Annotated in this window: 198 protein-coding genes, 6 tRNA genes, 6 pseudogenes and 1 other annotated feature; of the genes and pseudogenes, 121 read left to right on the forward strand and 89 right to left on the reverse strand. The window is 51.6% G+C overall.

The features are described 5' to 3' along the window. Together tssI and H9644_RS12200 are read right to left on the reverse strand one after the other, a co-directional pair. Positions 1–1,569: pseudogene (tssI, locus tag H9644_RS12195) on the reverse strand (type VI secretion system tip protein TssI/VgrG); the annotation flags it as partial. A gap of 231 nt (positions 1,570–1,800) precedes the next feature. Continuing rightward, complete coding sequence (locus tag H9644_RS12200) at positions 1,801–2,007, reverse strand: YbfA family protein (RefSeq protein ID WP_000424791.1); 207 nt, start codon at positions 2,005–2,007, stop codon at positions 1,801–1,803. A gap of 314 nt (positions 2,008–2,321) precedes the next feature. On the opposite strand from H9644_RS12200, the gene kdpF reads away from it, so the two are divergent. The 6 genes from kdpF to kdpE are packed head-to-tail and all read left to right on the forward strand — an operon-like array spanning position 2,322 to position 10,087. After that, a complete protein-coding gene (gene kdpF, locus H9644_RS12205) occupies positions 2,322–2,411 on the forward strand; it encodes a K(+)-transporting ATPase subunit F (protein ID WP_064528933.1) in 90 nt (29 codons plus the stop codon). Continuing rightward, positions 2,411–4,084 carry a potassium-transporting ATPase subunit KdpA gene (gene kdpA / locus H9644_RS12210; protein WP_191774707.1) on the forward strand — a complete coding sequence of 558 codons (1,674 nt, stop codon included), beginning with the start codon at positions 2,411–2,413 and terminating at the stop codon, positions 4,082–4,084. The genes kdpF and kdpA overlap by 1 nt, the downstream gene beginning before the upstream one ends. A 22-nt stretch (positions 4,085–4,106) precedes the next feature. Further along, positions 4,107–6,155 (forward strand): potassium-transporting ATPase subunit KdpB, encoded by a 2,049-nt coding sequence (kdpB, locus tag H9644_RS12215; protein ID WP_191774709.1) that lies wholly within the window; start codon positions 4,107–4,109, stop codon positions 6,153–6,155. Positions 6,156–6,163: 8 nt separating this feature from the next. Then, positions 6,164–6,736 (forward strand): K(+)-transporting ATPase subunit C, encoded by a 573-nt coding sequence (gene kdpC / locus H9644_RS12220; protein ID WP_064528936.1) that lies wholly within the window; start codon positions 6,164–6,166, stop codon positions 6,734–6,736. Beyond that, positions 6,729–9,413: a two-component system sensor histidine kinase KdpD gene (gene kdpD, locus H9644_RS12225; protein ID WP_064528937.1), complete on the forward strand. Its 2,685-nt coding sequence runs from the start codon at positions 6,729–6,731 to the stop codon at positions 9,411–9,413. Before kdpC ends, kdpD begins: the two co-directional genes overlap by 8 nt. Then, on the forward strand, positions 9,410–10,087 hold the full coding sequence (gene kdpE, locus H9644_RS12230) for a two-component system response regulator KdpE (protein ID WP_191774710.1): 678 nt from the start codon (positions 9,410–9,412) through the stop codon (positions 10,085–10,087). Before kdpD ends, kdpE begins: the two co-directional genes overlap by 4 nt. Positions 10,088–10,262: 175 nt before the next feature. Here kdpE and pgm read toward each other — a convergent pair whose 3' ends face one another. Together pgm and seqA are read right to left on the reverse strand one after the other, a co-directional pair. Further along, positions 10,263–11,903 carry a phosphoglucomutase (alpha-D-glucose-1,6-bisphosphate-dependent) gene (gene pgm / locus H9644_RS12235; RefSeq protein WP_001297249.1) on the reverse strand — a complete coding sequence of 547 codons (1,641 nt, stop codon included), beginning with the start codon at positions 11,901–11,903 and terminating at the stop codon, positions 10,263–10,265. A 28-nt stretch (positions 11,904–11,931) separates the two neighbouring features. After that, complete coding sequence (gene seqA, locus H9644_RS12240; protein WP_001515978.1) at positions 11,932–12,477, reverse strand: replication initiation negative regulator SeqA; 546 nt, start codon at positions 12,475–12,477, stop codon at positions 11,932–11,934. A 184-nt stretch (positions 12,478–12,661) separates the two neighbouring features. Here seqA and ybfF point away from each other — a divergent pair, with 184 nt between their 5' ends. The 5 genes from ybfF to fur all read left to right on the forward strand — a co-directional run bounded on the left by ybfF (position 12,662) and on the right by fur (position 15,264). Next, positions 12,662–13,426: an esterase gene (ybfF, locus tag H9644_RS12245; RefSeq protein WP_191774712.1), complete on the forward strand. Its 765-nt coding sequence runs from the start codon at positions 12,662–12,664 to the stop codon at positions 13,424–13,426. A 139-nt stretch (positions 13,427–13,565) separates the two neighbouring features. Then, on the forward strand, positions 13,566–13,859 hold the full coding sequence (ybfE, locus tag H9644_RS12250) for a LexA regulated protein (protein ID WP_064528940.1): 294 nt from the start codon (positions 13,566–13,568) through the stop codon (positions 13,857–13,859). Between the two features lie 139 nt (positions 13,860–13,998). Then, positions 13,999–14,529, forward strand: coding sequence for a flavodoxin FldA (fldA, locus tag H9644_RS12255; RefSeq protein ID WP_010346538.1), 531 nt, complete (start codon positions 13,999–14,001; stop codon positions 14,527–14,529). A gap of 209 nt (positions 14,530–14,738) precedes the next feature. After that, complete coding sequence (uof, locus tag H9644_RS12260) at positions 14,739–14,825, forward strand: fur leader peptide (protein WP_010380762.1); 87 nt, start codon at positions 14,739–14,741, stop codon at positions 14,823–14,825. Then, positions 14,818–15,264, forward strand: a complete 447-nt coding sequence (gene fur, locus H9644_RS12265) for a ferric iron uptake transcriptional regulator (protein ID WP_000131706.1) — start codon at positions 14,818–14,820, stop codon at positions 15,262–15,264. The genes uof and fur overlap by 8 nt, the downstream gene beginning before the upstream one ends. Before the next feature lie 266 nt (positions 15,265–15,530). Here fur and chiQ read toward each other — a convergent pair whose 3' ends face one another. The 4 genes from chiQ to nagE all read right to left on the reverse strand — a co-directional run bounded on the left by chiQ (position 15,531) and on the right by nagE (position 21,608). Then, the gene (gene chiQ / locus H9644_RS12270) at positions 15,531–15,863 is read right to left on the reverse strand and encodes a ChiQ/YbfN family lipoprotein (RefSeq protein WP_064528941.1); all 333 of its coding nucleotides are present in this window, start codon (positions 15,861–15,863) and stop codon (positions 15,531–15,533) included. 49 nt (positions 15,864–15,912) lie between these two features. Then, on the reverse strand, positions 15,913–17,319 hold the full coding sequence (chiP, locus tag H9644_RS12275) for a chitoporin ChiP (protein WP_191774714.1): 1,407 nt from the start codon (positions 17,317–17,319) through the stop codon (positions 15,913–15,915). Between the two features lie 447 nt (positions 17,320–17,766). Further along, complete coding sequence (glnS, locus tag H9644_RS12280; RefSeq protein ID WP_130209822.1) at positions 17,767–19,431, reverse strand: glutamine--tRNA ligase; 1,665 nt, start codon at positions 19,429–19,431, stop codon at positions 17,767–17,769. 230 nt (positions 19,432–19,661) lie between these two features. After that, on the reverse strand, positions 19,662–21,608 hold the full coding sequence (nagE, locus tag H9644_RS12285; RefSeq protein ID WP_191774716.1) for a PTS N-acetyl glucosamine transporter subunit IIABC: 1,947 nt from the start codon (positions 21,606–21,608) through the stop codon (positions 19,662–19,664). Between the two features lie 334 nt (positions 21,609–21,942). Between nagE and nagB the strand changes: the two genes are divergently transcribed. The 5 genes from nagB to asnB all read left to right on the forward strand — a co-directional run bounded on the left by nagB (position 21,943) and on the right by asnB (position 28,042). After that, on the forward strand, positions 21,943–22,743 hold the full coding sequence (gene nagB, locus H9644_RS12290) for a glucosamine-6-phosphate deaminase (RefSeq protein WP_001237072.1): 801 nt from the start codon (positions 21,943–21,945) through the stop codon (positions 22,741–22,743). Between the two features lie 61 nt (positions 22,744–22,804). Further along, on the forward strand, positions 22,805–23,953 hold the full coding sequence (gene nagA, locus H9644_RS12295; protein WP_064528945.1) for an N-acetylglucosamine-6-phosphate deacetylase: 1,149 nt from the start codon (positions 22,805–22,807) through the stop codon (positions 23,951–23,953). A gap of 8 nt (positions 23,954–23,961) precedes the next feature. Further along, complete coding sequence (gene nagC / locus H9644_RS12300; RefSeq protein ID WP_191774718.1) at positions 23,962–25,182, forward strand: DNA-binding transcriptional regulator NagC; 1,221 nt, start codon at positions 23,962–23,964, stop codon at positions 25,180–25,182. Between the two features lie 47 nt (positions 25,183–25,229). Further along, entirely contained in the window at positions 25,230–25,982 is a 753-nt protein-coding gene (nagD, locus tag H9644_RS12305) for a ribonucleotide monophosphatase NagD (protein WP_000153129.1), read from the forward strand. Between the two features lie 395 nt (positions 25,983–26,377). Next, complete coding sequence (gene asnB, locus H9644_RS12310) at positions 26,378–28,042, forward strand: asparagine synthase B (protein WP_191774720.1); 1,665 nt, start codon at positions 26,378–26,380, stop codon at positions 28,040–28,042. A gap of 221 nt (positions 28,043–28,263) precedes the next feature. Here asnB and H9644_RS12315 read toward each other — a convergent pair whose 3' ends face one another. Next, positions 28,264–28,701: a hypothetical protein gene (locus tag H9644_RS12315; protein ID WP_191774722.1), complete on the reverse strand. Its 438-nt coding sequence runs from the start codon at positions 28,699–28,701 to the stop codon at positions 28,264–28,266. A 320-nt stretch (positions 28,702–29,021) separates the two neighbouring features. Between H9644_RS12315 and H9644_RS12320 the strand changes: the two genes are divergently transcribed. The 5 genes from H9644_RS12320 (at position 29,022) to H9644_RS12340 (ending at position 29,504) form a co-directional block, all read left to right on the forward strand. Next, positions 29,022–29,098, forward strand: a tRNA-Met gene (locus H9644_RS12320). Between the two features lie 9 nt (positions 29,099–29,107). Further along, positions 29,108–29,192 (forward strand) — tRNA-Leu (locus H9644_RS12325). A gap of 23 nt (positions 29,193–29,215) precedes the next feature. After that, positions 29,216–29,290: transfer RNA gene (locus H9644_RS12330), tRNA-Gln, on the forward strand. Positions 29,291–29,304: 14 nt separating this feature from the next. Next, a tRNA-Met gene (locus H9644_RS12335) sits at positions 29,305–29,381 on the forward strand. 48 nt (positions 29,382–29,429) lie between these two features. Beyond that, a tRNA-Gln gene (locus H9644_RS12340) sits at positions 29,430–29,504 on the forward strand. Positions 29,505–29,656: 152 nt separating this feature from the next. Here H9644_RS12340 and ubiF read toward each other — a convergent pair. Further along, positions 29,657–30,832, reverse strand: a complete 1,176-nt coding sequence (gene ubiF / locus H9644_RS12345) for a 3-demethoxyubiquinol 3-hydroxylase (RefSeq protein ID WP_191774724.1) — start codon at positions 30,830–30,832, stop codon at positions 29,657–29,659. Positions 30,833–30,977: 145 nt separating this feature from the next. Between ubiF and miaB the strand changes: the two genes are divergently transcribed. The 5 genes from miaB to lnt all read left to right on the forward strand — a co-directional run bounded on the left by miaB (position 30,978) and on the right by lnt (position 36,590). Continuing rightward, positions 30,978–32,402, forward strand: a complete 1,425-nt coding sequence (gene miaB / locus H9644_RS12350; RefSeq protein ID WP_000162740.1) for a tRNA (N6-isopentenyl adenosine(37)-C2)-methylthiotransferase MiaB — start codon at positions 30,978–30,980, stop codon at positions 32,400–32,402. Between the two features lie 152 nt (positions 32,403–32,554). Next, positions 32,555–33,595 carry a PhoH family protein gene (locus H9644_RS12355; RefSeq protein WP_002430212.1) on the forward strand — a complete coding sequence of 347 codons (1,041 nt, stop codon included), beginning with the start codon at positions 32,555–32,557 and terminating at the stop codon, positions 33,593–33,595. After that, positions 33,592–34,059, forward strand: a complete 468-nt coding sequence (gene ybeY / locus H9644_RS12360; protein WP_000084458.1) for an rRNA maturation RNase YbeY — start codon at positions 33,592–33,594, stop codon at positions 34,057–34,059. The genes H9644_RS12355 and ybeY overlap by 4 nt, the downstream gene beginning before the upstream one ends. Before the next feature lie 89 nt (positions 34,060–34,148). Next, the gene (corC, locus tag H9644_RS12365) at positions 34,149–35,027 is read left to right on the forward strand and encodes a CNNM family magnesium/cobalt transport protein CorC (protein WP_001278605.1); all 879 of its coding nucleotides are present in this window, start codon (positions 34,149–34,151) and stop codon (positions 35,025–35,027) included. Positions 35,028–35,051: 24 nt separating this feature from the next. Next, entirely contained in the window at positions 35,052–36,590 is a 1,539-nt protein-coding gene (gene lnt / locus H9644_RS12370; RefSeq protein WP_064528950.1) for an apolipoprotein N-acyltransferase, read from the forward strand. Between the two features lie 158 nt (positions 36,591–36,748). Here lnt and H9644_RS12375 read toward each other — a convergent pair whose 3' ends face one another. Beyond that, the gene (locus tag H9644_RS12375) at positions 36,749–38,626 is read right to left on the reverse strand and encodes a rhomboid family intramembrane serine protease (RefSeq protein ID WP_191774731.1); all 1,878 of its coding nucleotides are present in this window, start codon (positions 38,624–38,626) and stop codon (positions 36,749–36,751) included. Positions 38,627–39,080: 454 nt separating this feature from the next. Here H9644_RS12375 and gltI point away from each other — a divergent pair, with 454 nt between their 5' ends. From gltI to hscC, 6 genes are all read left to right on the forward strand, one after another. After that, on the forward strand, positions 39,081–39,989 hold the full coding sequence (gltI, locus tag H9644_RS12380; RefSeq protein ID WP_191774733.1) for a glutamate/aspartate ABC transporter substrate-binding protein GltI: 909 nt from the start codon (positions 39,081–39,083) through the stop codon (positions 39,987–39,989). A 169-nt stretch (positions 39,990–40,158) separates the two neighbouring features. After that, positions 40,159–40,899, forward strand: coding sequence for a glutamate/aspartate ABC transporter permease GltJ (gltJ, locus tag H9644_RS12385; protein WP_000020950.1), 741 nt, complete (start codon positions 40,159–40,161; stop codon positions 40,897–40,899). Continuing rightward, positions 40,899–41,573, forward strand: a complete 675-nt coding sequence (gene gltK / locus H9644_RS12390; RefSeq protein ID WP_191774735.1) for a glutamate/aspartate ABC transporter permease GltK — start codon at positions 40,899–40,901, stop codon at positions 41,571–41,573. The genes gltJ and gltK overlap by 1 nt, the downstream gene beginning before the upstream one ends. Beyond that, on the forward strand, positions 41,573–42,298 hold the full coding sequence (gene gltL / locus H9644_RS12395) for a glutamate/aspartate ABC transporter ATP-binding protein GltL (protein ID WP_000631384.1): 726 nt from the start codon (positions 41,573–41,575) through the stop codon (positions 42,296–42,298). The genes gltK and gltL overlap by 1 nt, the downstream gene beginning before the upstream one ends. Positions 42,299–42,417: 119 nt before the next feature. Next, positions 42,418–43,353 (forward strand): pyrimidine-specific ribonucleoside hydrolase RihA, encoded by a 936-nt coding sequence (gene rihA / locus H9644_RS12400; RefSeq protein ID WP_130206509.1) that lies wholly within the window; start codon positions 42,418–42,420, stop codon positions 43,351–43,353. Between the two features lie 83 nt (positions 43,354–43,436). Then, positions 43,437–45,107 (forward strand): molecular chaperone HscC, encoded by a 1,671-nt coding sequence (gene hscC, locus H9644_RS12405; RefSeq protein WP_191774736.1) that lies wholly within the window; start codon positions 43,437–43,439, stop codon positions 45,105–45,107. Positions 45,108–45,193: 86 nt separating this feature from the next. Here the strand turns inward: hscC and H9644_RS12410 are convergent, their stop codons facing one another. Both H9644_RS12410 and H9644_RS12415 read right to left on the reverse strand, forming a co-directional pair. Further along, the gene (locus H9644_RS12410) at positions 45,194–46,645 is read right to left on the reverse strand and encodes a J domain-containing protein (protein ID WP_191774739.1); all 1,452 of its coding nucleotides are present in this window, start codon (positions 46,643–46,645) and stop codon (positions 45,194–45,196) included. Further along, a complete protein-coding gene (locus H9644_RS12415) occupies positions 46,642–47,349 on the reverse strand; it encodes a DUF1266 domain-containing protein (protein ID WP_191774741.1) in 708 nt (235 codons plus the stop codon). The genes H9644_RS12410 and H9644_RS12415 overlap by 4 nt, the downstream gene beginning before the upstream one ends. Before the next feature lie 101 nt (positions 47,350–47,450). Between H9644_RS12415 and H9644_RS12420 the strand changes: the two genes are divergently transcribed. Beyond that, positions 47,451–48,005 carry a tetratricopeptide repeat protein gene (locus tag H9644_RS12420; protein WP_064528960.1) on the forward strand — a complete coding sequence of 185 codons (555 nt, stop codon included), beginning with the start codon at positions 47,451–47,453 and terminating at the stop codon, positions 48,003–48,005. 9 nt (positions 48,006–48,014) lie between these two features. Here H9644_RS12420 and H9644_RS12425 read toward each other — a convergent pair whose 3' ends face one another. Continuing rightward, entirely contained in the window at positions 48,015–49,436 is a 1,422-nt protein-coding gene (locus H9644_RS12425) for a J domain-containing protein (RefSeq protein WP_191774743.1), read from the reverse strand. Next, positions 49,433–50,140 carry a DUF1266 domain-containing protein gene (locus tag H9644_RS12430; protein WP_191774745.1) on the reverse strand — a complete coding sequence of 236 codons (708 nt, stop codon included), beginning with the start codon at positions 50,138–50,140 and terminating at the stop codon, positions 49,433–49,435. The genes H9644_RS12425 and H9644_RS12430 overlap by 4 nt, the downstream gene beginning before the upstream one ends. A gap of 158 nt (positions 50,141–50,298) precedes the next feature. Here H9644_RS12430 and H9644_RS12435 point away from each other — a divergent pair, with 158 nt between their 5' ends. Then, complete coding sequence (locus H9644_RS12435; RefSeq protein ID WP_074399543.1) at positions 50,299–51,282, forward strand: SEL1-like repeat protein; 984 nt, start codon at positions 50,299–50,301, stop codon at positions 51,280–51,282. A gap of 74 nt (positions 51,283–51,356) precedes the next feature. Here H9644_RS12435 and H9644_RS12440 read toward each other — a convergent pair whose 3' ends face one another. After that, positions 51,357–51,839: a zinc ribbon-containing protein gene (locus H9644_RS12440; RefSeq protein WP_001044880.1), complete on the reverse strand. Its 483-nt coding sequence runs from the start codon at positions 51,837–51,839 to the stop codon at positions 51,357–51,359. A gap of 235 nt (positions 51,840–52,074) precedes the next feature. On the opposite strand from H9644_RS12440, the gene leuS reads away from it, so the two are divergent. The 14 genes from leuS to lipA all read left to right on the forward strand — a co-directional run bounded on the left by leuS (position 52,075) and on the right by lipA (position 66,473). Continuing rightward, positions 52,075–54,657, forward strand: a complete 2,583-nt coding sequence (leuS, locus tag H9644_RS12445; RefSeq protein ID WP_064528964.1) for a leucine--tRNA ligase — start codon at positions 52,075–52,077, stop codon at positions 54,655–54,657. A 14-nt stretch (positions 54,658–54,671) separates the two neighbouring features. Continuing rightward, entirely contained in the window at positions 54,672–55,250 is a 579-nt protein-coding gene (gene lptE / locus H9644_RS12450) for an LPS assembly lipoprotein LptE (RefSeq protein ID WP_191774747.1), read from the forward strand. Continuing rightward, positions 55,250–56,281 (forward strand): DNA polymerase III subunit delta, encoded by a 1,032-nt coding sequence (holA, locus tag H9644_RS12455; protein WP_191774749.1) that lies wholly within the window; start codon positions 55,250–55,252, stop codon positions 56,279–56,281. The genes lptE and holA overlap by 1 nt, the downstream gene beginning before the upstream one ends. A gap of 1 nt (position 56,282) precedes the next feature. Beyond that, complete coding sequence (gene nadD / locus H9644_RS12460; RefSeq protein WP_064528967.1) at positions 56,283–56,924, forward strand: nicotinate-nucleotide adenylyltransferase; 642 nt, start codon at positions 56,283–56,285, stop codon at positions 56,922–56,924. 23 nt (positions 56,925–56,947) lie between these two features. Then, complete coding sequence (locus tag H9644_RS12465) at positions 56,948–57,559, forward strand: adenosylcobalamin/alpha-ribazole phosphatase (RefSeq protein WP_064528968.1); 612 nt, start codon at positions 56,948–56,950, stop codon at positions 57,557–57,559. Between the two features lie 259 nt (positions 57,560–57,818). Continuing rightward, complete coding sequence (gene rsfS, locus H9644_RS12470; protein WP_001161662.1) at positions 57,819–58,136, forward strand: ribosome silencing factor; 318 nt, start codon at positions 57,819–57,821, stop codon at positions 58,134–58,136. Between the two features lie 3 nt (positions 58,137–58,139). Further along, positions 58,140–58,607, forward strand: a complete 468-nt coding sequence (gene rlmH, locus H9644_RS12475; RefSeq protein ID WP_000776104.1) for a 23S rRNA (pseudouridine(1915)-N(3))-methyltransferase RlmH — start codon at positions 58,140–58,142, stop codon at positions 58,605–58,607. Between the two features lie 30 nt (positions 58,608–58,637). Continuing rightward, positions 58,638–60,539, forward strand: coding sequence for a peptidoglycan DD-transpeptidase MrdA (mrdA, locus tag H9644_RS12480; protein ID WP_064528969.1), 1,902 nt, complete (start codon positions 58,638–58,640; stop codon positions 60,537–60,539). 2 nt (positions 60,540–60,541) lie between these two features. Next, entirely contained in the window at positions 60,542–61,654 is a 1,113-nt protein-coding gene (gene mrdB / locus H9644_RS12485) for a peptidoglycan glycosyltransferase MrdB (protein WP_000131717.1), read from the forward strand. Positions 61,655–61,663: 9 nt separating this feature from the next. Next, positions 61,664–62,740 (forward strand): endolytic peptidoglycan transglycosylase RlpA, encoded by a 1,077-nt coding sequence (gene rlpA, locus H9644_RS12490; RefSeq protein ID WP_191774751.1) that lies wholly within the window; start codon positions 61,664–61,666, stop codon positions 62,738–62,740. A 140-nt stretch (positions 62,741–62,880) separates the two neighbouring features. Beyond that, entirely contained in the window at positions 62,881–64,092 is a 1,212-nt protein-coding gene (gene dacA, locus H9644_RS12495; protein ID WP_064528971.1) for a D-alanyl-D-alanine carboxypeptidase DacA, read from the forward strand. A gap of 108 nt (positions 64,093–64,200) precedes the next feature. Next, the gene (gene ybeD, locus H9644_RS12500) at positions 64,201–64,464 is read left to right on the forward strand and encodes a DUF493 family protein YbeD (RefSeq protein ID WP_000850550.1); all 264 of its coding nucleotides are present in this window, start codon (positions 64,201–64,203) and stop codon (positions 64,462–64,464) included. 99 nt (positions 64,465–64,563) lie between these two features. Beyond that, complete coding sequence (gene lipB, locus H9644_RS12505; RefSeq protein ID WP_064528972.1) at positions 64,564–65,205, forward strand: lipoyl(octanoyl) transferase LipB; 642 nt, start codon at positions 64,564–64,566, stop codon at positions 65,203–65,205. A gap of 302 nt (positions 65,206–65,507) precedes the next feature. Further along, the gene (gene lipA, locus H9644_RS12510) at positions 65,508–66,473 is read left to right on the forward strand and encodes a lipoyl synthase (RefSeq protein WP_000042625.1); all 966 of its coding nucleotides are present in this window, start codon (positions 65,508–65,510) and stop codon (positions 66,471–66,473) included. Positions 66,474–66,572: 99 nt separating this feature from the next. Here lipA and tatE read toward each other — a convergent pair whose 3' ends face one another. Then, positions 66,573–66,776 (reverse strand): twin-arginine translocase subunit TatE, encoded by a 204-nt coding sequence (tatE, locus tag H9644_RS12515; RefSeq protein ID WP_064528973.1) that lies wholly within the window; start codon positions 66,774–66,776, stop codon positions 66,573–66,575. A gap of 128 nt (positions 66,777–66,904) precedes the next feature. Beyond that, positions 66,905–67,693 carry a deaminated glutathione amidase gene (locus H9644_RS12520; RefSeq protein ID WP_191774753.1) on the reverse strand — a complete coding sequence of 263 codons (789 nt, stop codon included), beginning with the start codon at positions 67,691–67,693 and terminating at the stop codon, positions 66,905–66,907. A 92-nt stretch (positions 67,694–67,785) separates the two neighbouring features. On the opposite strand from H9644_RS12520, the gene crcB reads away from it, so the two are divergent. Continuing rightward, positions 67,786–68,169, forward strand: a complete 384-nt coding sequence (gene crcB, locus H9644_RS12525; protein WP_191774755.1) for a fluoride efflux transporter CrcB — start codon at positions 67,786–67,788, stop codon at positions 68,167–68,169. Positions 68,170–68,222: 53 nt separating this feature from the next. On the opposite strand, the gene cspE is transcribed toward crcB, so the two are convergent. After that, on the reverse strand, positions 68,223–68,432 hold the full coding sequence (cspE, locus tag H9644_RS12530) for a transcription antiterminator/RNA stability regulator CspE (protein WP_000034825.1): 210 nt from the start codon (positions 68,430–68,432) through the stop codon (positions 68,223–68,225). A gap of 174 nt (positions 68,433–68,606) precedes the next feature. Further along, a complete protein-coding gene (gene pagP / locus H9644_RS12535; RefSeq protein ID WP_064528976.1) occupies positions 68,607–69,167 on the reverse strand; it encodes a lipid IV(A) palmitoyltransferase PagP in 561 nt (186 codons plus the stop codon). A gap of 558 nt (positions 69,168–69,725) precedes the next feature. On the opposite strand from pagP, the gene dcuC reads away from it, so the two are divergent. After that, complete coding sequence (dcuC, locus tag H9644_RS12540) at positions 69,726–71,111, forward strand: anaerobic C4-dicarboxylate transporter DcuC (RefSeq protein WP_191774757.1); 1,386 nt, start codon at positions 69,726–69,728, stop codon at positions 71,109–71,111. Between the two features lie 38 nt (positions 71,112–71,149). On the opposite strand, the gene dpiA is transcribed toward dcuC, so the two are convergent. Beyond that, on the reverse strand, positions 71,150–71,830 hold the full coding sequence (gene dpiA, locus H9644_RS12545; RefSeq protein ID WP_105289161.1) for a two-component response regulator DpiA: 681 nt from the start codon (positions 71,828–71,830) through the stop codon (positions 71,150–71,152). Beyond that, the gene (gene dpiB, locus H9644_RS12550) at positions 71,799–73,457 is read right to left on the reverse strand and encodes a sensor histidine kinase DpiB (protein WP_105289162.1); all 1,659 of its coding nucleotides are present in this window, start codon (positions 73,455–73,457) and stop codon (positions 71,799–71,801) included. The genes dpiA and dpiB overlap by 32 nt, the downstream gene beginning before the upstream one ends. Before the next feature lie 378 nt (positions 73,458–73,835). Between dpiB and citC the strand changes: the two genes are divergently transcribed. The 11 genes from citC (at position 73,836) to uspG (ending at position 82,917) form a co-directional block, all read left to right on the forward strand. Beyond that, positions 73,836–74,894: a [citrate (pro-3S)-lyase] ligase gene (citC, locus tag H9644_RS12555; RefSeq protein ID WP_105289163.1), complete on the forward strand. Its 1,059-nt coding sequence runs from the start codon at positions 73,836–73,838 to the stop codon at positions 74,892–74,894. A gap of 14 nt (positions 74,895–74,908) precedes the next feature. Beyond that, complete coding sequence (citD, locus tag H9644_RS12560; RefSeq protein ID WP_000700703.1) at positions 74,909–75,205, forward strand: citrate lyase acyl carrier protein; 297 nt, start codon at positions 74,909–74,911, stop codon at positions 75,203–75,205. Continuing rightward, positions 75,202–76,110: a citrate (pro-3S)-lyase subunit beta gene (citE, locus tag H9644_RS12565; protein ID WP_000622357.1), complete on the forward strand. Its 909-nt coding sequence runs from the start codon at positions 75,202–75,204 to the stop codon at positions 76,108–76,110. Before citD ends, citE begins: the two co-directional genes overlap by 4 nt. Positions 76,111–76,120: 10 nt before the next feature. After that, positions 76,121–77,653, forward strand: coding sequence for a citrate lyase subunit alpha (gene citF / locus H9644_RS12570; protein ID WP_191774760.1), 1,533 nt, complete (start codon positions 76,121–76,123; stop codon positions 77,651–77,653). Between the two features lie 3 nt (positions 77,654–77,656). Continuing rightward, complete coding sequence (citX, locus tag H9644_RS12575) at positions 77,657–78,208, forward strand: citrate lyase holo-[acyl-carrier protein] synthase (protein ID WP_000550408.1); 552 nt, start codon at positions 77,657–77,659, stop codon at positions 78,206–78,208. Beyond that, a complete protein-coding gene (gene citG / locus H9644_RS12580; protein WP_064528982.1) occupies positions 78,183–79,061 on the forward strand; it encodes a triphosphoribosyl-dephospho-CoA synthase CitG in 879 nt (292 codons plus the stop codon). The genes citX and citG overlap by 26 nt, the downstream gene beginning before the upstream one ends. Positions 79,062–79,111: 50 nt before the next feature. Continuing rightward, positions 79,112–80,575 carry a citrate/succinate antiporter CitT gene (gene citT, locus H9644_RS12585; RefSeq protein WP_191774762.1) on the forward strand — a complete coding sequence of 488 codons (1,464 nt, stop codon included), beginning with the start codon at positions 79,112–79,114 and terminating at the stop codon, positions 80,573–80,575. A 112-nt stretch (positions 80,576–80,687) separates the two neighbouring features. Continuing rightward, entirely contained in the window at positions 80,688–81,494 is an 807-nt protein-coding gene (gene rna / locus H9644_RS12590) for a ribonuclease I (RefSeq protein WP_064528984.1), read from the forward strand. 229 nt (positions 81,495–81,723) lie between these two features. Further along, positions 81,724–82,134, forward strand: a complete 411-nt coding sequence (gene rnk / locus H9644_RS12595) for a nucleoside diphosphate kinase regulator (protein ID WP_064528985.1) — start codon at positions 81,724–81,726, stop codon at positions 82,132–82,134. Positions 82,135–82,275: 141 nt separating this feature from the next. Continuing rightward, positions 82,276–82,365: a small membrane protein YldA gene (gene yldA / locus H9644_RS21965; RefSeq protein WP_368027512.1), complete on the forward strand. Its 90-nt coding sequence runs from the start codon at positions 82,276–82,278 to the stop codon at positions 82,363–82,365. 123 nt (positions 82,366–82,488) lie between these two features. Continuing rightward, positions 82,489–82,917: a universal stress protein UspG gene (uspG, locus tag H9644_RS12600; protein WP_064528986.1), complete on the forward strand. Its 429-nt coding sequence runs from the start codon at positions 82,489–82,491 to the stop codon at positions 82,915–82,917. Between the two features lie 119 nt (positions 82,918–83,036). Here uspG and ahpF read toward each other — a convergent pair whose 3' ends face one another. After that, positions 83,037–84,602 carry an alkyl hydroperoxide reductase subunit F gene (gene ahpF, locus H9644_RS12605; RefSeq protein ID WP_064528987.1) on the reverse strand — a complete coding sequence of 522 codons (1,566 nt, stop codon included), beginning with the start codon at positions 84,600–84,602 and terminating at the stop codon, positions 83,037–83,039. A 244-nt stretch (positions 84,603–84,846) separates the two neighbouring features. After that, positions 84,847–85,410, reverse strand: a complete 564-nt coding sequence (gene ahpC / locus H9644_RS12610; RefSeq protein ID WP_000052796.1) for an alkyl hydroperoxide reductase subunit C — start codon at positions 85,408–85,410, stop codon at positions 84,847–84,849. A 373-nt stretch (positions 85,411–85,783) separates the two neighbouring features. On the opposite strand from ahpC, the gene dsbG reads away from it, so the two are divergent. From dsbG to H9644_RS12630, 4 genes are all read left to right on the forward strand, one after another. Beyond that, positions 85,784–86,530, forward strand: coding sequence for a thiol:disulfide interchange protein DsbG (gene dsbG / locus H9644_RS12615; RefSeq protein WP_191774764.1), 747 nt, complete (start codon positions 85,784–85,786; stop codon positions 86,528–86,530). Between the two features lie 209 nt (positions 86,531–86,739). After that, positions 86,740–87,642, forward strand: coding sequence for a DNA-binding transcriptional repressor CitR (gene citR / locus H9644_RS12620; protein ID WP_191774766.1), 903 nt, complete (start codon positions 86,740–86,742; stop codon positions 87,640–87,642). 146 nt (positions 87,643–87,788) lie between these two features. Further along, a complete protein-coding gene (locus tag H9644_RS12625) occupies positions 87,789–89,009 on the forward strand; it encodes a phosphoadenosine phosphosulfate reductase (protein ID WP_191774768.1) in 1,221 nt (406 codons plus the stop codon). Next, positions 88,982–89,611, forward strand: a complete 630-nt coding sequence (locus tag H9644_RS12630) for an IbrB-like domain-containing protein (protein WP_191774771.1) — start codon at positions 88,982–88,984, stop codon at positions 89,609–89,611. The genes H9644_RS12625 and H9644_RS12630 overlap by 28 nt, the downstream gene beginning before the upstream one ends. Here the strand turns inward: H9644_RS12630 and ybdL are convergent, their stop codons facing one another. Next, entirely contained in the window at positions 89,612–90,772 is a 1,161-nt protein-coding gene (gene ybdL / locus H9644_RS12635) for a methionine-oxo-acid transaminase (protein WP_191774773.1), read from the reverse strand. A 108-nt stretch (positions 90,773–90,880) separates the two neighbouring features. Here ybdL and hcxA point away from each other — a divergent pair, with 108 nt between their 5' ends. Further along, positions 90,881–91,969 (forward strand): hydroxycarboxylate dehydrogenase HcxA, encoded by a 1,089-nt coding sequence (hcxA, locus tag H9644_RS12640; RefSeq protein WP_191774775.1) that lies wholly within the window; start codon positions 90,881–90,883, stop codon positions 91,967–91,969. A 9-nt stretch (positions 91,970–91,978) separates the two neighbouring features. On the opposite strand, the gene H9644_RS12645 is transcribed toward hcxA, so the two are convergent. From H9644_RS12645 to entC, 7 genes are all read right to left on the reverse strand, one after another. Beyond that, the gene (locus H9644_RS12645) at positions 91,979–92,176 is read right to left on the reverse strand and encodes a YbdD/YjiX family protein (RefSeq protein ID WP_000460431.1); all 198 of its coding nucleotides are present in this window, start codon (positions 92,174–92,176) and stop codon (positions 91,979–91,981) included. 126 nt (positions 92,177–92,302) lie between these two features. Then, positions 92,303–94,408, reverse strand: coding sequence for a pyruvate/proton symporter CstA (gene cstA, locus H9644_RS12650; protein ID WP_001043161.1), 2,106 nt, complete (start codon positions 94,406–94,408; stop codon positions 92,303–92,305). Between the two features lie 180 nt (positions 94,409–94,588). Next, a complete protein-coding gene (gene entH / locus H9644_RS12655) occupies positions 94,589–95,002 on the reverse strand; it encodes a proofreading thioesterase EntH (RefSeq protein ID WP_064528993.1) in 414 nt (137 codons plus the stop codon). A gap of 2 nt (positions 95,003–95,004) precedes the next feature. Next, on the reverse strand, positions 95,005–95,751 hold the full coding sequence (gene entA / locus H9644_RS12660; protein WP_191774918.1) for a 2,3-dihydro-2,3-dihydroxybenzoate dehydrogenase EntA: 747 nt from the start codon (positions 95,749–95,751) through the stop codon (positions 95,005–95,007). Continuing rightward, positions 95,751–96,608 (reverse strand): enterobactin biosynthesis bifunctional isochorismatase/aryl carrier protein EntB, encoded by an 858-nt coding sequence (gene entB / locus H9644_RS12665; RefSeq protein WP_191774777.1) that lies wholly within the window; start codon positions 96,606–96,608, stop codon positions 95,751–95,753. Before entB ends, entA begins: the two co-directional genes overlap by 1 nt. Positions 96,609–96,621: 13 nt before the next feature. Next, positions 96,622–98,232, reverse strand: a complete 1,611-nt coding sequence (gene entE, locus H9644_RS12670) for a (2,3-dihydroxybenzoyl)adenylate synthase EntE (RefSeq protein WP_064528996.1) — start codon at positions 98,230–98,232, stop codon at positions 96,622–96,624. Between the two features lie 9 nt (positions 98,233–98,241). Further along, positions 98,242–99,417, reverse strand: coding sequence for an isochorismate synthase EntC (gene entC / locus H9644_RS12675; protein ID WP_191774779.1), 1,176 nt, complete (start codon positions 99,415–99,417; stop codon positions 98,242–98,244). Positions 99,418–99,705: 288 nt separating this feature from the next. Between entC and fepB the strand changes: the two genes are divergently transcribed. Further along, entirely contained in the window at positions 99,706–100,662 is a 957-nt protein-coding gene (fepB, locus tag H9644_RS12680) for a Fe2+-enterobactin ABC transporter substrate-binding protein (RefSeq protein WP_064528998.1), read from the forward strand. Between the two features lie 3 nt (positions 100,663–100,665). On the opposite strand, the gene entS is transcribed toward fepB, so the two are convergent. Further along, positions 100,666–101,916 carry an enterobactin transporter EntS gene (gene entS, locus H9644_RS12685; RefSeq protein WP_191774789.1) on the reverse strand — a complete coding sequence of 417 codons (1,251 nt, stop codon included), beginning with the start codon at positions 101,914–101,916 and terminating at the stop codon, positions 100,666–100,668. Positions 101,917–102,026: 110 nt separating this feature from the next. Here entS and fepD point away from each other — a divergent pair, with 110 nt between their 5' ends. From fepD to fepC, 3 genes are read left to right on the forward strand one after another with little or no spacing between them, the layout of a single operon-like run. Continuing rightward, positions 102,027–103,031, forward strand: coding sequence for a Fe(3+)-siderophore ABC transporter permease (fepD, locus tag H9644_RS12690; RefSeq protein WP_191774791.1), 1,005 nt, complete (start codon positions 102,027–102,029; stop codon positions 103,029–103,031). Then, complete coding sequence (gene fepG / locus H9644_RS12695) at positions 103,028–104,020, forward strand: iron-enterobactin ABC transporter permease (protein ID WP_191774793.1); 993 nt, start codon at positions 103,028–103,030, stop codon at positions 104,018–104,020. The genes fepD and fepG overlap by 4 nt, the downstream gene beginning before the upstream one ends. Next, positions 104,017–104,832: an iron-enterobactin ABC transporter ATP-binding protein gene (fepC, locus tag H9644_RS12700; protein WP_191774796.1), complete on the forward strand. Its 816-nt coding sequence runs from the start codon at positions 104,017–104,019 to the stop codon at positions 104,830–104,832. Before fepG ends, fepC begins: the two co-directional genes overlap by 4 nt. Here fepC and wzz(fepE) read toward each other — a convergent pair. The 4 genes from wzz(fepE) to fes all read right to left on the reverse strand — a co-directional run bounded on the left by wzz(fepE) (position 104,829) and on the right by fes (position 111,516). Then, the gene (wzz(fepE), locus tag H9644_RS12705; protein ID WP_064529003.1) at positions 104,829–105,968 is read right to left on the reverse strand and encodes an LPS O-antigen length regulator Wzz(fepE); all 1,140 of its coding nucleotides are present in this window, start codon (positions 105,966–105,968) and stop codon (positions 104,829–104,831) included. The two genes, fepC and wzz(fepE), sit on opposite strands and share 4 nt — an antisense overlap. A gap of 246 nt (positions 105,969–106,214) precedes the next feature. Next, positions 106,215–110,096 carry an enterobactin non-ribosomal peptide synthetase EntF gene (gene entF / locus H9644_RS12710; RefSeq protein WP_064529004.1) on the reverse strand — a complete coding sequence of 1,294 codons (3,882 nt, stop codon included), beginning with the start codon at positions 110,094–110,096 and terminating at the stop codon, positions 106,215–106,217. Further along, positions 110,093–110,311, reverse strand: a complete 219-nt coding sequence (locus H9644_RS12715; RefSeq protein WP_064529005.1) for an MbtH family protein — start codon at positions 110,309–110,311, stop codon at positions 110,093–110,095. Before H9644_RS12715 ends, entF begins: the two co-directional genes overlap by 4 nt. Before the next feature lie 2 nt (positions 110,312–110,313). Next, positions 110,314–111,516 (reverse strand): enterochelin esterase, encoded by a 1,203-nt coding sequence (gene fes, locus H9644_RS12720; RefSeq protein ID WP_191774798.1) that lies wholly within the window; start codon positions 111,514–111,516, stop codon positions 110,314–110,316. Positions 111,517–111,758: 242 nt separating this feature from the next. On the opposite strand from fes, the gene fepA reads away from it, so the two are divergent. Next, on the forward strand, positions 111,759–113,999 hold the full coding sequence (gene fepA / locus H9644_RS12725; RefSeq protein WP_105289167.1) for a siderophore enterobactin receptor FepA: 2,241 nt from the start codon (positions 111,759–111,761) through the stop codon (positions 113,997–113,999). Between the two features lie 173 nt (positions 114,000–114,172). Then, positions 114,173–114,793 (forward strand): enterobactin synthase subunit EntD, encoded by a 621-nt coding sequence (gene entD / locus H9644_RS12730; RefSeq protein ID WP_077883523.1) that lies wholly within the window; start codon positions 114,173–114,175, stop codon positions 114,791–114,793. A gap of 121 nt (positions 114,794–114,914) precedes the next feature. Here the strand turns inward: entD and hokE (H9644_RS12735) are convergent, their stop codons facing one another. Beyond that, on the reverse strand, positions 114,915–115,067 hold the full coding sequence (hokE, locus tag H9644_RS12735; RefSeq protein ID WP_064529094.1) for a type I toxin-antitoxin system toxin HokE: 153 nt from the start codon (positions 115,065–115,067) through the stop codon (positions 114,915–114,917). On the opposite strand from hokE (H9644_RS12735), the pseudogene H9644_RS21830 reads away from it, so the two are divergent. Beyond that, a pseudogene (locus tag H9644_RS21830) lies at positions 115,036–115,265 on the forward strand (hypothetical protein). The gene hokE (H9644_RS12735) and the pseudogene H9644_RS21830 overlap by 32 nt on opposite strands. Positions 115,266–115,417: 152 nt before the next feature. On the opposite strand, the gene hokE (H9644_RS12740) reads toward H9644_RS21830, so the two are convergent. Beyond that, positions 115,418–115,570, reverse strand: coding sequence for a type I toxin-antitoxin system toxin HokE (gene hokE / locus H9644_RS12740; RefSeq protein WP_064529094.1), 153 nt, complete (start codon positions 115,568–115,570; stop codon positions 115,418–115,420). On the opposite strand from hokE (H9644_RS12740), the pseudogene H9644_RS21835 reads away from it, so the two are divergent. Further along, a pseudogene (locus H9644_RS21835) lies at positions 115,539–115,795 on the forward strand (hypothetical protein); the annotation flags it as partial. The gene hokE (H9644_RS12740) and the pseudogene H9644_RS21835 overlap by 32 nt on opposite strands. On the opposite strand, the gene H9644_RS12745 reads toward H9644_RS21835, so the two are convergent. Next, complete coding sequence (locus H9644_RS12745; protein WP_191774800.1) at positions 115,795–116,499, reverse strand: GNAT family N-acetyltransferase; 705 nt, start codon at positions 116,497–116,499, stop codon at positions 115,795–115,797. The pseudogene H9644_RS21835 and the gene H9644_RS12745 sit on opposite strands and share 1 nt — an antisense overlap. Positions 116,500–116,640: 141 nt before the next feature. On the opposite strand from H9644_RS12745, the gene H9644_RS12750 reads away from it, so the two are divergent. From H9644_RS12750 to ybdG, 5 genes are all read left to right on the forward strand, one after another. Further along, on the forward strand, positions 116,641–117,759 hold the full coding sequence (locus tag H9644_RS12750) for a YbdK family carboxylate-amine ligase (RefSeq protein WP_191774802.1): 1,119 nt from the start codon (positions 116,641–116,643) through the stop codon (positions 117,757–117,759). A gap of 65 nt (positions 117,760–117,824) precedes the next feature. Continuing rightward, positions 117,825–118,073, forward strand: coding sequence for a DUF1158 domain-containing protein (locus H9644_RS12755; protein WP_000682524.1), 249 nt, complete (start codon positions 117,825–117,827; stop codon positions 118,071–118,073). Between the two features lie 64 nt (positions 118,074–118,137). Next, the gene (locus H9644_RS12760) at positions 118,138–118,506 is read left to right on the forward strand and encodes an MmcQ/YjbR family DNA-binding protein (protein ID WP_064529011.1); all 369 of its coding nucleotides are present in this window, start codon (positions 118,138–118,140) and stop codon (positions 118,504–118,506) included. A 93-nt stretch (positions 118,507–118,599) separates the two neighbouring features. Continuing rightward, the gene (gene nfsB, locus H9644_RS12765; protein ID WP_191774804.1) at positions 118,600–119,253 is read left to right on the forward strand and encodes an oxygen-insensitive NAD(P)H nitroreductase; all 654 of its coding nucleotides are present in this window, start codon (positions 118,600–118,602) and stop codon (positions 119,251–119,253) included. Positions 119,254–119,522: 269 nt separating this feature from the next. Then, on the forward strand, positions 119,523–120,770 hold the full coding sequence (gene ybdG, locus H9644_RS12770; RefSeq protein WP_191774806.1) for a mechanosensitive ion channel YbdG: 1,248 nt from the start codon (positions 119,523–119,525) through the stop codon (positions 120,768–120,770). Between the two features lie 104 nt (positions 120,771–120,874). Here ybdG and pheP read toward each other — a convergent pair whose 3' ends face one another. The 5 genes from pheP to cusC all read right to left on the reverse strand — a co-directional run bounded on the left by pheP (position 120,875) and on the right by cusC (position 128,502). Continuing rightward, a complete protein-coding gene (gene pheP / locus H9644_RS12775; RefSeq protein ID WP_064529014.1) occupies positions 120,875–122,257 on the reverse strand; it encodes a phenylalanine transporter in 1,383 nt (460 codons plus the stop codon). 112 nt (positions 122,258–122,369) lie between these two features. After that, positions 122,370–125,513 (reverse strand): Cu(+)/Ag(+) efflux RND transporter permease subunit CusA, encoded by a 3,144-nt coding sequence (cusA, locus tag H9644_RS12780; RefSeq protein WP_191774808.1) that lies wholly within the window; start codon positions 125,511–125,513, stop codon positions 122,370–122,372. Between the two features lie 11 nt (positions 125,514–125,524). Then, complete coding sequence (cusB, locus tag H9644_RS12785) at positions 125,525–126,748, reverse strand: Cu(+)/Ag(+) efflux RND transporter periplasmic adaptor subunit CusB (protein WP_191774810.1); 1,224 nt, start codon at positions 126,746–126,748, stop codon at positions 125,525–125,527. A gap of 15 nt (positions 126,749–126,763) precedes the next feature. After that, the gene (gene cusF, locus H9644_RS12790; RefSeq protein WP_191774812.1) at positions 126,764–127,096 is read right to left on the reverse strand and encodes a Cu(+)/Ag(+) efflux RND transporter periplasmic metallochaperone CusF; all 333 of its coding nucleotides are present in this window, start codon (positions 127,094–127,096) and stop codon (positions 126,764–126,766) included. Positions 127,097–127,119: 23 nt separating this feature from the next. Beyond that, the gene (gene cusC, locus H9644_RS12795; protein WP_191774814.1) at positions 127,120–128,502 is read right to left on the reverse strand and encodes a Cu(+)/Ag(+) efflux RND transporter outer membrane channel CusC; all 1,383 of its coding nucleotides are present in this window, start codon (positions 128,500–128,502) and stop codon (positions 127,120–127,122) included. Between the two features lie 156 nt (positions 128,503–128,658). Here cusC and cusR point away from each other — a divergent pair, with 156 nt between their 5' ends. The 6 genes from cusR to H9644_RS12825 all read left to right on the forward strand — a co-directional run bounded on the left by cusR (position 128,659) and on the right by H9644_RS12825 (position 138,179). After that, positions 128,659–129,342 (forward strand): copper response regulator transcription factor CusR, encoded by a 684-nt coding sequence (cusR, locus tag H9644_RS12800; RefSeq protein ID WP_000770953.1) that lies wholly within the window; start codon positions 128,659–128,661, stop codon positions 129,340–129,342. Continuing rightward, positions 129,332–130,774 (forward strand): Cu(+)/Ag(+) sensor histidine kinase CusS, encoded by a 1,443-nt coding sequence (gene cusS / locus H9644_RS12805; RefSeq protein ID WP_191774824.1) that lies wholly within the window; start codon positions 129,332–129,334, stop codon positions 130,772–130,774. Before cusR ends, cusS begins: the two co-directional genes overlap by 11 nt. A gap of 149 nt (positions 130,775–130,923) precedes the next feature. Then, a complete protein-coding gene (gene nfrB, locus H9644_RS12810; protein WP_105289168.1) occupies positions 130,924–133,161 on the forward strand; it encodes a cyclic di-3',5'-guanylate-activated glycosyltransferase NfrB in 2,238 nt (745 codons plus the stop codon). Then, positions 133,148–136,120: a bacteriophage adsorption protein NfrA gene (gene nfrA / locus H9644_RS12815; protein ID WP_191774826.1), complete on the forward strand. Its 2,973-nt coding sequence runs from the start codon at positions 133,148–133,150 to the stop codon at positions 136,118–136,120. Before nfrB ends, nfrA begins: the two co-directional genes overlap by 14 nt. Further along, the gene (locus tag H9644_RS12820; RefSeq protein ID WP_191774828.1) at positions 136,121–137,011 is read left to right on the forward strand and encodes a DUF4434 family protein; all 891 of its coding nucleotides are present in this window, start codon (positions 136,121–136,123) and stop codon (positions 137,009–137,011) included. It begins immediately after the preceding gene. 670 nt (positions 137,012–137,681) lie between these two features. Next, the gene (locus H9644_RS12825; RefSeq protein WP_225221389.1) at positions 137,682–138,179 is read left to right on the forward strand and encodes a hypothetical protein; all 498 of its coding nucleotides are present in this window, start codon (positions 137,682–137,684) and stop codon (positions 138,177–138,179) included. 580 nt (positions 138,180–138,759) lie between these two features. Here H9644_RS12825 and emrE read toward each other — a convergent pair. Continuing rightward, complete coding sequence (gene emrE, locus H9644_RS12830) at positions 138,760–139,092, reverse strand: multidrug efflux SMR transporter EmrE (protein WP_064529023.1); 333 nt, start codon at positions 139,090–139,092, stop codon at positions 138,760–138,762. A 94-nt stretch (positions 139,093–139,186) separates the two neighbouring features. Here emrE and H9644_RS12835 point away from each other — a divergent pair. Next, a pseudogene (locus H9644_RS12835) lies at positions 139,187–139,356 on the forward strand (integrase); the annotation flags it as partial. A 15-nt stretch (positions 139,357–139,371) separates the two neighbouring features. Here the strand turns inward: H9644_RS12835 and H9644_RS12840 are convergent. Next, a tRNA-Arg gene (locus tag H9644_RS12840) sits at positions 139,372–139,448 on the reverse strand. Between the two features lie 259 nt (positions 139,449–139,707). Here H9644_RS12840 and folD point away from each other — a divergent pair. From folD to H9644_RS12855, 3 genes are all read left to right on the forward strand, one after another. Continuing rightward, positions 139,708–140,574, forward strand: coding sequence for a bifunctional methylenetetrahydrofolate dehydrogenase/methenyltetrahydrofolate cyclohydrolase FolD (gene folD / locus H9644_RS12845; RefSeq protein WP_064529024.1), 867 nt, complete (start codon positions 139,708–139,710; stop codon positions 140,572–140,574). A gap of 1 nt (position 140,575) precedes the next feature. Beyond that, complete coding sequence (gene ybcJ, locus H9644_RS12850) at positions 140,576–140,788, forward strand: ribosome-associated protein YbcJ (RefSeq protein WP_000190295.1); 213 nt, start codon at positions 140,576–140,578, stop codon at positions 140,786–140,788. A 107-nt stretch (positions 140,789–140,895) separates the two neighbouring features. After that, on the forward strand, positions 140,896–141,417 hold the full coding sequence (locus tag H9644_RS12855) for a metal-dependent hydrolase (RefSeq protein WP_191774830.1): 522 nt from the start codon (positions 140,896–140,898) through the stop codon (positions 141,415–141,417). A 35-nt stretch (positions 141,418–141,452) separates the two neighbouring features. Here H9644_RS12855 and cysS read toward each other — a convergent pair whose 3' ends face one another. After that, positions 141,453–142,838: a cysteine--tRNA ligase gene (gene cysS / locus H9644_RS12860; protein ID WP_062881668.1), complete on the reverse strand. Its 1,386-nt coding sequence runs from the start codon at positions 142,836–142,838 to the stop codon at positions 141,453–141,455. Between the two features lie 173 nt (positions 142,839–143,011). Between cysS and ppiB the strand changes: the two genes are divergently transcribed. The 5 genes from ppiB to purK all read left to right on the forward strand — a co-directional run bounded on the left by ppiB (position 143,012) and on the right by purK (position 146,341). Further along, positions 143,012–143,506 carry a peptidylprolyl isomerase B gene (ppiB, locus tag H9644_RS12865; RefSeq protein ID WP_000255987.1) on the forward strand — a complete coding sequence of 165 codons (495 nt, stop codon included), beginning with the start codon at positions 143,012–143,014 and terminating at the stop codon, positions 143,504–143,506. Positions 143,507–143,508: 2 nt separating this feature from the next. Beyond that, complete coding sequence (gene lpxH / locus H9644_RS12870) at positions 143,509–144,231, forward strand: UDP-2,3-diacylglucosamine diphosphatase (protein WP_191774832.1); 723 nt, start codon at positions 143,509–143,511, stop codon at positions 144,229–144,231. Positions 144,232–144,342: 111 nt separating this feature from the next. After that, positions 144,343–144,672 (forward strand): hypothetical protein, encoded by a 330-nt coding sequence (locus H9644_RS12875; RefSeq protein WP_064529027.1) that lies wholly within the window; start codon positions 144,343–144,345, stop codon positions 144,670–144,672. Positions 144,673–144,767: 95 nt separating this feature from the next. Next, on the forward strand, positions 144,768–145,277 hold the full coding sequence (gene purE / locus H9644_RS12880) for a 5-(carboxyamino)imidazole ribonucleotide mutase (RefSeq protein WP_064529028.1): 510 nt from the start codon (positions 144,768–144,770) through the stop codon (positions 145,275–145,277). Continuing rightward, a complete protein-coding gene (gene purK / locus H9644_RS12885) occupies positions 145,274–146,341 on the forward strand; it encodes a 5-(carboxyamino)imidazole ribonucleotide synthase (RefSeq protein WP_191774834.1) in 1,068 nt (355 codons plus the stop codon). Before purE ends, purK begins: the two co-directional genes overlap by 4 nt. 319 nt (positions 146,342–146,660) lie before the next feature. Here the strand turns inward: purK and H9644_RS12890 are convergent, their stop codons facing one another. Genes H9644_RS12890 through H9644_RS12905 form a run of 4 tightly spaced genes read right to left on the reverse strand, consistent with a single transcriptional unit; the run spans position 146,661 to position 151,313 of the window. Beyond that, complete coding sequence (locus H9644_RS12890; protein WP_191774836.1) at positions 146,661–147,554, reverse strand: carbamate kinase; 894 nt, start codon at positions 147,552–147,554, stop codon at positions 146,661–146,663. Continuing rightward, positions 147,551–148,366, reverse strand: coding sequence for a DUF2877 domain-containing protein (locus H9644_RS12895; RefSeq protein WP_191774838.1), 816 nt, complete (start codon positions 148,364–148,366; stop codon positions 147,551–147,553). The genes H9644_RS12890 and H9644_RS12895 overlap by 4 nt, the downstream gene beginning before the upstream one ends. 10 nt (positions 148,367–148,376) lie before the next feature. After that, positions 148,377–149,636, reverse strand: coding sequence for a YlbE family protein (locus H9644_RS12900; RefSeq protein WP_191774840.1), 1,260 nt, complete (start codon positions 149,634–149,636; stop codon positions 148,377–148,379). Positions 149,637–149,645: 9 nt separating this feature from the next. After that, positions 149,646–151,313 (reverse strand): acyl-CoA synthetase FdrA, encoded by a 1,668-nt coding sequence (locus H9644_RS12905; RefSeq protein WP_191774842.1) that lies wholly within the window; start codon positions 151,311–151,313, stop codon positions 149,646–149,648. Between the two features lie 316 nt (positions 151,314–151,629). Here H9644_RS12905 and allD point away from each other — a divergent pair, with 316 nt between their 5' ends. From allD to allE, 3 genes are read left to right on the forward strand one after another with little or no spacing between them, the layout of a single operon-like run. Further along, a complete protein-coding gene (gene allD / locus H9644_RS12910) occupies positions 151,630–152,679 on the forward strand; it encodes an ureidoglycolate dehydrogenase (protein ID WP_191774844.1) in 1,050 nt (349 codons plus the stop codon). A gap of 21 nt (positions 152,680–152,700) precedes the next feature. After that, positions 152,701–153,936, forward strand: coding sequence for an allantoate deiminase (gene allC, locus H9644_RS12915; RefSeq protein WP_191774846.1), 1,236 nt, complete (start codon positions 152,701–152,703; stop codon positions 153,934–153,936). A 10-nt stretch (positions 153,937–153,946) separates the two neighbouring features. Beyond that, positions 153,947–154,732, forward strand: a complete 786-nt coding sequence (gene allE, locus H9644_RS12920; protein ID WP_191774848.1) for a (S)-ureidoglycine aminohydrolase — start codon at positions 153,947–153,949, stop codon at positions 154,730–154,732. 214 nt (positions 154,733–154,946) lie between these two features. Here allE and glxK read toward each other — a convergent pair whose 3' ends face one another. From glxK to allA, 9 genes are all read right to left on the reverse strand, one after another. Next, positions 154,947–156,092, reverse strand: a complete 1,146-nt coding sequence (gene glxK / locus H9644_RS12925) for a glycerate 3-kinase (protein WP_191774850.1) — start codon at positions 156,090–156,092, stop codon at positions 154,947–154,949. Positions 156,093–156,113: 21 nt separating this feature from the next. Beyond that, on the reverse strand, positions 156,114–157,415 hold the full coding sequence (locus H9644_RS12930; RefSeq protein WP_105289179.1) for a uracil/xanthine transporter: 1,302 nt from the start codon (positions 157,413–157,415) through the stop codon (positions 156,114–156,116). Positions 157,416–157,471: 56 nt separating this feature from the next. Beyond that, on the reverse strand, positions 157,472–158,833 hold the full coding sequence (gene allB / locus H9644_RS12935; protein ID WP_105289180.1) for an allantoinase AllB: 1,362 nt from the start codon (positions 158,831–158,833) through the stop codon (positions 157,472–157,474). A 61-nt stretch (positions 158,834–158,894) separates the two neighbouring features. Then, positions 158,895–160,349: an allantoin transporter gene (locus H9644_RS12940; RefSeq protein WP_064529040.1), complete on the reverse strand. Its 1,455-nt coding sequence runs from the start codon at positions 160,347–160,349 to the stop codon at positions 158,895–158,897. A gap of 168 nt (positions 160,350–160,517) precedes the next feature. Then, on the reverse strand, positions 160,518–161,396 hold the full coding sequence (gene glxR, locus H9644_RS12945) for a 2-hydroxy-3-oxopropionate reductase (RefSeq protein ID WP_064529041.1): 879 nt from the start codon (positions 161,394–161,396) through the stop codon (positions 160,518–160,520). 100 nt (positions 161,397–161,496) lie between these two features. Further along, a complete protein-coding gene (gene hyi / locus H9644_RS12950) occupies positions 161,497–162,273 on the reverse strand; it encodes a hydroxypyruvate isomerase (RefSeq protein WP_191774852.1) in 777 nt (258 codons plus the stop codon). A 12-nt stretch (positions 162,274–162,285) separates the two neighbouring features. Next, a complete protein-coding gene (gcl, locus tag H9644_RS12955) occupies positions 162,286–164,067 on the reverse strand; it encodes a glyoxylate carboligase (RefSeq protein ID WP_191774854.1) in 1,782 nt (593 codons plus the stop codon). An 89-nt stretch (positions 164,068–164,156) separates the two neighbouring features. After that, complete coding sequence (allR, locus tag H9644_RS12960) at positions 164,157–164,972, reverse strand: HTH-type transcriptional repressor AllR (RefSeq protein WP_000141275.1); 816 nt, start codon at positions 164,970–164,972, stop codon at positions 164,157–164,159. Positions 164,973–165,049: 77 nt separating this feature from the next. Then, positions 165,050–165,532, reverse strand: coding sequence for an ureidoglycolate lyase (gene allA / locus H9644_RS12965; protein WP_064529044.1), 483 nt, complete (start codon positions 165,530–165,532; stop codon positions 165,050–165,052). Between the two features lie 229 nt (positions 165,533–165,761). Here allA and allS point away from each other — a divergent pair, with 229 nt between their 5' ends. Both allS and mnmH read left to right on the forward strand, forming a co-directional pair. Further along, positions 165,762–166,688: an HTH-type transcriptional activator AllS gene (gene allS / locus H9644_RS12970; protein ID WP_191774856.1), complete on the forward strand. Its 927-nt coding sequence runs from the start codon at positions 165,762–165,764 to the stop codon at positions 166,686–166,688. Positions 166,689–166,756: 68 nt separating this feature from the next. Then, on the forward strand, positions 166,757–167,863 hold the full coding sequence (mnmH, locus tag H9644_RS12975) for a tRNA 2-selenouridine(34) synthase MnmH (RefSeq protein WP_191774858.1): 1,107 nt from the start codon (positions 166,757–166,759) through the stop codon (positions 167,861–167,863). Between the two features lie 51 nt (positions 167,864–167,914). Here the strand turns inward: mnmH and H9644_RS12980 are convergent, their stop codons facing one another. The 5 genes from H9644_RS12980 to ybbA form a co-directional block, all read right to left on the reverse strand. Then, positions 167,915–168,538, reverse strand: coding sequence for a DUF2931 family protein (locus tag H9644_RS12980; protein WP_225221397.1), 624 nt, complete (start codon positions 168,536–168,538; stop codon positions 167,915–167,917). Positions 168,539–168,589: 51 nt separating this feature from the next. After that, a complete protein-coding gene (locus tag H9644_RS12985) occupies positions 168,590–169,252 on the reverse strand; it encodes a DUF2931 family protein (protein ID WP_105289182.1) in 663 nt (220 codons plus the stop codon). Further along, a complete protein-coding gene (gene tssD, locus H9644_RS12990) occupies positions 169,242–171,242 on the reverse strand; it encodes an Hcp family type VI secretion system effector (protein ID WP_064529048.1) in 2,001 nt (666 codons plus the stop codon). Before tssD ends, H9644_RS12985 begins: the two co-directional genes overlap by 11 nt. A 184-nt stretch (positions 171,243–171,426) precedes the next feature. Continuing rightward, positions 171,427–173,841, reverse strand: coding sequence for a putative ABC transporter permease subunit YbbP (gene ybbP / locus H9644_RS12995; RefSeq protein WP_191774862.1), 2,415 nt, complete (start codon positions 173,839–173,841; stop codon positions 171,427–171,429). Then, positions 173,838–174,524, reverse strand: a complete 687-nt coding sequence (ybbA, locus tag H9644_RS13000) for a putative ABC transporter ATP-binding protein YbbA (protein ID WP_064529050.1) — start codon at positions 174,522–174,524, stop codon at positions 173,838–173,840. The genes ybbP and ybbA overlap by 4 nt, the downstream gene beginning before the upstream one ends. On the opposite strand from ybbA, the gene tesA reads away from it, so the two are divergent. From tesA to cnoX, 3 genes are read left to right on the forward strand one after another with little or no spacing between them, the layout of a single operon-like run. Beyond that, positions 174,495–175,118 carry a multifunctional acyl-CoA thioesterase I/protease I/lysophospholipase L1 gene (gene tesA, locus H9644_RS13005; protein ID WP_064529097.1) on the forward strand — a complete coding sequence of 208 codons (624 nt, stop codon included), beginning with the start codon at positions 174,495–174,497 and terminating at the stop codon, positions 175,116–175,118. The two genes, ybbA and tesA, sit on opposite strands and share 30 nt — an antisense overlap. After that, a complete protein-coding gene (ybbO, locus tag H9644_RS13010; RefSeq protein ID WP_074399549.1) occupies positions 175,108–175,917 on the forward strand; it encodes an NADP(+)-dependent aldehyde reductase in 810 nt (269 codons plus the stop codon). Before tesA ends, ybbO begins: the two co-directional genes overlap by 11 nt. Before the next feature lie 60 nt (positions 175,918–175,977). Further along, positions 175,978–176,832, forward strand: a complete 855-nt coding sequence (gene cnoX, locus H9644_RS13015; protein WP_191774870.1) for a chaperedoxin — start codon at positions 175,978–175,980, stop codon at positions 176,830–176,832. 144 nt (positions 176,833–176,976) lie between these two features. Here cnoX and fetB read toward each other — a convergent pair whose 3' ends face one another. Beyond that, complete coding sequence (fetB, locus tag H9644_RS13020; RefSeq protein ID WP_191774872.1) at positions 176,977–177,756, reverse strand: iron efflux ABC transporter permease subunit FetB; 780 nt, start codon at positions 177,754–177,756, stop codon at positions 176,977–176,979. Then, on the reverse strand, positions 177,743–178,420 hold the full coding sequence (gene fetA / locus H9644_RS13025; RefSeq protein ID WP_191774874.1) for an iron efflux ABC transporter ATP-binding subunit FetA: 678 nt from the start codon (positions 178,418–178,420) through the stop codon (positions 177,743–177,745). Before fetA ends, fetB begins: the two co-directional genes overlap by 14 nt. Positions 178,421–178,564: 144 nt before the next feature. Here fetA and H9644_RS13030 point away from each other — a divergent pair, with 144 nt between their 5' ends. Both H9644_RS13030 and H9644_RS13035 read left to right on the forward strand, forming a co-directional pair. Further along, positions 178,565–179,482 carry an SPFH domain-containing protein gene (locus H9644_RS13030; RefSeq protein ID WP_064529054.1) on the forward strand — a complete coding sequence of 306 codons (918 nt, stop codon included), beginning with the start codon at positions 178,565–178,567 and terminating at the stop codon, positions 179,480–179,482. Then, the gene (locus H9644_RS13035; RefSeq protein ID WP_064529055.1) at positions 179,479–179,937 is read left to right on the forward strand and encodes an NfeD family protein; all 459 of its coding nucleotides are present in this window, start codon (positions 179,479–179,481) and stop codon (positions 179,935–179,937) included. Before H9644_RS13030 ends, H9644_RS13035 begins: the two co-directional genes overlap by 4 nt. Before the next feature lie 199 nt (positions 179,938–180,136). On the opposite strand, the gene H9644_RS13040 is transcribed toward H9644_RS13035, so the two are convergent. Continuing rightward, entirely contained in the window at positions 180,137–180,499 is a 363-nt protein-coding gene (locus tag H9644_RS13040; protein WP_001001645.1) for a hypothetical protein, read from the reverse strand. 365 nt (positions 180,500–180,864) lie between these two features. Here H9644_RS13040 and H9644_RS13045 point away from each other — a divergent pair, with 365 nt between their 5' ends. The 4 genes from H9644_RS13045 (at position 180,865) to H9644_RS13060 (ending at position 184,162) form a co-directional block, all read left to right on the forward strand. Beyond that, positions 180,865–182,112 (forward strand): YadA-like family protein, encoded by a 1,248-nt coding sequence (locus H9644_RS13045; protein ID WP_191774876.1) that lies wholly within the window; start codon positions 180,865–180,867, stop codon positions 182,110–182,112. A 112-nt stretch (positions 182,113–182,224) separates the two neighbouring features. Beyond that, on the forward strand, positions 182,225–182,647 hold the full coding sequence (locus tag H9644_RS13050) for a hypothetical protein (RefSeq protein ID WP_064529057.1): 423 nt from the start codon (positions 182,225–182,227) through the stop codon (positions 182,645–182,647). Then, a complete protein-coding gene (locus tag H9644_RS13055; RefSeq protein ID WP_064529058.1) occupies positions 182,644–182,850 on the forward strand; it encodes a hypothetical protein in 207 nt (68 codons plus the stop codon). The genes H9644_RS13050 and H9644_RS13055 overlap by 4 nt, the downstream gene beginning before the upstream one ends. 88 nt (positions 182,851–182,938) lie before the next feature. Beyond that, entirely contained in the window at positions 182,939–184,162 is a 1,224-nt protein-coding gene (locus tag H9644_RS13060; RefSeq protein WP_191774878.1) for a hypothetical protein, read from the forward strand. Here the strand turns inward: H9644_RS13060 and cueR are convergent, their stop codons facing one another. The 7 genes and pseudogenes from cueR to glsA form a co-directional block, all read right to left on the reverse strand. Further along, the gene (gene cueR / locus H9644_RS13065; protein WP_001026747.1) at positions 184,163–184,570 is read right to left on the reverse strand and encodes a Cu(I)-responsive transcriptional regulator; all 408 of its coding nucleotides are present in this window, start codon (positions 184,568–184,570) and stop codon (positions 184,163–184,165) included. Beyond that, complete coding sequence (locus H9644_RS13070) at positions 184,567–185,742, reverse strand: HlyD family type I secretion periplasmic adaptor subunit (RefSeq protein ID WP_191774880.1); 1,176 nt, start codon at positions 185,740–185,742, stop codon at positions 184,567–184,569. The genes cueR and H9644_RS13070 overlap by 4 nt, the downstream gene beginning before the upstream one ends. After that, positions 185,739–187,901, reverse strand: a complete 2,163-nt coding sequence (locus H9644_RS13075; RefSeq protein WP_191774882.1) for a type I secretion system permease/ATPase — start codon at positions 187,899–187,901, stop codon at positions 185,739–185,741. Before H9644_RS13075 ends, H9644_RS13070 begins: the two co-directional genes overlap by 4 nt. A gap of 3 nt (positions 187,902–187,904) precedes the next feature. After that, positions 187,905–194,540: pseudogene (gene siiEA, locus H9644_RS13080) on the reverse strand (BapA-related adhesin SiiEA). A 108-nt stretch (positions 194,541–194,648) separates the two neighbouring features. Beyond that, positions 194,649–195,920, reverse strand: a pseudogene (locus H9644_RS13090) (TolC family protein). A 342-nt stretch (positions 195,921–196,262) separates the two neighbouring features. Next, on the reverse strand, positions 196,263–197,555 hold the full coding sequence (locus tag H9644_RS13095) for an APC family permease (RefSeq protein WP_191774886.1): 1,293 nt from the start codon (positions 197,553–197,555) through the stop codon (positions 196,263–196,265). Positions 197,556–197,557: 2 nt separating this feature from the next. Beyond that, on the reverse strand, positions 197,558–198,490 hold the full coding sequence (gene glsA / locus H9644_RS13100; RefSeq protein WP_191774888.1) for a glutaminase A: 933 nt from the start codon (positions 198,488–198,490) through the stop codon (positions 197,558–197,560). Positions 198,491–198,751: 261 nt separating this feature from the next. Here glsA and copA point away from each other — a divergent pair, with 261 nt between their 5' ends. The 5 genes from copA to H9644_RS13125 all read left to right on the forward strand — a co-directional run bounded on the left by copA (position 198,752) and on the right by H9644_RS13125 (position 204,309). Continuing rightward, a complete protein-coding gene (gene copA / locus H9644_RS13105; RefSeq protein ID WP_191774890.1) occupies positions 198,752–201,256 on the forward strand; it encodes a copper-exporting P-type ATPase CopA in 2,505 nt (834 codons plus the stop codon). Positions 201,257–201,508: 252 nt separating this feature from the next. Beyond that, positions 201,509–202,303 carry a TraB/GumN family protein gene (locus H9644_RS13110; protein ID WP_064529065.1) on the forward strand — a complete coding sequence of 265 codons (795 nt, stop codon included), beginning with the start codon at positions 201,509–201,511 and terminating at the stop codon, positions 202,301–202,303. Positions 202,304–202,505: 202 nt separating this feature from the next. Beyond that, complete coding sequence (ybaK, locus tag H9644_RS13115; protein WP_191774892.1) at positions 202,506–202,985, forward strand: Cys-tRNA(Pro)/Cys-tRNA(Cys) deacylase YbaK; 480 nt, start codon at positions 202,506–202,508, stop codon at positions 202,983–202,985. A 23-nt stretch (positions 202,986–203,008) separates the two neighbouring features. Next, positions 203,009–203,809, forward strand: a complete 801-nt coding sequence (locus H9644_RS13120) for a DUF6896 domain-containing protein (protein WP_064529067.1) — start codon at positions 203,009–203,011, stop codon at positions 203,807–203,809. Then, complete coding sequence (locus H9644_RS13125; RefSeq protein ID WP_064529068.1) at positions 203,806–204,309, forward strand: hypothetical protein; 504 nt, start codon at positions 203,806–203,808, stop codon at positions 204,307–204,309. Before H9644_RS13120 ends, H9644_RS13125 begins: the two co-directional genes overlap by 4 nt. 37 nt (positions 204,310–204,346) lie before the next feature. On the opposite strand, the gene ushA is transcribed toward H9644_RS13125, so the two are convergent. Next, positions 204,347–205,999, reverse strand: a complete 1,653-nt coding sequence (ushA, locus tag H9644_RS13130; protein WP_191774902.1) for a bifunctional UDP-sugar hydrolase/5'-nucleotidase — start codon at positions 205,997–205,999, stop codon at positions 204,347–204,349. A gap of 217 nt (positions 206,000–206,216) precedes the next feature. On the opposite strand from ushA, the gene fsr reads away from it, so the two are divergent. The 3 genes from fsr (at position 206,217) to H9644_RS13145 (ending at position 209,494) form a co-directional block, all read left to right on the forward strand. Beyond that, the gene (fsr, locus tag H9644_RS13135; RefSeq protein ID WP_064529070.1) at positions 206,217–207,437 is read left to right on the forward strand and encodes a fosmidomycin MFS transporter; all 1,221 of its coding nucleotides are present in this window, start codon (positions 206,217–206,219) and stop codon (positions 207,435–207,437) included. A 238-nt stretch (positions 207,438–207,675) separates the two neighbouring features. After that, a complete protein-coding gene (gene ybaL / locus H9644_RS13140) occupies positions 207,676–209,352 on the forward strand; it encodes a YbaL family putative K(+) efflux transporter (protein WP_064529071.1) in 1,677 nt (558 codons plus the stop codon). 4 nt (positions 209,353–209,356) lie between these two features. Then, positions 209,357–209,494, forward strand: a complete 138-nt coding sequence (locus tag H9644_RS13145) for a hypothetical protein (protein WP_191774904.1) — start codon at positions 209,357–209,359, stop codon at positions 209,492–209,494. A 157-nt stretch (positions 209,495–209,651) separates the two neighbouring features. Here the strand turns inward: H9644_RS13145 and gsk are convergent, their stop codons facing one another. Beyond that, entirely contained in the window at positions 209,652–210,956 is a 1,305-nt protein-coding gene (gene gsk / locus H9644_RS13150; RefSeq protein WP_064529072.1) for an inosine/guanosine kinase, read from the reverse strand. Positions 210,957–211,107: 151 nt separating this feature from the next. Between gsk and aes the strand changes: the two genes are divergently transcribed. Next, the gene (aes, locus tag H9644_RS13155) at positions 211,108–212,067 is read left to right on the forward strand and encodes an acetyl esterase (protein ID WP_064529073.1); all 960 of its coding nucleotides are present in this window, start codon (positions 211,108–211,110) and stop codon (positions 212,065–212,067) included. On the opposite strand, the gene hemH is transcribed toward aes, so the two are convergent. The 9 genes from hemH to H9644_RS13200 all read right to left on the reverse strand — a co-directional run bounded on the left by hemH (position 212,064) and on the right by H9644_RS13200 (position 220,692). Further along, entirely contained in the window at positions 212,064–213,026 is a 963-nt protein-coding gene (gene hemH / locus H9644_RS13160; protein WP_064529074.1) for a ferrochelatase, read from the reverse strand. The genes aes and hemH overlap by 4 nt on opposite strands. Before the next feature lie 151 nt (positions 213,027–213,177). After that, positions 213,178–213,681, reverse strand: a complete 504-nt coding sequence (locus H9644_RS13165) for a hypothetical protein (protein WP_149025976.1) — start codon at positions 213,679–213,681, stop codon at positions 213,178–213,180. Between the two features lie 45 nt (positions 213,682–213,726). Beyond that, complete coding sequence (adk, locus tag H9644_RS13170; protein WP_001313630.1) at positions 213,727–214,371, reverse strand: adenylate kinase; 645 nt, start codon at positions 214,369–214,371, stop codon at positions 213,727–213,729. A gap of 218 nt (positions 214,372–214,589) precedes the next feature. After that, positions 214,590–216,464 (reverse strand): molecular chaperone HtpG, encoded by a 1,875-nt coding sequence (htpG, locus tag H9644_RS13175; protein WP_064529076.1) that lies wholly within the window; start codon positions 216,462–216,464, stop codon positions 214,590–214,592. A gap of 109 nt (positions 216,465–216,573) precedes the next feature. Beyond that, positions 216,574–217,179: a recombination mediator RecR gene (recR, locus tag H9644_RS13180; RefSeq protein WP_064529077.1), complete on the reverse strand. Its 606-nt coding sequence runs from the start codon at positions 217,177–217,179 to the stop codon at positions 216,574–216,576. Next, a complete protein-coding gene (locus tag H9644_RS13185) occupies positions 217,179–217,508 on the reverse strand; it encodes a YbaB/EbfC family nucleoid-associated protein (RefSeq protein ID WP_001515903.1) in 330 nt (109 codons plus the stop codon). The genes recR and H9644_RS13185 overlap by 1 nt, the downstream gene beginning before the upstream one ends. Before the next feature lie 52 nt (positions 217,509–217,560). Next, the gene (gene dnaX, locus H9644_RS13190; RefSeq protein WP_064529078.1) at positions 217,561–219,492 is read right to left on the reverse strand and encodes a DNA polymerase III subunit gamma/tau; all 1,932 of its coding nucleotides are present in this window, start codon (positions 219,490–219,492) and stop codon (positions 217,561–217,563) included. Further along, positions 218,164–218,228, reverse strand: a sequence feature (DnaX frameshifting element). It overlaps the preceding gene by 65 nt. A gap of 118 nt (positions 219,493–219,610) precedes the next feature. Continuing rightward, positions 219,611–220,162: an adenine phosphoribosyltransferase gene (gene apt, locus H9644_RS13195; RefSeq protein WP_064529079.1), complete on the reverse strand. Its 552-nt coding sequence runs from the start codon at positions 220,160–220,162 to the stop codon at positions 219,611–219,613. 161 nt (positions 220,163–220,323) lie between these two features. Further along, entirely contained in the window at positions 220,324–220,692 is a 369-nt protein-coding gene (locus H9644_RS13200; protein WP_064529099.1) for a DUF454 family protein, read from the reverse strand. 69 nt (positions 220,693–220,761) lie between these two features. Here H9644_RS13200 and priC point away from each other — a divergent pair, with 69 nt between their 5' ends. Next, positions 220,762–221,289, forward strand: coding sequence for a primosomal replication protein N'' (gene priC, locus H9644_RS13205; RefSeq protein ID WP_064529081.1), 528 nt, complete (start codon positions 220,762–220,764; stop codon positions 221,287–221,289). Positions 221,290–221,302: 13 nt separating this feature from the next. Further along, a complete protein-coding gene (gene rsmS, locus H9644_RS13210; protein ID WP_000051155.1) occupies positions 221,303–221,470 on the forward strand; it encodes a pleiotropic regulatory protein RsmS in 168 nt (55 codons plus the stop codon). Positions 221,471–221,675: 205 nt separating this feature from the next. Here the strand turns inward: rsmS and mscK are convergent, their stop codons facing one another. Beyond that, positions 221,676–225,038: a mechanosensitive channel MscK gene (gene mscK / locus H9644_RS13215; RefSeq protein WP_191774906.1), complete on the reverse strand. Its 3,363-nt coding sequence runs from the start codon at positions 225,036–225,038 to the stop codon at positions 221,676–221,678. 121 nt (positions 225,039–225,159) lie between these two features. Beyond that, positions 225,160–225,813: a multidrug efflux transporter transcriptional repressor AcrR gene (gene acrR, locus H9644_RS13220; RefSeq protein WP_191774915.1), complete on the reverse strand. Its 654-nt coding sequence runs from the start codon at positions 225,811–225,813 to the stop codon at positions 225,160–225,162. Between the two features lie 141 nt (positions 225,814–225,954). On the opposite strand from acrR, the gene acrA reads away from it, so the two are divergent. Next, positions 225,955–227,148 carry a multidrug efflux RND transporter periplasmic adaptor subunit AcrA gene (acrA, locus tag H9644_RS13225; RefSeq protein WP_064529085.1) on the forward strand — a complete coding sequence of 398 codons (1,194 nt, stop codon included), beginning with the start codon at positions 225,955–225,957 and terminating at the stop codon, positions 227,146–227,148. Between the two features lie 22 nt (positions 227,149–227,170). Further along, positions 227,171–230,320 carry an efflux RND transporter permease AcrB gene (gene acrB / locus H9644_RS13230; protein ID WP_064529086.1) on the forward strand — a complete coding sequence of 1,050 codons (3,150 nt, stop codon included), beginning with the start codon at positions 227,171–227,173 and terminating at the stop codon, positions 230,318–230,320. Positions 230,321–230,686: the final 366 nt, after the last annotated feature.

The raw sequence follows: 230,686 nt of genomic DNA on the forward strand, positions 1-230,686 counted from the left end.
CCGATGCTGACCGTCCGGTCATAGTTGACCCGCTTGTCTTTACTGTTCAGCACAACGACCTGCATATTTTTCTGTGCATGGATATACACCAGCTCACTGTCCGTGGCGTCTTCAAACCGCAGCTCGTTAAAGCCTCCGCCCTTGTACGTCTTCGACCGGATGGTCATCTGCGTCTTCGTCCCCGGCAGGTCACCCGGCGAACGGTTGTCCTCATGGTAGGTACGTCCCATGATTATCGGCTGGTCCGGGTCACCGTTCAGAAAGTCCACTATCACTTCCTGGCCCACCCGCGGTATCGCCAGGTTGCCGAAACCCGGTCCCGCCCACGCCTGCGACACCCGTATCCAGCATGAACTCTCCTCCGTCATACCGTGATAACGGTCCCAGTGAAACTTCACCCGCACCCGGCCATGTTCGTCGCAGAATATCTCCTCGCCCTCCGGACCGGTCACGATGGCACTCTGCGGGCCGTCCACCTTCGGCTTCGGCAGCGGTGCGTGACGCCACGTCCTGTCCGCCGGTATCACCTCAAACCGGTTTATCAGCGTCGTTCCTTCTCCCTTACTTCCGTGCAACGCCTGCGGCTGTTCTCCCCGCAGCGTGCTTCCCACAACCTGCCATTCACGGTTCAGCGTCCCTGACGGATGGCCCGTAAGCCGGAACCGCGTTCCCGGCCACAGCCGCGCCGTGTTACACACTCCGCTTGCCGTCTCCGCCCCGTTCCGCCACCCTTCCGTCTGGTAACGCGCAAAGTCCCGCCCGTGCTGCTCATCCTTGAACCGCCCCGGATAATCAAATATCTCGTACTGTGTTCCCTGTCCGTTCAGACTCTCCCCGTCATGGCGGTAGTACCCCGGCCACCCCGGCGTTTTGAACGTATAATCCTGCGTCTCCACCGACGCCACGCTTATCTGCGCCCGGTAACGGAACTCGCTGATATACTCCGTCGTTCCCCCGGTCGTGGTGTTCGGGTTAAACGCCAGCGCCCCCATTCCCGTCAGCCCCGCCACATCATCACACACCGCCAGCTTCTGCTCCGGCCCTTCCTTTGCGCCGCGCTCATAAAAGAAGATGCCTTCCTCCGCCCACAGTCGTGTCAGAAACGCCAGGTCGCTCTCTCCGTACTGCACGCAGAACTCCCGCGCCGGATGCTCCTCATAGAACAGCGGCATCCATGCCGTCACCCCGTTCTCGTCAAGAAGCTGGGCTGATATTGTCCGGATGTCCTGCTGCTGGAAGATACGGAAGTTCTGCCGTAACCCTGCCCGCCACAGCGGCGGGCTGATGCTCAGGGAATAACGCATCTGCCAGCCGTTATTCACCCCCGGCGACACCCCGTTCACGATACCGCTGACGTAACGCTGCGGGATATCACCCTGCCAGACCGTCAGCACCGTCTTCTTCTCCAGAAAATCCTCCGCCGTCAGGTCGGAACAGCCCGCTGGCAATCTCCACTTCCAGGATGAACGGGGTGCAGTGGTGCTGGTACAGACGGAAGCTCACCACCGCCGTCGCCATCTCCACAATGCCGTCCACCGACAGGGTGAAACGTAATCCTTCTGAGGACATATAAACCCCATAGCTACCGCACTCATGGTTCTCACTCTAAAGACTTATAAGAAAGCCTTAAGTGAGATACCCGTCAGATAGCAGCAATTAGGAAAATATTTATATATATTTCATGAATATATATTTCAGTTGGGTAATGCAGTGTATAAATATTTATCTGAACGTCTTCCTGATACAAAAAAACCGCCAGCGTTTCCGCTGGCGGTTTTCAATGTATTCAAGATTCAGCAATCAATAAAAATCACCGGTTGCCTTTTCGGCCTGATCCATCCACACCGGTTTATCGCTGGTTTTCGACCAGACGCGGTGCAGGTAGCTGTAAAAGCGGGCGCGGTCTTTCCAGAAAAGCATGAAAGGCAGCGCCAGAACGCCCGCAGCAACCGCATAAGTACGGCGTAAAAAGATAAGCCATGCAGGATATTCTTTATAGAGTTCCATACTTTTCTCCCCCTTTCTTGTATCTACCCGGTGAATGGCACCGGCAAAATGAATATGTTTATCTGATGAAAATAGTACCGCCTTTTGTGTAATTTTACCACTCATCCGACCACTTATTTTTGCTTATTGATGGTTTATTTACATTCACCGCGTAATTAAGTTACAAAAAAGTTAAAACAATACTAACCATTAGTTAGATTATGGCTTTTGCCATTTTTATACTTTTTTTACACCCCATCCGCAGATTTTTGCGAAATCTTTGCAGCCAGAATTCTACCCTTCCGGTATCACTTTTAGGCCACTGGAGGTGCACTGTGAGTGCAGGCGTGATAGCCGGCGTGTTGCTGGTGTTTTTATTACTGGGTTATCTGGTTTATGCCCTGATCAATGCGGAGACGTTCTGATGGCTGCGCAAGGGTTCTTACTGATCGCCACGTTTTTACTGGTGCTAATGGTGCTGGCGCGCCCTTTAGGCAACGGGCTGGCACGGCTTATTAATGACATTCCTCTTCCCGGTACGGCGGGCGTTGAGCACGTACTCTTTCGTGTACTTGGCGTCTCTGACCGAGAGATGAACTGGAAGCAATATCTCTCTGCCATTCTCTGTCTGAATATGTTGGGGCTGGCGGTGCTGTTTTTTATGTTACTCGGTCAGCACTATCTGCCGCTTAATCCGCAGCAGTTGCCGGGGCTGTCGTGGGATCTGGCGCTCAATACTGCCGTCAGCTTTGTCACCAATACCAACTGGCAAGCTTACAGCGGTGAAACGACGTTGAGCTATTTCAGCCAGATGGCGGGCTTAACGGTGCAAAACTTTCTTTCTGCCGCCAGCGGGATTGCGGTGATTTTTGCCCTCATCCGCGCATTTACCCGCCAGAGCATGTGCACGCTCGGCAATGCCTGGGTCGATCTGCTACGCATTACGTTATGGGTGTTAGCCCCTGTGGCGTTGTTGATCGCCCTGTTTTTTATTCAACAAGGTGCGCTGCAAAACTTTCTGCCCTATCAGGCGGTGACGACCGTCGAAGGAGCACAACAACTGTTACCAATGGGTCCGGTGGCTTCTCAGGAAGCAATCAAGATGCTCGGTACTAACGGCGGTGGCTTCTTTAATGCCAACTCATCGCATCCGTTTGAAAACCCGACCGCACTGACCAACTTCGTGCAAATGCTGGCGATCTTCTTGATCCCAACGGCACTGTGCTTTGCCTTTGGCGAAGTGGCAGGCGATCGTCGTCAGGGACGCATGTTTCTATGGGCGATGTCGGTCATTTTTGTCATCTGTGTGGCCGTGGTGATGTGGGCAGAAGTTCAGGGTAATCCACATCTGCTGACGCTCGGCGCGGACAGTAGCATCAATATGGAAGGTAAAGAGAGCCGTTTTGGCGTGCTGGTCAGCAGCCTGTTTGCAGTCGTGACTACGGCGGCTTCCTGCGGCGCGGTGATTGCGATGCATGATTCGTTTACCGCTCTCGGCGGCATGGTGCCAATGTGGCTGATGCAGATTGGTGAAGTGGTATTCGGCGGTGTCGGTTCTGGTCTTTACGGCATGATGCTGTTCGTCCTGCTGGCGGTGTTTATTGCCGGACTGATGATTGGCCGTACGCCGGAATATCTGGGTAAAAAAATCGACGTGCGCGAGATGAAACTGACCGCGCTGGCGATTCTGGTCACTCCAACGCTGGTGTTGATGGGCGCGGCGCTGGCGATGATGACCGACGCCGGACGTAGCGCCATGCTCAACCCTGGCCCGCACGGTTTTAGCGAAGTGCTGTACGCCGTGTCGTCCGCCGCTAACAACAACGGCAGCGCCTTTGCCGGATTAAGCGCTAACTCTCCGTTCTGGAACTGTTTACTGGCGTTGTGCATGTTTGTCGGGCGCTTCGGGGTGATTATCCCGGTAATGGCGATTGCCGGTTCGCTGGTGAGTAAAAAGAGCCAACCCGCCAGCTCCGGCACACTGCCAACGCACGGCCCGCTGTTTGTTGGCCTGTTAATCGGCACCGTGTTGCTGGTTGGCGCACTGACCTTTATCCCTGCCCTGGCGCTTGGTCCGGTGGCTGAATATCTCTCCTGATGATATTGAGTGAGTACTGAATATGAGTCGTAAACAACTGGCGCTATTCGAACCAACACTTGTCGTTCAGGCGCTAAAAGAAGCGGTGAAAAAATTAAATCCGCAGGCGCAATGGCGCAATCCGGTGATGTTTATCGTCTGGATCGGCAGTCTGCTGACTACCTTTATTAGCATCGCGATAGCGAGCGGCGCGATGCCTGGCAATGCGCTGTTTAGTGCGGCAATTAGCGGCTGGCTGTGGGTCACCGTACTGTTCGCTAATTTCGCCGAGGCGCTGGCAGAAGGCCGCAGTAAAGCACAGGCCAACAGTCTGAAAGGGGTGAAAAAAACCGCCTTTGCCCGCAAGCTGCGCGAGCCGAAATATGGCGCTGCGGCAGACAAAGTTCCTGCCGATCAACTGCGTAAAGGCGACATCGTGCTGGTAGAAGCAGGCGATATTATCCCCTGCGATGGTGAAGTTATTGAAGGTGGCGCATCGGTCGATGAGAGCGCCATCACCGGGGAATCGGCACCGGTTATTCGTGAATCCGGCGGCGATTTTGCCTCCGTCACTGGCGGTACACGTATTCTTTCTGACTGGCTGGTGATTGAGTGCAGCGTTAACCCTGGCGAGACATTTCTGGATCGGATGATCGCGATGGTGGAAGGCGCACAGCGACGCAAAACACCGAACGAGATTGCCCTGACCATCCTGCTGGTTGCCCTGACCGTCGTCTTTTTACTGGCAACCGCAACGCTGTGGCCATTTACCGCCTGGGGCGGCAACGCGGTCAGCGTGACGGTACTGGTGGCGCTGCTGGTCTGCCTGATCCCTACCACCATCGGCGGCCTGTTGTCGGCGATCGGCGTCGCCGGGATGAGTCGAATGCTGGGCGCGAATGTAATTGCCACCAGCGGGCGTGCAGTTGAAGCGGCGGGTGACGTTGACGTTCTGCTGCTGGATAAAACCGGCACCATCACGCTAGGTAACCGTCAGGCATCGGAGTTTATCCCCGCGCAGGGCGTAGAGGAAAAAACGCTGGCCGACGCCGCGCAGCTGGCTTCGCTGGCCGATGAAACGCCGGAAGGCCGCAGCATTGTGATCCTCGCAAAGCAGCGTTTTAACCTGCGCGAGCGCGATGTGCAGTCGCTCCATGCCACCTTTGTGCCATTTACTGCGCAAAGTCGAATGAGCGGGATCAATATCGACAACCGTATGATCCGTAAAGGTTCTGTCGATGCCATTCGCCGCCACTTTGAAGTTAACGGTGGTCACTTCCCTGCCGATGTTGATCAAAAAGTCGATCAGGTTGCGCGTCAGGGGGCCACGCCACTGGTAGTAGTAGAAGGTTCCCGCGTACTGGGCGTTATTGCGCTGAAAGATATCGTCAAAGGCGGCATTAAGGAGCGCTTCGCCCAGCTGCGCAAAATGGGCATTAAAACGGTGATGATTACCGGCGATAACCGTCTGACAGCCGCCGCGATTGCTGCGGAAGCGGGCGTCGATGATTTCCTCGCCGAAGCGACACCGGAGGCCAAGCTGGCGTTGATTCGTCAGTATCAGGCGGAAGGCCGTTTAGTGGCGATGACCGGCGACGGCACTAACGATGCTCCGGCGCTGGCGCAGGCCGATGTCGCGGTAGCGATGAACTCCGGCACTCAGGCGGCGAAAGAAGCAGGCAATATGGTGGATCTCGACTCCAACCCGACCAAGTTGATCGAGGTGGTGCACATTGGCAAACAAATGTTGATGACCCGTGGCTCACTCACCACCTTCAGTATCGCCAATGATGTGGCGAAATACTTCGCCATTATTCCGGCGGCGTTCGCGGCAACGTATCCGCAGTTAAATGCGCTGAACATCATGCGCCTGCATTCGCCCGACTCCGCCATTCTCAGTGCGGTGATTTTCAACGCCTTGATTATCGTCTTTTTGATTCCCCTGGCGTTAAAAGGCGTGAGTTATAAACCGCTAACGGCTTCTGCCATGTTGCGCCGTAACTTATGGATTTACGGTCTGGGTGGGCTGCTGGTGCCGTTTATCGGTATCAAAGTGATTGATTTACTGCTGACCGTTTGCGGTCTGGTGTGAGGATTACCATGAGTGGATTACGTCCGGCATTATCGACATTTCTCTTTCTGTTACTGATTACCGGCGGTGTGTACCCGCTGCTGACCACCGCGCTGGGGCAATGGTGGTTTCCCTGGCAGGCCAATGGTTCATTGATTCGTGAAGGTGATACGGTGCGCGGCTCGGCGTTAATCGGGCAGAATTTTACCGGCAACGGCTATTTTCATGGCCGCCCGTCGGCAACGGCAGAAATGCCCTATAATCCACAGGCTTCTGGCGGGAGCAATCTGGCAGTCAGTAATCCGGAGCTGGATAAACAAATAGCTGCACGCGTTGCTGCATTACGGGCAGCTAACCCGGACGCCAGCACGAGCGTTCCGGTTGAACTGGTGACGGCGTCGGCAAGCGGGCTGGACAATAACATTACCCCGCAAGCAGCGGCCTGGCAGATCCCACGCGTGGCGAAAGCGCGTAATCTCAGCGTTGAACAGCTCACGCAACTGGTCGCAAAATACAGCCAACAACCGCTGGTGAAATATATCGGCCAGCCGGTCGTCAACATTGTCGAACTCAACCTGGCGCTGGATAAGCTTGATGAATAACGAACCCTTACGTCCCGACCCCGATCGTCTGCTGGAACAAACTGCCGCGCCGCATCGGGGAAAGCTAAAAGTTTTCTTCGGTGCCTGTGCTGGCGTCGGAAAGACCTGGGCGATGCTGGCAGAAGCCCAGCGGCTGCGGGCGCAAGGGCTGGATATTGTGGTTGGCGTGGTAGAAACCCACGGTCGGAAAGATACCGCCGCAATGCTGGAAGGTCTGGCTGTTCTACCACTGAAACGCCTGGCGTATCGTGGGCGGCATATCAGCGAGTTTGATCTCGATGCCGCCCTCGCCCGCCGTCCGGCACTGATCTTAATGGACGAACTGGCGCACAGTAATGCGCCAGGTTCCCGTCATCCTAAACGCTGGCAGGACATTGAAGAGCTGCTGGAAGCTGGCATTGATGTTTTCACTACCGTCAACGTTCAGCATCTGGAAAGCCTGAACGATGTGGTCAGCGGCGTCACCGGAATTCAGGTGCGGGAAACCGTGCCCGATCCTTTTTTCGATGCCGCCGACGACGTAGTACTGGTGGACCTGCCCCCGGACGATCTGCGTCAAAGGCTGAAAGAAGGCAAAGTCTACATTGCCGGGCAAGCGGAACGCGCCATTGAGCATTTTTTCCGCAAAGGCAATCTGATCGCCCTGCGCGAGCTGGCGCTGCGCCGTACTGCCGATCGCGTAGATGAACAAATGCGTGCCTGGCGGGGACATCCTGGCGAAGAGAAAGTCTGGCACACGCGAGACGCGATCCTTTTATGCATCGGGCATAATACCGGCAGCGAAAAACTGGTCCGCGCGGCGGCGCGGCTGGCGTCACGGTTGGGGAGCATCTGGCACGCGATATATGTTGAAACCCCTGCCCTGCACCGCTTACCGGAGAAAAAACGCCGGGCAATTCTCAGCGCCTTGCGTCTGGCGCAGGAGTTAGGCGCAGAGACGGCAACGCTTTCTGAGCCGGCGGAAGAAAAAGCGGTTGTCCGTTATGCCCGTGAACATAATCTCGGCAAGATTATTCTCGGTCGCCCGGCCTCGCGCCGCTGGTGGCGTCGGGAAACTTTTGCTGACCGACTGGCACGTATCGCCCCCGATCTCGATCAGGTACTGGTCGCGCTTGATGAACCACCCGCTCGCACCATTAATAACGCGCCGGATAGCCGCTCTTTTAAAGATAAGTGGCGCGTACAGATTCAGGGATGCATGGTTGCCGCCGCGTTATGTGCCGTTATCACCTTAATTGCCATGCAGTGGCTGATGGCGTTTGATGCCGCAAACCTGGTGATGCTGTATCTGCTTGGTGTCGTGGTGGTGGCGCTGTTTTATGGACGCTGGCCTTCGGTGGTCGCCACGGTCATTAACGTGGTGAGTTTCGATCTCTTTTTTATCGCCCCACGCGGTACGCTCGCCGTCTCTGATGTGCAATATCTGCTGACTTTCTCGGTGATGCTAACCGTCGGGCTGGTGATCGGCAATCTCACCGCTGGCGTGCGTTATCAGGCACGGGTAGCCCGTTACCGCGAGCAACGCACGCGACACTTATATGAAATGTCAAAAACGCTGGCGGTGGGCCGTAGTCCGCAAGATATCGCCGCCACCAGTGAACAGTTTATTGCTTCTACTTTTCATGCCCGCAGCCAGGTGTTGCTGCCTGATGACAACGGTATATTACTACCGCTAACGCATCCGCAGGGGATGACGCCGTGGGACGATGCTATCGCTCGCTGGAGTTTTGACAAAGGCCAACCGGCTGGTGCTGGCACCGACACCTTACCCGGCGTGCCGTACCAGATTTTGCCGTTAAAAAGCGGTGAGAAAACCTACGGTCTGGTGGTGGTAGAACCGGGGAATTTGCGCCAGTTGATGATTCCGGAACAGCAGCGCCTGCTGGAGACGTTTACGCTGTTAGTTGCCAATGCTCTGGAACGCCTAGCGCTGACCGCCAGCGAAGAACAGGCGCGGATGGCCAGCGAACGGGAACAGCTCCGCAACGCTCTGCTGGCGGCGCTTTCACATGATTTACGCACTCCGCTTACCGTGCTGTTTGGTCAGGCAGAAATTTTAACGCTTGATCTGGCGAGCGAAGGTTCTCCGCACGCTCGCCAGGCCAGCGAAATTCGCCAGCATGTGCTGAATACCACCCGCCTGGTGAATAATCTACTGGATATGGCGCGAATTCAGTCCGGCGGCTTTAATTTGAAGAAAGAGTGGTTAACGCTGGAAGAAGTGGTCGGTAGTGCGCTGCAAATGCTGGAGCCGGGATTATCATCGCCTATCAACCTTTCGCTGCCAGAACAGCTGACCTTAATCCACGTTGACGGGCCATTGTTTGAACGGGTACTGATTAATCTGCTGGAGAACGCGGTGAAATACGCCGGCGCGCAGGCTGAAATTGGTATCGATGCCCATGTAGAGGACGAGAAACTGCAACTGGATGTCTGGGATAACGGCCCCGGAATTCCACATGGCAAAGAGCAAACTATTTTCGATAAGTTTGCCAGAGGGAATAAGGAATCGGCAGTACCGGGCGTCGGGCTTGGGCTGGCAATTTGTCGGGCGATTGTAGAAATACACGGTGGCACGATTACTGCGTTCAACCGACCGGAAGGTGGCGCCTGTTTTCGTGTTACACTTCCCCAGCAAAACGCCCCTGAACTTGAAGAATTTCATGAGGATATGTGACAAACGTTCTGATTGTTGAAGATGAACAGGCTATTCGTCGCTTTCTGCGCACAGCGCTGGAGGGCGACGGTATGCGCGTCTTTGAGGCCGAAACGCTGCAACGCGGTTTGCTGGAAGCGGCGACCCGCAAACCAGATTTGATTATTCTCGATCTCGGCTTGCCCGATGGCGATGGGATTGAGTTTATCCGCGACCTGCGTCAGTGGAGCGCAGTGCCGGTGATTGTACTTTCCGCACGTAGTGAAGAGAGCGACAAAATCGCCGCGCTGGATGCCGGCGCTGATGATTACCTGAGTAAGCCGTTTGGTATTGGCGAATTGCAGGCCCGTCTGCGCGTCGCCTTACGTCGCCACTCTGCTACCGCCGCGCCCGATCCGGTGGTGAAATTTTCCGATGTGACCGTCGATTTAGCCGCCCGGGTGATTCACCGTGGCGAAGACGAAGTGCATTTAACGCCAATAGAATTCCGCCTGCTGGCCGTGCTGCTCAACAACGCCGGAAAAGTACTCACCCAACGCCAGTTACTCAACCAGGTGTGGGGACCAAACGCGGTCGAACACAGTCACTATTTGCGTATTTATATGGGGCATCTGCGTCAAAAACTGGAACAAGATCCGGCTCGTCCTCGCCATTTTATTACCGAAACCGGGATTGGGTATCGGTTTATGCTTTAGGGGGCTGAATTGCCGGATGCGGCGAAAATGCCTTATCCGGCTTACAAAATCTCGCAAATTCAATATATTGCACTATCTTCGTAGGCCTGGTAAGCGTAGCGCATCAGGCAGTTATGTGTTTGTTATAAGTAAAAAGGGCGATCTTCCGACCGCCCTTTTTTATTACTTTCTGTGATTACGCGTTTTTCAGAACTTCGCTAACAATCTCAACCGCTTCTTTCTCGATCTGCTTGCGATGTTCCTCACCAAGGAAGCTTTCGCAATAAATCTTGTATGCGTCTTCCGTGCCTGACGGACGCGCGGCGAACCAGCCGTTGTCGGTCATCACTTTCAGGCCGCCGATAGAAGCACCGTTGCCAGGCGCTGCGGTTAGGCGCGCGGTGATCGGGTCGCCTGCCAGAGTGCTGGCGCTCACCATTTCTGGAGACAGCTTAGACAGTGCCGCTTTTTGTGCAGAAGTCGCGGCTGCCTGCAAACGGTTGTAGCTCGGCGCACCAAAGCGTTTTGCCAGTTCGTTGTAGTGTTCCTGCGGGTTCTTTCCGGTGACAGCGGTGATTTCCGCCGCCAGCAGACACATGATGATGCCGTCTTTATCGGTCGACCAAGGCGTACCGTCGAAACGCAGGAACGACGCGCCCGCGCTCTCTTCGCCGCCAAAGCCAAAGCTGCCGTCGAACAGACCATCAACAAACCATTTGAAACCTACCGGGACTTCTACCAGCTTGCGGCCCAAGTCATTGACCACGCGGTCAATCATCGCAGAAGAAACCAGCGTTTTACCGACGGCAACATCTTTGCCCCACTGCGGACGATGCTGGAACAGGTAGTTGATCGCCACCGCCAGGTAGTGGTTTGGATTCATCAAACCTGCTGGAGTGACGATACCGTGACGGTCATAATCCGGGTCGTTAGCAAACGCCAGGTCGAACTTATCACGCAGTGCCAGCAGGCCCGCCATCGCACACTCGGAGGAGCAGTCCATACGGATCGCGCCGTCTTTATCGAGGTGCATAAAGCGGAACGTTTGATCGACCTGATCGTTAACGATGGTCAGGTTGAGGTTGTAATACTCGCCAATGCGCTTCCAGTATTCGATACCTGAACCGCCCAGCGGATCGACACCCAACGTCAGGCCCGCTTTCTGAATCGCCGCCATATCGACGATATCCGCCAGACCTTCTACGAACGGTTGCACCAGATCTTGCTCTTTCACATGACCGGATGCCATCGCTTCGTCGAGGGAGATACGCTTCACGCCTTTCAGGCCATCGGCCAGCAGTGCGTTAGCTCTGTCTTCCACCACTTTGGTGACGTTAGTATCAGCCGGGCCGCCATTTGGCGGGTTGTATTTGATACCACCATCTTCCGGCGGGTTATGGGACGGCGTAATCACGATACCATCTGCCAGCGGTCCACCTTTTTTATTGTGAACCAGAATGGCATTAGAGACGGCAGGCGTCGGAGTGAAGCCATTGTTTTCCTGCACAATAACGTCTACCCCGTTCGCTGCCAGCACTTCCAGTACAGAAATAAACGCAGGTTCGGACAGGGCGTGAGTATCTTTACCCACATAGCAAGGGCCAGTGATGCCGTTTTTCGCCCGTTCTTCGGCAATCGCCTGAGCAATAGCCAGAATGTGCGGCTCGTTAAAGCTATGGCGCGCTGCACTGCCACGGTGACCGGAAGTACCGAATTTCACCGCGTGCTCCGCATTCCCTGCTTCTGGTTTCAGTACATAATATTGCGCCGTCAGTTGGGCGACGTTTATCAAATCACTCTGCTGTGCAGGTTGACCTGCACGATTGTGGATTGCCATTGCTTTGTCCTTTATCTGCAACGTTGTTTTAAATTGTCCCGCAAACCTTTTCAATCAATTCCGCCGGGAATTGCATCGACTGCATGATGTGTTCAATCATGCTGCATTTACGGCCAGTGTTAGTGTTGGTGATCACCCAATACGGCGTGCCTGGCACATGCTTCGGCTTGGTCTGATTACCATTTTTCAGCAGCGTCTGTTCATCTGCTGCAAAGTAAACGCGCGTGCGGCCGTGCAACGATTCCGTTGCCTCGGCAAACGCCTGGGCGTCAAGAGAATATAGTGTAGACAACAACAGCATAAAGCGGTTGACCGCGCGCTTCTGCTCTGCGTATTCATCGGAAAGCAAAAGTTCACGCATTGCGCGTACTTTGTCTTTAATCGTTTTGATCGGCTTCGCTTCGACGATAGCAGGCGACGCAATGCGAACCTCTTTCGTCACCGGAGCAGCAGGCTGTGATGCGGCGGAAAATTTCAACATACGCCGTAAAATGTCGGATGCGCTCTCGCCGATATGCTTAGTGTGGCTGGCAATATAGCTGTAGAGTTCATCATCAACTTCAATCGTTTTCATCTTAATCCAGTGCGGTGTCTTAGCTGAATACAAGTCGCCGGGAGTATATGAATAAATCCCGGCAGCGGATAGCGTCAAGCCTGGCGTGCAGAAAAAATCGGATTAAACCTTATTTATTGCAGCCCTGTGGCACAATGGTCAACATAATACCCTAACCCAACTACACGAAAAAAAGAACTTTGCCATGAAATTGAATATCCGCGCGCAATCTGCACAAAATCAGCATAATAATTCTCCCATCGTCCTCGTCCACGGGTTGTTTGGTAGCCTTGACAATCTCGGCGTGCTGGCGCGCGACCTGGTAAACGATCACAATATCATCCAGGTTGATATGCGTAACCACGGACTTTCGCCACGAGATCCGCACATGAATTACCCGGCGATGGCCCAGGATCTTGTTGACACTCTGGATGCGCTGCAGATCGATAAGGCGACATTTATTGGTCATTCAATGGGCGGTAAAGCTGTGATGGCACTGACCGCGCTGGCGCCCGATCGCATCGAGAAACTGGTAGCGATCGATATCGCGCCGGTGGATTATCACGTGCGCCGTCATGATGAAATTTTCGCAGCTATCAACGCGGTCAGTAGCTCCGACGCGCAAACGCGCCAACAGGCAGCTGCTGTAATGCGCCAATATATTAATGAAGAGGGCGTGATTCAATTCCTGCTGAAATCTTTTGTTGACGGTGAGTGGCGTTTTAACGTGCCAGTATTATGGGATCAGTATCCACATATTGTTGGCTGGGAGAAAATTCCGGCATGGAACCACCCTGCTCTGTTTATTCCTGGCGGCAATTCCCCGTATGTTACTGAACAGTATCGTGATGATTTGCTGGCGCAATTCCCACAAGCACGGGCGCATGTCATTGCAGGCGCGGGTCATTGGGTACACGCAGAAAAACCAGATGCTGTGCTGCGGGCTATCCGTCGCTATCTTAATGATTAACGCAACTGATTAAAAACCCAGCGTCCGCGCGGCATTCCGCGCGTGGGCGTTGGCGAGATTCCTCATGCTGTTGTATTATGGCGGGCTATCCATCCGGGCAGGCGCCTGGCTGATTGTTTCCCCCGAAGTCACCAAGATCATGGCCAAAGAACAAACGGACCGTACGACATTAGATCTGTTCGCGCACGAGCGTCGACCGGGACGACCGAAAACCAATCCGCTTTCGCGCGATGAACAGCTGCGTATTAATAAACGCAACCAGCTAAAACGCGACAAAGTACGTGGCCTTAAGCGTGTCGAACTGAAGCTGAACGCGGAAGCTGTCGAGGCGCTGAACGAGCTGGCGGAGTCGCGTAATATGAGCCGTAGCGAACTGATCGAAGAGATATTGATGCAGCAACTGGCGGCGCTGCGTAATCAGGGCATCGTTTAATTATCCACTTTCGTGTAGCACAGTGTGCAGTCCTGCTCGTTTGCTGATTCCGCAAGACTGCCTGTTCTGCTATGATTGCCTTTATCCGTGGGCAATTTGCCACCCCCATTTCAATAAGTTTCAAGAGGTTATTTCACTCATGGCTATCACTGGCATCTTTTTCGGCAGCGACACCGGTAATACCGAAAATATCGCAAAAATGATTCAAAAACAGCTTGGTAAAGACGTTGCCGATGTCCATGACATTGCAAAAAGCAGCAAAGAAGATCTGGAAGCTTATGACATTCTGCTGCTGGGCATCCCAACCTGGTACTATGGCGAAGCACAGTGTGACTGGGACGACTTCTTCCCGACTCTCGAAGAAATTGATTTCAATGGTAAACTGGTTGCACTGTTTGGCTGTGGCGACCAGGAGGATTACGCAGAATATTTCTGCGATGCCTTAGGCACCATTCGTGACATCATTGAACCGCGCGGCGCGACCATCGTCGGTCACTGGCCAACTGCGGGCTACCATTTCGAAGCATCAAAAGGTCTGGCGGATGATGACCATTTTGTCGGCCTGGCTATCGACGAAGACCGTCAGCCAGAACTGACCGCCGAACGTGTAGAAAAATGGGTAAAACAAATTTCTGAAGAACTGCATCTCGACGAAATTATCAATGCCTGATGTACTGCGGCGTAGACTCATGTCTACGCCGTATTAATAGATAATGCCAATCAAAATAATTGCTACAAATTTGTAACTTTTGCCGGTGTGCCTGTACAATGTCCCGGTATTCAAGTGGCCTTGCCAACGTAAATGTAAGCTATGCCACGTTTTTATTAACAATATTTGCCAGGGACTTGTGGTTTTCATTTAGGCGTGGCAAATCTATAATGATACGCATTATCTCAAGAGCAAATTCTGTCACTTCTTTTAATGAAGTGAACCGCTTAGTAACAGGACAGATTCCGCATGACTGATAACAATACCGCCCTAAAGAAAGCTGGCCTGAAAGTGACGCTTCCACGTTTAAAAATCCTGGAAGTTCTTCAGGAGCCGGACAACCATCACGTCAGTGCGGAAGATTTATACAAACGACTGATTGATATGGGTGAAGAAATTGGTCTGGCTACGGTATATCGCGTACTGAACCAGTTTGACGACGCCGGTATCGTCACCCGCCATAATTTTGAAGGCGGTAAATCCGTATTTGAACTGACCCAACAACATCACCACGATCACCTGATCTGCCTCGACTGCGGAAAGGTTATCGAATTTAGTGATGAATCTATCGAAGCGCGTCAGCGTGAAATCGCCGCGAAGCATGGCATTCGCCTGACTAACCACAGTCTTTATCTCTACGGTCACTGCGCCGAAGGCGATTGCCGCGAAGATGAGCACGCGCACGAAGGCAAATAAGTCAGCCTGAATGAGAAAAAGCCAACCTGCGGGTTGGCTTTATATTATTGGCATAGTGCGATTTGTTCGTGCCGGATGCGGCGTGAACGCCTTATCCGGCCTACAAATCACTCAAATTCAATATATTGCATAAAAAGGTAGGCATGATAAGCGCAGCGCATCAGGCAAATTGGCGTTTGCCATAAGTCTCAAGCCAACCTGCGGGTTGGCTTTTTAATACAAAGGAAATAAGAAAAGCGAGAGTTACAGCCCTCGCTTTTTTGTCTTTACTGTGTAGCGTTATTACTGCGAATTTCCTGCCAGACCTTATCACAATCGGCTTTCACCGCCTGGTCGTTGCCAGTTTGCGTCGCGCGTAGGCACTCCTGATAATCCAGCACGCGTACACTTTCCTGGTTGGCAAACTGCTGATGCTGTTTCTCTTTCTTCAGCTCATTTAACACACTCTGGCAGGCTTCAATTTTTTCTGGCGAGCCTTGTGCGGTGTTGATACAGGCGCTGTACGCCTCTTTCAGGCGGCTATCTTCCTGTGGCGCGGTTGATTGCGCACAAGCCACCAGACCCGATGCCATCATGGCGATGAGAATCAGTTTTTTCATAGCGAATTCCTCAAACGTGCGGCAGGCAAAAAACCTGCCGCGTCTGGCATCAGAAAATGGTGAACGGAGCGATAACCATAAATTTCACGTCACGCTCATCCTGGAAGATGTTGCCGTAACCGCCGCCCCAGCTTGGGATATCGGAGTGGTTGTCGTATTCGGTGAAGTGCAGTTTGAACATCGTGCCTTTAGCGCGACCATCCTGAATGGTGTAGACCGCATCCAGACTGTAAGCAGACTCTTCGATAGTCCGGTTCTTGTCATAATACGCATCCGGGCTGCTCTGCCAGGTTGCAGGTTTCGCATCCCACGCATAAACATAAGAAGCGCCGATGGCGAAGCCTGGAAGATTCCAGTTTTTCAGGTCATACATCGCGCCAAAGAAGACCGCTTTTTCGCCGTTGGCGTTAAAGTCAGAGCGGTTATCCCACCAGATATCCAGGCGACCGTTTGAAGAGGCGTAAGTTGGGGTCATACGTTGCAGGAAGTATCCCTGCTGCCCATCAGCTTTCACCCAGGTGCCTTCCAGGCGCAAGTCCACCACGTCAGCCGCCCGGTAGCCAAAGGTCAACGCCTGCAACCAGGCGGTGCCGTCGTATAGGTCGTTGACGCTGCGATCGTCAACTTTATCGCGCGTACCGTAGAATTGGTAGCTGGTGGTTAACGGGCTACCGGCGATATCAAATTTGTAACTGGCTTTGGCAAAATACTGATCGATATAACCTTCAGCCTGGCCAAACGCCGCTTCCAGCACGAAGTTATTTTTGAAGTCGTATTTCGCGCCAAGGGAGTGCAGATAATCAACTTTGGTGGTTTTATCGTTCTGATAAAACTCATCCATTTCCAGATGCCACGGCGCTTTGTATTCGTTGGTCCACATGTAGGAGAAACTCAACGCTCCGGCATCGCCGTAATCAAAATTGGCACCGGCTTCTGCGCCCTGATAGGTACCCGGCATAAAGCTCCAGTGCGGCGCTAACAGCGTTTGACCCGTTGGCTGAATGTAACCGGCCCTCGCCCACACCGGACCGTATTTAAATTTGGCCGCTGCTTTATACAGGCTTATACCGCTTTTGTCGCCGGACCAGTCTTCGTCATAGGCTTTATTACTTTTCGAAAACGCGATTTCGTTCGGGTGTGAGCTGTCGCCGTTTTCTGCCATTTCAATCGCCGTAAACGCGGCAATATCGAGCCCGAACATATCAGCAGCATAACCAGACTGAAAATCGAGGTTGGCGTTCCAGGTGGAGTGAGAAAGGTTGGTTTTGTATTTGTCCCCGTCGGTAACATCTTTACGGTCACGTTCACGCTGCCAGTAATAGATACCGCCGGTTAAGGTTGAATCGTCGATGAATCCTTCGGCACGAGCCTCCGGCATTGCCATAAAGCCCGACATTGCTGTAACACCGGCGATAGCCAGCGCCAGCGTACTACGTTTGCCACTAAACGTACGCATGGGTTAATCCTCTTTGACGTATAAATTGCTGCACCAAAGGTGAACAGCGAAAAAAATAAAAATTAAAAAAGTAGCGTTGAGAAAAGTCTCGCTGACTACAGGAACAGACTATTTTTCGCGACGCGAATTATCAATCTCTTTCTGTAACGAGAATGTAAGAACATGAGCAACCGCACATATTTTGATGATTTTTGTTACAAGGTTTAAGTGTGAACCAGGAGAGCATGTAGAAGAAAAAATATGTGGCTTTCCAGTAAGATGAAAGCGGTTACATTTTAATTAATTATGATTTGTGATTTTAAATTTTTTTTATGGATAAATTACGATGTGGAATTAATTCGCGATGATAAGCAGAAAAAACGCCGCAGAGCGCGGCGTTTGGGACTGTTTGTATGTTTCTTGCCGGATGCGGCGTAAACGCCACATCCGGCCTGGCGAAACTTAAAATTACTCGCCAACCTTCGCCCAGGTATCACGCAGCCCAACGGTGCGGTTAAATACCGGTTTTTCCGCTGTGGAATGGCGGCTGTCGAGGCAGAAGTAGCCTTCACGCTCAAACTGGAACGCTTTACCCGCCACCGCATCTTTCAGAGACGGTTCAGCAAAGCCCTGTTTGATGACCAGAGAATCCTGGTTAATCACCGACAGGAAATCATCCGCAGCGCCTGGATTCGGCACGCTGAACAGACGATCGTACAGGCGGATTTCAACCGGCAGCGCATGTGCCGCACTTACCCAGTGAATAACGCCTTTGACTTTACGGCCATCAGCCGGATCTTTGCTTAAGGTGTCTGCATCATAAGTACAGAAGATGGTGGTGATATTGCCTTCAGCATCTTTCTCCACACGTTCTGCTTTAATCACGTAAGCATTACGCAGGCGCACTTCTTTACCCAGCACCAGACGTTTGTACTGCTTGTTGGCTTCTTCGCGGAAATCGGCGCGATCGATCCAAATCTCACCGCTAAACGGCACCTGACGGCTGCCCATTTCTGGTTTGTTCGGATGGTTCGGCATGGTGACCATTTCGCCTTCGCCCTGATAGTTTTCGATAACCAGTTTCACTGGATCGATAACTGCCATTGCGCGTGGCGCGTTCTCGTTGAGATCTTCACGGATGCAGGATTCCAGCGACGCCATTTCAATGGTGTTGTCCTGCTTGGTCACGCCAATGCGTTTACAGAACTCACGAATAGAAGCCGCGGTGTAACCGCGACGACGCAGACCCGAAATGGTCGGCATACGCGGATCATCCCAACCTTCTACGTGCTTGTCGGTGACCAGTTGGTTCAGCTTACGCTTGGACATCACGGTGTATTCCAGATTCAGGCGCGAGAATTCGTACTGGCGCGGATGAACAGGAATGGTGATGTTGTCCAGAACCCAGTCGTACAAACGACGGTTGTCCTGGAACTCCAGCGTACACAGAGAGTGCGTAATGCCTTCCAGGGCATCGCTGATGCAGTGGGTGAAGTCGTACATCGGGTAGATGCACCACTTGTTGCCGGTCTGGTGGTGTTCAGCAAACTTAATGCGGTACAGCACCGGATCGCGCATCACGATAAACGGCGAAGCCATGTCGATTTTCGCGCGCAGGCAAGCTTTACCTTCTTCAAAACCACCGGTACGCATTTTTTCGAACAGCGCCAGGTTCTCTTCAACGCTACGATCGCGGTACGGGCTGTTTTTACCCGGCTGAGTCAGAGTGCCACGATATTCGCGGATCTGTTCCGGCGTCAGCTCATCGACATACGCCAGGCCTTTATTGATCAGTTCAACAGCATAGGCGTGGAGTTGATCAAAATAATCCGAGGAGTAACGGACGTTACCAGACCAGTGAAAACCTAACCACTCAACATCGTTTTTGATCGACTCGACGTACTCGATATCTTCTTTTACCGGGTTAGTGTCGTCGAAACGCAGGTTGCACTGGCCTTTATAGTCCTGGGCGATCCCGAAGTTCAGGCAGATAGATTTCGCATGGCCAATATGCAGATAGCCATTCGGCTCCGGCGGGAAACGGGTGTGTACTGTGGTGTGCTTACCACTGGCCAGATCTTCATCGATGATCTGACGAATAAAGTTAGTCGGGCGGGCTTCTGCCTCACTCATCGTGGATTCCTCAAAGCGTAAACAACGTATAACGGCGTATGATCTTATAAGCGAGGCAGACTGACAACTGTTAGTTTTTTAAAATTGATAATCTAACAGTAGTTTTAGAAATGATTGCTGCAAAAAAAAGCGGCAGAGAAGATCTCCACCGCTTGTCATTGTTGGATGCGACACCTAACGCGTCTTATCCAACCTACAGGCCTGATAAGAGGCATCAGGCATGAAGCAAATTACTTTTTGATTTCATACAGCGGCGTTTGCCCCGCCACAACATGACCCTGAGCTTTAATGATAAGGCCGCTGAAGTCGTCGATATTGCTGCAAACCACCGGGCTAATCATCGAACGGGCGTTAGCGTTCAGGTAATCCAGATCCATTTCCAGAATCGGTTGCCCTGCACTCACCTGCGCGCCCTCTTCCACCAGGCGTTTAAAGCCTTTACCTTCCAGCGCCACGGTGTCTATACCCATGTGGACTACGATCTCTGCGCCTTTTTCAGTTTCAAGGCAGAATGCGTGGTTGGTATTGAAAATTTTCACAATGGTTCCCGCCGCTGGCGATACGACAATTTTATCCGTCGGTTTCACCGCCACGCCGTCACCCACCGCTTTGCTGGCGAATGCTTCGTCTGGCACCTGATCCAGCGCGACAACATCACCGGTAATCGGCGATACCAGTTCGGCGATAGACACTGCGTTCGGTACGGCCTGCGGTTTCACTGCCGGAGCTGCAGTTTCCGAAACAGCTTCAGCTGACGCAGCCGCTACCGGACCACGGGCAACGACTTTCTTCATCGCATCGCCGATGGATTCTGCTTTTGCACCAACAATCACCTGGATGGTCTGCTTGTTCAGTTTCACCACACCAGAGGCACCCAGACGTTTACACATTGCATCGTTGACGCGAGCTGAGTCAGCCACAGTCAAGCGCAGACGAGTAATACAGGCGTCAATCGCTTTTAGATTGTCACTACCACCCACTGCCGCAATGTAGTTGGTTGCCAGTTGAGTTAAACCTTCTTCGGTATTGCTGTTAGCTTCTTCAGTAACGATCTCGTCATCTTTATCTTCACGACCTGGCGTTTTCAGGTTGAACATGCGGATAACTGCACTGAACACCACAAAGTAGATAACGAAGAAGATAACGCCCATCACCAGCAGCATCCAGACGTTCTGGCTGGCTGCCGGCAGGTTATACATCAACGCATAGTCGATAGCGCCCGCAGAGAAGGAGAAACCCGCGTGGATCCCCAGCAACGTTGCCACAAACAGGCTGATACCCGTCAGCAGTGCGTGCAGGAGGTACAGCAACGGAGCAAGGAACATGAACAGGAATTCCAGCGGCTCAGTCACACCGGTCAGGAACGCGGTGATTGCCACAGAAAGCAGCATCCCGCCAACCATCGGGCGACGCTCTTTCGGTGCTGCGAAGTACATCGCCAACGCCGCACCTGGCAGACCGAACATCATGATCGGGAAGAAGCCGGACATGAACATCCCCGCAGTACCGTCACCGGCATAGAAGCGGTTGATGTCACCATGGAAAACCGTACCCGCCGAGTTGGTGAATTCACCAATCTGGAACCAGGCGATGGTGTTCAGTACCTGATGCAAACCGGTTGGGATCAGCAGACGGTTGATGAAGCCGAAGATACCAGAACCCAGCGCGCCCGCAGAAACGATCCATTCGCCACCTGCATGAATAGCGTGCTGCACCGGTGGCCAGACGTAACCAAAAATGGCCGCCAGCACCAGACAGAAGAAACCAGTGGCAATAGGTACAAAACGTTTTCCGCCGAAGAAACTCAGGAAGTCCGGCAGTTTGATATCGGACCAACGGTTATAGACTGCCCCACCGACCAGACCGGTAATGATACCTGCCAGAACACCCATGTTAATTTCTGGGTTGATGGTCACCATCGCTTTAGTTAACACGAAGTAACCAACCGCACCCGCCAGCGCCGCTGCACCTGCACTGTCTTTGGACCAACTGGAGGCCACGCCGATCGCAAAGATCAGCGCCAGATTGTCAAAAATCGCGCCGCCTGCCTGGGCAATAAACGCAACGTTAAGTAAATCTGGCTGACCGAATCGCAGCAACAGCGCCGCCACCGGCAGCACCGCGATAGGGAGCTGTAACGCCCTACCGAGTCGCTGGAAAAAACCTAAAATATTCATCTTATTCCCCCTACGAAACCCCTATTTGGCTCGTTTAAAGCCGTATTTTTATTTTGCTACACATTGTACTGCCCAATGCTCTGTAATCAGATTATTAGATCATCTGTTACAGAGTTTGTGAAAATTTAATTCGTATCGCAAATTAAAAGCGTGCTTTTTGTGAGTTTTGTCACCAAATATCGTTATTACCACTCCCTTTGACTGGCTAAACCAGAAAACTTATTTTATCATTCAAAAAATCAGGTCGGATTGACGCCTGTCTGCGCAAATCCAGGTTACGCTTAAAGATGCCTAATCCGCCAACGGCTTACTTTTTACTTACTTGAGGTGAATAATGAGACTGATCCCCCTGACTACTGCTGAACAGGTCGGCAAATGGGCTGCTCGCCATATCGTTAATCGTATTAATGCGTTCAAACCGACTGCCGATCGCCCGTTTGTTCTGGGCCTGCCGACTGGCGGCACGCCGATGACCACCTACAAAGCGTTAGTCGAAATGCATAAAGCAGGCCAGGTCAGCTTTAAGCACGTTGTCACCTTCAACATGGACGAATATGTCGGTCTGCCGAAAGAGCATCCGGAAAGCTACTACAGTTTTATGCACCGTAACTTCTTCGATCACGTTGATATTCCAGCAGAAAATATCAACCTGCTCAACGGAAATGCCCCAGATATCGACGCCGAATGCCGCCAATATGAAGAAAAAATCCGCTCTTACGGCAAAATCCACCTATTTATGGGCGGTGTAGGTAACGACGGTCACATTGCATTTAACGAACCAGCCTCTTCTCTCGCCTCTCGCACCCGTATCAAAACCCTGACACATGACACTCGCGTCGCAAACTCTCGTTTCTTTGATAATGATGTTAATCAGGTGCCAAAATATGCGCTGACCGTAGGTGTGGGTACACTGCTGGATGCCGAAGAAGTGATGATTCTGGTGCTGGGCAGTCAGAAAGCTCTGGCATTGCAGGCTGCTGTTGAAGGTTGCGTTAACCACATGTGGACTATCAGCTGTCTGCAACTGCATCCGAAAGCCATCATGGTGTGCGATGAACCTTCCACCATGGAGCTGAAAGTTAAGACTTTAAGATATTTCAATGAATTAGAAGCAGAAAATATCAAAGGTCTGTAATTGTTATCCCTGCCCTGACGCCTTGCTCAGGGCATTATTATTTTTGAAATCGGGGGTCGGAATGTATGCATTAACCCAGGGCCGGATTTTTACCGGTCATGAATTTCTTGATGACCATGCGGTTGTTATCGCTGATGGCCTGATTAAAAGCGTCTGCCCAGTAGCGGAACTGCCGCCAGAGATCGAACAACGTTCACTGAACGGGGCCATTCTCTCCCCCGGTTTTATCGATGTGCAGTTAAACGGCTGCGGTGGCGTGCAGTTCAACGATACCGCTGAAGCGGTCAGCGTGGAAACGCTGGAAATCATGCAGAAAGCCAATGAGAAATCAGGCTGTACTAACTATTTGCCGACGCTTATCACCACCAGCGATGACCTGATGAAGCAGGGCGTTCGCGTAATGCGTGAGTACCTGGCAAAACATCCGAATCAGGCATTAGGTCTGCATCTGGAAGGCCCGTGGCTGAATCTGGTGAAAAAAGGTACCCATAATCCGAATTTCGTACGTAAGCCGGATGCCGCGCTGGTCGATTTCCTGTGTGAAAATGCCGATGTCATTACCAAAGTGACGCTGGCACCGGAAATGGTTCCAGCAGAAGTCATCAGCAAACTGGCAAATGCCGGGATTGTGGTGTCTGCCGGTCACTCCAATGCAACGTTAAAAGAAGCGAAAGCCGGTTTTCGCGCAGGCATTACCTTTGCTACCCATCTGTACAACGCGATGCCGTATATTACGGGCCGTGAGCCGGGTCTGGCGGGCGCGATCCTCGACGAAGCAGACATTTATTGCGGTATTATTGCCGATGGCCTGCACGTTGATTACGCCAACATTCGCAACGCCAAACGTCTGAAAGGTGACAAACTGTGCCTGGTCACTGACGCGACTGCGCCAGCAGGTGCCAACATTGATCAGTTCATTTTTGCGGGTAAAACAATATACTACCGCAACGGACTTTGTGTGGATGAGAATGGTACGTTAAGTGGTTCATCCTTAACCATGATTGAAGGCGTGCGTAATCTGGTTGAACATTGCGGTATCGCACTGGATGAAGTACTGCGTATGGCGACGCTCTATCCGGCGCGTGCGATTGGCGTTGAGAAACGCCTCGGCACGCTCGCCGCAGGTAAAGTAGCCAACCTGACTGCATTCACACCTGATTTTAAAATCACCAGGACTATCGTTAACGGTAACGAGGTCGTAACCCAATAAGAGAAAGTATGACACCAGGCGGACAAGCTCAGATAGGTAATGTTGATCTCGTAAAACAGCTTAACAGCGCGGCGGTTTATCGCCTGATTGACCAGCATGGGCCAATCTCGCGGATTCAGATTGCCGAGCAAAGCCAGCTTGCTCCCGCCAGCGTAACTAAAATTACACGTCAGCTTATCGAACGCGGGCTGATCAAAGAAGTTGATCAGCAGGCCTCCACCGGGGGCCGCCGCGCTATCTCTATCGTCACCGAAACCCGCAATTTCCACGCTATCGGCGTACGTCTCGGTCGCCACGATGCCACTATCACCCTGTTCGATCTCAGCAGTAAAGTGCTGGCAGAAGAACATTATTCGCTACCAGAGAGTACCCAACAGACGCTGGAACATGCTCTGCTGAATGCCATTGCTCAGTTTATTGATAGCTACCAGCGCAAACTGCGGGAGCTGATCGCCATTTCCGTGATCCTGCCAGGGCTTGTTGACCCTGACAGCGGCAAAATTCATTACATGCCGCATATTCAGGTGGAAAACTGGGGGCTGGTAGAAGCACTGGAAGAGCGTTTTAAAGTGACCTGTTTTGTCGGCCACGATATCCGCAGTCTGGCGCTGGCAGAGCACTACTTCGGTGCAAGTCAGGATTGCGAAGACTCCATTTTGGTGCGCGTGCATCGCGGAACCGGGGCCGGGATTATCTCTAACGGGCGCATTTTTATCGGCCGCAATGGCAACGTCGGTGAAATTGGTCATATTCAGGTTGAGCCGCTGGGTGAACGCTGCCATTGCGGAAACTTTGGCTGCCTGGAAACTATCGCTGCCAACGCCGCCATTGAACAGCGAGTGTTGAATCTGTTAAAGCAGGGCTATCAAAGCCGTGTACCACTGGATGACTGCACTATCAAAACAATCTGCAAGGCCGCAAACAAAGGCGACAGCCTGGCGTCGGAAGTGATTGAGTATGTCGGTCGCCATCTGGGAAAAACCATCGCCATCGCTATCAACTTATTTAACCCGCAAAAAATTGTCATTGCCGGGGAGATAACTGAAGCCGATAAAGTGCTGCTCCCTGCTATTGAAAGCTGCATTAATACCCAGGCGCTGAAGGCGTTTCGCACTAATCTGCCGGTGGTACGTTCTGAACTGGATCACCGCTCGGCAATCGGCGCTTTTGCGCTGGTAAAACGCGCCATGCTCAACGGTATTTTGCTCCAGCATTTGCTGGAAAATTAATGTGCTTTTATAGTGGCGCTTATTGTTGTCAATATTCTGGGTAGTCCATGACCATTAAAAATGTAATTTGCGATATCGACGGCGTGCTGATGCACGATAACGTCGCCGTACCGGGTGCAGCGGAATTTTTGCACGGGATTATGGATAAAGGCCTGCCGCTGGTGTTGCTGACCAACTATCCTTCACAGACCGGGCAAGATCTGGCGAACCGCTTTGCCACTGCCGGTGTCGATGTGCCGGATAGCGTGTTTTATACCTCCGCGATGGCGACCGCCGATTTCCTGCGTCGCCAGGAAGGCAAAAAGGCGTATGTGGTGGGCGAAGGCGCTCTGATTCATGAACTGTACAAAGCTGGTTTTACTATTACCGATGTGAACCCTGATTTTGTGATTGTTGGCGAAACGCGTTCCTACAACTGGGACATGATGCATAAAGCGGCCTATTTCGTCGCCAACGGTGCACGTTTTATCGCTACCAACCCGGATACTCACGGACGCGGTTTTTATCCAGCCTGCGGCGCGTTGTGCGCGGGGATCGAGAAAATCTCCGGACGTAAACCGTTCTATGTAGGTAAGCCGAGTCCGTGGATCATCCGCGCAGCATTAAACAAAATGCAGGCGCACTCGGAAGAAACAGTGATTGTCGGCGATAACTTGCGCACCGACATTCTGGCGGGCTTCCAGGCGGGTCTGGAGACGATTCTTGTGCTCTCTGGTGTGTCATCGCTTGACGATATCGACAGCATGCCGTTCCGCCCCAGTTGGATTTATCCGTCGGTCGCTGAAATCGACGTTATCTGAATACCAACCACGTCCCAGGACGTGGTTGGTTCTGATGACAAATGCCAAACTGCCTGATGCGCTACGCTTATCAGGCCTACGCCACCACTGCAATGTATTGAATTTTCATGCTTTTGTAAGCCGGATAATGCGTTCACGCCGCATCCGGCATGAACAAATCGCACTTTGTCAGCAATTTGGCCCCCGTAAAATATAACCATTCAATAAAACCCGCTAAAAATTATCGATCCATCAATAAATACATCTCCACACCTGGTCTTTTTTCACTAATCGACAATCGCTATTACGTTTTTTATTTTTTCACCGCCAAATCTCTTGCGCACATTGCTGCTTTACGGCATTTTTTAAACAAGCAAACACAACAAGCAGCAAACACCAGGTTAACGGAGAAGGTTATGTGTTCAATTTTTGGCGTATTCGATATCAAAACAGACGCAGTTGAGCTGCGGAAGAAAGCACTCGAGCTGTCACGCCTGATGCGTCATCGTGGCCCGGACTGGTCCGGTATTTATGCCAGTGATAACGCCATTCTCGCCCACGAACGCCTGTCAATTGTTGACGTTAACGCGGGGGCGCAACCTCTCTACAACCAACAAAAAACCCACGTACTGGCCGTAAACGGTGAAATCTATAACCACCAGGCACTGCGCGCTGAGTATGGCGATCGTTACCAGTTCCAGACCGGGTCTGACTGCGAAGTGATCCTCGCGCTGTACCAGGAAAAAGGGCCGGAATTTCTCGATGATTTACAAGGCATGTTCGCCTTTGCCCTGTACGACAGCGAAAAAGATGCATATCTGATTGGTCGCGACCATCTGGGGATCATCCCGCTGTATATGGGCTATGACGAACACGGTCAGCTGTATGTGGCCTCAGAAATGAAAGCCCTGGTGCCGGTTTGCCGCACGATTAAAGAGTTCCCGGCGGGAAGCTATTTGTGGAGTCAGGACGGCGAGATCGACTCTTACTATCACCGTGACTGGTTCAACTATGATGCGGTGAAAGATAACGTGACCGACAAAAACGAACTGCGTCAGGCGCTGGAAGATTCCGTGAAAAGCCATCTGATGTCTGACGTACCCTACGGTGTGCTGCTCTCTGGTGGTCTGGATTCCTCAATTATTTCCGCGATCACCAAGAAATATGCCGCTCGTCGCGTGGAAGATCAGGAACGCTCGGAAGCATGGTGGCCGCAGTTGCACTCCTTTGCTGTTGGTCTGCCTGGTTCACCGGATCTGAAAGCAGCCCAGGAAGTGGCAAACCATCTGGGCACTGTGCACCACGAAATTCACTTCACTGTACAGGAAGGTCTGGATGCCATCCGCGATGTGATTTACCACATAGAAACCTATGACGTGACCACTATTCGCGCTTCAACACCGATGTATTTAATGTCGCGTAAGATCAAGGCGATGGGTATTAAAATGGTGTTGTCCGGTGAAGGTTCTGATGAAGTGTTCGGCGGTTATCTTTATTTCCACAAAGCGCCAAACGCTAAAGAGCTGCATGAAGAAACGGTGCGCAAACTGCTGGCCCTGCATATGTATGACTGCGCGCGCGCCAACAAAGCGATGTCAGCCTGGGGCGTGGAAGCGCGCGTTCCGTTCCTCGACAAGAAATTTCTCGACGTGGCGATGCGCATTAACCCGCAGGATAAAATGTGCGGCAACGGCAAGATGGAAAAACACATCCTGCGTGAATGTTTTGAGTCGTATCTGCCTGCAAGCGTTGCCTGGCGGCAGAAAGAGCAGTTCTCTGATGGCGTCGGTTACAGTTGGATTGACACACTGAAAGAAGTGGCGGCACAGCAGGTTTCTGATCAGCAACTGGAAACAGCCCGCTTCCGCTTCCCATACAACACGCCAACCTCAAAAGAAGCGTATTTGTATCGGGAAATCTTTGAAGAATTGTTCCCGCTTCCGAGCGCCGCAGAGTGCGTACCGGGCGGTCCTTCCGTTGCCTGTTCTTCTGCTAAAGCGATTGAGTGGGATGAAGCGTTCAAGAAAATGGACGATCCATCTGGTCGCGCGGTTGGCGTTCACCAGTCAGCGTATAAATAAGAAATACGGTAACGCCCCGGAAAAAACTGGGGCGTTTGACAGTGATGACAAACGCAAAACAGCCTGATGCGCTACACTTATCAGGCCTACGCAGACCATGCAATGCATTGTATTTTCACGGTTTTGTAGGCCGGATAAGGCGTTCGCGCCATATCCGGCATGAACAAAGCGCACCTTGTCAGCAATCTGTGACGCCCCGGAGAAATCCGGGGCGTTTTTAGTTATTGAGGAGCTTGTTGATTCTGATACGCGGTAAAGAAATGTTCCGGATTTGCCACATCGCTGTCAGATAACTCACTACTGTAAGCGACTGACCAGGTTGCCTGTTCATCCGGGATATGCAGGCTTCCATTTCCTTCTTTCAGACGTAATAACTCAAAAGATTCACCTTTAATTACGGTGGTATAAGATTTTTCACCTTCCTGTAATGCTTTCACTTTGCAGCGAAAAATCTGACCATCAATATCATTATCAACATGCGATATCTGAACGAGTGCTTCATTTGTCGCTTTCGGGCCTATCCTCATCATCCACACCACCGCGCCTTCCTGTCCACGATAGCCAAAGACATACTTACCGATTTCCGGTCGGGCCGTATCGGCAAACGCGGATTGTATAAATAATAAGGCCCCCATCAACACCGTTATAAAACGCAGCATATTATTCCCTCAATAAATCGCCTGAAGTGGTAGCAGAGATGCAGGCGTAGCGATCCCTGCCCTGTCCTATCGTAACGGTGCAGTGTTTCATGAGATAATTCTTCGGCGCTATTGTTGAATTCCGAATTTCATCCTGCATAGCAAAACAACAGAGAAAAACACAAAGTAAACAATAATTGACGAATATAGCGCCATGCTGTTCGCAACCTAACCAAACAGTCATTTTCGAGCAATTTTCCTTGAAAAAGATGTTGACGCTGCAAGGCTCTATACGCATAATGCGCCCCGCAACGCCGATAAGGTAACGCGAAAAAAAAGATGGCTACGTAGCTCAGTTGGTTAGAGCACATCACTCATAATGATGGGGTCACAGGTTCGAATCCCGTCGTAGCCACCATCTTTTTTTGCGGGAGTGGCGAAATTGGTAGACGCACCAGATTTAGGTTCTGGCGCCGCAAGGTGTGCGAGTTCAAGTCTCGCCTCCCGCACCATTCACCAGAAAGCGTTGTACGGATGGGGTATCGCCAAGCGGTAAGGCACCGGTTTTTGATACCGGCATTCCCTGGTTCGAATCCAGGTACCCCAGCCATCGAAGAACAATCTGGCTACGTAGCTCAGTTGGTTAGAGCACATCACTCATAATGATGGGGTCACAGGTTCGAATCCCGTCGTAGCCACCAAATTCTGAATCTGTCGAATAGATTCGGCAAATTCAAAAACAAATTTGTTGGGGTATCGCCAAGCGGTAAGGCACCGGATTCTGATTCCGGCATTCCGAGGTTCGAATCCTCGTACCCCAGCCACATTAAAAAAGCTCGCTTCGGCGAGCTTTTTGCTTTTCTGTGGACTTTAATGTCGAATGTAATGCTGACTCGTCTTATCCTTCAATGTCGGATGCGACGCTGGCGCGTCTTATCCGACCTACGGTTAGCATGCGTCCGGAAATGTGGTGAGGCTACAACCCTAACGCATACTTCAGCGCCTGCCGTTTCAGTACGCCAGCACGTTCCGCCGCCATCAAACCAAGATTACGAACAAAACGCAGCGGCGGTAGATTATTGCTGAATCCGGCATAAAACAGATCCATACCACTTTGCATAATGAAGTTATCCGCCATGCGCCGCATCTGGTAACGCTTGAGGACTGGATAACTGGCCCACGCTTCGCCATAGCTGCGCGCGTTCACCAGAACGTCAATCAGGGCATCGACATCGCGATAACCTAGATTTACCCCCTGCCCCGCCAGCGGATGGATGGTATGCGCGGCATCGCCCACCAGCGCCAGCCCTGGCTGAACATACTGCAACGCATGGCGGCGCGTCAGCGGAAACGCCCCTGCGGCAAGCGGTGTTACATAACCCAGACGCGACGGGAAATGTTTCGCTATTTCCGCCTGTAACTGCGCCATATTCATACTCTGCAACTGGCGGATGCGTGCCGGAGAGTCATACCACACCAGCGACGCCCAGTTATCAAACAGCGGTAAAAACGCACGCGGACCGTCCGGGGTAAACTGCTGCCAGGTGCTGTCGCCAGGATCGTTCTCACACTGTACGCTAATCAGCATGCAAGACTGCGCATACTGCCAGGCATGAACACCAATTCCCGCCATCTGCCGCACCTGCGAATTTGCCCCGTCGGCACCAATCACCAGCTTCGTGCGGATCACTTCACCGCCCTTCAGTTCCAGCTCCTGAAGATCATTATGGCGATGCAGCGCAATCAACGAGGTCGGCACACGTAACGTCACGTTCGGATGCGCTTCCAGCGCCTGCCACAGCGCCTGTTGCAGAACGGTGTTTTCCACCATATAGCCAAGCAACGGCAGCTTGAGTTCAGCGGCATCAAAGACCACATGCGCCGTTTCCCACTCCCAGGTTTCCAGTCTGCGGTAAGGATGGCAACGCATAGCCTGTACCGCATCCCAGACGCCTAAACCTTTAAGCAATGATACCGAAGCCGCGCTGATCGCCGAGATCCGCACGTCCGGCTGGCTGTCGGCCACAAACGGCGCGGGCTGGGCATGCTCGATTACCGTTACCGAAAATCCGTGCTGCGCCAGTCCCAGCGCCAGTGCGCCGCCGACCATTCCTCCGCCGACAATGGCAATTTCCGTTGGTTGATTTGTCATGGTCAATCATCCTGTTAGCAATATGCTTTAAGTTTACAGGATTTTTACCCCCAAGGGCTGATAACGCTCATACTGGTCACAACGCCAGCAAAGCATTACACTATGCGCCCTGCATTCCTGGCTACTATTTCGCAAGAGCAAGTCGATGACCAAAAAACTCCATATTAAAACCTGGGGCTGTCAGATGAACGAGTACGATTCATCGAAGATGGCCGATCTGCTGGATGCCACCCACGGCTATCAACTGACCGACGTGGCGGAAGAAGCGGATGTGCTGCTGCTGAACACCTGCTCAATCCGCGAGAAGGCTCAGGAAAAAGTCTTCCATCAGTTGGGTCGCTGGAAACTGTTAAAAGAGAAGAATCCGGACCTGATTATCGGCGTCGGCGGCTGCGTGGCTTCGCAGGAAGGCGAACATATTCGTCAGCGCGCCCACTATGTCGATATTATTTTTGGGCCGCAAACGCTGCACCGCCTGCCGGAGATGATCAACTCCGTGCGCGGCGACCGCAGCCCAGTTGTAGATATCAGCTTCCCGGAAATCGAGAAGTTTGACCGTCTGCCAGAACCGCGCGCTGAAGGGCCGACCGCGTTTGTCTCCATCATGGAAGGCTGTAATAAATATTGCACCTACTGCGTGGTGCCTTACACCCGTGGTGAAGAGGTAAGCCGCCCGTCCGACGATATTCTGTTTGAGATTGCCCAGCTTGCGGCACAGGGCGTGCGTGAAGTTAACCTGCTCGGTCAGAACGTGAACGCCTGGCGCGGTGAGAACTACGACGGCACCACCGGATCGTTTGCCGACCTGCTGCGTCTGGTTGCCGCCATCGACGGGATCGATCGCATTCGCTTTACCACCAGCCATCCGATCGAATTCACCGACGATATCATCGAGGTGTATCGCGATACGCCGGAGCTGGTGAGCTTCCTGCATCTGCCGGTACAGAGCGGTTCCGATCGCATCCTCAACCTGATGGGGCGTACCCATACGGCGCTGGAGTACAAAGCGATCATCCGTAAACTGCGTGCGGCGCGTCCGGATATTCAGATAAGTTCTGACTTCATCGTCGGCTTCCCTGGCGAAACCACCGAAGACTTCGAGAAAACGATGAAGCTGATTGCCGACGTCAATTTCGACATGAGCTACAGCTTTATCTTCTCCGCGCGTCCGGGTACGCCAGCTGCCGATATGGTTGATGATGTTCCGGAAGAAGAGAAGAAGCAGCGTCTGTATATTCTACAAGAGCGCATTAATCAGCAAGCGATGGCATGGAGCCGCCGGATGCTCGGCACCACCCAGCGCATTCTGGTAGAAGGTACTTCGCGTAAGAGCATCATGGAACTTTCCGGTCGTACTGAAAATAACCGCGTGGTTAACTTCGAAGGTACACCAGATATGATCGGTAAATTCGTCGATGTGGAAATTACCGACGTCTACCCGAACTCCCTGCGCGGTAAAGTGGTGCGTACTGAAGATGAAATGGGTCTGCGCGTGGCAGAAACGCCGGAATCGGTGATTGCCCGTACCCGCAAAGAAAACGATCTTGGCGTGGGTTATTATCAGCCGTAATTCTCTGGCCCGCCGTTCGGGTGGGCCTTGTTTTTTCTCTCTTTATCCCCATTTTTATTGCAATGCTTGCGCCTTTTTCCTGTGGCGTGAATAATTTCCTTATAGGCCGGTGAATGTTCAGCTTCCGGCGGCATACAGATAAGAGGAACAGTTTGAACATAGACACTCGCGAAATCACCCTTGAGCCAGCAGACAACGCGCGTCTGTTGAGCCTGTGCGGCCCGTTTGATGACAACATCAAACAGCTCGAACGCCGTCTCGGCATCGAGATCAATCGCCGCGATAACCACTTTAAACTGACTGGCCGTCCGATTTGCGTCACCGCTGCGGCAGATATTCTGCGCAGCCTGTATGTCGATACCGCCCCGATGCGCGGTCAGATTCAGGATATCGAGCCGGAACAAATCCACCTTGCGATTAAAGAAGCGCGCGTGCTGGAGCAAAGCGCAGAGAGCGTGCCGGAGTACGGCAAAGCGGTCAATATCAAGACCAAACGCGGCGTGATTAAACCGCGCACGCCAAACCAGGCGCAGTACATCGCTAATATTCTCGACCATGACATCACCTTCGGCGTTGGCCCGGCGGGTACGGGTAAAACCTACCTGGCAGTGGCAGCAGCGGTTGATGCGCTGGAGCGTCAGGAAATCCGTCGCATTTTGCTGACCCGTCCGGCGGTTGAAGCCGGTGAGAAACTGGGCTTCCTGCCCGGCGATTTAAGCCAGAAAGTAGACCCGTATCTGCGCCCACTGTACGACGCGCTGTTCGAGATGCTGGGCTTTGAAAAAGTCGAGAAGTTGATTGAGCGCAACGTCATTGAAGTCGCACCGCTGGCCTATATGCGTGGTCGTACGCTGAACGACGCGTTTATCATTCTCGATGAGAGCCAGAACACCACCATCGAACAGATGAAGATGTTCCTGACCCGTATCGGTTTTAACTCAAAAGCGGTTATTACCGGCGACGTCACCCAGATCGACCTGCCGCGCAACACCAAGTCAGGCCTGCGTCATGCCATCGAAGTGCTGGCTGAAGTCGAAGAAATTAGCTTTAACTTCTTCCACAGTGAAGACGTTGTTCGTCACCCAGTGGTGGCGCGTATCGTTAACGCTTATGAAGCCTGGGAAGAAGCCGAACAAAAACGTAAAGCGGCGCTGGCGGCAGAACGCAAGCGCGAAGAACAGGAACAAAAATGAGTCAGGTGATCCTCGATTTACAACTGGCATGTGAAGATAATTCCGGGTTGCCGGAAGAGAGCCAGTTTCAGACATGGCTGAATGCGGTGATCCCGCAGTTTCAGGAGGAGTCGGAAGTGACCATTCGCCTGGTCGACACCGCCGAAAGCCACAGTCTCAATCTGACCTATCGCGGTAAGGATAAGCCGACTAACGTGCTCTCCTTCCCGTTTGAAGTGCCGCCAGGCATGGAAATGTCGCTGCTGGGCGATCTGGTTATCTGCCGTCAGGTCGTTGAGCAGGAAGCACAGGAGCAAGGCAAACCACTGGAGGCGCACTGGGCGCATATGGTGGTGCACGGCAGTCTGCATTTGTTAGGTTACGATCACATCGAAGATGACGAAGCAGAAGAAATGGAAGCCCTCGAAACAGAGATTATGCTTGCTCTGGGCTATGAGGATCCGTACATTGCCGAGAAAGAGTAATTTGCCAGGCGTTTGACTGGCAGACGTCCCCGCCGTTGGTGATTAACGACGGCGTTTTGATTAACTAACATGAGAACCCATACGACGCCATGAGCGACGACAATTCACACAGTAGTGACACGATAAGCAACAAGAAGGGATTTTTCTCCCTGTTACTCAGCCAACTTTTCCACGGTGAACCGAAAAACCGTGACGAACTGCTGGCGCTGATCCGTGATTCCGGGCAGAACGACCTTATCGACGAAGATACGCGCGATATGCTCGAAGGGGTAATGGACATCGCAGACCAACGCGTTCGCGACATCATGATCCCCCGTTCCCAGATGATTACCCTGAAACGCAACCAGACGCTGGATGAATGCCTTGATGTCATCATCGAGTCTGCCCACTCACGTTTCCCGGTGATCAGCGAAGACAAAGATCACATTGAAGGGATTCTGATGGCGAAAGACTTGCTGCCATTTATGCGCAGCGATGCTGAAGCCTTCAGCATGGACAAAGTGTTACGTCAGGCGGTTGTCGTTCCTGAAAGTAAGCGCGTAGACCGGATGCTGAAAGAGTTTCGCTCTCAGCGTTACCACATGGCGATCGTCATTGACGAATTCGGCGGTGTTTCCGGTCTGGTGACCATTGAAGACATCCTGGAACTGATTGTTGGTGAGATTGAAGATGAGTATGACGAAGAAGATGATATCGACTTCCGTCAACTTAGCCGTCACACCTGGACCGTGCGCGCGCTGGCTTCCATCGAAGATTTCAACGAAGCGTTCGGCACCCACTTTAGCGATGAAGAGGTCGACACCATCGGTGGTCTGGTGATGCAGGCGTTTGGGCATCTTCCGGCGCGTGGTGAAACCATCGACATCGACGGTTACCAGTTCAAAGTGGCGATGGCCGACAGTCGGCGTATTATTCAGGTTCATGTCAAAATTCCGGATGACTCACCCCAGCCGAAGCTGGATGAATAAAACCGAAACTGGATAGATAACTACATGGCTTTTGCCTCATTAATTGAACGCCAGCGCATTCGCCTGCTGCTGGCGTTATTATTCGGTGCCTGCGGAACGCTGGCCTTCTCTCCTTATGACGTCTGGCCTGCGGCGATTATTTCGCTGATGGGGCTTCAGGCGTTAACCTTTAACCGCCGCCCACTCCAGTCTGCCGCTATTGGCTTCTGCTGGGGATTTGGCCTGTTTGGCAGCGGTATTAACTGGGTCTATGTCAGCATCGCCACCTTTGGCGGGATGCCTGGCCCGGTTAACATCTTCCTGGTGGTGCTGCTGGCGGCGTATCTGTCGCTGTATACCGGACTGTTTGCTGGCGTGCTGGCGCGACTGTGGCCGAAAACCACCTGGCTACGCGTGGCGATTGCCGCCCCTGCCCTCTGGCAAGTGACCGAGTTTCTACGCGGTTGGGTACTGACTGGCTTCCCGTGGCTACAGTTCGGCTATAGCCAGATTGACGGCCCGTTAAAAGGGCTGGCACCGATAATGGGCGTGGAAGCCATTAACTTCCTGCTGATGATGGTAAGCGGCCTGCTGGCGCTGTCGCTGGCTAAACGCAACTGGCGTCCGCTGGTGGTAGCCGTCGTGCTGTTTGCTCTTCCCTTCCCGCTGCGCTACATCCAGTGGTTTACCCCGCAACCGGAGAAAACCATTCAGGTTTCGATGGTGCAGGGCGATATTCCGCAATCGCTGAAGTGGGATGAAAGCCAACTTCTTAATACGCTGAAAATTTATTACAACGCAACGGCACCGCTGATGGGCAAATCGTCGCTGATTATCTGGCCGGAATCGGCGATAACCGATCTGGAAATTAATCAGCAACCGTTCCTCAAAGCACTGGACGATGAGTTGCGTGAGAAAGGCAGCTCGCTGGTAACCGGGATTGTCGACGCGCGTCTCAATAAGCAGAATCGCTACGATACCTACAACACCATCATCACGCTGGGTAAAGGTGCGCCGTACAGCTACGAATCAGCCGATCGCTATAACAAAAACCATCTGGTGCCGTTTGGCGAGTTTGTCCCGCTGGAGTCGATTCTGCGTCCGTTAGCGCCGTTCTTTGATCTGCCGATGTCGTCGTTCAGCCGTGGGCCATATATCCAGCCGCCGCTGTCGGTAAATGGTATTGAGCTTACTGCAGCTATTTGCTACGAGATCATTCTTGGCGAGCAGGTGCGCGATAACTTCCGCCCGGATACCGATTATCTGCTGACCATCTCTAACGATGCATGGTTTGGTAAGTCTATTGGTCCGTGGCAGCACTTCCAGATGGCGCGAATGCGTGCGCTGGAACTGGCTCGCCCGCTACTGCGCAGCACCAATAACGGCATTACAGCGGTGATTGGCCCGCAAGGGGAGATTCAGTCGATGATCCCGCAATTCACTCGCGAAGTGTTAACCACCAACGTGACGCCGACCACCGGACTCACACCGTACGCACGTACCGGCAACTGGCCGTTGTGGGTACTTACGGCACTGTTTGGTTTTGCCGCTGTGTTGATGAGTCTGCGTACTCACAAACGTTAATGTGCCTGATGCGCTACGCTTATCAGGCCTACAAAGTTTGTGCAATGTATTGAATTTGCGCGATTTTGTAGGCCGGATAAGGCGCTCACGCCGCATCCGGCATAAACAAAGCGCACGTTGTCACAATCGGTGGGGCGTGATCATCATGCCCCTTTTTCTTACCGTTCAGGGACACAAGCTACATCGCCATATTGGGGATGCCGAATAATTACCTGCGGATCTAGCGAGTGCGTCCTGTCCATTTGGATTAACCCGTTCTTCGCCATAACAAATATCTTTCTGCCATCCGCCGAAAAACGAAGGTGATTAACATAGCTGGCAGGATAAACGCCAATAATCTGCCCGGCATTAATGTTGAGCAGGATGACATAACCTTCCAGGCCATATGACACCAACGCTAAATACTGACCGTCCGGGCTAATACCCTCAACGGAATAAACGCTCCTGCTACACCATTGCGTCATAACACTGGCTTGTTGATCCCCTGCGCTTATACGCGAAATACCCTGACTATCGGCAAAAATAATCTCGTCATTTTCTGATTTGAATCCCATCGCAGAAACCACGCCACGCGCATCACCGGCGGGAAAGCCTTCTTTCTGATGCGTGATGGTATTGATGCGTACAATGTCACCTCTGACCATACCGGGTATCAACAATGTTTTTTCATCCGGGGAAAGTGCCATAACCCAGGCGCCGGGTTTATTACTTGTCCCCGTCCCGTCGTATTTCTCCAGCGGGATATCCGCCACGTGTTGATAAGCCACCAGATCAATGGCTGACACACTATTACTGGTGCGATTCATCACCCAGGCTTTTGTGCCATCGCGCGAGAGGATAAGGCGGTCAGGATGTGCGCCGGTGGTAATCGACTGAATAATCTCCCCCGTCGCCACGTTAATGACCGATAACGCATTAGCTTCAAATGAAGTCGCATACAGCAACTTTTCATCGGGACTTAACACCAGCGATCTGACGCCCTGATCTTTACAGCCACCACAATGTTTGACTGACTTTTCTTTCGCTATGGGCGCAGTAAAGGTATGCAGGATTTTCTTTTGTCCGAGGTCGAAAACAACAATGCTGTTCGTGTTTTCAATTGCGGCATACAACGTATTACCATCCCGACTGATCGCCATATCATGGATATCGGTAATCTCAGCGAGCAAATCACCACTGGCCTGCTCACGACTTACCGGAGCGGATAATGTTTCCCTAAGGGCGTTACGCTCCTCCACTAACTGCTGCTTTTTTTGTCGTCGCTCTTGTTCAATCTCCTGCGGATAAAACTCTTCACGCAGGCTTTGCCTGACCTGTAAAACTGATTCATCAATCTGCTGCTGCGCAATCCAGATAGCCCCGGTCAGAAGAATACTGCCCACAACCATAATCCCAACGACCGTAACAAGTTTGTTTTGACCAGGTAAACGTGCGCTCAACCAACCTAAGGCGCCACCCGCAATCAGTCCACCAATATGGCAAGCATTGTCTATTCCTGTTTGCCGGGCACCGTACAACAGTGTCAGCACAACCATACCCAACAGAGGAAATACTCGCCGCTGGTTTTTATGGTGTGTGCCCACACCTGAAGCAAGCTGTGTTGCTATCGCAGCGCCAGCTATTCCCATAATTGCCCCGGATGCCCCAACGCTGATGACTATCTGCTCACTTTCGCGTAACGCATAACAGGCGCTGATTAGCCCACCAAAGACGCCAGAGAATAGCCAGACAATCAGGAGTCGCCATTTTCCCAGAATCCGTTCCGCCACTCCCCCTACCACCAGGAGTGCAAACATATTCATCAGCAAATGAGAAACACTGCTGTGCAGAAAGACACTGCTCAATAAGCGCCAGGATTCACCCGACAACGTGAGAGAAGCAACGTTAGCACCAAGATGGATGAGTGCAGATTGATCGACTTCTTCATAACTCATCCATTGTGCGAGATAACAAAATATCCCAACACAGAGCGCAAAAAGGATAAGAGTTATTGCGGGTAATTGAACATTTAACGGCTTAACCGAAGATGCATACATGAGGTAATTCTTCCTTGAAAAGACAGGTAAAAAGCATTTTTCTCGTGTGCAGTTATCATCCCGGCAAACGTCCCATACCGAAAAGTTAACCCTGTCCGAAATATGACTTTTTCAGCCTAAAATTACAATCGTAATTAATTCACCTCTAATTATTTTTTGGCATGTAAGTTGCTTTATTTATTGTGGAAACAAGGAAATCAGCCGAAGTACAACCGGGTTGCACCACCACAAATCAGCGGTAGCACCAAAAAGGTGCGGTTTAAGAATTTTGCTTCGGAATGGTGCGGTGCATCTCGCAAAAACAAACAATAAAACAGCAATATCTTTACATTTGGCCAAACTAAATGTTACCTAACAAGCACAACACTGCACAATAAAGTTGCAGATGATAACAACACAAACACTCACAACGGGTATCCATGCGTTCTTAACGCAGAAGATAAAGGAGTTGGATATGCAATTACGTAAACCTGCCACAGCAATCCTGGCCCTGGCGCTTTCCGCAGGCCTGGCACAGGCAGATGACGCCGCCCCGGCAGCAGGCAGTACGCTGGACAAAATCGCCAAAAACGGCGTGATTGTCGTCGGTCACCGTGAATCTTCAGTACCTTTCTCTTATTACGACAATCAGCAAAAAGTGGTGGGTTACTCACAGAATTACTCCAACGCCATTGTTGAAGCAGTGAAAAAGAAACTTAACAAACCGGACTTGCAGGTGAAACTGATTCCGATCACCTCACAAAACCGTATTCCGCTGCTGCAAAACGGCACTTTCGATTTTGAATGTGGCTCTACTACCAACAACCTCGAACGCCAGAAACAGGCGGCTTTCTCCGACACTATTTTCGTGGTCGGTACGCGCCTGCTGACCAAAAAAGGCGGCGATGTTAAAGATTTTGCCGATCTAAAAGATAAAGCCGTAGTCGTCACTTCCGGCACCACCTCTGAAGTTTTGCTCAACAAACTTAATGAAGAGCAAAAAATGAATATGCGCATCATCAGCGCCAAAGACCACGGTGACTCTTTCCGCACGCTGGAAAGCGGTCGTGCCGTTGCCTTTATGATGGATGACGCCCTACTGGCCGGTGAACGTGCAAAAGCGAAAAAACCAGACAACTGGGAAATCGTCGGCAAACCGCAGTCTCAGGAAGCCTACGGTTGCATGCTGCGTAAAGATGATCCGCAGTTCAAAAAGCTGATGGATGACACCATCGCTCAGGTGCAGACCTCCGGTGAAGCGGAAAAATGGTTTGATAAGTGGTTCAAAAACCCAATTCCGCCGAAAAACCTGAACATGAATTTCGAACTGTCAGACGAAATGAAAGCACTGTTCAAAGAACCGAATGACAAAGCACTGAACTAATTACAAGAACCAGGGGCGGAAAATTCAGCCCTCTCGATTGTTACGTAGCACGGACAGACTATACGCCTGATGGTCGTTCCCCATCGGGCCTGAAAACCGCAATACGCTGGGTAACAATCTTCGAGGGTAGCAGTTAACGCTGCTACCCTCTTTTTTCTGGAGTAGATTTATGTCTATAGACTGGAACTGGGGTATTTTTTTACAACAAGCCCCGTTCGGCAACACCACCTATCTTGGTTGGATCTGGAGCGGCTTTCAGGTGACGATCGCTTTGTCGATCTGCGCCTGGATTATCGCTTTCCTCGTCGGCTCGTTATTCGGTATTTTACGTACCGTTCCAAACCGTTTTCTCTCCGGTCTGGGTACGTTATATGTCGAGCTGTTCCGCAACGTGCCGTTGATTGTGCAGTTTTTTACCTGGTATCTTGTGATCCCGGAGCTGCTGCCGGAAAAAATCGGCATGTGGTTTAAGGCCGAGTTGGATCCCAATATCCAGTTTTTCCTCTCCTCCATGCTCTGCCTGGGGCTGTTTACTGCCGCTCGTGTTTGCGAACAGGTGCGCGCCGCGATCCAGTCACTACCGCGCGGGCAGAAGAATGCCGCACTGGCAATGGGATTGACACTACCGCAGGCCTACCGCTACGTGCTGCTACCAAACGCTTATCGCGTTATCGTCCCGCCAATGACTTCCGAGATGATGAACCTGGTGAAAAACTCCGCCATAGCCTCAACCATTGGTCTGGTAGATATGGCCGCGCAGGCCGGTAAATTGCTCGATTATTCGGCTCACGCCTGGGAATCGTTTACCGCTATTACGCTGGCGTATGTGTTGATTAACGCGGTTATCATGCTGGTGATGACGCTGGTCGAACGTAAAGTTCGCCTGCCCGGCAACATGGGAGGCAAATAATGTACGAGTTTGACTGGAGTTCCATTGTCCCTTCTCTGCCATATCTGCTGGATGGGCTGGTGATCACCCTCAAAATCACCGTCACAGCAGTCGTGATTGGTATTTTGTGGGGTACGATGCTGGCGGTGATGCGCTTGTCCAGCTTTGCGCCTGTGGCGTGGTTTGCCAAAGCCTACGTTAACGTATTCCGCTCGATTCCTTTAGTCATGGTTTTGCTGTGGTTTTACCTGATTGTGCCGGGTTTTCTGCAAAACGTGCTGGGATTATCGCCAAAAAATGATATCCGTTTAATTTCGGCGATGGTGGCGTTTTCGATGTTTGAAGCGGCCTACTATTCCGAGATTATCCGCGCCGGTATTCAAAGTATTTCTCGTGGTCAGTCGAGCGCCGCGCTGGCGTTGGGCATGACTCACTGGCAGTCGATGAAACTGATTATTCTGCCGCAGGCGTTTCGTGCAATGGTGCCGTTACTGCTCACCCAGGGCATCGTACTGTTTCAGGATACCTCGCTGGTGTATGTGTTATCTCTGGCCGATTTCTTCCGTACCGCCTCAACCATTGGTGAGCGTGATGGTACGCAGGTCGAGATGATCCTGTTTGCCGGATTTGTTTATTTCGTTATTAGCCTTAGCGCATCGTTTTTGGTCAGCTACTTGAAAAGAAGGACAGCATAATGATTACCCTGAAAAATGTTTCAAAATGGTATGGTCACTTTCAGGTGCTGACCGACTGCTCAACCGAAGTGAAAAAAGGTGAAGTGGTGGTGGTTTGCGGCCCGTCCGGCTCCGGTAAATCAACGCTGATAAAAACCGTCAACGGTCTCGAACCGGTGCAGCAAGGTGAAATCACCGTTGATGGCATCGTGGTTAATGACAAGAAAACCGATCTGGCAAAGCTGCGTTCCCGTGTGGGGATGGTGTTCCAGCATTTCGAGCTGTTCCCCCATCTGTCGATTATCGAAAACCTGACCCTGGCACAGGTGAAAGTGCTTAAACGCGATAAAGCGCCCGCTCGTGAAAAAGCCCTGAAATTGCTGGAGCGCGTGGGACTTTCCGCACATGCGAATAAATTTCCGGCGCAGCTTTCCGGTGGTCAGCAGCAGCGTGTGGCGATCGCTCGCGCGTTGTGCATGGATCCTATTGCCATGCTGTTCGACGAACCGACATCGGCACTGGACCCGGAGATGATCAACGAAGTGCTGGACGTGATGGTTGAACTGGCGAACGAAGGAATGACCATGATGGTGGTGACCCACGAAATGGGCTTTGCCCGTAAGGTGGCGAATCGCGTGATCTTTATGGACGAGGGAAAAATTGTCGAAGACTCACCGAAAGACGCTTTCTTCGATGATCCGAAATCGGACCGCGCAAAAGACTTCCTCGCGAAAATCCTGCATTAATCCTTCCGGCGCGCATACCCAGGTGCGCGCCATCTCACGCTTTATCGTTTCGCCCCTCGTATCTGTTACATTCCGGCGTTACCCTTGTCGCTAAGAAACACACACAACAAGGAGCAACAATGGCACTGCCAATTCTGTTAGATTGCGACCCAGGTCATGACGACGCTATCGCAATAGTTCTCGCCCTCGCCTCACCAGAGCTTGATGTCAAAGCCATCACATCTTCAGCCGGAAACCAGACGCCCGATAAAACATTACGCAATGTTCTGCGTATGCTGACCTTGCTTAATCGCACCGATATTCCGGTAGCAAGCGGTGCGGTAAAACCGTTAATGCGTGAGTTGATTATCGCGGACAACGTACACGGCGAAAGTGGACTTGACGGCCCGGCACTACCGGAACCGACGTTCGCACCGCAAAATTGCACGGCGGTGGAGCTGATGGCGAAAACGCTGCGTGAAAGTGCGGAACCTGTCACGATTGTGTCCACCGGACCGCAAACTAACGTCGCCTTGCTGCTCAATAGCCATCCGGAACTGCATAGCAAAATCGCCCGTATCGTGATTATGGGCGGTGCAATGGGGCTTGGTAACTGGACGCCAGCCGCCGAGTTTAATATTTACGTGGACCCGGAAGCGGCGGAAATTGTCTTCCAGTCAGGGATTCCGGTGGTGATGGCCGGTCTGGATGTCACTCACAAAGCACAAATCCACGTTGAAGACACCGAGCGTTTCCGCGCTATTGGTAACCCAATTTCCACCATTGTTGCCGAACTGCTGGATTTCTTCCTCGAGTATCACAAAGACGAAAAATGGGGCTTTGTCGGCGCGCCGCTGCACGACCCGTGCACCATTGCCTGGCTGTTGAAACCAGAGTTGTTTACCACCGTGGAGCGCTGGGTCGGCGTTGAAACTCAGGGGAAATATACCCAGGGGATGACAGTTGTTGATTATTACTATCTGACAGGCAATAAACCAAACGCCACCGTAATGGTCGATGTTGATCGCCAGGGCTTTGTTGATTTACTGGCTGAACGTCTGAAATTTTACGCTTAATACTCCTTATTGATTAAGATCACCACGCTTTAACAGGGTGGTCTTAATCTGGTTATCTCTTTTTCTTTCAAGATATAAATGCAATGGATAATGCAGAACTCGCCATTGGTATCGATCTCGGTACTACCAATAGTTTAATTGCTGTCTGGAAAGACGGTGCCGCACAATTAATTCCAAATAAATTCGGTGAATATTTAACGCCATCCATAATTAGCATGGATGAAAATAACCATATTCTGGTCGGTAAACCAGCAGTGTCCCGGCGCACATCACATCCTGATAAAACCGCAGCGTTATTTAAACGCGCGATGGGCAGTAATACCAACTGGCGTTTAGGTGGTGACACTTTTAATGCACCGGAATTGTCCTCTTTGGTGTTGCGTTCATTAAAAGAAGACGCTGAAGAATTCCTGCAACAACCGATTAAAGATGTGGTGATCTCTGTTCCGGCTTATTTCAGTGATGAACAACGCAAGCATACCCGTTTAGCCGCAGAGTTAGCCGGGCTAAATGCAGTGCGTCTGATTAATGAGCCAACGGCAGCCGCAATGGCATATGGCCTGCATACGCAGCAAAATACCCGCTCGCTGGTTTTTGATCTCGGTGGCGGCACGTTTGACGTCACGGTGCTCGAGTACGCCACGCCGGTGATTGAAGTTCACGCCTCCGCTGGCGATAACTTCCTCGGTGGCGAAGACTTTACTCATATGCTGGTCGATGAGGTTTTAAAACGCGCGGAAGTCGCCAAAACAGCCCTTAACGAGAGCGAACTGGCAGCCTTGTACGCCTGCGTGGAAGCGGCAAAATGTAGCAATCAATCGCCAATGCACATTCGCTGGCAGTACCAGGAAGAAACGCGGGAATGCGAATTTTACGAGAACGAACTGGAAGATTTGTGGTTACCGCTACTCAACCGCTTGCGTGTGCCGATTGAACAGGCGTTACGCGATGCGCGTCTGAAGCCGAGTCAAATCGACAGCCTGGTCCTGGTCGGCGGTGCGTCGCAAATGCCCCTGGTGCAGCGAATCGCTGTGCGTCTGTTTGGCAAATTACCGTATCAAAGTTACGATCCGAGTACCATCGTCGCGCTGGGCGCAGCGATCCAGGCCGCCTGCCGCTTACGCAGCGAAAACATTGAAGAAGTGATCCTCACCGATATTTGCCCCTACTCCTTAGGTGTTGAAGTTAACCGCCAGGGCGTTTCCGGCATTTTCTCGCCGATTATTGAACGAAACACCACGGTACCGGTGTCGCGTGTAGAAACTTACTCGACCATGCACCCGGAGCAGGATTCAATTACGGTTAATGTTTATCAGGGGGAAAATCACAAAGTTAAGAATAATATTCTGGTTGAATCCTTTGATGTTCCGCTGAAGAAAGCCGGGGCTTATCAGTCTATCGACATTCGCTTTAGCTATGATATCAACGGGTTGCTTGAAGTTGATGTGCTACTGGAAGACGGCAGCGTTAAGTCCAGAGTCATTAACCACAGCCCGGTGACATTGAGCGCGCAGCAGATTGAAGAGAGTCGGGCGCGGTTATCCGCATTGAAAATTTATCCGCGGGATATGCTCATCAACCGCACCTTTAAAGCCAAACTGGAAGAGTTATGGGCGCGGGCGCTGGGTGATGAGCGAGAAGAAATTGGCCGGGTGATCAGCGATTTTGATGCGGCGTTGCAGTCAAACGATATGGCCCGCGTCGATGAAGTTCGTCGACGGGCGAGCGATTATTTGGCCATTGAGCTCCCTTAAACACGACTGCCGGATGCGGTGTAAACGCCTTATCCGGCCTACACATACGTTCCGCGTAGGTCGGATAAGATGCGACAGCATCGCATCTAACTGAACAACATAGCGATTTTACCCAGCGCGTAGCCTATCACCAGAACCGTTAAGCTGATTTTGATAATACTGGCAATGCTCTGTGGTTTTTCACTCTCATTATTCTTCTCTTCGTGTTTTTCAGGTGCTGGCTCGTCGATATCTTCATCCACCGGCTCGAGTTTCACTTTCGTCAACAGCATATGAGTAATAATTGCTTCTAACGGATGTGCTTCTCCACGTTCCAGTCGCACATTCAGGCGGGCAAGCATCTCTTGTTTCGGAAACGCTTCCAGTACTACCTGTTCCGCTACCCGATACAAATCCAGCAATGATGAATTGTCTTCTGTCCCGCTACCAACTCTCGATTTCCACCATGCCCATGCTTTGCGTTTGAAGAATAACGACTCGATAAACGATTGACCTAACGGCGATAATTTTCCGCTATGTAAAATTTCCGCCCATAGCAGTCGCGTCCGGGCGCTCTCGCCAGATACATATTTCAGCGGCTTACCTTGCGCATCAATCATGCTTCGCGCTTCGATAACCATCACTAATAACGCGAAGTAATCCGGGCAATGGCGCTTGCTCCACTGCAATAACAAATTATCAGCTTGTGTAGATGGGTAACTCTCCCGGTATGCACAGAGATCGGCAAGCAGACTTTCTCCCTCACCGCAGTACAACCGTTGTGCACACGAGTAATATCGGGCATCTTCGCTTTCTGGTTCTTCCGCTTGCCACTGTTGGGCTACAGGAATGAGTTCCGCCATGCCTGTTTGCACCGAGCTGTACCAGCGCAACAGTTTACGATGCAACTTCGCATCATCAGGAATTAACCTCGGACCTGCCATCGCCAAAAATGCAGTGACATAGTCAGGATGGTAACGACAGCAACGTTCCAGCGCGAAGTAATATTCAACAGTCTGGTTCTGTAACGCGACGGGATATTCCTGAAGGCTGAGAAAATCGAAACAATCCCCAGCCTGAATGGCCTCAAGAAAAGCCTCCCGCTCTTCTTCATCCATTCCTTCGCTGTCACTAAATGAATGCCAGTTCAAACGTTCTGCCAACAAAGATGCACAATTCAATGAAAGATATCGCGCCTTCATAGCGATTGCGCATAGCGGCCAGCGTAAGTGATCGACATCCTCCATGTTGTAGGTATTCAACTGCTGAATAAATTTCTGCCAGGCGGAAGGTTGAAAACGCTCACTTTCCGAAGCCAGTAAGGTTCTGAACGCTTTCAGTGCCTCATGCTCTTCTGCAAGATCTTTCTCGTCATCAGCATTTTTTTCTCCTGGATTGACCGCCAGTCGCAGCGCCTCTTCATAGGCCTGACGTAACGCTTTAAACCCCTGCGGATCGGTTTCTGGATGGTATAACGGTAAGCGAGCAAGATAAGCCTGACGGATAATATCAACTTGTGTTGTGCTCTCGATTTCGAGGATTTGCCAACATGTTTTCATAGGTCGCTCACATCCTTAAGCGTTGCCGGGCATTCAGGCTGGGCAGTTAATGGCCGCCAGGGAAGCGTGGCATAGAAACGATCACCTCCTGCCACCAGTTCTTCAAACATCCGGCTCCCGGCGCTATCGTATTTGTACAGGGTCAGCGCCTCGCGTAGCGAAGCATCGTCTTCACACTGAGAGGATTGCCAGTAGAGACGTCCTAATGAATAGGCGGAAAAATAGTGCATCCAGCTGTGATAGTAATGGTGGGCACGTACATAGACGCGCGATTGCAGCCATAAACTCTCTTCTTCCGTCAGCCAATTGTTGAGCACACCGACCCGCGACAGAAACCCCATTCGAACATAATCCCAGGCTTTGATTCCCCCTTCCCCGCAGCACATAGCGGTTTGTGCAACAAATTGGTTATAAATCAGCCATCTGTCAGAGCCGCCAGCAATTAGTGCTTCCCACTCTTCAGGTGAAGAGCGATACCATGCCAGATATAATCCAGCTAAATTATTTGCGTGCCCATCATCGGTCATTTGGTAAATTGTCTGAATTAAATCATCACGATTATTTATTCCCCAGGATGATGAGAGATCAAATTCTTTTATTCCGGTATACATTTTTGGCGAGTCATGTGCAGGCTTGCATCCCTGATTAAGAATTTCCATTGGCGTAGAAAGCGCAAATAGAAGGTGTTGTTCTTCCTTATCCATTTATTAACAATCCTTTAAGTTCATTAACTGACTACTTTTTTATTAATAATGAGTATAAACTTGACGCTTTCAAAATAAAAAGAAAATCGAAGTATTGATAAATGAACAAAAAAATATATTTTATATTCGCAATATTTATAGTTGCGGCTATCACTTGTATTAGCCAACCTAAGAAAACGACCTTGCGCGATAAAGCTATGGCGCATTATGTCTTTGATTATTTAAGCTCACCGGGCAGTCTTCCGTTTACCACGGCAGCAACGGAGCTTTCCGCGATTCATGGTCACTCAACGTCGCAATATCGCCTTGGCGAATTTTATCTTCATGGTAGCGACGGTAAACCACTGGATTATACAAAGGCGAGATACTGGTATGAGCAATCAGCGGAACAGGAAAATCCACGCGCGCAAAGTAAACTGGGATGGATCTACCTGAAAGGTCTGGGAGTCAAACCCGATACCCGTAAAGCAATTCTCTGGTATAAGGAAGCTGCGGGACAAGGGCATGTCCATGCCCAATATACGCTGGGATTGATTTACAGAAATGGCACGGGCATCAACGTCAACAATTATGAAGCTCGCAAATGGTTAAAACTGGCGGCGGAGCAACATTATAAAAATGCGGAAAGATTGCTTGCAGAGCTTCCCGCACATTAAGGTCGACTTTCACCCGAGCAGATGGAGTATTTTTCCTATCAAACCAGCAAAGACAAAAATATAGAAAATAATTTTAATGACGCCCAGACAGCCCGGCCCACCATCATCAATGGGCATTGGCTGTGGCTCCGGCTCGACGGTTTGTTGCCCGGCAAAATTCGCCGACTGAATTAATAATCGACGAATTATTAATGCTTCCAGTGGACAACGATCTTCTGCATCAAGACGGGCGACGATCGGCATTAATGATTCTTCTGTCGGTTGGCTGGCCTGCACTAATTGCTTTGCGACTAAATATAATGGCCATAAGGGATGCTGTATATCACGCGTGAGTGAGATTCGCGGCTTACGCCCTTTGTGCAACACCATCTCAACCAAAGAACGCCCCAGCGCAGAGAGTTTTTCATCACTGAGTATTTCGTATAATTGAAAGCGCGTACGGGCGCTGTCGCCGGGGACATAAAGTAGCGGTTTACCCTGATCGTTAACCAGTTCACGAGCTTCAATCATCATCACTACTAACGGGTAATAATCGGCCCGATGCTGACGGCACCATTGCAACATTAATGCATCTGCCTGGGTAGAGAGAGACTCGCGCCAGAAGTCACAAAGTTCTGCCAGCAGGCTTTCGCCTTCGCCACAATAGACGCGTTGCGCGTATTCATAATAACGCGCATCTTCGTTATCAGGTTCAGCTTCCCGCCATAAACGGGCGTAGTCCACGAGTTGGGGTATGTTCAGGCGGCCTGTGCTATACCAGCGCAGTAAATTTCTGTGTAATTTTGCATCATCGGGGATAATCACTGCGCGATGTTGCGTTAAATACAGTTTCAGCCATTCTGGATGAGATGACCAAATCTGCGCAAACATCTGATAAAAATCAATGGTTTCATTTTGCACGACAACGGGTAGGTGCAGAATGGTCTGGAAGTTAAAAACATTGCCTTTCGCAATGGCATATAAAAAGGATTCCAGTTCTTCTTCGTCTATTTCCCCGGTGTTTTCTTCCTGTAGCCACCGTAATCTTCCTGCTAATAAAGCCACGCACTCGAAGGATAAATGGGCAGTGTTCATAGCTATGGCGCACAGCGACCAGCGTAATTCATCAATCTCTTCCATCGAGCAATAATTTAATTGCTGAATGAATCGCTGCCAGGCGGAGGGCAGAAAACGTTCGCTATCAGAGGCGAGTAACGCACGAAAGGCGAGCAGAATTTCATGTTCTGCAACTTCATGTTCTTCTGGTTGCCAAACAGATTTAGCAGGCGACTGCGCAATCCGTAGCGCGTCTTCATACGCCTGACGCAGTTGTTTAAAGCCCTGTGGATCGGTTTCAGGGTGAAAAGAAGGTAACAATGCCAGATAAGCGCGACGGATAATATCAACGTCAGTCGTTTCAGCTATATCGAGGATCTGCCAGCAAGTTTTCATAGGTCGCTCATATCCTTAAGCGTTTCCGGACATACTGGATAGTAAGCCAATGGTTGCCAGGGTAAGGTTGGGTAATACGCATCGTCACTGGCAAATAAATGATAAAACATATCATTGCCGGAATCGTCGTATTCTTTACGGGCTAAGAATTCACGTAATAACGGCAGATTATCATCCTCAGGAGACTGCCAATATTGCCGCCCAAAGGTATAACCGGCAAAGTATTGCCGCCAGTTACTATAATAACGTAGAGCCCGTAGGTGAATGCGCGACTGGATCCATAGGCTTTCTTCTTCACTTAACCAGTTATTAAGTACGCCCATCCGGCTTAAAAAGCCCATACGGACATAATCCCAGGCTTTTATTCCGCCTTCGCCACAACATTCGGCAGTGCTGGCGACAAATTGCGCGTAAGCCTGCCCCTCCTCATTTAATTCAGTGATGTAGCTACGCCATTCACATGGCGAATAACGAAACCAACGGTGATAAAACCCCGCCAGCCGCGCAGCATGGCCGTTATCCATCATTCGATGAATTGTCCGCAACAAGTCTTCACGATCATCAATTCCCCAGGAGGAAGAAAGGTCAAAAAAGCGGGTGCCTAAATACATTTTGGCTGACGAGTGAGAAGGTAAACAACCTTCATTACGTATTTCCATCGGGGTAGACAGGGCAAACAGTAATTTTTGCGACTCCATATCCATGGTAATTTATCCTTAAATATTCACAAAATGAATATTAAAACATTATGAATGTTCATTTATTTATACTTCCCTGATGCGATATAATACGCATAAAATAAATCTTACGCAAAAAAGCAATACATAAAAAAGAAATATACTTTATTCGCAACCATAAGGAAATGATAATGATTTATACGTCGAGTTGCTGCGATAATTTATCGATAGATGAAATTATCGCACGTGCTGAAAAAGGAGATGGTGAGGCACAATATGTTATTGGTATTGATTATAATTACAATAGTTCAGTAGATTCCCCCGACGACGAAAAAGCCTTTTACTGGTTGAAACTTGCCGCTGAACAAGGGCATTGTGAAGCGCAATATTCTTTAGGTCGGAAATATACCGAAAATAACAGCCGATATAAAGATAATGAAAAAGCTATCTCCTGGTTAAAGAAAGCAGCCTTACAAGAACATGCATTAGCAGCCAATTTGCTGGGATGCATACTCGGCAATACAGAAAACTCTAAATATGAAGAAGCTGTTTCCTGGTATCGGAAGGCGGCAGAGCAGGGTTTAAAATATGCGCAAAATAATCTGGGGATAATGTATAAAAATGGCACTGGCGTTACGCAAGATTATGACCAGGCTTTCTTTTGGTATAAACAAGCCGCACTCCAGGGTCATAATCCCGCACAGAAGAATCTCGCTGACCTGTATGAAGAGGGTAAAGGTGTCCCCCAAAACATGACACTTGCAGCATTCTGGTATTTGAAAAGCGCCCTGCAAGGTAATCAGCACGCCCAATTTCAAATAGCGTGGGATTATAACGCGGGCGAAGGGGTAGAGCAGGACTATAAGCAAGCGATGTACTGGTATCTGAAGGCTGCCGACCAAGAAAGCGTCGGCGCTTACGTTAACATCGGCTATATGTATAAGCATGGGCAAGGCGTTGAGAAGGATTATCAAGCTGCCTTTGAATGGTTTACGAAAGCCGCTGAATGCAATGACGCCACTGCCTGGTATAACCTGGCCATTATGTACCACTATGGCGAAGGAAGACCTGCCGATCTCCGACAGGCTCTCGACTTATACCGTAAGGTTCAGTCATCCGGTACAAGAGATGTCAGTCAAGAAATCCGTGAGGTTGAAGATTTACTGTAGAGATAAAAACAAGCAAGGGCCGGACGATTTTCATTCGACCCAAATTATCTTTATTGCTGTGCGAAATCAGACTATTACGGCTCGAACGGGCGTCTCTGGAACTGGTCGTGACCGCATTTAGGGCATAGTGTCAAGACTTCCGGCGTGTAGATCGGGAGATGGAAGTGACATTTCTCGCAGACCAGATTCCCCAGACCTACGACTTCCCCGCTGTGGTAAACCCCGTGATGATTGAGATCCTGGAAAACTTCACGCCATTCCAGTTGCGTTTTATCGGTGATGTCCGCCAGTTCCTGCCAGAGGCTTTCTTTAATCACCCGCATAAAAACGCTGTCGGACTCTTCCTTCAGGCTCTCTTCATAACTCATGGCGAACTCTTCCAGGTCACGTCTGACGGCCCGGGTCAGTTCATCGACCTCGGTCCGCGTTAACTCCCCTGTTTTTATTACACGCTCACGTGCCTGTTCTACCAGTGCGTCGATATCGCGTTCGCCATTACGCAGTCGCTCGCTTAATGACGCCACCAGTTCACGGTAATATTGAGCAACCTTGTTCATCATTTCATCTCCCGTGTCGTTAACTGGCTATAATAATAGACGTTATTTATGCTCAACTTTGCAAGACTGCCCACAGAGTGTGTAAATTCGTGCAAGGATTACCGCAGTGCGATTTCAACGTCGAGTGCGCGAAAGGCTGTTTTGACGCGGACGTTTGGGCTATGCTATGCGGATCTGAAAAACCACCTCTAACGCTACTTTTGTAGCCGTATTGAAAACAGGACCACTGGCTGCCATGCAAGAGCAATACCGCCCGGAAGAGATAGAATCCAAAGTACAGCTTCATTGGGATGAGAAGCGCACATTTGAAGTAACCGAAGACGAGAGCAAAGAGAAGTATTACTGCCTGTCTATGCTTCCCTATCCTTCTGGTCGACTACACATGGGCCACGTACGTAACTACACCATCGGTGACGTGATCGCCCGTTACCAGCGTATGCTGGGCAAAAACGTTCTGCAGCCGATCGGCTGGGACGCGTTTGGTCTGCCTGCGGAAGGCGCGGCGGTAAAAAACAATACCGCTCCGGCACCGTGGACGTATGACAACATTGCGTACATGAAAAATCAGCTGAAAATGCTGGGCTTTGGTTATGACTGGAGCCGCGAGCTGGCGACCTGTACGCCGGAATACTACCGTTGGGAACAAAAATTCTTCACCGAGCTGTATAAAAAAGGCCTGGTGTATAAGAAGACCTCTGCGGTCAACTGGTGCCCGAACGACCAGACCGTACTGGCAAACGAACAGGTTATCGACGGCTGCTGCTGGCGCTGCGATACCAAAGTTGAACGTAAAGAGATCCCGCAGTGGTTTATCAAAATCACCGCTTACGCTGACGAGTTGCTCAACGATCTGGATAAACTGGATCACTGGCCAGACACCGTTAAAACCATGCAGCGTAACTGGATTGGCCGTTCTGAAGGCGTGGAAATCACCTTCAACGTTAACGACTATGACAACACGCTGACTGTTTACACTACTCGCCCGGACACCTTTATGGGTTGTACCTACCTGGCGGTAGCGGCAGGTCACCCACTGGCACAGAAAGCGGCAGAAAATAATCCGGAACTGGCGGCCTTTATTGATGAATGCCGTAACACCAAAGTTGCCGAAGCTGAAATGGCAACGATGGAGAAAAAAGGCGTCGATACAGGCTTTAAAGCGGTTCACCCATTAACTGGCGAAGAAATTCCAGTTTGGGCAGCAAACTTCGTATTGATGGAGTACGGCACTGGCGCAGTAATGGCGGTTCCGGGTCACGACCAGCGCGACTACGAGTTTGCCTCTAAATACGGCCTGAACATCAAACCAGTTATCCTGGCGGCTGACGGTTCTGAACCAGACCTTTCTCAGCAGGCACTGACTGAAAAAGGTGTGCTGTTCAACTCTGGCGAGTTCAATGGCCTTGACCATGAAGCAGCCTTTAACGCCATTGCCGACAAACTGACTGAAATGGGCGTTGGCGAACGTAAAGTTAACTATCGCCTGCGTGACTGGGGTGTTTCCCGTCAGCGTTACTGGGGCGCGCCAATTCCGATGGTAACACTGGAAGATGGCACTGTAATGCCGACCCCGGATGACCAACTGCCGGTGATCCTGCCGGAAGATGTGGTGATGGACGGCATTACCAGCCCGATCAAAGCAGATCCTGAGTGGGCGAAAACCACCGTTAACGGTATGCCAGCGCTGCGTGAAACCGACACTTTCGACACCTTTATGGAGTCCTCCTGGTACTATGCGCGCTACACTTGCCCAGAGTACAAAGAAGGTATGCTGGATTCCAAAGCGGCTAACTACTGGCTGCCGGTAGATATCTACATTGGTGGTATCGAACACGCCATCATGCACCTGCTCTACTTCCGCTTCTTCCACAAACTGATGCGTGATGCAGGTATGGTGAACTCTGACGAACCAGCGAAACAGTTGCTGTGTCAGGGTATGGTGCTGGCAGATGCCTTCTACTATGTTGGCGAAAATGGCGAGCGTAACTGGGTTTCCCCGGTTGATGCTATCGTTGAGCGTGACGAGAAAGGCCGTATCGTGAAAGCGAAAGACGCGGCAGGCCATGAACTGGTTTATACCGGCATGAGCAAAATGTCCAAGTCGAAGAACAACGGTATCGACCCGCAGGTGATGGTTGAACGCTACGGCGCGGACACCGTTCGTCTGTTTATGATGTTCGCTTCCCCGGCAGATATGACGCTCGAATGGCAGGAGTCCGGTGTGGAAGGGGCTAACCGCTTCCTGAAACGTGTCTGGAAACTGGTTTACGAGCATACTGCAAAAGGTGATGTAGCGGCACTGAACGTTGATGCACTGACTGAAGATCAGAAAGCGCTGCGTCGTGATGTGCATAAAACTATCGCTAAAGTGACCGATGATATTGGCCGTCGTCAGACCTTTAACACCGCGATTGCGGCGATTATGGAACTGATGAACAAACTGGCGAAAGCACCGACCGATGGCGAGCAAGATCGCGCACTGATGCAGGAAGCGCTGCTGGCGGTAGTACGTATGCTTAACCCGTTCACCCCGCACATCTGTTTCACGCTGTGGCAGGAGCTGAAAGGCGAAGGCGATATCGACAACGCGCCATGGCCGGTGGCTGACGAAAAAGCGATGGTGGAAGACTCCACGCTGGTCGTTGTTCAGGTTAACGGTAAAGTCCGTGCCAAAATCACCGTTCCGGTGGATGCAACGGAAGAACAGGTTCGCGAACGTGCTGGCCAGGAACATCTGGTAGCAAAATATCTTGATGGCGTTACCGTGCGTAAAGTGATTTACGTACCAGGTAAACTCCTCAATCTGGTCGTTGGCTAAGCGCGGGAGGAAGCGTGCGATATCTGGCAACATTGTTGTTATCTCTGGCGGTGTTAATCACCGCCGGGTGTGGCTGGCATCTGCGTGATACCACGCAGGTTCCTTCCACAATGAAGGTTATGATCCTGGACTCCGGTGACCCGAACGGGCCGTTAAGCCGTGCAGTGCGTAACCAGTTGCGTTTGAACGGCGTCGAGTTGCTCGATAAAGAAACCACGCGTAAGGATGTTCCATCCCTGCGCCTGGGTAAAGTGAGCATCGCGAAAGATACTGCATCGGTATTCCGTAACGGTCAAACTGCAGAGTATCAGATGATCATGACGGTCAATGCGACCGTGTTGATCCCTGGCCGTGACATCTACCCGATTAGCGCCAAAGTGTTCCGTTCGTTCTTCGATAACCCGCAAATGGCGTTAGCGAAAGATAACGAACAAGACATGATCGTGAAAGAGATGTACGACCGTGCTGCCGAACAGCTGATTCGTAAGCTGCCAAGCATTCGCGCTGCGGACGTTCGTTCCGACGAAGAAACGTCGACAACAACGGATGCCACAGCAACGCCTGCACGCGTCTCCACCACGCTGGGTAACTGATGATTCGGTTGTACCCGGAACAGCTCCGCGCGCAGCTCACTGAAGGGCTGCGCGCGGCCTATCTTTTACTTGGTAACGATCCCCTGTTGTTGCAAGAAAGCCAGGACGCCATTCGTCAGGTCGCCGCCGTACAAGGGTTTGAAGAACACCATACTTTTTCCATTGATCCCAACACGGACTGGAACGCAATATTTTCGCTATGCCAGGCAATGAGCCTGTTTGCCAGTCGGCAAACCTTGTTGTTAGTGCTACCTGAAAATGGGCCGAATGCGGCGATCAATGAACAACTCCTCACGCTCACCGGATTGCTGCATGACGATCTGTTGTTGATCGTACGCGGTAATAAATTAAGCAAAGCGCAGGAAAATGCCGCCTGGTTTACCGCGCTGGCAAACCGTAGCGTGCAGGTTACTTGCCAGACCCCAGAACAAGCCCAGCTTCCTCGCTGGGTTGCCGCGCGTGCAAAACAGCTCAATTTAGAACTGGATGACGCGGCGAATCAGGTGCTCTGCTACTGTTATGAAGGGAACCTGCTGGCACTGGCACAGGCACTGGAGCGTTTATCGCTACTCTGGCCGGACGGCAAACTGACACTGCCGCGCGTTGAGCAAGCGGTGAATGATGCCGCGCATTTCACACCTTTTCATTGGGTTGACGCTTTGTTGAGCGGCAAAAGCAAGCGCGCGTTGCATATTCTTCAGCAACTGCGCCTGGAAGGCAGTGAACCGGTGATTTTGTTGCGTACTTTGCAACGTGAGCTATTGCTGCTGGTTAATCTGAAGCGTCAGTCTGCTCATACTCCGCTGCGTACGCTGTTTGACAAGCATCGGGTATGGCAGAACCGTCGTAACATGATTAGCGAAGCGTTAAATCGCCTGAGTCAGCCACAATTACGTCAGGCCGTACAACTCCTGACACGAACGGAACTTACTCTCAAACAAGATTACGGTCAGTCCGTGTGGGCAGAACTGGAGGGATTATCTCTTCTTTTGTGCCATAAACCACTGGCTGACGTATTTATCGACGGTTGATATGAAATCTTTACAAGCTCTGTTTGGCGGCACCTTCGACCCGGTGCATTATGGCCATCTAAAACCCGTGGAAACGCTGGCGAATCTGATTGGTCTGACGCGGGTAACGATTATCCCTAACAACGTTCCTCCGCATCGCCCCCAGCCTGAAGCGAACAGCGTGCAGCGAAAACACATGCTTGAACTGGCAATTGCCGACAAGTCGCTGTTTACCCTTGATGAACGCGAGTTAAAGCGTAATGCCCCCTCTTACACGTCGCAGACGTTAAAAGAGTGGCGACAGGAACAAGGCCCGGATGTGCCGCTGGCGTTTATTATCGGCCAGGATTCGCTGCTGAACTTTCCGACCTGGTATGAATACGAAACAATTCTCGACAATGCACATTTGATAGTCTGTCGACGTCCAGGTTATCCGCTGGAAATGGCACAACCGCAGTACCAGCAGTGGCTGGAAGATCATTTAACGCATAATCCGGAGGATCTGCATCTTCAGCCTGCGGGTAAAATTTATCTCGCCGAAACGCCGTGGTTTAACATCTCGGCGACAATCATCCGCGAGCGTTTGCAAAACGGCGAATCTTGTGAGGAATTGTTACCAGAATCGGTACTGACTTACATTAACCAACAAGGCTTGTATCGCTGATATCTGCCGTCACGGAGGGAATGATGCGACTGTGGTTAATTCGTCACGGTGAAACGCAAGCAAATGTCGACGGATTATACAGCGGTCATGCGCCTACACCACTTACGGCGCGCGGTATCGCGCAGGCGCAAAGTTTGCGTACCCTGCTGCGTGATGTTCCCTTCGATAGAGTTTTATGCAGTGAACTGGAACGGGCGCAGCACACCGCGCGCCTGGTTCTTGATGCCCGTCAACTCCCCGTGCGAATCATTCCTGAACTCAACGAAATGTTTTTTGGTGACTGGGAAATGCGGCATCATCGCGAGCTGATGCAAGAAGATGCCGAAAACTATAGTGCCTGGTGCAATGACTGGCAGCATGCCGTCCCTACTGGCGGTGAAGGCTTTCAGGCATTTTCACAGCGGATAGAAAGGTTTATTGCCGGACTTGGTGAGTATCAGCAGCACAAAAACGTATTAATCGTTAGTCACCAGGGTGTGTTGAGTCTGTTGATTGCCCGCTTAATCGGCATGCCCACCGAGGCAATGTGGCATTTTCGTGTAGATCAGGGCTGCTGGAGCGCCATTGATATCAATGACGGGTTCGCAACTCTACGCGTCCTCAATAGCCGCGCCATCTGGTGCGAAGATGCATGACTTTTCTGTTTTTTTTCAGGTAAGCCGCAACGAACATTGACAGGCCCGGGCAGGCTGATATTCTCCGCAACCTGACTTTTCCGCCATACACGACTTTGTAGAAATTGTTTTACAAAAATGGCGATGCAATCTGTGACGCGGGGTGGGATGATAGCCCACTTTCAAGAGCCGATTTGGTGACATTTGTCCCGAAATCGCCTCTGCTTCAGGTATACTGACAGACCATTTTTATCTTTTTTATTTCACCCAGGGGGAAAACTTGCAGGGTAAAGCACTCCAGGATTTTGTTATCGACAAAATTGATGACCTCAAAGGTCAGGACATCATCGCCTTAGACGTTCAGGGTAAATCCAGTATTACCGACTGTATGATCATCTGTACGGGTACATCCAGCCGTCATGTTATGTCCATTGCCGACCACGTGGTTCAGGAATCTCGCGCGGCGGGTTTGTTGCCCCTCGGCGTTGAAGGTGAAAACGGCGCGGACTGGATTGTGGTCGATCTGGGTGATGTTATTGTCCATGTTATGCAGGAAGAGAGCCGTCGCCTGTATGAGCTGGAAAAACTCTGGAGTTAATGCGTGAAGCTGCAACTTGTCGCCGTGGGAACGAAAATGCCGGACTGGGTACAAACCGGTTTTACCGAGTACCTGCGTCGTTTTCCGAAAGATATGCCTTTTGAACTGATTGAAATTCCGGCGGGAAAACGCGGCAAGAACGCGGATATCAAGCGTATACTCGACAAAGAGGGTGAGCAAATGCTGGCGGCCGCCGGTAAAAACCGCATTGTCACCCTCGATATCCCAGGCAAGCCCTGGGACACGCCGCAGTTAGCCGCTGAACTGGAACGCTGGAAGCTGGATGGCCGTGATGTCAGCTTGCTGATTGGCGGGCCGGAAGGGTTATCGCCTGCCTGTAAAGCGGCGGCGGAACAAAGCTGGTCACTTTCGGCGCTTACCCTCCCCCATCCGCTGGTTCGCGTACTGGTCGCAGAGAGTCTGTACCGGGCGTGGAGCATTACCACCAACCATCCTTATCACCGTGAGTGATAAGGTAGCCTTAAGTAGAAAACGCAGCGGATGAAATTACAGAACTCTTTTCGCGACTATTCGGCAGAGTCCGCGCTGTTTGTGCGCCGGGCGCTGGTCGCCTTTTTGGGGATTTTGCTGCTAACCGGCGTGCTTATCGCCAACTTGTATAATCTACAAATTGTTCGCTTTACCGATTACCAGACCCGTTCTAATGAAAACCGCATTAAGCTGGTGCCTATCGCCCCCAGCCGCGGCATTATCTACGACCGTAACGGTATCCCTCTGGCGCTCAACCGAACTATCTATCAGATAGAGATGATGCCGGAGAAAGTCGATAACGTGCAGCAGACTCTGGACGCCCTGCGCAGCGTGGTTGACCTGACCGATGACGATATCGCCGCATTTCGAAAGGAGCGTGCACGTTCGCACCGTTTTACCTCCATTCCGGTGAAAACCAACCTGACTGAAGTTCAGGTGGCGCGTTTCGCCGTTAACCAGTACCGTTTTCCTGGTGTGGAAGTTAAAGGCTATAAACGGCGTTACTACCCCTATGGTTCAGCGCTGACCCACGTTATCGGTTATGTCTCGAAAATTAACGATAAAGACGTCGAGCGACTGAATAATGACGGCAAACTGGCCAACTATGCCGCAACACATGATATCGGCAAGCTGGGGATTGAACGTTACTACGAAGATGTTCTGCACGGCCAGACGGGTTATGAAGAAGTTGAAGTTAACAACCGTGGTCGCGTCATCCGTCAGTTAAAAGAAGTATCGCCGCAGGCCGGGCATGATATTTACCTGACGATTGATCTCAAACTCCAGCAGTATATTGAAACACTGCTGGCGGGTAGCCGTGCCGCTGTCGTGGTCACCGATCCGCGTACAGGTGGCGTGCTGGCGCTGGTTTCCACGCCAAGTTACGACCCTAACCTGTTTGTTGACGGTATCTCCAGCAAAGATTATTCCGCGCTGCTGAACGACCCGAACACACCACTGGTGAACCGCGCCACGCAGGGGGTTTATCCGCCTGCGTCGACGGTTAAACCTTATGTGGCGGTTTCGGCATTAAGTGCCGGAGTAATCACTCGCAATACGACGCTGTTTGACCCAGGCTGGTGGCAGCTGCCTGGTTCGGAAAAACGTTACCGTGACTGGAAAAAATGGGGCCACGGACGTCTGAATGTCACAAGATCGCTGGAGGAATCTGCGGATACCTTCTTCTATCAGGTGGCCTACGATATGGGGATCGATCGCCTCTCCGAGTGGATGGGTAAATTCGGTTATGGTCATTACACCGGTATCGACCTTGCGGAAGAACGTTCCGGCAACATGCCGACCCGTGAATGGAAACAGAAACGCTTTAAAAAACCATGGTATCAGGGTGACACCATTCCGGTTGGTATCGGTCAGGGTTACTGGACAGCGACTCCTATCCAGATGAATAAGGCACTGATGATCCTGATTAACGACGGTATTGTGAAAGTTCCGCATTTGCTGATGAGCACCGCCGAAAATGGCAAACAAGTGCCGTGGGTACAGCCGCATGAACCGCCGGTAGGTGATATTCATTCTGGTTACTGGGAACTGGCGAAAGACGGCATGTTTGGTGTTGCTAACCGCCCTAACGGTACGGCACATAAATACTTTGCCAGCGCGCCATACAAAATTGCGGCGAAATCCGGTACCGCGCAGGTCTTCGGTCTGAAGGCGAACGAAACCTATAATGCGCACAAAATTGCCGAGCGTCTGCGCGACCACAAACTGATGACCGCGTTTGCGCCGTATAACAATCCACAAGTCGCTGTCGCTATGATTCTGGAAAACGGTGGTGCTGGCCCGGCGGTCGGTACCCTGATGCGCCAGATCCTCGACCACATTATGCTTGGTGATAACAACACCGATCTGCCTGCAGAAAACCCGGCGGTTACTGCTGCGGAGGACCAATAATCATGACGGATAATCCGAATAAAAAAACATTCTGGGATAAAGTCCATCTTGATCCCACAATGCTACTGATCTTGCTGGCATTACTGGTCTACAGCGCCCTGGTCATCTGGAGCGCCAGCGGCCAGGACATCGGCATGATGGAACGTAAAATCGGCCAGATCGCGATGGGGCTGGTCATTATGGTAGTGATGGCCCAAATTCCGCCGCGCGTTTATGAAGGCTGGGCGCCCTATCTCTATATCATCTGTATTATTTTGCTGGTAGCGGTAGATGCCTTTGGCGCCATCTCCAAAGGTGCTCAACGTTGGCTGGATCTCGGTATCGTCCGTTTCCAGCCTTCGGAAATCGCCAAAATAGCCGTGCCGCTCATGGTGGCACGCTTTATCAACCGTGACGTTTGCCCGCCATCGTTAAAAAATACCGCCATCGCGCTGGTACTGATTTTTATGCCCACGTTGCTGGTAGCTGCGCAGCCTGACCTGGGGACGTCAATCCTCGTTGCGCTTTCCGGTCTGTTTGTATTGTTTCTCTCCGGACTTAGCTGGCGCTTGATTGGCGTTGCGGTGGTACTGGTGGCAGCATTTATCCCTATTTTGTGGTTCTTCCTGATGCATGATTACCAGCGCCAGCGCGTAATGATGCTACTCGACCCGGAATCAGACCCACTTGGCGCGGGCTATCACATTATTCAGTCTAAAATTGCTATTGGCTCCGGTGGATTGCGCGGCAAGGGCTGGCTGCACGGTACCCAGTCACAGCTTGAATTTCTACCCGAACGCCATACCGATTTTATCTTCGCGGTACTGGCGGAAGAGTTGGGATTAGTCGGTATTTTGATTCTGCTTGCTCTCTATATTCTGCTAATCATGCGCGGACTGTGGATTGCGGCCAGAGCGCAAACTACCTTTGGTCGCGTCATGGCTGGCGGCTTAATGCTGATATTATTCGTTTATGTCTTCGTAAATATTGGTATGGTAAGCGGTATTCTGCCGGTTGTAGGGGTTCCACTCCCGCTGGTCAGTTATGGAGGATCGGCGCTCATAGTGCTGATGGCTGGGTTTGGGATTGTGATGTCAATCCACACCCACAGGAAAATGTTGTCGAAAAGCGTGTAAGAGGTGCGAATGCGTAAGCAGTGGCTCGGGATCTGCATCGCGGCAGGAATGCTCGCGGCATGTACTAGCGATGATGGTCAGCAACAGACGGTAAGTGTGCCGCAGCCTGCGGTATGTAACGGCCCTATAGTTGAAATTAGCGGGGCGGAACCACGTTTCGAACCACTGAACGCGACGGCAAATCAGGATTATCAGCGCGACGGCAAAAGCTACAAAATCGTGCAAGACCCTTCACGCTTTAGCCAGGCGGGCCTTGCTGCCATCTATGATGCCGAACCTGGCAGCAATCTGACGGCATCTGGCGAAGCATTTGATCCAACGCAGCTGACGGCGGCGCATCCAACGCTACCCATCCCCAGCTACGCCAGAATCACCAATCTGGCTAACGGGCGGATGATCGTGGTGCGTATTAACGATCGTGGTCCCTACGGTAACGACCGTGTGATTTCACTTTCACGCGCGGCAGCTGACCGTCTTAACACGTCGAACAATACAAAAGTTCGTATCGATCCAATTATCGTCGCCCAGGATGGTTCATTTTCTGGCCCAGGCATGGCTTGTACTACCATTGCTAAACAGACTTACGCCCTGCCTGCGCCGCCCGATTTAAACGGCGGCAGCGGAACAAATTCAATGCCTGTCCCGCAGGGTGATATTCTCCCGGTCAGCAACTCGACGCTGAAAAGCGAAGATCCGACCGGCGCGCCGGTAACCAGCAGTGGTTTCCTCGGCGCGCCAACTACCCTGGCGCCCGGCGTACTGGAAGGCAGCGAACCAACGCCTGCACCACAGCCAGTTGTCACCGCACCTGCAACAACACCTGCAATGGTGACACCACAATCCGCCTCGCAAAGCGCCAGCGGTAACTTTATGGTGCAAGTCGGGGCCGTTAGCGATCAGGCTCGCGCGCAACAGTATCAACAGCAACTGGGACAAAAGTTCGGCGTACCCGGTCGCGTGACCCAAAACGGCGCGGTCTGGCGTATCCAGCTTGGCCCGTTTACCAGCAAAGCTGAAGCCAGTGCCTTACAGCAACGTTTACAAACCGAAGCCCAATTACAGTCATTTATTACCACCGCGCAATAACGTAAAGCAGGCATCTGAAGTGTCAATTTCTGTAAATGACGTTAACAAAGTCACGCGGAAAGTCAGATGCCTGGCGGTAGTGCATTTGCTATAGTAGGGCACTTATTTTAAATTCCATCACGGATGTCGTAGTTCAGACCATGAATACCATTTTTTCCGCTCGTATCATGAAGCGCCTGGCGCTCACCACGGCTCTTTGCACAGCCTTTATCTCTGCTGCACATGCCGATGACCTGAATATCAAAACTATGATCCCGGGTGTACCGCAGATCGATGCGGAGTCTTACATCCTGATCGACTATAACTCCGGCAAAGTGCTCGCCGAGCAAAATGCGGATGTCCGTCGCGATCCTGCAAGCCTGACCAAAATGATGACCAGCTACGTTATCGGTCAGGCAATGAAAGCAGGTAAATTCAAAGAATCTGATTTAGTGACCATCGGTAATGACGCCTGGGCCACCGGTAACCCGGTGTTCAGAGGTTCTTCGCTGATGTTCCTCAAACCTGGCATGCAGGTACCAGTTTCTCAGCTTATCCGTGGTATCAACCTGCAATCTGGTAACGATGCTTGTGTTGCCATGGCTGACTTCGCCGCCGGTAGCCAGGATGCTTTCGTTGGCCTGATGAACAGTTACGTTAACGCACTGGGCCTGAAAAATACCCACTTCCAGACTGTACACGGTCTGGACGCTGACGGTCAGTACAGCTCCGCGCGTGATATGGCGCTGATCGGTCAGGCTCTTATTCGTGATGTTCCTAACGAATACGCTATCTATAAAGAGAAAGAGTTTACCTTTAACGGTATTCGCCAGCTCAACCGTAACGGCCTGCTATGGGATAACAGCCTGAATGTCGACGGTATCAAAACTGGCCATACTGACAAGGCGGGCTACAACCTTGTCGCCTCTGCAACAGAAGGTCAGATGCGTCTGATCTCCGCAGTCATGGGCGGACGCACGTTCAAAGGCCGTGAAACCGAAAGTAAAAAACTGCTGACCTGGGGCTTCCGCTTCTTCGAAACAGTTAACCCACTGAAAGTTGGCAAAGAGTTCGCCTCTGAACCGGTATGGTTTGGTAATACTGACCGCGCTTCATTAGGGGTTGATAAAGACGTTTACCTGACCATTCCGCGTGGCCGCATGAAAGACCTGAAAGCCAGCTACGTGCTGAACAGCAGTGAACTGCATGCGCCGCTGCAAAAGAACCAGGTCGTTGGCACCATCAACTTCCAGCTTGATGGCAAAACTATCGAACAACGCCCGCTGGTGGTGTTACAGGAAATTCCGGAAGGTAACTTCTTCGGCAAAATCATTGATTACATTAAATTAATGTTCCATCACTGGTTTGGCTAAAAATTGAACACTTGAAAGTGTAATTTCCGCCCCCATATACTAAGCATCAGTAAAAACTCCCGCCCTCTGGCGGGAGTTGCTATTTAATTACGTTACGCCGGAGCTGACATGAAGACCAAACTTAACGAACTGCTTGAATTCCCTACCCCTTTTACCTACAAAGTAATGGGGCAGGCGTTACCTGAGCTGGTTGATCAGGTGGTTGAAGTGGTACAGCGCCATGCGCCAGGTGACTACACCCCAACGGTAAAACCAAGCAGCAAAGGCAACTACCACTCGGTATCTATCACTATCAACGCCACTCATATCGAGCAGGTTGAAACTCTGTACGAAGAACTGGGCAAAATCGATATCGTTCGTATGGTTCTGTAATTCGCTTCTCCGTTACCCGGCCTCTGGTCGGGTAACTCCCCTTCCCTCGCTGTGATATAATTTTCCCCACTTTTACTCATTCTCCACGGAGATGCCGTTTTGTATCAGGATAAAATTCTTGTCCGCCAGCTCGGCCTTCAGCCTTACGAGCCTATTTCTCAGGCTATGCATGAATTCACCGATACTCGTGATGAAAATACCCTTGATGAAATCTGGCTGGTTGAACACCCTCCTGTATTCACCCAGGGGCAAGCAGGTAAAGCGGAACATATTTTAATGCCGGGCGATATTCCGGTGATCCAGAGCGATCGCGGCGGCCAGGTAACTTATCACGGACCGGGGCAACAGGTGATGTATGTGTTGCTTAACCTCAAACGCAGGAAGCTGGGCGTGCGTGAACTGGTGACCTTACTCGAACAAACGGTAGTGAATACCCTGGCCGAGCTGGATATTGAAGCGCACCCTCGGGCTGATGCTCCAGGTGTCTACGTTGGGGAAAAGAAAATTTGTTCGCTGGGATTACGTATTCGCCGCGGTTGTTCATTCCACGGACTGGCATTAAACGTCAATATGGATCTTTCGCCATTTTTACGTATCAACCCTTGTGGTTATGCCGGGATGGAAATGGCAAAAATATCGCAATGGAAACCTGATGCGACCACCGATAATATTGCACCGCGCTTACTGGCAAATATTTTAGCACTACTCAAAAATCCTGCCGTAGAATATATCCCTGCTTAATTCCCCTCTTAAATGACCCAAATCATATTGGGTCATTGCAGTCAGCGTGTTCCAATACTCCGCGGTCAACTGATGCTATCGAAATGTGTTTTGAAAAAGTATCGTTACATAGAGTTCACAGCGTAGAACGATAAAATGGCACAAACCAACAACAATTTTACATTTTCGCGACCGCTTTGGCTGCTTTCTGGGCCGTTTCAATGATATACTGCCAGTCGTTAATTCAAAAATAGTTGATAATTACAACAATCTATTGAATTGAAACGCTTTCCTTCGTAATTCGCAACTGGAACACGCACGCTATGAGTAAACCCATTGTGATGGAACGCGGTGTTAAATACCGCGATGCCGATAAGATGGCCCTTATCCCGGTTAAAAACGTGGCAACAGAGCGCGAAGCCCTGCTGCGCAAGCCGGAATGGATGAAAATCAAGCTTCCCGCGGACTCTACACGTATCCAGGGCATCAAAGCCGCAATGCGCAAAAATGGCCTGCATTCTGTCTGTGAGGAAGCCTCCTGCCCTAACCTGGCAGAATGCTTCAACCACGGCACAGCAACGTTTATGATCCTCGGCGCCATTTGTACCCGCCGTTGTCCGTTCTGTGACGTTGCCCACGGTCGCCCGGTCGCCCCGGATGCCAACGAGCCGGTAAAACTGGCGCAGACCATTGCTGATATGGCGCTGCGTTATGTGGTTATCACCTCCGTTGACCGCGATGACCTGCGCGATGGCGGAGCCCAGCACTTTGCGGATTGCATTACTGCCATCCGGGAAAAAAGCCCGGAAATCAAAATTGAAACTCTGGTGCCGGATTTCCGTGGTCGTATGGATCGCGCGCTGGATATTCTGACCGCCACACCGCCAGATGTGTTCAACCACAACCTGGAAAACGTACCACGTATTTACCGTCAGGTACGCCCGGGCGCGGATTACAACTGGTCGCTAAAACTGTTGGAACGCTTTAAAGAGGCGCATCCGGAGATCCCGACCAAATCCGGTTTGATGGTGGGACTGGGTGAAACCAATGAAGAGATTATTGAAGTCATGCGCGATCTGCGTCGTCATGGTGTAACCATGTTGACGCTGGGGCAATATCTGCAGCCAAGTCGCCATCACTTGCCGGTGCAACGCTACGTTAGCCCGGATGAGTTTGATGAAATGAAGGCCGAAGCGCTGGCGATGGGCTTTACCCATGCAGCATGCGGTCCGTTTGTCCGCTCTTCGTATCACGCCGACTTGCAGGCGAAAGGGATGGAAGTTAAGTAATCGTGTAATAATTGCTTACATCTGTCTGATAAAAAACCCGCTATCTGAAGCGGGTTTTTTTATCGAACAAGATATTGAGGGAGCGTCCTGCTCGCCACGTCACTCTTTATGAGAGAGCTTTTCAGCCTGAATATCAACGTCTGCGCCTTTTTTAGCCGCAGCGTCGTCATCATTCATCGCTTTCTTGAACCCTTTAATGGCCGCTCCCAGGTCTCCGCCCAGCGTACGTAACTTCTTAGTCCCAAACAGCAGAACGACCAGCGCCGCAACTACCAGCAGTTTGGTAATACTAATCTCACCCATAGATACCTTCTTGACATAAAACCGGCAACAGAACGCGCCTTAAAAACCAGAGAATATTAACGGTCATTCGACGCGCGCACACAATAGCAATCTGTAACAAGGTGAATCAAGCGCCGAGTAAAAAAACATCATAATAATTGCGGCGGCGCAAACCGGCGGTTGTTTAAAACAGGTAACTGCGCGCGCACCTGACGCACACGTTCAGGCGTCACTTCCGCCATGATTAACGCGGGCATTTCCGCTGCCGCAGCAATGGTGATGCCAAAAGGATCGATAATTCGACTTTGCCCAATGTTTTTGTTGCCACACTCCCCCGCCGCCACCATATAACAGGTGGTATCCAGAGCACGAGCGGCGAGCAAGGTTGACCAGTGGTGCTCTTTGAGTGGCCCGCGAACCCAGGCCGCTGGCAGGACCAGGATTTCCGCGCCCTGTAATGCCAGGGCCAATGCCAACTCTGGAAAGCGTAAGTCATAGCAGGTCATCAGCCCCACTTTCATGCCTTCAACCTCCAGTAAAGGGGCAATTTCATCACCTGCATCCACATGGCGCGATTCCTGAATGGCAAACGCATCATAGAGATGCAATTTGGCATACTGGGCGACAATTTTCCCCGCCTGCAGCGCCACCAGCATATTCCACGCGCGCCCAGGGGTTGAGGGAACATGAATCGTCAGAATCGTCGTCATCATGTTACGTTTACTTTCCCGCAGTAAACGTCCGAGGAATTCCCCTTCCAGCAACTGTGCCGATTTCACTGACAAATTCGGGTCAAGATCGTCGCGCGCCAGAAGCGCTTCCGGCAGGACAAACAGCGATACGTCGTTTTCCGCCGCCTGTGCCATTAACGAGGCGCAAACCTCTGCGTTCTTTTCCCATATTGATGTAACAGCAAATTGTCCTGCGGCAACCAGCATTACCACCTCCTGTCAGAGTCGTAAAATTCGCCAACGACGATTATTCGGCGTTACACTTATCACTCATACAAATCAAATAGCAGGATTTTGCAGTGTTACAACTCCTTTTAGCAGTTTTTATTGGCGGTGGTACGGGAAGCGTGGCGAGATGGCTATTAAGTATGCGATTTAACCCGCTGCATCAGGCGATCCCTTTGGGAACACTGGCCGCAAACCTGATCGGTGCATTCATCATAGGTATGGGATTTGCCTGGTTCAGTCGGATGACGAACATTGATCCTGTATGGAAAGTGTTAATCACCACCGGATTTTGTGGTGGATTGACAACCTTCTCAACATTTTCAGCAGAAGTGGTGTTTTTATTGCAGGAAGGGCGTTTTGGCTGGGCGTTACTGAACATCTTCGTAAATCTGTTAGGTTCCTTTGCCATGACTGCACTGGCTTTCTGGTTATTTTCAGCATCAACAGCACATTAAAGACCAAAAAAAACCCGCTGAATAAGCGGGTTTTGAATTCTTGCTGACGTATCTTACAGAGCGATTACGTTTGCAGCAGAAGGGCCTTTGGCACCGTTAGTGATTTCGAACTCTACGCGCTGACCTTCAGCAAGAGTTTTAAAACCATTAGTCTGGATTGCAGAGAAGTGTACGAACACATCTTTGCTGCCGTCTTCCGGAGTAATGAAACCGAATCCTTTGGACTCATTAAACCACTTAACGTTACCTTTAATCTTAGACATCAAAATTACCTTTACATGAAAAATAGACACAAATGCTGTGTCGGTTACCAGTACACCAATTGTGGTACGTTTTGTCCAGTGCAACTTTACTAAAAAGTGATAAAAGTCGCGTTATTTTTGATGTTAATACCATTACATACTGATTTTTAAGGTTTTTATTAAAACGTGACTTGTCTAAAACTGGAACCGCATCCAGGCAAAGTAAACATTGCCATTGTTGTAGGTGCCAGGGATGTAGGTCATCTGGAAAGTCGCTGGGCCATAGCCCACAGAAGCCAATGGCAGTAACAGCGGAACAGGTATGTAGTTCCAGTTATCACGCGCTGTCACACCAGCGGTGAATCCCAGACCGACATGAAAGTTTTCATCTGCCAGCGGTCGCCAGGTACTTTCCCAACCGTATCCGGCAATGGGCTCCCATTTATTCCATGAATCCTTAAACGCCATCGCGTACAAACCGTGCCAGTTGCCTTTCTCATCCCAACGTGACTGACCAAAACCACCACCCCACGGTCTTTCGTTATAGCGATCGGTTTTTTCTTTGTCATATGCGAAACGCGCATGCCAGGTGATGGCGGGAATATACAGATCATAATGCTCTGGCCGCTGCCAGGTTTCTGCAACATTCTCTCTAAATGTCGCAATCCATTGCTCTGCACTAGCTGAAACTTCTTCAACGCCAATTAACTGAATAAAAACAAAGGAAAATACGGAAACACATTTACTAGCGCCCATTAGCGACCACAGAAGACTTATCAAAATATATTGCCAGCATAGCCAAAGAAAAATAAATACAACCTTAACAAGGCAAACATAAAGAATAATCCGAGTGCCTGAAATTTATTTCATGAAATTTACCAATAAAACCATCGGATGTTTCCGGAGACTTAAGTCGCATTCTTCGGCTAAAGAACAGCTCATTCAAATAAAATACATATCCATACAAAACACTTAGCATCTATTTAATTTTCAATGAGATACAATGAAACCATCAATAAATCATTGCTTGCATTGCCACATAATGCGCATACAAGAATATTTTGGGGACGGACAACACACCATAAAAAAATTAACAAAATCGCATCAATTATTCATCACTTCACAAACATCATCATGTTGTAATTACTCCCCCTAAAATAAATTTTGTTATCCAGGTATAAAAACAACAACATCAATGTCTTAATGACAGCTTTCTTGATTTCAATCAGCGTCTGATGTCAATTTATTCGGCATATTTTTTCTTATTTTAGGACTTTTTTATTATTTTTGTAGATTCCGGAGACAGGAAAGAATATGCAGACATTTATTGAACTCCTTATTGGGGTTGTCGTTATTGTGGGTGTAGCTCGCTACATCATTAAAGGGTATTCCGCCACAGGGGTGCTATTTGTTGGCGGCCTGCTACTGCTGATCATCAGCGCTATAATGGGACACAAGGTTTTACCCTCCAGCCAGACGTCCACTGGCTACAGCGCCACAGATATCGTTGAATACATTAAAATATTACTGATGAGCCGTGGCGGCGATCTCGGTATGATGATTATGATGCTGTGTGGCTTTGCCGCTTACATGACCCACATTGGCGCGAACGATATGGTTGTCAAGCTGGCATCAAAACCGCTGCAGTACATTAACTCCCCTTACCTGCTGATGATTGCCGCCTACTTTGTCGCCTGTCTGATGTCGCTGGCAGTCTCTTCCGCAACCGGTCTTGGCGTTTTACTGATGGCAACATTGTTCCCGGTGATGGTGAACGTTGGTATCAGTCGCGGCGCGGCAGCTGCCATTTGTGCCTCACCTGCAGCAATTATTCTCGCACCAACATCTGGTGATGTGGTGCTGGCGGCACAGGCTTCTGAAATGCCGCTGATTGACTTCGCCTTCAAAACAACACTACCTATCTCTATTGCCGCGATTATCGGCATGGCGATTGCCCACTTTTTCTGGCAGCGTTATCTGGATAAAAAAGAGCACATCGCTCATGAAATGTTAGATGTCAGCGAAATCACGACCACTGCGCCCGCGTTTTACGCCATTCTGCCGTTTACACCGATCATTGGCGTGCTATTTTTTGACGGAAAATGGGGTCCGCAATTGCACATCATCACCATTCTGGTGATATGTATGCTGATTGCCTCTGTTCTGGAATTTATTCGCGGCTTTAATACGCAAAAAGTCTTTTCGGGCCTCGAGGTGGCTTATCGCGGCATGGCTGATGCCTTCGCTAACGTAGTAATGTTATTAGTTGCCGCTGGGGTTTTCGCTCAGGGTCTTAGCACTATTGGCTTTATCCAGAGTCTGATCTCAATCGCCACCTCATTCGGTTCGGCGAGCATTATCCTGATGCTGGTGCTGGTTATCCTGACAATGCTGGCAGCGGTCACCACTGGTTCCGGCAATGCGCCTTTCTATGCCTTTGTTGAGATGATCCCGAAACTGGCGCACTCTTCCGGCATTAACCCAGCGTACCTGACTATTCCGATGCTGCAGGCGTCAAACCTGGGGCGCACGCTTTCGCCAGTCTCTGGCGTGGTGGTTGCCGTTGCCGGGATGGCTAAAATATCACCTTTTGAAGTGGTTAAACGCACCTCGGTGCCGGTGCTTGTTGGGCTGGTGATTGTCATTGTGGCTACAGAGTTGATGGTACCCGGTACTTCCGCCGCGGTTACTGGTAAGTAATTTCCCAGGCCGGAGGAGCACGTCCTCCGGCACTCTCTTCATCCAGCGTGATAAATGCGCTGCGGCCTGCCGACTTTGCCGTGAACAATCTCGGCGATAATCAGATGACGGCTGGCGCAATATTCAAGATAACGTCTCGCGGTGGTGCGACTTATGGTCAAAGCCTGCGCCACTGTCTCAGCCGTATGTTGCACACCAGGCTCTTTGAACAGTTTTCTCACTGCGTTTAGCGTCAACGCGTCAATGCCAGTTGGCAGTTCATCCTTTGGTTCACCGCGAGCGTAAGCGTTGAACATCTCATCAATTTGCTTCTGACTGGCGCTATCAATACTTTCCAGCATGTGTTTACGCTGGCGATAACGAGTTAATGTCTGCCCCAAACGCTCATAAGCGATTGGCTTGATTAAATAATCAAACACACCGCAGCGCACAGCCTCAGATACTGTTTCCATATCGCTGGCGGCAGTGGTAAACACCACGTCGCCGGGGTAATGAGTCTGCACCAACTCATGCAACAAATTAATGCCTCTACCATCAGGGAGATAGTTATCCAGCAAGATAAGCCCCGGCTTAAAACGCTCGATCATCATTCGGGCCTGCGCCAGGTTTCCCGCCAGTAATATCTGACTGAAGCCGGGAATGTGACGAATATATTCCGCATGCATTTCTGCCAACGGTGTTTCGTCCTCAACGATCAATAGGGTTAATGGAGCTGTCATCAGGTTTCACTTTCGGAATATAGATTGAAAATAAAGTACCGCAGGGATCATTCTCTTCGAGAGTGATAACTCCACCGCAGCGCGTTACATAGCTGGCAATAAGATACAACCCAATGCCATGCTCACCGGGTTCGTCAGCACGCGTACTGACACCCTGCTCAAATATTTTGTCTCGTAGAGACTCTGGAACGCCGCAGCCCTGATCGGCGACTTCAATCACCACATCATCGCCTTCATCGCTGAGGAATAATTCAACGATCTTGTTTCCTTCATCGCTACGCAGGCTGGCTTCGAAGGCGTTATCAAGTAAGTTACCAACAATGGCTGCAAACTCAGTGCTGTCCAGTCCTGGCGGCAATTGTGAAAGCTGGCTACCGGGGACGATGGTCATTTTTAGCCCCAGTTCGCGGGCGCGCTGCACTTTGCCAAAAAGCAGTCCCGCCACCTGGCGATCGGCAAACGCCTCGCGCAGGTTGTCAATAAGCTGTTGCTGGGCCAGGGACTCCCCCTGCACCATCGCCAACACGCGATCATACTCTTTCATCTGCAACAGACCATTGAGCGTCGACATCCAATTGAGATGTTCGTGACGCAATGTGCGCAGACTCTCGACGTATTGTTTAATTTGCGTCAGTTGTGCATTAAGGGTAGATATTTCGTCCTTACTACGAAAACTAATAATTGCACCCAGCAAATCATCACCAGAACGAATAGCTTCGCGGTTAGCAATAACGCTCAGACCATTAAAATTCGCCACTACATCCTGACGTTTTTCATCAATTTCTTCGGTAAAGAAATCTGCCGGTCTGACAACCTCTGCAATAGGTCTGCCCAGCCACTGCCGTCCGGGGGAACTCAGCCCCAACATTTTTCTTGCATTGCGGTTGATGGCAGTAATATGCCCATACGGGTCCACCGCAATCAGTCCTTCATAAACTGAACTAAAAAGCGCCTCTTGCTGGCGGACCACGCGTGCAATCTGCTTTGGTTCCATCCCCATCATCTGGCGGCGGATATGCGCAGCTAAGAACCACGACAGCAGCATCAGAATGCCTAACAGCACGACAAACACACCCACCATCGGTAATAAAAACTCAGCCCGCCAGCTATCGATTTTACTCACCAGATACCCCACAGACACCACGCCGATGACTTTGCCATCGTCATCAAAGATCGGCGTTTTGGCGCGCATTGCCATACCTATCGACCCTTTGCCGGTGATGAAGTAACTCTCCCCTCTTTCCAGCGCCCCCGGTTTGGTAAACTGCATGGGGTAGCCAATCTTTTCCGGATTAGGATGGTAAAGGCGGATCGAATCCCGGTCACCAATCACCACATAATCGAAGTCGGTATCTCTTTGCAATTTGTTGGCGATAGTAGCCAGCCGTTTGTAGTCACGCGTTTTCACTGCGGTGATGATACTGTCATTGGAGGCAATAATTTTCGCCTGATTCATTGCCATGTCACGAACATGAAGCGTTAAATAGTCCTCAAAGCTGGCAGTAAAATATTGCGCCAACGCCGCGATGACAAATATCGAGAACACCAAAATCAGCAAAAAAATACGCAGCGGGAACGCCAGTCGTTGAAAAAAAGCAAACTGTTTATTCTCATTAAGCTGCAACATTGTTTTCCTTGCGGGGTAAGCCCTGTTTTTTGGTGGATGTAATTAAAATGTTGAATCTTGATATATAAAAATCAAATATAATCGTGGCAAAAATCATTCATTAAATCAATTAAACAACTTAAAACCACGCGCTAATTCGCAATTACATTAATTAAAAAACTTAAAACCATTAAATAAATAAAAAACCACTAACTCTATGTGAAATAAATCAAAATTTCACGATGCAATACTCCTTAGGATGTATGGCGAAAGGAGAAACAGAAATACCTCACTCACAGCCCTTTCTCTCAACTGAAAATAAAAGGTTATCAATTTGCTACACCGAACAACATTTGTTGCAAACCGATAACAACATGCACCTTCAGGATACTATTTATTATGTTCGGCAATGATATTTTCACCCGGGTAAAACGTTCAGAAAATAAAAAGATGGCGGAAATTACCCACTTTCTGCATGAAAATGATTTGAGTGTTGACACCACGGTCGAAGTATTTATTACCGTAACCCGCAATGAAAAGCTTATCGCTTGCGGTGGAATCGCCGGAAATATTATTAAGTGCGTCGCTATCAGCGAATCTGTTCGCGGTGAAGGACTGGCGCTGACATTAGCCACCGAACTGATAAACCTCGCCTATGAACGGCACAGCACGCATCTGTTTATTTATACCAAAACCGAATACGAGGCGCTGTTCCGCCAGTGCGGTTTCTATACGTTAACCAGCGTGCCTGGCGTGATGGTGTTGATGGAAAACAGCGCCACACGTCTGAAACGCTATGCCGAATCGCTGAAGAAATTCCGTCATGAAGGGAAGAAGATTGGCTGTATCGTCATGAACGCCAATCCCTTTACTAACGGCCACCGTTATCTGATTCAACAAGCTGCGGCACAGTGCGACTGGTTGCATCTATTTTTAGTCAAAGAAGATTCTTCACGCTTTCCCTATGACGACCGGTTGGATCTGGTGTTGAAAGGCACCGCCGATATTCCGCGCCTGACCGTGCATCGCGGCTCTGAGTACATCATCTCCCGCGCCACGTTCCCCTGTTACTTCATTAAAGAACAGAGCGTCATCAACCATTGTTACACCGAAATTGACCTGAAAATTTTCCGTCAGTACCTCGCGCCCGCACTGGGCATTACTCATCGCTTTGTTGGTACTGAACCCATTTGTCGCGTGACCGCCCAGTACAACCAGGATATGCGCTACTGGCTGGAAACACCGACCATCTCCGCACCGCCCATCGAACTGGTTGAAATTGAGCGACTGCGTTACCAGGAACTGCCGATATCCGCTTCCCGGGTACGTCAACTGCTGGTGAAAAACGATCTCACGGCTATCGCGCCACTGGTCCCGGCAACCACTCTGCATTACTTGCAGAATCTGCTTGAACACGCCCGCCAGGACGCGGCAGTTCGTCAAAAGACCCCCGCATAAGAAACAGGTGAAAAATGAAAATAAACCAGCCCGCCGTTGCAGGCACCCTTGAGTCTGGGGATGTGATGATACGCATCGCCCCTCTCGATACGCAGGATATCGACCTGCAGATCAACAGCAGCGTTGAGAAACAGTTTGGCGATGCGATTCGCACCACCATTCTGGACGTTCTCGCCCGCTATAACGTGCGCGGCGTACAGCTGAATGTCGATGACAAAGGCGCACTGGACTGCATTTTACGTGCACGACTGGAAGCCCTGCTGGCGCGCGCCAGCGGTATCCCGGCTCTGCCATGGGAGGATTGCCAATGATTTCCGCTTCGCTGCAACAACGTAAAACCCGCACCCGCCGCAGCATGCTGTTCGTGCCTGGTGCTAATGCCGCGATGGTCAGCAACTCCTTCATCTACCCGGCAGATGCTCTGATGTTCGACCTGGAAGACTCCGTGGCATTGCGTGAAAAAGACACCGCACGTCGCATGGTCTACCACGCGCTGCAACATCCGCTGTATCGCGATATCGAAACCATCGTACGTGTTAACGCACTGGATTCTGAATGGGGCGTTAACGACCTGGAAGCCGTCGTTCGCGGCGGCGCAGACGTTGTGCGTTTGCCGAAAACCGATACCGCTCAGGACGTTCTGGATATCGAAAAAGAGATCCTGCGTATTGAAAAAGCCTGCGGTCGTGAACCTGGCAGCACAGGGCTGCTGGCGGCGATTGAATCTCCGCTGGGCATTACCCGCGCGGTGGAAATCGCTCACGCTTCCGAGCGTTTGATCGGGATCGCCCTTGGCGCAGAAGACTACGTGCGCAACCTGCGTACAGAACGCTCTCCGGAAGGAACTGAACTGCTGTTCGCTCGCTGCTCTATTTTGCAGGCCGCGCGCTCTGCGGGTATTCAGGCGTTCGATACCGTCTATTCCGACGCCAACAACGAAGCCGGATTCCTGCAAGAAGCCGCCCACATCAAACAACTGGGCTTTGACGGCAAATCGCTGATCAACCCGCGTCAGATTGATCTGCTGCACAACCTCTACGCACCAACCCAGAAAGAAGTGGATCACGCACGCCGCGTTGTAGAAGCCGCTGAAGCCGCCGCTCGCGAAGGCCTCGGCGTCGTTTCCCTGAACGGCAAGATGGTTGACGGTCCGGTTATCGATCGCGCCCGTCTGGTGCTCTCCCGTGCAGAACTTTCCGGCATCCGCGAAGAATAAGGCAATCAAAATGACGCAGAAAATTGAACAATCTCAACGACAAGAACGGGTAGCGGCCTGGAATCGTCGCGCTGAATGCGATCTTGCCGCTTTCCAGAACTCGCCAAAGCAAACCTGGCAGGCTGAAAAAGCGCGCGATCGTAAACTGTGCGCCAACCTGGAAGAAGCGATTCGTCGCTCTGGTTTGCAAGATGGTATGACCGTCTCCTTCCACCACGCTTTTCGTGGCGGTGACCTGACCGTCAATATGGTGATGGACGTCATCGCTAAGATGGGCTTTAAAAACCTGACCCTGGCGTCCAGCTCCCTGAGTGATTGCCATGCACCGCTGGTGGAACATATTCGTCAGGGTGTGGTTACCCGTATTTATACTTCCGGCCTGCGCGGCCCACTGGCGGAAGAAATCTCCCGTGGTCTGCTAGCTGAACCGGTGCAAATCCACTCCCACGGCGGTCGCGTGCATCTGGTACAGAGCGGCGAACTGAGCATCGACGTGGCTTTCCTCGGCGTCCCGTCCTGTGACGAATTCGGTAATGCCAACGGCTACACCGGAAAAGCCTGTTGCGGCTCCCTCGGTTATGCAATGGTCGATGCCGACAATGCGAAACAGGTGGTGATGCTCACCGAAGAACTGCTGCCTTATCCGCATAACCCGGCGAGCATTGAACAGGATCAGGTTGATCTGATCGTCAAAGTTGAGCGTGTCGGCGATGCCGCGAAAATCGGCGCAGGCGCGACCCGTATGACCACTAACCCGCGCGAACTGCTGATTGCCCGCCTCGCCGCGGATGTGATTGTCAACTCTGGCTACTTTAAAGAAGGTTTCTCCATGCAAACCGGTACTGGCGGCGCTTCGCTGGCGGTAACCCGTTTCCTGGAAGACAAAATGCGCAGCCGCGATATTCGCGCCGACTTCGCCCTCGGCGGCATTACCGCCACGATGGTTGATCTGCATGAAAAAGGGCTGATCCGCAAACTGCTGGACGTCCAGAGCTTTGACGGTCAAGCCGCACAGTCACTGGCGCGTAATCCGAACCACATCGAAATCAGCGCCAACCAGTACGCTAACTGGGGCTCTAAAGGTGCATCGGTTGATCGTCTCGACGTGGTGGTACTGAGCGCGCTGGAAATTGACACTCAGTTCAACGTTAACGTGCTGACTGGTTCTGATGGCGTGCTGCGTGGCGCTTCCGGCGGTCACTGCGATACCGCAATTGCCTCTGCGCTTTCCATCATTGTTGCACCGCTGGTGCGCGGTCGTATCCCGACTCTGGTGGATAACGTGCTGACCTGCATTACCCCGGGGTCCAGCGTCGATATTCTGGTCACCGACCACGGCATCGCTGTTAACCCGGCACGTCCGGAACTGGCAGAACGTCTGCAGGAAGCTGGCATTAAAGTGGTTTCCATTGAGTGGCTGCGCGAACGTGCGCGTCTGCTGACCGGTGAACCACAGCCGATTGAATTCACCGACCGCGTCGTTGCCGTCGTGCGCTACCGCGATGGCTCGGTGATTGACGTTGTGCATCAGGTGAAGGAATAAGCCATGCACCTGCTCCCTGAACTCGCCAGCCACCATGCGGTTTCAATTCCCGAGCTGCTCGTCAGCCGGGATGAAAGGCAAGCGCGGCAACACGCCTGGCTCAAGCGCCATCCTGTTCCACTGGTTTCCTTTACTGTGGTTGCGCCGGGTCCGATTAAAGACAGCGAGGTCACACGCCGAATTTTTAATCATGGCGTAACTGCCCTGCGCGCTTTAGCCGCAAAACAGGGCTGGCAAATTCAGGAGCAGGCTGCACTGGTTTCCGCCAGCGGGCCAGAGGGCATGTTGAGCATTGCCGCTCCAGCTCGCGACCTCAAGCTCGCAACCATTGAGCTTGAGCATAGTCATCCTCTCGGGCGTTTATGGGATATCGATGTCCTGACGCCCGAAGGCGAAATTCTCTCCCGCCGCGATTATTCGCTGCCGCCTCGCCGCTGCCTGCTGTGCGAGCAAAGTGCAGCCGTCTGTGCGCGTGGGAAGACCCACCAACTGACCGATTTACTCAACCGCATGGAGGCGCTGCTGAACGATGTCGATGCCTGCAACGTCAACTAAAACCACAAAGCTTGCTGCGTCATTAATCAATGACTACGCCCTGTTGGGCTGGCGCGCCATGCTGACTGAAGTCAATCTGTCACCGAAACCAGGCCTGGTGGATCGCATTAACTGCGGTGCGCACAAAGATATGGCGCTGGAAGATTTCCACCGTAGCGCACTGGCGATCCAGGGTTGGTTACCCCGTTTTATCGAATTTGGTGCCTGTAGTGCAGAAATGGCACCCGAAGCAGTACTCAACGGATTACGCCCAATTGGTATGGCCTGTGAAGGCGATATGTTCCGCGCCACTGCGGGCGTAAACACCCATAAAGGCAGCATTTTCTCTTTAGGGCTGGTATGCGCAGCAATTGGCCGTTTGCATCAGCTCAACCAACCGGTAACGCCAGCCACCATTTGTGCGACGGCGGCAAGTTTCTGCCGTGGTCTGACCGAGCGCGAACTGCGTACCAATAATCAACAACTGACCGCAGGTCAACGGTTGTACCAGCAACTTGGCCTTACCGGTGCGCGCGGTGAAGCTGAAGCGGGTTATCCGCTGGTTATCAAGCACGCCCTGCCGCACTACCTCACTCTGCTGGATCAGGGGCTAGATCCTGAACTGGCATTGCTCGATACCTTACTGCTACTGATGGCGATGAACGGCGATACCAACGTTGCATCGCGCGGTGGCGAGGGGGGCCTGCGCTGGCTACAGCGCGAGGCGCAAACATTATTGCAAAAAGGGGGCATCCGAACCCCCGCCGATCTCGATTATCTCCGGCAGTTCGACAGGGAGTGTATCGAACGAAATCTCAGCCCCGGCGGCAGCGCCGACCTGCTGATTCTTACCTGGTTTTTAGCACAGATTTAATAATTTAAGCACTTGATAAATTTGGAAATATTAATTTTCGGAGAACCCGTATGTCTTTAGCAAAAGATAATATATGGAAATTATTGACCCCACTGGTGGTGATGGGTGTCATGTTTCTTATCCCTGTCCCCGACGGTATGCCGCCGCAGGCATGGCATTATTTCGCTGTGTTTGTGGCAATGATTGTCGGAATGATCCTCGAGCCAATCCCGGCAACAGCGATCAGTTTTATTGCAGTAACCATTTGCGTTATTGGCAGTAATTACCTGCTTTTTGACGCCAAAGAATTGGCTGACCCAGCGTTTAATGCCCAAAAACAGGCGCTAAAATGGGGACTGGCTGGTTTTTCCAGTACCACCGTCTGGCTGGTATTTGGCGCATTTATCTTTGCGTTAGGATATGAAGTTTCTGGATTAGGCCGTCGTATTGCCCTTTTTCTGGTGAAATTCATGGGTAAACGCACGCTGACGTTAGGTTATGCGATTGTCATTATCGACATTCTGCTGGCGCCGTTTACACCGTCTAACACTGCGCGTACCGGCGGAACCGTTTTCCCGGTCATTAAAAACCTACCGCCGCTGTTTAAATCATTCCCCAACGATCCGTCTTCCCGACGCATTGGCGGTTATTTAATGTGGATGATGGTCATCAGTACCAGTCTTAGCTCCTCCATGTTTGTCACCGGCGCGGCGCCGAACGTGCTGGGCCTGGAATTCGTCAGCAAAATTGCCGGTATCCAGATTAGCTGGTTACAGTGGTTCCTCTGCTTCCTGCCGGTTGGGGTTATCTTACTCATCATTGCGCCGTGGCTTTCCTACGTGCTGTACAAACCGGAAGTTACCCATAGTGAAGAAGTCGCCACCTGGGCAGGCGATGAGCTGAAAACCATGGGGCGTCTGACACGCAGAGAATGGACGCTGATTGGCCTTGTATTACTCAGCTTAGGTTTGTGGGTATTTGGCAGCGAAGTGATTAATGCCACTGCGGTTGGCCTGCTGGCAGTTTCGCTGATGCTGGCGCTGCACGTTGTACCGTGGAAAGACATTACCCGTTATAACAGCGCATGGAACACGCTGGTTAACCTGGCAACACTTGTCGTCATGGCTAATGGCCTGACTCGTTCCGGATTTATCGACTGGTTCGCCAGCACCATGAGTACGCACCTGGAAGGTTTTTCGCCGAACGCGACGGTTATCGTCCTCGTGCTGGTGTTCTATTTTGCTCACTACCTGTTTGCCAGCCTGTCTGCGCACACTGCAACCATGCTGCCAGTTATTCTGGCCGTCGGTAAAGGTATTCCCGGTGTTCCGATGGAACAACTGTGTATTCTGCTGGTGCTGTCTATCGGTATCATGGGCTGTCTGACCCCATATGCTACTGGCCCAGGTGTGATTATTTACGGCTGTGGCTATGTGAAATCGAAAGATTACTGGCGTCTTGGCGCTATCTTCGGGGTCATCTACATTTCAATGTTGTTGCTCGTAGGCTGGCCAATTCTCGCCATGTGGAACTAATACGTTCGGCAAACGCTGAATAAATCACCGCGCCCGCCAGGTTAGCCAACCAGGCGGGCTTTTTTATGATTTAATAGATAGTATTCAGTGTATGTATGAGTCCACACCCATTATGAAAGCATTCTGGCGTAACGCCGCTTTACTGGCGGTTTCTCTACTTCCCTTCTCTTCTGCCAACGCCATTGCGTTGCAAGCAAAACAGTATGGCGATTTTGATCGTTACGTTTTAGCGCTTTCCTGGCAAACCGGCTTTTGCCAGAGTCAGCACGATCGAAATCGTAACGAACGCGATGAGTGTCGCCTGCAAACCGAAACGACCGACAAGGCCGATTTCCTGACCGTACACGGCCTGTGGCCCGGACTGCCTAAATCGGTTGCTGCTCGTGGTGTTGATGAACGCCGCTGGATGCGCTTCGGCTGCGCCACTCGCCCAGTCCCAAACCTGCCGGAAGCGCGCGCCAGCCGGATGTGTTCTTCACCGGAAACCGGATTATCGCTGGAAACAGCAGCTAAATTGAGTGAAGTTATGCCGGGCGCAGGTGGCCGTTCCTGTCTGGAACGTTATGAATACGCGAAACACGGCGCCTGCTTTGGTTTTGATCCGGATGCTTACTTCGGTACGATGGTACGACTGAATCAAGAGGTAAAAGAGAGCGCAGCCGGAAAATTCCTCGCGGATAACTATGGTAAAACCGTGAGCCGCAGTGACTTTGACGATGCCTTTGCCAAAAGCTGGGGGAAAGAGAACGTCAAAGCGGTCAAGTTAACGTGCCAGGGTAATCCGGCATATTTGACTGAAATCCAGATTTCAATCAAAGCTGATGCCATCAATGCGCCGCTCTCGGCAAGCTCATTCTTGCCACAACCTCACCCAGGCAACTGTGGCAAAGCCTTTGTGATTGATAAAGCTGGTTATTAATCCTCTGATTTACAAAACATGCTAATTCGTCTTCCATAAACCATGACGATTAAGATTTATACATAATGCGCTGCATTGAGGAATTCCCTGAATGTGACGCAAATCACTTCAAAGAGTGAGCAACAGTCAGTATCATCATATGAGTTAAACCCTCGCCGCCTGACGGTGAGGGTTTTCTTTTGGGTATGTTTATCTGCGACACTCGCAGTACCGACGACATGGAGTAAAAATGTCCAGACCAACAATCATCATTAACGACCTGGATGCCGAACGCATCGATATTCTGCTGGAGCAACCTGCCTATGCCGGTTTGCCAATCGCCGACGCGTTAAACGCAGAGTTGGATCGCGCCCAAATGTGTTCGCCAGAAGAGATGCCACACGATGTGGTGACGATGAACAGCCGGGTTAAATTCCGCAATCTTAGCGATGGCGAAGTCCGTGTGCGTACACTGGTGTATCCGGCAAAGATGACCGACAGCAATACTCAACTTTCCGTTATGGCTCCAGTTGGCGCTGCACTGTTGGGGCTGCGCGTTGGCGATACCATCCACTGGGAACTTCCGGGCGGTAGCGCAACTCACCTTGAAGTGCTGGAACTCGAATACCAGCCTGAAGCCGCTGGCGACTACCTGCTTTAATCCCATCTGCACAAGCGTTATTCGCTTTGCCCAGAGGATGCTTCTGCATCCTCTTTCCGCTTAAATATCAACCAGACTTATCATTTTCCTCTTCACCGCTGCGTTCTAATCTGAACAAGTTATTCACCTGCGGATCCCCCTATGAGCGAAGCTCTCGGTATTACTGCGTTTTATATATTCATTGCAGCAATTATTGTTGTGGCAGTGCTATATCTTGAACAACGCTGGTAGTGGCTGACTTAATTCATTTTCCAGATCAATTGCTATTCCAGATCAAATCAACTTCGCAAATCATAGAATCATAATCAATAATGTGCTGTTATATGTTCATGCAATAGCAAGGAGGGAATGCTTATGTACAAAACAATCATTATGCCAGTAGACGTATTTGAAATGGAATTGAGCGACAAAGCAGTTCGTCACGCTGAATTTCTCGCCCAGGATGATGGCGTAATTCATTTACTCCATGTATTACCGGGCGCCGCAAGCCTTAGTCTGCACCGTTTTGCTGCTGATGTGCGTCGTTTCGAAGAGCATTTGCAACATGAAGCCGAAGAACGCCTACAGACAATGGTCGGCCATTTCAATATTGATCCATCCCGTATCAAAACACATGTCCGTTTTGGTAGCGTGCGAGATGAAGTGAACGAGTTAGCTAAAGAACTGGATGCGGATGTCGTGGTTATCGGTTCACGAAACCCATCGATTTCAACCCATCTGTTAGGTTCCAACGCTTCCAACGTGATCCGCCACGCCAATCTGCCGGTATTAGTTGTTCGTTAACAAATTAACGCATTTATGACGCCCTGCCCTGAGCAATCCTGGCAGGGCGTTTTTTTATAAAAAAAGCCGCCAGGTTTGACCCCAGCGGCTAAACAATTGCAGGTGAATCTTACTTCTTCTTATGCAGTTTTGGTGCGAATCAGGTAGTCAAAAGCACTCAGAGAGGCTTTAGCACCTTCGCCAGTAGCGATGATGATCTGTTTGTACGGAACAGTCGTACAGTCACCGGCAGCGAACACACCTTTAACGTTGGTTTCGCATTTCGCATCGATGATTATCTCGCCCATACGATTACGTTCTACTGCGCCTTCCAGCCAGTTGGTGTTCGGCAGCAAACCAATCTGGACGAAAATACCGGCCAGTTCGATGTTGTGAATATCGCCGCTGACACGATCACGGTATTCCAGACCTACGACTTTACTGCCGTCGCCTTTCACTTCCGTGGTTTGCGCGTTCAGAATGATGTCGACGTTTTTCAGGCTACGCAGCTTGTCCTGCAGAACCTGGTCGGCTTTCATTTCTGGGGCAAATTCCAGCAGGGTTACGTGCTCAACGATACCCGCCAGGTCGATTGCCGCTTCAACACCGGAGTTACCGCCGCCGATGACCGCCACGCGTTTTCCTTTAAACAGTGGGCCGTCGCAGTGCGGACAATAGGTTACGCCTTTGGTGCGATACTGATCTTCACCCGGAACGTTCATGTTGCGCCATTTTGCACCGGTCGCCACGATAATGCTGCGAGCTTTCAGTACCGCGCCAGAAGCCGTTTCAATCTGATGTAAGCCGCCTTCAACCGCCGCCGGAATCAGTTTGCTCGCGCTCTGGCTGTCGATCACATCAACATCGTATTCATCAACGTGAACCTTCAGCGCGCCTGCCAGTTTCTGGCCTTCGGTTTTCGGTACAGAAATGTAGTTTTCGATATCAACAGTATCAAGGATCTGACCGCCGAAACGTTCGCCCATCAGACCAGTACGGATACCTTTACGTGCGGAGTAAATTGCTGCCGCTGCGCCCGCCGGGCCAGAGCCAACGATTAATACGTCATAAGCATCACGCTTATTCAGCTCTTCTGCCGCACGTTTTTCAGCGCCAGTATCGATTTTGGCAACGATTTCGGAAATGGTCATTCGGCCCTGACCAAACTCTTTACCGTTTACGAACACTGCAGGAACACCCATCACGTTACGATCGGTGATCTCGTTCTGGAACGTGCCGCCATCAATCGCCGTGTGCTTAATACGCGGGTTCAGTACGCTCATCAGGTTCAGCGCCTGCACCACGTCCGGGCAGTTGTGACAGGAGAGCGAGTAATAAGTTTCGAATTCAAAATCACCGTCAATATGGCGAATCTGCTCCAGCAGAGACTGCGCTTCTTTCGACGGATGACCACCGGTCCATAGCAGTGCCAGTACCAGCGAGGTGAACTCATGACCCAGCGGGGAGCCTGCAAAACGCGGCCCCTGGTTAGAGCCTGGGTTGGTGATCAGGAAAGACGGCTTACGCACCGGTAAGTTGTTATCTTCTTTAAAGGTGACTTTGTCTGACAGTTCTGCGATTTCAGCCAACAGTTCCTTGATTTCTGCCGATTTAGCGCTGTCATCCAGCGTGGCAATCAACTCAACAGGCTTAGTCAATTTCTCAAGGTAAGCCTTGAGTTGAGTTTTCATATTTGTGTCGAGCATGTTTATCTCCTGGGCTTTAAACATCATCATGCAAGCGGCCTCTGCGGCTACCTGGATGCAGCTTGCATCATGGTGCGGGGAAGAAAATCGGGTGCCGCAGCACCCGATTAATTAGGTGAATTTCCTAAGTATTTCGTGTCAGAGCAAGGTGGCTAGCCTGTGAATCCCCGGGAGCTTACACAAGTAAGTGACCGGGGTGAACGGGCGACGCCAACGCCGCTATGGCACGAAAGACGAAGGAAATTTAGATTTTACCAACCAGGTCCAGAGATGGAGCCAGAGTTGCTTCACCTTCTTTCCATTTAGCCGGGCAAACTTCACCTGGGTGAGAAGCTACATACTGAGCTGCTTTGATTTTACGCAGCAGGTCAGACGCGTCACGGCCAATGCCTTCAGCGGTAACTTCGATAGCCTGGATGATACCCTGCGGGTCAACTACGAAGGTCGCACGGTCAGCCAGACCTTCGTCTTCACGCATGTTGTCGAAGTTACGGGTCAGGGCGCCAGTCGGGTCGCCGATCATCGCATATTTGATTTTAGCGATAGTTTCAGAGCTGCTGTGCCATGCTTTGTGAGTGAAGTGAGTATCGGTAGATACTGCGTATACGTCTACGCCCAGTTTCTGCAGTTCTTCGTAGTGGTCAGCAACGTCACCCAGTTCGGTCGGGCATACGAAAGTAAAGTCAGCCGGGTAGAAGAAGAAGACGCTCCAGCGGCCTTCGGTGTCTTTCTCGGTGATTTCGATGAATTCGCCGTTTTTGAATGCCTGGTTTTTAAAAGGTTTAATTTTGGTGTTAATCAAGGACATCTATACTTCCTCCGTGTTTTCGATGAGATGTAAGGTAACCAATTTTTGCCGATTCGGCTAATGCGTTTCCATTATCAAATCGATAAGTTTTACCTTACAACCTTCGTAAGACAACTTTGTGAACTTTGCACCGCCAGCGGCGATAAAAAGTAAAATGGGACCCCTTTCCAGGTGGCCGCGTAACCTGAACTACCCTTTGGTATCTTCAGCGCCTGTTCAGCAGGCTGCGGTGTTGCGATGACGATCGCAACGACGAGAGGGATTACAACACCCTCATAAACAAAGGGCAATCACCTGTTCTAAGCTCTTACCTATGACAGTGATAGGTTATGCCTTTTACTCAAATTTTGCACTGACTGAAAAGGACAAATTAATGTTAAAAAAGATACTTTTACTGGCACTGCTTCCTGCCGTCGCCTTCGCAGAGGAACTCCCGGCCCCAGTAAAAGCGATTGAGAAACAGGGCATTACGATTATCAAATCGTTCGATGCCCCCGGAGGAATGAAAGGTTATCTCGGAAAGTATCAGGATATGGGGGTCACCATCTACCTGACTCCAGATGGTAAGCACGCTATCTCTGGTTACATGTACAACGAAAAAGGTGAAAACCTGAGTAACACGCTTATCGAAAAAGAGATTTATGCGCCAGCCGGTCGTGAAATGTGGCAACGGATGGAGCAATCCCACTGGATCCTCGACGGTAAAAAAGACGCGCCGGTCATTGTCTACGTCTTCGCCGATCCATTTTGTCCGTATTGTAAACAATTCTGGCAACAGGCTCGCCCGTGGGTTGAGGCTGGCAAAGTTCAGCTTCGCACACTACTGGTTGGCGTAATCAAACCGGAAAGCCCAGCTACTGCTGCGGCGATCCTCGCGGCTAAAGATCCGGCTAAAGCATGGCAAGAGTATGAAGCATCAGACAAGAAGCTAAAGCTAAAAATCCCTGCCACCGTTGGCGTAGAGCAGATGAAAATCTTAAGCGCCAATGAAAAACTGATGGATGAACTTGGCGCAAACGTCACGCCTGCTATCTATTACATGAGTCCGGAGAATACACTGCAACAGGCGGTCGGATTACCGGATAAAAAGACCTTAAATATCATCATGGGAAATAAATAACATCAAATCATGGATAACTGAAATACATACAGTATTTCAGTTATCCTGAAAACCGCAATAATTGCTCACAAACAATAAACCGACTATGCTATTTTAGAAAAACTTAATCATGAATTAAGTAAAAAAACATAATAAATAAAAATACATGACTTCGCATTATTAGTTTAATGAATATTACGATGAGTGCAATGATATAAATGGAGTGCATCATGGCCAATCTTTACGACTTAAAAAAATTTGATTTGAATTTACTGGTAATTTTCGAGTGCATTTACCAACATCTCAGCATTAGTAAGGCTGCAGAATCACTATATATAACGCCCTCTGCTGTTAGTCAGTCTCTACAACGCTTACGTACGCAATTTAATGATCCTTTGTTTATTCGTGCCGGAAAAGGTATTGCGCCAACAACTACTGGGTTAAATCTTCATCATCATCTTGAGAAAAACCTTAGAAACCTGGAACAAACAATAAATATCGTCAATAAATCTGAATTAAAGAAAAAATTTATAATCTATGGTCCACAATTCGTCTCTGCGACAAACAGCAGCCTTTTGATCAATAGTCTGCGCCAGGATGCGGTTGTCGACATTGAACATCATGACATTATGATGGCAGTAGAAAGCGCCGAAGATTTACTGGCTTACCGTAAAGCAGATCTCGTAGTGACATTGACACCGGTTATCAGCCGTTCTGTGAGCTGTGTCCCTTTTCAGTCAATTCGTAATACGCTCATCTGTAGCACTACCCATCCGAGAATAAATGAACGGAGTACCCATGCTCAAATTCTTGATGAAGAATTTACCTTTCTGATATCTAAAATTCCTGGATTAGAAGATTTTCAGATGGAAATAGATGCACTCATGGCAAACCGTAAAATATCGTTTCGTAGCTCCTCTCTGTTTACCATTATTAATACAATTGCAGTTACCGATTTAATTGGTATTGTGCCTTACGAATTATACCGCAGTTACCATAAAATACTTCAACTGAAACAAATAAAACTTGAACAGCCATTGCCATCAAACACGCTTTATATGTCCTATAATAAAACATCATTAAATAACCTTGCCTTCTCACGATTCATTGATCGTTTGAATGACAACTTATAATAAACATCTATCTGCTAGCAAAATGTTTTTCAATGGAAAATTCACAATGTAAATACATAAAATAATATATCTTATTTGAATTTATTTACTTTATAATTAAAAAACTATCGCATTATCTACCTGTAAGGTTCAGAGAGCATCTTTAGATGTCCATTTATAAAATCCCGCTTCCCCTTAATATTTTGGAAGCAGCTCATGACCGTATTACCTGGACACTCAGCACTCTGCCCCGCGTATGTGTCTCTTTTTCTGGGGGTAAAGATTCAGGTTTAATGCTCCATCTAACCGCAGCTCTCGCCAGAAAAATGGGCAAAAAAATATACGTTCTGTTTATCGACTGGGAAGCACAGTTTTCTTGCACTATTGACTATGTTCAATCGCTACGGGAGCAGTATGCAGATGTCATCGAAACGTTTTATTGGGTGGCACTACCGTTAACAACACAAAATTCATTATCCCAATATCAACCCGAATGGCAGTGCTGGGAACCTGATGTCGAATGGGTGCGCCAGCCCCCGGAAGATGCGATAACCGATCCTGACTTTTTCCCCTTTTACCAGCCAGGCATGACTTTCGAACAATTTGTGCGCGAGTTTGCCGAATGGTTTTCACAAAAACGTCCGGCGGCGATGATGATCGGCATCAGGGCTGACGAGTCCTACAACCGTTTTGTCGCCATCGCCAGTTTAAATAAACAACGTTTTGCCGATGATAAACCCTGGACCACTGCCGCACCGGGCGGTCATAGCTGGTACATTTACCCCATCTACGACTGGAAAGTAGCCGATATATGGACCTGGTATGCAAATCATCAAAATCTCTGTAACCCACTGTATAACCTGATGTATCAGGCAGGCGTTCCTCTACGTCATATGCGAATTTGCGAACCATTTGGCCCGGAGCAACGGCAAGGATTATGGCTCTATCACGTTATCGAACCGGATCGCTGGGCTGCCATGTGCGCACGAGTCAGCGGGGTAAAAAGCGGTGGCATTTACGCCGGGCATGACAACCATTTTTATGGTCATCGGAAAATCCTCAAACCAGAGCATTTAGACTGGCAAGAGTATGCATTATTGCTGCTCAACAGCATGCCGGAGAAAACAGCTGAACATTACCGCAATAAAATCGCCATTTATTTGCACTGGTATCAGAAAAAAGGCATCGAAGTTCCACAAACCCAGCAAGGGGACATTGGCGCAAAAGATATCCCCTCCTGGCGGCGAATATGCAAAGTGTTGCTTAATAACGATTACTGGTGTCGGGCATTATCATTTAGCCCCACAAAAGCAAAAAATTATCAGCGTTATAACGAACGGATAAAAGGAAAACGTCAGGAATGGGGGATACTATGCAACAACGATTAACGCAAGATTTAACCCAATTTCTCGCCAGCTTGCCGGAAGACGATCGCATCAAAGCGATTAATGAAATCCGCATGGCGATCCATCAGGTGAGTCCTTTTCGGGAAGAGCCGGTGGATTGTGTTTTGTGGGTTAAAAACAGCCAACTTATGCCTAATGATTACAACCCAAATAACGTGGCACCACCCGAAAAAAAACTGCTGCAAAAATCCATTGAAATAGATGGTTTTACCCAACCCATTGTGGTCACGCATACGGATAAAAATGCTCTGGAAATCGTGGATGGTTTCCACCGCCATGAAATAGGTAAAAGCTCATCATCGTTAAAATTACGCCTAAAAGGTTATTTGCCGGTAACCTGCCTGGAAGGTGCGCGTAATCAGCGCATCGCCGCGACTATACGTCATAACCGCGCTCGTGGACGCCACCAAATCACGGCAATGTCGGAAATTGTCCGTGAACTATGCCAACTGGGATGGGACGATAATAAAATCGGCAAAGAGCTGGGAATGGATAGCGACGAAGTGTTGCGCCTGAAGCAAATTAACGGCCTGCAAGAACTGTTTGCCGACCGCCAATATTCCCGCGCCTGGACGGTTAAATAACTACAGCTGGCACAGGCGTTCAGCCGCCACCAGCAGCGTCGATTCCTTCTTGGCAAAACAGAGACGAATGAGTTTATGCGGAAAGGGATCGGCGCAAAACACCGACAGCGGAATCGCCGCCACGCCGTGCTCCCGCGTCAACCACTGGCAAAACTCAACATCATCCAGCGTAGAAACCGCGCTGTAATCCACCAGCAAAAAGTAAGTACCTTCGCAGGGTAAAATCTCCAGCCTGCTTTCGCTTAAGGCGTTCACCAGAATATCGCGCTTCTGGCAATAGAAGTCCGGTAACGCAAGATAATGTTCAGGTTCTGTGCGCAGCATATCGGCAAGCGCCAGTTGCGCCGGGGTATTGACCGAAAAGGTCAGATACTGATGCACCTTGCGGATCTCGGCACTGATGGGCGCTGGCGCAACGCAATAGCCCACTTTCCAGCCAGTCATATGATAGGTCTTGCCAAACGATGACACCGCCACCGCCCGCTCACACAGCTGCGGATGCGCCAGTACGCTGGCATGGCCCTGATGTGAAAAGTTGATGTGCTCGTAGACTTCATCGCTAATGACAAAAATCTCGTGCCCGGCAATCGCCTGCCACAAAGCGGCAAAATCAGCCTGCTGCCAGACAGTGGCGCTGGGATTATGCGGCGTGTTGAGGATAACCAGCCGGGTGCGCTCGCTTAACAATGCGGCAAATTCCTGCCAGTCAACGCGAAAATGCGGCGGTTGCAGCGCAATACGTTTCACTATTCCCCCCGAAAGCGCGATGGCGGGCGCGTAACTGTCATAGCTGGGATCAAAACAAATCACTTCATCACCATTGCGCACCAATGCGGTAATCGCCGCATATAACGCCTCCGTCGCCCCTGCCGTCACGGTGATGTCACTATCAGAATCCGGTTGATAGCCATAAAGCCGCGCAGTTTTCTCAGCAATCGCCTCACGTAATGCCTGCACGCCGGTCATGGGCGCGTATTGGTTTGCCCCTTGGGCAACGTGGTACGCCAGACGCTCCTGTAAATAGCGCGGACCATCAAAATCAGGAAAGCCCTGCGACAGGTTAATCGCCCGCTGCTGCTGCGCCAGGGCGCTCATCTGGCTGAAAATAGTGGTGCCAAGTTGTGGAAGTTTGCTTTGTGGAATCAGAGAGTTATTTGTCATTTTTATTGTGCCTGACGAAGTTGCGTGTTGAAGGCACTATAACACGATGCTAGTATTTGGCAATCAAGACGTTTAGATGTCTAAATAAAACAATAAGGACAACACAACATGCCTCACAATCCTATCCGCGTCGTCGTCGGCCCGGCTAACTATTTTTCTCATCCAGGAAGTCTTAATCGCCTGCATGATTTTTTCACCGATGAACAGCTTTCTCACGCAGTGTGGGTTTATGGCGAACGCGCCATTGCTGCGGCGCAAACAAAACTGCCGCCTGCGTTTGAACTACCTGGCGCAAAGCATATTTTATTTCGTGGTCATTGCAGCGAAGGCGATGTGCAACATCTGGCGGCTGAGTCCGGTGACGATCGCAGCGTGGTGATTGGCGTTGGCGGCGGCGCACTGCTCGACACCGCGAAAGCCCTCGCCCGCCATCTCGGTTTGCCGTTTGTTGCCGTTCCAACGATCGCCGCTACCTGCGCCGCCTGGACACCACTCTCCGTCTGGTATAACGATGCCGGACAGGCGCTACATTATGAAATTTTCGACGACGCTAATTTTATGGTGCTGGTGGAACCGGAGATTATCCTCAATGCGCCGCAACAATATCTGCTGGCGGGGATCGGTGACACGCTGGCGAAATGGTATGAAGCGGTGGTGCTGGCCCCGCAGCCAGCAACGTTGCCGCTAACCGTGCGACTGGGGATCAATAACGCGCAGGCCATTCGCGACGTCTTGTTAAGCAGTAGCGAACAGGCGCTTGCCGATCAGCAAAATCGCCAACTAACGCAATCATTTTGCGATGTGGTGGATGCGATTATCGCCGGAGGCGGAATGGTGGGTGGCCTGGGCGATCGTTTTACTCGCGTTGCAGCAGCCCATGCCGTGCATAACGGTCTGACCGTGCTACCGCAAACCGAGAAATTTCTCCACGGCACCAAAGTCGCTTACGGTATTCTGGTGCAAAGTGCCTTGCTGGGTCAGGATGATGAGCTGGCGCAATTAACCGGGGCGTATCAGCGCTTTCATCTGCCGACCACGCTGGCGGAGCTGGAAGTGGATATCAATAATCAGGCGGAAATCGACAAAGTGATTGCCCACACCTTGCGTCCGGTGGAATCCATTCATTATCTGCCGGTCACGCTGACACCTAATACCTTGCGTGCAGCGTTCGAAAAAGTGGAATCGTTTAAAGCCTGACATGCAGATTTAACAGCAGCGCGCGCCGCCTTTTCCACCGTAGCGCGCGTCCTGCCGCTCACGGAAAAACTCCTCGTAGGTCATCGGTGTTTGATCAGGATGGTTAACCCGCATATGTTCGACATAGTTATCGTAATCGGGCATGCCAATCATCAGCTTCGCCGCCTGACCTAAATATTTTCCGGCTTTTGCCAGTGAATCAAACATCTTTAACTCCGGTAATCAGATTGCAGAGATAGTGCCGGATGCGGCGCGAACGCCTTACCTGGCCTGGAAATGCTGAGGATGAGGGGAACCATCGGCACTATGCCAACACTCCCCCTCACTCTGACTTTAGTGCGCGCCCTTCGCCTGCGCCACGATCTCTTCAACGTTTTCCGGCATTGGCTCATACGGCGTTTCTTTCGCCGTCGGCTTCGGCTCTTTCAACGCCGCCAGTGCTGTCTTAATCGAGAACAGCGCCAGTACCACCACAACCACCATAAAGAAGATGGTCAATCCAGCATCCAGACGGTTGTTGAACACCAGCTGCGCCAGCTGTGATTCGGTGTACTGCGACGGAATATTGCCGCTGTCGATCATTGCCTGGAACTTGTTAGCAATCGCCAGGAAGCCCACTTTCGCATCCGGGCTAAACGCTTTCTGCCAGCCTGCGGTCAGGGTACAAATCAGCAGCCAGGCCGTTGGCACCAGCGCCACCCAGGCGTAACGTTGACGTTTCATCTTGAACAACACCACGGCACAGAGCATCAGCGCCATCCCTGCCAGCATCTGGTTGGCAATACCAAACAGCGGCCACAGAGTGTTAATACCGCCCAGCGGATCGACCACGCCCTGATGCAGGAAGTAGCCCCACGCCAGCACGCACAGCGCCGTTGCCAGCAGGTTAGCAGGCAGTGAATCGGTCCGTTTCAGGCCCGGAGAAACCACGCCAAGCAGATCCTGCAACATAAAGCGCGCAGCACGCGTACCCGCATCCACCGCCGTCAGAATAAACAGTGCTTCAAACAGAATGGCGAAGTGATACCAGAACGCCACATCCATCATGCCGCCCAGCGCGCCGTGCAGAATGTAGGCCATCCCTACCGCCAGCGTTGGCGCACCGCCCGCACGGGAAATGATCGACTGTTCACCGACTTCGCTGGCAATCTGGTTTAACGTATCTGGGGTAATCGCAAAGCCCCAGCTACTCACCACTTGCGCCGCAGAAGCCACGACATCCGTCGTACCTGCCGGAGCCAATACCGCCATCGGGCTGTTCATAGCAAAGTACACGCCCGGATCGATGATACAGGCAGAAACAAGCGCCATAATCGCCACGAAGGATTCCATTAACATCCCGCCGTAGCCGATAAAGCACGCCTGCCCTTCGTTCGCCAGCATCTTCGGCGTAGTACCGGAAGAGATCAGCGCATGGAAGCCAGATACCGCACCACAGGCGATAGTGATAAACAGGAACGGGAACAGGTTACCGGTCCATACCGGGCCAGTGCCATCGACAAATTTGGTCAACGCAGGCATGGTCAGCGTCGGACGCATGATCAAAATCCCCACCGCCAGACCGACGATGGTCCCGATTTTCAGGAAGGTAGAGAGATAGTCACGCGGAGCCAGCAGCAGCCATACGGGCAGCACCGCCGCCACAAAACCATAGCCCACCAGCATCCAGGTCAACTGTACGCCGGTAAAGTCAAAGTACGGCGCCCAGGTCGGGCTTTCTGCCACCCAGCCACCAGAGATAATGGCGAAAATCAGGAACACCAGGCCAATCACCGAAACTTCGCCAATACGGCCCGGACGCAGATAGCGCAGGTAGATCCCCATAAACAACGCCAGCGGAATGGTGAACGCAACGGTATACGTTCCCCACGGGCTATGGGTCAAAGCTTTCACCACGATCATCGCCAGCACCGCAAGGATGATGACCATGATCATAAAGCAGGCCACCAGCGCAATCACCCCGGCGGTTGGCCCCATCTCTTCTTTGACCAGCTCACCCAGCGAGCGACCGTCACGGCGCGTGGAAACAAACAGCACCATGAAATCCTGTACCGCACCGGCGAGAACCACCCCGGCGAGCAGCCAGATCATCCCCGGCAGGTAGCCCATCTGTGCAGCCAGCACCGGCCCCACCAGCGGTCCTGCTCCAGCAATGGCTGCAAAATGGTGACCGAACAGCACTTTCTTATCCGTCGGCACATAGTCCAGCCCGTCGTTATGGCGCACCGCGGGCGTCATACGCGTCGGGTCAACCGCCAGCACATTTTTGGCGATATACAGACCATAAAAACGATAAGCGATCAGATAGATACAGACCGACGCCACCACAATCCACAGCGCGTTGATCTGTTCCCCACGATTTAAAGCAATGTATCCCAGAGCAAATGCTCCCATTACAGAGAGCACTGTCCAGACGAGGTATTTCCCTGATTTGTTCATAATTGTTATCCGTGTGCGTGTCCATAGAGATGTTACATTTTGTTTCTATAACATCTTTGCGGAATTTAACAACGCGATAACCAAACAAATAAGAGTTAAAACCAATAATTAACTTAACAATGTTAACTCGATCACTCCGTTAACCGGGTTTTCCTGCAATCTCATTTTATTTTGTCGTGTTCATCCCAAAACCGCCGTCCCCAGCCGACAAGTACAACAACGCCGCCCCTGTTCATCGAAAACGACGATTTCCCAACTCTGATTTTGCCGCCCAAGATGCAGCGGCTGGCAGACACCGCGCACCTTGCCTTCAGACACCGGGCGATGATGTGTGGCGTTAAGTTCCGTTCCTACCACGCACTGACCGTCACGAGTCATCATAAATCCGGCCATCGATCCCAGCGTTTCCGCCAACGCTGCCGACGCGCCGCCATGCAGCAGGCCAAACGGCTGATGAGTTCGCGTATCGACCGGCATTTCGGCTTCCAGCACATCATCGCCCAGACGGGTATAAATAATTCCCAGATGCGCCACCATCGTGTTATGGCTGGTGGCGTTGAGTTCGTCGAGCGTTAAATGGCGTTTCCAGATCATGCTTATGCTCCCAGCGTTGAACCACCGTCCACCACGATATCCTGTAGCGTGATATGACTGGCGAAGTCAGAGGCGAGGAACAAAATTGTGTTGGCAATCTCCTGTGGGCGGGCAATTTTCCCCAGCGGAATGCCGAGTTTGAACTGCTCGCCAAAGCCGCGAATACGCTGCTCTTCGGCGTCATCGCTCACCCACAGCGTGCGTTGCATATCAGTATCGGTGGAACCAGGGGAAACCACATTACAGCGCACGCCGCTACTCGCCAGTTCCAGCCCGACGCTCAACGCCAGGCTTTTCAGCGCCGCTTTCGACGCGCCGTAAGCACTCATACCTATACGCGGCGTGTGCGCAGCGTCGGACGCCACAGTGACAATAGCCCCGCCCCGCTGACGGCGAAACTGGTTCATGGTCTGCTGAAACAGGTTAAACGCGCCACCGACGTTAACCGCAAAAGTCTGCTGCCAGTCCTCTTTACTTAGCTGATCGGTCGCGCCCATACGCAAAATTCCCGCCGCATTGACCAGCACGTCCAGTCGCTCCGTTTGCGCTAACAGTCGCTGACAAACCTGCGCGACCTGCGCAGCATCGGCAACATCCATCACTTCGGTTGCAAAGGGATAATTCTCCTGCGCAAAGATCCGATCAAAGCCGATAACCTTCGCTCCCGCTTCAACAAACGCCAGCGCCGTGGCGTAGCCGATACCTTTCCCCGCGCCGGTTACCCAGACATTTTTGCCGCTGAAATCCATCATTTCACCTCGCGGGAGAGTAGCTTCCACCATGCGTCGATGGTCGGATTTTTCGCCAGCATGACAAAATCGATATCGCCATGCACTTTGCGCCAGCGCGCCGCCAGTGCCATCATACGCACCGAATCCAGACCGTAGTCGATAAGGTTGTCATCATCGAACGGCTCATCGGATTCATCCAGCAACGGCAGGATCACCTCACGCAGCGCCGCTTTGCTGGCGGGAATTGGCGTCGGCAGCAGTTCCTCGGTCATCACCACCCGACCGGAACGCCCGGCCACATATTTCAGCGACATCAAATGCTCGTCACGGCTGAAATCGGCCAGCGCATCCGCCACCATAAACGGTTTTATATCACGCATAAACGCGTCGGTGGCGGTGGTCATACAGCCAATATGCGCGTATACCCCGGTGATAATCAGTTGGTTACGTCCGCTCTCTTTGAGCATTTGCTCCAGCGGAGAACGATGAAACGCGCTGTAGCGCCACTTCACCAGCACCGTATCGTCGACATCTGGCGTCAGGCGATCCACCACCTTTTGTTGCTCTGGCGAACGGGTCAGGCCCGGTCCCCACATATCATTCAACAGCGCCCGATCTTCATCGCTTTGCTCTTTCGGCTGGGCGGTGTAATAAACCGGAATATTGTGCTGTTTGCAGTAGTCGCGCAGCGCCGCAATATTCGCGATCACCTGCTCCATCATCGGGCAGTTCTCACCCCAGAAGCTGACGAAATAGTCCTGCATATCATGAATTAACAGCGCGGCGCGTTGCGGTTCAAATGCCCAGTCGACTTTATTTTGAGGAATATCGTGAGACTCCGGCAGTGCGTAAGCCTGTAATTTTGGAATAGCCATCGTGTTCTCTCCTTCAGGCTGAAGCGCGTGACGCCAGCCACTGACGTAATTGTTTTTTATCGACTTTCCCGACCGCCGTCAGCGGAAGTGAATCCACACACTCCACGCGATCCGGTAATTTAAATTCGGCGATGCCCTGCTCACGCAGGAAACGACGCACCTGCACCGCGCGCAGCGGCTCTTTCACCACCAGATAAGCGCAGCTTTTTTCGCCCATCAGCTCATCTTCCATGCTCACCAGTGCGGCATAGATCACCGCCGGATGGCGCAGCAGCAGGTTTTCGATCTCTTCGGCAGCGATCTTCTCGCCGCCACGGTTGATCTGATCTTTCTCGCGCCCCTGCACGGTGATGTAACCCTCTGGATCAATGGAGATCAGATCGCCGGAACAGTAAAAACCGTTGGCATCAAAGGCGCTCGCATTGTGCTGCGGGCTTTTGTAATAGCCGCGGAAGGTATACGGCCCGCGCGTCATCAGGCGCCCGACTTCCCCTTGCGGCAGTGGATTTCCGTCAGCATCGGCGACCCACACTTCATCGTCCGGACACATTGGATAGCCCTGGGTATGGATAATTTTCTCCGCGCTATCATCAAGACGGGTGTAGTTCACCAGCCCTTCCGCCATGCCGAACACTTGCTGCAACTGGCAACCAATCTCTGCGGGAATACGCGCCGCAAGCGTTACAGAAAGACGTGCGCCGCCGACCTGTAACAGTTTTAGCGAGGCAAGCTGCGCCCGGTTTTCGCCTTCGGTCAGCGCCTGCAACCACAGACTTACTGCCGGCGGAACCAGCGCGGTAACGTTAACCTGATGTTTTTCAATCAATGGGAAGCAGAGCGTGGCGCTGGGATCGACCGCCAGAACGACGGTGCCGCCAGCGAGAAACACACCCAGCGATCCAGGCGAACTCATGGCGTAGTTGTGGGCCGCCGGGATCGCACACAGGTAGCGCGTCTGTTGTGTGAACTGACAAATCTCAACGCTACGGCGCACGCTGTAATAGTAGTCATTGTGAGTTCGCGGAATCAGTTTTGGCGTGCCAGTGGTGCCGCCGGAAAGCTGGAAATACGCAACTTCATCGGCAGGTGACGGCGTGGCAGTAAAATCCTCTGCCGGATGGTTAATTGCATCCTGCAAATTATGCTCGCCGCTATCGTTCAGCAGTTGCACCACGCGAATGGAGGAATGCCCTGCAACAAACGTGTTGAGGAAATCATCCCCGCTAAACAGCGGATGTTGGCGATCGGCAATCAGTAACGCCGGTTCAATCTGGCTGGCATAGGCGTTCAGTTCGCTACGCTGATGGCTGAATAGCGCCAACACTGGCGCAACGCCCAGTTTCAGCAACGCGAAAAAGGTGATGTAAAGTTCAGCGACGTTACCCAGGTGTACCAGCGCGGTTTCACCCGATTTAATTCCCTGGCGGCGCAGGCTACAGGCAAGATTATCCGCCGCCTGATTCAGCTCCCGATAACTTAACTGTCGCTCGCCATCTATAACCGCGATGCTTTCACTCGCGGCGTGACGAGTCAGAATGTCGGTCAGCGGCAAATCCTGCCAGTAGCCTTTTTCCCGATAGCGACGGGCAAACTCTTCCGGCCAGCGGGTAAATGGAATGCTCATCCTCACTCCTTAATGCAGTCCAAAAACGTTCAACATGGTAGAAAGCTTGACGCCCGTTTCACGCCACTCGCCCAACGGTGATGACGCAGGCACAATTCCCGCTCCGGCAAACAGACGTACCTGATTTTCCCGCAGCTTCGCGCAACGGATAGTCACCACCCATTCGCCGTTACCTTCGCTGTCACACCAACCAACAATGCCGCCAAACAGTTCGCGGTCGAACGGTTCCAGTTCAGCAATAACCTGAGTCGCGGCCTGATGCGGGAAACCACTCAGTGCAGGAGTCGGATGCAGCAGGCAGGCCAGGGTCAGCGCGTTTTCTTGCGAATGAGCTTTGCCTTCAAATGGCGTCGCGAGATGCCACAGCGTCGGCGTGGTAATCAGTTGTGGAGAGGAGGGAACGTGTAACTCACTGCTGCGCTCGCGTAGCACTTCTTTCATCGCCTGGGTCACCAGTTCATGTTCATGGCGATCTTTTTCTGACGCCAGCAGACGATTACCCGCTTCCCTGTCCAGCACTTCATCTGGCTGGCGACGCGCAGAGCCAGCCAACGGAATGGAGCTAAAACGCTCACCATCTTTGCGCAGCAGCAGTTCCGGGCTGGCCCCCAGCAGGACGCCACCATCGGCCAGTGGGACATGGAAGTTGTAACTAACCGGGTTTTGCGCAATCAAGCGTTCCAGCAGTATGCCGCTGTCAATGGCGGCGTCGGTGGTGATATCAATCAACCGAGATAACACCACTTTGTCGACCTGCGGCGTGGCGGTAAGTGCGGCGGCGCGGGCAACCATCTGTTCAAAAGTGGCTTGTTCCGGAATTGCCTGGCGTTTCACCACATTCAGCGCCTGGCTGCGGGTGAAACGGCGCGCGGAAGCTTGTTTTTCTTTACGGGAGAATGGCTGCCAGGATTCGGGAATATACAGCGACGAAGGTTGACGCGGATCGAAGGGGATCGCCCCGACCAGCACCGGATTTTTAATGCCCTGCGATTTGGCATCGGCAAACAGTGTGGCGAGTTTTTGCTGGAAGGGACTGTCGGGCGAATCCCCGTTCACAGCCGGTTCATCGAAGCGGGCGAAACATCCTGACGTCGTAAAACTGCGGTACGGCGACATAAAGAAAAAGCGATTGGGCGCAAGTGTTGCCATGGTCTGCTGTACTTCCTCAGCCAGTGACGTATCCATATCATCCTCCACAAACGATAAAGGCTTTAATAATGATTATCATTTATATTTTCGGTCGCTAACCTAAAAGCAAACGAGCACTATGTCAACTCTTGCAGCAACACAATCTGCGACTCGGGGTTGCATCTGCTTGTGGTTACAATGAAAATGAGAAGCATTATTGATGAATTTGGATGAGCGCAATATGCTGTTCTGCGCCCCTCGAAGGTTGGGGCGAGGGGATAGATTATGCGCTTTGCCGAATTTGTCATTACTCTCTTAACCTTATAAATAACAGGAAGCTGATTCGTGAGACTCGCCCCGCTCTACCGCAACGCCCTTCTATTAACAGGACTTTTGCTTTCAGGAATATCCGCAGTGCAGGCCGCCGACTGGCCGCGTCAGGTGACTGACAGCCGCGGCAGCCATACGCTGGAAAGCCAGCCACAGCGCATCGTATCAACCAGCGTAACCCTGACCGGATCACTGCTGGCGATAGATGCTCCGGTCATCGCCAGTGGCGCAACTACGCCGAATAACCGCGTCGCGGATGACCAGGGATTCTTGCGTCAGTGGAGCGAGGTGGCGAAAAAACACAAACTGCAACGCCTCTATATAGGAGAGCCGAACGCCGAAGCGGTAGCCGCACAAATGCCGGATCTGATTTTAATTAGCGCGACTGGCGGCGATTCGGCACTGGCGCTGTACGATCAGCTTTCCACTATCGCGCCAACGTTAATCATCAATTACGACGACAAAAGCTGGCAGTCGCTGTTAACGCAGCTTGGCAAAATTACCGGGCATGAGAAACAAGCGGCAGAGCGGATTGCGCAGTTTGATAAGCAACTGGCGGCGGCGAAAGAGCAAATCAAATTACCACCGCAGCCAGTCACTGCCATTGTTTATACTGCTGCCGCGCACAGTGCCAATCTCTGGACGCCGGAATCAGCACAAGGGCAAATGCTGGAACAACTCGGCTTTACGCTGGCGAAGTTGCCAGCAGGGTTAAACGCCAGCCAAAGCCAGGGCAAACGCCATGACATCATTCAACTTGGTGGGGAAAATCTGGCGGCCGGATTAAATGGCGAGTCCCTATTCCTGTTCGCAGGTGATCAGAAAGACGCTGATGCTATTTATGCCAACCCGCTGCTCGCGCACCTGCCTGCAGTACAAAACAAGCAGGTTTATGCGCTGGGAACCGAGACGTTCCGTCTGGATTACTACAGCGCCATGCAAGTGCTGGAACGACTTAAGGCGCTGTTTTAAGTATTAACTGTCAGACGCTGTCACCTGCGGCGGCGTCTGGCGAAAACGCCGTAACTCTACCAACACCAGCAGCAGCAACACGCCGATAATCAACAAACCAAAACCGCTTACACTTGCGGATGCCACCGGCGTCATCATCGCCCCCAGACCGCCCAACAGCGCCGCGCCTATGGCATCGCCCGTCACGTTCTGCGCCGTCCACAAACCGTTAATCCGCCCTAACATGGCTTCCGGGGTTTGCGTTTGCAGCATTGTGTATTGCAGCAACGAACTGACAGCACTCAGCCAGCCGAACAGCGCCAGACAAAACACGCCTAAAATCCACATCGGCATCAGGCCAAATAGACCAATGGCAAGAAACGATCCCAACGTGGCGAGCAACATCAACAATCCTGGTCGCTCGCTATGCGCCAGTTTCCCGCTGGTTAACGCCCCAATAGCCGCACCGAGCGGGATCGCCGCATAGAGAAAACCAATCTGTGCCGCCGACATCTGCCAGTTGATAGCCAGCGCCGGATACAGTACCCGCACCGCGCTCGCCATCGTCAACAAACCGCCCAGCAGCGCAATGCCGCCCACCAGCGGGCTGGCGAGCAGAAAACGTAACGCTGCCAGAAGCGATTTCAACGGATGCTCACGCGGCTGCGGTGGCGGTGGCAGCGCTGGAAGGCTTAACAACGGCAGCAGGGTAATAAACGTTCCTGCTGCCGCCAGCCCGTAGTTCCAGGCCACGCCCCCGGTCGCCAGCAGTAAGCCGCCAATCATGGGCGAAATCACCGATCCCAGGCGCACGGTCAACATAGTGATCGCCCCTGCCTGCATTAAGTTTTCACGCCCTACCAGGGCCGGAGTCGCCGCCAGCAGCGTCGTAACGCCAAGCGACGCGAAAAAACCATCCCATAAACCAAGCAAATAGATTGCCAGCAATGACGGCTCTGGCAATAGCGCATTCAGACACAGGCCAATAAAACCAATGCCACAGGTACCGCGCGCCAGCAAAATCACTTTTTTGCGCTCATAACGATCCGCCAGCACGCCGCCAACCATCAGGCCAACAAACATAGCGCCGCCGGTCAGCGTCACCGAAAGTCCCACCTGCCAGGTCGAATGCGTCATCATCTGGATTTGTACCGGCACCGCGACGCCGAGCAACCCCAGAGAAACAATAGAGATAAAACGAGCGAGGAATACTGCGCGAAACGCCGGGTGCGTTTTCAACAGGCTGAGGTTAAGCAGCCAGGATTGTTTATTCATTACAATGCCTTGCCATCAAATATTTTAAATACCTATTCTTAGGCTGCACATGCTAACATATCCAAATAAGATCGATAACGATAATTAATTTCATTATCATGGAAGTTCGTATGTCTGGTTCTGTTACCGTGACACGCGCCATTGCCGTGCCCGGATTGTTGTTATTACTGATTATCGCGACGGCATTAAGCCTGCTCATTGGGGCAAAATCACTCCCCGTCTCCGTGGTGCTGGAGGCCCTCTCCGGTACCTGCCAGAGCGCCGATTGCACCATCGTGCTCGACGCGCGACTGCCGCGTACCCTTGCCGGTTTACTGGCAGGCGGCGCGCTTGGCCTTGCCGGGGCGTTAATGCAAACTCTCACCCGAAACCCACTTGCCGATCCTGGTTTGCTTGGCGTAAACGCCGGTGCCAGCTTTGCCATTGTGCTGGGCGCGGCGCTATTTGGTTACTCTTCCGCCCAAGAACAACTGGCGATGGCCTTCGCCGGGGCGCTGGTGGCCTCGTTGATTGTTGCCTTTACCGGCAGCCAGGGCGGCGGCCAGTTAAGTCCGGTGCGTTTAACCCTGGCGGGCGTGGCGCTGGCAGCGGTGCTGGAAGGGCTGACCAGCGGCATCGCCCTGCTTAATCCTGACGTCTACGATCAGCTACGTTTCTGGCAAGCCGGTTCGCTGGACATTCGTAATCTCCACACCTTAAAAGTGGTGCTGATCCCGGTATTGATAGCCGGAGCAACCGCGCTATTACTGAGCCGCGCACTGAACAGTTTGAGCCTCGGCAGCGACACGGCGACGGCGCTGGGCAGTCGCGTGGCACGGACGCAGTTAATTGGCCTGCTGGCGATTACCGTGCTTTGCGGTAGTGCGACGGCGGTGGTTGGGCCAATTGCCTTTATTGGTCTGATGATGCCGCACATGGCGCGCTGGCTGGTGGGTGCCGATCATCGCTGGTCGCTGCCCGTTACGCTACTCGCTACCCCTGCCCTGCTGCTGTTTGCCGACATCATCGGACGTGTGATTGTTCCCGGTGAGTTGCGCGTTTCCGTGGTCAGCGCCTTTATTGGCGCGCCGGTGTTGATCTTCCTCGTGCGACGTAAAACGCGAGGTGGCGCATGATTTACGTCTCTCGCCGATTAATCATCACCTGTTTGCTGCTAATTACCACCTGTGTGGTTGCAGGTATCTGGGGATTACGCAGTGGTGCCGTCACGCTGGAAATCTCGCAGGTATTCGCCGCACTGATGGGTGACGCGCCGCGCAGTATGACGATGGTGGTCACCGAATGGCGCTTACCGCGCGTGCTGATGGCGCTGTTAATTGGCGCGGCGCTGGGCGTCAGCGGCGCGATTTTTCAGTCGCTGATGCGTAACCCACTCGGCAGTCCTGACATAATGGGCTTTAACACAGGAGCGTGGAGCGGCGTGCTGGTGGCGATGGTGCTGTTTGGTCAGGACCTGACGGCTATCGCCCTGGCAGCAATGGCGGGCGGTATTGTCACTTCTCTACTGGTCTGGCTGCTCGCCTGGCGCAACGGTATCGACACTTTTCGTCTGATTATTATCGGTATCGGCGTTCGCGCCATGCTGGTGGCTTTTAATACCTGGCTGTTGCTGAAAGCGTCCTTAGAAACGGCACTAACGGCGGGTTTGTGGAATGCCGGTTCACTTAATGGCCTGACGTGGGCGAAAACCTGGCCTTCCGCACCAATCATTGTGCTGATGTTAATCGGTGCGGCGCTGCTGGTACGGCGGATGCGCTTGCTGGAGATGGGCGATGACACCGCCTGCGCGCTGGGCGTCAGCGTTGAACGTTCGCGTCTGTTAATGATGCTGGTCGCGGTGGTGCTTACCGCTGCAGCTACTGCGCTGGCAGGGCCGATTTCCTTTATTGCGTTGGTCGCGCCGCATATTGCCCGGCGCATAAGCGGCACCGCTCGCTGGGGGCTTACCCAGGCGGCGCTGTGTGGCGCGCTGTTACTGCTGGCGGCAGATCTCTGCGCTCAACAACTGTTTATGCCATATCAACTTCCGGTTGGCGTTGTCACCGTCAGCCTCGGCGGTATTTACCTTATCGTCTTGTTAATTCAGGAGTCTCGCAAAAAATGACCGAATCAGTAGCCCGTTTGCGCGGCGAACGGTTAACCCTGGGCTATGGCAAATATACCGTCGCGGAAAATCTGACCGTGGAGATCCCTGACGGTCATTTCACGGCGATTATCGGGCCAAACGGCTGCGGTAAATCCACGTTGCTGCGCACGTTAAGCCGTCTGATGACACCCGCTCACGGGCATGTCTGGCTGGATGGCGAACAGATTCAGCGTTTCGCCAGTAAAGAGGTCGCACGCCGAATTGGTCTGCTGGCGCAAAACGCTACCACGCCCGGTGATATCACCGTTCAGGAGCTGGTAGCGCGTGGGCGTTATCCGCATCAACCGCTGTTTACCCGCTGGCGGAAAGAAGATGAAGAGGCAGTCACAAAAGCGATGCAGGCCACCGGAATTACCCATCTGGCGGATCAAAGCGTGGATACCCTCTCCGGTGGGCAACGACAACGAGCATGGATTGCAATGGTGCTGGCCCAGGAAACAGCGATTATGCTGCTCGACGAACCCACAACCTGGCTGGATATCAGTCATCAGATTGATTTACTGGAGTTGTTAAGCGAGCTGAATCGTGAGAAAGGCTATACCCTGGCGGCGGTACTGCACGATCTCAATCAGGCATGTCGTTACGCCAGTCATTTGATTGCGCTGCGGGAAGGAAAAATTGTCGCTCAGGGAGCGCCAAAAGAAATTGTCACTGCCGAACTGATTGAACGCATTTACGGTCTGCGCTGCATGATAATTGACGATCCGGTAGCCGGAACGCCGCTCGTGGTGCCGCTCGGACGAACGGCACCTTCAACCGCGAAAATTTAAACTAACCGGCCGTCCATCTCTATCATGGCATCCCGTTTTCTGGATGCCATCGCATAATGTAAAAGCACGCCACCGCAGGCAACTATGCCACCCATTAAGGCAGAAAGAATCACGATAATCGCCTTACCCGGACCATCCTTTTTAACCGGTAATGACGGGCTTAATTGATATTTAAACGGAGTAAATTTAATGTCATCGACATTTGCTTTTGTTAATTTCTCAACAAGATATTGACGATTACGCAACTCACCATTCAATTCCGCAACATCCGTGACTGACTTTTCAATCTCCAGCTTACGCGCTATACCGTCAGCACCGAGCGAAATAGAAAAATCAGGGTCATCTTTAACGGCCTGGCCATTGCTGTATACGGGCTTTTTTATTCCAGCAGCATTCGCAATATCCAGTGAATAATTGAGGCGCTGAATATCAGCATCAAGTTGGTTTTTTGTTTTAATGCGATCCTGGGCCAGTTTTTCTTTTTCAAACTGGGTCTTAAGTTCCAGTTTATTGCGCACATTTTCTATCGACTCTTTAACCACCAGAGCAGAGATGTAATCGATATAACCTGCCAATACTGTCTGCGCCTCTTCACGGTTTGGCGCGGTGAAACTTAACGTCCAGGAGGTATATAACGCGGACGGCTCATTTTTCTTACTGCCGTTGTCATCAACCGCTTTCATCTTCTCGCTCAATGTGACAATAGCCCGATGTAACTCCTGTTCATCAATTTTCGCCTCTTTTAATTGGTCCATCACATAAGGTGATGAGCGCAGGTACTCTTCCAGCAAGCTAATTGACTGAAATTTCTTGATAAACAGATTAAATACATCGTCACGTCCAATATTCACGTCAAGATCCAACACCCGCAGTTTGGTGAAGGTTTTCTCCAGGTCTTGCCACTGAACAGCCTCAGCGGGCGTGATAGCTGCCGAGCTGGTCCACTTTTGCGGCAGGATGAAAGACACCAGTAATCCGATGCAGGCAAAGACAAAAGCCACCGCTATTATCCGCGTTTTTGCGTACCACAAAACTTCGATAAGTTTAAGTAAATCAATTTCATTATTGCTGGGCGGCGCCAGATGATAATCGGGAAAATGAGAATCGCTTCCCTGCTTAATATTCAGTGATGACATGTAGTTGAACCTGAGATTTTAGTCCATAAAAGCACAACGTTGTATATAACATTCTAACAGTATCTGAGAATTATCCGAAAGAACTCTTTCACTATTATTATCCAAAAATGAATAACAAACTCAGCAATCCCAGCAATGGTGCAGCTCTCAGAGAAATAAATAATTTTTAAGAATAAAAAAACCATAATCATTTAGTCGGATTATGGTTTTGCATGAGGTTATAGCAAATTCGTTACTAACGTACGGTTAGTTATTAATCAGCGTATTTATTAATGGTCCTATTTCTTTAAAATAATCCGGAGAAATAATATCCACATGCGCGCAATCCTGGCGATAAATATCCAGCTCTGCTATCCACGGCGACCAGGCGCGTTCGGGGCTCATACCTTCCTGAAGTGTACGCTCCGCAACAAACAGCGTAGCTTTGCCATCAAACGGTTCACTATGGGCGGTGGTTAATAGCCGCACTGCATCGGCATAATTGCCTTCAATGGTGGTAAACAGCTCTGTCGACGCCGTTCCCTGCTGGGCTGCCATGAAGGCTTCGCGTTCGCGGTTAATCTCCGCCAGCACTTCCGGGTCCAGACCGTTAGCTTCTTTTTCCTGCCAGTTTTGCGTTTCTGGCGGCCAGGTATCCAGCAAACCAAGAAATGCCACCTGTTCGCCACGGGCACGCAGTCGCGCCGCGATGCCCTGTGCCAGCGTACCACCCAGCGAATAACCCAGCAGGTAATAAGGACCGTGCGGTTGTTGTGCCAGCAACGTTGCCAGATGCGCTTCGCAGACTTCATCCAGGTTCGTCGCCGTCTGCATGGGGCCATTGGGGCGCGGCGACTGAATGCCGATAATCGACCATTGTGGTTCGAGATAACGCGAGAGCACACTAAACTGCCAGGCAAAACCGGACGCCGGATGGAAACAGAACAGCGTCGGACCAGAACCTTCACGCAGCGGAATAACTGTTTCAAATCCCAGATGCCGGGCGTTTTCTTCTTCACCATCAATAATCGTTGCGAGTTTGGCGACGGTTGACGCGACCATCACCTGCCCCGGAGTCACCTGACGGGCAAACTGTCGACTAAGTTGTGCCGCAAGTTTCATTGCCAGTAGAGAATGACCACCAAGCGCGAAGAAATCAGCGTCGGCATCCTGCACGTCACAACCCAGCAATGACGAGAACGCCGCGGCGATAATCGTTTCACTGCCCGCTTTCAGCGCACGACCTGGCGTTTGTGCTTTCAACTCCGGCAACGGTAAGGCTTTTCGATCCAGTTTGCCATTAGCGCTTAGTGGCAATTGCGATAGTTGCAGCAGAACGACGGGAACCATATGTGGCGGCAATGTTTCGCGCAGTTGCGCCTGCAATGCGGTTAAATCCAGCGGCAGGCCTGATTGCGACACCAGATAGCCCACCAGTTGACGCGCGTCGCCGCCGGTTGCTGTCGCCTGGTTAATGACACAAGCATGAGTAACAGCCTGCTCGACATCCGGCAGCGCCTGCATCACGCGATCGATTTCGCCCAGTTCAATTCGCTGACCACGAATTTTTAGCTGATCGTCACTGCGCCCGAGATACTCCACCGCGCCGTTATCCAGCCAGCGGGCAACGTCTCCAGTACGGTACATCCGTTCACCAGGGGCAAAAGGATCGGCAATAAAGCGGCTGGCGGTCAGATCGGGTCGTCCAAGATAACCCTGCGCCAGTTGAATACCGGTGAGATAGAGATCTCCCGCCACACCCGGCGGCACCGGATGCATCATCGCATCAAGAATACGCAGACCCGTATTCCACACCGGATAACCAATCGGCACGCTGCTGCCGCGCACCTGTGCCAGTTCCTCGCCAAAAGCCGGATACCAGCTGACATCCACCGCCGCTTCCGTTGGGCCATACAGATTATGTAGCGGCGCACCGGTTAACTGTTGCCATTCGCGGCATAAATCGGCCGGTAAGGCTTCACCACTACAGAACACCTGTTTCAGCGTCGCACAACTTTGGCGAGCGCTTTCCGGCGTCAGCGAAGCAACAAACGCCGCCAGCATCGAGGGAACAAAGTGCGTGGTCGTTACGCCATATTCAGCAAAGAACTGCTGCATAGCGAGCGGATCGCGGTGCGCTTCCGGCTCGGCCATCACCAGCTTCGCCCCAGCAATAAACGGCCAGAAAAACTCCCACACCGAGACATCAAAACTGCACGGCGTTTTTTGGGCGACAACATCTTCGCCCGTGAGCGGGTAATGGTTTTGCATCCATAACAGACGGTTAGCGATAGCCTTCTGACCGACCATCACCCCTTTCGGCCTGCCGGTGGAACCGGAGGTGAAAATGATATAAGCCGTGTGGTGCGGCTGCGAAAGTTGCAGCGGCGCACTGCCCTGTGGGGTAAGCGGGGCGTTATAGCAAAAGCTGGTTAAATTGGGGACATCGCTAAAGCGTGGCAGTTGATCGTCGGTGGTGATTAACAGCGACGGGCGCGCATCTTCCAACATCATTTTCAGGCGCTCGTCCGGATACCCCGTATCCAGCGGTAACCAGGCCGCGCCTGCTTCAACTATCGCATGTAGCGCCAGGGTCAAAAAGACCGAACGCGGTAGCGCCACCGCCACACTGTCTCCCGGTTTGACGCCTCGCTCACGCAGCAGATTTGCCAGCGCCAGCACCTGCTCACGCATTTCCCGATAGCTGAACTGGTAATGCGCATCTGCCAGTGCCGGAGCATCCGGTGTTTTTGCCGCCTGTTGTGCCACCAGCGTGCTCAACGTAGTTTCAGGGATTTCTACCTGGGTGGTGTTGATCTGCGCCAGCCGCGCATATTCATCTGGCAGCATAATATCGACATCGCCACACAACAGCGCCGGATCCGCGGCGAACTGCGCTATCAGCATTTTCAGGCGTTCGGCGTGCTGGATTAACGTTGGCTCATCGTAACGCTCTTTATTGGCGAGGATCTCAATACTCAAACCACCATGTTCATCCGGGAAAAGCGCCAGTTCAAGGTCATTAACCGGACCGGTCGCCAGAGTGTGGGTTTTGGCCTGTACACCAGGAATATCCAGTTGATAATCAAATACCTTGATATTGAGTACCGGACCGAACAGCGGTTCCTCTCCTGCCGCTCGCCCGCTGTCACGGACAATTTGTTCGGCGTCGTAACGTTGATGGCGGCGCATTTTTTTCAACTGATCAGCCAGTCGTGCTGCCAGTTGCGGCAATGTTTCTTGCGCTTCAATGTGAATACCCAACGGTAAAACGTTGAGCACGGGTCCGGTAGCCGTCAGCGCTGCCGAGCCCAGTCGACGCATGAAGATAAATCCGGCGGCGTAGTCCATGCGATTGCACAATCGCCCCAGCCACAATGATGCCAGCGCAAGAGCTAAGTCGGTACGCTGTACGGTCGGCAGTTGTGTAGCCAGCTGGCGGAAATCCCCGTCGGTAAATTCCAGTTTCAGGCGCAGAATATCTGCCGTGGCGCTGCGCCCCAGTAAAGGCGAAGGAGAAAGTGACGCGGGCGGCGGCAGTTGACGGCGTTGTTCCGCCCAGAAAGCCGCATCACGCTGCCAGGCTTCGCTTTCGCGGTATTGCTGGTACTCTTCCACTACGTCAGCGAAAGGCGTAAACGGCGAAACAGGCGTTGGTTCGCCACGCAGCCATGTACAGTAAATGTTGGCTGTGTGGCGGGTAATGGCCGGAAAACTGAAGCCATCAACCAGCAAATGGTGGTAACGCTGATACCAGTACCAACGGTTATCCGCTATCTGAATGAGCCGATGAAAGACCAACGCTTTACCGCTATCGACGCGCAGATCTTGTTGTAAATCTGCCTGCATTAATGCCAGCGCGGTACCGTGAGGATCAATGTTAGTACGCAGGTCGATAATTTCTGGCTGTTCGAACGTCAGCGCATCGTCGACCCATTGCCAGACTTCGCCGTTATCTTCTATAAAACGCATCCGCAGAGTGTCCGCTTGCGCTAATCCGGCAACCACAGCCTGGGCCAGCAGCGGTGCATCAATATCTCCGGTTAACTCAACGTAATGGGCCACGCTCCAGGCGGAGGGTAAATCCGACAGTTTTTCAGCCATCCAGATGCCGGGTTGTGCGGCGACCAAAGGTAAATGCTGGCTCATTGCGCCTCCTGCTGCTGGGTATAATTCGCGGGTGTCAGAGTACGCCAGTGGGCTTCCAGCCACTGCTGGCAGGACTCCTGTAACTGCGGCTGACACACAACGTCCCAGCCTGCCGGTAACGCGCACTGCTGCGGCCACAGACTGAATTGCCCCTGCGCATTGCGCAAAATGTAAAACGCTCCCTGCGGATCATCGAAGGGATTACTGAATGCCATATTCAACTCCTGTCATGGAAAAGCGGTTGCCAGAGGTCGATTAGCCCCTGCATCAAACCACCGCGCCAACAAAGCGCATCATGTCCGCCGTCAACCTGACGCCAGAAAATGGATTCTTTTATAGGGTGTAATTGCGCGTATAGCGCCTGATTGGCCCGCATAATCATCGGCTCGCGAACTCCTGCTTCAAGCACAATGCGCAGACCTTCGGCGCTAACTTCACCTGCTTTAAGCTGTTCAAGTAACACGCCCTCTTGCTGCCCGCCCCGATGCGGCCACCAGTATGATCCTGACTGGCTTAATACACAGCCAAAGCGTTCCGGCCAGTGCAGTCCGGCATACAGTGCGGAAAGGCCGCCAAAACTTTGCCCGGCAACAATGGTGCTTTTCGGGCTGTCGCTGAAAGGAGTGATAGCTTTCACCTGGGGTAATAACTCTTGCTGAACTGCCAACCAGAAATCAGCATTACACGGCAATTCATGGGCGCGGTGCGTAGTATCGATGGCGTCAATCAATACATATACCGCAGGAGGAAGTTGTTGACGGCGGGTTAGCGAAGTCAGCGCAGGCCAGACGGGCATACTTTGCGCCCAAAATTCGCCATCAAGCAAAATAGCTAACGGACGCTCCTCGACTAGCGCATTACCAGTGGTAAAAATCCATACACGACGGGAATTTCCCAACCGTTCACTTTTCCAGGTAATTTCTGTGGCACCGCTATCGGGCGTTTGCGGACAATCCCAACCAGGTTGTATTGGCGCTTGCGGCATTTCAAGAGCAGAAACCGCGTGCCCTCGCCCTCCTTTCCAGCTTTGCGGATTCAACGGATCGGCTATCGCCTGGGGTAATAGTTTTTGCCAGCCTTCACGTAATTCGAGGCGATCAGGTGATGGTGTAGAAAAAACGTCGTCACGTTCGGTGGGAGTAAAACAGTAGCTGCCGCGCCAGTTGGCATTGAGTTGTGTCGTCCACTGCCAGACATCAGTGCCAACTATTCGCTGCATCGACCGGGGCTGGCTGTTCTGATGGTGATCGGTCACGCCAGTGATGTAAACCCATACGCGCTTTATCGTCGAGTACTCTTCAGAACCTTGTGGATCACGCCACCAAAAAGTGACCTGATACATTTCATCATTCAGACGCTGCAATTCCGGGCCATGTTTCGACTGCCACCAGCTCTCACTTCCCACTTTTAACACCGCCACACCATAACCCCATGTTTATTGTGTAATTTTTTATTAATTACAGAAATATATTGATAATATTATTGATAACTATTTGCATTTGCAATAGCGTAATGGCGCGCCGTGGGAAGCGCGGACATTTATTAACCAACTGCACTGCGTGTCTTTCAGGATCAAAGGTTTTCGCAGTAGCGGGCAACGTCATGCTGATGACGACTATGCCCGACAGTTGCAATTCGTGGCAAAAATGCAGGAATAAAACAATGAACAAGAAGATTCATTCCCTGGCCTTGTTGGTCAATCTGGGGATTTATGGGGTAGCGCAGGCACAAGAGCCAACCGATCCCCCTGTTTCACATGACGATACCATTGTCGTTACCGCCGCCGAGCAGAACTTGCAGGCCCCCGGCGTTTCGACCATCACCGCAGATGAAATCCGCAAAAACCCGGTTGCCCGCGATGTATCGGAGATAATCCGTACCATGCCTGGCGTTAACCTGACTGGCAACTCCACCAGTGGTCAGCGCGGCAACAACCGCCAGATTGATATTCGCGGCATGGGGCCGGAAAACACGTTGATTTTGATTGACGGTAAGCCTGTCAGCAGCCGTAACTCGGTACGTCAGGGCTGGCGCGGCGAGCGCGATACCCGTGGTGATACCTCCTGGGTGCCGCCGGAGATGATCGAACGTATTGAAGTCCTGCGTGGCCCGGCAGCGGCCCGTTATGGCAACGGCGCGGCGGGTGGTGTGGTTAACATCATCACCAAAAAAGGCAGCGGTGAGTGGCACGGCTCCTGGGATGCGTATTTCAATGCGCCCGAACATAAAGAAGAAGGTTCTACCAAACGCACTAACTTTAGCCTCACCGGCCCGCTGGGTGATGAATTCAGCTTCCGTTTGTATGGCAACCTCGACAAAACCCAGGCCGATGCGTGGAACATAAACCAGGGGCATCAGTCTGCACGCGCCGGTACATATGCGGATACGCTGCCAGCCGGGCGCGAAGGGGTGATCAACAAGGATATTAATGGCGTAGTTCGCTGGGACTTCGCGCCTCTGCAATCACTTGAACTGGAAGCGGGCTACAGCCGCCAGGGTAACCTGTATGCGGGTGATACCCAAAACACCAACTCCGATTCCTATACTCGCTCGAAATATGGCGATGAAACCAACCGCTTGTATCGCCAGAACTACTCGCTGACCTGGAACGGCGGCTGGGATAACGGCGTGACCACCAGCAACTGGGTACAGTACGAACACACGCGAAACTCGCGTATTCCGGAAGGTCTGGCGGGCGGCACCGAAGGGAAATTTAACGAAAAAGCGACGCAGGATTTCGTCGATATCGATCTTGATGACGTCATGCTACACAGCGAAGTCAACCTGCCGATTGATTTCCTCGTTAACCAGACGCTGACACTGGGTACGGAGTGGAACCAGCAGCGAATGAAGGATTTAAGTTCCAACACCCAGGCGCTGACCGGGACGAACACCGGCGGTGCTATTGATGGTGTGAATGCCACCGACCGTAGCCCGTATTCAAAAGCGGAAATTTTCTCGCTGTTTGCCGAAAACAACATGGAGCTGACTGACAGCACCATCGTGACACCGGGGCTACGTTTTGATCATCACAGCATTGTTGGCGATAACTGGAGCCCGGCGCTGAACATTTCGCAAGGGTTAGGCGATGACTTCACGCTGAAAATGGGCATCGCCCGTGCCTATAAAGCGCCGAGCCTGTACCAGACTAACCCGAACTATATTCTCTACAGTAAAGGCCAGGGCTGCTATGCCAGTGCGGGCGGTTGCTATCTGCAGGGTAACGATGACCTGAAAGCGGAAACCAGTATCAACAAAGAGATTGGTCTGGAGTTCAAACGCGACGGCTGGCTGGCGGGTGTGACCTGGTTCCGCAACGATTATCGCAACAAGATTGAAGCGGGCTATGTGGCTGTAGGACAAAACGCAGTCGGCACCGATCTCTATCAGTGGGATAACGTACCGAAAGCGGTGGTTGAAGGTCTGGAAGGATCGTTAAACGTACCGGTTAGCGAAACAGTGATGTGGACCAACAACATCACCTATATGCTGAAGAGTGAAAACAAAACCACGGGCGACCGTTTGTCGATCATCCCGGAATATACGTTGAACTCAACGTTGAGCTGGCAGGCGCGGGAAGATTTGTCGATGCAAACGACCTTCACCTGGTACGGCAAGCAGCAGCCGAAGAAGTACAACTACAAAGGCCAGCCAGCGGTTGGGCCGGAAACCAAAGAAATTAGTCCGTACAGCATTGTTGGCCTGAGCGCGACCTGGGATGTGACCAAGAACGTCAGTCTTACTGGCGGCGTGGACAACCTGTTCGACAAACGTTTGTGGCGTGCAGGTAATGCCCAGACCACGGGTGATTTGGCTGGAGCCAACTATATCGCGGGTGCCGGGGCGTATACCTATAATGAACCGGGACGTACGTGGTATATGAGCGTTAATACTCACTTCTGATGCTAACGTCAGATTGTTGACAAAGTGCGCGTCGTTCATGCCGGATGCGGCGTGAACGCCTTATCCGGCCTACAAAGTCTTGCCAATTCAATATATTGCAGAACCACGTAGGCCTGATAAGCGTAGCGCATCAGGCAGTTTTGCGTTTGTCATCAGTCTCTAATATGGTCGACATGCAAACTACACATACCTCCCTCCCCTTTGCCGGACATACGCTGCATTTCGTTGAGTTTGATCCGGCGAGTTTTCGCGAACAGGATTTACTCTGGCTACCGCATTACGCACAACTGCAACATGCCGGGCGTAAGCGCAAAGCCGAACATTTAGCCGGAAGGGTTGCGGCTGTTCATGCCTTGCGGGAATATGGCTATAAATGTGTACCCACAATCGGCGAGCTACGCCAACCTGTGTGGCCTACGGGGTTATATGGCAGTATCAGCCACTGCCAGAATACGGCATTAGCCGTAGTATCTCGTCAACCAATTGGCGTTGATATCGAAGAAATTTTTTCTGCGCAAACAGCGGAAGAACTGACAGACAACATCATTGCCCCCACAGAACGCGAGCCTCTTGCAGGCTGCGATTTACCCCTTTCTGTAGCGCTGACACTGGCATTCTCCGCCAAAGAGAGTGCATTTAAAGCTAGCAAGATACAGACCACGCCTGGTTTTCTGGATTATCAGATAATTAGCTGGAGTAAACAGCGGATCATCATTCGTCGAGAGGATGAGCAGTTTGCTGTGCACTGGCAGATTAAAGAAAAGAGAGTCATAACGCTGTGCCAACACGATTAACTGATAACACCTGGTGCGATTCGCCCGCAGCCATCACTGACTGCGGGCGAAAGTGTAAAGCAGGTGCCTTACCACCCTGACCTGACAACCGGATATGCGGGGATTACTCCCCGCACAACGGCTACTTCTTCGGTTCGTAAGCGAGAACAGCCTTAAACTCAATATTACGTTCCTTCACCGTAAACTCACACAGCGAGTCGCGGACCAGAAGCGTAAATCCCAGCGCCGTTAAACACAGCACTATGACTGCCACAAGGGCATATTTCGTCAGCATGTTTATATTGCCTCCATGCGAAGAAGGGACTACCATCCAAATTGTTCGGGTTTGGAGTGGCAGCCCCAGGGTTGATAGAAATATCTCCCGGGGCTTCATCTTTCCAGACCTCAGAGTTTACCTGAAACCGGAAAGCTTCAGGCACCCGCAGTTATCTTACCCTTCCTTAGCAAAATGGCTGTTTATTTATACAGTTAATCCTGTTTCGGACTTCTGTCGACAAAACTCATCATTGCTCTTAAAACGAAATCGCCCGTAGCCATTGCTGACCACGGGCGAAAGTATAAAACAGGTACCTTACCACCCTGACCTGACAACTGGATATGCGGGGATTACTCCCCGCACAACGGCTACTTCTTCGGTTCGTAAGCGAGAACAGCCTTAAACTCAATATTACGTTCCTTCACCGTAAACTCACACAGCGAGTCGCGGACCAGAAGCGTAAATCCCAGCGCCGTTAAACACAGCACTATGACTGCCACAAGGGCATATTTCGTCAGCATGTTTATATTGCCTCCATGCGAAGAAGGGACTACCATCCAAATTGTCTGGTTTGGAGTGGCAGCCCCAGGGTTGATAGAAATATCGTCCTGGGGCTTCATCTTTCCAGACCTCAGAGTAAACCTGAAACCGGAAAGCTTCAGGCACCCGCAGTTATCTTACCCTTCCTTAGCAAAATTACTGTTTATTTATACAGCAAATCTTGTTTCGGACTTTCCGTTATTCATTATTCGATCCGCAACTGGGCCAGGCTTTTTTTCTGCCTCCCCTGCTCGTCAAAATTCTCCGCCGCCAGCCAGCTCTGCAGCACCTTGTCACATTGCGGCCATTCGCTATCAATAATCGATAACCAGTCGCTGTCACGGTTACGCCCTTTGCGCACAATTTTCTGTCGGAAACGACCTTCAAAAACAAAACCTAAACGTTCAGCGGCACGACGTGATGCCAGGTTAAGAGAATCACATTTCCATTCCACACGACGATAGCCATGCGTAAAGGCACATTGCAGCAGTAACCAAATCGCTTCAGTACCGAGCACACTATTTTTCATTCGCGGCGACCAGGTAACATGGCCGATTTCAACCGAACCATGTTCGCGTTCGATTGCCATAAAACAGACCAACCCAACGGCGCGCGCTGAACGATTATCAACCACTGCAAATGGCACCAGTGAAAGATCATTCACTTTGCCAGCAACCCACGACTCGGTAGCTGCAACACTTGCCGGACGACTGCTGGCAAGCCACGTCCAGTCACGCTCGTCTGGCGCCTGAGCATATGCATCAAACAAATCGCCAGCGTGACGTTGTGCGTCTAGTGGCTCCAGTCGACACCATTGTCCTTCCAGTAAATGACGCGGTAAAACCGCCGCGCCCTGCCAGCCCGGTAGCGCATCGCCTACCGTCTGTCCATATTGATTAATTTCCGGCACGACCTTCCCCTTTTGCTGATGTTTTAAACTGTTATATCAGTTCGCAACCACAATCAGATAGAAACATTCCAGAACTTCCGCATCTCAGCCAGCCACTCCCACTTCTATACTGAATAGAACATACCAACATAAGAGAAACCTATGCCATTACCCGACTTTCATGTTTCTGAACCCTTTACTCTCGGTATTGAACTGGAAATGCAGGTGGTTAATCCGCCGGGATATGATTTAAGCCAGGACTCTTCAACACTGATTGACGCGGTTAAAAGTAAGATCACTGCCGGGGAAGTGAAGCACGATATCACCGAAAGTATGCTGGAACTGGCGACTGGCGTTTGTCGTGATATCAACCAGGCTGCCGGACAATTTTCAGCGATGCAGAAAGTTGTATTGCAGGCAGCCGCAGACCATCATCTGGAAATTTGCGGCGGTGGCACGCACCCGTTTCAGAAATGGCAGCGTCAGGAGGTATGCGACAACGAGCGTTATCAACGAACGCTGGAAAACTTTGGCTATCTCATTCAGCAGGCGACGGTTTTTGGTCAACACGTGCACGTTGGCTGCGCCAGTGGCGATGATGCTATTTATTTGCTGCACGGCCTATCGCGGTTTGTACCGCACTTTATCGCCCTTTCCGCCGCGTCGCCGTATATGCAAGGAACGGATACACGCTTTGCCTCCTCAAGACCGAATATTTTTTCCGCCTTTCCCGATAATGGCCCAATGCCGTGGGTCAGTAACTGGCAGCAATTTGAAACCCTGTTTCGCTGCCTGAGTTACACCACGATGATCGACAGCATTAAAGATCTACACTGGGATATTCGCCCCAGTCCCCATTTTGGCACGGTGGAGGTCCGGGTGATGGATACTCCGTTAACTCTTAGCCATGCGGTAAATATGGCGGGATTGATTCAGGTTACCGCCCAGTGGTTACTGACGGAACGCCCGTTCAAACATCAGGAGAAAGATTACCTGCTGTATAAATTCAACCGTTTCCAGGCCTGCCGCTATGGGCTGGAAGGCGTCATTACCGATCCGCACACTGGCGATCGTCGGCCACTAACGGAAGACACCTTGCGTTTACTGGAAAAAATCGCCCCTTCCGCACATAAAATTGGCGCATCGAGCGCGATTGAAGCACTGCACCGCCAGGTTGCCAGCGGTCTGAATGAAGCACAGTTGATGCGCGATTTCGTCGCCGATGGTGGCTCGCTGATTGGGCTGGTGAAAAAGCATTGTGAGATCTGGACCGGAGACTAAGCCGGGAATTGCCTTACAGAAGAATATCCCTGACAATGGTGTTTTAACTTACATTTAACAATGTTATGAAACACCCTTTAGAAACCTTGACCACCGCAGCAGGCATTTTGCTGATGGCTTTTCTCTCCTGCCTGCTGCTGCCCGCCCCCGCACTGGGGCTGACGCTGGCACAAAAACTGGTGACCACGTTCCATCTGATGGATCTGAGTCAGCTTTACACTTTATTGTTTTGCCTGTGGTTTTTAGTGCTGGGCGCTATTGAGTATTTTGTTCTTAGATTTATCTGGCGACGCTGGTTCTCTCTGGCGGATTAAACGTCGATTATCGCCGTACTTCGCGGCATACTTTGCTTATTCTCCTTCGCCTAAAGGAACGTTTATGGATAAGCAATCACTGCACGAAACGGCGAAACGCCTGGCCCTTGAGCTACCTTTTGTCGAACTTTGCTGGCCGTTCGGCCCGGAGTTTGATGTGTTTAAAATTGGCGGCAAGATTTTTATGCTGTCGTCGGAGCTGCGCGGCATCCCTTTTATCAATTTGAAGTCCGATCCACAAAAATCCCTGTTAAATCAGCAGATATACCCGAGCATTAAGCCTGGATATCACATGAATAAAAAGCACTGGATTTCGGTCTATCCCGGTGAGGAAATCGCCGAAGCGTTACTTCGCGATCTGATCAACGATTCATGGAATCTGGTGGTTGATGGCCTGGCGAAACGCGATCAAAAAAGAGTGCGTCCTGGCTAAAACGAAAATCTATAGAGCATTTTTCTCGCTTACCATTTTACTTCGATCCTTGTAATCTGCTGGCACGCAAAATTACATACACATGGAGTCTTTATGGATATCATTTCTGTCGCCTTAAAGCGTCATTCCACTAAGGCATTTGATGCCAGCAAAAAACTTACCCCAGAACAGGCAGAGCAGATCAAAACCCTGCTGCAATACAGCCCATCCAGCACCAACTCCCAGCCGTGGCATTTTATTGTTGCCAGCACCGAAGAAGGCAAAGCGCGTATTGCTAAATCCGCCGCCGAAAATTACGTGTTCAACGAGCGCAAAATGCTTGATGCCTCGCACGTCGTGGTGTTCTGCGCGAAAACTGCGATGGACGATGCCTGGCTGAAACTGGTTGTTGACCAGGAAGATGCCGATGGCCGCTTTGCCACGCCGGAAGCGAAAGCCGCCAACGATAAAGGTCGCAAGTTCTTCGCCGATATGCACCGTAAAGATCTGCATGATGATGCAGAGTGGATGGCAAAACAGGTTTATCTCAATGTTGGTAACTTCCTGCTGGGTGTTGCAGCACTGGGTCTGGACGCGGTACCAATCGAAGGTTTTGATGCCGCCATCCTCGATGAAGAATTTGGTTTGAAAGAGAAAGGCTACACCAGTCTGGTGGTTGTTCCGGTCGGTCATCACAGCGTTGAAGATTTTAACGCTACGCTGCCGAAATCTCGTCTGCCGCAAAACATCACCTTAACCGAAGTGTAATTCTCCTGGCAGCCGGGAGCCAATCCCGGCTCAGATTGCTGACAAAGTGCGCTTTGTTTATGCCGGATGCGGCGTGATCGCCTTATCCGGCCTGCAAAATCTTGCTAATTCAATATATTGCAGAACCACCCAGGCCTGATAAGCGTAGCGCATCAGGCAATTTTATATTTGCCATCAGCCCTCGCAGGAAATTCCCCCTCAGATTCTCCTGATTTGCATAACCCTGTTTCAGCCGTCATCATAGGCCGCTGTTGTATAAAGGAGATGTTATGCAGGATTTAATATCCCAGGTTGAAGATTTAGCGGGTATCGAGATTGATCACACCACCTCGATGGTGATGATTTTCGGTATTATTTTTCTGACCGCCGTTGTCGTGCATATTATTTTGCACTGGGTGGTACTACGTACCTTCGAAAAACGCGCCATCGCCAGTTCAAGACTGTGGTTGCAAATCATTACCCAGAATAAACTCTTCCACCGTTTAGCTTTTACCCTGCAGGGGATTATCGTCAATATTCAGGCGGTATTCTGGCTGCAAAAAGGCACCGAAGCGGCTGATATTCTGACCACCTGCGCGCAGTTGTGGATCATGATGTATGCGTTGCTTTCGGTCTTCTCTTTGCTGGATGTTATTTTAAATCTGGCGCAGAAATTCCCGGCGGCAAAGCAGTTACCGTTGAAAGGAATATTTCAGGGGATCAAACTGATCGGCGCAATTCTGGTCGGCATATTGATGATCTCGCTGCTGATTGGCCAGTCGCCAGCAATTCTGATCAGTGGTCTTGGCGCAATGGCCGCAGTGCTGATGTTGGTGTTTAAAGATCCGATCCTCGGTCTGGTGGCCGGCATTCAGCTTTCCGCAAACGATATGCTGAAACTGGGCGACTGGCTGGAGATGCCAAAATATGGCGCGGATGGTGCAGTAATTGATATTGGTTTAACCACCGTCAAAGTGCGCAACTGGGACAATACCATTACCACCATTCCCACCTGGTCACTGGTGTCCGACTCCTTTAAAAACTGGAGCGGAATGTCAGCATCCGGTGGGCGGCGTATTAAGCGCAGTATCAGTATTGATGTCACCAGTATTCGTTTTCTTGATGAAGACGAAATGCAACGTCTGAATAAAGCGCATTTGTTAAAGCCTTATTTAACCAGCCGCCATAAGGAAATTAATGAGTGGAATCGCCAGCAAGGTTCTACGGAGTCTATATTAAACCTGCGGCGGATGACCAATATTGGAACATTTCGCGCCTATCTGAATGAATATCTGCGCAACCATCCACGGATTCGTAAAGATATGACCTTAATGGTGCGCCAACTGGCACCGGGAGATAATGGTTTACCGCTTGAGATCTATGCGTTTACCAACACCGTGGTGTGGCTGGAATATGAAAGTATTCAGGCTGATATTTTCGACCACATATTTGCTATCGTCGAAGAGTTTGGTCTGCGGCTTCATCAGTCACCAACCGGCAATGATATTCGCTCCCTGGCAGGTGCATTTAAGCAGTAATTAAAAAACCGCTCTCATCAAATGGATGAGAGCGGTTTCAGACTGTTGACATCGTTTTGTCGGATGCGGCGTGAACGCCTTATCCGACCTACGTTACTACACTATTATTTCGCTTTCCGACGCAGCGTTTTAAACGCCACAAACAGGAACACAATCCACACCGGCAGCAAAATTGCAGACAGGCGCATATCATCCATCGTGCACATCAGCAGCAAAATCATGCCGAGGAAAGCAATGCAAAGATAGTTGCCGAACGGATAGAGCAGCGCCTTAAACTGTGTTTCTCGTCCCTGACGTCGCATCGCCGCGCGAAAACGCAGATGCGCCAGGCAGATCATAATCCAGTTCAACAGCAGCGTAGCCACCACCAGCGCCATCAGCAGACCAAACGCTTTTTGCGGCAGCAGATAGTTAATCAACACCACCAGCGAAGTGATCGCCCCGGAAAGCATCAGCGAGTTGATCGGCACGCCGCGATGGCTAACACGGGTAAGAAACTTCGGTGCATTACCCTGCACAGAAAGGCCAAACAGCATGCGGCTGTTGGAGTATACCCCGCTGTTATACACCGACAACGACGCCACCAGAATGACGAAGTTCAGCGCAGAAGCCACCACGTTGCTGTCGAGGTTATGGAAAATCATCACAAACGGGCTACTGTTAGATTTCACTTCCACCCACGGGTAGAGCGCCAGTAAAACCACCAGTGAACCGATATAAAACAGCAGGATACGATAAACAACCTGATTTACCGCTTTAGGGATGCTTTTTTCCGGATCGCGTGCTTCAGCGGCTGTAATACCAATCAGTTCCAGACCGCCGAAGGAGAACATAATCACCGCCAGCGACAAAATCAGCCCATTCCAGCCGGTGGCAAAGAAGCCGCCGTAGCGCCAGAGGTTGTCGATACTGGCTTTCTCACCGCCGTGACCAGAAAACAGCAGCCACAGACCAAAGCCGATCATACCGATGATCGCCAGCACTTTAATCAGCGCAAACCAGAACTCGGTTTCGCCATATAAGCGCACGTTCACCAGGTTAACGGCGTTGATGATAATAAAGAAGGCAGCAGCCCAGATCCAGGTAGGAACATCCGGGAACCAGTACTGCATATAGATGCCCGCAGCAGTCAGCTCTGCCATTCCCACCAGCACGAACATCACCCAGTAGTTCCAGCCGGAAAGGAAGCCCGCAAACGGTCCCCAGTATTTATAGGCAAAGTGGGCAAACGAACCAGATACCGGCTCTTCGACCACCATCTCGCCAAGCTGGCGCATAATCAGGAAAGCGATGATCCCGGCGACGCCGTAGCCCAGCAACACCGCCGGACCTGCCATCTGAATGGCCGGACCAATGCCAAGAAACAGACCAGTACCGATTGCACCACCCAGCGCAATCAGCTGAATATGACGGTTATGTAATCCCCGATGAAGCGTCGGTTCTTGATTCGACGCAGTATCTTCCGATACGGTTGACGCGTTTTTCACGCCTTTCCCCTGTGTGTCTTTTTTATTGAGGGGCTCCTTTTAACATTTAGTGCTGGTCGTCGCAAGACACAATCCACACAGTTAAACCGGGTATCCCTCCCCGGCTCTGCTTTTATTTCCGCACCTGATGTCGATTCAACCACATCAACTTATACGCCGCCGGAATAATAAACAGCGACAGCAGCGGTGCGGTGATCATGCCGCCAATCATCGGTGCGGCAATGCGGCTCATCACTTCTGAACCCGCCCCCGTTCCCCACAAAATCGGCAGCAGGCCAGCGATAATCACCGCCACCGTCATCGCTTTCGGGCGCACGCGCAGCACCGCGCCGTGATATAACGCTTCATCCAGCTTCTGCTCACTGAATGTTTGCGGATTATTCAGCGACGGATCTGCCTCTATGGCATGACGTAAATACATCAGCATCACCACGCCAAACTCGGCGGCGACTCCGGCGAGGGCGATAAAGCCGGTCCCCGTCGCCACGGAAAGATGAAAGCCCATCCACCACAGGAACCAGATGCCGCCCACCAGCGCAAACGGTACGCTACTGATAATCAGCAGCGCTTCGCCCACGCGACGGAACGCCAGATACAACAACACAAAGATGATCATCAGCGTCATCGGCACCATGAGTTTCAGCTTATGATTGGCACGCTCCAGCAGTTCAAACTGCCCGGAGAACGCCACGCTGGTGCCTGGTTTCAATTGCACTTTTTCGGCTATTGCTTTTTGCAGATCGTGAACCACCGACACCATGTCACGGTCGCGGGCATCGATATAAATCCAGCTCGTCGGTCGCGCATTCTCGGTTTTCAGCATCGACGGTCCGGTGGAGACTTTAACGTCGGCAACGTCCGCAAGGGTGATTTGCTGTTTCATCGGCGTCAGGATCGGCAGCTGTCGCAGCGCCTGCGGGCTATCGCGCCAGCTTTGCGGATAACGCAGATTAATTGGATAACGGGCAATCCCTTCCACCGTTTCGCCAACCATCGCCCCACCCACGGCAGAAGTCACAAACAACTGCACATCCGCCACCGTCATACCGTAACGCGCGGCTTTTTCACGGTTAATCTCAACGTTGATATAGCGCCCACCTTCCAGGCGCTCGGCTAGAGCAGAAACCACGCCAGGCACCGTTCGCGCCACCTCTTCAATTTGCTCCGCCATCGCGTCGATATCCGCCAGCACGTTGCCAGACACTTTAATACCGATAGGACTTTTAATGCCGGTCGAAAGCATATCGATACGGTTACGGATTGGCGGCACCCACAGATTCGCCAGCCCCGGCAGCCGCACGGTGTTATCCAGCTCTTCGATGATTTTGTCCATCGTCATGCCTGGTCGCCACTGATCCTGCGGCTTCAGCTGAATAGTCGTTTCTACCATCTCCAGCGGTGCAGAGTCGGTGGCGGTTTCCGCTTTCCCGGTTTTGCCAAACACCCGTGCCACTTCCGGCACACTCATAATCAGCTTGTCGGTTTTTTGCAGCATACTCGCCGCCTCTGCCGCGGAAATCCCCGGCAGCGTTGAAGGCATATACAGCAAGTCGCCTTCATTGATCTGCGGTAAAAATTCCCCGCCGACTTTATTAAGCGGCCAGAGAACCGTCAGCACCGAAAGTACAGCCACCAGCAACGTGGTTTTCGGCCAGTGCAGTACTTTCAACAGCAGCGGATGGTAAATACGAATCAAAAAACGATTGAGCGGGTTACAGCTTTCCGCCGGAATTTTGCCACGTATCCAGTAGCCCATCAGGATCGGGATCACCACGATCGCCAGTAGTGCCGCGCCTGCCATGGCATAGGTTTTGGTAAACGCCAGCGGACCAAACAAACGTCCTTCCTGCCCTTCCAGAGTGAAGATCGGGATAAACGACAACGTGATAATCAGCAGACTGATAAACAGCGCCGGCCCCACTTCAACAGATGCATCGGTAATCACCTGCCAGCGCGTTTTATTATCCAGCGTGGCGCCAGGATGCTGGTGCTGCCACTCTTCCAGCCGTTTATGCGCATTCTCGATCATGACGATAGCGGCATCGACCATCGCCCCGACGGCAATCGCAATACCTCCCAGCGACATAATATTGGCGTTCAATCCCTGGAAGTGCATGACAATAAAAGCAATACACAGCCCCAACGGCAACGAAATAATCGCCACCAACGCCGAGCGCACATGCCAGAGGAACAGCGCACAGACAATCGCCACCACAATAAACTCTTCCAGCAACTTGCCGCTAAGGTTGTCGATGGCGCGGTCAATGAGCTGGCTGCGATCGTATGTTGTAACTATCTCCACGCCTTCCGGCAGACTGCTTTTTAGCGTTTCCAGCTTGTCCTTCACGGCAGCGATAACTTCACGGGCGTTTTTGCCGGAACGCAGGATCACCACCCCGCCAGCCACTTCGCCTTCGCCGTTCAGTTCGGCAATGCCCCGGCGCATTTCCGGGCCAATCTGGACCTTAGCAACATCACGCAAATAAACGGGTACACCATTTTCACTGGCTTTTAAAACGATGTGATTAAAGTCGTCGAGCGTTTGCAGATAGCCACTGGCGCGCACCATATATTCCGCTTCCGCCAGTTCAATCGACGAACCGCCTGCTTCCTGGTTTGAAGCATCCAGCGCGCTTTTCACTTCGGCGAGACTGATGCCATATTGCGCCAGGCGCTGGGGATCGATAACCACCTGATACTCTTTCACCACGCCGCCCACCGACGCCACTTCCGCAACGTTAGGGATGGTTTTTAGCTCATATTTAAGAAACCAGTCCTGCAATGAGCGTAGATCGGCCAGATCGTGCTTACCGCTGCGATCCACCAGCGCGTATTCATAGATCCAGCCAACGCCCGTGGCGTCTGGTCCCAGCTCGGCGCTGACACCCGCAGGCAGCTTACTCTGCACCTGGTTAAGGTACTCCAGCACCCGCGAGCGCGCCCAATACGGATCGGTGCCATCTTCGAAAATGACATACACATAAGAGTCGCCAAACTGCGAGAAACCGCGCACGGTCTTCGCGCCAGGTACTGACAACATGGTGGTAGTCAGCGGATAAGTGACCTGATTTTCGACGATTTGCGGCGCCTGGCCAGGATAGCTGGTTTTAATAATTACCTGCACATCAGAGAGATCCGGCAGCGCATCCACTGGCGTATTAATGATGGTCCAGGTTCCCCAAATGCTCAGAAACAACGCGCCCATCAGCACCAGAAAACGGTTCGCCACCGAGCGACGAATAATCCATTCAATCATTGGTTATTCCCTCAATGCGCGTGGGTAGCACTTTCAGAGCGCATCCGCTCCAGTGCGCCAGAAATATTGGCTTCGGAATCAATCAGGAACAGGCCGCTGGAAACCACCTTTTCACCTTCCGCCAAACCCGAGCGTAGCGCGGTGACACCTTGCGATGCCTGGAAAACGGCAACGCGTTTAGGTACAAAGCGCCCGTCGGTATCAACGGTAATCACCCGCTGTTCGCTGCCGGTGTCGATCAGCGCCTGTGACGGAATGAGCAGCATCGGTTCGCTGGCAGTGTTGAGTTGCAACCAGGCGTTCATTCCCGGCTTGAGCGCCTCGTCGGCGTTGTCGACTTCCAGACGCAGTTGTAGCGTGCGGGTCGCAGCATCCACGCCGGGTAGCAGAGTCCATTTGCGGATGGTGAGTGTTTTATCAGGTCGCGCCGGAACGGTGAGCGTAAACTGCGAGGCATCTTTCACCAGCCAGGCGATAGACTCCGGGATCGCGGCAGTGACCCACACCGGGTCCATACCCTGAATTTTCGCTACCACGTTATCTTTGGCGATATTCATACCCGCGCGCAGATCAAACGCGGTGATTACACCATCAATGGGCGCTTTGAGCGTAAAGCGAGTCTGGATTTTTTGCGTGGCGATCAGGCGGCGAATATCGGCCTCCGGCATTCCCGCCAGTCGCAGGCGTTCAAGAATGCCTTCAGTCTGGGTCGCCGTACCGCCGGTTTCGCGCAGCAGTAAATACTCACTCTGCGCTTCCACCCAGTCGGGAATGGTCAGGTCGAGAAGCGGTGCGCCTTTTTTCACTTTATCGCCCACAGTAAGCGGATACACCTTGTCGATAAACCCGGCAGCGCGAGCCTGCACAATGGCAAACTGATACTCGTTGTAACTAACATTCGCCGGGAAACTCTGGGCAAAAGTCAGCGGCCCGCGCGTGACGGTAGCCGTTTTCACCCCCAGATTCTGCGTCTGGGTCGGGTCAATGCGCACACCAGACGCAGAACTCTCTTCATCGGCATATTTCGGCACCAGATCCATATCCATAAACGGCGATTTACCTGGTTTATCGAACCGCGTATTGGGATACATCGGGTCGTACCAGAATAAGATTTTACGTTCTGCGGTTGGCGTTTTTTCCACTGGCGGTTCAGCCTTTGCAAACCAGGTAAAACCTGCCGCAGAAATAATACCGCCCGCGATCATGCTGCCGATAATAAGCGCGATTTTTTTCATTGAATTAAACCTGGGTTACTGGCTGACTTTAATATCCTGTAATAAAGAGAGATTGCCCTGCTGGACAAAATTAAACGCCACTTTGTCGCCGGTTTTAATTTCGCTCATTTTCGTCTGCGGAGTGATGGTAAAGCGCATAGTCATCTCCGGCCAGTTCACTGCGGCAATCGGATCGTGGTGGATGGTGACTTTTTTGCTTTCCAGATCAACGCCTTTTACCACGCCAGTGGCGCTAATAACCTGTGGTTGTGCTTCGCTCATGGTTTCATGATGATGTTCGTTAGCCTGAGCATTAAAGCCAATAACGGTAAACAAACTGAACATTGCGACTTGCAGTGCTTTTTTCATTTATTCTCTCCTGAAGTTAAAAATTATTGCTGCCAACCGCCACCAAGTGCGGTATATAAAGAAATTTCGTTAACCTGACGGGCATAATTCAGGTCAAGTAAAGTTTGTCGGGTTGCAAATAAAGAACGCTCGGCATCCAGCACTTCCAGATAACTGACTGCGCCGTGCTGATATAATGCCCGCGCCCGTTGCAGGGTAATTTGTAGCGACGCCAGATAACGCTGCTGGGCGCTAATTTGATCATTCAGGCTTTGACGTAATGCCAGCGCATCTGCCACTTCTTTAAAGGCATTCTGGATTTTCTGTTCATAATTCACCACCGACTGCTGCTGGCGAATTTCGGCGATATCCAGATTGGCCTGGTTGCGTCCGGCATTAAAAATAGGGATCTCAATTTTGGGAATAAAATTCCACATCCCGCTGCTGGCGTTAAATAATGACGACAGATCGCTGCTGGCGGTCGATATTCCGCTGGTCAGGCTGATAGACGGGAAAAATGCCGCGCGTGCGGCGCCAATATTGGCATTAGCCGCCATTAATGCGTGTTCAGCTTCCATAATATCCGGGCGCTGCAATAAGATTTGCGACGACAATCCCGCCGGTAATTTAACGCTCTGCAGGCTGCCGCTGTTTACTGTCTGCGCTTGCGGCAGCTTGCCGTAGCTTCCCAGTAACAGTTGCAATGCATTATTCGCCTGCGCCAGTTCGCCCTGACGTTTAGCAATATCGCTGCGGGTACTTTCAATCACCCCGCGAGCCTGTTCCAGCGCCAGAACATTGCTGCTGCCGGTTAACAGTTGTTTTTCGACAAATGCATATGACTGCTGGTAATTACGCAGCGTTTCTTCGGCTATTTGTAATTGCGCATAGGCCAGTTGCTGATTGAAATAGCTTTGCGCAACATTAGAAACCAGCAGAATATGCACCGCACGCCGGGCTTCCTCAGTTGCTAAATAATTTTGTCGCTCGGCTTCGCTCATGTTCTTTAAGCGACCGAAAAAATCGAGATCAAAGCTGGCGTTAAGGCCAGTCGAAAACTCCCGCGTCGTGGCTGAATCGCCTTTAAGATTGCCGCTCCAGCTGCCGCTGCCCTCGCCATTGAGTTGTGGATAGCGGTCGGCATCGGTCAGACGATATTGCGCCCGTGCCTCCTGCACTTTCAGCGTCGCCATGCGCAAATCCCGGTTATTCACCAGCGCCTCGCCAATCAGCGTTTTCACCTGATTATCAACAAAAAAAGTGCGCCATCCCGCGTTCTGGTAGTTATCTGCCGCGTTAACCAGGCCGTTCTGGCTGAGTGAGAACTGTTGCGGCACAGGCATTGCCGGACGCTGATAATCCGGTGCCAGCGAACAACCGGTTAACGCAAGGGCCACACAAAATGTCAGAAGTTTACAAGGAGACATAGGCACATAATTTCTGGTTATTTTATGCCGCCAACTTTACCCGCCAGGCTCTGATTTTACGGTGACAGGAAAATGACAAAATTGTCATTTTGCCAATAAGCGATTGCCATCTGATCCCGCTACTCTAGAATTGGCCGGGCAACATGCGGAGGGAATATGAAACTGTTGATTGTCGAAGATGAAAAGAAAACCGGCGAATACTTAACCAAAGGGTTAACCGAGGCCGGTTTTGTGGTCGATTTGGCCGATAACGGGCTGAATGGCTACCATCTGGCGATGACCGGAGATTACGACCTGATAATCCTCGATATTATGCTGCCAGACGTGAACGGCTGGGATATCGTGCGCATGTTGCGTTCCGCCAATAAAGGGATGCCGATTCTGCTACTTACTGCGCTGGGAACCATTGAACATCGCGTCAAGGGGCTGGAGCTGGGGGCAGATGACTACCTGGTGAAGCCATTCGCTTTTGCTGAACTGCTGGCGCGAGTGCGCACCTTACTGCGGCGCGGGGCGGCGGTGATTATCGAAAGTCAGTTTCAGGTTGCCGACCTGATGGTTGATCTCGTCAGCCGCAAAGTCACCCGCAGCGGCACACGCATCACTCTGACCAGTAAAGAATTTACCCTGCTGGAGTTTTTTCTCCGCCATCAAGGCGAAGTGCTGCCCCGCTCGCTTATCGCCTCACAGGTGTGGGACATGAATTTCGACAGCGACACCAACGCCATTGATGTGGCAGTGAAGCGGCTGCGCGGCAAAATCGACAACGATTTTGAACCAAAGCTGATTCAAACCGTACGCGGCGTAGGCTATATGCTTGAGGTGCCGGATGGCCAGTAAGCCGTTTCAGCGCCCGTTTTCGCTGGCAACCCGCCTGACCTTTTTTATCAGCCTGGCCACCATCGCGGCATTTTTCGCCTTTGCATGGATCATGATCCACTCGGTAAAAGTGCATTTTGCCGAGCAGGATATTAATGATTTAAAAGAGATTAGCGCCACGCTCAAGCGCGTTCTTAATCATCCCGAAGAGACGCAAGCCCGACGCTTAATGACGCTGGAAGACATTGTCAGTGGTTATTCCAATGTGTTGATTTCCCTGGCCGACAGCCACGGTAAAACGGTATATCACTCGCCCGGTGTGCCGGATATCCGCGAATTTGCACGTGATGCCATACCCGATACAGACGCCCGGGGTGGCGAAGTGTTTCTCCTCTCCGGCCCGACGATTATGATGCCGGGTCACGGTCACGGGCATATGGAACACAGCAACTGGCGGATGATTAGCTTGCCGGTAGGCCCGCAGGTGGACGGCAAACCGATTTATACGCTCTACATCGCGCTGTCGATCGATTTTCATCTTCATTACATAAATGATTTGATGAATAAACTTGTAATGACTGCATCGATCATCAGCATCCTGATCGTCTTTATCGTGCTGTTGGCAGTACATAAAGGCCACGCGCCGATCCGCAGCGTCAGCCGTCAGATCCAGAACATTACCTCGAAAGATCTCGACGTTCGCCTCGACCCGCAAACCGTGCCGATTGAGCTGGAGCAGCTGGTACTGTCGTTCAATCATATGATCGAACGTATTGAGGATGTTTTTACCCGCCAGTCAAACTTCTCGGCGGATATCGCCCATGAAATTCGCACGCCAATTACTAACCTCATTACGCAAACGGAAATCGCCCTCAGTCAGTCACGCAGCCAGAAGGAGCTGGAAGATGTGCTCTACTCGAATCTCGAAGAGCTGACGCGAATGGCGAAAATGGTCAGCGATATGCTGTTTCTCGCCCAGGCCGATAACAACCAGTTAATCCCCGAAAAGAAAATGCTCAACCTGGCGGATGAAGTCGGAAAAGTGTTCGATTTTTTCGAGGCGTTAGCGGAAGATCGCGGCGTGGAGCTGCGGTTTGTTGGCGATAAGTGTCAGGCTGCGGGCGATCCGCTGATGCTGCGTCGGGCGTTAAGCAACCTGCTTTCTAACGCTCTGCGTTATACGCCAACCGGAGAGGAAATTGTAGTGTGCTGCCAGACTGCCGATGACAAAGTACAGATCACAGTCGAAAATCCTGGTACGCCGATTCCACCCGAGCACTTACCGCGATTGTTTGACCGCTTCTACCGCGTGGACCCTTCCCGCCAGCGAAAAGGCGAAGGCAGCGGCATTGGTCTGGCGATAGTGAAATCGATTGTCGTCGCGCATAAAGGCACGGTTGCGGTAACGTCAGATACGCGGGGAACAAGGTTTGTGATCACATTACCCGCTTAATCATTCAGCAATCAGTAACTTTTATAACCAGTGTAAAAATAACGTGCCGCAACAGTCATACCTATTAATGGTAAAAAGCTGTCACAATCCATAAAAAACCTTAATATACGCCACCCAAAACATAACCAGCGTTAATGTAAGGCTTTTTTGTGAACTGGCTTCTTGATGTTTTTGCTACCTGGCTCTATGGCTTAAAAGTAATCGCGATAACGTTAGCGGTCATAATGTTCATCAGCGGACTGGACGATTTTTTCATTGATGTCGTCTACTGGGTACGCCGCATTAAGCGCAAGTTGAGTGTTTATCGCCGCTACCCGCGAATGAGTTACCGCGAACTGTATAAGCCGGATGAAAAACCCTTAGCGATTATGGTTCCGGCGTGGAATGAAACGGGCGTCATCGGCAATATGGCCGAGCTGGCGGCAACCACGCTCGACTACGAAAACTATCATATCTTTGTTGGCACTTACCCGAACGACCCTGATACCCAGCGTGATGTTGACGAAGTGTGCGCTCGCTTCCCGAACGTGCATAAGGTGGTCTGTGCGCGTCCTGGCCCCACCAGTAAAGCAGACTGTCTGAACAATGTGCTGGACGCCATCACCCAGTTTGAACGTAGCGCCAATTTTGCCTTTGCTGGTTTTATTCTGCATGATGCTGAAGACGTGATTTCGCCAATGGAATTGCGTCTGTTCAACTATCTGGTGGAACGTAAAGATCTGATCCAGATCCCTGTCTATCCGTTTGAACGCGAGTGGACACACTTCACCAGCATGACCTATATCGATGAATTTTCAGAACTACATGGCAAAGATGTTCCAGTGCGTGAAGCTCTCGCCGGACAAGTGCCTAGCGCAGGCGTCGGCACCTGCTTCAGCCGCCGTGCCGTGACCGCACTGTTAGCCGACGGTGACGGTATCGCTTTCGACGTGCAGAGTCTTACTGAAGATTACGACATTGGTTTCCGCCTGAAAGAAAAAGGTATGACGGAAATTTTTGTCCGTTTTCCAGTGGTGGACGAAGCCAAAGAACGCGAGCAGCGTAAATTTTTACAGCACGCGCGGACGTCAAACATGATCTGCGTGCGCGAATATTTCCCCGATACCTTTTCCACCGCCGTTCGACAAAAGTCTCGCTGGATCATCGGCATTGTTTTCCAGGGCTTTAAAACCCACAAATGGACCTCCAGCCTGACGTTGAACTACTTTTTGTGGCGCGATCGCAAAGGGGCAATCAGTAACTTTGTCAGCTTCCTCGCGATGCTGGTGATGATCCAGCTTTTGCTGTTGATGGCGTATGAAAGTTTGTGCTCCGATGCCTGGCATTTTCTTTCTATTTTCAGCGGCAGCGCATGGTTAATGACCCTGCTGTGGCTAAACTTTGGCTTGATGATCAACCGCATTGTGCAGCGAGTGATTTTTGTCACTGGCTACTACGGCCTGACGCAAGGCTTACTGTCCGTCCTGCGGCTATTCTGGGGCAACCTGATTAACTTTATGGCCAACTGGCGCGCGCTGAAACAGGTTCTTCAGCACGGCGATCCGCGTCGCGTGGCATGGGATAAAACGACGCACGATTTCCCCAGCGTGACTGGTGATACCCGTTCGTTGCGCCCGTTAGGTCAAATTCTGCTGGAAAATCAGGTCATCACCGAAGAGCAACTCGATACAGCACTGCGTAATCGTGTTGAAGGTTTACGTCTCGGCGGTTCGATGCTTATGCAAGGATTGATTAGCGCCGAACAACTGGCGCAAGCGCTGGCTGAACAAAACGGCGTGGCGTGGGAGTCCATCGATGCCTGGCAGATCCCTTCCTCACTGATTGCCGAGATGCCAGCCTCCGTGGCGCTGCATTATGCGGTGCTGCCGCTGCGCATGGAAAATGAAGAGTTAATTGTCGGCAGTGAAGACGGCATCGACCCTGTTTCGCTGGCGGCGCTGGCGCGTAAGGTCGGACGAAAAGTACGTTACGTCATTGTTCTGCGTGGACAAATTGTCACCGGATTACGTCACTGGTATGCTCGCCGACGCGGCCATGACCCGCGGTCAATGTTGCACAATGCGGTTCAGCATCAGTGGCTCACGGAACAACAAGCCAGCGATATCTGGCGGCAATATGTGCCGCATCAGTTCCTGTTCGCTGAAATACTGACTACGCTCGGTCATATTAATCGTTCAGCAATTAACGTGTTGTTGCTGCGCCATGAACGCAGCTCTCTGCCGCTCGGCAAATTTTTGGTCACCGAAGGCGTTATCAGCCAGGAAACGCTGGATCGCGTACTGTCAATTCAGCGCGAATTACAAGTTTCAATGCAATCACTATTACTAAAAGCAGGTTTAACCACCGAACAGGTTGCGCAACTGGAGTCCGAAAATGAAGGAGAATAACCTTAATCGCATCATCGGATGGTCTGGTTTGCTGCTGACGTCCTTATTGAGTACCAGCGCACTCGCAGACACTATCGGCACCAGCGCAGAAGAGCTGGGGCTTAGTGACTATCGCCATTTTGTTATTTACCCCCGTCTCGATAAGGCGCTGAAGGCACAGAAAAATAACGACGAAGCAACCGCCATCCGTGAATTTGAATATATACATCAGCAGGTGCCGGATAACATTCCGTTGACGTTATATCTGGCGGAAGCTTATCGCCATTTTGGTCATGATGACCGCGCGCGATTATTGCTTGAGGATCAACTGAAACGTCATCCTGGAGATGCCCGACTTGAGCGAAACCTGGCGGCAATTCCAGTGGAAGTTAAAACCGTGACTACTGTTGAAGAACTGCTCGACCAGCAAAAAGCGTGCGATGCTGCGCCGACCCTGCGTTGTCGCAGCGAAGTCGGGCAGAATGCGCTGCGGCTGGCGCAGTTGCCTGTCGCCAGAGCACAACTGAACGATGCAAAGTTTGCCGCGTCGCCGGAAGGAAAAACGTTGCGGACCGATCTGCTACAACGGGCAATCTACCTGAAACAATGGTCGCAGGCAGATACGCTATACAATGAAGCACGCCAGCAGAACACATTAAGCGCGGCGGAGCGCCGCCAGTGGTTTGACGTGCTTCTTGCCGGACAACTGGACGATCGGATCCTGGCACTGCAATCGCTGGGGATCTTCACCGATCCACAGTCGTATATTACTTACGCGACCGCGCTGGCTTATCGTGGCGAAAAAGCACGTCTCCAGCGTTATCTGGCTGAAAATACGCCGCTATTTACCACTGATGCACAAGAAAAAAGCTGGCTCTATCTGTTATCAAAATACAGTGACAACCCGGTGCAGGCATTGGCGAATCATCAGGTACAGTTTGCCGATAACCGCCAGTATGTTGTTGGCGCGACGCTACCAGTGCTGTTAAAAGAAGGTCAGTACGACGCAGCGCAAAAACTGCTCGCTACCCTTCCCGCCGATGAAATGCTTGAAGAGCGTTATGCCGTCAGCGTGGCGACCCGGAATAAAGCAGAAGCGCTGCGTCTGGCACGATTGTTATATCAACGAGAACCGACAAATCTTACGCGTCTGGATCAACTGACCTGGCAACTGATGCAGGCCGGGCAGTCACGCGAAGCTGCCGATTTATTGCTGCAACGCTATCCCTTCCAGGGTGATGCGAGCGTCAGCCATACTTTAATGACACGACTGGCTTCTCTACTGGATAGTCATCCTTACCTGGCAACACCTGCGAAGGTGGCGATTTTATCAAAGCCCTTGCCGCTGGCGGAGCAGCGTCAGTGGCAAAGCCAGTTACCGGGAATTGCGGATAATTGCCCGGCAATCGTTCGTTTACTTGGGGATATGTCACCTTCCTACGATGCTGCCGCCTGGAACCGTCTGGCAAAGTGTTATCGGGAAACTCTCCCCGGCGTGGCGTTATATGCCTGGCTTCAGGCGGAAAAAAGGCAACCGAACGTCTGGCAACATCGCGCTGTGGCTTATCAGGCATACCAGGTGGAAGACTACAATACCGCCCTGGCGGCCTGGCAGAAAATCAGCTTACGCGACATGAGCAATGAGGACCTGCTCGCCGCTGCCAATACCGCCCAGGCAGCAGGAAATGGCGCAGCTCGCGATCGCTGGCTGCAACAAGCAGAACAACGTGGGCTGGGAAACAATGCCCAATACTGGTGGCTGCATGCGCAACGTTATATTCCTGGTCAGCCGGAGCTCGCACTGAACGATCTTACTCGCTCAATCAATATTGCCCCTTCAGCCAAAGCATACGTCGCACGGGCAACGATTTACCGGCAACAGCATAATATTCCTGCAGCGGTGAGCGATCTGCGCGCCGCGCTTGAGCTGGAACCCAATAACAGCAACACCCAGGCGGCGCTCGGTTACGCTTTGTGGGACAGCGGCGATATCGCGCAGTCGCAGGAAATGCTGGAACAGGCACATAAAGGACTACCGGACGATCCGGCACTGATCCGACAACTGGCCTACGTGAACCAGCGTCTGGATGATATGCCTGCGACGCAGCACTACGCCCGGCTGGTAATTGATGACATTGATAACCAGGCGCTGATAACCCCACTGACGCCGGAGCAAAATCAGCAACGCTTCAATTTCCGTCGCTTGCATGAAGACGTTGGTCGCCGCTGGACGTTCAGTTTCGATTCCTCCATCGGCTTGCGTTCTGGCGCAATGAGTACAGCTAACAACAATGTCGGCGGCGCAGCACCGGGAAAAAGCTATCGTAGCTACGGGCAACTGGAAGCCGAATACCGCATTGGACGCAATATGCTGCTGGAAGGCGACTTGCTTTCAGTTTACAGCCGCGTATTTGCCGATACCGGAGAAAACGGTGTGGCAATGCCGGTGAAAAATCCAATGTCCGGTACTGGCCTGCGCTGGAAACCGCTGCGCGATCAGATCTTTTTCCTTGCCGTTGAACAACAGTTCCCGCTGAACGGGCAAAATGGCGCATCCGACACTATGCTACGCGCCAGTGCTTCATTCTTTAACGGCGGTAAATACAGCGACGAGTGGCACCCGAACGGTCCGGGCTGGTTTGCCCAAAACCTGTATCTCGATGCGGCACAATATGTTCGCCAGGATATTCAGGCATGGACGGCAGATTACCGCGTGAGCTGGCATCAGAAAGTAGCAAACGGGCAAACCATTGAACCTTATGCTCACATTCAGGGTAACGGCTACCGGGATAAAGGTACTCAGGGCGCGCAGCTTGGCGGTGTTGGCGTGCGCTGGAATATCTGGACTGGTGAAACGCATTACGATGCATGGCCGCATAAAGTGAGCCTTGGCGTCGAATATCAGCATACCTTTAAGGCGATTAATCAACGTAGCGGAGAACGCAACAACGCGTTTCTCACCATTGGAGTGCACTGGTAAATGCGTAAGTTATTTTTCGTAATGCTGACACTGCTGTTAGTCAGCCCTTTTTCTTTTGCGATGAAAGGTATTATCTGGCAACCACAAAATCGTGACAGTCAGGTCACCGACGTCCAGTGGCAGGGACTGATGAGTCAGTTGCGTCACCAGGGCTTCGACACCCTGATTCTGCAATGGACCCGTTATGGCGATGCCTTCACTCAGCCAAAAGATCGTGCATTATTGTTCAGTCGCGCAGCGGCAGCGCAACACGCAGGCCTGAAGCTGATTGTTGGTCTGAATGCCGATCCGGAATTTTTCATGCATCAGAAGCAGTCCTCCGCAGCGCTGGAGAGCTATCTTAATCGCCTGCTGGCCGCCGATCTCCAGCAAGCCAGATTATGGAGCGCCGCGCCTGGCGTGACGCCGGATGGCTGGTACATCAGTGCGGAAATTGACGACCTGAACTGGCGCAGCGAAGCCGCCCGTCAGCCATTGCTGAAATGGTTAAACAATTCGCAGCGGCTGATTAGCAATGTTTCGGCAAAACCGGTTTATATCAGTAGTTTCTTTGCCGGAAATATGACGCCCGATGGCTATCGGCAACTGCTGGAACAAGTTAAAGCAACCGGCGTTAATGTCTGGGTACAGGATGGCAGCGGCGTGGATAAACTCACCGCCGGACAGCGTGAGCGTTATCTGCAAGCCAGCGCAGATTGCCAGGCTTCCTCACCCGCCAGCGGCATTGTTTATGAACTGTTTATCGCGGGCAAAGGTAAAACCTTTGAAGCTAAACCAAAACCGAATGCGGAGATCGCCTCGTTGTTAGCGAAGCGTTCCGCCTGCGGCAAAGACACGCTTTATTTCTCCCTACGCTATTTGCCCGTCGCGCGTGGCATCCTCGAGTATTAATTGTTTAAGGGAGCAACTTTGCTTGCTCCCTTCCTTTTCACTTTCCTAATCAGAATTCTGTCTGTATTAATTGTTTAGCAGGCTCTCTGTTTTCAACGCATTTTATGCGTCTGGCGTGTTTCGATTATTTAGAAAAACCGCGACAAAAAAGTGATGGTTTAATTTGCGAAAGAGGAGGCGTTAAAGGAAGAATATAGGTAAAACCAATTTCATCGACTAACTGTTTGTTCTGGATGCCTTCATTTTCCTCCCAGTCAATAGATGACAGGAAGGTTTTAAACTGCTGTTTGTCTTAAAACTTCAAAGCTCATTCTTTCATACGTTCTCTTTTAATTATCTGTCCTCCAATCAAATATTCTTATCAGCGGTTACACCATTATATTCACAATAAACATTATTACCCGCTTTACCATTTGTCACCACATGATAGTTGCCATCAGATCTTGCAATGCTTCGGCTCAGGCTTACACTTGCGGCGATTTGGCACTTTCTAGATATTCCCGTACAAGACACAAATAATCGGCGTAGCCACTACTCAGAGGGGGTATATAATAATATTCATACCACTATATAAATTTTAAATAAGAATAATAATTCATTGACTGCATTAATATCAGCATATTCCTTTACACAGGAATACAACCTTTTATTTAATAAACAAAGAGAGTCAATGATGAGTAAAATTACAGGTGTTTTAGTTGATAACCATATCTATGATATTAGCAATGATATGAAGTTTGGTTACAATTTTCCTAACAACTTGTTTCCTGGAGCCACCTTCAAGATGGTAATTGATAATGACCCTGTTAATAATGATAAGGTAAAATGGAGCTGTGGCACTGAAGCAGACAACAATATTCTGGCGGTTAGTCAGGATGGCACAGTGACTTTTCCGAACGTAGATGAAAAGTGCGTTTGGAAGTTATTTTCTATTATCGCTACTGATAAAATAACAAATCAATTTGCCGATGGTTATATATTTATCGTGAAGAGTTTTTTCAAATACAGCACTGAAACTTATCATTCAGTTAAAGATATTTTACCGTGGATTAAAAAAATGAACGGGGAATTTCCTGAAGCGCAGAATATCGATAGTTACGATTATGATGATAATTATGCAACACATATTATCAAGCGAGAAGTTAACGCAGGACTTTACCAGGAATGAGGTAATATAGCTAATAGTGGATGGAACACAATTAATGAGGACTCCGGTGTGTGTGGCATTTACGCCTTTAATAAAGATAATAATTCTTATTATTATCTTAGCAATGATGGGTTCAGACAGAAATTTGGGGCAGGTTACCATGCTCAGGCAGTTGCATCCTACAGTGAACGCATCGTCTGATTGTGCTTTTTGTCCACTATCATTTGCATTATTGCAGCGTAAACATTCACTAAAATTATAAAATTTAACTTACGCATAACCACCCGTTCAGCGGGTGGTTCTCATATTTATCCACAATGTGGATGAAGTTTAAAAAATAAACAGTTTTTTATACTGCTATAAACAATTAATTCTCGGCAGCTAATAACTACAGCCCCTGTTTCCCCATTTACCACCAATCTCCGTTTCATCACAAAATGTTGGCGGCATTTCTCGCTGAAAACTTTATTACTATTGTTCAGAACACAAATATGGTAATCCCCTGCTCCACTAACCTAAAAACATTTACCAGCAGTATAAAAAGCAGTCCGTATAAAGATACGGGCTGCTTTATGTTTATACGATTCAAAAGTAATTATTTTTAATGTGGTGTGCTTCGTGACAACAGGTTAATTACCAACACTCCGGCACAAATCAACATCATGCCTATAATGGCTGGCAGATCCAGCCGTTGGCCGAAAAATCCCCAGGAAAGTAAGCTAATCAGGACGATACCGACGCCTGACCAGATAGCATAAGCAATCCCTGTAGGAATATAAGCCAGCGTCTGAGCTAATAACCAGAATGATGTACAGTAACAAATAATCGTACCAACAGAGGGCCATAACCGTGTAAACCCCTCTGAAAACTTCATTAAGGTTGTACCAATGACCTCTGCAAGTATTGCGCCACCAAGATAAATATAAGGGTTCATAGCATATTCTTTCCTGTTAATACCGAAGAGAATTGTACTACAGTTTGAACTTAACTCACCGGATTCATTCTGGTGCATTCATTGATGTTCTTCATCAGTGCTTGAGGAAATGGGCGGATGGGAATCCATTGAAATGGTGCGTAGATATGCTCACTTTGCGCCTAATCATTTGACGGAGCACGCGAGGAAAATAGACGACATTTTTGGTAATGATGTCCCAAATACGTCCACTCTGAAATTATGAAGGAAATAAAGAAGGCGTAACTAATTGAATTGTAATGGCGCGCCCTGCAGGATTCGAACCTGCGGCCCACGACTTAGAAGGTCGTTGCTCTATCCAACTGAGCTAAGGGCGCATTGATGCTGTGATGCAGTTCAACCGCGTGAATTATACGGTCAACCCTTGCTGAGTCAATGGCTTTTGAACTGGTTGCTGAACAAGTGTACGACCACATCAGATTTAGCTCACTACGGCGGCAAACCAACGACGGTTATCATTATCGCCAGGTACAGAAGGTTTTACTTTCCTGAAAACGAAAACTGACATCACGCCCCGCTTCTGACAAAATAGACGCATCCCCTTCGACCTACGTAACAGATGGAATCCTCTCTCTGATGGCAGCAAAGATTATAGATGGTAAAACGATTGCGCAGCAGGTGCGCTCTGAGGTTGCTCAAAAAGTTCAGGCGCGTATTGCAGCCGGACTGCGGGCGCCGGGACTGGCCGTTGTGCTGGTGGGCAGCAACCCTGCATCGCAAATTTATGTCGCAAGCAAACGCAAAGCTTGCGAAGAGGTGGGATTCATCTCCCGCTCATACGATCTTCCGGAAACTACCAGCGAAGCAGAGCTGCTGGAGCTTATCGATGTACTGAATGCCGACAACACCATCGATGGCATTCTGGTGCAACTGCCATTACCGGCGGGAATTGATAACGTCAAAGTGCTGGAACGTATTCACCCGGACAAAGACGTGGACGGTTTCCATCCTTACAACGTCGGTCGTCTGTGCCAGCGCGCTCCGCGTCTGCGTCCTTGCACCCCGCGCGGTATCGTCACGCTGCTTGAGCGTTACAACATTGATACTTTCGGCCTCAACGCCGTGGTGATTGGCGCATCGAACATTGTTGGCCGCCCGATGAGCATGGAACTGCTGCTGGCAGGTTGCACCACCACCGTTACCCACCGTTTCACTAAAAATCTGCGTCATCACGTAGAAAACGCCGATCTGCTGATCGTCGCCGTCGGCAAGCCGGGCTTTATTCCTGGTGACTGGATCAAAGAAGGCGCAATTGTGATTGATGTCGGCATCAACCGTCTGGAAAATGGCAAAGTTGTGGGCGACGTTGTGTTTGAAGACGCGGCTAAACGCGCCTCGTACATTACGCCTGTTCCCGGCGGCGTTGGCCCGATGACGGTTGCCACGCTGATTGAAAACACGCTACAGGCGTGCGTTGAATATCATGATCCACAGGGTGAGTAACATGGCGACATTTTCTTTAGGTAAACATCCGCACGTTGAGCTGTGCGACTTACTGAAACTGGAAGGCTGGAGCGAAAGCGGCGCGCAGGCGAAAATCGTCATTGCTGAAGGCCAGGTAAAAGTCGACGGCGCGGTCGAAACGCGCAAACGCTGCAAAATCGTCGCCGGGCAGACAGTAAGTTTTGCAGGTCACAGCGTACAGGTTGTTGCCTGATCCCTTTCCCGGCCTGTATCAACAGGCCGGTTCTCTTTTCAGACTTTTGCCCTCTACGCCCCGTTCAGCCATGCTGATAGCATCGACATTTTGCCGAAGCGATCATCATGCCAACCGTTATTACTCACGCCGCAGTCCCCCTTTGTCTGGGCTTAGGACTGGGGTCGAAAATCATCCCGTCACGTCTGTTATTTGCCGGAATTGTCCTGGCGATGCTGCCCGATGCCGACGTATTGTCGTTTAAATTTGGCGTTGCTTACGGCAATGTTTTTGGTCATCGCGGGTTTACCCATTCGCTGGCGTTTGCGTTTGTTGTCCCGCTGCTATGCGTACTTATTGGTCGACGATGGTTCAGGGCTGGGCTGATTCGCTGCTGGCTATTTTTAACCGTCTCGTTGCTCTCGCACAGTTTGCTGGATTCGGTAACCACTGGCGGTAAAGGCGTTGGCTGGCTATGGCCGTGGTCAGATGAACGCTTTTTCGCTCCCTGGCAGGTGATTAAGGTCGCACCGTTTGCGTTGTCTCGTTACACCACGCCGTACGGACATCAGGTGATTATTTCTGAATTGATGTGGGTATGGTTGCCGGGAATGGTGCTGATGGGAATGTTGTGGTGGAGCAGGCGATAACCGGATGCGAGAACTCGCATCCGGCAATAGCGCAATTACTTACGACGCCAGGTGGTCCCTTGTGGGCCATCCTCCAGCACGATCCCCATCTCGTTAAGACGGTCACGCGCCGCATCTGCCGCCGCCCAGTCTTTCGCTTTACGGGCATCCAGACGCTGTTGAATTAACGCTTCAATCTCAGCCACTTCGCTGTCGTCTGCCTGCGCGCCGCTTTGCAGGAATGCTTCTGGTTCTTGCTCCAGCAGACCCAGCACAGCAGAAAGTTTACGCAGGTGAGACGCCATTGCGTTCGCCGCTGCCATATCTTCTGCTTTCAGACGGTTCACTTCACGTGCCATATCGAACAGCACGGAATAGGCTTCCGGGGTGTTGAAGTCGTCGTCCATCGCTTCAATAAAGCGCGCTTCAAACGCTTCGCCACCGGCAGGCTCGACGGTTTTGTCTGTGCCACGCAGCGCAGTGTAGAGACGTTCCAGCGCCGCGCGTGCCTGCTTCAGGTTCTCTTCGCTGTAGTTCAGCTGGCTGCGATAGTGACCCGACATTAAGAAGTAACGCACGGTTTCCGCGTCGTAGTATTTCAGCACATCACGCACGGTGAAGAAGTTACCCAGCGATTTGGACATCTTCTCGCGGTCAACCATCACCATGCCGGAGTGCATCCAGTAGTTCACATACTGACCATCATGCGCACAGGTGGACTGGGCGATTTCATTCTCGTGGTGCGGGAACATCAGGTCAGAACCACCGCCGTGGATATCAAAGTGGTTACCCAGCTGTTTGCAGTTCATTGCCGAACACTCAATGTGCCAGCCTGGACGGCCCGCGCCCCACGGAGACGGCCAGCTCGGTTCGCCCTCTTTCGACATCTTCCACAGAACGAAGTCCATCGGGTTGCGTTTGTCATCGACCACGTCAACGCGCGCCCCTGCCTGCAGCTGGTCGAGATCCTGACGCGACAGCACGCCATAAGTCGGATCGGTCGGCACGTCGAACATCACGTCGCCGTTATCCGCCACATAAGCGTGACCTTTGGCGATCAGTTGTTCAGTGAGTTCAATAATTTCTGCGATATGGTGCGTCGCACGCGGCTCCATATCCGGGCGCAGAATGTTCAAAGCATCAAAATCTTTGTGCATTTCGGCGATCATGCGATCCACCAGCGCCACAAAGCTTTCGCCATTTTCATTGGCGCGCTTGATGATTTTGTCGTCGATATCAGTAATGTTGCGCACATACTTCAGCTTGTAGCCGAGGAAACGCAGGTAGCGTGCGACCACGTCAAAGGCAACAAAGGTACGCCCGTGACCGATATGACAGAGGTCGTAAACGGTGATTCCACACACGTACATGCCGACTTCCCCGGCGTGAATAGGCTTAAATTCCTCTTTTTGGCGTGTCAGAGTATTGAAGATTTTTAGCATCGAAGATTCCGTTTAGACATGTGTGGGTAATTGAGTTGCGTATAATACCCATATTTCCCGCGCGATTCAGCATACATTGCAAGATGATCCGATCGTGCGGTTATGCTATAACACCACCCTATATATGACCCGAACCGGGTTGAAGCACCAATCAAACGGAACAGGATGCAAAAATGGTTACTTTCCACACCAATCACGGCGATATTGTCATCAAAACTTTTGACGATAAAGCACCTGAAACAGTTAAAAACTTCCTGGACTACTGCCGCGAAGGTTTTTACAACAACACCATTTTCCACCGTGTTATCAACGGCTTTATGATTCAGGGCGGCGGTTTTGAACCGGGCATGAAACAAAAAGCAACCAAAGACCCGATCAAAAACGAAGCCAACAACGGTCTGAAAAACACCCGTGGTACGCTGGCAATGGCCCGTACTCAGGCGCCGCACTCTGCAACTGCGCAGTTCTTCATCAACGTAGTTGATAATGACTTCCTGAACTTCTCTGGCGAAAGCCTGCAAGGTTGGGGCTACTGCGTGTTTGCTGAAGTGGTTGAAGGCATGGACGTAGTAGACAAAATCAAAGGTGTTGCAACCGGTCGTAGCGGTATGCACCAGGACGTGCCAAAAGAAGACGTCATCATTGAAAGCGTGACCGTTAGCGAGTAATCGTGGCGACACTCTTTATTGCAGACCTTCATCTCTGCGTGGAAGAACCGGCGATCACCGCCGGTTTTCTGCGTTTTTTAGCGGGAGAAGCCCGCAAGGCCGACGCGCTATATATTCTTGGCGATCTGTTTGAAGCATGGATTGGCGACGACGATCCCAGCCCGTTTCATCGCCAGATGGCAGCGGCAATCAAAGCGCTATCCGATTCCGGCGTTCCCTGTTATTTCATTCATGGCAACCGTGATTTTCTGCTCGGCAAGCGCTTTGCCCGTGAAAGCGGCATGACGTTATTGCCGGAAGAAAAAGTGCTCGAACTTTATGGTCGTCGGGTGCTGATTATGCATGGCGACACGCTGTGTACCGATGACGTGGGTTATCAGGCATTTCGCGCCAAAGTCCACAAACCGTGGCTACAAACGCTATTCCTCGCCCTGCCGTTATTTGTGCGCAAACGTATTGCCGCAAGAATGCGCGCGAACAGTAAAGAAGCCAACAGCAGTAAATCGCTGGCGATCATGGATGTAAACCAAAACGCGGTGGTCAGTGCGATGGAAAAGCATCAGGTACAGTGGCTGATCCACGGGCATACCCATCGCCCGGCAGTCCATGAACTCATCGCCAATCAGCAACCTGCTTTCCGCGTCGTGCTGGGTGCCTGGCATACCGAAGGTTCGATGGTGAAAGTCACGGCGGATGACGTTGAGTTGATTCATTTTCCTTTCTGACCGCGAATGAACAGATTCTGAAAAAGCGCCAGACTACCGCAACCTGTATATCTTTTTCTGAGCCAGCAAGGTAATAAATCCCTGAGTGAAATAACAACAGGGAATATTATTATGCAACGCTGCAACGGATTTTTGATTTCTGGTATCGCCCTTACGGCAGGAGCGCCTCTGTGTATTAGCTGGTTTGGCCTTGTCGGCTTCTATTTTGGCGCATTGTCACTGGTGGCGGCGGCGGTCATTTCGTGGATAGCCTATTTCTGGCTCATTTACTTAGTACTCACCCGCCCCCATAACCAACGTTTTGTCGAAAGATTTGTATTGATTGTCGGTATTTGCTTTTTTCCGTGGAGCATTGTGCTGATATGGGCATTCTTTGCCAGTTCATCCAGAGCGCATAATCAACACGCAGATCAGATTAAAAACTCAACAAATGACGGTTAATCCCGCCTACGCAACCGTTTTCCTTGCTCTCTTTCCGTGCTATTCTCTGTGCCCTCTAAAGCCGAGAGTTGTGCACCACAGGAGTTTTAAGACGCATGTCTTCCCGCAATAATCCGGCGCGTGTCGCCATCGTGATGGGGTCCAAAAGCGACTGGGCTACCATGCAGTTCGCCGCCGAAATCTTCGAAATCCTGAATGTCCCGCACCACGTTGAAGTGGTTTCTGCTCACCGCACCCCCGATAAATTGTTCAGCTTCGCCGAAAGCGCCGAAGATAACGGTTATCAGGTGATTATTGCGGGCGCGGGCGGCGCAGCGCACCTGCCGGGCATGATTGCCGCCAAAACGCTAGTGCCAGTGCTGGGCGTACCAGTACAGAGCGCCGCACTGAGCGGTGTCGATAGCCTCTACTCCATCGTGCAAATGCCGCGCGGCATTCCGGTAGGTACGCTGGCGATTGGTAAAGCGGGCGCGGCAAACGCAGCCTTACTGGCAGCACAAATTCTTGCGACTCACGATAAAGAACTGCACCAGCGCCTTAGCGACTGGCGCAAAGCCCAGACCGACGAAGTGCTGGAAAACCCGGACCCGCGAGGTGCGGCATGAAACAGGTTTGCGTGCTCGGCAACGGGCAGTTAGGCCGTATGTTGCGTCAGGCAGGCGAACCGTTAGGTATTGCTGTCTGGCCGGTCGGACTGGACGCTGAACCGGCAGCGGTACCTTTTCAACAAAGCGTGATTACCGCTGAGATCGAACGCTGGCCAGAAACCGCATTAACCCGCGAGCTGGCGCGCCATCCGGCCTTTGTGAACCGCGATGTGTTCCCGATTATTGCCGACCGTCTGACTCAGAAGCAGCTTTTCGACAAACTCCACCTGCCGACCGCACCATGGCAGTTACTTGCCGATCGCAGCGAGTGGCCTGCGGTGTTTGATCGTTTAGGTGAGCTGGCGATTGTTAAACGTCGCACTGGCGGCTATGACGGTCGCGGTCAATGGCGTTTACGCGCCGATGAAACCGAACAGTTACCGGCTGAATGCTACGGCGAATGTATTGTCGAGCGGGGCATTAACTTCTCTGGTGAAGTGTCGCTGGTTGGCGCGCGCGGCTTTGATGGCAGCACGGTGTTTTATCCGCTGACGCATAACCTGCATCAGGACGGTATTTTGCGCACCAGCGTCGCTTTCCCGCAGGCCAACGCGCAGCAACAGGCGCAGGCCGAAGAGATGCTGTCGGCGATTATGCAGGAACTGGGCTATGTGGGCGTGATGGCGATGGAGTGTTTTGTCACTCCGCAAGGTCTGCTGATCAACGAACTGGCTCCGCGTGTGCATAACAGTGGCCACTGGACGCAAAACGGCGCCAGCATCAGCCAGTTTGAGCTGCACCTGCGGGCGATTACCAATCTGCCGTTACCGCAACCAGTGGTGAATAGCCCGTCGGTGATGATCAACCTGATTGGTAGCGATGTGAATTATGACTGGCTGAAACTGCCGCTGGTGCATCTGCACTGGTACGACAAAGAAGTCCGCCCGGGGCGTAAAGTGGGGCATCTGAATTTGACCGACAGCGATACATCGCGTCTGACCGCCACGCTGGAAGCCTTAATCCCGCTGCTGCCGCCGGAATATGCCAGCGGCGTGATTTGGGCGCAGAGTAAGTTCAGTTAACCAGGTGCTCATATTCTTGCCGGATGCGGCGTGAACGCCTTATCCGGCATACCGATCCGGCACCGATTGTAGGCCTGATAAGATGCGCCAGCATCGCATCAGGCATCGTACGCCAATTGCAGGATGCGGCGTGAACGCCTTATCCGGCCTACCAGTCCGGCACCAATTGTAGGCCTGATAAGACGCGTCAAGCATCGCATCAGGCATCGTGCGCCAATTGCCGGATGCGGCGTGAACGCCTTATCCGGCATACCGATCCGGCACTCATTGTAGGCCTGATAAGATGCGCCAGCATCGCATCAGGCATAAATGCCTACGACTACAGCGAAATACAGGTCCCCGCCTCGCCCGCCAGCGTCTCTTCAATCCGCGATAACGCCCCAATCCACGCAGGTTTACCACAGCTCCTGACATAACCACTCACCGCCGTCACCTTCGGCCCCATCGACCCATCGGCTTTGGCAAATGGCGCTAACGCATCCGGCGTGGCATGGCGGATGGCACGTTGCTGCGGCGTTCCCCAGTTTTCGTAAACCGCATCAGCATCGGTGAGGATCACCAGTCCATCGGCATTAATCTGCCCGGCAAGCAGCGCGGCAGCGAGATCTTTATCAATCACTGCTTCACTCCCTGCCCCGTCATCCGTCACCGGCACACCGCCGCCACCGCTGCAAATCACCACATGCCCTTCTTTGAGCAACAGTTCGATGGCTTCGCTGTCGAGAATTTTACGCGGCTGGGGAGACGCCACCACCCGGCGCACATATTTGCCGTCACGTTTCATCTGCCAGCCATAAGCCGCTTCCAGTGCCTCTTGTTCTTCTGGCTGATAAACCGGGCCGATAAATTTCTCCGGCTGCATAAACGCCGGATCATCAGGCGATACTTCAATGCGTGTCAGCACCGTCGTCACAGGCGGCATCTGCGGCTGCGCGCGCAAACTTTGCGCCAGCATATAGCCAATCATCCCCTGACTTTCCGCCACCAGCACATCCAGCGGATACGGCTCCACCTCTTTCCACGCCAGATTCTGTAACGCCAGCAGCCCCACCTGCGGCCCGTTGCCGTGGACAATCGCCAGCCGATAAGAACGGGCCAGGCGTGCCAGCGCAGGTACAGCACTGGCGATATTGCGATACTGATTTTCTGCCGTCAGCGCCTCACCGCGCTGGAGTAATGCGTTGCCCCCAAGAGCTACAACCAGTGTTTTCATGATTTTCCTTGTAATAATTGTTGACCAAGCCAGAACCCCAGCAGCGTATCGGCCCCTGACGTATGCCCCAGCGCCAGTAGCGAATCAGTCGCCGCAGCGGTACGTTTCGTGCAACTCAGGGCATGAACAAAGTGCAGGAGTGGCGAGGCGAAATAGCCTTGCGCGGCGTAACGTAAATAACAGACGCTCACCGCCGTGGTAACGAGTTGAAGATTGTCGGAACAGGAAAAAAACTGGCCACCAGAGCACAAATCTATAGCGCCAAAATACCAGGCCGCCAGCAGCATTCCGGTCAGCGTGTCATCATGACTTGGCGTTAAGCCAGGACCTTTGCCCAGCCAGTGCCGCCAGTCGGTCTTAACGCCATTGAGCGCGGTCTGAAAACAGTGGCGAAACTGGCGTAATTCAGCAGGTAGCGGATCGCTTACCGCCAACGCCAGTGGCCCAAAAAGCCCGGTTTCATCCGCACGTTGCATCCATGCAGCTGCAAGCGGTTGAGGATGCGCAGGCGGCGTAATACGCAGCAAACAATAACGCTGTGGCTGATTAACCGTGAAACGCCCAAGGCGAATCCCTTGTGCCACAACCTGCGGTCGTTCATTGCCGCATAATCCACCGCATAACGCATCGAATCGCTCGCGGCGAAGCACCCATCCTCCGGGGCCGAAACCACTTCCCTGACGATGCAGCGTTAACAGTTCGCCGCTTTCCGTCATCAGGTTAATCGCCCGCCGCCACACTCCCGCTAACCTCCAGGACTGGCGATAGTCCAGTGCGCTACGACTGGCAAGCAGAGGATGGATGATCGTCATTGCGCATTCCTCAACCAATACCCATGCTTTCAGCCAGTGCTTCCAGCGCCTGTTCAAAACAGGCCAGCGGTGCACGCACGGTGCCTGCGCCAATCTGCCCGATCCCCGCCTCTTTATGGGCGATGCCAGTGTTGATAAGCGGCGTAATACCAGTTTCTACCACGCGACGAATGTCCAGCCCCAGACACGCGCCCTGGAAATCCCAGCCGGGGATCTGCAACTGCATATTGCGTTCAAGGAAGATTTCCGCCATCTCTTCAGAAACGGTTCTGGCTGCGTCCATGCCACCCGCACCGACAAAGCGCGTTACGCCAGGTGCGGCGATCATTGCGGCACCACCGATACCAAAGGTTTCGGTAATCGCGCTGTCGCCCATATCCGGATTCGCCTGCTCCTGCGAGAAGCCGGAGAAAAATAGCCCCTGCGGAGTGTTTACTGGGGCTGTAAACCAGCGATCGCCAAGCCCACTCACCCGAATCCCGAACATATTGCCGTTGCGGGTCATTGCCGTAACGATGCTGCCCGCGCGGATCATCGCGCCTGCATCCATCGCCGCCTTGCAGTAGGCCATCGCGAGGTTGAGGAAGAACTGATCGGTCACGCTGAGGAAATCCATCACTTCAGCAATGTGCTGTTTATCGTGATCGAGGCGGGCAATTTGTGGTGCCAGCGCACGCATCAGCAGTGCTGAGGAAGCAATATTGCGCTGATGGAACTCATCGCCCATCGTAATGCCCTGCGCCATCATCGCGGTGAGATCGATACCCCGCTCCATGCGCCCTAATGCGGCACTTAATACCGGCATCAACACATCGCGCATCCAGCGATGGCGAGTCAGGACATCTTCGCCGTAAGCGCCAAAACGCATCACTTTGCCGATACCTTCGTTGAGGTTGCAGTACGCCCGGTTGCCATCGGTTACGTTCTCGACCACCAGCATCGGCATACTAGCAGAAGTAATGCCGCCCATTGGCCCGACGGCATTCACATGATGGCAAGGGACAAAGTTCACTTCCCCCTGCTCAAGCATCGCCAGTGCCTGCGCTTCATCTTTCGCCCAGCCTTCAAACAGACACGCGCCCACGCATGCCCCTTTCATTGGCCCGGTCATCTCCTGCCAGCGCATCGGCGGCCCGGCGTGAAGCAGTGTTTTACACTGATTTAATTCGTTAATAAGTGAAGATGCCAGTTGCACATCCAGCCAGTGTGGACGAGCACGACGAATTTGTTCGATAACCGCAGCATTGGCTTGCGCCACTGATGTAAACATGGGAACCCCTTATTGCAAACGTTCTAATAAACGAGCCAGTTTTTTATTGCCGCCAGCGACTGGCGCCCATTGGTAATGCACAACCGGTTTGCTGGCGCTTTGTAGTTCCAGCGCAAAACTGCGTAATCCAGCGTTTATGACAGCGACGTTTTCCAGTAATGACGGTGTATGTTGATGTGCGTCGGGAGAAAGCGGGCGAATCAGCGCCGCTGCCAGTAATGTCGCTTCCGGCAGCGAACTGACTACTGCGATCCCCGCATCTTCCAGCGTGGCAATTTGCTGCGAGCGGCATTGCGGGTCACGTTCAGTGCCTGTCACCGTGGCAATGGCATACAGTGGTTGGCTGTCTGAACGCACGGCACAGGCTTTTTGCCAGGCGCTCACCAGCGAGGCGGCAGGATCGGCGGTCGCACCAAAGCCAATCACCACATCGAGCAGCAACACGCGCACTTGTGGTTTAGCACCGAGATCGGCAATTAGCAGGTTGCGTAAGGTTGGGTCGATCATTGGATGGGGGCGCCCGACGGTGTAGAAATCATCGCCCAGGTCGAGGATCTGATGCCCGTCGGCATCCAGCATCATGCCATGTTGATGGGTAGCGTCAGTCGCCACAGCAAGATGTCCGGCAAGTAATCCCGCCGCTTCGGCAGCCAGCGTACCGCCAGTATACAAACCACAAATAAAACCTTTGTTGGCAGGCGCTAGCGCATTACGTCGCGCAGTGACCCGCGAAAGCAGGCAAGCCAGACGCGCTGCGTCATCCAGCGAGGAGGCAAACCAGACATTTTCGTCGCGGGCCACCGCCGGGGTATAACCTAAAAACAGCGCCACTGTTGGTTTACCTGTCGCTTTCATCGCGTTAACGATATGCAGGCGCACAGCTTCGGCAGGTGGCTTTGAGACAAACGCCAGCACTTCGCTTTTCGCGTCAGCGCTCAACATTTCCAGCGCCGTTAGCGCACTGATACCGCCCACTTCACGGCTGAGATCGCGCCCGCCAAGGCCAATCGCGTGAGTAATTCCCTCACCAGCCAGCGCAATCTGCGAGCACAGTTCCTGAATCCCGGTACCAGAAGCGCCAATGACGCCAATGTTGCCTTCCGGCATCACGTTGGCGAAAGCCAGCGGCGTGGCGGCAATCATCGACGTACCGCAGTCCGGCCCCATCACCAGCAAGCCTTTTCCCCGCGCACGGGTTTTGAGTTGGATTTCATCTTCCAGCGTGACGTTATCGGAGAACATCATCACGTTAAGATTGCGATCCAACGCCTGATTCGCCAGCTCCGCTGCGTATTCACCAGCCACTGATATCAGCGCCAGATTGGCGTCGGGTAATTTTTGGCAGGCGCTATCCCAGCGACGCACCTGCGTTAACGCCTGGCTACTGCCCGTACCCTGCGCCAGTTGCTTTAGCGCCTCTTCAAGCTGCTGCATAATCGCCTGCGCGATCCCCGCATCCGCCGCTTCGCTACGAATTGCCACGCAAATATCGTTCGGCGTGGCATTATTAAAATCGTCATGCCAAAAACCTGTGGTATCTAATAACGCTTTATTAGCGGGCGTACCCATCATGACGGAAACATCATCAACATTTTCTGATTCGCTGAGTTTTCGTGAAATAATCATTAAACTGACCGAATCCTGAAAACACCCTTTTTTAATAAAGGCGTGGACCATAACAACTCCTTAAAAATTGCACCCATGGCAATTGCACGAGCAGTGTTAATGTGGCGATTACGGTATCGATGGACGGTGACAAATAAGGTGATGAATATCACACAGAGATTATTAGCAAAAGAATTCAAACAACCGCCAGACTATTACTTGTTATTTTTTAACAAGTGGCGTTATTTTAAAAAACAGGTTAAAAACACGCGGATTATCAAATAAATTCTAACTATATTTATTTGCCTGTCTGGATCACATAATCCAGTTATTTTCCCTGTATGTTAATTGCAGTCATGCTTCACACCGTCGTTAAAAAGGAAGACAGATGAAAATCAGTCGGGAAACACTCCACCAGCTAATTGAGAATAAACTTTGCCAGGCTGGCTTGAAACGTGAGCACGCTGCAACCGTTGCTGAAGTATTGGTTTACGCCGATGCCAGAGGGATCCACTCTCATGGCGCGGTACGCGTGGAATACTACGCAGAACGCATTTCAAAAGGCGGCACCAACCGCGAACCGGAGTTTCGTCTTGAGGAAACCGGGCCATGTTCGGCAATTTTGCATGCCGACAATGCCGCCGGGCAAGTGGCCGCAAAAATGGGCATGGAACATGCCATTAAAACCGCCCAACAAAATGGCGTTGCCGTCGTCGGTATCAGCCGAATGGGCCACAGCGGCGCAATCTCTTACTTTGTGCAGCAGGCAGCACATGCCGGATTGATTGGTATTTCAATGTGCCAGTCCGATCCGATGGTTGTGCCGTTTGGCGGAGCGGAAATTTATTATGGCACCAATCCGCTGGCCTTTGCCGCGCCGGGAGAAGGCGACGAAATTCTGACCTTTGATATGGCGACTACCGTACAGGCGTGGGGAAAAGTGCTCGACGCGCGCTCGCGCAATATGTCTATTCCAGATAGCTGGGCAGTCGATAAAAACGGCGCACCAACCACCGATCCATTCGCGGTACATGCTCTGCTTCCCGCCGCCGGACCGAAAGGTTATGGCCTGATGATGATGATTGATGTGCTCTCAGGGGTGTTGCTTGGCTTGCCGTTCGGGCGTCAGGTCAGTTCGATGTATGACGATTTACATACCGGACGTAATTTAGGGCAATTACATCTGGTAATTAACCCGAACTTTTTCTCCTCCAGCGAATTATTCCGTCAACATCTTAGCCAGACCATGCGCGAATTAAATGCCATTACCCCCGCGCCCGGTTTTAACCAGGTTTATTATCCCGGACAGGATCAGGATATTAAACAACGCAAAGCCGCCGTCGAAGGCATCGAAATTGTTGATGATATTTACCAGTATTTAATTTCCGACGCGCTTTATAACACGTCATACGAAACGAAAAATCCCTTTGCGCAATAATTATTGAGACAGGACTTTCCTATGATTACACATTTTCGTCAAGCCATAGAAGAAACGCTACCCTGGCTTTCCTCTTTTGGTGCTGACCCAACGGGCGGAATGACCCGTTTACTTTATTCGCCGGAATGGCTGGAAACCCAGCAGCAATTTAAAAAAAGAATGGCCGCAAGTGGGATGGAAACACGTTTCGATGAAGTGGGAAATTTATATGGTCGCCTGAGCGGCAGCGAATATCCACAGGAAGTGATTCTGAGCGGTTCGCATATTGATACCGTGGTTAACGGCGGTAACCTCGACGGGCAATTCGGCGCACTGGCGGCGTGGCTGGCAATTGACTGGCTGAAAACGCAATACGGCGCACCGCTGCGTACGGTCGAAGTGGTGGCGATGGCGGAAGAAGAAGGCAGCCGCTTCCCGTATGTTTTCTGGGGCAGCAAAAACATTTTCGGTCTGGCGGATCCTGACGACGTGCGAAATATCTGTGATGCCAAAGGCAACAGCTTCCTCAATGCCATGCTCGCCTGCGGATTTGCTCTGCCAAACGCGCCACTGCCACCGCGCGAGGACATTAAAGCCTTTGTCGAACTGCATATCGAACAGGGCTGTGTGCTGGAAAGTAATGGTCAGTCAATTGGCGTCGTGAATGCGATTGTCGGACAGCGTCGTTATACGGTGACGCTGAACGGCGAATCAAACCATGCAGGCACCACGCCGATGGGCTATCGTCGTGATACGGTTTACGCTTTCAGTCGCATTTGCCATCAGTCGGTTGAGAAAGCGAAAAAGATGGGCGATCCGCTGGTGCTGACCTTTGGCAAGGTGGAGCCGCGCCCGAATACGGTTAACGTGGTGCCGGGGAAAACCACTTTCACCATTGATTGTCGCCATACCGACGCCGCCGTGCTGCGCGATTTCTCCCAACAGTTAGAAAATGACATGCGGGTGATTTGCGATGAAATGGATATTGGTATTGATATCGATTTATGGATGGATGAAGAACCGGTGCCAATGAACAAAGAGCTGGTCACTACCCTGACAGAACTGTGCGAAAGTGAGGCACTGAACTATCGGGTGATGCACAGTGGCGCCGGACACGACGCGCAAATTTTCGCGCCTCGCGTGCCAACCTGCATGATTTTCATTCCCAGCATTAACGGCATCAGCCATAACCCGGCGGAACGCACCAATATTAACGACCTTGCTGAAGGGGTCAAAACGTTGGCACTCATGCTTTATCAACTTGCCTGGCAGAAATAAGGAGTCATAAATGGGATATTTAAATAACGTCACGGGTTACCGCGATGATTTACTGGCTAACCGCGCGATTGTGAAACACGGTAATTTCGCACTGTTAACCCCGGATGGTCTGGTAAAAAATATTATTCCGGGCTTTGAAAATTGTGACGCGACAATCCTGTCAACGCCAAAGCTGGGTGCCTCTTTTGTTGATTATCTGGTCACACTGCATCAAAACGGCGTTAATCAGCAGGGCTTCGGCGGCGAAGGAATCGAAACTTTTCTGTATGTGATTTCTGGAAATATCACTGCCAAAGCTGAAGGGAAGAATTTTACCTTAAGTGAAGGTGGTTATCTTTATTGCCCGCCAGGTTCCTTAATGACGTTTGTTAACGCGCAGGCAGAGGACAGCCAAATCTTCTTGTATAAGCGTCGCTATGTTCCGGTAGAAGGTCATGCGCCGTGGCTGGTTTCTGGCAATGCCAACGAACTGGAACGCATTCATTATGAAGGCATGGACGATGTTATCCTGCTGGATTTTCTGCCCAAAGAGTTAGGCTTTGATATGAACATGCATATCCTCTCTTTTGCGCCAGGTGCCAGCCACGGTTATATCGAAACCCACGTTCAGGAACACGGTGCCTATATTCTTTCCGGCCAGGGCGTTTATAACCTCGACAATAACTGGCTCCCGGTGAAAAAAGGCGATTACATCTTTATGGGCGCATATTCCTTGCAGGCCGGTTATGGCGTAGGGCGTGGTGAAGCGTTTAGCTATATTTACTCAAAAGATTGCAACCGCGACGTTGAGATTTAAGTCATACCGCTCGCCTGATTATTTTTAGCTATGTTGGATTTTGCCACGGTTTATACCGTGGCTTTTTTTTGCAACATTGCCTGATGCGCTTCGCTTATCAGGCCTGCATGATAATTTGCGCGATTTCCAGGACGGTTCAGGCATAAACAACACGCACGTTGTCAGCAATCTGAAGCAGATGCGATATGAACCGCATCCGCTTTAAAGGTAAGAGTCAGAGTTTAATTCCCTGACCTATTTTAATGGCGCAGGCAATATTACGCGCGCTGTTGAAGAGATTGGCTTCACCACTGGCGAGCACTTCAGCTAAAGGCGCCAGACGCGGCAGAATGCTGAAAACAGCATTGATACCGTACTGGTGCACCACGTCTACGCCTTCGCCTAATACGCCAGCAATCCCAATCACCGGGACGTTTAATTTCTTCGCCACCGACGCCACGCCCAGCGGCGCTTTACCGCCCGCCGTCTGCGAGTCGATGCGCCCTTCCCCGGTGATCACCAGTGCCGCGCCCTGCACTGCCTGCTCAAGGTTAACCGCCCGCAGTACAATCTCAATCCCCGGTTTGATATCTGCATTGAGGAACACCGCCGCCGCAATGCCCATTCCACCCGCCGCGCCGCCGCCCGCCATCTGACAGACGTTGATTTCAGTTTGCTGTTGTAAAACACGGGCAAAATTTTGCAGCCCATGCTCCAGCTCTTCGACCATTTCCGGCGTTGCCCCTTTTTGTGGGCCAAACACCGCCGCCGCGCCGCGTGGCCCCACCAGTGGATTATCGACATCGCACGCTACTTCGATATGACAGTTCGCCAGACGCGGATCGCATTCATCCATCTCAATGCCTGCCACACGCGCTAAATTACTGCCGTTAGCTGCCAGCGCCTGACCTTCAGCATCAAGAAAACGCACACCGAGCGCCTGCGCCATGCCCATGCCGCCGTCTACCGTCGCGCTACCGCCAATGCCGAGAATAATATGGCGAATATCGTTATCCAGCGCATGGCGAATCAGCTCTCCCGTGCCGTAGCTTGACGCCAGCAACGGATTACGCTTTTCAGGCGCGACCAGCATCAGGCCACTTGCCGCCGCCATCTCAATCACCGCCGTTTTCCCGTCTCCGGTATGACCATAAAAAGCATTCACGTTTTCGCCCATCGGCCCACAGACTTCAAGCGTCACGATTTTGCCGCCGGTCGCGGCAACCATCGCATCCACCGTCCCTTCGCCGCCATCCGCTATCGGTAAACAGATATAGTGCGCATCGGGAAAGAGGGTCGAAAATCCGGCTTTAATTGCCTGACAACATTTTTCTGCACTTAAGCTCTCTTTAAAAGAGTCTGGCGCAATGACAATTTTCATTATCAATCCTTTTTCAATTCATTATTTAATGCGTTCCCACGGAATAAGATTATCCATAAGAACAGCCAGTAAAATTCCGACCAGTAAGCCGTTACTGAGCAGAGGACGAAGCGTTAATGGAAGGTCTTGCAGATACACAGGCGGTAATGCCATTAAAAATATGCCGACAAATAACGGCAATGCGAGGCGATAAATATTGCGTGCGGTAAAGGTTATTTGCTGGCTAAACACCAGTGCAGAAAAGAGCAAAGGCAGATAAGACACCAGCATGACCGCGCTACTCACTGGTAAAGGGATACTGCAAAACAGTCGCGTAAGTGCCGGAACCAGTGCCACCAGCAGGCAAATAACGCTGCCATAAATAAACGAACGCCGCGTGTAATCGCCTGTCTGGGTTAATAAACCAATGGATGAAACAAACGGTGAGAATGGAATTACCGCCAGCGGTACGGTTATTAGCGTCATAAATCCGGTCGCTACAAAACTGCGGCGATAACGCGTATTCCCCGCGCCCTGCTGCGGATAAAAAACATCCGTGCCCCGAATCGCACCGTAGGTATTGCTGATATTTACCAGACCTGTAATCACCGCCGTCAGAATAATCCCCGGCGACAAAGCACCGCCACTACCGAGCGGAAACCATTGCCAGTGCAATTCACCAGAAAGCAAGTGCGAAGAAGGAAAGCAAAAGCGCCATAACAACCAGCCGGTTATCGTGCCGACCAGCAAGCCGTAACGCGCAAAACGTTGTGGCAGGAAAATAATCATCGCCAGCACCAGGCTCATCACCGCAACCGCGAGCGCGAACGGCGGTAACTGAATTTTAAAATTGGGATCAGCTATGCCAAATGGCAGCCCGAGCATGCCTTTAAAAAAGATAGTGGTCAGTTGCGCGCCGAGCATCAGCATAAACAGCACCATCACCGTCGGGGTAAATAACCGCGCCAGGCGATGACCTAATCCGCTAAGGCCAATCAATATCGTCAACACTCCAGAGAGTGCTATCCCCACCGCCAGACTGGTAGCGATATCGTTGACAGGCGTTCCGCGCGACGCTTCGCCGAGAGTAATCGTGAGGATGGTTCCCCACCACAGGCCGCCAGGCCCTTCCATAATTGCGCGCCGATGACCGCAGAACGCCTGGGCGAAGCAGGCCAGCGCGGTAGAGAGAAATGCATATTGTGTGAGCGTAAGCAGGCTACTTTGCGGCAACTGAAAAGCCGAAAGCAGCGTAGGAGGAACCACAACGGTGTTGCAAAAAATAAAGAAAAACCACTGAAATCCTGATAACAGGCTTTCGCGGCTGACTGCAAAATTGAACATAAACACACCTTAACCGGAGAATGCCCGCCGCAAGGACGGGCATTGCAGGGGCCAGATTACTGCTGATGTTTAAGGATAAATTGACCTTTCGGCGCAACAGGGAAACCCTGCTCGATGTCGTAAATCACATCACCACGTAAGATGGTTTTCGTGATACGCGCGCCAATGGTACGGCCAACATACGGGCTGACTTTGTGGCGATATTCCAGATCGTCATTGGTAAGAACATAGTTGCTATTCGGCTGAATGAAGACGAAGTCGGCATCTTTTCCTGGGGCGATACGGCCTTTTTGCTGCAGACCAAAAATATCTGCTGCGTTAGTCGCCATTAATTTGCCGAACATTGCCAGAGACATACCGCGTTTCTGTACTGCTTCATCGAACATCACGTCCATGCAGCTTTGCAGACCGGCGATACCGCCCCATGCTTTCATGATGTTGCCAGCTTTCATTTCCGGCGGGCATGGAGAGTGGTCGGAAACCAGGCAGTCGATTTCACCGTTAAACAGTTTTTCCCACATGCCTTTCTGGTTTTCCAGATCGCGGATCGGCGGTGAACACTTCGCCAGGGTGCCAATTTCTTCGAACTGATCGGTATCCAGCACAAAGTAATGCGGACAGGATTCACAGGTAACGTCCTGACCTTCCTGACGTGCACGAGTCACTTCTTCAACGCCTTCCGGGCTGCTGATGTGGCAAACGTGCAGACGGCAACCAGCAACTTTCGCCAGGTACAGTACGCGGCGAATCGCTTCCACTTCGGTGAATACCGGACGCGAAGCGACATAGTCATGTGCGGTTACGCGGCCTTCACGCTTCGCTTCTTCGCCCAGTTCGTCACAGATCAGCGCGTTCTCGCAGTGCACCAACACCGGCTGACCCAGTTCGCCCAGCTTCTGTGCGCCTTTGAAGAACTGCCAGTCGTTTACGTCACGGAAGTCGTTGTCGATACCGCGATCGCCACAGGTTGCGACGAAGCATTTGAAGCCCACTACGCCCACTTCATCCAGCTCATGCAGACGGTCGATGTTGTAAGACACCAGGCCACCGAGTTGTGCCGCATCGATAGTCAGTTTGCCTTTAGCGGCATCGAACTTCAGTTCAATCGATGCTCGGTCAACCGTTGCTGGCAGCTGGTTGAGCGGCATTTCGATCATGGTGGTGATTCCGCCTTTTGCCGCTGCGCGAGTACCGGTTTCATAACCTTCCCAGTGGCTACGACCCGGTTCAGAAATATGGGTGTGCGCATCGACCATACCCGGTGAAACCACCAGACCAGACGCATCCATGACTTCTTTCGCATCGCCCAGATCCTGACCGATAGCGGCAATTTTTCCGCCTTTAACGGCGATATCGACAACGCGAGCTTCGTTTTCTAAAATAACGGTGCCGTTTTTAATAATTAAATCAAAAGACATAACAAACTCCTTGTAAAATACAGATTGGTTTTTCTAACTCAATTTTGAATATCGGGATTAATTAACCTGTGACTTTTTGCTCTCCTGTTTTTTCGACTGCTGTGCGTTTTTTTAATAAAGCGTAGGCCGCAAAGGCGACGATGACGCCGACAAACCATGAAACACGCGATAACGGTTCCATGACCGGAATAAATTTACCGCCGAGGGATAAAATAACCGCCACCAGAGTTACTGAGAATGCAGTGAGGTTAAAACCGTTATCGTAATATTTAAAATCACCAGAAGCGGTATACAGTTCGTCGAGATTAATTTGCCCACGCATGACCACGAAATAATGCGCCATCATTACACCGATTACCGGACCGAGCATTCCGCCGATAATATCGAGGAACAGATAAATACTGTCCTGGTTCTCCATTAATTTCCACGGGCAGATCAGCAGGCTGATAATACTGGCAATCAGTACGCCATTTTTATAGGTCAGTTTCGTTGGTGCGATAGCGGCAATCTGATAACCGGCCGGAATAATATTACCGGTGGCGTTCGTGGAAATAGTGGTCATCAGAATAACCAGTACCGCAAAGAACGAGGCAAACAGGCTATCCCAACGCTGAACAATATCCAGCACGTTCCAGGTGTCAGCCCCGTAATGAATGCTGGCTCCGGCAATAATACTCACCCCGGCAACGGCAAACAGGATATAAGCGACCACTAAACCCAGCGTTTGTCCAAGCGCCTGTTCACGGAAGGAGTGCGCGTTTTGCGTAAAGTCGGATGCGCTCACCGCCGGTGCAGCCCATACCGCGACCACTGCGTTAATCACTACCAGGAACAGGAAACCACTGTTTTCTGCTTTCTGTACACCACTCGGGATGTAGTCGAGGATTGGGCCGATTCCGACCAGCGAAATCGCCCAAATCGCCATGCCGCCGAAAACGATATAGATGCACGGATTAAGGATAGCGGTGAATTTATTTAATACTTTGCCACCGCCGAAGCCGATACCGACGTTCACCAGCCAGAAGAGTAAGAACGTAATCAGGCCTGGCAGTGAAAGCCCTAACAGGGTGAAATCGCCGCCAAGAGTTAAAAATCCCGGCCAGATTTTGCCAATCAGAATTAAGCAGGCCAGTGACCCCGCGTAACATTGCAGGCCAAACCACATAATGGCAGCAATACCGCCTCTTAATAATCCGGGAAACAGAGCGCCACGCACGCCATAAGAAGCACGCAGGATCATGGCAAAAGGCACACCGTATTTACTGCCCGCAGCACCGTTTAATACCATTACCGCAGCAATAAAAAAGGCGCTAAGGATAATTGCCAGCATTATACTAAAGGTAGACAAGCCGAGAATAAAAAAGCCGCCAACCATCACATAATTGGGAACGTTGTGAACCGAACCCATCCATAAGGTAAAATAGTTAAATGTTTTCCAGGTCCGCTGATTTTGCGTTTTCGGTAATAAATCTTCACTATAGCCGCGTTGCTGGAATAGTTTTCTCTGATGTTCCATAAATCCCTCTTAATTTCACGTATCGGATAACGCTGTTTTAATCTAGCTATGAGGAACTAATAAAATAAAAAATATTTTTTAATGCTGAAGCAACATCTTTGGCTGCTTTCTATGTTTAATACTGCGGGCCGAATCATTTGCTGATATCGGCCATTTTTATTACGGGCATCAGGCCAGTTTATGATTCGCCATTAATTCCAGCGCCTGCACTAACGCAGAGTGATCCAACTGACTGCCGCCGTTTGCCGCACAGGTATTAAATAATTCCTGACAGGTCGCGGTGTTTGGCAGATTCAGCGCCAGTGCTTTCGCACTTTGTAGCGCCAGGTTGAGATCTTTCTGGTGTAACGCAATTTTAAAACCAGGATTAAAGGTGCGTTTAATCATGCGCTCACCATGAACTTCCAGAATGCGCGAGGAAGCAAAGCCGCCCATCAGCGCCTGGCGTACACGTACCGGGTCCGCTCCGGCTTTTGAAGCAAACAGCAGGGCTTCAGAAACCGCTTCAATATTGAGCGCCACGATAATCTGGTTTGCCACTTTGCAGGTTTGACCGTCGCCATTACCGCCCACAAGAGTGATATTTTTACCGAGCAGTTCAAACAGCGGTTTCACACTTTCAAATACCGCTTCGTCGCCGCCAACCATAATTGATAACGTCCCTTCCCGGGCGCCAATTTCGCCGCCGGAGACTGGCGCGTCGAGATAATCGCCGCCCAGTTCATTTACCTGACGGGCAAAACGTTTAGTTTCAATCGGTGAAATGGAGCTCATATCTACAATGGTTTTGCCCTTCAGCGAGGCTTTGGTACAACCATTTTCAGCAAACAGAACTTCTTCAACGTGCGGCGTATCCGGCACCATAATAAAAATGATGTCTGATGCTTCCGTTACCTGACGCGCGGTGTCGACATTAACGGCGCCGAGTGACAGTAATTCATCAGCAACCGGACCAATGGTTGTGACATGCAATTGATGACCGGCACGGGCCAGATTAATGGCCATCGGAGTACCCATAATGCCTAAGCCAATAAATCCCAGTTTCATAATTAACCTCTTTTTAAATATCGCTATTCCTGAATTCAGACAACACGATCCCCTGCCGTCGTTGCGGTCTAAAAAAGCATTGTCTGAACAGCGTTACGTTTTAACGGTACGGTGCCATCCAGCCTAAACCGGCTTCCGTGGTGGTTTTAGGTTTATATTCACAGCCAACCCAACCGTTGTAGTCAGAATTTTCAATTACCTTAAAGAGATAATCGTAATTAATTTCTCCGGTCCCCGGTTCGCCGCGATGCGGATTATCGGCGATTTGCAGGTGCCCAATTTTATCGGCCCATTGGATCATGGTGTTGGTTAATTCACCTTCCATCCTCTGCATGTGATAAATGTCATACTGAATTTTCAAATTGCAGCAACCAACATCGTCAATCAGTTTCAGCGCCTGGTGAGTTCCGGTGAGATGGAAACCAGGAATATCGAAATGGTTGATAGGTTCAATCAGTAATAAAATATCTTCTTTCATCAGCATATTCGCGGCATAACGTAGGTTTTCCACAAGCGTCGAGTGAATCTGTTCACTACTGAAACCTGCTGGCGTTTTACCAACCAGACAGTTAATTTTTTTATTACCCAGCGCACGGGCATAACGAATCGCCGCTGCTACGCCATCGCGAAACTCTTCTTCACGACCAGGAATACAGGCAATACCGCGCTCGCCCGCCGCCCAGTCACCCGCAGGTAAATTATGCAGCGTATGTTCGAGTTTATTACTCACCAGCACCTGTTTTAATTCTTCAATGTCGTAATCATAAGGGAACATAAATTCAACGCCGCGAAAACCACGCTGCGCGGCTTTCTCAAAACGGGCGAGAAAATCATATTCGCCAAATAACATCGATAAATTAGCAGAGAAACGTAACATTATTTACCTCCCTTATTCATAGTGCATGAAGCAGGTTTCAGTCGGCGCGTCCGTAGCGTTATCAGCGATATCTTCAAATTCCATGACGTTATCCAGTTCGCTGCCCATCGAAATATTCGTCACACGCTCCAGCATAATTTCCACCACCACCGGAACACGGTATTGCGCCATTAACGCTTTCGCCTGTTCAAAGGCCGGAGCAATATCTTCCGGTTTGAAAACGCGAATCGCTTTACAGCCTAAACCTTCCGCCACTTTCACGTGGTCAACGCCATAACCATTCACATCACTGGAGTTAATATTTTCAAACGCGAGCTGTACGCAGTAATCCATATCAAACGCGCGCTGCGACTGGCGAATCAGCCCCAGATAGGCGTTATTAACCAGCACATGGATGTACGGAATATTGAACTGTGCGCCAACGGCTAATTCTTCAATCAGGAACTGGAAGTCGAAGTCGCCGGAAATCGCCACCACATTACGCTCTGGATCAGCAGCACACACACCCAGCGCAGCCGGAATGGTCCAGCCCAGCGGGCCTGCCTGACCACAGTTGATCCAGTGACGGTCTTTAAAGACGTGCAGCATTTGTGCCGCAGCAATTTGCGACAGACCGATGGTGGTGACATAGCAAACATCGCGTCCAAAGGCTTTGTTCATCTCTTCATACACGCGCTGCGGTTTCACCGGCACGTTGTCGAAGTGCGTTTTGCGCAGCAGCGTGCGTTTGCGCTGCTGGCAGTCGGCGACCCACTCTTTACGGCATGGCAGACGACCCGCTTTTTGCATCTCCTGGGCCACTTCAACCAGCAGCGTCAGCGCCGCTTTGGCGTCGGAGACAATGCCGAGATCCGGACACAGTACGCGGCCAATTTGCGTCGGCTCAATATCGATGTGGATGATTTTGCGCCCTTCGGTGTATTTCTCTACCGAACCAGTATGACGGTTAGCAAAACGGTTACCGATGCCAAACACCATGTCGGAAGCCAGCAGCGTTGCGTTACCGTAGCGATGCGCGGTTTGCAGCCCCACCATCCCGGCCATCAGTTCGTGGTCATCCGGGATACATCCCCAGCCCATCAGCGTTGGGATCACCGGAACGCTGGTCAGTTCGGCAAACTGCTGTAACAGTGCGGCAGCATCAGCGTTGATCACCCCGCCCCCGGCAACAATCACCGGACGCTCGGCCTGGATTAACATTTCTACGGCTTTTTCGATCTGCATACGGCTGGCAGCAGGTTTGTAGACTGGCAGCGGCTCGTACATGTCAGGATCAAACTCGATTTCCGCAACCTGAACGTCGAACGGTAAATCCACCAGTACCGGCCCCGGACGACCAGAACGCATCAGGTGAAATGCCTGTTGCAGCACACGAGGCACCAGCGCCGCTTCACGTACTGTAACCGCCATTTTGCTGACCGGTTTAGCAATTGCTTCGATATCAACAGCCTGGAAATCTTCTTTATGCAAACGAGCACGCGGTGCCTGGCCGGTAATGCACAGAATAGGAATGGAATCAGCAGAAGCAGAATAGAGCGCGGTGATCATATCAGTACCCGCCGGACCAGAAGTCCCCAGACAAACGCCGATATTCCCTGCCGTTGCGCGGGTATAGCCTTCCGCCATGTGCGAAGCGCCTTCTACGTGACGCGCCAGAATGTGACGAATACCGCCGTGCTTACGCATCGCTGAATAGAAAGGATTGATTGCTGCTCCCGGAACGCCGAAGGCGGTGGTGATACCTTCTTTCTCCAGCACATACATTGCCGCGTCAACGGCTCTCATTTTTGCCATTTTATTCCTACCTTTATTAATTGGAAAAATTTTCCAACTTTCAAATTTTGTCAAAAAAACCCGCTCCGCAGAGCGGGATGCGACAGACACTATGGATGTGCTTTCAGCCCCAACGCCGTACTGATATCGCGGGCGGTGTCTCTGACCAGCTCACCCTGACTGACAAAACGATCTTCTGTCAGTCTTGATGAAGGCCCGGAGATGGAGATAGCGGCAACAACACTACCCACATCATCGTAAATTGCTGAAGCTATGCAATTCAGGCCTACAACATGCTCTTCTTTATCTACGGTATAGCCCAGTTCACGCGCTTGTTCCAGGTCCTTCAGCAAAGTGGGCATATCCACTAGTGTGGTTGGCGTAAACTGCTGTAAACCGGTTTGCAGGATGATGCTCATCAGCTCCTCTTCCGCCAGCGGATAAAGCAGCGCCTTGCCCGCACCGGAAGCATGCAGCGGCAGACGACTGCCCAGAGGCGCACACATCCTGACCATCGATTTACACTCTAACTGGCCAATTAATACCGCTTCATTGCCGTTACGAATCGCGACATTGACCGTCTCGCCGGAAAGCAGCATCAGGCGGCGCATAAACGGCCCGGCGACGGAGAGGACATCACGGTTATGGATGTACGCCGCGCCGACATTAAAGACACCTAATCCTATATGCCACCAGCCTAACTGACTGTCCTGATAGACAAAATCCGCTGCCTGTAAAACCTTCAGCAGGCGAAAGGTCGTTGAAAGCGGCAAATCCAGATTGAGAGAAATATCGCTAACCGACGAACTTCCCCCACTTTTTTCCAGATATTGCAGAATCGCAATTCCCCGCTCTAATGCCTGTGCGCCTTTCTGTGCCACAGGCTCCGCCTGTCCTGGCCTGCCGCGCCGTCTAACTTCAGTCATACCTACGTTAACTCCGACCTACAAGTGAGCATAAACAATGAACAATTAGTTTATCTTATGCAAGTCGGTTACAGGCGTCACGCAAAACAGAGTTCCTGTTCAGGAATACTTTCAACATCACAGTTGTCACTGCCGCCGCGATCGATGGTCAGAAAATCGGTGACGCGCTGCCAGGCGAAAAGCGGATGATGCCAGACGTTACGATGATAATTCACTCCCTGCTCACCGTTGGTGATAAACGCCCGCAGCGTTGACAGGTCTGGTTTATCGTCACCTGACGCCACAACCACCACAAACACTTCGCCTTTCATCGGGATAAACGCCTGGGTACCGAGCGGATGACGCTCAAGTTCGTGGATGGTCAGCGGCAGCCTGGCCGGTTGTGCGCGGTTAATGCTGATAAGCGTACGGTCTTGCTCAAGAATCTCAACCAGCGCCAAATCGTGATAACGCTCCACCAGGCCATTGTTAATATGGAAAAAATCCCGTTTCTGCGTCTCGATTACGTCGCCATAAGCACTGAAAGCTTCCTGACTTAACGGTAATACCTGAAGTTTCATCTTTTTGTCCTTGTAACATAATTCCGTTCAACCAGCGCCGACCGGTCAGCTTGGTTTCAATAACAGGCAATCTAAAACCTTAAGAGAACAACATCAATACAAAAGTTGGAATATTTTTCCAAAACTAGATTTAGCCCACAAATCACGCCGGGTTATCATGTAAAAATACAGGTAAATCAAAGGACAAGAAATCACGCAACTTGCTGATTTAAAAAGGGGATACCTGAAGATGTTCGATCCAGAAACCTTGCGGACTTTCATTGCGGTTGCTGAAACAGGAAGTTTTTCAAAAGCGGCAGAACGATTATGTAAAACCACGGCGACCATCAGTTATCGCATTAAACTTCTGGAAGAGAATACTGGGGTGGTACTGTTTTTTCGCACCACTCGCAGCGTGACGTTGACAGCGGCAGGCGAACATCTGCTTTGTCAGGCCAGAGACTGGCTAAGTTGGCTCGAAACTATGCCCGGCGAGCTGCAACAGGTGAACGATGGCGTGGAACGCCAGGTAAATATCGTCATCAACAACCTGCTCTATAACCCCCAGGCCGTTGCCAGGCTGCTGGCGTGGCTGAATGAACGTTACCCGTTTACCCAGTTTCACATCTCCAGGCAAATCTATATGGGCGTCTGGGACTCGCTATTGTACGAAGGTTTTTCACTGGCTATTGGCGTCACGGGAACCGAGGCGCTGGCAAATACGTTTAGTCTTGATCCCTTAGGATCGGTGCAATGGCGCTTTGTCATGGCGGCAGATCATCCGCTGGCGAACGTTGAAGAGCCGCTAACAGAAGCACAGTTGCGGCGCTTTCCGGCGGTCAATATTGAAGACAGCGCCCGCACCTTAACCAAACGCGTCGCCTGGCGATTGCCGGGGCAAAAAGAGATTATTGTTCCTGATATGGAAACGAAAATCGCCGCCCATCTGGCAGGCGTTGGTATTGGTTTTTTGCCAAAATCACTTTGCCAGTCAATGATTGATAATCAACAACTGGTCAGCCGGGTCATTCCAACGATGCGCCCTCCTTCGCCATTGAGTCTGGCATGGCGTAAATTTGGCAGCGGCAAAGCGGTGGAAGATATTGTGGCCTTGTTTACCCAGCGCAGACCGGAAATTAGTGGATTTTTAGAAATTTTCGGCAACTCACGCAGTTAAAAATCAAGTTTCCTTGCGCGTTGGCGCGTAAAATAGCGCGCAAGCTGATTTGAGGTTCACTTTTAACTATGCAAGAGAGATACACGGAACAGGACTATCGCGCCCTGCTGATTGCTGATACGCCCATAATTGATGTTCGCGCCCCCATTGAGTTTGAGCAAGGCGCAATGCCCGCCGCTATCAACCTGCCGTTAATGAATAACGATGAACGCGCCGCCGTTGGCACCTGCTATAAACAGCAAGGGTCAGACGCGGCGCTGGCGCTGGGGCATAAACTGGTGGCGGGTGAAATTCGTCAGCAGCGCATGGACGCCTGGCGCTCTGCTTGTCTGCAAAATCCGCAAGGTATTCTCTGCTGCGCCCGTGGCGGTCAACGTTCGCATATTGTGCAACGCTGGCTACATGAAGCGGGAATTGATTATCCGCTGGTGGAAGGCGGTTATAAGGCACTGCGCCAGACCGCGATTCAGGCGACCATTGAACTGTCACAAAAACCGATAGTGCTGATTGGCGGTTGTACCGGCAGCGGTAAAACGCTGTTAGTGCAACAGCAGCCGAACGGTGTTGATCTGGAAGGGCTGGCGCGCCATCGCGGCTCTGCTTTTGGTCGCACATTACAGCCACAACTTAGCCAGGCGAGTTTTGAAAACCTGCTGGCTACCGAAATGCTAAAAACCGACGCCCGTCAGGATCTACGCTTGTGGGTGCTGGAAGATGAAAGCCGGATGATCGGTTCGAATCACCTGCCGGAATGTCTGCGCGAACGCATGACCCAGGCGGCGATTGCGGTGGTGGAAGACCCGTTTGAGATCCGTCTTGAACGCCTGAACGAAGAGTATTTCTTGCGGATGCATCATGATTTTACCCACGCTTATGGCGACGAACAGGGCTGGCAAGAGTATTGCGAATACCTGCATCATGGGCTTTCGGCAATTAAGCGTCGGCTGGGGTTACAGCGTTATAACGAACTGGCTGCTCGGCTGGATGCGGCGCTGACAACACAACTCGCAACCGGCAGCACCGACGGTCATATGGCCTGGCTGGTGCCGCTGCTTGAAGAGTATTACGACCCGATGTATCGCTATCAGCTTGAGAAAAAAGCGGAAAAAATTGTCTTTCGCGGTGAGTGGGCGGAAGTGGCGGAGTGGGTTAAGGCGTATGCCTGTGGTTATTAACCCACAAAAGTGCTTTTCCTTTCCTCTTTAAGAAATTGTGCAACTGGTTAACTACCAGTTGCCGTATGGATATTTTTTATCTTTGATAAAGTTTTTTGTACTTTCCGGATAAGAATACCCATGTTTATAGGCACTTCGGCCGTTACACATTTCCATTTTTTCACCTGAAACTGTTTCTATCAGAGTCTGCTTATCTGTCAGGTGAATATTGGGTTTGTCAGGCTTCTCCAGCCATACCCGTACTTTTCCTTCCGGAGCCAGACCAATTAACAGATACCGCAGATAATACTTTTCACTGCTATCACCTGGTGGTGAATAAGGTGTGAGCATCAATTTCCAGACTTCTCCCGCCAGCGTTATCCAGGTTTCATACACTTTTTTATCAATCACTGAGTCCCAGCAGAAATGGATAGACATTGGGGGATTTTTGGCATGATTGAATGCCGTCATTCCACCACTAAGATTTTCCTGCCATTGTCCTATTGTTGTTGAGACAGGGATAGTGCCATCCAGCGTTCTGAACTGATAATAGATGCCATCAGTATCCAATAATTCCACATAGGTAACTTGTGCAGGTAGTGCATTAGGGTAAAAAAAATTGAAATACCACTTTTCATAGGGTGCAAGCAGCGATATTTTTTCTTTCGCTGCTGTCTGGACGGCTCCGGATATCATTAACGCAATGGTTAATCTATAAATTATTTTAGCTATTATTTTCACTGTTGCTTACCAGTTACCGTAGGGATATTTTTTATCTTTGATAAAGTTTTTTGTACTTTCCGGGTAGGAATACCCATGTTTATAGGCACTTCGGCCTTTACACATTTCCATTTTTTCACCTGAAACCGTTTCTATCAGAATCTGCTTATCTGTCAGGCGAATATTGGGTTTATCAGGTTTCTCCAGCCATACTCCTATTTTCCCTTCCGGAGCCAGCCCGATTAACAGATGCCGCAGATAATACTTTTCACTGCCATCGCCAGGTACTGAATAAGGTGTGAGCATCAATTTCCAGACGTCTCCCGCCAGCGTTATCCAGGTTTCATACACTCTTTTATCAATCACTGAATCCCAGCAGAAATGGATAGATATAGGGGGATTTTTGGCTTTATTGAATGATAACACCCCAACCCGAAGATTATCTTTCCATTGACCAATAGTTGTGGAACTCGGAGCGGTAGCATCCAGCGTTCTGAACTGATAATAGATACCATCAGTGTCCAATAGTTCTACATAGGTAACTTGTGCTGGTAGCGCATTAGGGTAGAAAAAAAGGAAATACCACTCATCATAGGGTGCAAGCAACGATATTTTTTCTTTCGCTGCTACGTTAAAATTAAGAATCATACACATAATAAAAACAAACGTTAACTTTATATTAAATTCCATTTTGTTTACTCCCTTGCATATCGTATATAGTTCTGCTCCAATTTTCATCCGGCCGATTAACAAAACTAAATGTTTTAAACGCTGATACTTCAGCAGACACCTTATTTTTTAATCGATAATCGACGGCATTCCAGTTGGAAGAACAGTGTAAATATTTTCCGACAACGAGTAGTTCTTCTGAAGAAAAAGGTTGTGGCGTAGATTTTTTCAATGCATCTTTAGCTTGTGATATTGATTTATCACATATTTTACTTAACTCCTCTGGATATTTATAATAATCATTATCTGGTATTTCATCAAATAATACCCCTGCCTCTTTAGCGACTTCATACATTACTCTTAACGCAATCTTTGACCAGTCATTGGTGATAGTTCTGCGAAATGTCACCGCTGCAGCGACCCGTTTTCTCACATTACCTAAGTGGTCAGGTGACGCTATTTCATCAATATTGGATTCAATTTTCAGGACACCAGAAGGCAGAATCGGAGCCAGCGTTGAATAGCGCCACAATAACTCTGCCTGCTGTGCTGCTTTTTGGTAAGTGCTTGTCGCTTCCACCGGCACATTTTCCAGTACCGTTTCAATCGCCGGGCGACTTAAAAACAGGTACTCATCTTCCAGTGGGTCATAACCGCCACCAATATCAGCATGTGATCCAGGGAAACTTAATTCTGGCCAGCTTTCCTTTATGCTATTGAGACAAAAGTTATAGCGGCATTCGTGCATTGCTGTAAGCTGGAATACATGTTTGGCCACACCTGGCGGTAACTTCACTTTTACCGGAAAGTTATTACCATCATGAGGGTCAAAACCATCCATCAGCCCTCCGATGGCTGCAACTGTGTCAAAAATACCTAAAAATTGCACTTCCCCGGAAGGTTTACCCAAATATTCAACTGACTGAAATGCCGTTGCAATGGTTTTAATCAGTACCGGATCACGCTCAAATACGCGATTAGCAAAATGCCGCGCGGCAGCAGCCCCACGACTAAAGCCAAATACGTCAAACTGTAGGCGCTTAATTACTAATTTATTCTCTTTTAAATCGACAATAACCTCTGCTAGTGCCTCACGAAGCAGTGATATTGCACGGTCAGTTTTAGCAATTACCCCAGTATCATTATTTCCAAGACCCATTCCTACCAGAGAGTCTGCTTTATTATTTTCAGTGCCTATACCTTCGATATATATTTTTTTCTGAACTTTAGATAACCCTTCATATATATAGATATCTTTATGATACAATTCATTCAACCAATGAATATTCGTATAGTAATTCAAATAGCTCTGTACACCTGATCCCGTTTTACCCTGCTTGCTCATACATTGTTTATTAAACAAAGCCAAATCCTGGACATCCAGACCATAGGTTTCAGGTTGGCACAAACTCATACGTAAATTCGTATTGGTTAAATTGTTACCTGTGCCATCAAAGAATACGCCAATGGTGAGGATAATTTCTCGTTTAGGCGGTATTACTGGTTTTTCCTCGACAGATAAGAGCGTCGGTGGGAAAAGGCGATTATAATTTTCAGGTGTGAGTAAATAGCTAAATTCTGTATTGGCTGTAAGATGCTTACAGTAGATATATTCGTAGTGTATCGTTATATATTGATAGTCAAGTTCATTTTGTTTTATTACAATCTGATTTTGACTTAACGTCGCACCACGGACTTCAATATAATAATACCTTTCCCATTTTCCATATTTATTAATGCGATAAAAATCGAACTCAAAACGGCATCGCTCGTTATTATTAATGCAATTCATCAGCAGCGGTGAACTTTTATCTAGAATTTTACAAAATTGTATCGTTTGATGATTAATGCCAAATCCTGTGTTACTTACTCCTCCCTGAAAACTAAAAACAAATATTTCATCCTCATGCCCCTGTTGATACCGATTCCCGACAGAGGCTTGCGTCCCGCATCCTGCAGAAATATTCCCTTGCTGCTCCCCTGTAATGCGTAAATATATAATGTCACTCATATGATTATACCCATTTCATAGATTTTAATTATATAACATAAAATTAATAAACATCTCATTTGGCAATGTATATTAATTAATGCTTGGGCATAACAATTTTTTATAAATTACCAATATAAATTTTTAATTACGTGATGCACTAATAAAAAAGCCGTCTATCTACCAGATAGACGGCTTTATCACATCACCCCGCAAACTGCCTGAACAGCGCCTTCCCCTTAACCAGCCGCGCGCCCAGCCAGCCGCCGCACAGGGAAAGAAGCAGCGCACCGCTGCACGGCAGCACAATCCACAATCGCCAGTCCGGCTCCCACGGGAAATCAAACACTTTCGATTGCAGTACCGCCAGCGCCGTTTCCGCACCGATCGCAGCCACCAGGCCAGAAACAAACCCAAGCATGGCGAACTCACACCATAATGTCGTGCGCAGCAGCTTTTTGCCCGCGCCGAGTGTGCGCCACACCACCAGCTCCTGATGACGCTGACGCATTCCCACCTGCACCTGCGCCAGTAACAGCAACATACCGCAGGCAGTGACCAGCACCACCATCACTTCCAGCGCCCGACTTACCTGTTCCAGTACCTGACTAACCTGCTTTAAAATTGCGCCGATGTCTAACAGGCTAATAGTCGGGAACAGGCGGTTGAGTTGCGTCAACATGCCGTTGCCGTTCTCCCAGCGGAAACTGGTGAGCCAGCTTTGCGGCTGCCCGTCCAATGCCCCTTCCGGGAAAATAAAATAGAAATTCGGCCGCAGACTTTCCCAGTCCACTTTGCGCAGGCTGGTCACTTTAGCGCGAAACTCCTGGGTATCGCCCATAAAGGTGACGGTATCGCCCAGAGCAACGTTTAAGCGTTTCGCCAGCCCCTCTTCCATCGACACTTCATCAGCTTTTGGCGGCCAGTTACCGGCGACAATCGGATTATGATCGGGTCGCGTATTTTGCCAGGTGAGATTAAGTTCGCGGTTGAGTGCCTCATCTTCATTGCCTTCTGTCGGCTTGTCATTAATCGCCGTCAGCCGCGCCCGCACCACCGGATAAAATGATTCCGGGACTATCTGATGTTCCGCAAGGAACGCTTTTAGCGGCGTTACCTGTTCCGTGGCGATGTTGATTAAAAAGTAGTTCGGGCTTTCTGGCGGTAGCTGCTGCTGCCAGCGGTCGAGCAGATCGCCACGCAGCACCAGTAGCAGTGCCAGCAGCATAAAGGAGAGCGAAAATGCTGAAAGCTGGCTCAACGTTGACCACGGTTGGCGCAGCAGGCGGCTGACCGCCAGACGCAGAGGTAGCGATTTCAGCGTCATGCGGCGAAGTACATTAAGCAGCATCCAGCCCAGCACACCGCACAGCAAAGCCAGCACTACCGCGCCTGCCAGCACCGCCCAGAGCAGCATACTGCCGCCCATCAGTCCGGCAAGCAGCAGCACGACCACCACGGTGACAATCGGCAGATAAAACTTCAGCGGCCAGACGTTCGCGACCACATCATTGCGTAATACGCGTAAAGGCTGCGTTGCCAGCAACAGGCGGTACGGTCGCAGCCCCACCAGCAGTGAGATGACCGTCATGGTGCCGAGCGCCCACAGCCACGGCCAGAGACTGGCAGGTGGTAGCGCGGCTGGCAGAACCGGCTTGAGCAAAACCATCAACACGTTTTCGAACAACAGACCCATCGCCCCGCCGGTAACGGCTGAAAGTACCAGCACCATCAACCACTGACCGACAATCAACTTACGCAGCTGCGCTCGCCCTGCCCCCAGCGTTTTGAGGATCGCCACCAGGTCGTAGCGACTGCGACAGTAATGATTCATCGCCACCGCCACCGCCGCCACCGCCAGCAGCAAGGTCAGCAGCGCAGAAAGCAGCAGGAACTGCTGCGAACGTTCCATCGAGCGCCCCAGCGCGCCTTCGTCCTGTTCCAGACCGTACCAGCGTTGTTCGGGTTTAAGCTGTGGTAACAACCATTTCTCATAGCCGTCGAGCTGATTCTCGCTGCCACCGAATTTATAGCGCCAGGTGACCCGACTCCCCGGCTGCACGGCTCCGGTTTTATCGACATCCGCCAGATTCATCATCAGGCGTGGGGCTATCTGGAAGGGGTTAAAACCGGAATCCGGTTCCTGAATCACTTCTCCGGCGATCCGCAGCGTGGCATCGCCCACGTCGATGGTGTCGCCCGTTTTCAGGTTAAGGAGTGCCATCAGGCGTGGAGCCAGCAATACGCTGCCCGCCAGCGGTTTCAGGCCTGGAGGATTGGTTTGCAGCTCACCGTACATCGGATAGATATCATCCACCGCTTTGACGTTCGCCAACTGCGGTGTGTCGCCCGCAAAGGTCATCGTGGCGAAAGTAAGCTGCTTGCCGACTTTCAGACCGCGCTTTTGCGCTTCCTCCAGCCACGCTTGCGGCACTTCGCGCGAACTGCGCAGCGCCCGATCGCCCGCCATAAACTCACGGCTTTGCTGGCTTAAACCTTTCTCCATCCGATCGCTGATATTGCCCAGCGCCAGCACGCAGGCTACAGCCAGACTTAGCGCCAGCCAGACAATTAATAGCGACGGCGAGCGCCATTCGCGCCAGAACCAACGTGCAATCATGCTTCCTCCTGCAACTGCCCGTTCACCAGCCGTAAGCAGCGGTCGCAGCGTGCCGCCAGTTGCAGGTCATGGGTCACCATAATCAGGGTGGTGCCATGTTCACGGTTGAGGGAAAACAACAGATCGGCAATTTTATCGCCCGTCTGGCGGTCAAGGTTGCCGGTAGGTTCGTCGGCAAACAGCACATCAGGCCGACCGTTAAAGGCTCGCGCCAGCGCCACACGTTGCTGTTCGCCGCCAGAAAGCTGTGCCGGAAGATGATCAAGACGTTTGCCCAGCCCTAACTGTTCGAGCAACGCTTTCGCACCGCTGCGACTTTCTGCGCTACTTTCGCCGCGCAACAGTGCCGGAAGCTCGACGTTTTCCAGGGCGTTAAGGGTCGGAATTAACATAAATGACTGAAAAACAAAGCCGATATGCTTCGCACGTAGCTTTGCCCGCGCCTCTTCATCCATGTCATGTAGCGGTTGCCCCACCAGATTCACTTCGCCACTGGTGCCGTCATCCAGCCCGGCGAGGATCGCCAGCAAGGTAGACTTACCCGATCCCGACTCGCCCACCAGCGCAATGGTTTCGCCGCGTTTGACAACCAGCTCAACTCCGGTAAGGATGGAGAGTTCATGCTCCCCCTGACCGACGGACTTCTTAAGATGATGAACTTCAACAATGTTTTCCGCTGGCATTTGCCCTTCCTGTTCCTGGTCCTGTTAACCTTCCGTGCCGCCGCAGCGGACACGTTATTAATTTTGGGTGATAGCCTGAGCGCCGGGTATCGAATGTCTGCCAGCGCGGCCTGGCCTGCCTTGTTGAATGATAAGTGGCAGAGTAAAACGTCGGTAGTCAATGCCAGCATCAGCGGCGACACCTCGCAACAAGGGCTGGCGCGCCTTCCGGCTCTGCTGAAACAGCATCAGCCGCGCTGGGTGCTGGTTGAACTGGGTGGCAATGACGGTTTGCGGGGCTTTCAGCCGCAGCAAACGGAGCAGACGCTGCGCCAGATTTTGCAGGATGTCAGAGCCGCCAACGCTGAACCATTGTTAATGCAAATACGTCTGCCTGCAAACTATGGTCGCCGTTATAATGAAGCCTTTAGCGCCATTTACCCCAAACTCGCCAAAGAGTTTGATGTTCCGCTGCTGCCCTTTTTTATGGAAGAGATCTATCTCAAGCCACAATGGATGCAGGATGACGGAATTCATCCCAACCGCGACGCCCAGCCGTTCATTGCCGACTGGATGGCGAAGCAGTTGAAGCCTTTAGTAAATCATGACTCATAAAGCAACGGAGATCCTGACAGGTAAAGTTATGCAAAAATCGGTCTTAATTACCGGATGTTCCAGTGGAATTGGTCTGGAAAGCGCGCTCGAATTAAAACGCCAGGGTTTTCATGTACTGGCAGGTTGCCGAAAACCAGATGATGTGGTGCGCATGAACAGCATGGGATTCACCGGTGTGTTGATCGATCTGGATTCGCCAGAAAGTGTTGATCGCGCAGCCGATGAAGTGATCGCCCTGACCGATAATTGTCTGTATGGGATCTTTAACAATGCCGGATTCGGTATGTATGGCCCCCTTTCCACCATCAGCCGCGCGCAGATGGAACAGCAGTTTTCCGCCAACTTTTTTGGCGCGCATCAGCTCACTATGCGCCTGTTACCGGCAATGTTGCCACACGGTGAAGGGCGTATTGTGATGACTTCATCGGTGATGGGATTAATCTCCACGCCAGGTCGTGGCGCTTACGCGGCCAGTAAATATGCGCTGGAAGCCTGGTCAGACGCGCTGCGCATGGAGCTGCGCCACAGTGGAATCAAAGTCAGTCTGATTGAACCCGGCCCCATTCGTACCCGCTTTACTGACAACGTCAACCAGACGCAAAGCGATCAACCGGTCGAAAACCCCGGTATTGCCGCCCGTTTTACTCTGGGGCCGGAAGCGGTAGTAGCCAAAGTGCGCCATGCTTTTATCAGCGAGAAACCGAAAATGCGCTATCCGGTGACGCTGGTGACCTGGGCGGTAATGGTGCTCAAGCGCCTGCTGCCGGGGCGCGTGATGGACAAAATATTGCAGGGGTGAGTTGAAGCGCGCGCTTAAGCCCCCATGTCAAAGAAAATATCGACAACAGAGAGCGACTCCATGTCCATAGAAAATATTGTCAACATTAACGAATCTAACCTGCAACAGGTTCTTGAACAGTCGATGACCACACCGGTGCTGTTCTATTTTTGGTCTGAACGTAGCCAGCACTGTTTGCAGTTAACGCCGATCCTGGAAAGCCTGGCAACGCAGTACAACGGGCAGTTTATTCTGGCGAAGCTGGACTGCGACGCAGAGCAGATGATTGCCGCCCAGTTTGGCCTGCGCGCGATTCCGACCGTGTATCTGTTCCAGAACGGTCAGCCGGTAGACGGCTTCCAGGGGCCACAACCGGAAGAAGCGATCCGCGCCCTGCTGGATAAAGTGCTGCCACGCGAAGAAGAGTTAAAAGCGCAGCAGGCGATGCAACTGATGCAGGAAGGCAATTACACCGACGCCCTGCCATTGCTGAAAGATGCCTGGCAGTTGTCGAATCAGAACGGAGAAATCGGCCTGCTACTGGCAGAAACGCTGATTGCGCTGAACCGTTCTGAGGATGCAGAAGCGGTGCTGAAAACCATTCCGTTGCAGGATCAGGACACCCGCTACCAGGGGCTTGTGGCGCAAATTGAACTACTGAAGCAGGCGGCAGATACGCCGGAAATTCAGCAGCTGCAACAGCAGGTGGCGGAGAATCCAGAAGATGCCGCGCTGGCAACGCAACTGGCGCTGCAACTGCATCAGGTGGGGCGCAATGAAGAGGCGCTGGAGTTACTGTTTGGGCATCTGCGTAAAGATTTAACCGCCGCAGACGGTCAGACGCGTAAAACGTTCCAGGAGATCCTCGCCGCGCTGGGTACGGGCGATGCGCTGGCGTCGAAGTATCGCCGCCAGCTGTATGCGTTGTTGTATTGATATTTCGTTGAGATGCGATGCTGCGTAGTTTCCACGCCTGATAAAACGCGCCAGCGTCGCATCGGGCATTCGTGCATAACCGCCGGATGCGGCGTAAACGCCTTATCCGGCCTACGTTCGCGCACAGTCTGTGCGGGCATCGCATTATTTCTTCTTCAATTGCGTCACCACCAACTGGTGGCGCGAATTGTAAAACTTACGATAGGTTAAATAGCAGGCGATAATAGTCGACAGGCTGGCAGTTGATAGCAGCATAAAGGTCACCATAATCTGATATTTAATCGCCTTTACCGGATCAATCCCGGCAAATATCAACCCGGACATCATTCCCGGCAAACTCACCAAACCAACCGTTTTTGCCGAATCCACCGTCGGAATTAATGCCGCGCGAATACTGTCGCGTATTAATATCGCTGACGCCTGTTTCGGCGTCGCACCAAGACTCAATTTTTCCTGGATTTGCTGCTGTTCGCTGATAAACCGCTGGCCGAGATTGTTATAACACAGCCCTACCGCCACCATAGCGTTACCGGCAATCATCCCGGCAATAGGGATCACCTGCATCGGGATAAACTCAATCGCCCCTGAGAGAATCAATACCGCCAGAGTAATTCCCGCCCCCACCGTAATGGCAATAAACGACGAAACAAAGGCTTTAGTAATATATTTACTGCGTTTTTGCGCATTCCATGCCGCATTAAAGCAAATAAATAACACCATCAATAATGTCAAACTGGCATCATCAACGCTGAAAATATATTTCAGCACATAGCCGACAATAATCAGTTGGATTATCGCCCGTCCTACGCTCCAGAGAATATCTTTCTCCAGCGCCAGCTTTTCTTTATGGCTAATTAAAATTGCCACCACCACCAGCATTAATGCCAGTGCTAATGATTCGTTGGTAATATTATGCGTGTTCATAGCGTGCTTCCTGCATTTCTCCGGCATGCGGTTGCAGCGTAATCACCTTATCCGCATGATTAATTTCGTCTTTGTCGTGTGTCACCCACAGCACGGCAATATTTTTTTCGTGTACATAGCGATGGATAATCTCATTAACGTTACGTTTGTTGCTTTCGTCCAACGCACTGGTGATTTCGTCGAGCAATAAAACCTTCGGCATAAATTGCAGGTTGCGAATCAACGAGATGCGTTGTTTTTCACCACCAGAAAGCTCGGCGATATTTTTTGTCAGGATAGTGTCCGGCAAGGAGAAACGTTCGAGAAAATCGAGAAAAATGGCCGGGTCAGGCTGCTGGTTACGGATCTGCCAGGGAAAGATCAGGTTATCGTATACCGTGTCGCCAAACAACACAGGTGTCTGAGCACAGTAGGAGACTTGCTGGCGATACTCTTCTGGCTTCAGAGTGAATATATCTTCGCCTGCAAATAGTAACGTTCCGCTGGTCGGGCTGATTAATGAAGCAACTATTTTTAGTAGCGTACTTTTGCCGCAGCCGGAAGGGCCGGTAATTAACTTAAATTCGCCAGCACGCAGCGAAAAATTGATGTTATTTAGAATCTTCGTATCGCCCGCCTGATATCCAACATTTTGCAGTTGGAGCAAAAGACTATTTTCCTGCATTGCCCATCCCTTTTCTGATTTTTACTAAAAACAGTTTATCCTCCGCAAGAATAAGGGGGAACTCTCTTTCAGTAATCAGGTATAATTTGTTTAATCAAGCAGCAATTTTGCTCTTTATGGACGGTACAACAGGAGGTTTTTCCGATGCTAATTTTTATCCCGATTCTCATTTTTGTTGCGCTGGTGGTTGTTGGCGCGGGCGTCAAAATCGTGCCGCAGGGCTATCAGTGGACGGTAGAACGTTTTGGTCGCTATACCAAAACGTTACAGCCGGGGCTAAGTCTGGTGGTGCCGTTTATGGATCGCATTGGTCGTAAGATCAATATGATGGAGCAAGTGCTCGACATCCCATCCCAGGAAGTTATCTCGAAAGATAACGCCAACGTGACCATCGACGCAGTCTGTTTTATTCAGGTGATCGATGCCCCGCGCGCGGCTTATGAAGTCAGCAATCTGGAACTGGCAATCATCAACCTGACCATGACCAACATCCGTACCGTTCTGGGTTCAATGGAACTTGACGAAATGCTCTCTCAGCGCGACAGCATTAACTCGCGTCTGCTGCATATTGTCGATGAAGCCACTAATCCGTGGGGGATAAAAGTCACCCGTATCGAAATCCGTGATGTACGCCCGCCCGCAGAACTTATCTCTTCAATGAACGCGCAGATGAAAGCGGAACGTACCAAACGCGCTTACATTCTTGAAGCAGAAGGGATACGTCAGGCGGAAATCCTCAAAGCCGAAGGTGAAAAACAGTCGCAAATCCTGAAAGCGGAGGGTGAACGTCAATCGGCGTTTTTACAGGCTGAAGCGCGTGAACGTTCTGCCGAAGCGGAAGCCCGCGCGACCCAAATGGTGTCTGAAGCCATTGCGTCTGGTGATATTCAGGCGGTGAACTACTTCGTGGCGCAGAAATACACCGAAGCGTTGCAGCAGATTGGTTCGTCCAGTAACAGCAAAGTGGTGATGATGCCATTAGACGCCAGCAGCCTGATGGGGTCGATTGCCGGGATTGCCGAACTGGTGAAAGACAGCGCCAACGAGCGAAATAAATCATGATCGAGATGATAGCTATCCATCCGCATATTTTTTGGCTGAGTCTCGGCGGTTTATTGCTGGCTGCCGAAATGCTGGGCGGCAATGGTTATCTGTTATGGAGCGGTGTCGCGGCGGTGATTACTGGTCTGGTGGTCTGGTTGCTACCGCTGGGTTGGGAATGGCAAGGGGTGATGTTTGCCATTCTGACGCTGCTCGCCGCCTGGCTGTGGTGGAAATGGCTGGCACGAGGCGTGCGCGAACAAAAGCACAGCGACAACCATCTTAACCAGCGCGGTCAACAATTGATCGGCAGACGATTTGTGCTGGAATCGCCACTGGTCAACGGGCGAGGTCATATGCGCGTCGGTGACAGTTCATGGCCGGTCAGCGCCAGCGAGGATCTCGGCGCAGGTACGCATGTTGAGGTGATTGCGATTGAAGGGATTACACTGATCATCCGTGCTGTCATCGCCTGATGCGACTTATCAGGCCTGGAAGTCTGTGCCTGAACGTAGGCCGGATAAGGCGTTTACGCCGCATCCGGCGGTTATGCGCGAATGCCTGATGCGACGCTGGCGCGTCTTATCAGGCCTACAAAACTAGCCAGTCTGCGCACGAACGTAGGCCGGATAAGGCGTTCACGCCGCATCCGGCATGTGAGCGGGTAATGGCAATTTACTCTTCTGTGGTTTTACCCATACTTTTCTGGTCTTCATCCGGATAATGTTTTTTTAGATATTCCAGGACGTTTTTATTGACCTTGTGTTGGGTATACACCCACCCTTTCCAGTAATCAGGCTGGTCCAGGTAAACTTCTGGTGGAATGGTGAAATCAGAAAGCGTTAACCATTCGGCTAACAAATCAGGATTACGTTTCTGGATTAACTGCAACAGCATAATCAGCGACATGGCAGAGGCAGGAGCCGTACTATCGCCACTTAAATATTTCCACACTGTTGACCGGTTCGAACGAAAAAGGATGGGTAGCAGCGCCCTGTCCAGATTCATTTCATTAAAAATCTTCTCAAATTCATTCATTTAATTTTCCTGCCTGGCGTAAACCTCTTAAAATTTGAGATTTATCAAAGAAACGCATTCTAGCACACATCAGGAACCGCTTCACGTTTAACCCAGAAACATCATTTATTTCGCTTATCAAAACAAGTCTTTATAGTTTCTTACAGAGAAATAGCACAAAATTCTTTTCCATTTTATTTCTAAAAGAAACATTTTTAGTTTCTATTAGTCGGTGTTTACGCTTACACAGTATAAAAACGCGCTTTACATCACACAAATGCCAGCGTAGATTCCGATCAATGCGAAACACATAACATTTCTTATAACAACAATTAGTGTTGCTATAAGAAACAAAAATGTGACTTACTTTGATTGAGAAAAAATGAATGAAAACTGTAAAGATGTCTTTACTGGCTGTCGTTGTTGCTACTGCTGTATGTCCATCGGCCTTTGCGGGGGACACCATTGAGGCGGCAGCGACAGAACAGACCCAGACAGACCACGATGCGGCACAAGATACCGCCATCCAGAATGCGCAAACCACCGCGAACAAAGCAGTGACGACCGCCGATGAAGCACACCAGGCCATTACGTCAGCGCAAAACGATATTGACGCCAACAAAGCGGCTATTCATAAAAATACCAACAACATTACCGAACAAAATAACATTCTCAGAGCTCAACAAGAGCAAATTACCGACACACAAAAAACGGTTGCTGCTACCGGTGATGTTCAGAACGCAGCACGTTATCAAAGCATGGTAAACGCCCGTCAGGAGGCTGCGGATAACGCACAGCAGCAACAAGCCGAAGCCCAACAAACGCAGATTACCGAACAGCAAAAGCAAATCGAAGCCACACAAAAAACGGTCGCAGCAACCGGTGACGTTCAGACCGCAGCACGTTATCAAAGCATGGTTAACGCCCGTCAGGAGGCTGCAGATAACGCACAGCAGCAACAAATCGAAGCCACACAAAAAACAGTTGCAGCTACCGGTGACGTTCAGACCGCCGCCCGTTATCAGGGAATGGTCAACGCTAAACTGGCTGCGGAAAATGAAGCCAGCACGCGAGCTTCTGCGGAGCAAGGGCAAAAAATTGACGCTCTTTCTTCTACCATGACGACGGTATCTCAAAGTGTTGCTACCGAGAACCACACAAAAGATCTGGAAGAAATTCATGGCGATATAACAAAAACCAACACTGCGGTAAGTAAGCTGGCGGCACAACAACAGATAGATAGCGTTCATTACGGTGAACAAATTCAAAACCTGGTGCAAGATTCCACCGATACGCATCAGCAGTTAAGCAACACGCAAAAACGAGTAGCGGATAACAGCCAGCAAATTAATACGCTCAATAACCATTTCAGCTCACTGAAAAACGAAGTTGAAGACAACCGTAAAGATGCCAATGCAGGGATCGCGTCAGCTATTGCCATTGCTTCACAGCCACAGGTGAAAACCGGTGATTTAATGATGGTGTCTGCGGGAGCGGGAACGTTTAATGGTGAATCGGCGGTATCTGTCGGCACGTCTTTTAATGCCGGGGTCCACACGGTAATTAAAGCAGGCGTTTCTGCGGATACGCAATCTGATTTCGGTGCGGGTGTCGGCGTGGGATATTCGTTTTAAGATCTCGCTGGATATTTTATAAATATCAATAATAACCATTAAATAAATTAGAGCAAGGACGTTTGCCTGTTTTCACTCCTTAATTATTTTCATACTCTATTTAAGGTTAACAATGATGAATAGCTCCATTAAATCGTTTTCCCTGCTGGCTGTTATATTGCTGGCTGGCTGTAGCTCTCCCACTTCCCGCATCGCAGATTGCCAGGCGCAGGGTGTCAGCCATGACACCTGTTATCTCGCCGAACAGCAGCGTCAGGCGGCTATTTTAAGTGCATCCGAGGCGCAGGCATTTAAAAATGCAGAAGCCGCACAACACGCCCAGGCGGCAAAGAAAGCCATTTATAAAGGATATGGCATGACCTTTAGAATGAGCAGTAAAAACTTTGCGTATCTCAATGATTCATTATGTGCGATAGATGAAGATAACGCCGATGCCACCGTTTATCAGTCTGGTCTGTATAACGTGATTGTTTATCACCACACAGGAAAAGTAGCATTAATGAAAGAAGGCCAGTTTGTGGGCTATTTAAAATGAAGGATGAAAAGAAAATATCCCTGACGCATATTCTGATCATCGGTGCGTTTATTTTTGCCTTCTTGCAAGTAGTATTATTAGCCTCCCTGATTCACGCTGTAAATGTTAACAACGAAATCCAGGAGGGCTTATTTCAGTCAGGGCGCATTATGGTAGAAAGTTTGCAGCATATTCTTTCTGTGCAAACGGGGATTAACGGGTAAAAGCACCATTTCCATTTACAGAGCAATAGTCACCTGCGTAATTTTCTGGCACAGTTCAGGGATCTGAATTTTCGGCTAAGGAGTGGCCATGCTTTTCCCCTTTCGAAAACCTGCAGTACGCCTGTTGAAAAATACCGCTGCGGGCGTCATTTTTTCGGTGAAGTCCGGGAAAGGATTTCTGCGTCAGTGTGTAGTTTACGATCCGCACCCTTACGGTCTTATCCGTTCGCTCTGCTGGCAGGATGTCCCATTGATACGTTTCTGGTCCGAGGCTGGCTGCCCCACCTGCGCGGAATTTGTCTACAGCGGTTTTGCTGATGATGAACAGGGAGCCGCCCGTTTTTTGTCCGCCCTCGAAAACTGGAATCGCCCGTGGTCTGGCATGACGGACGCTTTTACCGCGCTGACGCCGCTGTTCTCATGCCTGGCTGATGGCTATTACCTGCTGGAAGATCGTGAACTTTACCCGACGGATGGCAACGGGCATTTCTTTTGGGCAGCAACGGACCATAGTTCCAGTAATCCGGCAACCGTTGCCGTCTGGGATCCTGAATATTGCTATTTCAGTGACACCGCCCCCTGTTTTCTTCTTCCCAGTCAGCCGCCATCACATTTTAATCCTGATCGTGCGACGTTTTATCGCGATAAGCCGGACGCCCGCGCTCTGGCCTGGTATCTCACTGACTCGTTCCTCTGCGTTCTGCTCGACGGACACCATAAAGCCACTGCCGCCGCACTGGAAGGGCGTCCACTGAAAACACTGGTGATCAGCACGGCAGCCCGTTTTAATGATGAGCAGCAAACACTGGTATTTCCGGGCGGGGAATTTCTGCACAAAACAGAGCTGCAATACCGCATACCAAAACTCACAGCGTGGAAAACATTACCGCCCAGCGCGTGGGAGAGTTTCGGCCCTGATAAGCACATCAGCCCATCCGAAACCTGGTCAAAAGAGTTGAAACAAAGTGTCAGTCGGTACCCTTCACTGGATCAAGCCTGGCAGATTGTTGAGGCCGGGAATTTGAGCGAAACTCGTATTAAGAGCATGATCCAACAAGGTCTGGAGGGGGATGAAAAGGCTGATATTATTTTGCAGGCGCTATTTTACACACGCTCGCCACTCTTTATAGATTTCGCCCGATTCGTTATCAGCCATCCGGCATACGCCATTTATCGCCCCCTCACCTTCCGGTTGATGGCGCAAAACCGAACGCCGCAAGCAGATGCTTTTTTTCTGGATTTTGCCATTAACGATGACGGCGAACGTCCGGAGCTGACGAAAATAATGGACGACTATTTCCGCAAGCCCTAATCACCCCGCCCGATGATGACAGCAGCCGGAGAGATTTTCGATAATCGGGCAGTCTGCGCTGTCATCACCTGGGCAGGCATTCGCCAGCGCCAGCAGTTGGTCGCGCATGGATTGCAGTTCTTCGATATGTCGCTCGATCTCCGCCACCTTCTCCAGCGTGCGCCGTTTCACATCGGCACTGTGTCGCTGCGGGTCGTTAAACAGATTAACCAGTTCGCCGCTCTCTTCCAGGTTAAAGCCCACCTGGCGCGCCTGGCGCAGTAAGGTCAGTTCGTTGAGATGCTGCTGCGTGTAGGTACGATAGCCATTTTCGCTGCGCATCGGCGGCGTCACCAGCCCCTTCTCTTCATAGAAGCGGATGGCTTTGCTGGTCAGGCCGGTAATTTTTGCTACATCGCTAATGTTCATCGTTCGCGCAACGCCTCCTGTGCTTTGTTAAAAGGTTTCAACAGATAATCCAGCACGCTTTTTTTGCCAGTGCGGATATCGACCGTCGCAACCATACCCGGGAATATCGGAAACTGCTGTTTATGTTTATTTTCCAGATGGTTGCTGAAAGTGCGAATGTACACCCGATAGTAATAAACATCGCGCCGCACTTCATCCTGAATAGTGTCCGGTGAGATCACCGCAACTTCTCCTGGTAAGCCACCGTAGATGGAGTAATCGTAGGCGGTTATTTTTACCAGCGATTTTTGCCCTGGATGGATAAACGCCACATCGCGCGGGGAGATTTTCGCCTCAATCAACAGTTGTTCGTCCAGCGGCACGATGGTCATCAGTTTACCACCAGGGGCGATGACGCCGCCAACCGTGGTGACGTCAATGTCCTGGACAATGCCACGCACCGGCGCGGTAAAGTTAAGCCTGGTGAGGGAGTCTTCCCGCCCACGGATCACCGAACGCTGAGTTTCCACTTCCGCATTAGCTTTCGCTAACTCTTCCCGCGCCTGAACGTAATATTGTGTGCGCACGTCGTTAAGTTTGTTTTCCAGTTCATTGGCCTGGCGTTGCAAACGCAGTACTTCCACACTGCTCGCCGCCCCTTGTTTCACCAGTGGCTGGGTCATCGCCAGTTCGCGATTGACCAGACTAATCCCCTGCGTCAGCCCGGTAGTGGCTTTGTTCAGCCCTTCGCGGCGAGTGTTATATAACGCCGTTTCCGACTCGATAAGTTCGGGGAATTTATTCAGTTCGTCAGGGAAGACCAGCGGTTTATTGCTCACTTCCGCCCGCAGCCGCGCCGAGGTTGCCAGCGCCGCGTACAGGCGCGACATCGCTTCCTGGACGTCAGATTCGGTTTTGGTGCGGTTTAACTGCGCCAGCGGCTGGCCCTGTTCGACAATATCGCCAACCTTCACGTCGAGATGATACAAAATCCCGCCTTCCAGCGACTGCACCACCTGCTCACGCCCGGAAGGTTCTACCGTGCCGCTGCCAGTAGTGACTTCATCAAGCTGGAAGTACCACGCCCAGCCGAGAAAACAGAGCAGCATGACGACGGTCACACGTACCGCCAGCGCCGAACGCGGCAGGCGGGGTTCAGTCAGGCCACGGTTATATTGCAGTTGTCCGTTCATGCGGCAGACCCCTTATTCTTCTCCTGCAACACCACGCGTCGTGCCGTGGGTTCGCCCTGTTCACGCAAAATAGTCTCTTTCGCGCCGTCCATCACAATCCGCCCCTGATCCATCACGATTATCCTGTCCACCAGTTGCAGCATCGCCGTGCGGTGAGTGGCGATGACCAGCGTACGATGACCAATCCACTGTTTCAGTTGTTCGATTAAGTACGCTTCCGCCATTTCATCCAGCGAGGCGCTGGGTTCGTCGAGCAGAACAATATTGGGTTGAGAGATGAGTAGCCGCGCCAGCAGCAGCGTTTGCCGCTGACCACCGGAAAGGCCAAATCCCCCTTCCTGAATCATGTAGTTGAGGCCGTTTTTCTGCTTCTGGACAAAAGGCAGCGCCCCGCTGAGGATTAACGCGCGTTCGATATCTTCATCGCTGGCCTCCGGCATCCCCATGGTGAGATTTTCCCGTAGCGAGCCGAAGAACAGCCGTCCGGTCTGGCTGAGTAGCCCCATGTCGCGGCGCAGATCCGCCGGATCAAGCTGCCCGATGCTGATGTTATCCAGCAGCACCTGACCTTGCTGCGCGATGCGCATTCCGGCGAGCATTTGCAGCAACGTCGATTTACCCGCGCCGTTGCGCCCAAGAATGGCGATTTTCTCACCGGCCTGAATATTGAGTTTACCGATTGCCACATCGGCAATCTTCTCTTCTTCGTCGTAATAAAACACCGCGTTGCTGAATTGATAATTGCCGTGCAGCACCGCTTTATGCACCAGTTTGCCGTGTTCCGGCTGATCCACCGGGCGCTTCATCAGTTCATCAAGGCCGTTACGCGCCACTATCGCCTGCTGCCAGCGCGAGAGCACGCCGGAAATCTGCGACAGCGGCGCAATGGTGCGCGAAGCCAGGATCGTCGTCCCGACCAGCGCGCCGGTGGTCATGTCGCCGTTCATCACCATAAAACAGCCCACCAACAGCACCACCACGTAGACGATGGATTGTACTTCCTGGGTCCAGGTGAGCAGCAGCCCGGTGAGAAAACGTTGCTTCATGCTGATGGAGGACGCCACATCGTTGGTGTGATTCCACTGATTCTGGAAACGCTGTTCGGCGCGCAGCAGTTTAATGTCTTCAATCGACTGCACGGCTTCCACAAGCGTCGCGTTGCGTACCGCCGACTCGCGCATCCCTTCGTTCGCCAGCCGCGCCAGCGGGCGTTGCACCAGCAGGCCGGGGATCACCAGCAACGGCAGCGCCAGCAGGACAACCAGCACCAGCCAGCCGCCAATCATCCACAGAATAAAGACAAACAGCAGGAAGAACGGCAGATCCGCCACCGCGCCAATGGTGGTGGAGGTGATCAGTTCGCGCACCGACTCCAGTTCGCGGATCTGCGAGATAAACGATCCGGTGGATTTCGATCGCACATTATTTTTCAGCCGTAACGCATGACCAAAAACGCGATCCGAAATCCGTAAATCCGCCCGCTTGCCAATCATATCCGAGAGGTGCGTGCGCACCATGCGCATACAGAACTCAAACAGGATCGCCATCATCACCCCGGCGAACAGCACCCATAGCGTCGGGTAGGACTGCGCCGGAACGACGCGGTCGTAAACCTGCATCGAGAAAATCATCGCCGCCAGCGCCAGCACGTTCGCCACCAGAGAGGCCAGCATAATGTCGCCATAGCGCCGCCAGTCTTTCAGCGAGAGATTCCAGAACCAGTTCGCCTGATACGGGCGAATATAGTCATCTACCCGCGCGTCAGGTATGGCACTGAGCGGTCGCAGCAGCGCCAGTTCGACGATTTTATCTTCAACATCCGCGACGTTAAGCGTGGTTTCCAGCCCTTCGTCACCACTGAACTGAATACTGATATTGTCGTGGTTGTCGCGGCGGGTGATCACGCCAATTTGCTGATTATCAAAAACCGCAATCAGCGGCAGCCGCCAGGGGTTTAGCGAATCGGCGGAGAACTCCACCAGCCGCAGCCCCATCCCCAACTGCCGCGCCATATCGGTAAGTAACTCTTCCCGCTTGCTGTCACGCTCCCAGTTGACGGTTGCGCGCACATTCTCCTGAGAAAAATCGAGGCGATAATAACGCGCCACGGCGATCATCGCCTCCAGCCAGGCTTCCACGGACTGGGCATTTTTTTTCATTATCTACACCACCATCAACTGATGATTCGCCAGTAAGGTGGCGAGGTCGGTATGCACGCCCGTCAGCGTGACCACGTTAGCTGTCGCAAAATTGCCGCCTGTGCCGTCGCGGTCGATCTGCACAATGGTGTCGCTGCCGCTCTGGGTCACTTTGACAAAATCACCGATGTTCCCCGCCTGGGCATCCAGCGTCGCCACGCCGTTGACGTAGCTGGCTTTACCGTTTCCGGCGTAGCTGCTACCTTGTAACAGTTCGCGAATATCAATGCGATCGGTGTCAGCGGTGCCTTCCCAGGTGCCTACCGTAAAGCCATTCACCAGGTCCGAACCGTTACCACCAGTGGCGTCGCTGGCGTTGAGCAGTTTATAGAGCAAGGTGTCGTGCCCCCCGTTGCCGATGTTGATGGTGTCGTTGCCGCCGCGCCCTTCCAGTTGGTTATCACCTGTGCTGCCGGTCAGGGTGTCGTTAAAGTTAGAGCCGGAAATGCCCTCGATATTGGTAAATGTCGAGGTATTAAAACCGGTCGCCTGCGCGGCGGTGCTGCTTAAGTTCGCGGTCACGCCCACCGTTGAGAGCCGGAAATCAACCACATCCATCCCGCCGTTCGCCAGCCACGTTCCGGTGCCGGAGCTGTACACCCAGCCGCCGGAGCCGTCGTAAATATCGGTGCCTGCGGTGGCAAAGAAGGTATCGTTATAGCCAGTACCGACAAACTTGCCGTTGTTGCTCGCCGTGCCTGCTTCGGCGCTAAGATCGTAAGCGTGAGTGGCATCGGTGGCCTGTAAGCCGCCCCAGGTGGTATTCACCGTCTGGTCAATATTGCTGGCGGTGGCACCGGTGGATTTGATCAGCACCGCGTTATAGGTTTCTCCGGCATTCAGCCCGTAGAAATTAACCAGCGCCGAGGTGTCGTTAACGCCCATCCCCGACTGCGGGTTGATAATTTGCGTAGCGACCAGCACACCTGCCGAGTTGTACAGTTTTACGGTATTGCCGTAATAGACGTTAATACCGTTAGGATCAGTAATACGCAGGTGCAGCGAAGTGCCGTAGCTCACCGTGTTGGTGTTGCGAATCAGGAACACGCTGCCCGACTGTTTGGTCACCAGTACATCCACCGCGCCGTCCCAGTCGTAGTCCATTGCCGCCACGCCGCTGGTGGTGCCGCTCTGGCTGCCGCCGAGTGCCGCCTGCGTCCAGTTGCTGGCACCGCCAACGTTGGTGTAAAGGTAGGACTGTCCGGTCTGGGCGATACGGGCGATATCCATCAGGCCGTCGTGGTTCCAGTCCACCGCCACGCTGAACTGGCTGGCATAGGTGGTTGCCGTTGCCCCCACGGCCACCGGATTACCCAATACGCCGTTGGTATTGAATAACAGGGAACCGTAGTTAGCTCTTCCCTGACTGGCAGGCAGGAAGAGGTCCATATCGCCGTCACCATCGAAATCCGCCCAGGTCATGGAGACAGACGTCGAGTTGCCGCCGCTACCCGCCGTACTGAGGAAGGTATTGATGGTGTTCTGTCCCCAGACAAACGTGCCGTTGCCCTGGCTGATAAGCGACGAAAGTGTGTAGAAGTTATTCAGGTTGAAAGTGTGCTGAACCAGGTCAATCCTGCCGTCATTGTTAAGATCGACGCCGGAACCTTCGTTGAGCGAAAGATAGCCGTTCACCACCCCGCCGACCGTGGCGCTCCCGCCGTTGTTGGCGGTGGTGGAGTTGCCTACCAGCGTGCCTGCGTTGTTCCACAGGAAGGTATTGGAGTCCGGCCCCCCGGCGTCGCCAATCCAGAAATCAAGATAGCCGTCGCCTTCTTTATCGAACGCCACAATCGAACCGAACCACGTCAGCGTGCCGACGTTAACCTGAATGGCACTGGAGAAGGTGCCATCGCCGTTATTGGTAAAGCCGTTGATATACCCCGTGCCGTAGTCATCACGAGTGATAAACAGATCGCCTGTGCCGTTACGATCGTAATCGGCAATAGAACTGGTGGCGTAGTTGTTACCGCTTTGCACCAGCGTCAGGGCGGTTTTCGACCAGGTGAGCGGGTCGGTTGATTGCATAATTTGCTGGTTGGCCAGCACCGTCCACATCCCGTGGTTATCGAGGCCGTAGGTCAGCCCCCAGGCCGTTGTTTTATTGACGGTCGTCCAGGCTGGCGTGTAATCAATCGCCGCGTTAACCGTCACCGTGCCGTTGCTGACGTTAGCGGTGTTGCCGTTGCCCGCCGAGCTTTTCACCTGCGCAGTGACGTTATACGCAGTAGCGGATGCTGCCAGCACATCGGTATCCGGCAATTGCACATACCAGGTATTGTGCGCCGGATCGACCACCACCGCGCCGCCCGGCTGCGAGGTGTACGTTTTACCGTTAATCACCACTTCAACATACTGCCCACTGGCAAGCGCGGCAGTGATCACCCCGCTGATAATTGGCGTGGTATCGCGCGTGGTTTGATTGGTGATTTGCGCCAGCGTGGTTGGAATAGAGGTATCCACCGTCAGAACAAAATCACTGGAGGAGGTGATATTCCCTGCCAAATCCACTACCCGCGCACTGTAGGTATACGCCCCGCTGACCAGGCCGCTGTCGCTGTAGGTCCAGTTCAGCGCGCCGACCATGGTCACCGCGCCTAACAGCAGGCCGTTACGGTAGAGGTAAACCACTTCACCGCTGGCCAGTGGGCCGGAGAGTACGCCGTTCAACAGCGGCGTGGTGTCGTCAGTGGCCTGCGAACTGCTTAACGTCCCCTGCCGCTGCCCGACATCATCGGTATACGACACAATACCTGGCGTGGCGGTCGGGTTAATCGTATCGACCACCACCGTTTTCGATACTACCGGGCCGGTATTTCCCGCCAGGTCCAGTACCCGCACCTGATAAATGTAGCTGCCATCGGTCAGCGTGCGGCTGTCGGTATAAGTCCACTGCGTGCCGTTGGTGGTGAGGGTGGTCCAGGTCGCGCCGCCATCAAGGCTAATCTGCGCCACTTCGCCACTGGCAAGCCCCGCCCCCAGCGAACCGGTCAGCGTGAGCGTGGTATCGCTGGTGATAAAGTCGGTGGCCGAACTCCCCGTGTCGGTGCTGATACTGGCAATGGTGAGCACCTGCGCCGGGTTAACGGTGTCAATCTGCGCCGTCTGGCTGCCCGTGGCGCCGACGTTGCCCGCCTGATCGACCACCCGCACCTGCCAGGTGGTGGTGCCGTTGGTGAGCGTGCGCCCATCGACGTAACTCCAGTTGAGGCCGTCTGCCGCCAGCGTCACACTTACCCAGGTTGCGCCATTGTCGGTGCTGATTTGTGCGAATTCGTTAGCGCCGAGCGCAGCACCTAATACGCCGCGCACGGTAAGCGTGGTGTCGCTGGTAATAAAATCAGTGCTACTGGCTCCGGTGTCATCGCTGATGCCGGTAATGGTGATGCTTTTCGCCGCTTCCGGGCTGGTGGTATCGACCACCACGTTTTGTGTCGCGGTCTGCCCGACGTTCCCCGCCAGATCCACTACCCGCACCGTGTAGTTCCAGGTGCCGTCGGTCAGCGTGCGACCATCGGCATAGCTCCAGGTCGTGCCGATAACGGTTAACGTGGACCAGGTAACACCGCCATCGAGGCTGATTTGCGCCCGTTCATCGGCGGCAAGCGCTGCGCCAAGCGTCCCGCGCACGGTAAGCGTCGTGTCGCTGGTGACAAAATCGTTAGTAATCAGACCTGTATCGGTAGTTATCGCGCTAATGGCGATGGTTTTTACTGCCGGATCTGGCGCGATGGTGTCGATCACCACGTTCTGGCTGTCAGTCGCGCCGACGTTGCCCGCCGCATCAATCACCCGCACCTGATAGAGATAGTTACCATCAGTCAGCGTGCGGCTGTCGTTATAGCGCCAGGTCGTTCCGGTAACAGTGAGCGTGGTCCAGGTTGCCCCGCCGTCGATGCTGATTTGTGCCGTCTCGTTACTGGCAAGCGCAGCTGTCAGCGAGCCGTTGACCACCACCGGGCTGACGCTGGTGATAAAGTCGCTGGCGCTAAGGCCAGTGTCGGCTTGCAGGGAATCAATATTAATCCCCATCGCCGGGGCGCTGAGATCGACGGTAATGGTGTGATTGCTGCTGCCGGTGTTGCCAATGGCGTTGCTCACCGAGGCGTTAATAACATAGGCGTTGCCGTCCGCCAGCGCGGTGACATCGGCGCTGCCGAGAGTGTAGCTCCAGCTACCGCCCGTCTGCACGGTGGTGGTGTAGGTTTTGCCGTTTAAGGTCAGGGTCAGCGTCTGCCCGACTGGCGCGGTGGTGGTGCCGCTGATAACCAGAGATGAGCCATGTTCCGCCGCATTCACCACATCATCGCCCGCAAAGGTGTTGATGGTGACGGTGGGGACGTCACCGTTCAACGTGACGCCACGGCTGGCACTGCCGGGGTTTCCGGCCTGATCGCTGACCGTCGCGCTAATGGTGTAACTGCCGTCGCTTAATCCGGCAAACTGCTGCGCCGGAATAAATACCGACCAGCTTCCACCGTTGCCGACGGTTGCGGTCCAGCTCTGACCGTTAAAGGTAACGGTCACCGTCTGGCCCACTTCGGCGTTGTTGACAATGTTGTCACCCGCAAAGGTGTTGATGATCACCTGCGGCAGCACCGTATCGACCAGCAAATTGCCCTGCGCGGTGCCGGTGTTGCCGGTCACATCTGTGACACTGGCTGTAACGGTGTAATTGGTGTTCGCCAGATTGACAACATCGCTTACCGGGACGTTCAGCGACCAGACGCCGCCGCTGACCTGAGCGCTATACGTGACATTATTCAGCGTCACGTTAACCGTGCCGCCGTCTGGTAAATTGCTGGTGCCGCTTAACGTTAGCGGCTGCTGAGACTCCAGCGCATTCAATACGTTATCACCGCTGATGGTATCTATCGCCACCTGCGGCGCGACGCCCGCCAGGGTAATGTTGTGAGTCGCTGTACCGGTATTTCCAGCAGCATCGGTCACCGTGACGATGATGTCGTTAGGGCCACGCGCCAGGGTGCGGGTTACCGCCGGATCCAGCGCCACATTCCATGTGCCGTCCGCCAGCACTACGCCTGTCAGAACAGTGGCACCTAACTTCACGATGACTATATCCCCCGGAGAAGCCCCACTGACCTGACCGGAAATAATCTGCGCCACAATCTGTTCAGCGGTGTTAAGAATATCGTCGCCAGCGATGGTGTTAACGCTAACCACTGGCGCACTGGTGTCTACCGAGAAATTCGCACTGTTACTGGTGGTGTTTCCTGCCCGGTCGCTGACGCTGGCACTGAGGGTTTGACTGCCTTCTGCCAGCGCCTGTACCTCTGTCGCTGGCAGCGTCACTTGCCAGGTTCCGTCGCTACCGACGGTTGCTGTGTGGGTGACGCCGTTCAGGTTCAGGGTTACGGTTTGCCCCGCTTCCGCATTCGATGTGCCGCTCAGTACCAGTTCTGCGTTATGTTCTGCGGCGCTGACGATTTTGTCCTGGGCGATGGTGTTAATAGCAAGTGTCGGCGGTTGGGTATCGACCGTTAACAGTTGCGCGCCAGTAACCGTATTGCCCGAGGCATCTTTCCCACTGACCAGCACCGCCTGACTCCCTTCGCCTAACGCTTGCGCATCGGCGGTCGGCACCTGCACGCTCCACCCACCGTTAGCCCCAACAGTTGTGGTGTAGGTTTTGCCGTTAAGAGTGACGGTGAGTTCTGTTCCCTGTGCCAGATGGCTACAGGTGCCAGAGAGCGTAAACCCGGCGGCCTGTTCGCTGGCGTTAATGATGTTATCGCCTGCGGTGGTGGCGACCTGTACGGCGGCCTGACTATTGTCGATGGTTAATGTTATCGACCTGGCGTTGGTGATGGTGCTGCCGACGATTTGCACCACTGACCAGGTATGTTCGCCCGCGCTTTGGGTGGGCAAATCGACGCTCCAGCGTCCATCGCTACCGACCTGGGTACTGGCGATGGTGTCACCATTGCTGTCTTTAATCTGGATGGTCGCCCCCGCCTGCCCGCTGCCGCTAAAGGTTGGCGTAGTGTCATCGGTGATATCGTTGGCGGAAAGAAAACCGCGTTGATCGCCCTGATTATCGGTTACCAAAAACGATGGCGTGGCGTTGCCAGGTTCGGCAGGCGGTGGATTGTTAACCACTTCGGTTTTCGAATCATCACCGCCACCGCTTGCCAGTAAAGCGCCAAGCGCGCCGCCACCTACCGCCGCCCCCGCCAACCATCCCCACGGGAAAGCCGTCGTCTGGCCGACGATATCAAGGTACGGCGCAATGCTTTCAATTGCGGTAGTCTGAGCGGTCAGCTACACGGGCGCTAATCCGCCCGCCGCGGTATCGGCAAAGGTGACATGGGTCAGCTGTTGACCATCGGCAAACACCAGTTCGGATTGTTCGCTGGTATTTGCCGCTTGCAGGAAATAGCCGTTGCAGCGGATCACCGTGCCGTCCTGCATATAGATCAACAAGTCATTTCCGTCACGAACATAACGCGCAACGGCAGATGCCTGAGCATGAACCTGCACAACAGAGGGCTCATAAATGACAACCGTAACGTCGCCAGGATTAATCAGCGTTTGTTTGACGGATGTTTTTCGCGGAATAACATCAATAATCAGGCTCATAATGGCATTCCTGATAAATGGCGCACATCCTTAGCGAGTCCATTTATCTAAATAAGACAAAGGTAATCACTCCACAACGATGCATACCTGATATTAATAATGGCAGGATTATTTCAAGTCGGGTAAGTCGTTGTATAAGCCCTGTTTAATTCCCGCTAATGGAATAAGGTTATTAACCGCAGCGGCATAATTCACTGCGGCGACCCAGCCATCATAATTGGCATTTATTTCAGCCGATTGCGCCTGAAAGACATCTTGCTCGACGGTTAATAGATCATTCAGGCTGCGTTTACCCAATTTATATTCATTCTGGTAGACATCTCGCGTTCTGTGCGCACTTTCAGATTGCGCTAACCCAGCCTCTTCTCGCCCTCGTGCGCCAGTCCAGTTGGCATAAGCCACCGACGCTCGTTGAAGCACGTCAAGTTTTGCCTGTTCGACCTGTGAGGCAGAGATTTTTGTTGCCCTTCGGCCTGTTGCACCAGGGCTGAAACCGCGCCGCCCTGGTACAGCGGCGCGTTGACATTCAGTTGCAACTGGTCGTCCCAGTACGAGCGGTCGCTGGTCTGGTTGCGCGTTTTGCCGCCCTGAATACTGAGCGTAGGCCAGTATTGCGCTTTGGTTTTCTCCACGCCGTACTGGGCAGACTGGCGTAAGTTTTCAGCAGCCAGTACCAGAGGGATGGACTGATAGTCGATTTTTTTTAGTGACACTGGCTGTTCAGCTAATGCGGCTGGCGGCGAAGCTATTGCCTCCGGCTATACGCGTTTGCGCCTGCAACTCATCAGATGATGAATTAAGCCCAGCGTTGGCGCGGAGTGCGGCCATGTTGTAGACGTTTTCCAGAGAGTGAATGTTACGTTGCGCAGCGTCGCATAAAGCCTGATAACGGCTGACTTCCATATAAACAGTCGCCGTTTTTTCTGCGACATCGGTTAGGGTTGCCATCAATTTAAAGCGGTAGCTGTCACGAGCGGCAGTTTGCAGTTTGATATCGTTACTGGTTTTACCAAAGTCATACACCAGCTGCGTCAGGGTTATGCCATAAGAAACGTTATTATCCAGTCTGCCGCTAGAGTCCGTTTGCCGGGAAGGCCCCGCATTTCCGGTTAAACCGACGTGCGGATACCAGGCACTTTTGGCTTCATCGATTTTCGCCTCGCCAATCCCTATCTGCGCTGCCTGTTGGGTGACGTCGGGGTTTCGCGCAAAGGCGCGCAATATGCTTTCCTGTAACGATAAACTGGCAACCGGGGTAACCGCAGGGGCATTGGCCCATTGTGGTAACGGTGCAGCAAGCGCGTCTCCTCCCATCACAATAAAACTGATTAAAAATATCAGACCTTTATTTTTACGGTTTTTTAATTGTAATCGCGCCATAGATAAGTCACTTCCTTCCAGGTCATTATTTTAACTAATCTTTATAACCAGCATCATTTTATTTAAGAAGGGTAATAACTTGTGCATCTCTTTTGTTTTTACTTCCCCCATTAAAAGAAATGCAGTTGAAAAGCTTATACGTCATTTATTAATGAATACACTACGACTTTTAGATTACCATCATCCCTGTTAAGAATAATCCATGTCAGGAAGTGATAGAAATCACAGTTTTATCGTCTATATATCTTTTTGCGTGAATTATTTATTAAAGGCATAAGCAAGGGGATTGAATTAAGGATAAAAATAAAAACGCAGTACAGAAAGCACTGCGCACAAGAAAGTTTATACCGTTTTATTCCGTTTCATTACCATTGCCACAATAAGGCTTAGTAATAGTGCACCTATAATCCACATCAGCGCACTGCTGCCCTGGGACCACAGGCTGTAAATAAAACCGATGATCACCAACAACATAACCAGCGTGCCGACGACAAGGATTGGCAACGAAGCGTGGATATCATGACGCAGGCGGATAGCGACCACAAACACCGCCAGATAGCAGATCAAAAAGGTGGCACTGGCGACGCTGGCCAGCGAGCCTAAATTCAATGCTGCCGTCATCAGCATGATCAACACCACCACGATGATGTTGCCCCAGGTGCTCTGTCGCCACAGGGATTTATTCATTAACGTCGGCAGTTCACGCTCGCTGCCCATGTTATCCATGATATTGAACACGGCAAACAGGTTGGCGTTAATGGCTGAAGCCGTCGCCAGTAAAGCGCCGATAACCACAATCACATACCCTACATGCCCGAGCAGTGGAGAAGCAGCTTGCGCTACCGCGGTATCGGCATATTTTTCTAACTCTAACGCCGAAACATCACTAAGCAGTACCAACGCTAGTGCGATGTAAAGCAGCGTAGTCACGCCAATCGCCACCAGAAACGCCCGTGGCATTATAACTGCCGGATCTTTCACTTTATCCGCCGCGTTCGCCATCATGCCAAAGCCCGCGTAGGCAAGGAAGGTAATCCCGATGCAGGAGAAGAACGCGCCGGAAGTGGGTGGCGCGGAGACAGAAATATGCGAAGGTTGCAGCGACCAGACGCCCGCAATGATCAACAACAACAGGATCATCATTTTGATGCCAACGAGGATAACTTCCAGTCGGCCTACCGCGTGGTTGCTTAAGGAGTTGAATAGCGTCATCAGTGCAATGATCGCCAGCGCGTACAGCAAAATAAGATGCTCATCCTGGCTGCCTTCATGCAGAAACTGCACGGCATAAGCCCCAAATGCGCGGGCAACCATAGCAATACTCACCGCCAGCGTCATCAGGTAAAGCAAGGATAATGCCAGCGAAAAGACGCCGTTACCTAACCCCCGGCGAAAGAAGTCAATAATCCCGCCATTGCTGGGATAACTTGTGCCAAGTCGCGCATAGGCACAACCGGAAAACATCGCCACTATGCCGCCAAAGGCAAAGGCTACCCAGGTTGAGGCTTCCATTAACAACGCCGCCTGCCCCAGCAGGGCAAAGATCCCCGCCCCCACCATTGCCCCGATGCCAATGGAAACGACGTTCCATAGCCCGAGAGGTTTGTTACCGTTATCACCTTCCGCGTTCATCATGATCAGCCCTTAAACACGTTATAGCCGAGTTGGTTAGCGACAGATGCCACCATTTTCTGACCCCGAACACTGTTGCCGTCCTCATCCAGCGGCGGGGAGAACGCGGCAATCCCCATCACGCCAGGTACTACCGCCAGAATGCCGCCGCCAACGCCGCTTTTTCCGGGCAAACCAACGCGATACGCCCAGTCACCGGAGCGACCATACAGTCCTTCCATCATCATTTCGGCCAGAATGTACGGCACGTTGTCGGCCTGCAGAATGCGTTTTTGACTTAACGGATTAACACCGCCCGCCGCCAGCGTCGCGCCAAGCGTCGCCAGTTCAACGGTATTGATGAGCGTGGAACATTGGCGAGTGTAGACATCACAGGCTTCCATCGCATCGCAATAGAGATACCCGGCGGAGTACAACAGCCAGGCAATGGCTCGGTTATGGAAGTTGGTCGTTTGTTCCGACTGGTTGACTTCGTCAGAGAGCGCTATCGGCTCTCCTGCGAGCTGTTGTTGAATATGTAAAATCCGCTGCCAGCGTTGTTCTGCATTCCCGGCTTTAATCAGACTGACGGCGGCGATAGCCCCCGCATTAACCAGCGGTGATAACGGTTTGCCACCATGAAGTTCTAACGCAATGACCGAGTTAAAGGGAAGTCCGGTGGGATCTGCGCCAATTTTATCCTGTACTGCCTGTGGGCCGACATCTTCTAACGCGAGGGCTAAAGTACAGACTTTAGAGATGGATTCCAGCGCAAAGCGGTAATCACTGTCACCGGCACTATAGATATTGCCATCGCAGGTGACGATAGCGACGCTCGCCAGTTGGTTGGGTACATTCGCCAGAAAGGGGATGTAATCGGCGTTTTGTCCGCCGCTAAGTGATTGAAATTGGGTGTACGCCTGATCCACTGCCCGTTGTAGTTTGTTTGCATCTAACATCTTTTGTTAACTCCTTTTTATAGATGCGGGAGGTATTTCCTCACCCCGATGCCAATTTTCAGGCATCCTGATTTAACTTAGCATCCGTACTTTAGATAAAGGAAAACAAAGAGATAAATGTCTAATTCTGATGCAAATTGCGCCAATTTTTTAATCTCTGCCGACTTTTCATTTCGCTGATAAATAATTTCTTGACCTTCCCCTTGCTGGAAGGTTTACCCTTTACCACAGTCAGTCAACACTGTCTTAAAGGAGTATGTTATGTCACAAACTATCGACCTGACCCTGGACGGCCTGTCCTGCGGTCACTGCGTTAAACGCGTGAAAGAAAGTCTCGAACAGCGCCCGGACGTTGAGCAGGCTGATGTGTCTGTCACTGAAGCACACGTTACCGGCACTGCCAGTGCAGAACAGCTGATCGAAACCATCAAACAAGCGGGTTATGACGCATCTGTAAGCCACCCAAAGGCTAAACCGCTGGCGGAGTCATCAATCCCGTCGGAAGCACTGACAGCGGTTTCTGATGAGCTTCCGGCAGCGACCGCCGATGACGATGACAGCCAGCAGTTGCTACTCAGCGGCATGAGCTGCGCCAGCTGTGTCACCCGCGTACAAAATGCGCTGCAAAGCGTACCGGGCGTCACCCAGGCACGGGTAAACCTGGCGGAGCGTACTGCGCTGGTCATGGGCAGTGCCTCCCCACAAGATTTAGTCCAGGCGGTGGAGAAAGCAGGTTATGGCGCGGAAGCGATCGAAGATGACGCTAAACGCCGTGAGCGCCAGCAAGAAACCGCCATCGCTACAATGAAGCGCTTCCGCTGGCAGGCGATTGTCGCCCTGGCGGTGGGTATCCCGGTGATGGTCTGGGGGATGATCGGCGATAATATGATGGTCACCGCCGAAAACCGCAGCCTGTGGCTGGTTATCGGCCTGATAACGCTGGCGGTGATGGTTTTCGCTGGCGGGCATTTTTACCGCAGCGCGTGGAAAAGCCTGCGAAACGGCGCTGCGACGATGGATACGCTGGTGGCGCTGGGAACTGGCGTGGCGTGGCTCTATTCAATGAGCGTCAACCTGTGGCCTCAGTGGTTCCCGATGGAAGCGCGACATCTTTACTACGAAGCCAGTGCGATGATTATCGGTCTGATCAACCTCGGTCATATGCTGGAAGCGCGCGCACGTCAGCGTTCTTCAAAGGCGCTGGAGAAATTACTCGATTTAACCCCGCCGACGGCGCGCCTGGTTACTGACGAAGGTGAAAAAAGTGTGCCGCTGGCGGAAGTTCAGCCAGGCATGTTACTGCGCCTGACGACGGGCGACCGTGTGCCGGTAGATGGTGAGATTACCCAGGGCGAAGCATGGCTGGATGAAGCGATGCTGACGGGCGAACCTATTCCGCAGCAAAAAGGCGAAGGCGATAGCGTCCATGCCGGGACAGTGGTACAGGACGGCAGCGTGCTGTTTCGCGCCAGTGCGGTTGGCAGCCATACCACGCTGTCACGGATCATTCGCATGGTGCGCCAGGCCCAGAGCAGTAAACCGGAAATCGGTCAGCTGGCGGATAAAATCTCTGCCGTGTTTGTGCCAGTGGTAGTGGTCATTGCGCTGGTCAGTGCGGCAATCTGGTACTTCTTTGGTCCGGCACCGCAAATTGTTTATACCCTGGTGATTGCCACCACGGTACTGATTATCGCCTGCCCGTGTGCGCTGGGGCTGGCAACGCCGATGTCGATTATTTCCGGCGTCGGGCGTGCGGCAGAATTTGGCGTGCTGGTGCGTGACGCTGACGCCCTGCAACGCGCCAGTACGCTCGACACCGTCGTGTTCGATAAAACCGGGACGCTGACCGAAGGTAAACCGCAGGTTGTGGCAGTGAAAACTTTTGCTGATGTTGATGAAGCGCAGGCACTGCGTCTGGCGGCGGCGCTGGAACAAGGTTCCAGCCATCCGCTGGCACGGGCGATCCTCGATAAAGCAGGCGATATGCAACTGCCGCCGGTCAACGGCTTCCGCACATTGCGCGGGCTGGGGGTGAGCGGTGAAGCAGAAGGTCATACCCTGTTGCTGGGTAATCAGGCGTTGTTAAATGAGCAGCAAGTGGATACCAAAGCTATTGAAGCGGAAATTACCGCCCAGGCGTCGCAAGGCTCAACACCTGTGTTGCTGGCAGTTGATGGGAAAGCAGTGGCCCTGCTGGCGGTACGTGATCCATTGCGTAGCGATAGCGTGGCGGCTCTGCAACGTCTGCATAAAGCGGGATATCGCCTGGTGATGTTGACCGGGGATAACCCAACCACCGCCAATGCAATCGCCAAAGAAGCGGGGATTGATGAAGTGATCGCCGGGGTGCTGCCAGACGGTAAAGCCGAAGCGATTAAACGTCTGCAAAGTGAGGGACGTCAGGTGGCGATGGTGGGCGACGGCATTAACGACGCGCCAGCGCTGGCCCAGGCGGATGTGGGTATTGCGATGGGCGGTGGCAGTGATGTTGCCATTGAAACCGCGGCGATTACCCTGATGCGCCATAGCCTGATGGGTGTTGCCGATGCGCTCGCAATCTCCCGCGCGACGCTGCGCAATATGAAGCAGAACCTGCTCGGCGCGTTTGTCTATAACAGCATTGGTATTCCGGTCGCTGCCGGTATTTTGTGGCCGTTCACCGGAACGCTGCTTAACCCGGTAGTTGCCGGTGCGGCAATGGCGCTCTCGTCGATTACCGTAGTGAGTAACGCCAACCGGTTGCTGCGGTTTAAACCGAAGGAATAAGCATGTCATTGCGGATGCGCTGCTTTAGGGTGGCGCATTTGGCATCGACGCATGACTGCCGGATGCGGCGTAAACGCCTTATCCGGCCTACGGTTCGAGCACAGGTTTGTAGGCCTGATAAGACGCGCCAGCGTCGCATCAGGCAATAGTGCTCGAATGCCGGATGAAGCACTATGCACAAGTGCAACAATCAACTCCATTTGCGCCATCCCTCCCTGCGCGCTAGCATGATATTTCACAAAGGGAGGTCGTATGGATCTGTTGTACCGGGTAAAAACGCTTTGGGCCGCGCTGCGCGGTAATCATTACACCTGGCCTGCTATCGATATCTCTCTTCCCGGCAATCGCCATTTTCATCTGATTGGCAGTATTCATATGGGTAGCCACGATATGGCTCCCCTGCCCACCCGTTTGCTCAAAAAACTCAAAAATGCCGATGCGCTGATCGTCGAGGCGGATGTTTCCACCAGCGATACGCCTTTTGCCAATTTGCCCGCCTGCGAGGCGCTGGAAGAACGTATCAGCGAGAAGCAATTGCAAAACCTGCAGCACATTAGCCAGGAGATGGGCATTTCCCCCTCGCTGTTTTCTACCCAACCGCTGTGGCAAATCGCGATGGTTCTCCAGGCAACGCAGGCGCAAAAGCTAGGGCTGCGGGCAGAATACGGTATCGATTACCAGTTATTACAGGCGGCGAAACAACAACATAAACCTGTAATTGAACTGGAAGGGGCAGAAAAACAGATTGCCATGTTACTCCAGCTCCCTGACAAAGGACTGGCGCTGCTGGACGATACGCTGACCCACTGGCATACCAACGCACGGCTGCTGCAACAAATGATGAGCTGGTGGCTGAATACGCCGCCGCAAAATAATGAAATAACGCTGCCCAATACGTTTAGCCAGTCGCTGTACGATGTACTGATGCACCAACGAAATCTCGCCTGGCGGGATAAATTACGCGCTATGCCGCCGGGGCGCTATATGGTCGCGGTCGGTGCTTTACATCTGTATGGAGAAGGGAATTTGCCACAGATGTTGCGCTAAAAAAATGGCCAATATCGCTATTGGCCCGTCAAAGAGGAATTTCATATTTTTATTATTATGCCGTCACTTTACGCGACGGTGTAAGTCGATTGTCGCTCAATCTCACCATCCTGCCAATACTCTTAGGCAAGATGGCTCTTTTTTTTGGACCACTATCAGGCGTATGCTTGCTTCGTTTTTTGTTTAAGGCAGGAAATTTACGATGACACCGGCAGTTAAATTACTCGAAAAAAACAAAATTTCTTTTCAGGTTCATACCTACGAACACGATCCGGCTGAAACCAATTTTGGCGATGAAGTGGTCAAAAAATTAGGATTGAATGCGGATCAGGTGTACAAAACGCTGCTGGTCGCAGTGAACGGCGATATGAAACACCTTGCCGTGGCCGTTACGCCGGTCGCTGGTCAATTAGATCTTAAAAAAGTGGCGAAAGCGCTGGGTGCCAAGAAAGTAGAGATGGCCGATCCGATGGTCGCGCAGCGTTCGACGGGATATCTGGTTGGGGGAATTAGCCCACTGGGGCAGAAAAAACGTCTGCCGACGATTATCGACGCCCCCGCGCAAGAATTTGCCACTATTTATGTCTCCGGCGGTAAACGCGGGCTGGATATCGAACTGGCGGCAAGTGATCTGGCGAAGATCCTCGATGCGAAATTTGCCGATATCGCCCGCCGCGATTAAGTGATGCACACGGAAGATAAGATGTGGAAAGGATTACAGAGACATTAAGTATCGCTTGTGCAGATGAGATACCGGATATCGCCTTACTTCGGCAAACACCGAAAGAGAAGGTATTACATCTGCATTTTGCCAGCGAAGCAGAGAAGTATCGTGAGGAATTCGGGCTGGAGCTGAAAGCACAGCTCGATGAGTTTGTTGTTGGCTTGCCTTCTGCCGACCCGGTTATCCGGATCGCCAGATTAATATCACTTGAAGAGATTAACCGCCATCAGGATTTTTTCGAACACTGCGCGAAAGAATATCGTAAGCTGGCGACAGAGCTTATATTTGCATTGGCTGAACAACTGAACGTTGCGATGACGGAAAATAACCCACTAGTTGCCTTTTCCCCCTTCAAATGCAACCGTAAGCGAAAAGGCAAAATGGGAAAGTGGCAGTATTGTTTTCACGGTTTTCATTGTGCATTTGAGAATAAAAAAACAGAGCAAAATATTGAAGTTCCCCTCGCCTATGGCTTTGATTTCGGCGATCTGGACCCGTATTTTTTTTCCGGATTTATCAAATCGACTCCCGCCTGGCAGCCTCTGCCAGTGGCTATTTACGATGATTACCACGACGGCAGCAGGATCATTCAACAACTGCTGGCGCTGGGAAAGTTAGAAAAGATCGCTTCACCGATCCCACAATACACGGGGGTTGCTGCGGTAGATCGGTCCAATGTCGACATCGTAAGTTTTCGCTCAACACTGGAGAGTCGCCTGCACCGATGTAAATTACGCTGGCTTCTGAAGCGTGTAAAAATTCACACAGGAGCGAAAAGATGAAATTTGACCATCTTGTTGATGTTAGTTTCCATGATTTTGTCTTTAACGGAAAATTCGATTTTGTCGAACCGGGGCAAACAATGGCATGGCTGGAACAAAACTTTGTTGAACCGGACTCTAAAAATGATATGGGAAATGGTTTTTATATCTGGCTATTTGGCAATGTTGAGTTCTATTTCGAAGGCAACAAGCTATATATGATTTGGTGCGATTATTTGAGCCAAATCCATTTGGGCAAAGCGATCAGATTTGATAAAGGAATATTGAATAACATCGCTGAGTTAAACGTTACGCGTGTATTTAACATGCTTGTTAACGAAGGCGCTGATCTGCAAATCCGCCGTCAATCGCCCCATACACTCTTAATCCACGTCAATCGCTCAGGCGTGACACTTTGGTTTGAAGCAGATGAAGAACAGCCTGGTGATCCGCAAAATTATATGCTGATGGCATTTGGTTTGACACATCGCGATTACGATGCAAGATTTCAATATTCATAAATGGCGGCGTCATATCATGACGCCGCGACGGGGTTCATTACTGCCAGCTCACCTCACCTTTCGGCTCGTACCCGCTCACATCCAGCGGCGAATTTTTCTGGATATAGTCTTTCAGCACTTCGGCATCAATAAAACCGGTATTCACATAGCCCGGTTTGTTATCAAGGCGCGGGTAACCATCACCACCAGTAGCATTAAAGTTTAATGTTGCCATGCGATAGGTTTTTGCCGGATCGACCGGTTCGCCTTTGATTTTCAGGTCGTTGAGTTTGCCGTCTTTCGCCACAAAACTGACGTTGGCAAATTGCGGATAGGCACCGGAATCCGGCTTCATTTGCGCGACGGCAGTCAGGTAATCAATCGCCTCTTTACCACTCATATCGGCATACACCACCACATTGCCGAACGGCTGTACTTTCAGCACATTTTTGTAGCTGATATTGCCAGCCTCAATGGAGTCACGAATCCCCCCACCGCTCATCACCGCGAAGTCTGCCCCGGTGCGATCCATTTGTGCTGCCAGAATCAATCGTCCCATATTGGTCTGCACAAAACGCACTTTACTGCGGTCGCCTTCCAGACGACCATTGGTTTCGCCTATTTTCACTTCCAGCTGCGCTTTGCCTTTGTTCTGGAACGGTGATAACAGCGAGATCATTTGCTGGTTCTCGGCGATTTCCGGTGTGTACAACACGCGCTCGCTTTTCCCATCTTCCCAGGTGACTTTTTTCTTCAGGTTCACCGGAATCAACTGATAGTTGACCATTTTCATTTCGCCGTTGCGAAACTCAAAATCGGCCCGACCAACGTATTTGCCCCACTCATGCGCCTGGACAATCCAGATGCCGTTTTGTTGATCCGGTTTGCATGGCGTACCAGGAACGTAATCTACCTGCTTTTTATTTTCCGCTGCCATACAGACTGGATCTTGCGAGTGACCGCCGACGATCATCGCCAGCGATCCGGCAGGCAGACTGCGCGCCATCTCGACATCACCCGGCGCGTTAGAGCCGTGCTCGCCGTTGTCGTAATGCCCCATATGCGTGGCTGCGATAATAATGTCTGGCTTTTCTGTCTGTTGCAGTTCCTGAATCACCAGCTTCGCTTCGTCGGCAGGTTTACGGAATTCAATGTCGGTGAAATATTCCGGGTTACCAATTTTCGCCGTGTCATCGGTCGTCAGACCAATTACCGCGATTTTCAGATCCTGGCGCTTAAACAGCGCCCAGGGTTTAAACAAGCGCTCGCCAGTACTTTTTTGATAGATATTGGCAGAGAGCAACGGGAACTTTGCCCACTTTTCCTGCTGGCGTAATACGGTGAGCGGGTTATCAAATTCATGATTGCCAATCGCCATTGCATCATAGCCCACCAGATTCATGCCGCGAAAATCAGGTTCGGCGTCCTGTAAGTCAGACTCCGGCACACCCGTATTAATATCACCACCTGAAAGCAGCAGCACGCTACCGCCTTCAGCGGCGACCTCTTTACGAATACCGTCCACCAGCGTTTTTTGTGCCGCCAGACCGTATTCGCCATATTCATTGCGCCAGAAATGACCGTGATGGTCGTTGGTATGCAGAACCGTAATTTTATAGGTTTTATCCTGCTCATAGGCCAACGCAGTTTCACTCGCCAGTGACAATGTGGTTAACAGTGCTAATGCCACACCCCGCTGCAATAATTTCATACTTCTCTCCCTGACCAGATAATAACGTGTTGAAAATTAGTATGACGCGACATCATAGACAAGTCTGCGTTCGGTTACGATAAATCTACATCCAGATTGGAAATTCTGTTTTCCACATTGAGACTTCCTTCAAACGGCACGTACAGGTATGTTAGTCAGGTAATAATCACAATTAAGATAAATTTTTACATCGCAACTCTGAAAAAGTGACTTTTCTATGGCAATGAGTGAACAATCCCAGCCTGTGGCAGGCGCGACTGCGTCGGCCACCAAGGCCCGAACTTCGTTTGGTATTTTAGGCGCTATCAGCCTCTCACATCTGCTGAACGACATGATCCAATCGCTGATTCTGGCGATTTATCCGCTATTACAGTCAGAGTTTTCCCTGACGTTTATGCAGATTGGGCTGATAACCCTCACCTTCCAGCTCGCCTCTTCGCTGCTGCAACCGGTGGTCGGCTACTGGACAGATAAATACCCAATGCCGTGGTCGCTGCCCATTGGCATGTGCTTTACCTTAAGCGGCCTGGTATTGCTGGCGCTGGCGGGCAGTTTTGGCTCAGTGTTGCTGGCGGCGGCGCTGGTCGGTACCGGTTCGTCGGTCTTTCACCCGGAATCTTCCCGCGTGGCGCGTATGGCGTCTGGCGGACGTCACGGTCTGGCGCAATCTATCTTCCAGGTCGGCGGTAACTTTGGCAGCTCGTTAGGGCCATTGCTGGCGGCGGTGCTCATCGCCCCCTATGGCAAAGGCAACGTTGCATGGTTTGTACTGGCGGCACTGCTGGCAATCGTGGTGTTGGCGCAAATCAGCCGCTGGTACTCTGCACAGCACCGAATGAGTAAAGGCAAGCCGAAAGCGCCAATAATCAATCCGCTGCCGCGAAATAAGGTCGTGCTGGCTGTTTGCGTACTGTTAGTGCTGATTTTCTCGAAATATTTCTATATGGCGAGCATCAGCAGCTATTACACCTTTTATCTGATGCAAAAATTCGGATTATCCATCCAGAATGCTCAACTTCATCTGTTTGCCTTCTTATTTGCCGTTGCGGCGGGGACGGTGATTGGCGGGCCTGTGGGCGATAAGATTGGTCGAAAATATGTGATTTGGGGCTCTATCCTCGGCGTTGCGCCATTTACCTTGATTTTACCCTACGCCAGCCTGTACTGGACGGGGGTTTTAACGGTGATTATTGGATTTATCCTTGCCTCGGCGTTTTCTGCCATTCTGGTTTATGCTCAGGAGCTACTTCCGGGACGTATCGGCATGGTTTCCGGGCTCTTTTTCGGTTTTGCTTTTGGCATGGGTGGCCTTGGAGCCGCAGTTCTGGGGCTTATCGCCGACCATACCAGTATCGAGTTAGTTTATAAAATATGTGCTTTCCTACCGCTTCTTGGAATGTTGACCATATTCTTACCTGATAATCGGCATAAATCCTGAATTCCCGGCAGCCAAAGGTAAACTTTGGCTGCTTCATTTTGCAGTAACCATAAGCCTTTCCTCTTCATACACCTCATCACTTTTCCGATCCGTGCCTTTTTTGCGGCTAATTCCATTTTTCTGCAAAATTCAACAATTATTCATAAACATCATCTATGAAATTGTCATAAACTATTACCTGTAATTTTGGTTTTCCCGGCCAAAATATGGACAACCACCACCAGGAAAAGGAGACGGAATGCATCACGCCACCCCGCTTATCACCACAATTGTTGGCGGCCTTGTGCTTGCCTTTATCCTCGGCATGCTGGCCAATAAACTGCGTATTTCTCCTCTGGTGGGATATCTGTTAGCGGGTGTGCTGGCAGGCCCATTTACCCCAGGTTTTGTTGCCGATACTAAACTGGCTCCGGAACTGGCGGAGCTGGGCGTTATTCTGCTGATGTTCGGCGTCGGCCTGCATTTTTCACTCAAGGATTTGATGGCGGTAAAGTCTATCGCCATTCCCGGCGCAATTGCCCAGATAGCCGTGGCGACGTTGCTGGGTATGGCTCTTTCTGCCGTGATCGGCTGGTCGTTGATGACCGGCATCGTATTCGGCCTGTGTCTTTCCACCGCCAGTACCGTGGTGCTGCTGCGCGCGCTTGAAGAACGGCAGTTGATAGACAGCCAGCGCGGGCAAATCGCCATTGGCTGGCTGATTGTGGAAGATTTGGTGATGGTCCTGACGCTGGTATTACTGCCAGCGGTAGCGGGGATGATGGAACAAGGCGATGTTGGCTTTGCGACGCTGGCGCTGGATATGAGTATCACCATCGGCAAAGTAGTCGCGTTTATCGCCATTATGATGTTGGTAGGTCGCCGTCTGGTGCCATGGATTATGGCACGTAGCGCGGCAACAGGTTCGCGCGAGCTGTTTACCCTGTCGGTGCTGGCGCTGGCGTTAGGAATTGCATTTGGCGCGGTGGAGTTGTTTGACGTCTCCTTTGCGCTGGGCGCGTTCTTCGCCGGGATGGTGCTGAATGAGTCAGAACTTAGCCACCGTGCCGCTCACGATACGTTGCCATTGCGCGATGCGTTTGCAGTGCTGTTCTTCGTCTCTGTCGGGATGTTGTTTGATCCGTTAATCCTTATTCAGCAGCCGTTGGCGGTGCTGGCTACACTGGCAATTATTCTGTTTGGTAAATCGGTCGCTGCGCTTTTCCTCGTCCGGTTGTTTGGTCACTCCCAGCGTACGGCGTTGACCATCGCCGCCAGCCTGGCGCAGATTGGTGAGTTCGCCTTTATTCTGGCTGGTCTGGGGATGGCGCTGGATCTGCTGCCACAGGCGGGGCAAAACCTGGTGCTGGCAGGGGCGATTTTGTCGATTATGCTCAACCCGGTGCTGTTCGCGCTACTGGAGAAATACCTGGCGAAAACCGAAACGCTGGAAGAGCAGACGCTGGAGGAAGCCATTGAAGAAGAGAAGCAGATCCCGGTGGATATCTGCAACCATGCGCTGCTGGTAGGTTATGGTCGTGTGGGCAGCCTGCTGGGGGAGAAATTGCTCGCGTCTGATATTCCTTTAGTGGTGATTGAGACGTCACGTACTCGCGTCGATGAACTGCGCGAGCGCGGGGTACGGGCGGTATTAGGCAACGCGGCTAACGAAGAGATCATGCAACTGGCGCATCTGGAATGCGCAAAATGGCTGATCCTGACGATTCCCAACGGTTACGAAGCAGGCGAGATTGTGGCTTCTGCTCGCGCGAAAAACCCGGATATTGAGATTATCGCCCGCGCCCATTATGACGACGAGGTGGCGTATATTACCGAGCGCGGAGCGAATCAGGTAGTGATGGGCGAGCGTGAAATTGCCCGTACTATGCTGGAACTTCTGGAAACGCCACCTGCGGGTGAAGTGGTGACGGGGTAATACATTGACGCCATTGCCGGATGCGATGCTGGCGCATCTTATCCGGCCTACAGGTGCCATCTTCCGTAAGTCGGATAAGGCGTTTATGCCGCATCCGACAGTCATTGCCGGATGCGATGCTGGCGCATCTTATCCGGCCTAAGCGTGCTGTCTTCCGTAGGTCGGATAAGGCGTTTATGCCGCATCCGACAGTCATTGCCGGATGCGATGCTGACGCATCTTATCCGGCCTACGCGTGCCATCTTCCGTAGGTCGGATAAGGCGTTTACGCCGCATCCGACAGTCATTGGTTCGATAGCTTAACGATCCCAGTAAGACTCTTCCAGGCTGTCTTCGCGCTCCGGCAGTCCGCGCGTTAAGCGTGGTGAATGCTGGTTCAGCACCTGATAGCTGACACGGTTAGCGTATTTACACACCTGCGCTAACGACGAATAAGTCAGCCAGGTGAATTTATGCTTACTGGAATTTGGCACGTTAGTGCGGTGATAGCTGTTGGCGGTAATGTCATGCAACAGCGCCGCCAGTGCGCCATCTCCGGCACCGTTGGTGTTCATGATTTTTTCTGGTCCGCCCATGTACGGCGCAATGTGCGAATAGACGCGCAGCGGATTCTGGCAGTCCTTGTGGCGCATGGCGCGGCTAAACTCATACTGGTTAAATTCTGCGATAGCGCCCGGCAGCAGCGGATGCTGGGTTTTACGTTTCGCTTCGTCCTCGGTAAAGCCCGCCATATACAAACCGATTGGCCCGGCGGTGCATAGCACCAGATCCACCCAGTCCAGCGCCTTGTCAGATGCCAGCAGCGGATCGCTCTCTCCGGTCAACGCTTCGGCTTCTTCTTCGTTCATCGCAAGGATGGAGACGTGTTCTTTAAGGAATTGCTGCCACCACTGTGGATTCTCAGCGATGACAAATTTGGTGCCTAGCGTCAGCACCACTGGCACGTTATATTTCTTCGCGTACTCAATGGCTTTCATGGTCGCTTCCGGCATCGGTTCACCCGGTTTGCAACGCACCAGATATGAGGTGAGTACCAGCGCCGACGCTCCGGCAATCACATCTTCCGGAATGCTTTCTGCCCGTAGCTGGTTCATGTGACCAGGGCTAATGGCAAAAGTGCGTTCGCCAGATTCGCCAATCAGCGTAAAACAGCGTCCAATCGGGCCGTCTACGCCTTGCAGATAGTTAAGATCGGTACGACTGGATGTATTACACAAGTAACGATAGGCGTAGCTGCCAATTTCAATATTGCTGCACATCACACCCAGCAGTACCGAGCGGTCATCCGCCAGCACAGAGTAGTTGTGCATGGTGTTACCAATAGTGCCGCCCGCAAACTGATGGGTAATCAGGTTTTTCTCTTTAAGTTCCTGATAGAGTGCTTCGGCAACATCATCTTCAATGACCAGTGAATGCCCGGCGCTTAATCCATAACGTTCAATAAAATCGTCTTCCACTTTGGCTTCAATATCCACCAGCGTCTGGTCGATACCGACCACCCAGGCTGCGCTGGTTTCGTTTTCTGGTTGGATTTGTTGCAACAGCGGATCGCGTGCATTTACGGGGAAGTAATGTTTGGATTTACGTTTACCGGGAAATTTCATGGTTGTTTTTACGGGTGGTTAACTGAGCGGCGAATGTTAACACAATCTCACGGGAACGCGCGAGATGCAGCCAGTTTCAATATCAGCAGACGAGATCGCATTATCATGGCAGAGCTTCCTTACAATGGCGTAATTTGAAAGGAGTTTTTCTATGAAGATGGAAAACAAATTACCCGCACTGGAACTGATTTCTGCCGAAATGAAGGCCGTTGTTAATACGCTTCAGCCTGATTTACCGCCCTGGCCCGCGGAAGGTACACTTGCCGAACAGCGTCAGCATTACACGCTTGAGCGGCGATTCTGGAATGCTGGCGCTCCAGAAATGGAAACCAGGGATTACGCAGTTCCAACAAAATATGGACAGGTGGAGGCCCGCTTATTTTGTCCAAATCCAGATAGCCCAGCGACGCTATTTTATCTTCATGGCGGTGGTTTTATTCTCGGCAATCTCGATACTCACGATCGCATCATGCGACTTCTGGCAAGCTACACCCAGTGTACGGTGATTGGCATTGATTATACCCTTTCGCCAGAAGCGCATTTTCCGCAACCGATAGAGGAAATTGTGGCCGCCTGTTGTCACTTCCACGAGCAAGCGGGCGATTATCAAATCAATATGTCACGCATTGGCTTTGCCGGTGATTCCGCTGGCGCAATGCTGGCGCTCGCCAGCGCCTTGTGGCTGCGTGATAAACAGATCGATTGCGGTAAGGTTGTGGGCGTTTTGCTGTGGTATGGGCTTTATGGGTTACGGGATTCCGTGACACGTCGCCTGCTGGGCGGTGGCTGGGATGGCTTAACGCAACAGGATTTGCAGATGTATGAAGAGGCATATTTAGGCAGCGAAGCGGATCGCGAGTCGCCGTATTACTGCCTGTTTAATAATGATCTCACTCGAAATATGCCGCCCTGTTATATCGCCGGGGCGGAGTTCGATCCGCTACTGGATGACAGTCGCCTGCTTTACCAGACGTTAGCGGCACACCAGCAGCCTTGTGAGTTCAAACTCTACTCCGGTACGCTGCACGCCTTTTTGCATTATTCACGGATGATGAAAACCGCCGACGATGCTCTACGCGACGGTGCTCAGTTCTTTACCGCTCAACTTTAGCGATACGCTGCAACAAGATTAGCCATCATTTCGATATGTTCCGGTGTGGCATTAAGCGCCGGAATATATTCATATTTTTTTCCGCCCGCACCGAGGAAGACTTCACGGTTTTGCTCGGCAATCTCTTCCAGGGTTTCCAGACAATCCGCAGCAAAGCCCGGACACATCACCTGAATATGACCGACTCCTTTTTCTCCGAGCATTTTCAGCGTTTCATCGGTATAAGGCATCAGCCAGGGTTCACGACCAAAGCGCGACTGAAAGGTCATCATCACTTTTTCCGGTGCCATCCCCAGTGCGGAAGCCAGTTCGCGAGTCGTTGTACGACAGCGCTGTGGGTAATCATCACCTTCATCCGCATAACGTTGCGGAATACCATGATAAGAGAGCAGCAGCAGATCCGGTTCGCCATGTTTGGCAAAAGAAGCGCGTACGCTGTTCGCCAGTGCATTAATGTAATCGTGGTTATCGGCGTAATCGCGAATAAATGATATCCCCGGAATGCTACGCTTGCGCGCAAGAATGCGTGCAAGTTCATCCCATACCGCACCAACCGTTGAGCAGGAGTATTGCGGATAGAGCGGCAGCACCACGATATGATCAACATGTTCTGCCAGTAGTTCATCTACGGCACTTTCCAGTGATGGCGAGCCGTAGCTCATGCCCAGCGCCACTGGCGTATCCGGTAAACGTTGTGCCAGTGCCTGCTGCTGCTGGCGGCTGTAAACCATCAGCGGCGAGCCACCTTCCATCCAGACCGAGGCGTACAGCTTCGCCACACGTGGTGAGCGCAGCGGCAAAATCACACCACGCAGCAACGGCCACCACAACAGCCGTGAGGCATCAACCACGCGTTTGTCGCTCAAAAATTGTTTCAGGTAACGTTTTACCGCTTCAGGTGTGGGGGCATCGGGCGTCCCCAGGTTTGCCAGCAAGATACCGGTTTTAGTCTGACGCATTACCGCCTCTTATCGATTCAACTTGTTGATAATTGTAGCGGAAAAGTGAGGAAGAAGAACTAATTGCTGTGAGAGGCTAAATCAGAAAATATCATAAGGCGCTATATCTTAAATAAGAGATTTTTGCCAGCGCCAGGTTTTCCAGAAGGTGCTATTGCGTCACGGGGGTATCATTGACGTTAAGTGTATATGGCCAGATTAAATTTAATGCCCTACCACACATTGGTGTACCCGTTCTGAAAGTGGTCCTGATCGTATATTCTCCGGCTTTCTGGGGAGTGCCTGAAAATTTTACCCACGCCTCTTCGGTCAGAGAATCTGCATTCTTTTTCAGAAACTCGGCATTTTCATCCGTGATGGGGAAAAGTTCACCCTCTTTGTTTTTTGCCCACAATGACATTTGTATGCCTTCAGGAAAAGTTTCAGGCTTTTCGGGACGAATGTCCGGCGCTTCATACCAACTTATGGTCGTTTTTACGACGGTTTCGTAATACTGGCCCACTTGAGCTTCAGGAAGCTCTTGTTTTTCATGCACTTTACCATTGCTGGTAACATGAGAAAGAGCTACACCGACGTAACACATAGGCATTTCACACCCTGTCAGCAATGACGAAAGCAATAAAATGCCTGTTGGTAATAAACAGAGATAACGCATATTTACATCCTTGTAAAAGGCCGGAAGTGTATCCGGCCTTTTTACTTAGCCGAGGATTTTTTCCAGAGCTGCGCGAACTTCAGCAACCGGTTTGGTGCCGTCAACTTTCGCGTATTTGGTGTTACCCGCTTCTGCTTCTTTGGAGTAGTAGCCAATCAGCGGCGCAGTCATCTGATGGTATTCAACCAGACGTTTACGCACGGTTTCTTCCTGATCGTCTTTACGGGTGGTCAGCTCTTCACCAGTAACGTCGTCTTTGCCTTCAACTTTCGGCGGATTGAATTTAACGTGATAAACACGACCAGACGGCGCGTGAACGCGGCGACCTACGATACGGTCAACAATCAGTTCGTCCGGTACGTCAAATTCCAGAACGTAATCAACGTTGATGCCCGCTTCTTTCATCGCGTCTGCCTGCGGAATGGTACGCGGGAAGCCGTCGAGCAGGAAACCGTTACGGCAATCTTCCTGAGCAATGCGCTCTTTAACCAGCGCGATCACCAGTTCATCGGTGACCAGTTTGCCAGCGTCCATAATGTCTTTAGCTTGTTTACCCAGCTCGGAGCCAGATTTGACCGCGGCACGCAGCATATCGCCAGTGGAGATTTGCGGAATACCATATTTCTCCATGATGAACTGAGCCTGAGTCCCTTTCCCCGCGCCCGGAGCGCCAAGCAGAATGATACGCATTGCGAAAATCCCCTTAAAATGTGTCGATTTTTTTGAAAAAGCGATAAACGATACCACCATCAGGCGATTGCCTCAAGAAAGGCACCTTAGGCTGAAACGGTTAAAGGGGAGATAATTTGCGGAAAGTGCAGATAATGAAAAGAAAAATGCCGGATGACACGAAGGTCATCCGGCACCACATTCAGCTGTATGCCGGATAAAATTCATCCGGCATTACATCAGGAAACCAGCAGCTGGTTCATACGACGAATAAACAGGTTCGGATCTTCCAGCGTACCGCGTTCTGCCAGCAGCGCCTGATCCAGCAGCAGTTCTACCCACTCGCTGAACTTCGCTTCATCTTCAGTATCTGCCGCACGTTTCACCAGTACGTGATCCGGGTTCAGTTCGAAGATGTATTTCACTTCCGGCACTTTCTGGCCCGCTGCGGCGAACAGTTTCGCCATCTGAGTGCTCATTTCGTCCGCGTCGGTAGAGACAATTGCTGGCGTATCGGTCAGACGGTGAGTCAGACGCACATCTTTCACGCGCTCGCCGAGCAGTGCTTTCACACGATCGATGAACGGAGTCAGTGCTTTTTCCGCTTCTTTTGCACTTTCGTCGACTTCATCAGCCAGTTTTTCCAGCGACTCGTCAACTTTAGACACGGACTGGAACGGTTTACCGTCGAACTCAGTCAGATAGTTCATCATCCACTCATCGATGCGGTCGGAAAGCAGCAGAACTTCGATGCCTTTCTTGCGCAGCAGTTCCAGGTGCGGGCTGCTCTTCGCTGCCGCATAGCTGTCTGCGGTGATGTAGTAGATTTTCTCCTGCCCTTCTTTCATGCGGGAAACGTAGTCTTCCAGAGAAACGGTCTGCGCAGAAGAGTCGGTATGGGTAGAAGCAAAACGCAGCAGTTTCGCAATCGCTTCCTGGTTAGCGAAATCTTCCGCCGGACCTTCTTTCAGTACCAGGCCAAACTGCTGCCAGAAGGTCTGGTATTTTTCTGCGTCATCTTTCGCCAGTTTTTCCAGCATTTGCAGCACACGCTTGGTCAGCGCATTGCGCAGGTTGCGGGTTACGGTGCTGTCCTGGAGGATTTCACGGGAAACGTTCAGCGGCAGATCGCTGGAGTCAATCAGGCCACGTACGAAACGCAGATAGTTCGGCATAAACTGTTCAGCGTCGTCCATGATGAACACACGTTGAACATACAGTTTCAGGCCGTGTTTGTGATCACGGTTCCACATATCCCACGGCGCCTGCGACGGGATGTACAGCAGGCTGGTGTATTCCTGCTTACCTTCGACACGGTTGTGGCTCCAGGTCAGCGGATCGTTAAAGTCGTGAGCGATATGTTTGTAGAACTCTTTGTACTCTTCGTCGGTGATTTCCGACTTATTACGGGTCCACAGCGCCTGCGCTTTATTGATTTTCTCCCAGGAAATAACGGTTTCGCCGTCTTTCTCTTCGCGTTTTTCGATCTCTACCGGCAGCGCGATATGGTCGGAGTATTTGCTGATGATGGAACGAACGCGCCAGTCATCGAGGAACTCGTCTTCACCTTCACGCAGATGCAGGGTGATTTCAGTACCGCGATCTTCTTTGGTGATATCGGCAACGGTGTATTCACCTTCGCCAGCCGATTCCCAGAACACGCCGTTTTCTGGTTTTTCGCCTGCCGCGCGAGTACGTACGGTCACTTTATCGGCCACAATAAACGCGGAGTAGAAACCAACACCAAACTGACCGATCAGCTGGCTGTCTTTCGCCTGGTCAGAACCCAGCGATTCGAGGAAAGATTTGGTGCCAGATTTAGCGATAGTACCCAGATGGTCAATCACTTCGTCGCGGGTCATCCCCACGCCGTTATCGGCGATGGTCAGCGTGCGCTTGTCTTTATCGAAAGAAACACGAACGCGCAGTTCGCCGTCACCTTCGTACAGGTCCGGGTTAGAGAGTGCGCGGAAACGCAGCTTGTCCGCCGCATCGGAGGCGTTAGAGATAAGCTCACGCAGGAAGATTTCTTTATTGGAATACAGAGAATGGATCATCAGGTGCAGAAGCTGCTTCACTTCTGACTGAAAACCACGAGTTTCTTGTCCTTTCATGTAGGTCTACCTCAACAATGCCATTTTAAGGTTAAAAACAGGATGAGGGAGAAATGGGGACAAGGGGGGATAATTTCAAGCGAGAGCAGGTGATCCTGCTCTCGTTTGCTTAAAAACGAATCTTATGACGCCCGGCAAGGGAGTGCGACAATGTGGTGCCGTCGACCATTTCCAGCTCGCCGCCAACCGGTACGCCATGAGCGATACGGCTGGCTTCCACGTCATATTGCGCGCAAAGCTCGGCAATATAGTTGGCGGTGGCCTCACCTTCGACCGTCGGGTTGGTGGCGAGGATCACTTCAGTGATTTTTTCTACCGCCAGACGCTGTTCCAGGCGATCAAGCCCGATATCATCCGGACCGATGCCGTCCAGCGGTGACAGATGCCCCATCAACACAAAATAACGGCCTGAAAACTGCCCGGTCTGCTCAATGGCGTAGATGTCCGCCGGACTCTCCACCACGCAGATTTGACCGTTTTCCTGACGACGCGGATTTGAACAGATATTACAGACTTCCTGTTCAGTGAAGGTGCGGCAATCAGCGCAGTGACCAATTTCCGACATCGCCCGGGTGAGCGCTTGTGCAAGGCGCATCCCGCCGCTACGATCGCGTTGAAGCAGCGTGAACGCCATACGCTGCGCCGACTTCGGGCCAACACCCGGTAGACAGCGCAGTGCTTCCATAAGCTGTGTTAACAGCGGGCTGGTTTGCATCAGAACGGCATCTTAAAGCCAGGCGGCAGCTGCATTCCGGAGGAAACAGAGGCCATTTTTTCTTTCTGAGTTTCTTCGATACGACGTGCTGCGTCGTTAAATGCTGCAGCCACCAGGTCTTCCAGCATTTCTTTGTCGTCTTCCAGCAGGCTCGGGTCGATCTCTACGCGACGGCAGTTGTGAGCACCATTGATGGTCACTTTCACCAGACCTGCGCCGGATTCGCCAGTCACTTCCAGCTTCGCGATTTCTTCCTGCATCTGCTGCATTTTTTCTTGCATCTGCTGGGCTTGCTTCATCAGGTTGCCCAGACCGCCTTTACCAAACATAGGTTTCTCTCTCAATCACGTTAAGGATGACGATCGTAAGCAGCGCTTACGATCAAATGGGGCGGATACTTTCTTCATCCAGCTCCGCATCAAAGAATCGACGCAGGGTCTGAATATTATTATCCGCAATAATGGACTCGCGCGCCTGCGCAAGTTTTTCTTCGTATATCGCCTGACGCCACTCCAGCGGCGTACGCACCGCGGGATTATCATCTTCAACGATAGTCAGTTCAACCGTTGAACCATTTAACGTGCTCAACGCTTCAGCTAGTTTTTGCTGTGCGCCGCGGTTATTCAGATGCCGTTGAGAGGATCGCAAATGTAGACATACTGCGTTGCCGTTCTCCTCTTTCCAGGCATTTAACGCCACCTGTTCGACCAGTTTGGGTAGCGATAGTTGGCTCACCTGCGCCGCCCATGGGTCGCGCTCAATGGCTTCTGCCGCCAGCTTCGCCGCCAGTTCCGGCGTTTTTTCATGTTCCAGCGCTTTTTTCAGCGCCTTCGGCGTGGCGACCATTTCTTTCTGCTGCATCACTGGGGTAGTAGCTTTCCAGCGATACGCTTCTTTTTTGGCTGGCGCTTTTTCCAGCGCCGATGGCACCGGACGCGACTGAACGCGATCGGTGACCGAAGCCAGTCTTTCCAGCGCAGCGTTATTCACCGGCCGCGCGCGGGTAGCGGCTGCCGGTTCACTCTTTTTTGCTTTGGTTGCTCCCTGAGCGCGCTGCAGTTGCTGGCGCGCCGCCAGCACCTGGCTGGTGGTTTCTGAGAGTGGCACAGTTGCTGCCTGCTGCGGCGCTGATTGCGGTTGCGGCGGCACCTGCGTTGGTGTCATTACTGCCGTTGGCGCGACGGCTGCAAAGGACTGACGCGGCGCTTCCGGTTCAGGCAGCGGCATGCGCGGATGGAACGCCAACGCGCGCAATAGCGTCATTTCAACGCCCATGCGACGGTCCGGCGCATACGGTAATTCTTTGCGACCAATCAACAACGTCTGATAGTAAAGCTGAATATCCGTCGGCGGTACGGTTCGCGCCAGTTCACGCATCCGCAGCTCGATGGCGACCATGTCGTTGCCAAGTGCGGCAGGCGAAAGTTGTACCATCGCAATGCGGTGCAACAGGCCGAGCATTTCAACCAGCAACGCTTCCCACTCAATACCACGAGCGGCGGCTTCATTAATCAGCGCCATTACGCGCTCGCCGTTGGCCTCGACCATCGCTTCAACCAGCGACAGAGCCTGATCGTCGTCAAGCGTCCCAAGCATCGCGCTTACTGCCTGGGTCGAAACCTGGCCGTCGCCGCTGGCAATCGCCTGGTCGGTCAGACTTAACGCGTCTCGCAAACTGCCTTCAGCGGCGCGTGCCAGCAGTTGCAGTGCGCGTGGCTCGTGGGCGATATGTTCTTCGTTGAGGATGTGCTCAAGCTGGTGGCGAATTTGCTCGACATCCAGCGCCTTGAGATGAAATTGCAAACAGCGCGACAAAATCGTCACCGGCAATTTCTGCGGATCGGTGGTCGCCAGCAGGAACTTGACGTGCTCCGGCGGTTCTTCAAGGGTTTTTAACAGTGCGTTAAAGCTGTGGCGTGACAGCATATGCACTTCGTCGATCAGATAGACTTTAAAACGACCACGCGCCGGAGCGTACTGAACGTTATCCAGCAGGTCGCGAGTGTCTTCAACTTTAGTGCGCGAGGCGGCGTCGATTTCAATCAAATCGACAAAGCGCCCTTGCTCGATTTCACGACAATTATCACATACGCCGCACGGCGTCGCGGTAATGCCGGTTTCGCAGTTTAGCCCCTTCGCCAGCAGTCGGGCGATAGAGGTTTTTCCGACGCCACGGGTGCCGGAAAAAAGATAAGCATGATGAATACGCCCTAACGACAAGCCGTTCGCCAGTGCGGTCAGCACATGTTCCTGGCCGACGACGTCAGCAAAGGTTTGTGGGCGCCATTTTCGGGCTAAGACCTGATAACTCATTGGCAGGCTCTGAAACGCTGGAAGGTGGATTCACGAAGGGGTAATGCTAACACAGCCCCGTCAGAACGGCGAGGCTGAATGTACAACTTGTGCTGCCCATGACGTGGGCTGGCGAAAATTAATGGCCCGGGAACGGGACAAGGCTATAACAGGTAATGCCCTGCTTTTCGAGGCGCTGTTCGCCGCCAAGATCGAACAGATTAATGATGAACGCAGCATCAGTGACTTCACCACCCAGGCGACGGATCAGTTTCACAGTCGCTTCAATGGTGCCGCCTGTTGCCAGCAAATCATCAACCACCAGCACTTTGTCGCCAGGTTTAATGGCATCAACGTGGATTTCCAGCTTATCGGTGCCGTATTCCAGTTCGTAAGATTCGTTGATAGTTTCGCGCGGCAGTTTGCCCGGTTTACGTACTGGCACAAAACCAACGCCCAGACCCAGTGCTACCGGAGCGCCGAACAAGAAGCCACGAGCTTCAGTGCCGACAACTTTGGTAATACCCGCATTTTTGTAACGCTCAACCAGTAAATCGATGCTGAGAGCGTAAGCTTTCGGGTCTTCCAGTAAGCTGGTGACATCGCGGAAAAGAATGCCGGGTTTCGGGTAGTCCTGAATGCTTTTGATGCTATTTTTGAGATACTCAAGCTGCTGTGCAGTCGCGGTCATAAGTGTATGCCTGCTTGTTACGGTGGTACTCACGGCGCGTTTTAAACGAGTCAAAAGTAACAGTTGTTTAACCTTTGACCGCCTGCGCCTGTGCTCGAAAACGCCAGAATGTACTGGCTGCGGGCGATAATTGCAACAGCGATTGTTGTGCTTTGCCGTTTTTATTGCTTTTCATCAATCACCGGGATTCGCCACATAAAAATCAGCAAACAGCCGAGGATCACCAATAACAGAATCCGCACCCACGTCATATGAACGAACCAAAGTGAAATCGCAAAAGTCAGTAAAATAATGAATATCGCCCGAGGCTTTGCACCACGTGGCATCGCATGATATTTCTGCCAGAAGCGTAAATAGCTGCCAAACCATGAGCGGTACAGCAACCAGGCGTGGAAGCGCGGCGATGAACGGGCAAAGCACCAGGCAGCCAGCAGGATAAATGGCGTAGTCGGCAATACCGGTAATACCACGCCCAGCGTACCCAACACTACCGCCAGCCAGCCAATGATGATTAAAATGATTCGTTGCATATTATGAGTAGTCAGCATACAGAGTGGCTACTTTAGCATAACAATTATCATTTTCATTGAGGTCTTATCGTGAAAACTGCCCTGCTGCTGGAAAAACTGGAAAGTCAGCTTGCTACGCTGCGCCAGCGTTGCGCCCCGGTGTCGCAGTTCGGCACGTTAAGCGCCCGTTTCGACAGGCATCTTTTTCAGACCCGTGCGACAACATTACAGGCGTGCCTGGAAGAAGCGGGAGATAATTTGTCCGCGCTTCGCCATGCAGTTGAGCAACAGCAACTGCCGCAAGTCGCCTGGCTGGCAGAACATCTGGCGGCGCAACTGGAGGCTATAGCGCGTGAGGCCGCAGCCTGGTCGCTACGCGAGTGGGATAGCGCACCACCCAAAATTGCCCGCTGGCAGCGTAAACGTATTCAGCATCAGGAATTTGAGAGGCGGCTACGTGAGATGGTTGCCGAACGTAAAGCCCGTCTGGCGCGGGCGACCGATCTCATTGAACAGCAAACGCTGCATCGTGAAGTGGAAGCTTATGAGGCCCGTCTGGCGCGGTGCCGTCATGCACTGGAAAAAATCGAAAACAGGTTAGCGCGTTTAACCCGCTAACAATGGAGAAAGTATGTCACTGGAAAATGCCCCTGACGATGTCAAACTGGCCGTCGATTTAATTGTGCTGCTGGAGGAAAATCAGATCCCTGCAAGCACCGTGCTGCGTGCGCTGGATATTGTAAAGCGTGATTATGAAAAGAAATTAACGCGCGATGATGAGGCGAAAAGTGAGAAATAAATGGGGCAGCCAGATGCCGCCCTCTGATTGCTGGTAAACGCAAAATTGCCTGATGCGCTACGCTTATCAGGCCTACACCACTCCTGCAATATATTGAATTTTCGCTGTTTTGTAGGCCTGACAAGGTAGCTACGCCGCATCCGGCATGAACAACGCGCACTTTGTCAGCATTATCGGGGGCGGCTAAATGCCGCCCCTTTCGTTATTACCCTACCGCGGGCGTCGGATCATCACCTTTGTAGTTACGTTTCACTTCCGTCACTTCATCGCCCTTCTCGTTGTGCAGATGCACTTCAAGCTGGTTAAAGGCAATGTTGATGTCGTTTTCACGGCACAACTGATCGATAGTACGGTTCAGCTCATCGACGGTGCGGCTACGATCCCGCAGTTCACGAACGTACAGGCGCAGTTCGTGATCCAGGGTGCTGGCGCCAAATGCCGTAAAGAAGACTTCCGGCATTGGTTCGTGCATCACCCTTGGATGCTCAGTCGCCGCCTGCAGCAGTACTCTGCGGACTTTTTCCAGATCGGAACCGTAGGCCACGCCCAGGCGGATCACCAGACGCGTGGTGGTGTCGGTTAACGACCAGTTGATCAGACGCTCGGTTACGAACGCTTTGTTCGGGATGATCACTTCTTTGCGATCGAAGTCCGTAATAGTCGTCGCACGAATACGGATCTTACTGACCGTTCCGGAGAACGTACCGATAGTGACCGTATCGCCAATGCGCACCGGACGTTCGAACAGGATGATCAAACCAGAGACGAAGTTACCGAAGATCTCTTGTAAACCAAAACCCAGACCTACAGATAATGCCGCCGCCAGCCACTGGAGTTTATCCCACGACACACCAAGCGACCCAAACACTGTCATCGCACCCACGGCAATAATGATGTAGTTAAGGATGGTGGTAATGGCGTACGACGCGCCCTGACGCATGTTCAGGCGCGACAGCACCAGTACTTCCAGCAAACCTGGCAGGTTGCGGATCAACGCCCAGGCAACCATCGATGCGATAATCGCAAACAGCAGGCTACCCATGGTGACGTTTTTCACCACCGCAGCCCCGGCTTCAGTGCCGTTGTAATGCCAGAGCGTGATGCTGTCGAGATAGCTGAACACGGTGATCAAATCGGACCAAATTGCCCAGAACATGACACCGAACAGCGCAAACATCAGCAACATAGTAATACGCAGCGTCTGCTGGTTAACCTGCTCCAGTGCAATGGTGGGTTCTTCCGGCGGTTCAGCACCTTCTGCGCCCTCTTTCACCAGATTCTGTCGACGCGCCAGCGCACGACGCCAGGCGATACGCCGTGCCGCCACGCTTAAGCCGCGCAGTACGGTCTGGTACAGCAGGTTCCAGATGATCACCAGATAAACAGTTTCGATCCAACGCCCGGAGAGGCGCAGCGTGGTGTAAAAATAACCCGTAGCGGTCAGCACCATCAGCGCAATCGGGATAATCGACAGCACGGTAATGGTGACCAGTCGCATGGTGTGCGACTCTTTATCACGCCAGCTTTCGCGGCACATCGGCCACACCAGGAAGGCAATCAGCAGCAAGTTGAAGAAAATCATCGCCTGCCCCAGCACATCATCCATCAGATGCAGCGGGGAGAGTTCTGCCACCACAGACCAGAAATGGATTGGCAGCAACGCGAGGCTGATGCGGACAATTTGCCGACGCCAGTGGCTGGTCTGCTGTTCCGGCATGCCGAAGTGACGCACGGCAACACCGTTTTTCTCCAGCACTTTCCAGCACAGGCCAAACACCAGCCAGAAAATCGCCAGTTTTTTGCTGAACGACCACAATAATTCACTGATGTTGAGCTGCATAGTCAGCAGAATCAGGCCAACAGCGAGAATAATCAGGCATACCGGCAGTGCGCGGATCAGGTCGATAAGAATCGCTTTTGGTGTGTTGAGCTGGCTGTCGTTACGAAGAGATCCCACAGCGGAAGCCAGTTTTTGTTGATACGCTTTCAGCCACCCCAGACGCCAGTGGATCAGCCCGGCAATCAACAGCAGCGGCAAACCGGCGAGAAAAGCGATAAAGACGGCAGGCCAGGCTTTTTCCCAGTTCACCGTGATTTTCATCGACTTAAATTCATCTTTCAGGCTTTGCGGGAACCCTTTGATCCAGTCCCAGTCCATCGGACGGTTACTGTTCACCCAAAAGATTTGCTGAGTCAGGATGGATTTCAGGTTTTTCGATACGCTCATTAACTGCTGCTGGTTGATTTGCAGGTTAATGGCCATCATCAGCTGGTTACCCAACTGTTTGTTAAGCTGATCTAACAGTTCGCGACGCATATCAACCACTTGCAATAACGCATCGTGAACTTCGCCGTTGACTTCGTTGGCGTGACCTTCTTCCAGCTTGCTGACGAACGCATCGCTCTGGAACAGCGCGTCACGCTGCTGGTTGACTTCAAACTGTTCGAGACGCAAGTCCGCGATGCGGTTGGTCATATTTTCCAGTTCATCCGCCGAGGGCAGCGTTTGTTGTTGCTGATAGAGGATGCGCGACAGTAATAGACTGCCCTTCAGGACAGAAATCTGTTCTTTGATATTACGTTCCGATTGCAGCGCCCGCTCCAGCCAGTTTTTGACTTTGATGTTTTGCTGCATCAGGACATTACCGTTTTCGGTCGCAGTAATCAGACGCTGGCTTAATTGCTGGTTTATTTCCAGCTCCTGCTTCACCAGCGGATTAGCCTGAATACGCGCCGCTTCATCCGGGGTAACAGCTTCCTGCGCCGTTTTTTCAGTTAATGTCAGGCGCTTGCTGTTCACCGCCTCCTGCAACAGTTGTAGCTGATGCTCAAGACGCGCACTGTTCGCCGTCACGTAATCACGCTGCTTTTGCAGGGTGTCCTGTAAGACGGTGTTCCCTTCCAGGCTTTTACGCTGTTGGTCAATCTCGGCATTCAGCAAAGCCTGCTGTGCCTGCAGTAACACTTTCTGACTGGGGCGTAAGGCGGCTTCGCCAACCTCGGTTCCATCCAGGCGGCTGCGAATTTGTTGCAGCTGCTGCGAGGCGGTATACATCGCATTTTGCACGCGTTCAGGCTGCGTCTGTAACGAAACTAACTGGCTGTTATAAGAAGCCAGATCATTTTGTGCATTCTGCAAATCGTCTAGCGCCTGGGAGACACGTAACTCCAACTGGCGCAACGATAACGTACTCAGAATTTTGCGGGTTTCTTCGTCGTTATCCACATCGTTAAGCGCAGTTAACGCTGCGGTCGCTTGCCGCATTTTCTCTGGCGCTTCAGCAACTTTTTGCCGTAATTGCACCGTTTCGTCTTTTACGCGATCGATTTTCTCGAGGGTAGCTAACGTGTCAGTAATATCTTGCTGCACCAGTTTGTCCTGGGCAGAAAGATCTTTTTGTTTATTAAGCGAGTCAAGTTGTGCCTGCAGGTCTGCTTTCGTCGGTAGATCACCATTCGATGACGCCCGCGCAAACGCTGTGTTCTGGCATAACAAGACAAGAACAAAAGCAATAAATGCTGAAAAAACAAAATGCCGTGATCGTTTGTAATACTGGAACATAGTCATGATGAATGAAGGTTTCTGAACCTGAAGAACGACCTGAACTAGTCGGGCGGCTAGAATATCACGCCGTAGAGAGTCAGAATAGCAACAGCGAAAATGTCCAGGATAAATCCTGGAGTCTGATTCAGGATTTTTCGGTGACTGCGGGGGTACGCAGGGTCGGGCAAAGGAGATACATTTCCAACAAAATGGCAACGTAATCGCGCGCTTCTTTTTTGAGATCAAAAGATTGCGGTGCAAACAGCCAGTTTTCCATCAGGCCGGAAATATAACCGCGCATTATTATCGCCGCACGGCGCGTCATTAAATCGGTTGGCAATAATTTCTTTTCAATACAATGCCTTAACGTTTGCTCAATACGTTCATAACTTTCCAGACAGAGATTACGTTGTGCCTGTTGGACAACTGCCATTTCTCCGACAAATTCGCATTTGTGGAATATAATCTCCATCAATAATCGACGCCGTTCTTCTGTCACCGTCGATTCAAGCACATGAATTAGTATTTCTCTTAAAACTGAGAGTGGATCGTCAGGGAATTTTGCCTGATACTCAAGCTCTAGTTCACCAATATTGGATTCTGACAGCTCCCAGATCTCACTGAACAAATCCGACTTGTCTTTAAAATGCCAGTAGATTGCACCGCGCGTAACGCCTGCCGCTTTTGCAATCTCTCCCAGTGAGGTGGATGATACCCCCTGCTGTGAGAAAAGACGTAGCGCCACATCGAGGATGTGTTGACGCGTTTCTTGCGCTTCTTGTTTGGTTTTTCGTGCCATATGTTAGTGAATTTACAGGCGTTAGATTTACATACATTTATGAATGTATGTACCATAGCACGACGATAATATAAACGCAGCAATGGGTTTATCGACTTTTGACCATTGACCAATTTGAAATCGGACACTCGAGGTTTACATATGAACAAAAACAGAGGGTTTACGCCTCTGGCGATCGTTCTGATGCTCTCAGGCAGCTTAGCGCTTACAGGATGTGACGACAAACAGGCCCAACAAGGTGGCCAGCAGATGCCCGCCGTTGGGGTAGTAACAGTCAAAACTGAACCTCTGCAGATCACAACCGAGCTTCCGGGCCGCACCAGTGCTTTCCGGATCGCAGAAGTTCGTCCTCAAGTTAGCGGGATTATCCTGAAGCGTAATTTCAAAGAGGGTAGCGACATCCAGGCAGGTGTCTCTCTTTATCAGATTGATCCTGCTACCTACCAGGCGGCGTACGACAGTGCAAAAGGCGATCTGGCGAAAGCGCAGGCTGCTGCCAATATCGCGCAACTGACTGTTAATCGTTACCAGAAACTGCTGGGTACTCAGTACATCAGTAAGCAAGAGTACGATCAGGCGCTGGCTGATGCACAACAGGCAAATGCTGCTGTTACTGCGGCGAAAGCGGCTGTTGAAACCGCGCGGATCAATCTGGCTTACACCAAAGTCACCTCTCCTATCACTGGCCGTATTGGTAAATCGAACGTGACGGAAGGCGCATTGGTGCAAAACGGTCAGGCGACTGCGCTGGCGACTGTGCAGCAACTTGATCCTATCTATGTGGATGTTACCCAGTCCAGCAACGACTTCCTGCGTCTGAAACAGGAGCTGGCAAACGGTACGCTGAAACAAGAAAACGGCAAAGCCAAAGTCTCGCTGATCACCAGTGACGGCATTAAGTTCCCGCAGGACGGTACGCTGGAGTTCTCTGATGTGACTGTTGATCAGACCACCGGTTCTATCACTTTACGCGCGATCTTCCCGAACCCGGATCACACTCTGCTGCCGGGTATGTTCGTGCGCGCCCGTCTGGAAGAAGGGCTTAATCCAAACGCCATTTTGGTCCCGCAACAGGGCGTAACCCGTACGCCGCGCGGCGAAGCTACCGTACTGGTGGTTGGCGCGGATGACAAAGTGGAAACCCGTCCAATCGTTGCAAGCCAGGCCATCGGCGATAAGTGGCTGGTGACAGAAGGTCTGAAAGCAGGCGATCGCGTAGTAATAAGTGGGCTGCAGAAAGTGCGTCCTGGTGTCCAGGTAAAAGCACAAGAAGTTACCGCTGATAATAACCAGCAAGCCGCAAGCGGTACTCAGCCTGAACAGTCCAAGTCTTAACTTAAACAGGAGCCGTTAAGACATGCCTAATTTCTTTATCGATCGCCCGATTTTTGCGTGGGTGATCGCCATCATTATCATGTTGGCAGGGGGGCTGGCGATCCTCAAACTGCCGGTGGCGCAATATCCTACGATTGCACCACCGGCGGTCACGATCTCCGCCTCCTACCCCGGCGCTGATGCGAAAACAGTGCAGGACACGGTGACACAGGTTATCGAACAGAATATGAACGGTATCGATAACCTGATGTATATGTCTTCTAACAGTGACTCCACGGGTACTGTGCAGATCACCCTGACCTTTGAGTCTGGTACTGATGCGGATATCGCGCAGGTTCAGGTGCAGAACAAACTGCAACTGGCGATGCCGTTGCTGCCGCAAGAAGTACAGCAGCAAGGGGTGAGCGTTGAGAAATCTTCCAGCAGCTTCCTGATGGTTGTCGGTGTTATCAACACTGACGGCACCATGACGCAGGAAGATATCTCCGACTACGTGGCGGCGAACATGAAAGATGCCATTAGCCGTACGTCGGGCGTTGGTGACGTTCAGCTGTTCGGTTCACAGTACGCGATGCGTATCTGGATGAACCCGAATGAGTTGAACAAATACCAGCTAACGCCGGTTGATGTCATTACCGCTATCAAAGCACAGAACGCCCAGGTTGCAGCTGGTCAGCTCGGCGGTACACCGCCGGTGAAAGGCCAGCAGCTTAACGCCTCTATTATTGCTCAGACGCGTCTGACCTCTACTGAAGAGTTCGGCAAAATTCTGCTGAAAGTGAATCAGGATGGTTCCCGCGTGCTGCTGCGTGATGTGGCGAAGATTGAGCTGGGTGGCGAGAACTACGACATCATCGCGGAATTTAACGGACAACCGGCTTCTGGTCTGGGTATCAAGCTGGCGACCGGTGCGAACGCGCTGGAAACCGCTGCGGCAATCCGTGCTGAACTGGCGAAGATGGAACCATTCTTCCCGTCAGGTCTGAAAATCGTTTATCCGTACGACACGACGCCATTCGTGAAAATCTCCATTCACGAAGTGGTTAAAACGCTGGTCGAAGCGATCATCCTCGTGTTCCTGGTAATGTATCTGTTCCTGCAGAACTTCCGCGCGACGCTGATTCCGACCATTGCCGTACCGGTGGTATTGCTGGGGACCTTTGCCGTCCTTGCCGCCTTTGGCTTCTCGATAAACACGCTAACAATGTTCGGGATGGTGCTCGCCATCGGCCTGTTGGTGGATGACGCCATCGTTGTGGTAGAAAACGTTGAACGTGTGATGGCGGAAGAAGGTCTGCCGCCGAAAGAAGCCACACGTAAATCAATGGGGCAGATTCAGGGCGCACTGGTGGGTATCGCGATGGTGCTGTCGGCGGTATTCATCCCGATGGCCTTCTTCGGCGGCTCTACTGGTGCAATCTATCGTCAGTTCTCCATTACCATTGTTTCGGCAATGGCACTGTCAGTGCTGGTAGCGTTGATCCTGACTCCGGCACTTTGTGCCACTATGCTGAAACCTATCGCTAAAGGCGATCACGGCGAAGGCAAAAAAGGCTTCTTCGGCTGGTTTAACCGCATGTTCGAGAAGAGCACGCACCACTACACCGACAGCGTAGGCGGTATTCTGCGCAGTACGGGGCGTTATCTGGTGCTGTATCTGATCATTGTGGTTGGCATGGCGTATCTGTTTATACGTCTGCCAAGCTCCTTCTTGCCAGATGAAGACCAGGGTGTATTTATGACCATGGTCCAACTGCCAGCGGGTGCGACGCAGGAACGTACGCAGAAAGTGCTCAATGAGGTGACGGATTACTATCTGACCAAAGAGAAGAATAACGTTGAGTCGGTATTCGCCGTTAACGGCTTCGGCTTTGCGGGACGTGGTCAGAACACCGGTATTGCGTTCGTTTCGTTGAAGGACTGGGCTGATCGTCCGGGTGATGAAAACAAAGTTGAAGCGATTACCATGCGTGCGACGCGCGCCTTCTCGCAAATTAAAGATGCGATGGTCTTCGCCTTTAACCTGCCTGCGATTGTGGAACTGGGTACGGCAACCGGCTTCGACTTTGAGTTGATTGACCAGGCTGGCCTCGGTCACGAAAAACTGACTCAGGCACGTAACCAGTTGCTGGGCGAAGCAGCGAAGCATCCTGATCTGCTGACCAGCGTGCGTCCGAACGGTCTGGAAGATACGCCACAGTTTAAGATTGATATCGACCAGGAAAAAGCTCAGGCGCTGGGTGTTTCTATCAACGACATTAACACCACTCTGGGCGCTGCATGGGGCGGCAGCTACGTGAACGACTTTATCGACCGCGGTCGTGTGAAGAAAGTTTACGTCATGTCAGAAGCAAAATACCGCATGCTGCCGGAAGATATTGGCAACTGGTATGTGCGTGCTGCTGATGGCCAGATGGTGCCGTTCTCGGCATTCTCCTCTTCGCGTTGGGAGTACGGTTCGCCGCGTCTGGAACGTTACAACGGCCTGCCATCCATGGAGATCTTAGGCCAGGCTGCACCAGGTAAGAGTACCGGTGAGGCAATGGCGCTGATGGAACAACTGGCGAGCAAACTGCCTACCGGTGTTGGTTACGACTGGACGGGGATGTCCTATCAGGAACGTCTCTCCGGCAACCAGGCGCCGTCGCTGTATGCGATTTCGTTGATTGTCGTGTTCCTGTGTCTGGCAGCATTGTACGAGAGTTGGTCGATTCCGTTCTCCGTTATGCTGGTGGTTCCGCTGGGGGTTATCGGTGCATTGCTGGCAGCCACCTTCCGCGGCCTGACCAACGACGTTTACTTCCAGGTGGGCCTGCTCACAACCATTGGGTTGTCGGCGAAGAACGCGATACTTATCGTCGAATTCGCCAAAGACTTGATGGATAAAGAAGGGAAAGGTCTGATTGAAGCGACGCTTGATGCGGTGCGGATGCGTTTACGTCCGATCCTGATGACCTCGCTGGCATTTATCCTCGGTGTTATGCCGCTGGTTATCAGTACTGGTGCAGGTTCCGGCGCGCAGAACGCAGTTGGTACCGGTGTAATGGGCGGGATGGTGACCGCAACGGTACTGGCGATCTTCTTCGTTCCGGTGTTCTTCGTGGTGGTTCGCCGCCGCTTTAGCCGCAAAAATGAAGATATCGAACATAGCCATACAGTCGATCATCACTGATTAACGTCGTAATCACTAAGGCCGCGCAAGCGGCCTTTTTTATACACGTAATCTTAATGTCGAAATGTTTATAGTTAATGATTTCAAACGTAAGTTAGTTTTAACACCGCATAAAATTCATAAAAAATACTTATTGTTAGTTAATTTATATTAAGTAGTACCGATGGATTTAATAACCCCCAGGCATCTAGAGGCTATTCTTAATTATTTGCGGCAATTCTTTATTTGTTCATGTCAATTACATCATAATCAGAGTAATCTTGGGTATTAGTGTGACAAATCGTCAGACCATTTAATCACTCTCAAACATCCTGATTACGTTATGTTATGAATAGCATCAGACAAAGTGCTTTAGCCATTACGTCG

Origin of the sequence: Escherichia whittamii (assembly GCF_014836715.1) — a bacterium.
GTDB lineage: Bacteria > Pseudomonadota > Gammaproteobacteria > Enterobacterales > Enterobacteriaceae > Escherichia > Escherichia whittamii.

Coding starts and splice junctions, on each gene's coding strand:
- H9644_RS12200 (WP_000424791.1), bottom strand. CDS start 2,007: ATGGAACTCTATAAAGAATATCCTGCATGGCTTATCTTTTTACGCCGT.
- kdpA (WP_191774707.1), top strand. CDS start 2,411: ATGGCTGCGCAAGGGTTCTTACTGATCGCCACGTTTTTACTGGTGCTA.
- kdpB (WP_191774709.1), top strand. CDS start 4,107: ATGAGTCGTAAACAACTGGCGCTATTCGAACCAACACTTGTCGTTCAG.
- kdpC (WP_064528936.1), top strand. CDS start 6,164: ATGAGTGGATTACGTCCGGCATTATCGACATTTCTCTTTCTGTTACTG.
- kdpD (WP_064528937.1), top strand. CDS start 6,729: ATGAATAACGAACCCTTACGTCCCGACCCCGATCGTCTGCTGGAACAA.
- pgm (WP_001297249.1), bottom strand. CDS start 11,903: ATGGCAATCCACAATCGTGCAGGTCAACCTGCACAGCAGAGTGATTTG.
- seqA (WP_001515978.1), bottom strand. CDS start 12,477: ATGAAAACGATTGAAGTTGATGATGAACTCTACAGCTATATTGCCAGC.
- ybfF (WP_191774712.1), top strand. CDS start 12,662: ATGAAATTGAATATCCGCGCGCAATCTGCACAAAATCAGCATAATAAT.
- ybfE (WP_064528940.1), top strand. CDS start 13,566: ATGGCCAAAGAACAAACGGACCGTACGACATTAGATCTGTTCGCGCAC.
- fldA (WP_010346538.1), top strand. CDS start 13,999: ATGGCTATCACTGGCATCTTTTTCGGCAGCGACACCGGTAATACCGAA.
- uof (WP_010380762.1), top strand. CDS start 14,739: ATGATACGCATTATCTCAAGAGCAAATTCTGTCACTTCTTTTAATGAA.
- fur (WP_000131706.1), top strand. CDS start 14,818: ATGACTGATAACAATACCGCCCTAAAGAAAGCTGGCCTGAAAGTGACG.
- chiQ (WP_064528941.1), bottom strand. CDS start 15,863: ATGAAAAAACTGATTCTCATCGCCATGATGGCATCGGGTCTGGTGGCT.
- chiP (WP_191774714.1), bottom strand. CDS start 17,319: ATGCGTACGTTTAGTGGCAAACGTAGTACGCTGGCGCTGGCTATCGCC.
- glnS (WP_130209822.1), bottom strand. CDS start 19,431: ATGAGTGAGGCAGAAGCCCGCCCGACTAACTTTATTCGTCAGATCATC.
- nagE (WP_191774716.1), bottom strand. CDS start 21,608: ATGAATATTTTAGGTTTTTTCCAGCGACTCGGTAGGGCGTTACAGCTC.
- nagB (WP_001237072.1), top strand. CDS start 21,943: ATGAGACTGATCCCCCTGACTACTGCTGAACAGGTCGGCAAATGGGCT.
- nagA (WP_064528945.1), top strand. CDS start 22,805: ATGTATGCATTAACCCAGGGCCGGATTTTTACCGGTCATGAATTTCTT.
- nagC (WP_191774718.1), top strand. CDS start 23,962: ATGACACCAGGCGGACAAGCTCAGATAGGTAATGTTGATCTCGTAAAA.
- nagD (WP_000153129.1), top strand. CDS start 25,230: ATGACCATTAAAAATGTAATTTGCGATATCGACGGCGTGCTGATGCAC.
- asnB (WP_191774720.1), top strand. CDS start 26,378: ATGTGTTCAATTTTTGGCGTATTCGATATCAAAACAGACGCAGTTGAG.
- H9644_RS12315 (WP_191774722.1), bottom strand. CDS start 28,701: ATGCTGCGTTTTATAACGGTGTTGATGGGGGCCTTATTATTTATACAA.
- ubiF (WP_191774724.1), bottom strand. CDS start 30,832: ATGACAAATCAACCAACGGAAATTGCCATTGTCGGCGGAGGAATGGTC.
- miaB (WP_000162740.1), top strand. CDS start 30,978: ATGACCAAAAAACTCCATATTAAAACCTGGGGCTGTCAGATGAACGAG.
- ybeY (WP_000084458.1), top strand. CDS start 33,592: ATGAGTCAGGTGATCCTCGATTTACAACTGGCATGTGAAGATAATTCC.
- corC (WP_001278605.1), top strand. CDS start 34,149: ATGAGCGACGACAATTCACACAGTAGTGACACGATAAGCAACAAGAAG.
- lnt (WP_064528950.1), top strand. CDS start 35,052: ATGGCTTTTGCCTCATTAATTGAACGCCAGCGCATTCGCCTGCTGCTG.
- H9644_RS12375 (WP_191774731.1), bottom strand. CDS start 38,626: ATGTATGCATCTTCGGTTAAGCCGTTAAATGTTCAATTACCCGCAATA.
- gltI (WP_191774733.1), top strand. CDS start 39,081: ATGCAATTACGTAAACCTGCCACAGCAATCCTGGCCCTGGCGCTTTCC.
- gltJ (WP_000020950.1), top strand. CDS start 40,159: ATGTCTATAGACTGGAACTGGGGTATTTTTTTACAACAAGCCCCGTTC.
- gltK (WP_191774735.1), top strand. CDS start 40,899: ATGTACGAGTTTGACTGGAGTTCCATTGTCCCTTCTCTGCCATATCTG.
- gltL (WP_000631384.1), top strand. CDS start 41,573: ATGATTACCCTGAAAAATGTTTCAAAATGGTATGGTCACTTTCAGGTG.
- rihA (WP_130206509.1), top strand. CDS start 42,418: ATGGCACTGCCAATTCTGTTAGATTGCGACCCAGGTCATGACGACGCT.
- hscC (WP_191774736.1), top strand. CDS start 43,437: ATGGATAATGCAGAACTCGCCATTGGTATCGATCTCGGTACTACCAAT.
- H9644_RS12410 (WP_191774739.1), bottom strand. CDS start 46,645: ATGAAAACATGTTGGCAAATCCTCGAAATCGAGAGCACAACACAAGTT.
- H9644_RS12415 (WP_191774741.1), bottom strand. CDS start 47,349: ATGGATAAGGAAGAACAACACCTTCTATTTGCGCTTTCTACGCCAATG.
- H9644_RS12420 (WP_064528960.1), top strand. CDS start 47,451: ATGAACAAAAAAATATATTTTATATTCGCAATATTTATAGTTGCGGCT.
- H9644_RS12425 (WP_191774743.1), bottom strand. CDS start 49,436: ATGAAAACTTGCTGGCAGATCCTCGATATAGCTGAAACGACTGACGTT.
- H9644_RS12430 (WP_191774745.1), bottom strand. CDS start 50,140: ATGGATATGGAGTCGCAAAAATTACTGTTTGCCCTGTCTACCCCGATG.
- H9644_RS12435 (WP_074399543.1), top strand. CDS start 50,299: ATGATAATGATTTATACGTCGAGTTGCTGCGATAATTTATCGATAGAT.
- H9644_RS12440 (WP_001044880.1), bottom strand. CDS start 51,839: ATGAACAAGGTTGCTCAATATTACCGTGAACTGGTGGCGTCATTAAGC.
- leuS (WP_064528964.1), top strand. CDS start 52,075: ATGCAAGAGCAATACCGCCCGGAAGAGATAGAATCCAAAGTACAGCTT.
- holA (WP_191774749.1), top strand. CDS start 55,250: ATGATTCGGTTGTACCCGGAACAGCTCCGCGCGCAGCTCACTGAAGGG.
- nadD (WP_064528967.1), top strand. CDS start 56,283: ATGAAATCTTTACAAGCTCTGTTTGGCGGCACCTTCGACCCGGTGCAT.
- H9644_RS12465 (WP_064528968.1), top strand. CDS start 56,948: ATGCGACTGTGGTTAATTCGTCACGGTGAAACGCAAGCAAATGTCGAC.
- mrdA (WP_064528969.1), top strand. CDS start 58,638: ATGAAATTACAGAACTCTTTTCGCGACTATTCGGCAGAGTCCGCGCTG.
- mrdB (WP_000131717.1), top strand. CDS start 60,542: ATGACGGATAATCCGAATAAAAAAACATTCTGGGATAAAGTCCATCTT.
- rlpA (WP_191774751.1), top strand. CDS start 61,664: ATGCGTAAGCAGTGGCTCGGGATCTGCATCGCGGCAGGAATGCTCGCG.
- dacA (WP_064528971.1), top strand. CDS start 62,881: ATGAATACCATTTTTTCCGCTCGTATCATGAAGCGCCTGGCGCTCACC.
- ybeD (WP_000850550.1), top strand. CDS start 64,201: ATGAAGACCAAACTTAACGAACTGCTTGAATTCCCTACCCCTTTTACC.
- lipA (WP_000042625.1), top strand. CDS start 65,508: ATGAGTAAACCCATTGTGATGGAACGCGGTGTTAAATACCGCGATGCC.
- tatE (WP_064528973.1), bottom strand. CDS start 66,776: ATGGGTGAGATTAGTATTACCAAACTGCTGGTAGTTGCGGCGCTGGTC.
- H9644_RS12520 (WP_191774753.1), bottom strand. CDS start 67,693: ATGCTGGTTGCCGCAGGACAATTTGCTGTTACATCAATATGGGAAAAG.
- cspE (WP_000034825.1), bottom strand. CDS start 68,432: ATGTCTAAGATTAAAGGTAACGTTAAGTGGTTTAATGAGTCCAAAGGA.
- pagP (WP_064528976.1), bottom strand. CDS start 69,167: ATGGGCGCTAGTAAATGTGTTTCCGTATTTTCCTTTGTTTTTATTCAG.
- dcuC (WP_191774757.1), top strand. CDS start 69,726: ATGCAGACATTTATTGAACTCCTTATTGGGGTTGTCGTTATTGTGGGT.
- dpiA (WP_105289161.1), bottom strand. CDS start 71,830: ATGACAGCTCCATTAACCCTATTGATCGTTGAGGACGAAACACCGTTG.
- dpiB (WP_105289162.1), bottom strand. CDS start 73,457: ATGTTGCAGCTTAATGAGAATAAACAGTTTGCTTTTTTTCAACGACTG.
- citC (WP_105289163.1), top strand. CDS start 73,836: ATGTTCGGCAATGATATTTTCACCCGGGTAAAACGTTCAGAAAATAAA.
- citD (WP_000700703.1), top strand. CDS start 74,909: ATGAAAATAAACCAGCCCGCCGTTGCAGGCACCCTTGAGTCTGGGGAT.
- citE (WP_000622357.1), top strand. CDS start 75,202: ATGATTTCCGCTTCGCTGCAACAACGTAAAACCCGCACCCGCCGCAGC.
- citF (WP_191774760.1), top strand. CDS start 76,121: ATGACGCAGAAAATTGAACAATCTCAACGACAAGAACGGGTAGCGGCC.
- citX (WP_000550408.1), top strand. CDS start 77,657: ATGCACCTGCTCCCTGAACTCGCCAGCCACCATGCGGTTTCAATTCCC.
- citG (WP_064528982.1), top strand. CDS start 78,183: ATGTCGATGCCTGCAACGTCAACTAAAACCACAAAGCTTGCTGCGTCA.
- citT (WP_191774762.1), top strand. CDS start 79,112: ATGTCTTTAGCAAAAGATAATATATGGAAATTATTGACCCCACTGGTG.
- rna (WP_064528984.1), top strand. CDS start 80,688: ATGAAAGCATTCTGGCGTAACGCCGCTTTACTGGCGGTTTCTCTACTT.
- rnk (WP_064528985.1), top strand. CDS start 81,724: ATGTCCAGACCAACAATCATCATTAACGACCTGGATGCCGAACGCATC.
- yldA (WP_368027512.1), top strand. CDS start 82,276: ATGAGCGAAGCTCTCGGTATTACTGCGTTTTATATATTCATTGCAGCA.
- uspG (WP_064528986.1), top strand. CDS start 82,489: ATGTACAAAACAATCATTATGCCAGTAGACGTATTTGAAATGGAATTG.
- ahpF (WP_064528987.1), bottom strand. CDS start 84,602: ATGCTCGACACAAATATGAAAACTCAACTCAAGGCTTACCTTGAGAAA.
- ahpC (WP_000052796.1), bottom strand. CDS start 85,410: ATGTCCTTGATTAACACCAAAATTAAACCTTTTAAAAACCAGGCATTC.
- dsbG (WP_191774764.1), top strand. CDS start 85,784: ATGTTAAAAAAGATACTTTTACTGGCACTGCTTCCTGCCGTCGCCTTC.
- citR (WP_191774766.1), top strand. CDS start 86,740: ATGGCCAATCTTTACGACTTAAAAAAATTTGATTTGAATTTACTGGTA.
- H9644_RS12625 (WP_191774768.1), top strand. CDS start 87,789: ATGTCCATTTATAAAATCCCGCTTCCCCTTAATATTTTGGAAGCAGCT.
- H9644_RS12630 (WP_191774771.1), top strand. CDS start 88,982: ATGGGGGATACTATGCAACAACGATTAACGCAAGATTTAACCCAATTT.
- ybdL (WP_191774773.1), bottom strand. CDS start 90,772: ATGACAAATAACTCTCTGATTCCACAAAGCAAACTTCCACAACTTGGC.
- hcxA (WP_191774775.1), top strand. CDS start 90,881: ATGCCTCACAATCCTATCCGCGTCGTCGTCGGCCCGGCTAACTATTTT.
- H9644_RS12645 (WP_000460431.1), bottom strand. CDS start 92,176: ATGTTTGATTCACTGGCAAAAGCCGGAAAATATTTAGGTCAGGCGGCG.
- cstA (WP_001043161.1), bottom strand. CDS start 94,408: ATGAACAAATCAGGGAAATACCTCGTCTGGACAGTGCTCTCTGTAATG.
- entH (WP_064528993.1), bottom strand. CDS start 95,002: ATGATCTGGAAACGCCATTTAACGCTCGACGAACTCAACGCCACCAGC.
- entA (WP_191774918.1), bottom strand. CDS start 95,751: ATGGATTTCAGCGGCAAAAATGTCTGGGTAACCGGCGCGGGGAAAGGT.
- entB (WP_191774777.1), bottom strand. CDS start 96,608: ATGGCTATTCCAAAATTACAGGCTTACGCACTGCCGGAGTCTCACGAT.
- entE (WP_064528996.1), bottom strand. CDS start 98,232: ATGAGCATTCCATTTACCCGCTGGCCGGAAGAGTTTGCCCGTCGCTAT.
- entC (WP_191774779.1), bottom strand. CDS start 99,417: ATGGATACGTCACTGGCTGAGGAAGTACAGCAGACCATGGCAACACTT.
- entS (WP_191774789.1), bottom strand. CDS start 101,916: ATGAATAAACAATCCTGGCTGCTTAACCTCAGCCTGTTGAAAACGCAC.
- fepD (WP_191774791.1), top strand. CDS start 102,027: ATGTCTGGTTCTGTTACCGTGACACGCGCCATTGCCGTGCCCGGATTG.
- fepG (WP_191774793.1), top strand. CDS start 103,028: ATGATTTACGTCTCTCGCCGATTAATCATCACCTGTTTGCTGCTAATT.
- fepC (WP_191774796.1), top strand. CDS start 104,017: ATGACCGAATCAGTAGCCCGTTTGCGCGGCGAACGGTTAACCCTGGGC.
- entF (WP_064529004.1), bottom strand. CDS start 110,096: ATGAGCCAGCATTTACCTTTGGTCGCCGCACAACCCGGCATCTGGATG.
- H9644_RS12715 (WP_064529005.1), bottom strand. CDS start 110,311: ATGGCATTCAGTAATCCCTTCGATGATCCGCAGGGAGCGTTTTACATT.
- fepA (WP_105289167.1), top strand. CDS start 111,759: ATGAACAAGAAGATTCATTCCCTGGCCTTGTTGGTCAATCTGGGGATT.
- entD (WP_077883523.1), top strand. CDS start 114,173: ATGCAAACTACACATACCTCCCTCCCCTTTGCCGGACATACGCTGCAT.
- hokE (WP_064529094.1), bottom strand. CDS start 115,067: ATGCTGACGAAATATGCCCTTGTGGCAGTCATAGTGCTGTGTTTAACG.
- hokE (WP_064529094.1), bottom strand. CDS start 115,570: ATGCTGACGAAATATGCCCTTGTGGCAGTCATAGTGCTGTGTTTAACG.
- H9644_RS12750 (WP_191774802.1), top strand. CDS start 116,641: ATGCCATTACCCGACTTTCATGTTTCTGAACCCTTTACTCTCGGTATT.
- H9644_RS12755 (WP_000682524.1), top strand. CDS start 117,825: ATGAAACACCCTTTAGAAACCTTGACCACCGCAGCAGGCATTTTGCTG.
- H9644_RS12760 (WP_064529011.1), top strand. CDS start 118,138: ATGGATAAGCAATCACTGCACGAAACGGCGAAACGCCTGGCCCTTGAG.
- nfsB (WP_191774804.1), top strand. CDS start 118,600: ATGGATATCATTTCTGTCGCCTTAAAGCGTCATTCCACTAAGGCATTT.
- ybdG (WP_191774806.1), top strand. CDS start 119,523: ATGCAGGATTTAATATCCCAGGTTGAAGATTTAGCGGGTATCGAGATT.
- cusA (WP_191774808.1), bottom strand. CDS start 125,513: ATGATTGAATGGATTATTCGTCGCTCGGTGGCGAACCGTTTTCTGGTG.
- cusB (WP_191774810.1), bottom strand. CDS start 126,748: ATGAAAAAAATCGCGCTTATTATCGGCAGCATGATCGCGGGCGGTATT.
- cusF (WP_191774812.1), bottom strand. CDS start 127,096: ATGAAAAAAGCACTGCAAGTCGCAATGTTCAGTTTGTTTACCGTTATT.
- cusC (WP_191774814.1), bottom strand. CDS start 128,502: ATGTCTCCTTGTAAACTTCTGACATTTTGTGTGGCCCTTGCGTTAACC.
- cusR (WP_000770953.1), top strand. CDS start 128,659: ATGAAACTGTTGATTGTCGAAGATGAAAAGAAAACCGGCGAATACTTA.
- cusS (WP_191774824.1), top strand. CDS start 129,332: ATGGCCAGTAAGCCGTTTCAGCGCCCGTTTTCGCTGGCAACCCGCCTG.
- nfrA (WP_191774826.1), top strand. CDS start 133,148: ATGAAGGAGAATAACCTTAATCGCATCATCGGATGGTCTGGTTTGCTG.
- H9644_RS12820 (WP_191774828.1), top strand. CDS start 136,121: ATGCGTAAGTTATTTTTCGTAATGCTGACACTGCTGTTAGTCAGCCCT.
- H9644_RS12825 (WP_225221389.1), top strand. CDS start 137,682: ATGATGAGTAAAATTACAGGTGTTTTAGTTGATAACCATATCTATGAT.
- emrE (WP_064529023.1), bottom strand. CDS start 139,092: ATGAACCCTTATATTTATCTTGGTGGCGCAATACTTGCAGAGGTCATT.
- folD (WP_064529024.1), top strand. CDS start 139,708: ATGGCAGCAAAGATTATAGATGGTAAAACGATTGCGCAGCAGGTGCGC.
- ybcJ (WP_000190295.1), top strand. CDS start 140,576: ATGGCGACATTTTCTTTAGGTAAACATCCGCACGTTGAGCTGTGCGAC.
- H9644_RS12855 (WP_191774830.1), top strand. CDS start 140,896: ATGCCAACCGTTATTACTCACGCCGCAGTCCCCCTTTGTCTGGGCTTA.
- cysS (WP_062881668.1), bottom strand. CDS start 142,838: ATGCTAAAAATCTTCAATACTCTGACACGCCAAAAAGAGGAATTTAAG.
- ppiB (WP_000255987.1), top strand. CDS start 143,012: ATGGTTACTTTCCACACCAATCACGGCGATATTGTCATCAAAACTTTT.
- H9644_RS12875 (WP_064529027.1), top strand. CDS start 144,343: ATGCAACGCTGCAACGGATTTTTGATTTCTGGTATCGCCCTTACGGCA.
- purE (WP_064529028.1), top strand. CDS start 144,768: ATGTCTTCCCGCAATAATCCGGCGCGTGTCGCCATCGTGATGGGGTCC.
- purK (WP_191774834.1), top strand. CDS start 145,274: ATGAAACAGGTTTGCGTGCTCGGCAACGGGCAGTTAGGCCGTATGTTG.
- H9644_RS12890 (WP_191774836.1), bottom strand. CDS start 147,554: ATGAAAACACTGGTTGTAGCTCTTGGGGGCAACGCATTACTCCAGCGC.
- H9644_RS12895 (WP_191774838.1), bottom strand. CDS start 148,366: ATGACGATCATCCATCCTCTGCTTGCCAGTCGTAGCGCACTGGACTAT.
- H9644_RS12900 (WP_191774840.1), bottom strand. CDS start 149,636: ATGTTTACATCAGTGGCGCAAGCCAATGCTGCGGTTATCGAACAAATT.
- H9644_RS12905 (WP_191774842.1), bottom strand. CDS start 151,313: ATGGTCCACGCCTTTATTAAAAAAGGGTGTTTTCAGGATTCGGTCAGT.
- allD (WP_191774844.1), top strand. CDS start 151,630: ATGAAAATCAGTCGGGAAACACTCCACCAGCTAATTGAGAATAAACTT.
- allC (WP_191774846.1), top strand. CDS start 152,701: ATGATTACACATTTTCGTCAAGCCATAGAAGAAACGCTACCCTGGCTT.
- allE (WP_191774848.1), top strand. CDS start 153,947: ATGGGATATTTAAATAACGTCACGGGTTACCGCGATGATTTACTGGCT.
- glxK (WP_191774850.1), bottom strand. CDS start 156,092: ATGAAAATTGTCATTGCGCCAGACTCTTTTAAAGAGAGCTTAAGTGCA.
- H9644_RS12930 (WP_105289179.1), bottom strand. CDS start 157,415: ATGTTCAATTTTGCAGTCAGCCGCGAAAGCCTGTTATCAGGATTTCAG.
- allB (WP_105289180.1), bottom strand. CDS start 158,833: ATGTCTTTTGATTTAATTATTAAAAACGGCACCGTTATTTTAGAAAAC.
- H9644_RS12940 (WP_064529040.1), bottom strand. CDS start 160,349: ATGGAACATCAGAGAAAACTATTCCAGCAACGCGGCTATAGTGAAGAT.
- glxR (WP_064529041.1), bottom strand. CDS start 161,396: ATGAAACTGGGATTTATTGGCTTAGGCATTATGGGTACTCCGATGGCC.
- hyi (WP_191774852.1), bottom strand. CDS start 162,273: ATGTTACGTTTCTCTGCTAATTTATCGATGTTATTTGGCGAATATGAT.
- gcl (WP_191774854.1), bottom strand. CDS start 164,067: ATGGCAAAAATGAGAGCCGTTGACGCGGCAATGTATGTGCTGGAGAAA.
- allR (WP_000141275.1), bottom strand. CDS start 164,972: ATGACTGAAGTTAGACGGCGCGGCAGGCCAGGACAGGCGGAGCCTGTG.
- allA (WP_064529044.1), bottom strand. CDS start 165,532: ATGAAACTTCAGGTATTACCGTTAAGTCAGGAAGCTTTCAGTGCTTAT.
- allS (WP_191774856.1), top strand. CDS start 165,762: ATGTTCGATCCAGAAACCTTGCGGACTTTCATTGCGGTTGCTGAAACA.
- mnmH (WP_191774858.1), top strand. CDS start 166,757: ATGCAAGAGAGATACACGGAACAGGACTATCGCGCCCTGCTGATTGCT.
- H9644_RS12980 (WP_225221397.1), bottom strand. CDS start 168,538: ATGATATCCGGAGCCGTCCAGACAGCAGCGAAAGAAAAAATATCGCTG.
- H9644_RS12985 (WP_105289182.1), bottom strand. CDS start 169,252: ATGGAATTTAATATAAAGTTAACGTTTGTTTTTATTATGTGTATGATT.
- tssD (WP_064529048.1), bottom strand. CDS start 171,242: ATGAGTGACATTATATATTTACGCATTACAGGGGAGCAGCAAGGGAAT.
- ybbP (WP_191774862.1), bottom strand. CDS start 173,841: ATGATTGCACGTTGGTTCTGGCGCGAATGGCGCTCGCCGTCGCTATTA.
- tesA (WP_064529097.1), top strand. CDS start 174,495: ATGAACTTCAACAATGTTTTCCGCTGGCATTTGCCCTTCCTGTTCCTG.
- ybbA (WP_064529050.1), bottom strand. CDS start 174,524: ATGCCAGCGGAAAACATTGTTGAAGTTCATCATCTTAAGAAGTCCGTC.
- ybbO (WP_074399549.1), top strand. CDS start 175,108: ATGACTCATAAAGCAACGGAGATCCTGACAGGTAAAGTTATGCAAAAA.
- cnoX (WP_191774870.1), top strand. CDS start 175,978: ATGTCCATAGAAAATATTGTCAACATTAACGAATCTAACCTGCAACAG.
- fetB (WP_191774872.1), bottom strand. CDS start 177,756: ATGAACACGCATAATATTACCAACGAATCATTAGCACTGGCATTAATG.
- fetA (WP_191774874.1), bottom strand. CDS start 178,420: ATGCAGGAAAATAGTCTTTTGCTCCAACTGCAAAATGTTGGATATCAG.
- H9644_RS13030 (WP_064529054.1), top strand. CDS start 178,565: ATGCTAATTTTTATCCCGATTCTCATTTTTGTTGCGCTGGTGGTTGTT.
- H9644_RS13035 (WP_064529055.1), top strand. CDS start 179,479: ATGATCGAGATGATAGCTATCCATCCGCATATTTTTTGGCTGAGTCTC.
- H9644_RS13040 (WP_001001645.1), bottom strand. CDS start 180,499: ATGAATGAATTTGAGAAGATTTTTAATGAAATGAATCTGGACAGGGCG.
- H9644_RS13045 (WP_191774876.1), top strand. CDS start 180,865: ATGAAAACTGTAAAGATGTCTTTACTGGCTGTCGTTGTTGCTACTGCT.
- H9644_RS13050 (WP_064529057.1), top strand. CDS start 182,225: ATGATGAATAGCTCCATTAAATCGTTTTCCCTGCTGGCTGTTATATTG.
- H9644_RS13055 (WP_064529058.1), top strand. CDS start 182,644: ATGAAGGATGAAAAGAAAATATCCCTGACGCATATTCTGATCATCGGT.
- H9644_RS13060 (WP_191774878.1), top strand. CDS start 182,939: ATGCTTTTCCCCTTTCGAAAACCTGCAGTACGCCTGTTGAAAAATACC.
- cueR (WP_001026747.1), bottom strand. CDS start 184,570: ATGAACATTAGCGATGTAGCAAAAATTACCGGCCTGACCAGCAAAGCC.
- H9644_RS13070 (WP_191774880.1), bottom strand. CDS start 185,742: ATGAACGGACAACTGCAATATAACCGTGGCCTGACTGAACCCCGCCTG.
- H9644_RS13075 (WP_191774882.1), bottom strand. CDS start 187,901: ATGAAAAAAAATGCCCAGTCCGTGGAAGCCTGGCTGGAGGCGATGATC.
- H9644_RS13095 (WP_191774886.1), bottom strand. CDS start 197,555: ATGATGAACGCGGAAGGTGATAACGGTAACAAACCTCTCGGGCTATGG.
- glsA (WP_191774888.1), bottom strand. CDS start 198,490: ATGTTAGATGCAAACAAACTACAACGGGCAGTGGATCAGGCGTACACC.
- copA (WP_191774890.1), top strand. CDS start 198,752: ATGTCACAAACTATCGACCTGACCCTGGACGGCCTGTCCTGCGGTCAC.
- H9644_RS13110 (WP_064529065.1), top strand. CDS start 201,509: ATGGATCTGTTGTACCGGGTAAAAACGCTTTGGGCCGCGCTGCGCGGT.
- ybaK (WP_191774892.1), top strand. CDS start 202,506: ATGACACCGGCAGTTAAATTACTCGAAAAAAACAAAATTTCTTTTCAG.
- H9644_RS13125 (WP_064529068.1), top strand. CDS start 203,806: ATGAAATTTGACCATCTTGTTGATGTTAGTTTCCATGATTTTGTCTTT.
- ushA (WP_191774902.1), bottom strand. CDS start 205,999: ATGAAATTATTGCAGCGGGGTGTGGCATTAGCACTGTTAACCACATTG.
- fsr (WP_064529070.1), top strand. CDS start 206,217: ATGGCAATGAGTGAACAATCCCAGCCTGTGGCAGGCGCGACTGCGTCG.
- ybaL (WP_064529071.1), top strand. CDS start 207,676: ATGCATCACGCCACCCCGCTTATCACCACAATTGTTGGCGGCCTTGTG.
- gsk (WP_064529072.1), bottom strand. CDS start 210,956: ATGAAATTTCCCGGTAAACGTAAATCCAAACATTACTTCCCCGTAAAT.
- aes (WP_064529073.1), top strand. CDS start 211,108: ATGAAGATGGAAAACAAATTACCCGCACTGGAACTGATTTCTGCCGAA.
- hemH (WP_064529074.1), bottom strand. CDS start 213,026: ATGCGTCAGACTAAAACCGGTATCTTGCTGGCAAACCTGGGGACGCCC.
- H9644_RS13165 (WP_149025976.1), bottom strand. CDS start 213,681: ATGCGTTATCTCTGTTTATTACCAACAGGCATTTTATTGCTTTCGTCA.
- adk (WP_001313630.1), bottom strand. CDS start 214,371: ATGCGTATCATTCTGCTTGGCGCTCCGGGCGCGGGGAAAGGGACTCAG.
- htpG (WP_064529076.1), bottom strand. CDS start 216,464: ATGAAAGGACAAGAAACTCGTGGTTTTCAGTCAGAAGTGAAGCAGCTT.
- recR (WP_064529077.1), bottom strand. CDS start 217,179: ATGCAAACCAGCCCGCTGTTAACACAGCTTATGGAAGCACTGCGCTGT.
- H9644_RS13185 (WP_001515903.1), bottom strand. CDS start 217,508: ATGTTTGGTAAAGGCGGTCTGGGCAACCTGATGAAGCAAGCCCAGCAG.
- dnaX (WP_064529078.1), bottom strand. CDS start 219,492: ATGAGTTATCAGGTCTTAGCCCGAAAATGGCGCCCACAAACCTTTGCT.
- apt (WP_064529079.1), bottom strand. CDS start 220,162: ATGACCGCGACTGCACAGCAGCTTGAGTATCTCAAAAATAGCATCAAA.
- H9644_RS13200 (WP_064529099.1), bottom strand. CDS start 220,692: ATGCAACGAATCATTTTAATCATCATTGGCTGGCTGGCGGTAGTGTTG.
- rsmS (WP_000051155.1), top strand. CDS start 221,303: ATGTCACTGGAAAATGCCCCTGACGATGTCAAACTGGCCGTCGATTTA.
- mscK (WP_191774906.1), bottom strand. CDS start 225,038: ATGACTATGTTCCAGTATTACAAACGATCACGGCATTTTGTTTTTTCA.
- acrR (WP_191774915.1), bottom strand. CDS start 225,813: ATGGCACGAAAAACCAAACAAGAAGCGCAAGAAACGCGTCAACACATC.
- acrA (WP_064529085.1), top strand. CDS start 225,955: ATGAACAAAAACAGAGGGTTTACGCCTCTGGCGATCGTTCTGATGCTC.
- acrB (WP_064529086.1), top strand. CDS start 227,171: ATGCCTAATTTCTTTATCGATCGCCCGATTTTTGCGTGGGTGATCGCC.